Genomic DNA, 230,686 nt, shown 5'->3' on the forward strand with positions numbered 1-230,686 from the left:
CAACGTAATCCATCCATGATCCACCGCCATGCCCTCCGTCTCATAGGCGACAGCCCCCAGATAGGAACGCGTGCTCACTTGGAGCTGGTGCAGCGTATTCTTGCCCTTCTCCGGCTTTGCCGGAACATAGGTATATGTATTTTCCCCCTGATCCATAAGCGCTTTAAGCTCCGGCCAGGCATGATTTTCCTGATCCATTAATTCATCAGCAGACAGATGTTTCATCATTCGACGTCTCCTCTCCATTTCATGACTTTTCCAAGCATATCATGGCTTAATCTACCATTCAAATCTGATATAATTAGCTTTCAGATTGTAATTAAAGGAGGAATAACCTTGTTTCGTTTCATCCTGCTCCCTGCTCTAATCCTCACGTTGTTCACATCTTCGGGCTGCCAGGATCGAGCTTTCTCTATTCCCCAACAACCAGATGTCCAAACCGAAACGAATGATCAGACCATCTATTATATTTCACCACAGGGAAACGATAAGAATCCCGGAACCGTCCATTCTCCATGGAAGACGATTCAGTATGCAGCGGATCATGCTTCTCCCGGTAGTACGATCTATCTGCGCCAAGGTGTCTACATTCAAAAAGTCAAAATCACCCGTAGCGGGCTTTCTTCAGGCAAACCTACGCTAATCTCCAGTTATCCAGGAGAGAAAGCAATTCTCGATGGCAAGAGGTTATCTGTACGCGGCGTCGAAGGCATGGTCGAACTGGACAATGTCAGCCATGTTACGATCTCAAATCTGGAGATTCGTGGCTTCTCCACCACTCAGACGGGACAAGTCCCTGTCGGCATTTACGTACATGGAGCAGGGGAAAACGTGCAGCTTCTCGGCAACCAAATTCATGCCATAGCTAGCCGGGCAACGCCAAAAGGCGATGAACTGCAAGGCAGAGATGCACACGGAATCGCCATCTATGGCACAGAGCATCCACAGGCCCTACGCGATATCATCATTAAAGATAATGAATTATATGACCTCGTGTTAGGTTCCAGCGAATCACTTGCGGTTAACGGCAATGTTGACACCTTCGCCATTATAAACAATACCATCCATGATACAGACAACATCGGCATTGATCTGATCGGATATGAGGGCATTTCAGAGGATGACACGTATGACCTTGCGAGAAACGGTATCGTTCGCGGCAACACCATCTACAACATCACATCCACTCAAAATCCGTCTTACGGTCTTCCACTTCCGAATAAAAGTAATTCAGCCGGAGGCATCTATGTAGACGGCGGCACCCATCACATGATAGACCGCAATAAAGTGTACCTGAATGATATCGGAATCGAGATAGCCTCGGAGCACGCCGGCCGTTCCACCAGCAACATCACCGTTCGTGATAACCTGATCTATCTCAATCGACTAACAGGCATCGCCATGGGGGGTTACGACGAAGAGCGGGGTGCAACGGAAAACAGCCAAATTTTATATAATACCATCGCAAACAATGATACGTTAAACGCGGGTAATGGACAGCTTCTGATCCAGTCTCATACAAGAAACAATACCTTCAAGCAAAACATCGTTACCGCTGGCAAATCCGGTGTGCTGATGTATAACGAGTACACAAGCAACACAAGCAATGTGTTTGATCACAACATCTATTACGTTAACGATGAAGCGGACGATGCCCTTTGGGTTTGGAAAAATAAAACGTATTCCGGTTGGACTGCGTACCAACAAGGATCAGGCAATGATGCACACTCACGCTATGTAAACCCGGCGTTTGTGAACAGCTCAAAGGGAGATTATCGCCTGCAAACAGGCTCTACAGCCAAAGCTTACGGCTATCTGGCCCCAAGATAGACATTTTCTTCCTTTTTTTAACCATCGTCTGTACTAATTAATAAACGGATCAAGCAAGCAAAGGTTCTCTGCCTGCTGATCCGTTTTTATGATGCGTGATTCTATTAACGCTGAATCAAATGAGCCGCATGGGTTACCCGATTTCGCCCGCCCGTCTTGGATGCATAGAGCGCATCATCTGCCTTTTGAAACACAGACAGCTCCGTATCTGCTCCCGAGATCGTTGCCGCGCCAATGCTCACCGTAACGTGATATTCCCCCCAATCCGCAGAAGCAACGTATGACCGGTATCGTTCTGCGATGCTGATGGCTTGTTCCTCTCCGCAATTAGCTAGAATGATCACAAACTCCTCACCGCCGTAACGTGCCACCACATCGACCTCACGGGAGATGGATAGCAACAACGTAGCCAAATTACCCAGTACCAGATCACCGATGGGATGCCCATAGGTGTCGTTAATGCTTTTGAAGTGGTCAATATCCATCACAAGCAGGGAAAATTCACGCTGTTCCTCATGATAGAGAGATAGATGATTAGCCATTTTTTCTTGGAAAAACCGACGGTTCTTGAGACCTGTCAGCAAGTCCGTAGACGCCATCAATTCCAATTGTTCATTGACTTTAATCAGCGCCTGCTCTTTGATTTTGTATTCTTCATGCAGACGCTCCAGCTCTTGGTTCGCTTCTTGTGTTGCTTGATATAACTCCTGCAGCTTGGTCTTGGTATTTAAAATGTCCTTTTCGTGCTCGATCCGTTTGCGCATAATCACCACGACGCAGTCCACGACATGCTGCCCGCCCCGCATCTGACGCACCCCGTTGAGCAGCACCGGGACGTCCTCCTGGTCACGGTTGCGAAATGAAAAATACATCTCGTCCACATGACCATACAGCTGGATATACGGATAGAAATACGTATGAAAAAACACTTTATTGGTGACCGACATCATGGATTCGATATGTTTGCCTATCAATTCATCCCGTTCACGCCCAATCATGTGCAGTAACGTTTGATTTACCGACAAAATCACGCCCGAATCCGATATCGAAAAATACCCGCAAGGTGCCGTATCTAATTGAATGTCCATCTTAAACAGCCTTTCTTCTGTATGTTAAGCACTCGCCAGATATTCTTTAATTAATCGAATCGTCTCGGCCGGTTCACTCAGATGAGGATAATGCCCCTTGGCATTCATCTGCTGTAAACTGCTGTTCTTCAGGTGGGAGTGTAGATAGTCTCCGACCTCTACGGGAGCGATACTATCATCTGAGCATTGCAGAATCAAGGTAGGCACAGACACCGAATCCAGTTCGATCCGACAATCGGACAGGAATGTCACTTCGGCAAATTGCCGGGCGATATGCGGATCACGGGAACAAAAGCTCTTCTCCAGCTCCTCCGTCAGATCCTTCCGTTCCGGGTTCTGCATCACAATAGGAGCCAGATAACTTGCCCAGCCGATAAAGTTCAATTGCATCATCTCCAACAGTTCATCAATATCCCGCCGTTCAAATCCACCGAAATAATGAGGCATATCGTTCAAATAGCGCGGAGAAGGCCCCAGCATGACGATATTTTTGAAAAGATGCGGTGCCTGAATGGAGGCAAGCATGCCAATCATGCTGCTGACGGAATGGCCGACAAAGATCACATCCCGAAGCTCCAGCGCTTCCATGATTTCCAGCACGTCCTGAGCATATCCATGGAGATCATTATATTTAAGCGCATCATAATAGTTAATTTGGGACTGTCCGGAACCTACATAATCAAAGAGAACAATACGGTACTGTTCAAAAAAAGCTGGCACGATGTGTCGCCACATCTCCTGATCACACCCAAAGCCATGCGCAAACATGATCGTCTGGCTGCCTGTTCCCATAACATTTACATTGTTACGTACAAGGACATCAACCGTCATCTCACTCACCTCTCTTAAAGCTTTTCACAAATTTTCTATTAGGATATTATATCGTAAAATGCTGGGAATTGAATAAGCACTATTAACCTATTTCCTTTATATAACAATCCTTGATGATAAATATTTTACAGTCAGAATGAATCATGGAGTTTAATCATCAGCCCATCCGATATAAAATAATACTATATCTTTGTCAGGAGGAACGAAACCATGCAGCAACTAAAGCAAGCTTTAACTCGTTTCATAGAACAACAAGATCAATATAACGAAGCTTACGGACTTTTCCAAAATCACGACATGCGACCTCGGGTGCTTCCGGTTCAGCCGGAAGTGGACAAGCGCATTTCCCTTTCGCCGGAACTCCAATACCTCTATAGTCATTACGAGATGGTCGATGCTCAAGCCGAAGGAACAATGAAAATGAAGAGCGCAGCTGTGGAAATCGGAGATGTAGCCCTGTTCTTTTTCGCGGCTCCAGAACATCTTCATCGCCAGCAGCTGGGGTTTCGCTGGATCGGTATGCAGGAACCTTATGAAGAGTCCGGCTCATGGCCGCCATATCATATTGTCATTGCCAATGTGAACGATGATCCGATCATCGTTGACGCAGCAGCTCCCGCTTCTCCTGTCTATGCTTCCTTTGAGGGTGGAGAACCACAACGAGTTGCGGATTCCCTGGCAGACTTTTTCGATGCTCTTGCCATCTTGATTGAAAGCGCACGTTCGCTGGGGGGAGAAGTGAAGGACGAAGAAACCTATGAGACCAAACCAGAGTACCTTTCAGAGGTACAGCCCAAATTAGAGGAACTGCTTGGAGAAAAACATACGGCGCAACTATTGGAGTATCTATCTATGTGATACATAGAAGTAAATCGGAGACGTCTCTTTGATAAGTCATCAGGAATGAAACAAACTCCCTAACAGCAACAGGTTTTATCTTTCACCTGCATACGGTATAGGGAGTTTGTGCAATGTACGAACAACGTCTTCACGCATAGTCTTGATATGGGCACCATGTGTATCACAGAGGAATGTTCCCTGATGTTTAGCAGCACCCGTCTACTAGACGATCATGCTTTGCTGTGAAGTGTGATTAAATAACCATCCGGGTCAGCAAATGTAAAGGTTCGTCCGAATGGTCCATCGGTTGGAGCAGATGTTATCTTCACGCCTGTTTTGACAAGCTTATCGTGGATTTCCTGTGCATCAGGGGCATACAGCCATAGAGCGACACCAAGCCCGGGCTGCGTCCCTGAAGCAAGGTCTACTCCTGGTGTAAGGTCACGAAGTGCAAATGCGATAGGCTTTGTTTCAAAAACGACTGCATGAGGCGGTCCAGCTTGTGAACGGACCAGGCCAAGAAAATTTTGATAAAATGCGGCTGAGCTTTCAAGATTGTTCACCTGAAGTGAAATAAAATCGGGTCCAATGACTGACATAACGATAAATCCTCCTCTAAATGGGGTTAATGTGTATGTCTTGAGTATAAAAGCCCTCTCTTGCCAACAGTATGTCAGTAGCATTTTTTCATTTTCTCAAATTTTTTTAATCCTTAGGAGGATGGGTACATGATCTACGTTGCTTTGCTGCGGGGCATTAATGTAGGCGGCAATAACAAAATCGGCATGAAGCAGCTCAAGGAAACCTTTGAACAAGCAGGGATGCACAAGGTGGTAACGTACATCAATTCTGGCAATATCATCTTTGCTGATTATGAGGACCGAAGCGACGCCCATGCCGAATTATCTGCACTTTTGGAACAGGCCATTGCTGCGGATTTCGGCTTGCAGATTAAAGTACTAGTCCGGGACATGGATGAGATGACATCGGTCATGCAGGCACTGCCTTCCCATTGGACCAATGATGATCAGGCCAAAAGTGATGTTCTCTTTTTGTGGGAGGAAATTAACGATATCGATATTCTGGACAAACTGCCTCTCAAACCGGGTATAGGCGAGCTTGTTTATGTGCCCGGAGCCCTCCTGTATTCGGTGGGTCGAGAGGAAGCAACGAGAAGCGGCATGAATAAATTGGCAGGCTCTAAAATTTATTCCTACATGACTGTCAGGAACGTGAATACCACACGTAAAATTTATGCCCTGATGCAAGCTGCAGAAAAAGAAAGCTGAAACTTGAGCCTGAATTCTGCTCCCGTGCAAAAAAAACACTGCTTGTAGCAGCCTCCGGGAAGCAGCGTAAAAATCCTCCATAAATAAAATAAAAAATAAAATCTCATGATCATGAGATTTTATTTTTTGTGAATATTCAGTTATCCTTGTTCCAAATTAGATAACGCTTTGTTTTTCTCCAGAAACCGGACATTGTGAGAGGAGACATTTGCCATATGCGGAGCAGATGGGTCCAGATATCGCTTGGCACTGTTCACTGCAAGTATCGCATCACTAAAAGCCCCTGCAATAAGCCGTACCTTGCTTTCAAAAGTAATGAAGTCACCTGCGCCAAATACGCCGGGGATGTTTGTACGCATTTGTACGTCAACCTGAGCACCGTACTCGGATTTTTCCAGCCCCCATTCAACGAGTCTGCCAAAATCACGGTCATAGCCATGACTTACAAGCACTTCATCCACTTCAATTTGTGCCGCCTCTCCGGTGACTGAGTGAATTAGTTCAACATGCTCTATACGGTCACCTAGCCCACATAAACGGGATAACTTATATGGCTTCATAACACGGACCCTGTCCTTCAGTTGGGCTACAAACTGTTCATGTGCTGTAAACTCATTTTGCCTGTGCGTTATAGTCACTTCGCTTGCAACTTTGGCAATCTCATGTGCCCAATCCACGGCTGAATTTCCTCCGCCCGAGATCAACACACGTTTATCGGAAAATTGGGATAATTCCGTCACTGTATAGTGCAGATTGGTAAGCTCATATCGGCTAGCTCCTTCGATATCAAGCCTCTGTACCTGGGTCATGCCTCTGCCGGCACATAGAAGGATCGTACGTGTGTAGTGCAGTTCTCCAGTTCGGGTGGCAAGGACAAACAGTCCATCCTCCCTTTTATACATTTGATCCACCTGTTGACCAAATACAATCGTTGGTTCAAACGTTCGTGCCTGAACCTCCAATGAACGGATCAGCTTCTCACAACGAATAGGCTCAAAGCCCCCGACATCCCAGACCAGCTTTTCGGGGTAAGTACGCATGAATCCACCCAGCTCTTGCTTGGCTTCAATGATTTTGGTTCGCATATCCCTCATACCGCTGTAAAATGCAGCATACATGCCGGCCGGTCCACCACCAACAATGGTTATATCGTATATATCCGGTTTTGCTGTCATCCTATTGACCCAACTTTTCGACAACATAGTCCATTAGCTTAACCGAACCGATGGGACCTACACCGGAGGTAAAAGCACTTGTTTCTAACGGAAAAACATGATTATTTTTAACAGCTTTCAGATTCGCCCATATTTTGCTTTGTTTCAAATTCTCCATCGATTCCTTGGTGTCATACCCTTTGAGCGTTCTATCTTCCAAGAAAATATAATCCGGATTCATCTCAGGCAAAAACTCCAGCGAGAAGGGATTAAACCAAACGTCGGCATCCTTAATCGCCTCAGGGCTTTTTAAACCCAACAGGTCATAGAAAAATAGGCTGCTGTTTCCGCCCTTCGGACCCATGTAACGGTAACGATTTTGTTCGACCCGAAGCACAAGCACCGTTTTATCTCCTATAGCCGTTGCAATTTTTTCCTTTGCCTGCTTCGCTTGTTCATCAAACTTGGCTAAAATCTGCTCGCTCTCTTTTGTTTTCTCAAATATAGCGGCCAGTTTGGGCATGGCGCGATCCATTTCACTATTGGCATCCAGCGCCACTGTAGGAGCTACTTTGGATAACTCATTATATATGCCTTGCTCCATGCCTTCTCCTGCGGTGAGAATGAGATCTGGCGACAGGTCCAGCAATTGCTCATAGTTCATTTGATATTGGTCAATTTCAATGGTCTTTACTCCATGTTCTTTAAAATAGGCTGGACGATATTCTGCCTCTACCTCCGGGGCATAAAGAACAACTTGGGGTATAACACCCATCTCAATTAAATATTCTGCGTATATTGAGTTCAATACAACCAGATTTTGCGGATGAACAGGGATCGTTACCTCTCCGAATTGATCATGTACAACCTTCACTTCATTTGTGGCAGCGGACTCTGTTTGCGTAGATGTTGCCACCTCTGTTTGAGCACCTGCCGATCCGGCTTCAACTTGATCATTTGCTGTTTGATAGCTACATGCCGCGAGCAATAAAACAACAATCAGTAACACTCCTAAACCCTTCAACCTTAACGCCATAACTCATTTCTCCCCTTAAATTTATTGATAATGATAATTATTATCAAATAATATCAAAATGATAAATTTAAGCTATAGCATATCGTGCGTGTCAGTCTGGATTATTGTGCTTTCCTACATCCGGGTTTGTTAGACAACTGACGATTTCATCAAGAATCTTCTTTTGCCCTGTTATGCCATGACCATCCACCCACAGTGTTGTATCTACCTCATAAACACAATTGTTTTTTACAGCTCTCAGGCTGTTCCATTGGGGACTTTCTCTTAATTTCTTCAGATTCTCATCCGCACTGAAATGCTGCATTTTACGTTTCTCCACAAACAAATAATCCGGATTGGCCTGCATGAGCAAGTCCAGCGAGCAAAGATTAAACCAGGCCTTCCCCTTCTCAAGTGCTTGTGGCAAAGCCAAACCGAGTTGTCCATATAACAGCCGGGATATACTGTGAGAATGACCACCCAAATAACGGTAACCAAATGCCTCGACTCTTAACAGCATAACTGTAGAGGAACGTCGAATGATGGATTTCAGCAACTGATGTGCGTGATGTATTTCATTTTCCATCTGTCTTTCCAATCGAGACGCCTGTTCTTCTCGTTGCAGCCATACAGCAAGTCGATGCAACACAAGCTCTACACCCATCGGAAGCCCTGTTAGAACAGGAGAAATACTGCGAAGTTTACTCTCAATTTCCTCTGTCCATGGATTGCCGATAATAAGTTCAGGTTCGGCTGTACGTATCGATTCCATATCCGCTCCATATTGGGGAATCTCCAGAAGCTTTACGTTGTGCGCATGAAACAGATCTCCTTGATGAGAATGCAGCATCGTAGGAATAGCCACTACAGCATATGGAACAATACCCAGATGGATCATGACCTCTGCACATATAGGAGAAAGCGCAATGATACGGCGTTGGGACAACGTCTGTTGATAGCGTTTCGGAGCAACTCCTGTGATTTGTTTGAAACGGCGGCTGAAATAATTCGCATCCTCGAAGCCTGTTTTTTGGGCAATCTCCTGGACAGTGGCTGTAGTTCGCACCAAAGCTTCCTGAGCTCGATAGATTCGGTAATGGGCCAAATAATCCAGCGGCGGCTTTCCATAGCGTTCATTGAACTTTCGAGAATAATGCCATGGACTGATCCCGGCGATCTCCGCAAGCCGCTTGCGTGTAATCATCTGCTCATAGTGTTCTTGCATAAAATCGATCGTTCGCAAAATACCTGCCTCTGGCTCAGCGCTCTGTTCAAGTTGTGCCTGATGATGGAGATATAACAACTCATACAACAAATGTTGCTTTTGCATCCAGCTGGAGCCGTTACCCATTGTATGCATCTCATTCACATACTGAATAAGATTGGACAGCGCCCTGCCTGTTAATTGCTTTTTTTGATATGTAAGATGATTTCCCGGCGCTGGACGCCATTCCCCCTTCTCCACTTGCTGTCCCTCATCAAGTGAGGCAAACACCTCAAATTGGATATGCCAACCGTTCAAGTCCAAACTTGCCTCTTCCAGCATCTCTACCGTTGAATTCTCTTCAATAGCCAGCAGGTCGCCATATGAAACGTAAACTTTCTGACCATTTATTTTACAGCTTGTTTTTCCGTCAACAATCAAAAGAAAGCTGTAGTTTGATATATAGTGTTGTTCACCAACGGATATCCAGCCACTGGTCAGTGACTTCATTGATTTCCACTGAGCAATCCATTTCATCGTGTCAGACATATAATCGATCTTCCCTCTCCGATTCAATCCTACTCTTTCAAAGTGAATAGAGGCTTCAAATACAAAAACACCACTTCATTTGGCAACGTGAACGTGTTAAGCATTCATTGCCACACAAAAGGGATGTCCTCTACATGATAGAGCAAAACCTGTAACAGAATCAACTTCCCTTCAAACCTCCCCCGCCTTCAAAGGGTTGTAAATGCTTCAACACGTGAAGTCTGCAGGATTCAAAAAAATTCGATTATCCCTATTTGTTTTAGTTCCATCACAAAAAAACTTTACAACCTGACCAACGTCAGATAAAATCAGTTCAACATGTCACGTGACCAAACAACATATTATGGAGGAATTTCATGAATACCCTGATTACAGGCATCTTGCCACAGAGGCTGTGGAGCAAATCGTTTATTTTTATCATGCTCGCCAATGCCCTTCTGTTTATGGCCTTTGAAATGATGCTTCCGACTTTGCCCTTATTCGTATCCAGCCTGGGTGGAGGTGCTTCCCAAATTGGTCTTGTGACCGGCATATTTATGTTTTCGGCCATATTGGTCAGACCCTTTACTTCTGTTCTGGCAGCCCGAATGGACAAAAAGTTTCTTCTGATCATCGGCATTTTGATCTGTGCGTTAACAACTGGTGCATACTACCTTTCGTCAGGTATCGGGATGATTCTTGTTTTACGCGTCATTCACGGATTCGGGTTCGGTCTGGCAACCACTTATTTTGCCACGATTGCAACAGAAAATATCCCCAGAGACCGCCGGGGAGAAGGGATGGGGTATTTCGGGGTAGGCGAAACGGTTGCTATTTCCATTGGTCCACTAATCGGAACCAGTCTGTTGCTGCAATATAACTACCAGAGCCTATTCATGGGCGGGATGTTCATTTTGTTGTTGGCACTTCTGATGGCCGTTTTTGTATCCAGAAAACCACAGGCGAATTCCAATAGCGAATCTGTGGCGAGTCACACGGCTTCCGTAAAACTTATTGAGAAAAAGGTGCTGTTTCCATCGTTGCTCATCTTGCTGGTTGGCATTGCGGCGGGTTCAATCATGTCTTTCGTCGCTTTATTTGCAGCCGAGAGAGGGTTCAGCAATATTGCCTGGTTTTTCTTCATTGTGGCAATTGCCAGCTTTGTGGTCAGACTGTTCTCAGGCACTATGTTTGACCGTCTGGGCCCTGGCTCCGTGCTTCTGCCCTCGGCGGTATTCGCCATTGCGGGGCTTCTGGCTCTGATTGTTGCCCAGAATCAAGTGCATTTCCTGATTGCCGCTGCGCTGTACGGTTTTGGTTTTGGTGCCATCTTCCCGGCGATCCAGACCTGGTGTGTCAATCTCGTGGAAGAACATGAGCATGAAAATGCGATGGCTTCCTTCTTTAATTTTTTTGATTTAGGTATCGGTGGTGGCTCATTGCTTCTGGGTCTAATTGCTTCTGCTTTTTCGTATACAATGGTCTATGCTGTATCTATCGCTGTTTTAGTAGTATATATCCTGTTATATTTGGTATACTCCCAGAAACAGAAGGAACGTAGAGCATTCACTGGAGGTATACATTGAGCAAAAAACGAATTAAAGAGATTGCCATTCAACATTTTAATCGTCTCGGTTACGAGGGAGCCAAGATGGCACAGATTGCCGAGGAAGCTGGCATTCGCAAGCAGTCACTAGCTTATCATTATCCATCCAAAAAAGCGTTGCTACTGGAAGTATACGAGGAGGTTGTGCAGCAGGAGCAACAGTTTGTACGGCATTTCTTTGGCAGTCCGATTGCCAGAGATACGCTTGAGCAGCAATTGCATGCCTTTTTGATTGAACACAAAAACCGCTTTCTGACACATCCCAATGTCGCCTTTATGTTTGTTCTCTCTTTTATTACACCGCTGGAAGTCCATGATTTTGTACTGGCCCAATATCGAATGTACCTCGGCACCTTGAAAGAAGAACTCACCGCTTTGTTCGCTAATCAGAAAGGAATCCGTCCGAGCCCGGAAGAAGCAACACTGGCTTTTGTGACCTTGATGGATGGTCTGGATGTGCAACTGGTATACGAGACAAGACAGTCATACGAGCAGGCTTTGGCAATTACCTGGAATGTATTCTGGGCAGGTATCCAATGCTAGAAAGTAAATCCCCTCATCATCATTGCATGAATTCATAAGAAAAGGCCTTTCGTAGCCATGTTTTTGACGTGAATGGCGAAAGGCCCTGTTTAAAACAGTTCAAAAATACATCAACGGATTAGCTTCTGCTATCTATATATAAAGTAAAGTGTATAACTAAAGTCTCCTGTCATTTTTTCCCAGTCGAAATCAGTCAATCTGAATGCGTTTGTGTGCCTGTTCATCGCCCGGACGTTTTGGAATGTCCAGCTTCAGTACCCCATTTTCCAGCCGTGCCTTAATATTGTTCTCATCAATATGATCCACGTAGAAACGGCGGACGAATTCCCCGGCACGACGCTCTTGCCGAATGATTCGATGATCGTCATCCTTTTGCTCAACCAGTTCGTTACGTTTGGCGCGGATAACGAGTTCATTGCCTTGCACCTGAATATCGATGTCTTCTTTGGCAAAGCCAGGCAATTCGGCTTCGACCAGATATTTGCCATCTTCCTCCCGAATGTCGGTGCGGAATGGCTGCATCCCCGTTCCAAACGACGAGAGGAATGAGGTGTCAACCATGTCATGGAAGGATTTCAGCATCTGTCCGAACGGGTCATCATTTCTTCTGCGAAATGGAATCAGATCAAACATGAACATCATCTCCTTAAATGTGGTTGGGTGTGGTTGTTGCTTACATCTATTATTGTATTCATAACGTTAAAAAGGTTCAAAGCCGATAAAAAGCGATATAAGGCAATGATCTGCGATTTTGGCTAAATAGAATAAAATAGATCGTTTTATCATTTATTTTGACTAAATTTGACCTTCTGACTTTATCTGACCAATTATTGATGCTCCTCCGCATCTCACTGCGTATTGATCTTCTGTGCAGGCGCTGCTACTCCTTGGCTTTTACTTGCTCCCTTAAACTGTAATATGGCTAAACAAAAAGCTATACCTACAGCGACAACACCCGCCCAATTCAATGATAGAACCGATGAACGGCTAATCACAAGTCCGCCCAACCCGGAACCCAGTGCAAAGCCAAATTGGATAAATGACGTATTCAAACTTAGCGCAATGTCCGGACTACGGGGCGCGAGCGTCACCAGATATAATTGCTGGGCTGGAGAGATACTCCATGTGGCCAACATAAATATCATCAGCACCAGAATCAGCAAAATCAAATGTGTGCCCGTCACAGCAAATAACAGAAGCGTCACCCCTTGCAGCACTAACCCGAGAAAAACGGTGAACTTCGACCCCCTGGCATCCGCCAATTGTCCACCCAATTTGGAACCCATAAAACTACAGATTCCTGCCAAAAACAAGATCAGGCTAATTTCGGTCATGGATAAAGACGAGGTCGTTTGCAAAAACGGCGTAATATACGTAAACAAGGTTGCATAGCCGCCCACATATAACAGTGACATCATCAATGCGATTATAATCGATTTATTTTTCAGCAACGAGAGCTGCATAATCAAGGTTACCTTCTCTTGCTCGCGGATGGAAGGAACCTTGCGATAAATAATCAGAAATGGAACAACACTGAGGAGACCAATGACCATAAATAACATTCTCCAGCCAAACATTTCACTGAAAAATGTACCGATCGGCACGCCAAGCACGAGCGAGCTGCTTAGTCCCATCAGAATAATTCCGATCGCATTACCTCGCTTTTCATTCTCCACAAGCCTTGTCGCTGCCGCCATCGAAACGACCGTTGTCATGCCGCCGCTTGCTCCCTGAATGATGCGTATCCAGATCATCGCCTCATATGAGAGGTCCAACATCATGATGCCATTGCTGGCAATAAACACCCCAAAGGTGAATAGCAGCAGTTTCCTGCGATCAACATTGATGGTTGAAGCGATCAGAATAGGGGCAATAATAGCCGCTGCAAGGGCAAAAACCGTGACTAACATGCCCGCTTCCGCCGTAGATACACCAAGATCGGCCGCCATCATCTCAATGATTCCGGTGATAATGTATTCAATGGTGCCGATCAGAAATACAGCCAGTGCCATAATATAAATCGTGCCTTTATTTTTCAACCGTTCTCACTCCATCTTCTATATGTTCGTTTTTCATTTAAGCGTTCTATATAAGTCACTTCACTTATATCGTTACCTGCATGTGATAGGAATCTGAATCTCGATGTACTGAGCATCCTGTTCAGGGGATAAGGGCAAATAGTATTCTCTTCCCGGCTCATTTTCTTTGATCTGGTAGTTGTTTTTCTCGATCCACCGTGCTAGATGCACACAGGCTGCACCATCAAATGTAGAATGTGAATGAAACGCCATAGAGGCAACCATCGGTTCAGGTGGCAGGTTTCTCAGCTGAAACGGCTCAGCAACTGTCGGAGGCTCACCCGTTAAGTAATAACCGACTTCGAACTCGAATTCATCCTCTTTTCCATCCACATCTCGCCACAACACGACTTGCGGGCCCTGAATCCATTGACGGATATCTCTGGTCAGCAAAGAATCCAGATGACGTAGCAGCTCCGGAATGCGCTCTTCTCCCCCGTTTGCCTTAAAGAACATGAAGGTCTGAGTAGCCTCGGCTTTAATTCGGATCTCCTGGCCTGTCTCCCATTCTCCTTCGTTCCCCATAAGCTGGATACGTTCCTCAATACGAACAAGTCTGGCTTGTTCCGTGTCAATCATTTGCTGAATCTCACTTCGTTTCAGTCTCAACATGCCCTGAATCTGATCATGTGATATGTCTTCCTCTAGCAGCTGCCCGATCTGCGGCAGTGTGAAGCCCAATTCCTTATAGATCAGAATCCGGTTAAGTTCGAGCAACTGATCTGCGGAATAATATCGGTAGCCCGTGTCCTCGTCTACTTTACGCGGCTTGAGGATACCGATCTGGTCGTAATAGCGCAGCGTTTTTAAAGAAAGCTTGCTGAGTTTGGCAAACGTACTAATTTTGAACAATATATCATCTCCAATCCATTAGCTTAACGTGAGTATACAGTCTCCCGTGCAGGGGAAAGTCAAGGGTAGCATGGTAGATAAGTTGAGTTATGTAATCGAGATTTTAAAGACAACAGAAAAAGGACAGGAGCAATGTTCCCCTGTCCTTGCTTCTCATTTTAAGTTAATTGCCGTCATTTTTCTCAACTTAATTTTTGTAGTTCTTCATTTACTCCCAGAAGAAACGGCCTGCAAGCACTTTTTCGTTCAACAGTTTGTACGTCTCTTCAGGCAATTCTTGCTTCATCTTCGCATTCACCGCTTCTTTGCCCTGATTATATTGGGAGGACATGCCGATCTCGGCAGTTGTGTTATTCGCATCCAGACGCATGATCGGTGCTTTGGCATTTTTCGTCCATGGCGTCCATGCAGCAAGTGCAGACGTTCCGCCCGTACCTGGCTTGCCCGTATACAGGAACTGTTTCAGGTAAGCTGCCATCGCAGCAGACAGTTGCTCACGTCCCGGCTTGTTGGCATCACTGAAATAACCTTCAGGGAAGTAAGCCGCAATCCCCGCTGCTTTTCCTGTATAGAAGTCCATATCGGCACCATGCGGAGCCCCTAACAGGGTACGCAAACGTTCAGAAATAACGCCAGGCTGGGTTCCCCATGCAAAACGATACGCATATACTGGCGGCTGACCTGCCGCACTCGTTAACTTTTCGGCAACTCGCTCCGCATTAAAGCCTGCATAAGCCTCGCTGCCATATTTGATAGCAGCGGCATATTGTGCTGCTTTCGTCTGATCAGTAAATAATGTTCCATCATTAATGGATGGTGCAAAATTAGGATCACCGAATGCAAAAGCGGAGAATTCCGTTTCCAGGCTACCTAGTAATACAGGCACTTTCGTATATTTTCCACTGTTGATGGCATCAAAACCTTCTTTTGGAATGACCGTACCATCACGGAACAAATGCGGGAATGGTTGCATACGGATGGCCGTTCCGCCAAATACAGTCACCAGTTTATCCGCAGGCAATGCACGAAGATAAGTTTCCAGTTGTGCAGGAGTTTGCTTGTTGATCCAAGCTTTGGCTTCGTCGGCATTAGCAGCTTTACCTTCCTGCACAAGCAACTTCACAATAGCATCCTCGGATTTCTGTTGTCCATCTTCAGGTGAAGCCGTCGTCAAACCGCCGCTGAACGCAATCGCTTTTTGATACAATCCTTTGCCAAGCGGGGAAATGAGCGTTGCGAGAACGTCACGCGCTCCGGCAGATTGACCCGCAAGTGTCACGTTTCCTGTATCGCCGCCAAAACCTGTAATGTTATCCTGAACCCATTCTAATGCACGGAAAGCATCAAGCAAACCATAGTTACCCGAATCATCCAGAGCATTACCTGTTTTCAGCGCGGCATTCTGGAAGAAACCAAGTGCTCCCAAGCGGTAGTTCACCGAGATAATGATGCTGTTTGTATTCCGTGCAAGTTCTTCTCCCTGAAAATCCTTGCCTGATCCGGTCATATTACCACCGCCGTGTAGGAATACCATGACCGGCAGTTTGGTGCTGGTTGTATTCGGACGCCAGATGTTCAGATATAAGGAGTCCTCACTCCCCGCTGTCGTTTTACCGGAAATTTGCAGGCTGTTTGCCGCGAACTCTTTGGCTTCTCTTGTGCCTGTCCAAGCCTTCGGCTCTTGTGGTGCTTTCCAGCGTAGTTCGCCTACCGGAGGTGCTGCGTATGGAACACCAAGCCAGCCAAGCGTGCCGTATTGATCATAGGCTTTACCATCAATGGCACCGTATTTTGTTTGCTGCAACGTTTGAGGTTTAAACGCTCCCGCCTGCTTATGTTTGGACCAGAGTTGTTCCAACGTGCCTGAACCATTTTTGAGCTGAGCCTGCAAAGCCTGTGCCGTCGCTTCAGCCATCAAACGGTTGGTCAGTTGTGCCGTCCCCTTTCCTTGAAGGGATCTGATACCGTGGCTTGCCGCAAACGCGGAAGCCTCTCCTGATGTATAATCCGTGCCTGCTTCATAACCAAGAGCCTTGAGTAACAACGCTGCATATTCCTCTGCTGTCAGTGGAGCATTAGGGGCAAAGCGATCCGTATCCGTGACCATACCAGCCAAATAAGGATGTTGCTTCAAGTATCCAACGACGGGCTGCAATACCTTGCCTGCCTGAGCGGCATCCGTATACGTTTCGGTTCCTTGATAGGCCAGTGCTTCTTTTTCCAGACCAGATAAACGCAAGTAAAGCACTGCGGCTTGAATACGTGTAGCATGTTTACTCAGGTAATCCGCGTTCACGCCTTGCCCATTCCCGCGAATAAGCTCTGCTTTTACCAGTTTATCCATAGCCGGGGACAGGGATGGAGCTGTATTCCCTGCTGCATATGCGGGTAGACCCGATACACACATGCTTAGAATCGCTGCTACTGCAATAGAACGTTTCAATTTTTTCATTGGTTATTCTCCTCGTTGTCTAGTCGTGTATGATGGAAAAATAGGTTCGAAATATTGCACCTCTCGGTACAGTATTCCAAGGTTTGCATCATTCTATTTCTTGATCGGGATGAATGGAAGAGCGGCCCTCCTTTCTGCTGGCATGAACTGCTGCAACCCTTCGGTTATGACATTCAGGCGGATTTTTATATAAAAAAACCTGAATCAAAGGCACACAGACTTTGGATCACATCGTCTGTTGCCCTCAATTCAGGTTTTGCCTGCAATACGTAACAACCCTGAGAATAATGAGGTGTGGTATGGAATTAGCTCACTATAGTAAAAACGCAATCAATCGCCTGATCTTTCCGAACGATGCGAATGAACTGGAACAGGTCTTGCCCTGAGATCGGTTACAATCCTGTTATTACCGTGATATTAGCACAGAATGAAAGCGCTAGCAATATCTTTTTAGAAAACACCTCATCACGGCTTACGGTACGCATCTTACACTATAAAAAAACCATAAATGCATCAGCAAGGATGCATTTATGGTTTTACGTTTATAGTATTGCGTTGAGATCAGGCTGTGTTATAGCTAATCTCTCAGTTTTTGCTATGGCAGCTTTAACAGCTACTGAAGGTTTTTCACTTGCTCAATCAAGCTGTCCAGACCTTTATCCGCCAGATACGGCCCATAGTTCCAGTAGTTTCTGGACACGTTGATAATTCGATTATGTTTGATCGCGGGAATGCTCTGATACACCGGCTCCTCAAACAGTTCCATCATCTGATCCATCTCTTCATCTTCCATCTGAGTGAAGAAGTAGTCGGCAGGCTTGTCTGCCAGTTTTTCCAAGGACAGCACAGTGCCGCCATCCGAATAGATTTTATACTGCTCAGGCATGGAGAATCCAAAATCCTCATAGATCAGCTTGCCCAACGTACCGCCTTCACCGCCCAGCAATACCTCTTTATTGTAGATCACAAACGACATCGCTGTTGTACCCGGTTTAATATTGATGTTCAATTCACTGCGAATGCTCTTCAGTTTCGCTTCAAACTTTGCAATCCATTGCTCGGCTTCGTCCTTACGATCCATAATATCGCCCATCGTTCTCAGCGTATTAATGACATCCGGATCGCCGCCCCAGGCCACCGTAATGGTTGGTGCGATTTTCGCATACGTGTCTACAATTTCCTTGCTTGTGTAGTCCGGTACAATGATCACATCCGGTTCCAGACCTGAGATCATTTCAACGTTACCGTTGCCTGATCCGATATCCGGTACACCAGCCATTTCTTCTGGATACAGTTCAAGTGTCTCCGTATTGACTCCAGCCGGTTTCACACCCAAAGGCAATAGATATCCACCATATGTAATGACCACAGGTTTGGAAGGCTTCGCTGGAATCTCAACCTGTCTTCCTGTAGCATCCGTATACGTTCGACTAGACTCCTGTACCGGTTCCGCACTCGTTGCAGGCTGTGGCTGTTCAGTTCCCGCCCCGCATGCTGCGAGCAGCAGCGATAAACTAAATAATAAACTAACCGCCAATGTAGGCTTAAAACGAAGGTTCAACTCATCCACGCTCCATGTGTCGTATTGATAATGATTATCGTTATTACCAATATAACGATGGATGTCCTTGTCAGCAATGAACGATTCAGACCTCTTGTTCGTACGATTTGAACTTTTGATTCGATGACTGTGCATTTTATACTGTGCCGGTGTCTCACCTGTTGTGCGCTTGAAAATACGGCTAAAGTAGTACAAATCCTTGTACCCAACGCTTTCAGCCACCTCCCGGATCTGTGCTTCTGTCTCGGTAAGCAAATGTTTCGCTTGTTTGATCCGAGTCTGAACGACATAATCCATCGGACTGCATCCGTACTTGCGTTTAAATACCCTGGCCAGATAATGCGTGCTGTAATGAAAATGCGCAGCCATGTTTTCCATGGAGATGGAATGAGCGTAGTGCTCCTGAATGTAGGCTTCAATCTGCTCCGCAAGCTCCAGCGGTTCGACCTGATGCTGAGCCGCCATCTTCCACTGGCGAAATTGCTCGTACACCAATTGATAGAACAATCCCGTCACCTGTAACCGATCCAGTTCATCACTAGAGTTCCAAGACTCCGCCATTTTTTCCACAATCGTAAGAATCGTTAACGGATATGATGCTGCAAAATAATAGGGTCCTCCGCCCTGAAACGAATTCACATTCCGTATACTTCCATCTTCCGATAAATCAAGACGACACGCAGCCGGTTGCGGCTTGTATAGCAGTAAATAATAATCTAACGGTTGCTCCATACAACGAATCCGCAGTGACGTACCTTTTTCACCGTGTAGAATGAGTGTCTGATCCGATGTGAATCTGTTTAGCCCGAATTGAATGTCCGCCTCGCCTTTATTTATAATCAAAAAAGCATGAGCCGGCAAAATAGTTGTCGATAACTCTTGCTCTGAATGCAATGCGCTATGGCGGATATCGATCAGTTTTATTTGATTGTTATTCCACCACCGAATGGCTTCTGACCATTCTTTCATGTTGAACCACCTCAAAACCATCATTGGACTTTTGTTCATGATTGTCCGATTTCATCCTTACCATACAGGAGTGTTTCGTGTTTTGTCCAGTTCGTCTATTATGTAACCTTTGACTTATAATCGTAATTTTTACAATTAATTAACCTAAAACTAACGCTCGTTTATCAATTGCCCTATACACTGGGTTCTGGATACAACTATACATATTTATTAGGAGGATGTTCATGTTAAATCGCTTCAGTACCCGTGCAGCCAAAATGATGCTCGCGGTGACCACCATTGTTACGGCTACGCTGGGAGGCAGTAGTGCAGCTTGGGCTGAGGAAGACGGTACTTCAACAACTTCTGGTTCCCCTATCAAAAATGTAATCATTCTCATTCCTGACGGTATGGCTAATGATGCTACCGCACTGGCTCGCTGGTACAAGGGCTCTTCTCTGACCATTGATTCCATGGCAAGCGGCATGGTTCGTACACACTCTGCGGATGCGCCGATTGCGGATTCGGCTCCTGCAGGAACAGCCTTTGCAACAGGACATAAATCTCATACCGGTTTTGTCGGCGTATTGCCGGACAAGACCACCATGCCTGGACAAAAACCGATTGCAAAAGGCGACGAAAGAAAACCTGTCGCTTCGGTATTGGAAGCTTCCAAACTTGCGGGTAAAGCAACGGGTATTGTAGCTACTTCCGAAATTATGCATGCAACACCGGCAGACTTCTCTGCCCATTACCCTGACCGTAAAAACTACGATGCACTCAGCAAACAACAAGTCTTCAATGGCATCGATGTGGTACTGGGCGGCGGCAGTAAGTATCTGGAACCAGCTGGACGCAAAGACGGTAACAATCTCGTTGCCTCCATTAAAGCACTCGGCTACGATTATGTAACTACACCTGCGGCGATGAAAGCATCAACTTCCAACAAATTGTGGGGCATGTTCTCTCCGGCAGGCATGTCATACAACATGGATCGTGATCCAGCCAAGCAACCAAGTCTTGCTCAGATGACCTCCAAAGCGATTGAAGTTCTCTCCAAAGACGAGGATGGTTTCTTCCTGATGGTCGAAGGCAGCAAGGTAGACTGGGCTGCTCATGCCAATGATCCGATTGGTATTATCAGTGATGTGCTCGCTTTTGATGATGCGGTAAAAGTAGCGATGGACTTCGCCAAAGCCGATGGGCAAACTGCTGTTGTAGCCGTATCTGACCATCAAAACGGTGGACTTACGATTGGTAATGCATCTACAACAGGCACGTATGACAAAGAGCCGTTGTCTACTTTTATCGGACCTTTGAAAAAGGCTAAATTGACAGGTGAAGGTGTAGAAGCGAAACTGGATGCGAAACGCACCAACATCAAAGCAGTCATGAAACAATACTACGGCATTCCCGATCTGACTTCCGAAGAGGTTGCTGCAATTAAAGCTGCCGAGCCAGGTAGCCTGAACTATGTCGTAGGCCCAATGATCAGCAAACGTGCGGGTATCGGCTGGACAACTGGCGGGCACACGGGCGGAGACGTTGTACTATATACGTATGCTCCAAATAATGATCGTCCATTCGGTGTCATTGATAATACAGATGTAGCCAAATACATGGCACGTGTCCTCAATCTCGATCTGGACAGTGTAAGCAAGCAACTGTTCGTCCCTGCCAAACAGGCGTTTACAGCCAAAGGTGCCACAACCAAACTGGATCTGACGGATGTTAAAAATCCGAAGATTATCGTAACAAAAGACAACACCAAGCTTGAACTGCAAATCTACAAAAATGTTGCGCTTGTAAACGGCAAAAAGACAGCCCTTGAAGGTGTAATCGTGTATAACGGCGTAGATGCTTTTGTACCGCAAGGTGCTGTGGATCTGATTCAATAAAAGAGGCCTACCTCATAAACAAACCCCCGAACACTGCGAGACGAACTCGCTATGTTTGGGGGTTTTTCTGATGATTGGATGATAGATAGAATGACTGAATGTGCGACTCTTCCTGCTTACGTATTCATAGTCAGTCAATCGATTTATTTTGAAAACGTCAGAATGCCATATTGGGAAGTATTCTTCCAGCTGTCATTGGTGAGATCATTCCATTTTGCCGTACTTTTGTTATTGTTTCCTTGGTTATCATTAATTTGAAGTTCAAATCCCATGACTTGGCCTTCCTTCGGCACGAGGGACTGTAATCGGATCTTAGCCTCCACCTGATATCCTTTGGACGTTTTCTTCACAGCACTTTGGAGCCGTCCTGGCGAAGCACTGCCCGCAAACGTTGCTACGTTATCTGCACTAATCCGGAACTGGGCATCATCATATTGATAAAACGGCGTACGTTGATGATTTTCATCCAGAAAAATCTCAACGGAATCCTGATCCCAAGGATCGGTGGCGTTGGTAATAATTTGCGGATCAGTGACCTCAATGAACAGATATAGATCCTGACCAGACCACATCGCACGGGCCTCAGCAGATGCTCCTCCGCTCTGATTCAGTGGTGTAATACGGAATGGCGTAACCTTGTTCCATTTCGCATCCTTCTCACCATCTATCGTTACTGTTCCTTGCAGGGCTTTCGCAGACTTAGGCATCCCTGCAAACTGAACAACACCATATTTGCTGGTGTCTTGATCCTGGGATAATGTGCGGTCATTCCAGTACAGAACCTGCTGCCCTCCTGAACTATTGTTTCCACCATCCGTCACCCGTACATCAAGCCCAACTTCACGTGCAAGTGCCCCTTGTGCATTAGTCAATGGTATGGTTAATTCAACCTGATAACCGTCCGCCGCTTCACGAACGCGATACGTATTTGGCTTAGCTCCTGTCACTTTGCCTTCACGGCTTATGGTGATATGTCGATCATCTGCCTCATACACCGGAGTTTTGCCATTGTTCAGATCAACGAACAGCTCCACTTTGTCTTTGGCATGTTTGGTCGTATCCTTTACGTCAACCAGAACATACAAATTATTTTTATCCCATAACGTACGGAACGCCGCCGAACCTGAATTGCCTTTTAAAGGCGTGGAAACAGCCTTGTTCCAGAGTGGATCTTGTTTTGCCGCCTTCGTATTTGGTGTACCGGACAACGTAACCGCCCGGTTCGTCAGAATAGGCAGGCTAGATTCATCTGCCAACCCCCAATAGGCCGGTTTGGATTGCAGAGCACTATCGAACAAAAAGGCTTGATTGTTATACGATTTCTCATCCTGTAATCCCCATAAGGTCACCGATGAGATGACATCGCTATGTTTTTCATACAGGTCAAACAGCTCTTTATAACGATATGCCTGCTTCACAGCAACGTCCTGAGGCAAAGTCTCACCATAAGGAATACCGCTATCGACATCCAGCTCGGTAATCTGAATATCCAAACCTAGACCAGCAAACAGATTGATTGTTTTCTCAATCTCATCAATTGGCGGAGATTCAAGATTATAGTGGGATTGCAGACCCACACCGTCAATCAGCCCTTTTTCTTTCAACTTTTTCACCAGTTGATACATATGCTCTCTTTTTTCAGGAATTTCGGTGAAATACTCGTTGTAGTATAATTTCGCATCCGGGTCGGCGGCACGTGCAAACTCAAACGTTTTCTCGACATAATCCGGGCCGATCAGCTCGTAGAACGGGCTTTTGCGCAATCCGTTTGCATCCCCGTTGCTGTCCGCAATCGCTTCATTCACAACGTCCCAGGCGTAGATTTTACCTTTATATCGTTTCATGACGGTATCCACGTAGTTCTGGACCCGACTGAGTAGCAGATCCCTGCTCGCAGGGTTGCCCTGGTCATCCTTGAACATCCACTCTGCGGCATCAATATGCCAGAGCAAGGCATGTCCACGCAAACCCATTTGATTTTTCTGTGCAAAGTCCACATATTCATCCGAGGCTTGGAAGTCATACACGCCTGGGGAAGGGGACACAAACTTCGGTTTCATCTCATACGTCGCGGTCAAACTGTTAAAGTGTTTGGTTAACAATTGACCGTAAGCTCCTTCAAGCTGCCAGCGATATACCGCGGCCCCAATCGGGAATTCAGTCTGGTACAGATCTTGCAAGGAAGGAATATCGGACTCAATAGCCAGTGGTGCGGCTTCCTCAATCGTTACATCATCCACATAAAAGGATAAGGTATCTACCGTATCATCGGAGATATATGGCGTTTCAATAAAGAAATTCATCTCCTCAGGGTTATCGCTGTATTGGTACGTAGCCGTAACCTTATGCCATTGTTGCCAGTCGTCTTTGGGAATCGTGACCTTGTCCAGCATGTTCCAGCTCTCTGCCCCATTTTTCTTGTAGGCCGTTAGCTGAATCGTCTGATCTGAAGCAGGTTTCTCCGTAAGCCTGACATAAAACGAGATGTTATACGTAGAATTAGGCTTCAACAGACCTTTCATTTTCAGCATCGGCCCATGAAAGGAGCGCTGACGATTCGAGACAAGCATACTCCGAGTACCTTGATGCGCGGCCTGCTCTGAAACCGTCAAACTTTCGCTACCAACACGCTGAAGCCAGCCTTGAAGCGTTCCATCCTCAAAATCGGTATGAAGCACCTTGAGATTCTGCTCGGAAACTGCCGTAGCCCCAGAACTTGCTCCCTGTTCAATCTGTTGTTCTTGTGCAAAAGCAGCCTGCTGAAAAGGAACCGTTATCATCACCAGCATCGTTGCCAGCAGGGTTGAACTCACTTTTTTAAACGCCTTGGTCTTCATTACATTCCTCCTCTCCATTTAACTTGTATTATACACTTTGAAATAACGCTTACATATATATATTTGTAAATTTTTTCAATAAATTCAGATGAACTGCCTTTCTTCTTGTATAATAAACAAGAACCGACACTACACAACTCCGAAGGAGAGATCCGACATGTTAATCAAACTTAACTGGATTACCCTGCGCGTGCGTAATCTTGAAGCATCCATTCACTTCTATCACAATTTACTAGGACTTACCGTTCAGCGCAGATTCGAAAGCCGCGGGCGGCAGATTGCCATGCTTGGTCTGGGTGAGACAAGTGAGACCTCACTAGAGTTAATTGAAGGTAGTGAGCAGGTACTGAAGCCCGAGGCTGGCATCTCCATCGGTTACGAAGTCTCATCACTGGAAGCAGCTATGGAGCGTCTAACGGAAATGCAAATCCCCATCCTGCGTAAACCTGTGCAGCCGAACCCACGTCTGCGTTTTATGTACATTGCTGACCCGGATGGGTTCGAGGTACAGCTCGCCGAGCATCTGAAATAAGCCATACATGTGAGTTCACTCACATGACTGGAGCAACACAGCTTGCTTATAGCTTCATGCGGCGCATCAGTGGCACGCCTACGCTGTTCAACAAGCGGTCTAGTAATGCCCAGCACCACCGTCTGCGGAATGAGAGATGCCGGTCGTATACGGCGGAATATTCAAAATCCGCTATCGCGCCGCGATTACGTTTAAACTGCGCTGCACCAGCACTCTCATGCAACAACTTCCCTTTCGCACGAGCTTGTCCAATGAGGCATGCCGACAGCATACGGTACAGACCGACAGACTGGGGAATATCTGTGTCATAACCGAACAGCGGAGTGGTCATCACCCCATTACGGCAGAAGTAACCCATTACCGCATCCAGGCGCCCTTCCTTGCGCAAACCATGCAAGGTTAACGCGCCGGTTGCCATGGCTCCAGCAATAAAACGCTCGTTGAACTGCGGGTTGTCATAGGAGTACTTTTCCAAATAAAGCATCCGGTATAGCTCCACAATTCGCGGGATATCCGCTTCGGTAAGATCAGCCTCAGAAACCAGTTCATAGCCATGCTTGTCCATCATTGCCTGATCCCTTTTCAGCAACCAACGAGACTTGGCGTTGCCGAAATTTGGATCATCGGCCTGATACAGATATATCTGCCTGCTCGGTATAGAGCGGCATCCCGCTTCCCGTAGCCCTGTTATCAGGTTCGAGTGCAGTGCGGAACTTAAAGAGCGAAAGATCACCGTATGCCCCGGATAGCGTTCCTTTACCCTTTCAAGTAGCTGCGTGGCCTGCTCAGCAGTCATGGCAGGATACAGATTGGTAGATAACAGCCAGTTGTTGATATGTACAACCTTGTTGATCCGGGATTTTTTCATGCCCCAGCCTATTAAACGGAGTAGCATGGAGAGTCCTTTTTCCAGCATCGGCTTCTGTAACATGGTTAGTTCCTGCTTCGCGTACCGCACATAGTGAGTGTATGGGGAACAGACATAAGCATTATCATATTCCTCTTCATTCACGGTCACCGGCAACACAAGATCATCTATCCGGGCAAGGAGCAACGTGGTGTTTACGTTAGTCATGTATTCTGTAGTTCCCTGCATCATCATCGGCTCTAAATACGCCCGTGCGTACCTCGCATCCTCCGTATCGGGCCAATCCATGGTATGAAGCGAATGTCGATCGTATAATCGAACGCGAGTCTCCTCATTAGCTTTACTCATGAACGTTCTCCGATTTGGTCACAAATGTGGAAATCCGTTCTCCCGGTTGCAGATCCGGCCGATCATAGTAATAAACCATGCCGAACTGATAGGTCATCTGCTTCGCCACGATATAAAATCGTTGCTCTTCGAATTCATTTTCCAGGCAGAAGACTGTACCATTCCTTTCAAAACCATACATCACCGAATTTAACTGAACGATCTCTTCTTCAGCAGCCAGTCGAAACCTTTCCACGTTAAATATCGTCGCCGGACACAGAATGAACTCTACCTCACTAAAGGTAATCTCCACATTGTGATAATACGAAAAGTCAAAACTGCCCGCCAGCACCAACTGCTGGCCCCGATGCTGTATAGGCTCCGTAATGTAAAAATGCTCGATGTTGCTTTCCTTCAGTTCCTGTTGCAACTGCTCCAGCTTTTTGTTCTGCTCATGGAAAGAGTCATGCACCATTTCGAATCAACCCTTTCTGGTCAAAAATGCGGCAAGATGCCGATATGTAGGCCCATCTACTCTTGTGTTTACTTCTTCCAGATCCATCTCCAGCCAATAATCCGCCTCCATCAATTCAGCCATATCCAGCTTTGTAATCTCGGCACATTTTGCATGCTCAGCTGCTACAATCATCGGCTCGGGACGATCATCCCAATTAAAACCATTCACCACTGCATGTATCAGTACTTCTGAATCCAGCAACCGAATTTTCTCACAGGCTGCATCGGAAGACTCCTCGTAAATAATGTCATCCACAATCTGTTGCTCTTCGGCCGTCAAAATCAAACGTATGGCTCCATGTGTATCTAGCAACATCTCCGCCAGGTTTGGATTGCGACCTCTTGCCAAGTTCCAAGCTGTAGCCAGAATGCCGTTAGGCGAATCGAGTCTAGCCCCATGTTCAAGCAATAGACTGATTGCTTCAGGCTGGTTGAACCTTACGGCTTTTTTCAAAGCAGTGTCTCCGAGTTTGTCTTCCACTTCCAGTTCGGGTTTGGCTTGAAGCAGACAACGAATGCCCTCAAGAGGCGCACGATTAGTCAAGAAGAGCATAAGGGGTGTTCGTCCGCGTTCATCCCGTTCATTGACATCCAATGAGGATGAAGCTATAACTCCACATAAGTGCTCTACGTCTTTGATTTTACTAATATCTGTCCAATTCAAGATGATCTCTCCTTTACTATTTTCTATGTCTACACCTACTCTATCTAAAAATATAGGTCGCTACAAGAGACCTTTGAACTCCAAAAAAGCCCGTAAAGCGCGTAATTACGCATGGACGGGCTTATTGGAATAAACCTAATAGGTCGGTTAAGAATCTCTTGCAAGACGGAAGTCAGACTTAAGCTGATATCGTATTAATTGGAACAACCTTTGCCGCATGGGATGAATCTATCTCGGATTTGTTATCTGGTCTCGAAGCATGATGATCGGACACGAGATCACCGAGATTCACAATAAGCTTCTCCAGTTCGGTAAAGCTTGCCACCATATGTTGTGTCAGATTCCGTTGCTCTTCCATACTCGCCAGAATCTCTTCCGTTGCAGCGCTGGATTGTTGCGTTACACTGGAAATTTCGGATACTTCATTAACCACCCGAGTCGAGGATTCCTTCATCGTTGCTGAACTTGTTTCAATTTCTGTGGCCTGAGTCAGCACATTCTGTGAATTGGTATTAATGGATTGGAATACCCGCTCCGTTGTCAGAACACTTTCTGCTCCAACTTGCAACAACTGACGAACCCCTTCAAATCGGCTTGTCAATGCTTGTGTCTGTGTTCTCAGACTGGTGAGGATTGAGGTAATCTCACTCGCTGATTGGCCTGAGCTCTCAGCCAGCTTGCGGACTTCCTCCGAAACGACAGCAAATCCGCGTCCATGCTCACCTGCCCGTGCTGCTTCAATAGCTGCATTCAGCGCGAGCAGATTGGTTTGAGTGGCGATATCCGAGATACTGTTCAGCATCAATGTCATCGATTCACTCTGATCATTGAATTTCTTCATATCATCAGCTGTCGTGTTTATTGTCTCGTACAATTCATGCATCTGTTCGTTCAGGTGACCCATCTGCGCACTACCCGTCTGTGTGCTTGAAGCCATACTTGCGGACAGCTCTTTCATCTGCTCAGAATATGACGCTACGTCCTTAATATGGCGGTCGGACTGCGATAACGATTCGGAGATCTCGGCAATACTGGTCGCCTGAAACTCGACACCTCTTGCAACTTCGCTGAATCCGACCGTAACTTCGTTGGTGATGGCGCCGGTCTCATCCACTTTTTGTTTCAATTGCTCTGTATAGCGGGACAACCCTGCAACAGCTTCTTTCACCCGTTCCAACATGATTTCCACACGGGTACGTGACTCTTCCACTTGCGCCCCCCGTGCTTCACTATCCATGAACAATCGTTTGTTTACCCTTGACACGGTGATCATAATAATTCCGGTTACGATATACATACTGAAATTAATCAAGTCAGCAAAGAGTTGCTCGATACTCGCAGATGACACAAGGACCAATTGAACCGTGAAAAAGGCAAGCATCACCGAAAAGGCAGTGTTATAGTGCTTGCTATTCGGATACAGCAGGAGCGGTGAGACAATTAGTATGCCTTGCACGGCATTCATCGCGTCACGGCTGACATAAATTCCACTCGCGATAATCGCTACGGTAACGAACCACGGGATGACATGAATACCCTTTTTCAAAACATTGCATACGGTAACTGCTAAGGTGACCACAATGGAGAGTAGCGTGGATAGCCATAGATCGGGAACGATAATGGTGATCCCTGCACTTATGGCCGTTATGGCCCACATCATGTAACTTACTAGTTTGTTTCTCTGCCAAGTAATCTCATCGATACGATTCATGCTTACCCCGTCCTTTATGTAAGTTAAAAAATTTAACATATGTAGGCCACTGTAAGTTTACTCTCAGTCCATAGTCCTGCTTATACGTAGTTCTGAAACACCCGCGCCTTAGCATAGTACATATTAACTTCATAAACGTGCAGTCAGCGCCACTTTATGTATATCGGTAATTTATGTCTAAAATTAATATGTCTTAATAAATATAATGTTAACAAAATAAAATCCCCTGATTGTGAGCCTAAAATAAAAAGCCTGCTCATGCGTAGGACGCATAAAACAGACTCTTTACCTTATCTTTTATAGAGATCTCATATGACTTCCGGCTGTTATTTACCAAATACCAGTGTTGTATTCGATGATCCGGCATATTTCGTAACAAACTCACGTGCATAGGCTGCGCTTTCAACCTGATAGCTGTAATTATTGCTTGGTCTCCAGTTGGTTTTTGGTGAAACCGGGCTGTTCAGAGCAGGTGTGCTACCTGTATCCGTAAATTCGCCTTTCCCTTTGTCGTCCAGAATGCCGCCTTTTTCAGCTCCTGCGCCAAAGTAGTTGTTTTCGGAATAAATACGGGCTTTTTCTCCGATCGTGATCGCTTGATTAAAGTTATTGGCGTAATTGTTTTTGATATGGAAGAAACCATAACGCATAAGTCCTGGGCCACGTACATACAAGTTTTCGAAATAGTTATTGGACATGGTCACATGAGGCACACCGTTATAGCTGCTGTTACCGTCATTCGGGTGTCCTAGAATAATGCCATATTTGTGATTTGCAAATTTGGAGTTACTGATCGTGATATAATCTGCGCGGTCACCGATATATAAGAGCTTATCCAGATCACTGCCACTCGAACTATAGTTATGACCCGAGAAAGTAACATGGTCGATCCAATAGTTGGAGCCGGAAGTGATGTACATCTGAATATCATCGTTGGCATTGATGTTCGCAGAGTGATTAAAGGTCAGATTCTGAAAGATCACATTGCTTGACCCCGAAGTGGATCTGAAGTGAATGTTCGTTAATGTATGTCTGTCAAAAGAACCTACCAATGTTTTGTTGGAACCAAATTCAACTTTTTGCAAACTGGATGAAGAAATATTCTGTTCCACAACGACAATCTTGGCTGTAGAGCCTGCCATGTGTGTTCTCAGATCATTCAGATTGCTGACATACACGACCTGACCGTTCCTGCCTCCAGTTGTCGCCGCCTTGGATACACCGTTCTCATTCTTCGCATTACCTGCAAAACCAGTCAAACCATTGGTGCCCGTGTTGGGAAAGTTAGCCGCACCATATGTAGCAGGGGCTGTTGAAACCGTTAACAACAATAAAGTGACTGCGAGTAAAAGCAATGAAAACTTCTTCAAAATATCACCATCCTTTGTAATTTGTACCTTGAAACAACTCGATTATAGCTTGTAACCTGCATTGTGACAATAGCATCATTGCAAAAAGACAATTATTTTATCTTTTTCGCAACAGCAGGTCAGATATGGTGAAAAACAGAAAGATGAGCACATGTCACATATACAACATGAACTCATCCCGTCTCTTCTAATGCATCTATTTAATTTTGATTTTGATTTCAAATTGATCCTTTGCAGCATCCTCTTCCTTTTCGTAGACCTTACCGGGTTTTCCACGCATCTTCAGTATGATCGATTCGGGTTTGTCAAGAAAATTGCTACTGAACGAATAAATCATGCCATCCCCTGTTCCTCTGCCTCCATTTCTGGATAAAGTTGTCTGTTCTCCTTTTTTGGAGGTCGTTACAATCTCCAACGGCTGAATGATATCACTAATAAACGACTCCTTCTCATAATCTAGCTGTTGTTTGGGATCATAATCAAGTCTTACCTGTGTAACCAATGGCGATATCTCCACGTCCGCTATCAACACTTCGTACTCCCCAAACTTGAACATTTGATTCACAGGAATAATTTCCGTTTTAGGGATTGAAAATTTCGGATCCAATGCAACGATAACATTCATTTTTTTGGAAAATTCGTATTTTCGTTCCTGCGAATTGTCCTCTTGTTCTTTTTCTTTTTCCTTACCTTTCCCATCTTCAAGGCGATCGGAAACGGCGGAGGAAAGTTGGAATTCAAAATTTAATTTTTCTGGAAGAGGCTTGCTACGATTTCGGTCAAAAGTGGTTCTGCCCCGAAGAACATGATTCTGGTCTGAGAAACGGATACCGTTAATGCTACCGTTATCAATCACATGTCCTGTCGATGCATCCATTAATTTCGTGTTCTCTATGGAATATACACCACTCGGTGTATCCGTCTGAGCAGAGTATAAGAGAATCACTCGATTCTCATCCGCCATCAACGCATCCAGCGTAAACGTGTATTTCCCCATCGTCACCGTCTGATCTAAAGGCTGAACATAATTATGGTTGAGGGCCGAGGTAAGGGTAGCACTCTCCTGATCTCTCTGCAGCAATTCACGAAAAGGCTCCAATTTTCCCCAATGAACTTCAGACTCGGAAGAGGTCAACCGCTGTTGACCGAAGTCTCCAAGTGAGGCGAACAGAATAACCGCCACGGCAAGTGATACAGCGGATAACACCGTGATCCATTTTCCACGTCTGCTTTTACTTGATCTACTTGCTCTGGCTTCCGCCAAGCCATGTTGTATGGCAGCAGTCGTATCTGCCGAATCCCATTCTTTGCGTTTCTTGTTAATCTCATATGCATCTGCCAGCAATGCTTTTTCCTCCGGGCTAGTGGTCATGCCAATCCCTCCTGCTCTTCATCAGCTTTCGTAATTGTTCAAGACCCTTATGCTGCCATGTCTTGATCGTGCCTTCCGGTTTGCCAAGAATCGAAGCAATATCTGTAAGTGTCATATCGTTGTAGTACTTGAGCAACAATACATGCCGATACTTCGGTTTTATTTTCAGCAAAAGGGATTGCATGGCTATACGATTATCTCGGGCACTAATCATCCACGAAGCCGGAATATTATTCTCCATGCTTTCATCCGGCTGAGGTATAGTTCGCTTGCGGCGGCGCTGTTCATCAATACAGACATAAATTAAAATTCGAATGATCCATGATTTAAATGCCTTCTCGTTTTTTAGCGTACGACGTTTAATCCAGGCCCTGCAGGTCATCTCTTGTATCGCTTCCAGTGAATCCTGCCGATTCCGTAAATAGCTATAGGCAATGGATAATAACGTATCCTGATGCTCCGTGACGGAATTAATAAACGCTGATTCATCGTGCACATGTATCCAGTCCATCTGCTTCATCCCTGTCTCGCTATCCACCCCGTTCCCCCCTTTTCTCTCTCTGTGGTATAAGACGGATGAACCGACCAAACCGTTTTCATTATTTTTTATACGAAAAAAAAAGCTCCCTATCCATAGATAGGAGCTGCTATTCCTGCACTCGTAATCGAATTACATCTACTTACAGATTACCCGTAACTTCAATCCCGTCAGCTGAAGCCAGCACGTTCCGAATCCAGGTTGTCAACGAATCTAGGAACACCCGCAGTTCCGGTTCAGCAGCTTCAACCTGTTCCAGCTCAGTCAACATCCCCACCCATACCTCTTTCACCATCGGATTATCCCAACAGGGATCAAACGACTGCAACTCTTCTCCGCTTCGCGGGTCCGTTAAAGGGAACGCACGATTGATTGCTGGACGAATATGCTTGAAATCCTCATCATAGATAAACAGCATATCCTCATGTCTTATCTCATGCATCTCTTCGTTCAGATATAGGGGAGATAAGGTAAACCCGATGTTCCTCTCAGGGCCTTCATACTGATAAAGGAGCACCGGAATTTTACTTTTTGATCTTCTTGCCACAACGTTCACTCCTTTGCCCGTTCAACATCTTTATAATCACAATTCAAACCATTCAAATACTCCTGGATACTGATTCGTCACACCCTCCATCTGCTCCTTCCAGGCTCGTCCTTCCTCCCCCCAGATATGGAACAGGCAGTAGAAGTATTTTTCACCCTCCGCTACTTCATGCAAATTGTTCGCTTCCTCCAGCCATATTTCCAAAGCTTTGGGCCAAGATTCATCATCACGCAAAAGAACAAAACCATCGGTGTGTTGTTCTACGCTGTACATCCTGTTATGTGTCAGTGAAGCCGCCAGTCGCGACATGATCTCGCTCAACCTGCCGTGCTCCTGCTCCTTCGTTCTGATCCCATACTCCCAACCCATAACTTGATTCCTCCCTCTAACATCGTTTACCGTGCTTCACTTCGCTGCACTGCGTATCCGGATTGCTGTAGTTCACCCATTGCAACGAACACATCACGCTTTGGATTCAAATCTCGGATCAGATCAGCACTAATCGGTGCATCGTTATATATTTCAGTCACCGCAGTCAGAGACATCCCCTGTATATCGTAGTAATCTTTTGCCCAATCGATGTATGATTCCGGTGTTTCCTCGATATAACCGAGCAGAAATGCTACCCCACCCTCAGCATCCGATTCGTTTTCCTGAGCCATAGCAAGTCCAATCCAACTGCCTGCTTTCCACTCGGGACTGTGCCCTTCCTGCCAGATACAGAAGGTCACATCCTCTCGAGCCAGCGTTTCCTCGTGTTGATCTAACAGATGTATAAACTCCTCCGGTACCTCATCGTACATTCCCGGATAGATTTCACCATCCTCACGGTTATGCGGACTAAGCGGGGATTCATGATCAAACCCTTTGAGTAACGTGCCCGTATTCGTAAACAGTGCATGCAGATGGTCCCCTGCCCCGTTATCTACACTTCCCCATGCAATATCTGGCTGGGGTGTGTTACGGTGATAACGATGTACGCGAAGCCATTCCTCCTCTGACAGAATGATATCAAGTGCCGCAAGTGATCTTATCCGCTGGTGCAAAATAGAAGCATTCATGACCGGTGTCCCGCTCCAATGATGCATATCCATCTCTCCTAAAAATGACTTATATAAGTATGTAGTGTAATAAAATAAATACATGCAAGACCATGCTATAGTCGGATCAAATCCTGTAACCTGTTCTTCCCTTGGTCGCTAGGTTGGATCGTAACCGATATCCGATTTTCCTTTTTAAACACCGTGCAAGCATAATTTCCAGACTTCAGTTGTAAGAAAACCCCTTGGGATAATTCATCCGGCTCCAGTTCACCGCCACTGACATCATCTGCTGCCCCTAAGTAAACTGTGCCCGAAGGAACCTGAAAATAATATACCTGTCTCGGCTCTGCTTCACTCCCGGTTTCCAAAACAGTTTCTTGCACATTCCAGTGCACTTCATACGTTCCGTCCTCACCCAGATTCAGAAAGAGACAATGACCTGCGTTGACCTCCTCCAGTTCATCATCCGGGATCGACCACCAGTCAGGTGTATCCTGAAGACGATGCTCTAATGACGCCAGATCATAACAACATAATGTGGCTGTATCCGTATCCATCTGAAATGTTCCTTGCATGTTCATCCACTCCTTCATTTTTTTATTATAACAAGCGCGCCCCATACATAAAATCGAACTCCCGAACCATCTCTGTAACGTTGCTCTTCATTTCTGGCTAACAACTGACGATATATCCATAACGGAATTTTTTTGAACTTGATGGAGGAATCTATGCCAATTAATAATAGGAAAGAACCTTTTCGTTATACTCTGAAAGAACCTATGCACTTCGAAATCTATATCCTGAGCATTAATGGCATGGACGGTCCTTCCAAGCCTATTCAGGCCGAATTACGTGATATCAGTCGTTCGGGCTGTCAGCTTGCTTTTCCTCTGTCCCTCCCTGTAGAAGATAACGATATTCGCATTGGCATCAACTTGAAGCTGTTTGAAGACTTATTATATATTGAGGGTACACTTCGCTGGGGGATGGAACATAACATGGTATGGCGTTACGGTGTGCAACTTGAAGTTGAAAAAGAGTACCAGGATCGTCTGTCCCGTGAAATGCGCATGCTCGCAGGACAAGGTAAAATAATCGTCAAATAACCATCTAACTATGTTTCCTTTAAAATAAAGCTGATTCAGATTACACAGGCCTCTCTACAATATACATAGAGAAATCTTCATAATTAAAACGAAAAAAGCAGTTGCTCCTCTGGATATATTCCAGGAAGCAACTGCTTTTGTTATATTGAATTATGCTTTTGCCGTGAACAACAGTTCTTGTTCCTTAACGGTTGTACGACCAGCAGACTCAATCGAAGTATATTGATGCATATTCGTGATGATTACCGGTGTAATCGTGGTATAACCCGCTTTTTCGATCTCTTCACGGTCGAACTCCATCAAAACATCACCCACAGATACCTTAGCCCCTGCCTGAACTTTAGGAGAGAAGAACTGGCCTTTCAGCTTCACCGTATCAATCCCGATGTGGATCAGCATTTCAGCACCCGTATCACTTACGAGACCAATGGCATGTCCACTCTTCGATAAGGAGAATACGGTTCCGTTGATTGGAGAAACAACACGGCCTTCCGCCGGCTGGATTGCAAAACCTTTACCCATAATTTCTTCCGCGAACGCAGGGTCAGGTACTTCACTAAGCGGTCTGACTTCACCCGTAATCGGGCTGAATACTTGCTCATCTTGTGCTTTTGTTTCTTCTGTTACCACAGGAGCTGATTCTTTCGCAGGTACTGTAGCTGCTGAAGTTGAAGCTGCTTGTGGCGCATCCTCTTCTTGGAATCCAAGGATATAAGTCAGGATCGCTGCAGCTACGATGGCAATCACGCCGCCAGCCAGTGCAAACAGCAATGTGCTGATTGCCGGGCTAATGAATGCCGCAATGCTTGGTAGACCTGCAAGTCCTGTAATTACATACGATCTTACATTAAAGATACCCATAAACGCACCAGCAACTGCTCCCCCAATAAGGGCTGCAATAAATGGTTTTTTGAACTTCATGTTAATCCCGTACATGGCCGGTTCTGTAATACCCATTACTGCTGTAAGGCCCGTGGAATAGGCCAAAGATTTTGTTTTACTGTTTTTCGATCTTAAACCTACACCAAATGCCGCGCCACCTTGTGCAAGGTTAGCTGCAAACATCAGCGGAATGATAAAGTCGTAACCCAATGTTGTCATAGAACCAACTACGATTGGTAGCAAAGCATAGTGCATACCCGTAATGATTAACAGTGACATTGTACCGCCGATCAGAATACTTGCAAAGATGGACATGTTCTCGAACAACCATGAGATACCACCGGACAAGCCATTACCAAGTACTGTACCCAACGGTCCAACCGTCATCAATGTTACAGGAACCATGATTAAAAGTGTAACTGTCGGAACAACAAGGAGCTTCAGCGAAGCGTGCGTAATCCGATCGATCGCTTTCTCCACATATGAAGCAATCCAGACTGCAAGAATGATTGGAATTACAGTTGATGAATAACTTGCCGCAATAACCTTAATTCCGATGAATGTGGTGTCCCCGGCAGCCAGAAGTGCTGTAATCGTCGGGTGCATAATACCGGCTGCAAGCGCTGCAGCGATAAACATGTTACTGCCCAGTTTACGTGCTGCACTAATCGCCAAGATGATTGGCAGGAAGTAGAAAGCACCATCACCAATTGCAGATAAAATTGTGTATGTCGAGCTTTTATCAGACAACCATCCCACAGCTACGAGGATAGCTACAATCCCTTTAATCATACCCGCACCCGTAATTGCTGGCAGGATTGGTGTGAATACGCCTGAGATGAAGTCAAACAGGGCACTTATCACATTTTTCTTTTGCTTTTCTCCGCTAGCCGCACCTGACGATGCATCTGCGTTCGGGGATTTGGACATGTTGCCTACTAATGCGTTGTACACCACAGGTACATCGTTACCGATGATCACCTGGAATTGGCCGCCGTTTTCCATAACGCCCATAACGCCCGGTGTATTTTTCAGCGTCGCTTTGTCCGCTTTTTTGTTGTCATTCAAGTTAAATCTGAGTCTTGTCATACAGTGGGTCACTTGATCAATGTTCTCTTCGCCACCAACAAGCTTCAGAATATCTTTGGACAATTGTTGTTTATCCATTGTATTTTGCTCCTTTTATGTGTATTGAAGGTTTAAAAAAAACCTAAACACTGGACCATGACAAAGCAGAATAGCTTATCATGATTCAACGTTTAGGTTTTGCCTCTTTTGTAGTAACAATCCCAAATTATTCGATTGTTTGTTCATTTCGGACAATACGTTCGATATGAATCGTTAGATACAACACTTCTTCCTTCGACAAGACCCGATTATAGATTTTACGTGTATAATCGTTAATCTTGACTGCACAAGCATGTGCTTCCGGATATTGTTTGCTCACCAGATCATGAAGCGGATTATCCTCTTCCTTGTCTTCGATCGCTGTACCTTGCAATACGCGTTGAGCAAAGAACTTTAAATGGGTCAGGAATCGGTAATAACTAAGTGAATCTTCGTCGAGCTCGATCACGAAACTGCGCCGAACGATATTCAGAATATCCTTCACGATATTCGTAATGCTGATCGTTTCTCTCATCTCACCATTCATCTGGGCGTTAACCAGATGCATCGCGATAAACGCACATTCGTCCTCGGGAAGAAGAACACCTAACGTTTCTTCAATAATCTGCAATGCCTTGAGACCGATCGCATATTCCTTCCGGTACATACGCTTGATCTCCCAAAATAATGCATTGCGGATCTGCAATCCTTGACGATGTCGGTCAATAGCAAAATGAATATGATCCGTCAGTGAAATGTAGATGCTTTCATGAAGCTTCTCACCCAGTACCGTCTCAGCGTAACGAATAATCTCATCCGAGCACTCCACATATTCAACCGGGATATCAGACAGAAGCGTCTTCAGTTTCTGAGAAACTTCTTTACTTTCGAGCGAAAATATTTTTTCGACGAGACTCTCATCGATGAGTTCACCAGTATGCTTTTTGAAGGCAATTCCACGCCCCATAACGACCAGTTCGTTACCTCCCGGGTCAATTACAGTGACTACATTGTTGTTGAGTACCTTCTCAATTTTCATTTCTTCACATCACCTTGCACCGTCAAAGTAGTAAAAGGCAAAACCAAAACAGGTCATGAAGTATGCCTGCCTCTGGTTTTGCCTGATTGAACAGTAACAATCCAGTATTCTTTAGCCTTGGGCCTATCTTACCATATTACAGCGCATGTGACAACGTTTTTCTGAAAGCGGTTAATGTGCGTTAATGCGACATAAAAGGCACTCATACAACAATGACTTTGGAATTATGATTTTGCATTATTATCGACAAGACTTGCGCCATTTGTACTAATAACTTCTTTGTACCAGTGGAACGATTTCTTCTTATAACGCTCCAGTGTACCAGAACCATCATTATTACGGTCTACATAAATGAAACCATAACGTTTCTTCATCTCTGCTGTAGATGCGCTTACCAAGTCAATGCAGCCCCATGACGTGTATCCCATGACTTCGACACCATCTTCAATTGCTTCTCCAACTTGCACCAGATGATCGTTCAAGTATTGAATGCGATAGTCATCATGAACCGTTTTATTGCCGTTCTCATCTGTAATCAATTCATCTACGGCGCCCAAACCATTTTCGACAATAAACAACGGTTTTTGATAACGGTCCCAGTATTTATTGAGGGTTACGCGCAAACCCTGAGGGTCAATCTGCCAGCCCCACTCACTTGCTTTCAAGTACGGGTTTTGCACGCCTGCAAACAGGTTTCCTTTGCCCTCTTTACGTTTCTCAGGATCTCCGGTCTCACAGATACTCACATAATAGCTGAATGAGATGAAATCTACGGTGTGCTTGAGAATTTCCGCATCCCCTTCTTCAAACTTAATGTTGATGTTATTCGCTTTGAAATAACGATTAATGTATTTTGGATAATAACCCCGTGCATGGATATCAGCGAAAATATCATTACGTTGCTCTGCGTGCATCGCTGCAACAACGTCGTCCGGATTCGGTGTGAGCGGATATGTCGGCATGCTAAGCACCATGCACCCGATTTTCGCTTCCGGCATAATCTCATGACCCAGTTTGACAGCAAGCGCACTCGCTACCAATTCATGATGAATCGCCTGGTACAGATCTTGCTTGGACAATTCGGATTTCGGTGTATAGATACCACCACTCATGAATGGCTCTTCCAGAATGGAGTTGATCTCATTGAACGTCAGCCAGTATTTCACTTTGCCTTTGAAACGGTTAAACAGCACAGTAACATAGCGTTCGTAAAACTCGATCATTTTACGATTAACCCATCCATCATAGGTTTTGGACAAATGTAGCGGCGTCTCATAGTGAGAGATCGTTACGAGCGGTTCAATGCCGTACTTGTGACATTCATCAAACAGGTCATCATAGAATTGAAGGCCTTTCTCGTTCGGCTCCAGTTCGTCCCCTTTGGGAAAAATACGAGACCACGCAATCGATGTACGGAACACCTTAAAGCCCATCTCGGCAAACAACTTAACATCCTCTTTATAGCGGTTGTAAAAATCAATACCGATCAATTTCAAGTTATCTTCGGTAGGGCCTTCGGTTCTTGGTGTTGTAATGCCATGTGGCATAACGTCTTGTACAGACAAACCTTTGCCATCGGCATTATACGCTCCCTCAAGCTGGTTGGCCGCTACCGCGCCGCCCCACAGAAAATCCTTCGGAAATGGTGTAGTCATTTTGCTTCATCCTCTCAACATTGAATATTTAGAGTTTATTTTATATCCATTCCAAGCTTTATTTTGTGCCCACTTGCTCTAGACGCTGCATGATCTGCTCAAGCTGTGCCCCTGTTACGGTTTGCTTCATATCAAACTTTCCTTTGCTCACACCCGTCATTACACCAGCACGAGCACTATTCTGAATCGCCGCATGTGCCCAATGCTTACTGTCCACATCGCCAAACACCAGCTCCACTGAATCTGTAGCAGGCTTCCAATCCTTATTCGTCAGGATCTGATCTACAATAACTGCCATCTGTGCACGTGTTACTTCGCTCTCAGGAGCAAACATTTGATTGCCAATGCCTTTCATCAGTCCCGCCTTGGTCACCTTCACAATAGCTTGAGCAGCCCAGTCGGGAGCGCTGTCCACATAAGGATATGTTGTTTCAGTTGCTGCTGGAAGTTGCAGAGCATCAGCTAAAACGACTGCGATCTGCGCGCGTGTTACAGGTTCAGAGGGTTGTACACCATGCTCTGATGAACCTCCGGTCTGCTCTCCAGCTGTACCTTTATGAAGTTTGAACAGACTCGCGATAACCTCTTTATTGTTGAAAGCAGGTACCCATGACCAATGTTTCAAACCTCCATAGAATCTGTGACTATCCATGTATGCATCATCGTATAACGTTAAATGCGCCTGTTTAGCTCCCATTTCCGTCAATGCCTGATAAGCAAGTGAGCTAGTCCGACTATCTGTTGTTGGATCATTTTGAGCGTGCATAATCCACATTGGCACATCCACAATACCCTTCAGTTCTTGCTTGAATGCGTCGACGGAACCCGTATAATCGGCAACGGTATCTTTGGCTGCAACGATCATTGCTCCAGCGAACAGGTCAGGATACTGCATCAGGAAGCGGAATGCACCTCCACCTCCACTGGATACACCAGAAAGATAGATCCGGTCAGGGTCTACTTCACCTTCGGCAACAAGCTTTTGGATCAACTCAACCTGAGCTTCAAAATATGCCTTCATTATGGGTAGCTGCTCTGCATTGTTGTAAATTTTGAAGCTGTAATTCTCAGGATATTGCACCGCCAGTACAGAAGTATCATACCCTGATTCTGTCCAGACTACTGCACCGCGATTCGCAGTTAGATGATTACGTCCGTCCGTTCCAACTTCACCACCGCCGTGAAGCCATACCATGAGCGGCTTCGCTTCCTTGGAAGGACTGCGTTTCAGGTTATAAGCTAGCGTCACACCGTTGCTAGCTGTGAATTGTGCTTTTTCAAACTCGTCCACCGTACGGGTTTTCACCTGAGTAACACTTTTTTTATCAAAAGAAAGCTCTGGATACGTTTTGCTGGTTACGGAAAACTCGGATTTCAGACCTCCGGGATATTTGAAAGGTTTTACGGTCATATGGATCGTATGATCCTTCATAGACAACGTGATGCCATCATCTTCATAGTTGTCTTGCACAATTTCTCCTGCGGCATTTAACGGATAACCGTCATAATTTCCTGTAATCTCGAAGTCTGATGCCTTCAGATTTTTGTATTTTTCCACATCTGTAACCGTAATGTCGAAGGATTCGACCATCTCTCCCGGATCGCCGACATACGTATTTGCCTGAATTTGCGTCACTTGTGCGCTTGCTGCACCTGTTGTCCCAGGCCAGATTACACTTAAACTCAAGGTCAGAGCTAACATATAAGAAACGTGTTTAATGCCTTTATTCCATTTGTTCAAAAGAACCCCTCCAGCTCATATGATGTTATGATTCCAAAGTAAAGAGCGGACAAACGCCAACCAAAAGGGTTGTATGAAGCGAAAGCTCATATCACACTTTTAAGTCAGGTTTTGCCCGCTCCTGTGCGGTAACAATCCTAAGAATGTCATCACTGAATTTTCAGAACGAAAAATTACAGTTGCTCACCGTTGCTGGCAATGACGTTTTTGTACCAATCAAATGAATCTTTTTTGGAGCGTGCAAGTGTTCCGTTGCCTTCATCATCCAGATCGACGTAGATAAAGCCATAACGTTTGGACATCTCGGAAGTCGACATACTCACGAGGTCAATCGGGCCCCATGCAGTAAAACCAATCAGCTCAACGCCATCTTTGATAGCCTCTTTCATCTGTTCGATGTGCTTTTTGAGGTAGTCGACACGGTATGAGTCATGGATAGATCCATCCTCTTCCACTTTGTCATACGCGCCCAGACCGTTCTCTACGATAAAGAGTGGTTTTTGATAACGATCCCAGAAGTTGTTCAACGTTACGCGCAGACCGATCGGGTCGATCTCCCAGCCCCAGTCGGACGCTTCCAGATAAGGGTTTTTCACGCCGCCTGTCAGGTTACCCGCTGTCTCAGCCGCATCCGCAGAAGCCGATTTGGTCACGGACATGTAATAACTGAAGGAAATGAAATCAACCGTGTTGTTCAGCAGAATCTCATCATCGCCCGCTTCTTTTTGAATAACAATGTTATTCTCTTCGAAATAACGCGCCATGTAGTTCGGGTATTTACCACGAGCGTGCATGTCTGTGAAGAAGAGGTTGAGCTGATTTTCATGCTGAGCCAGTTGTACGTCTACTGGATTACAAGTCGCTGGATAGGTTTCCATACGTGCAAGCATACAGCCCACTTGGGAGCCAGGGATAATCTCATGTGCAAGCTTCGTCACCATCGCACTTGCTACAAATTGATGATGCAAGGCCTGATATGTGGTTTGCAGCTTATTGTCCACTTTATCAATTAGAATGCCGCCACCAGTGTACGGACTGAACACCATCACGTTAATCTCGTTAAATGTCAGCCAGTATTTCACCTTGTTTTTATAACGGTTGAATACCGTTTCTGCGTAACGAACATAATGTCCGATCACTTCACGGCTTGCCCAGCCATTGTATTTTTGCGTCAAGCCAAGCGGAGTCTCGTAGTGGGACAGTGTTACGAGCGGTTCAATGCCGTATTTATGCAATTCGTCAAACACTTCATCATAGAATTTCAAACCTGCTTCATTTGGCTCTTGGTCATAACCGTTCGGGAAAATACGTGCCCAGTGAATGGACAAGCGGAATACTTTGAAGCCCATTTCAGCGAACAGTGCGATATCTTCTCTAAAACGGTGGTAGAAATCAATACCAAAACGTTTCGGGAAACGTTCTTCAATTTTGCCAGCGAGAATCTCTTCGATTCGGGAAGAGGAAATTTCCATGGCATGTCCACCCGTGCGCTTTTCTTTTGGCACATGAGCGATCATATCCGCTGTGGAGAGACCTTTTCCGTCCTTATCGAATGCGCCTTCCAGTTGGTTCGCAGCTGTGGCTCCGCCCCACAGGAAGTTTTCAGGGAATCCTTTTTTTGCCGTGGTCATCATAACAACCTCTTTTCGAAATAGTTTTTGGTTTTCCATAGGCAAGAACAACTCCAAAACAGAGCAGAAAACAAGAAAAACCTAAACTCAGGGTAAAATAGCACCAAAAAGGGGCCTTCATTTCACCATCAGTTTAGGTTTTGCCTGTCTTCACAGTTACAATCCATCAAAAGATGTTATAACATATTCTGTTGTTTTGCTCTTGTGATGTAAGCGTAACACATTTATTTTGTAAAATCAAATTCACCAGAAACGTACGGTCTAGTTCCTCTTTAAAATCACCTAACAACGTATTTATAATGAATAATATCTTATTTCTAACATCATTTCCAAAACTATTTCTAACGTGGCATTCGCAAAATAGCTGCCCGTAGGGCATTGGCTCCTTCCTCCGTTCCCAGATAACTTGCAGGACTTTGGTCCCCCAGAGCTGGAACCTTTTTATCTATCCACTTCAACGCGGAATCTCTCATTTCACACAAAAGCACCCGGCTTATATCTTCTGGAATACCTTTTAATCGCGCCTCTTCTTTCCATTCATCGGGCAATTGAGCATACCAGTCATCAAAAAGTTCAACGAAGGTATCCCAGTGCTCCTGTGTAAATGCAGACAAATACATATCTTGCATACTCATGTAACATTTCTCCTTCTCATAAAGATATGTAACCCCCTGGTCCTATCTCAGAGAATTCATCCTTAAGCCGCTTGTAGTCGCTGTTATAACTAGTAGACTTAATTTTAAATGATTTTCAGGGAGAGAACAATCAAGGAGGAACACATCATGACCGAAGAAGAAAATACATCTGGCTGGGACGCCATCGACCAGGCTATGCAGCAATTGTACGGAGAACAGGAACCTAAACATTATGGCACAGCCATTCCATATATGCTTGGCGGACCTGACCCACTGGACGGGATAAGTGCCTATGCGGTAGATACGCCGATGCCTCATTGGCATTTTGTAACCTACGGTTTCTCGGAGCTTTACGGCAAAGAAAGCGATGATGCATCCAGAAGTGGGTATGGTTTTGAACTTACATTTCGCCTTACACGCTGTGAGAAGGAATCCGAGCCGCCGGCCTGGGCACTCAATCTATTACAAAATATGGGGCGATACGTCTTTAACAGCGGTAACTTGTTTCAGCCCGGAGATTATCTGGATGCCAACGGCCCGATCTGCCTGAACTCCGATACACTCTTGACTGCACTTGCATTCATAGAAGATCCGGATTTACCTGAACTCAGCACACCGAATGGTTCTGTTCGATTTATTCAAATAGTCGGTATGACCTGCCGTGAACTGGAGATGATTCAGAGCTGGAACACCCGCGGTTTCCTGGCTGCCTGTGAGAGCTATATGCCTAAATATGTAACGGATCTGATGAGGAATTCATATGCAGATATCCCTTCGGTTATTCAAGCGACGGACCGAGGCATTGAGGAAGACGGATCAAGCACCGCCTTTTTGTTCATCCAACAATTGAGCTGGGAGTCTCCGCGCAAAAAACTGCTACAGAAAAACATCCCTGCCAAGCTTCAGCTGGGTGCCCAACAGGCAACCCTTCTGGGCAGCATCCTGCGTAGCCGAATCGCCAAAAAAGCAACGTTGTCCCTGATCGGGCCAGAGTTCAATATTGTCTTTGAAGCTGGTGATCATCCCTCTCTGGTGGAAACGGAGCGAGAGGTCAGGCTGACTGTGAATCAGCAAGCACTGAACGAAATTGTAGGGCAACTTCGCCCACAAGCCAGTTCCTTTCAGGTCCTTTCACTGGACAAGCTCCTCATTGAGATTGTGCCCACACAGATTAAAGATCAGGAAGGCCATGTGATCAAAACGATCGGATAATCAACGTGATACGACACAGCAAGGAGGAATGACATGTCTGCCCAAACGCCGGCCACACGGCCGGTTGAATATGGTACAGGAGTTCATACGGGAACCCCCGCTACCTTTCACTATATAGCTCAAAACGGAATAGACCGACTTTGTAAAATCAACCATTTCCTGATTCAAGCATTCCGCCATAGTATTTCGGATATCAAAGAGAATCTGACAGGTACCTATCTGTTCCTGTTAACAGACGTTAACGGCGTGCTGCTATCTATGGACTATAGTTCTAATTTGGAATCGCACGTAAAGCAATCCCCCATTCAACCGGGACTGAGCTTTGCAGCCCAGAGCTGTGGTATCAATGCCATCTCCAGAACGATGGAGGACAACCAGCCTGTATTTTTGCTGCCAGAGCAGCATGAAAGTCCATTTTTTCAAAGCTGGCACTGTTATGCTATTCCTCTGTATATAGGGTCACAGCATTTCGGCTATCTGGATGTCTCTACCATAAACGCTGATATGCAGCGTGAACTCATGGCCATAGCCAAGCTGATCCCGGCTTATATGCAGAATAGTTACCGGAGCCAAGTCACGGCAAATCCGCACAAACAGCCCCAAGTCGAATTCACAGACCGGCAGTTAACCATTCTAGAAATGATATCCCGCGGATGGACGGTGAAGGCGATTGCACTGCAACTCAAAATCAAGGAATGTACGGTCAATTATCATAAAAAAGTCATTTTCAACAAATTAGGCGTACAATCCAGCACAGAAGCTGTTTCAATGGCTAGCCAATTGTCTTATTTATAAAAGAAGGAGACCCCTATAGTTTCCTATAGGTGGCAATAGAGAACACCTGTGCTACAATTTTAGTACGCACAACAGAAAGAGAGAATCACACACACATCTCAGGAGGGTATTATGTCTATTATGAAAAAAACTTCTTTATTCGCTATGCTCATCATGATGATGATCGTAGTCGCTGCCTGCGGAGACAAAGCAGATAACAATGCAAAATCAAACGAATCCGCTACTACTAAAACAACAACAGGCGCAGATGCTGGCACAGCGAAAACGGATGATGCTGACAAATCAGAGGCATCCAGCGATGACAGCAAAGAAACCGACAACTCATCCAAAGTAGAGCTGGGAACAACACAAAAAGGCTCCTACACCAATGACTATTTCGGCGTATCGCTGAAGTTCCCCGAGGCATGGGAGTACCAGGATGCCGAGGGCATGAACCAACTGACAAGTGCTTCCTCTGAAGCGATTGCCGGTGATGACGAAAAGAAGAAAAAACAAATGGAATTGTCCCAAACCAAAACACTGAACCTGCTCATGGCATCCCAATACCCGCTTGATGGCGGTCAGGTAGGCCCTTCTGCAATGGCCATTGCCGAGAAAGTCAGCTTGCTGCAAGGCATTCGCACAGGGGAAGATTACCTGAAAGCAACCAAGAAGTTCATGGAAGACAGCAACTTCCCTTATGAATACAAGGACTTTACCAAAGAAACCATCGGTGGCAAAGAGATGGATCTGATGCAGATCACGATGGATGCAGGGGACGGAAGCACAATCACTCAAGAATATTACAGCACCATTATTGAGGGTTATGCATTCAACTTCATCTTCACTTATCTCGATGAAAAAACAAAATCCGAGATCGACAACATTAAAAAGTCGGTTCAATTCAAATAAAACTAGAACCCCGGCAACGATCTGAAACAGATCACGCCGGGGTTCTTTATTGTTTTACATAAGCCGACTCAAAAACCGTTTAACCAGACAGGGCAACCCAATGTCCATCCTTCACTTCGACCCAGCGCGAATGCTCCAGATTATATCGGTCTCCCGTACCACTGGTTTCCTTCTCTTGATCTACCAAAGCGATACGCGGCTTATTCTTCTCCACCGCCGGATCAGGAACGGGAATTGCCGATAGTAATGCTTTCGTATACGGGTGCTGCGGATTCGCATACAGTTCTTCACTCTCGGCCAGCTCCACAATTTTGCCGTTATACATGACAGCGACCCGATCACTGATATGTTTGACCATCGACAGATCATGCGCAATGAACAAATACGTCAGACCCAAGCGTTGTTGCAGCTCTTCAAGCAACTGCACAATTTGCGCCTGAATAGAGACATCGAGTGCCGACAACGGCTCATCACAAACGATAAACTCCGGCTCTACCGCCAGCGCTCTTGCAATACCTATTCGCTGACGTTGCCCACCCGAGAACTCATGTGGATATCGCTGTGCATGTGATGAATCAAGTCCCACCATCTCCAGCAGTTCTTCCACTCGCTTCTGTCGCTCAGCCGCATTACCTGCCAGCTGATGGATATCAAGCGCCTCGCCAATAATGTCCATAATTCTCATTTTGGGATTCAGTGAAGCATATGGATCTTGGAAAATGATCTGCATATGTCGTCGCATCGTTTTCATCTCACCAGGCGAGAGTCGTTGTAACGGAATGCCCTTGAACAGCACATCTCCTCCCGTTGGCTCGTGCAGACGCAGAATCGCTCGTCCCGTGGTAGATTTCCCGCTACCTGACTCACCCACAACGCCGAGTGTCTCCCCCTGACGGATATGAAAACTGATATCATTCACCGCTTTTAACGTATTGCCCTTGCCGAGGTTAAAATACTGTTTGAGAGATTTGACTTCCAGTAATGGCTGATCGTCCTCCAGGTCTTTGGGTACCTGAGAGAGCAATTTCGGTTTCTTCTTCTCATCCAGTCGAGGTAACGCGTTCAACAGACGGACGGTATACGGATGTTTTGGACTCTCGAAAATTTCCTCTGTAGTACCCGTCTCCACGATCTCTCCTTCTTTCATTACAACCACCCGGTCACACATGCCGGCAACCACACCCAGATCATGTGTAATAAGAATAATCGACGTACCCATCTGCTCCTGCATATCCTTCATCAAGTTCAATATCTGTGCCTGAATCGTTACATCCAAAGCCGTAGTCGGCTCATCGGCGATTAATAGTTCAGGACGGCAAGCAAGGGCGATACCAATCATCACCCGCTGACGCATGCCACCGGAAAATTCATGTGGATACTGATTATAACGGATAGCGCTTTGTTTGATACCTACTCGTTCCATCATGGCGATGGCTTGTTTTTTCGCTTCCCTTTTCGATAACTTCTGATGTTTGATCAAACTTTCCGAGATTTGTTGGCCAATCTTGATCGTTGGATTAAGCGAGCTCATGGGATCTTGGAAGATCATGCCGATGTCACGGCCACGAATATGCTCCATCTCTTTTTGTGATTTCCCGGCAAGATCGACACCTTTAAATCGGATTTCACCCGATTTCATCTGTGAAGGGGGAGAGGCAAGCAGCCTCATAATAGAGCGAGCAGTTACGCTTTTACCACTGCCTGATTCCCCGACGATGCCCAGCGTTTCCCCTTTCTGCAGTTCAAAGCTGACCTGCTTGACCGCCTGAAACTCACTATCACCCGTGTAAAAAGAGACGGACAAATCATTTACTCTCAGCAAAGGTTCCACGACGTGCACCATTCCTTTCATACCTGTTCTATCTTTTCATATGTAATCAATTCCATACCTTGACAATTAAACACACCCTACATAATATATACTATATTGATCGGAATAATGCAATTTAAACTTCAGTGAAAGGAGGATTACCGTTTGACAGCTGAAGTGGAAAGTCATCACACCTCCCGTCCGGTGAATCATTTAAGTTTTATTTATGGAAAAATGCTGCTTCATCCCATCTATCGATATGTATTGGTCGTTCTCGGATTACCGATTAACCTGATCGTTTATATGGTCTGGCGTTCCAAACGCAAAGAAGATGACTGGTCAGCTGTAAAACATCAGGCCGAACAGGAAATGCACACGTCTTCCTACCGGGATACCCTACGATTGGAATTGGAAGAACAACTGAGGCGCAAGCATCGTTTTTTCAAGCAAGAGGTCAGCGAGGCCGCATTCAGACAACAGGCTGAGAGCTGGCTTGAGGAAACGTTTCAGAAAGAACTGCTCGAACGAACGTCCCGAAAGCTAGAAGAAAAGGGAAGGCATCGTCTCGCAATTCAAGATACATTCGGTCTATTGATAGCGAAGCCTTGGTTTCTAGCCTTATCCATCATCCCTGGCTGTCTAATGTATCTGACTCTATTGGTGTATGGCAATGCTTATCTAAAGTACATATTTGAAAGAGTGCTCATGACCATCTTTGTCATTCTGGGTGTAGCAACGCTAGTATTTACGATTCTGTACTTGTCTCCGTTCAACCCGGCGGCCAACATTCTCGGCGTAACGGCAACACAAGAACAGATTGCAGCCTTTAATCATGTGTACGGCCTGGATCAGCCTTATCTGACACAACTATGGAACAATATCAAGGGTGTTGCCTTGTTTGATCTTGGAAAGTCATTTGCGGGAAACGAGAACGTGACGGCAACGATTGCTCGAAAGTTTCCGATTACGCTGACACTCGCCCTCATTTCACTTGTGTTCGCCGTTGTCATCGCTTTGCCTATTGGCATTATCTCGGCGCTCAAGCCTAACTCATGGTTTGATTACACATTTATGTTCATCGCTCTCATTGGACTGTCTATTCCGAACTTCTGGCAAGGGCTGATCTTCATTCTGAATTTCTCGATTAAAATGCAGTGGCTTCCCGCTACCTTTAATCCACAGAACTGGCTATCCATGATTATGCCGGTCATTGTGCTAGGCACGGGACTTACGGCTGCGGTTGCACGAATGACCCGTTCATCCACACTGGAGGTCATTCATGAGGATTATGTCATGACCGCCCGGGCCAAGGGTCTAAGTGAGCGGCAAGTGATGCTGAAGCACGCGGTGCGTAACGCGCTGATTCCTATCATTACTGTCGTGGGTCTTCAATTCGGAGCTATGCTTGGCGGTGCCGCTGTAACAGAGAAGGTATTTAATATCAGCGGACTGGGAAGCTACATCGTGGATAAGCAATTCATACCCGATATTCCGAGTATTATGGGCGGAGTAATCTACACAGCGATCACGATTTCCATTGTGAATGTTGTCGTTGACCTGTTCTACGCGTTTATCGATCCAAGGGTTCGTTCCAAAATGAAACAATATTAAAGCAGGTGTATTATGACAAAATCAAGCTCCCTTACGCAGGAAATGCGTTTCCGGCTCAAGTCTTCGCATGAATACAGTCAAGCCAGCTTCGCATGGATTACTTCGGTTCTGCTGACCCTGTTATTGCTACTGAACAGTTATGACTGGAGCGGGCAGGCGTTCAAGCCTTTTATAGCTGGAGTTACCGGCATTTATCTGTTCTTTACGCTCATTCAGAGTCTGCTCCTGATTCAAATCAGACAGGACTTAATACAGCGTGGAGTTATACGTGTTCTTACACGTAGACTCGCATGGGTCCAGTTGCTGGCTGCTTTGACAGGTAATATTTTCATCGTAACGGCCGCCTTCCATCTAATCCGAAAACGAAAAAGTATTGAATATACATTTGCTGTATACGCACTGTTAACCCAATTATTTGTGATTGGTGTATCGGCTCTGAATGTGTTCAAGCCTTATGTTGCGGATACCTTTCTGCCTTCGATGGCGGCGCTGTTATGTATTCTCGTCATGAATTTGATCGTATTGATCATTGTATCAAGGTATGATGCGACCTCTCCTCTGCCTCGCTGGATGATGGTTGTAGGTGCAGTGATGATCGTTAGCGTGATTACGGGCAACGTTTTCGCGTTGCTGCTGGGGATCTCAATCTTTCGCCGGCTCCGTAGACAAGGGAGGCATGGAACGAATTTCTGGAATGACCTGTGGGAACGTCTTGCTCCCAATATGACCGCCATGTCCGGGCTCTTTTTCATCATCTTCCTGTTCTCGATCTCCATCTGCAGTTTCTTTACCTTCGACTACAGCATGGCGGTGGAAAATAACTATTCGGTCCTGCTTCAGTCACCTTCTCTGGCCTACCCGCTAGGAACGGATGATTTCGGTCGGTGTCTATTTTCCCGAATCGTGTTTGGTGCACGGATTTCCTTGATCGTCGGTTTGATGTCAACCCTGATTCCGGTTGTGATTGGCGGTGTGCTGGGTGCCTTTTCGGGTTTCTACGGAAGACATACGGATAATCTGATCATGCGGTTGCTGGATATCCTGTACGCCATTCCGGGCATCTTGCTCGCCATCGCGATTATCGCGGCTTTCGGTGCTAACACGGTAAATCTGATCGTGGCTCTGAGTCTCGGTTCGATTCCCACTTATGCCCGAACGATGCGAGCCAGCGTGCTCTATGTGTCGACCTTTGAGTTTGTTGAAGCGGCGCGTGCCTTGGGATATACCAATCGTACGATTATTTTCAAACACATCATTCCCAATTCGCTTGCACCGATGATTATCAAATCCACGCTGACGATTGGTGGAGCTGTCATCGCAACCAGCAGTTTGAGTTATCTTGGGCTGGGTGTAGAACCACATATTCCGGAATGGGGCAACATTCTGAAACTGGGTAGCACCTATCTGGAGACTCATTCGTATCTAGCGATTTATCCAGGACTAGCGATTATTTTGCTTGTTCTTTCGTTTAACTTTCTCGGTGACGGACTGCGGGATGCCCTTGATCCCAAGCTTGAGAAGGCGTGACGATGGATTTATTAAGTTGAACTAAAAGAGGTTTACACAGAGCACTCCGATGACAGAATAACCTTCCAATCGCTGTTATCCCCAGATTTTTTGATTCCCTTTTTTAAAGGGAAAAATCCGGTGATAAAGGCGAGCACTCCGTTTTTCCAGGTTTTTTCTGTCCTCTCCGTTTTTGTGTAAATGAAATAGTTCAAAAAAAAAATCATACATCACATCTATTAACAAAATGGAGGTATTCCCATGAAAAAACGTACACTTCTCGCCTTGCTGCTGATTCTCGTGCTGGTGATCTCCGGCTGCAGTGTGAAAACCAAAACCGAATCGCAGGAGCAGAACCAACCTTCCGATACAACGGAGAACGCACCAAAAGCGGTGGACATCGAATTGCTCGCCATGAGCTCTTCCGAAAATGATGTCAACATTATCCGTGACCAGCTGACCAAGAATGGCTTTAATGTAAAACTGAATCTGCAGCCGGACTACGGCAGTTTTAAGTCCCAGCAGGACGCAGGCAACTATGATATCGCATTGTCCAGCTGGACAACGGTAACGGGCAATCCGGACTATGCCGTTCGCTCTCTTTTCAAAACAGGCGGGGATTACAGCATTCTGGCGGATCAAGAGATCGATAAACTAATCGATCAGGCCGCTACGCAGACACCTGATGAGTACAAAGAAACCTATAAAAAGTTGGAAGACCGTTTAGTTACCGACCAAGCATACATCGCTCCACTTTACATCTCCCTGAAAAGTCAGGCTGTGAACAAAGACATTCTGAATGTCGATACCGTTCGTCTGTCCAAATCCCGTGCCATGGCATGGGAACCGATCGAGTTCAAGGACAACTCCAAAAACAGTAAAGATCCGTTGATTTTGACACAAACTGCATCTGTGCTGACTTCCCTTGATCCGATTAAAGGAAACGACGGCTCCATCAACCAAATCAACACGAATATGTACGTGCGTCTGGTGAACCTGACGGATGACGATCAACTGACAGCGGATGGCTCGCTTTCACGTAATTTCACGATTGCAGACGGTAATTCCGAGTACTATTTTGTCCTTCGTGACGATATCAACTTTGCTAAAATCGAAAACAAAAAGGCTGTCGATACCGGAGAGCGTGTAGGCGCAGATGATGTTATCTTCTCCCTCGACCGTGCCAAAAATAAAGATTCCGTTCCGGATCACCGCACGTACAGTCTGCACGAACATATCAAACAAGCCGAACTCGTTACCGACCTGAGCGCACTGGAGTCAGTGAAACAATCCGGGGGTAGCGGAACCGTGCTGGAAGCTCTGAATCAAGGACTCGACAGCGATATCAAGGAACTGGTTAGCGACAAAAAACAAGCGAATAACGGTGCAGGCAAATACCAAGTGGTTAAAGTGACCACGACTGAACCGTTCCCGCAAGTGCTGAATTATTTGGCGCACCAATCGGCTGGTATCGTATCCAAGAAACAAGTCGAAAGCATCAATACGTATGATGTCGCGTCCTTCGATGTGAACAAAGATATTCCTTATGGCGATCAGAACACGGTGACCGAGGGTGCCAACTATAACAACACACTTTATACAAGCGGACCTTATATCCTTTCTTATAAAAATGACTACGAAGGCGTGTTCCTGAAAAACCCTGGATACCGCAAAGGTTCCGACTTCGCAGGCAAGATTGATCAGGTAAACGTACGCTTCATCGCCGATGCTGACAGTGCTCTCTCTGCGCTTCGCAGCAGTGAAATCCACCTGTATTACGGTGTGCCTGAGACGAAATACGACATTATCCAGAATGACAGCAAATTGCAGCTGCAAAGCATTCCAAGCAATGCCGTATCGTATCTGCTGTTCAACACAGCCAATCGCGAAGTGGCCAAGAGCAGTGATCTGAGAAAAGCAGTGCTGTATTCCATCAATCAGGATGAGATTCTGCAATTCTACAAAAACAACAAACTGAAGGCTTACTCTACCGTCAGCCCGCTTGTGCAAACCGGGAATGAACTCAAGGCTGATCCAGCCAAAGTGAAAGAATTCCTGAGCAAGTATAACGCGTCAAAATAAACCTCTGAACGAAAAGGCTGTCACCAGGATCATGCAGATCCATCGGTGACAGCCTTTTTTCTGTTATTTCATTCCGGCACTTGGCAATCTGCCAAAATGTCTGGATAATGCCGCATACTATCCGCTTCTGTAATTTTGCGAATCACTCTACACGGTACCCCCGCTGCAAGCGAATGCGGTGGAATGTCACGCGTAACCACGCTTCCCGCTCCAATGACACATCCGTCTCCAATCGTGACGCCTCCGCATACGGTCACATTCGCGGACAACCAAACATCATTACCGATGGTAACCGGTTTGGCATAACAGAGTGATTTTAGCTCACCATGTTGATTCAGCATCTGTCTCCGTTCACTCGCAATCAAAGGGTGAACAGGCGTAACGATAGTAACATTGGGACCAAAGCTGGTGTAGTCTCCAATCGTCACTTGTGCATCATCCTGTATGGTCAGATTGTAATTTGCAAAAAAGTGATGGCCGATCCGGGTATGCACCCCATAGTGAAAGAAAATCGGACCCTGCATAAATCCGCCTTCCCCCATCTCCCCCAGTAACTGTTGTAGAATCTGCTGTCTTTCCTCTGTTTGTTCTTCAAAGGTTTGGCTATAACGCTGACTGAGATGATGAGCTTTCCTCTTGATTTCCTTCAGTTCCGGATCAGCCGGACTGAATAACATGCCCTTCATGATTCTCTCTTCTTCACGCATCGCGATTCCCCCTCATTTATAGACTATTCCTGCAAATCCATGATCGCCTGAATCGTTCGCAATACACCATTTTCATCATTGGATTTCGTAATGAACCGTGCGGCACGTTTGGTATTCTCGCATGCATTGCTCACGGCAAAGCTGTACTTGGCAACAGCCATAAGTTCTACATCATTTTCTCCATCACCGAAGGACATCGTTTCGCGCGAAGTTACGCCCAGCATCTCCTGCAATGTTTTGACCGTTTCACCTTTGTGCGTATGCAGCGCCGTGATATCCAGCCACCTGGGTTCAGAATCAACAATATAGATTTGCCCTTCCATCGTCTTTTCCACATGTTTTCGCAGTGCTGTACAACGTCCCTGGGTATCGAACACCGTAATTTTAATAAAAGAAGTGCTGATGCCTGCAAACGAGTCCGTTTTGATGACCTGTTCATACGAGCTTTTCACAACGTCATACATCTCATCCGAAATGGAAGAATGCACATAAGCGGCATCGCTTGCACAAACGATAATGGTCATTTGGGGATCAAATGACTGAATTTCCTGAATGGCTTGCAATGCTAGTGCAGGCTCCATGCTAAACTCCCGAACCACCTGCCCATCCTTCTTGATTCTGGCTGCACTGTCCCCAAGAATCCAAACACCTCTGCCATGTTCGCCGAATAATTTCTCTACCCTTTCGCACTGTTTTCCGGTACACGCTACAAAAGTAATGCCTTTACGTTTCATCCCCTCATGAACCTCGTTGAATAACTCCATATCAAATGATCCTTGACTGTTTAGAAAAGTTCCGTCCAGATCGGTTACAACCAGTTTAATCATGATGTGTTCCTCCAGTTGATTGATAAGTGATGTTGGCAAACGTCTTAATGCGTCTTAAAGAACCTCTGAAGCTCGTGAAAATTCCCAAAATCAACTTTTTAAGAGATGTTTATAAACAATATTTATAAAGTGTGCGGAAAGTTCTCTTTGCCGTAATAGAATCCTATCCCGTGTAACTGGTTCCATGTCAACAAGAAATTTCCGAAGAAATTTGTGGACTCATGTCAGCAAAAAAATCCACAGAACTTGTTCTGCGGATCATAAGACTTCAGATAGTATGGAGGATTTCAAAGCTTGAAGAACCGCACCTCTCAACCCTGCATCAAAGTCATCCTGAAACGAGTTCTGGTATACAATCTCAGGCAGTGTCGGCGTCATATGCTCCTTTACATATTGTTTCCACGCCGCATCGAGCACCTCTGTCTCCACTCGCTCCTGATAGATTACAATCTGATGAGGGGCAATAACAGCATTAACCGTTTGTATAACCCGGCACACATGACCCGTATAGTCCTCGTTGCTCATTTCCTGTTTCCAGTCAGGTGAGTATGGAAGATACTTGATCTCACCGAACATCCCGTTTTTGCCACGGATGATTTGTCCATTCAGCACCATGCCCATACCAGGTGGGTAACGATTTGGAAAATAAATGCCCGCTACATCCTGCCCCTTTGTATGCATATGTTGTGTGTAGTAGCCGCTAACCGCTGCATTGACATCATTCTCGACTATTACAGGTAACTGGAATTCACGTTCAATTTCCCGAATCAGATGGGAATGAATAAGCTCATCATGGCTACTTACCGTGATATCCCCGTCGACAGCCTGACCCGGGATACCTATTCCGATCATATGGATGGAAGGATGTGCCGCAATGAAACGTTCTATAAGTTGCAATACATGCTGTTTATCGAATACAGGTAGCATGTTCTCTTCCTTCAGCACAATCTCATTCTCGAGATTGATTACCGTAGCCGAGATTAACCCCTGACCTTTCATTTCTTTCATGGACAACACCAGCGCAAATCTATAATTGTAATTATATCGGTATGCTTGGGCAGGGCGACCACCGTTCGAGGGAACGATTTGATCTTGAATCAGCTCTCCGCCATCACATAACTCCTGAATTAGAGCGTTAATGGTAACTACACTAAGATTCGTTAATGAGGCAAGCTGCGGTTTCGTCGCGGTTTCCTGTTGTTGCATGACTTCACGCACATTATTCATATTGATGTGTTTCATCATTGTAGCGTTTGCCTTTTTCATAACCCTCTCGTTTCTACTCCGGTTCAACAGACCAAAGCAATCGTATTGATGTTATTACATTCCATATCATAACATTATACATCGCTTTGCACATAATGCTCATTCAAACAGGTCATCTATGGATCGCACAGGCTGCACGTCCATCGACTGTTTGCACAAAACCATGTTTGCGTAAACACCTGCCCAGATGATAATAGCCATGATTACATAAGCCATCTCTCTCAACTCCTTATTTTTGTTTTACTTGTATATGAGTAATTTTTAGACACTTAATGAATAAACTTTATAAAGTGTATTATATAAGTATGCAGACTTGATAAATTATTGTCAACAAAGAACCGCAAGCTTATCGTTGCCATAGGTAATTTATGGCCATTTCCTAACTGGTCCAACATAGACGGATGTATACAGCAACATTTATTTTGCGTATCTCCTTTGTGTTTCTGGCAGCAATGTTACGATCTGGATACCCAGCCCCCAAGCAAAATAGAGCAGATGAATGGGAGTTACGCTTTGGATAAAGTACACTTGTGCAAAGATCCAAACGAGCAGAGCATATCCTGTATACAAGGAAAAAGTCCAAGCCCAGTGACGATCGGAGTAGAGGTTCAGCTTTTCCGCTAACGACCAATGAGACCGTTTCAACAAAGCTATGCAAACCACTATAGGAACAACTCCAAGAACCAGCAACAATATCATTCCAGGAATGAAAAAATGGGAAAAAGGCGAGTTTTCCAGCAATGAAACAGGCATATTCAGCAGGCTCCCCGATGGATCAATCATCAGCATCAATCCTCCGACAATTGCTCCAACCCCCAGCAAGCCATGCATTGTTGCAAGCAGGTATGATTTGTTTGCTGGCTTTGTCATCCTAAATCACTCCCTCGTATCTTATTTGCACATTCATTCACGTATTCTATCGTTCAATCCATATAAGTAGCACTCGCTATACTCATTTTCTCACAAACAAAGAGATAAACCTGTGCTCCTTTTCACTAGCAGGACCATACCAATCCTTATGGAAAAACTTGATAAAAGAACGTATGTTCGGTATAATATTTTTATACACTGAATGAGCGAGGCATAATACGATGGACGACAAATTTATTAAGGAATTACGTAAAATCAGCCGCGACGACAGACGCCGATCCGAGTTCATGATTCAGGGCATGAAGGAAACATTACAGGAACGTAAAGAAGAAGGTTTATTGAAGCGATGGATGCGGCGGCGAAAGACGAAGAAAAACATCTCTGAACGATTTAGCTCGGATTCGTCTTCGAGTCATAAATAGATAATAGATTTCGTAGCAAAAAAAAGGAGGCTACACATGCCTCCCTTGATTCTCTACATATATTTTATAATGTTAAAGTAGCGTACACTTACGTTTTGGTCTATAGAATTTTAAGGCAGGATAGCAAATGAGCGCACCGGAAATCCTGATGCCTTCTCTGCTTTCGGAACGATGTTGAATATGACAGCTCCTTTAGCAGGAACCTGATCCAGATTCGTTAACAATTCGACCTGATATGTATCCTGTGCAAGCACATAATACTCCGCTAACAAGGCACCGTTCTTCTGATAATCGACCGCGGCATCTGTATCAAACGTTTCGTGACCAATCGCTTGAATATTACGTTCTTCGAACAGAAATGTTAACGCGGCAACCGACCAACCCGGTGCGTGGCTGTTCCCATCGGCATCCTTGTTATCAAAGTCTTCATGGTTCGGCCAACGTTTACTCCAATCGGTTCGCAAAGCGACGAAGCTACCTGCTTCAATCTTGCCATGCTCTCTCTCGAATTGGAGGATATGTTCTACTTCCAAAGTAAAATCAGGATTACTCTCTACAGCCGCAGACTGATCGATTACGAAGAGCGGTAACACAAGTTCTTTAAGTCCCAATTCGTCCAAGTAACGTGTATCACGCACAAAATGAATCGGTGCATCCAGATGGGTGCCGTACTGGCCGGGGAACTTGAAGCTTTGAGCGAAGAAACCTTGATCGTGGTTAAACAGGGTGTCAAACTCCGCAGCATCAAAAGCAGAGAAATGTGGCGATGCCGGACCGAAGGTATGGGTCAGATCTACCCACTTCTTTTCTTTCAACAACTGAATGGCTTGAATAAGTTCGTTCGTCATCCGTTTCACCTCATATGCAGAATAGGATAAATTTCCCCTATTATATATCAACGTTGCACATTGGTGAAGAAGCTGAGTTAATTTGTTAGTAGGTACATGCCTTGCCTATCCTAGGAAGCGAATTCTTTACATATTACCAAGGAACCCAACACTGGAATAATCTTTTGATAGTTTTTAATAGACATTGTTTTACCTCCAAAAATTAACATAGAGTTTAGCACTTATCCCGATAAAGAGATAGCGGCGGTGTCAATAAATGCCACATACATATTGCACGTTAGCATCCATTTTTCAGGTTGTTTCTCTGAAGAACTCGGAATAGCCGGTTCATTTCTGCTGTAAAAGTGACCTTCCATACTCTTCCCTCCAATACAAAAAGGCCGCTCACATGAGTGACCTTCTTATTTACGTTATTATAACGATTTAAAATAACTTGCTATAACTTCGTATTTACTTCACATTTTAAAGATGTGTTTACCCACTATTATCGCAAACAACATCCACTTCACTGTTAGAAGGAGTTCTTGCATTTTTTGAGCATACGGAGCCAAGAACTTGTTAACACATATCAAACCCCTTTTTTATTTCGTAAATTTTATTTATTTTGGAAATTTGTTTCTCATTTCTCTTTATAGAGTAGGAATGATCTCTTTAAAAAGAATGGGGGATTATATTGAAAACGGATAATGACTTGAATCGTCGTTTTATCACGTATATGGCCAATCTTATATACTACAACTCTATTAATTATGACAAAAAGAGACGAATGAAAGACAGCCGATTCCAGCTAACTTTAGATACCGATGAGAAGATAGATTCTGCCTTACTTGCAGTTTTTGACTCAGAATCTGTGCCACCAAATTTAAAAGATCACATTGCGGATCACTCGCTTTATCAAGCTTATGAATCCCTCTCAGCACAACAACAACAGATTTTATCTTTTGCTTACGTACTAGGACTAAATGACAAGGAAATAGCCAGAATATTGGGAGTATCCCAGCAAAATGTCTCGAAACACTGCTTAAAAACTCTAAATAAATTGAGCAACTTAATAACGGAAGGGATGAGTTATGATGGAGGGTGACATTGCTGCTATTATTGCTAATTTAGGTTTCCCGATTACAATTACTTTGTTTCTACTTATTCGATTTGAAAAAAATATCTGATCTAAGCGATGCTATTAATGGCTTAAAGAATGAAATACAAAAAAATGTAAAGAGGTGATTTTATGTTGGCCGAACTTTTAGTACAAGCACAGCAACACCATGATCAGGAGGCGACATTACATATTCTAGAATCTTTCACACCAAAGATTAAAGCCTCCTTACGACAAGTACCTAGGGATCATCGAGAGGATCTAAAACAGGAACTCTATGTCAAAATGATTGAGGTCATACAAATTTTTAATATTAGATAAAATTTGGAGAGTGGTTGTAAAAAAAGAAACTCATTTCTCTTTATATAGATGTGAAGGCCAATACGGCATTGCAGAAAACTTGGGAATGGTGTTCTGGCTATGATTCCTCCCTATTGTTCTTCTACCAAACTAATTCAAGGAGTGATTATTATGGCTAATCAATCTTTAGGTAGTGGCGGAGCTGACCTTATCAAATCGCATGAGGGTTTTTCCTTGAAATTCTATGGAGATCCATATGGGTATCCAACAGTTGGATGGGGACATTTGATAACAAAGACTAAAACATATACTAAAAATACAACGGGTAATCCAAATGATTCTCTTCTAACCCAAGCACAAGCAAATGCTCTATCAACTTCTTTGGGGCTGAATTACACTTCTCCAATTTCTCAGTCTCAGGCAAATACATTTTTCACCAATGATACCGCAAGTGCTGTAGCAGCAGTAAATAATTTGACACTTCCTAAAGGCATGTATTTTTCACAATCCCAATTTGATGCACTCGTTTCGCTTGTTTTTAATGGAGGCGCTGGGGTGTTAAACACCAATGATGTAAAAAAACTCCTTGAATATAACCAAGTATATCCATCATTTTATGGCCCGCTTTCAAACGATGAGATTGATCAATGTTCAAAATTAGTCAGCAAAGCATTTTCATATGATCGAAATTTACAAAGACGAAGAAATGAGGAAGCAACTTTATTTTGTAAAGGTCAGTGGTATACTCACAAATATCCTGTATATACACTATAGTTTAACCGTTTTACGATATAAACAAGAATGTCAGCCTTTAAAGCTGACATTCTTTATTTCTCCGAAATTTTTTTAAGCTCAAAAATAGTTGCCTCTGATAACAAGATAAGCCTCTCATTATTAACAACAAAAAAACTTAAACTTACAGGTATACTCATTTTTGTAGAGGGGTTACTTACATCTATAGCTTTTACTACATCATTTTCATTTAAGTCTGGAATATCTATTTTATATGATCTATAAAAGGAATCTTTATTATTGCATGTCGCTGTAATCTCATATACTGGGTTTCTTAGTTCAGTTTGATACTGACTGTAGTTTTTAATTCCTTTTGATGAAAATAAGTCTTTTTTGACAAGGATTTCATCCCCAATAAATTTTTGACCTGTTGGATATTCAGAGGCATCATTAAATGAATTTGCAAATCCTAAAAGCTTCTCAACTTTCCAAGTTCCATAGAAATAAATTTCAGTTTCACTATCCAAACTTGTACGCTCTACAGAACAGTAATCACTATTTTGCTGCGTTGTTACTTGTTTACTGGGAGACTCGCCCGAACCTTGCGTATCGGTTGCAGGCTTAACTGGTCCACCACATCCTGAAAGCAAGATGAAACTCAACACCATCAATACACCGAGTACTTTTTTCAATCCTAAAATCTCCTTTCGTCTACCTAGCAGAAATTATATCAGAGCAAATGAACCTAAAAATGACATAATATTAACATTATTTACGATTAAAGTTAATTTTATGTTTTATGACCGCAATCATCAAAATGCTCAAACAGTACGGATCGTTCATGATGCAGTAGCAATGAAACTTCGCCATTCACACTGTTTCTCAAATTTAGTTTCTTTATCTCGGCATAAGTAAACCTATTTCCCCTTCATCATTTCGTCCTCTTCCATAATCAATTGTTACAAAATCCAATGTCCTATTGAATTTCAAACTATTAGCTGGTTCCTCTTCACTGAAAAATATGTGCTCCCCATGTTGCATTGATTCTTTGTACAAATAATATGGTTTGAAAAATACATATAACCAAACAAAAAAGACAAAAAGCCGCTCTCCTGTTTGGAGAACGGCGATTGAACTATAGGCTGAAGAACGTTAAAGAACGTTAATTCCTCTGATATTTAAACCAACGTCCATCTTCGGCTCACCCGAACATCTCACCCATTCCAGACTAATCCGCAGTAATGACCAGCTTGCCCCGCGTATGATGAGATTCACTTTTTTCATGTGCATCACGTAAACCCTGCTCAGTAAGCGGATACGTTTCATCAATGATCGATTTCAGTTTTCCGGTAGCCGCAAGTTCGGCCAACTGTTCCAGTTGATCTCCTTTCGGCTCCATCATGAACACGTTACCCGTCACGCCAGCGTCCTTCGCCAGTTGCTCATCCGGCATTTCCACAAGAGATACTAGGCGTCCTCCAGCCTTTAACACCTTGAAGCTGTCTCGCTGGATGTCACCGCCCATCGTATCCAGTACGACATCGTAGCCTGAGAGTATCTGCGAGAAATTCTGTTCTTTATAGTTAATGAAATGATCCACACCCAACGAGCGAAGCAGTTCTTCGTTTGCCCCACTCGCCGTGGAAGCTACTTTAGCGCCCAACGATTTGGCAATTTGAATGGCATATGTGCCTACTCCACCCGCACCGGCATGAATGAGCACCTTTTGTCCTTTCCCCAAACGGCCATGATCAACTAATGCCTGCCAAGCTGTCATCGCGGCAAGTGGAATCGCTGCTGCTTCCTCAAAGCTGAGTTGTTCAGGAATGCGGGCTACGATATCTGCATCTACAGCCACATATTCCGCATAGGTTCCGAATTGACGTGGGCGGGCGAATACGCGATCCCCTTCTCTGAAACGAGTCACGTTTGAACCCGTTTCAACCACGGTACCTGCCACGTCACCGCCCAGAATCATCGGCAGCTGATCCGCTGCTTCTTTCAAGTGACCTTGTCTTATTTTGAAGTCAACCGGATTAACAGACGTTGCATGTGTACGGATCAATACCTGATTCACACCACATGCCGGCTTATCTACTTCCTTTTCCTTTAATTGTTCGGGTCCGCCAAATGCTTCAATGACAATTGCTTTCATTAAAGATCCCAGCCTTTCCATTAGATTATCATTATGCGCTCTCCCTTCATTACCCCTTCCCATTGGTCACTTGACCTATTCATTCAAAAATTCATAACAATCCGGGATTCATAATCCAGTTCAACAATCGTGATATAATGTCGATTATCAATTATGCTAAACCTTAATCCATTATTTAATCCAAAAATTGAAAAAGCGAGGTAACCATATGGAGGTTGAAGTGAATACATTACATGCATTTTCGGACAAGGCTCTTGGCGGAAATCCCGCAGGGGTTGTTTTACAAGCAGCGCATTTGTCTGAATCCCAGATGCAGGAGGTTGCCAGACAAGTGGGATTTTCAGAGACTGCGTTTGTTATGCCATCGGATCAGGCTGATTTCAAAGTGCGTTTCTTCACTCCAAGTGACGAAGTCGATCTCTGCGGGCATGCCACGATTGCTTTATTTTATCTAATGAAGACACAGCATCTAGTTGATGTTGGTACATATACACTGGAGACACTAGCCGGAATTCTTAGAGTCGTTATTGAAGTCAATGGAGAAGTCTATCTGTCTCAGACGTTGCCGGAGTTTGGGGAGATTGTCGATCGACAGCAGATTGCCCATTCATTACGTATTTCTACGGAAGAATTGCATTCTGAACTGCCTGTACAGATTGTGTCTACCGGACTACCCGATATCATGATAGCCGTTAAAAATATTGATGTTCTGACCAAAATCGATCCTGACTTCCAGCGTATCACGGAAATAAGCAGGGCTCATCATGCCATAGGTTATCACGTGTTTACACTCGAATCAGATGTTGTGGACGTTCTGGCAGAATGCCGTAATTTTGCACCGCTGTATGATATACCGGAAGAGAGCGCGACGGGCACATCCAATGGTGCCATGCTCTGTTATTTATATATTTACAACCAGCTTACAGCTCCTCATCATCATACGTACACAATTAGACAGGGGTACACTATGAACTGCCCCTCCGAGATCCGAGCCAGATTAACTTTGGACAGCTTTAATAAAATTACTCGGATTCAGGTTGGCGGTAGCGCAATTCATATCAAAAACATTATCATTCACCTCCCTTAAAGGGAGGTGTTATCCGTATAAGGATAGTGAACTATATGTTTTATGCAATATCATATCCTTCATTTATTGAATCTGTTGTAAAAATCGTAGAACCGCTTCTTCCAATTGCCTCAAGCCTGGCTGCTCTATCGGAAAATGGCCTGCTCCCTCCAAAACGACACACTCCTTCTCCACAGCCAGACGATCAAAAAAAGATTGACTGAACTGTAGCGGAGTCATTGGGTCTATCTCAGGATGAACCAGCAAAACCGGGCACTGACTGAATTGATCCGGGCTCACTTCTGGCGTTTTATTCAGGAAAGTTCTTAACAATTCCAGCGGCACAGACGTAGCCGCCGCCTGTGGATCATTCATAATGAGACGGGTCAGGTCCTTGTTGTTCGTAATCAGATCCATTCGAGAAACCCGTTTAACCGAGATTCGTACAGCATCTAATACGCCAGGGAAAAGATCCATCATGCATTTACCCACACGACTGACGAACCGATTCGGAGCAATCTGATCGCGCATATCTCGATCACTCGTATCTACAAATGTTGTTGCGATTAATCCCTTCACATGTTTGTTCCTCACACTGGCATGATAGGCCAACATCCCTCCAATGCTACTACCTAATACAACGAAAGGTTTGCCGTCTTTCTCATACTCTCTCTCCATCAGGGCATCTAACAGCGTGATCCATAACTCATAGTTCATTCGCGTGCCATGCAGTGCGTAGCTTAGACCGTACGGCGGCAGATCAGGTGATATCACTTCGTATCCATGTTGCTGCAACATTCGTGCATAGGGAGCGAGTAACCTGCCATTCCCCCCGGCGCCATGAATAAACAGTATTTTGATAGGTGATTCTGGCACGGGTAAACGGTCAATATGAAGATGGATTCCATGGCTTTCCCACCACTCCTCCTCAGGGAAGGTGTTTTCATCCAACCTGACTTCCTCGGGAAAAAATGACTGATACTGCTTCCAATATAAATGGGTTGTTCTATAAGAAGGCAAGCTTTCTCGCATATGTACGCTCCTTTTTCTATATCAAAAAAGCCGTACGATGTACGACTTTTAGACTCATCTATGATCATACTTATTTTGATGCCACATTTCATTTAATCCGGGAACTGCACGTTACCCGATACGATGTATGCACCGCCTGATCCATCATTCGGCAGAGCCGGAATGGTGTCATACACCACTTTACCACGAATATCAGTGATCCGAATACTTAATTCTTCCTTACCCAATCCCGTGCCAAGGAAATGGTTATAATCTTGCTTTTCCAGATTAAGCCATGAGCCGTTCTTCTGCTTCACTTCAAACTTCAGTACCGGATATTTATGATGACGGACTTGAATCGCTGCCCACCACTGACTGCTGCCTTCCTTGATCCGATAAGATACATTCCCTTCAATCGGCGCTTTAACTACCTTCCAGCTGATATTGATCTTCCCTGCTTGAGGATCTCCAATCTGGTTGAACGCATTCGGTGAGAGATCGAGTGCTCCACTGGCTCCTTCCGGATATAAATCCGTTACATAAACCACGGTTTTTCCTTTGGGCCCTTGTACTTCAAGATAGGCCCCTGCTAAAGCAGCTTTGACACCATTATAATTCAGTTGATAGGGATTGAGTGCGGTAATCTTCATATCTGCTGGAATCGGATCTAGCAATACAGCACCGCCTGAATACCCCGAGCCCGTGTACGTAGCATACCCTTGATATGTATCATTCCAAGCAGCAGATGCAGGTAAAGCAAACAAGACAAGGCCGAGCAGTATGCCTGTGGCAGACCACCTGAAACGCTGAAATCTACTTTTCTTGCTCATTGTGTTATTCCTCCCTATCATTTTGGCTTTGATTCTTAAATATAGATCTTCATTGTCATAGACAAGGAATAACATTATTTTACATAAATTTTAAAATATTTAAATGCCCTTTCAGAAAATCACATCTAAAGTCCTGCTTTATCAAGCATAAAAAAGCGCCGCACTTGAGAGAACATTCATTCTCCCGCAACGTGCGACGCACTTTTCTTACCCTTATCCCGTTTCCTTTCGTTTCTCCCGATTCCGGAATCGTTCAAACCTCGCGTACAGGCGAGGGGATTCTTTGGTCAGAATTGGCCCAAGTACCGCTAGAATCAGCACGTATAATACAGCGAAGGACTGAATGGAAGCCATCAGACCTCCGGCCTTGCCGATGTTAGCCATGATGATCGAGAACTCGCCCCGAGATACCAGTGTAAAGCCGACATTTAACGAAGCCTTATTGGATACTCCAGCCATTTTGCCTGCAATCATACCTGCACCGAAATTACTTAGAATGGTCAGAACAACGGCAATGAGTGTCATCCCTACAGCTCCACCGAGGGAGGATGGCTCAATGGTCAGGCCAAAGCTGAAGAAAAACAGGGCACCAAAAAAGTCTTTGAACGGCATAATCTGCTGCTCAATTCGGCTGACATGTCTGGATTCACCAAGCACAAGACCAATCATTAACGCGCCAATCGCCTCAGCTACATGTAAAGTTTCTGAAAATCCTGCTACGAGGAAGAGCAATGTCATAATCGTAAGCAGGAATAACTCCGAGGACTTAATGTTCAACGCTTTGTCGATATATTTAATACTCTTCCTGCCTATAATCAGGAACAGTACAATAAACAGCAACGCCGATAGAGATACCAGCAACACACTTCCCAATGAAGTTGCTCCGCTGAGCACAAGCCCGGTCAGAATGGAAATATGAATGGCAATAAACAAGTCATCAAACATAATCATGCCCATAATAATTTCTGTCTCCGGATTCGCGGTACGTTTCAAATCCACGAGTACTTTGGCTACAATAGCCGTCGATGAACTGGTCATGATCCCGCATACGACCATCGTTTCCTGAAGTGGCAGATTCATGAACCAGCCGAGCAACAGGCCTGAGACAAAATTGAGCCCGACATAAAATATGCCACCGGTAAGGATGGCTTTCCCCGATTTTAATAACCGTGAGACCGAGAATTCCAATCCCAGATAAAACAATAAAAATAAAATGCCCAGCCTGCCCATAAATTCAATAAAAGACGAGCTTTCGATAAATCGTAAATCCACAATGCCAAACTGTGGTGCATGCGGTCCAACGGCCATACCGACCAGAATGTAAAATGGAATAACCGAAAATCGTAGTCGTGCAGATATTAATCCCGTAAGTGTAATCAGCGCAATGGCAACCCCCACTTCAAATATGAGCATATCCATACGCTACATCCGCCCATCGGTCAACCATTGTTTGAGCTGCTTAAGCTGGTCACGTTCACCGGCAACAACAATTGTCGCCCCACTCGTGAACACATACTCTGGCCCAGGGTTGAATTGTTTCTGTTTCTCTTTGTCAACCGTCGCCAGGATCGCCACACCGGTAACCTGACGGATGTTCATCTCTCCAATCGTCTTACCGATGCAAGCCGCATGGGGTTCGATGCGCAACCACTCAATCAGCAACCCTTCCAGCATAACTTCCCGTTCGTTCTGGAACTGAGGTTTATACGTCATGCCACCGACTATAGCTGCTACGGCTCTTGCCTCATCATCGTCAAGGGTCACAAGAGAGACCATATCTCCGAGATCTTCCGCTTGATCTCCAGATTCCATATGGAACAAATCACGCCGCTCATCATTATGAACCACGATGACAAGATGCTCCCCGCTGCGAGTATGCAACCAATATTTACGTCCAATGCCTGGGAGATCCGTTTCTTTAAAGTGCATGATTCGTACCTCCCTGAGTCAAGCCTTCCAGCGGATTTTGTTTCGCCTCATCAGCCTGCACCAGCTCTGAGCTTTGTTCAAAAGCCCATTGAATGTCCGCTATACGAATCCTCATGGAACCCGAAGGCGTAGAGATGGCTCGCAGTTCTCCTTTTTCCCCAAGCAGCAGTTGACGTCCCACAGGAGAAAGGAATGAAATCAGCCCTTCGTCCGGGTCTGCTTCCTCTGGCATAACAATCGTTAACTTATCCGACGTATGAAAATCAGCATATTCAAGTTCAATCTGACTACCAATCAGCACAACGGAACTTAACAGCTCATCCGGTCCAGCAAGTAATTGCTCTACTCGGTCTGTATAGGCTGTCAATTGTTTGTCGAGCTGTACACGCTCAGGATTGCGCACGTCAAAATAAGCGTCAAGAAAAGTTCTTTTCTCTTCGCCCAAAATCAACAGCTGACTCACCAGCATTTCTCTGCAATTGTCAAGTGGAGTCCTACGGTTCATAGTAGATCTCACCTCCTATGCACGCCTTGTTCTCCACGTTGATTCGCTTGTTGTTACCCATCATCATCTTGTTGTCCTCCTTCTTATAATAAAAGGGCCCGAATTACGAGCCCCTCTTACCATCTTACCAAAATGAAATTATTAATCCAATCTATTCCGCTAACTTGGGTTTTAATTCTATACTTTGGGTATATTATCCAACATTTCACGATTTTCTTTACATATGATGATAGATCTATAGAACATTTTAATAACCTCATAAAAAACATTTTATGGATTTTTGTCTCGTATTTTCATTTCCTTTCCTGTATATTTAACTACAAACTTTTATGCAAATTGTACAAATAGGTATCTACAGACTTTAACACGATAAAGGAGTGCATTGAAAAAGTGTCCACGATTACTAAAGAAAGTTCAACGTCATCCCAAGTTACTACTGCCGCAGCATATGTTCATTCCGTCTATGAATCCGTTATCGCGAGAAACCCGAACGAGAATGAATTCCATCAGGCTGTCAAAGAAATCCTGGATTCACTGATCCCTGTTATCGAAGCACATCCCAAATACAGAAACCACAGTCTGCTAGAGCAACTTGTTGAGCCGGAACGGGTCATTACTTTCCGTGTGCCTTGGGTCGATGATCAAGGCAAAGTTCAAGTCAATCGCGGTTTCCGTGTACAATTCAACAGTGCGATTGGCCCATACAAAGGTGGACTGCGTTTCCACCCATCCGTCTACTCGGGCATTATCAAGTTTCTGGGCTTTGAACAAATTTTCAAGAATGCACTGACTGGCCTGCCAATCGGTGGCGGTAAAGGCGGTTCTGACTTTGATCCAAAAGGAAAATCGGATCAGGAAGTGATGCGTTTCACGCAAAGTTTCATGACAGAACTGTACAAATACATCGGTCCGGACGCAGATGTACCTGCGGGTGATATTGGTGTAGGCGCGCGGGAGATCGGTTACATGTTTGGTCAGTACAAACGGATTCGCGGCGGGCATGAAGCAGGTGTACTAACAGGCAAAGGCTTGTTATACGGCGGAAGTCTTGCACGCAAAGAAGCAACGGGTTATGGCTGCGTATACTTCGTTAATGAAATGCTTGCTTCCAAAGGGCTTAGCTTCAAGGACAGCACCGTTGTTGTTTCCGGTTCCGGCAATGTATCCATCTATGCCATCGAGAAAGCGCAGGAGCTTGGTGCTCGCGTTGTGGCATGTAGCGACTCCGGCGGTTACATACATGATCCACAAGGCATTAACCTGGATACGGTAAAACGCCTGAAAGAAGTTGAGCGTCTGCGGATCAGCGAATACGTCAAAGAACACCCACATGCGACGTATACCGAAGGTTTTGAGGGGATCTGGTCTATCCCGTGTGATATCGCTCTTCCGTGTGCAACACAGAATGAGATCGACGAGCAAGCTGCGACCCTTCTGGTTCAAGGTGGCGTTAAGGCAATTGGTGAAGGCGCAAATATGCCGTCCACGCTGGCTGCTATTGATGTATTCCTTGGTGCTAACGTGCTGTTTGGCCCTGCAAAAGCTGCGAACGCCGGCGGTGTAGCCGTGTCCGCTCTTGAAATGTCACAGAACAGCATGCGGTTGTCCTGGACATTTGAAGAAGTTGATGCCAAACTGCATGACATTATGAAAAACATTTATAAGAGCTGTGTAGAAGCGGCTGAAGAATACGGCTGCGAAGGCAACTTGCTTGCTGGAGCAAACATTGCCGGTTTCCTCAAAGTAGCGGATTCCATGATCGCTCAAGGCGTCGTATAATTCCTTTTTTGCCGCATTCTTCAATGATTCATACCAAAAGAAGCCTTATCTTCTCATGCCATGACCGTCTAGCGGCCTTGGAGAGAAGAGGCTTCTTTTTTTATCGTGCAATATACTCAACTATTGGAGGTCCCGATCCCTTGATAATCTCTAGACATGAACACATCTACTTCATCTTCATCATCCACCGTAAAGCCAAACCGTTCGTATAAACGCCTAGCCGGACTTCCTTGCAACACGTTTAACGTCACACGTCTGCCCTTGACTGATTCCTGTTCAAACAACATGTTAAGCACCTTTGTGCCCAGTTTCCTGCTCTGATAATCCGGATCAATGTAGAAGTGCTCCAGCAATAACTCTCCATTTCCCGGTTTTAATGACACACATCCAATTAATCTACCTTCCAGTTCCAACACTTGTGTATGTTCCGGCTGGAACGTATTTCGGAAACGCTCTCTCACCCGAATCTCATCATAGCGCCCCAAGCGTGTCAAATCATCATACAGCACCAAGGCTCGTAAATTGGCTAGTTGCTCCCGATCTTCCTGGGTAGCCTGACGTATCTTGAATTCATCCATCTTCTGCTACCTCCATTCGTGGTCTCCCCCTACTTGCTCTTGCTTTATAAAGTTCATTTCATATTTTAACATAAAGCACTTCTTTGCATGTCTTTTGAACCGGTCGTAATAGATGGCATCTATTTCATTGAAGTGCTTTCCTCATAATGGTAAAGTGAAAAAATGATATGGTTTTATCGGTATCGATGTGATCAATTTGTTCTTACTAGGATAAGGAAGTGTGTATTTTGTTTAACCAACCTCTATACCAAAATGAACATCCTCATCTGCAAGCAAACTGCGAGCAGTGTTACGGATTATGTTGTGTGGCCTTGCCTTATGGCAAATCCTCCGACTTTGCTTTTGACAAGTCCAGCGGTACACCTTGCCCCAATCTGCGGGAGGACTACCGATGTGGTATTCACACCCAGCTTCGACAGAAGGGCTTCAAAGGTTGCACCGTGTATGACTGTTTTGGTGCAGGTCAGAAGCTGTCACAAGTGACGTATGCGGACAGAAGCTGGCATACCCATCCCGAAACGGCCCGTGAAATGTATGATTGCCTGCCTGTACTGCGTCAAATTCATGAGCTGATCAGTTATATGAGAGAGGTTATGATGCGGCCCGATACGTCTTCGCTACATGCCTCACTGGAGAAAGCCTATCCTGACGTAGCGCGTCTGAGTGATCTGGAACCAGCTGCAATGCTGCAACTGGATATCACAAGCCATCGCGCAAACGTGAATACCCTGCTCATTCAGGCTAGTGAGATCGTACGTAGCAGTTCTCCAGCAACAACGAAAGCAAAAGGAAAGCCCAAAAGCAATAAACGCAATGGCATGGATTTTCTGGGGGCTAATCTGCAAGGAGCAGACCTCCGAGGTGCAAGCTTCCGGGGCGCGCTTATGATTGCAGCGAACCTGCGCAACGCCGATGTACGAAACGCCGATTGGATTGGTGCAGATTTGCGGGATACAGACCTTGGGGGAGCCGATCTACGCGGCGGAATTTTCCTGACACAGTCTCAGCTGAACGCTGCTATGGGAAGTGCGGATACCTTGTTGCCTGACCATTTGAGTAAACCCTCCCATTGGCGCTAAAAAAAGGGCACAATGAACAATAGCTAGCCCTTCCACCGAAGGACTAGCTATTGTTCTAAGACTATTTACCGAACTAACTAAGATTACAGCAGATCACGACGGAGATCCGCAGCGGATTTTGGAGAAAGGTGACCCAGCGGGATATCAAATACCGTCTTCGCGCCTTTGTGTCCTTCCTTGCTCAAACGCTGTGCCGCACGTGCATATGCCACAAGTACACTTGCGGTGAACTCGGGATTGCTGTCGAGCTTCAGACCAAATTCGATAATTTGTTTTTGTCCGTTACCTGTAATTCCACTGCGAATAACGAAGCCACCATGTGGCATACCTGCATGCTCGGCTTTCAGTTCTTCTTCACTAATGAAGGTAACTGTCGTATCGTAATCCGAGAAATAGTTCGGCATATTCACAATCGTTTCACGAATCTCATCCTGGTTCGCACCTTCTTCCGCCACCACGTAACACTGACGCAGATGCTTCTCACGTGTGGACAATTCTGGTGTTTCACCTGAACGAATGCTGTTAATCACTTCTTCTACAGGAACCGTATATTGCACACCCGCTTTTACGCCAGGTACACGACGAATGGCATCGGAGTGACCCTGACTAACCCCTTTGCCCCAAAATGTATACTCTTTCCCTTCCGGGAGAATAGATTGTGCCAGCAGACGATTCATCGAGAACAAGCCTGGGTCCCAGCCTGTTGAGATCACGCTTACATGTCCGCCTTGCTCAGCCGCCGCATTCACAGCTTCAAAGAACTCCGGAATCTTTGCGTGGGTGTCAAAGCTATCTACCGTGTTAAACAGCTTGGCGATCACAGGTGTCTGTTCCGGCAAATCCGTCGCAGAACCCCCGCACAAGATCATGACATCGATTTTGCCTATGTACTGCTCAGCCGCAGAGATATGCTCAAAGCGAACTTCTGTACCCTCAGCCACCATTTGCTCCGGATTACGACGCGTAAATACAGCAACCAGCTCTAGATCATCATTCTGGCTTATTGCTTTTTCGACACCTTTACCCAAGTTACCGTAACCTACGATACCAACTTTAATCATGTTAATCCTCTCCCTGTCTGAATCTTTTGTCTATAAGTCTATCTAAGGATATAACATAACATGTAACTTGTCAGGTTTCCAGATGTAAATCAAAAATACCTTGCAGAGGGACAGCTTTAACGCTGTACCACCACAAGGTATGGCTAAATAAACAATTTCATGAATAAAGATTCTATTTTGATTTTACGACTCAGACCAGGTTAACGTGAGTTCAACGACACCTTCCTGACTTGCCAGTGCTCCACCGATCATAGACCATTCCTGCTTCGTATCCGGGTCAGTCCCTTGAATAACAATATTTTTTTCATCAATCAGCTGTCCGGAGTCTGTCAGTTTCTTCTCTGTAAAATAATCCTTGTACAGCTTCGATACCGTCTTCATATCCTGTTCCGTAGTAAAAATCATCATTGCCGACTTCTTCCCTTCATTCTCTCCGGATGTCGCTGTCGTAATTTTTGCATCGTCCGGTAACGGGAAATCTTTAGGCAAGTATTCCGGCATGCCTTCCACCGCACTACTTTCACTTTTACTTGCGGATGATTCCGAAGTTGCCGGCGTGGATGCAGCTTCTGTATCTGTACCTGTCGCTGCTTCGCTTGTGTTTTCCGTGACAGCTGGCTCAGCGGTTCCAGATGTTGCCTCACTATTTACCTTCTCAGATTCACCTTTGGGTTCGTCAGCAGTACTGCTGCACGCACTTAATGCCACCATCATAGCCAGCGCTGCGCAGGCCAGTAAAACTTTTTTCTTCTTCGCCATCAAAATCACTCCTTCTGGTTGTTTGATGTTGTGATTCTTCGAAAACATACTCGTACATCAGAAGTACGCTTCTGTATGCAACTTGCACATCCCTCCTTCGTTTAGTCGAACTCCCGTGTCTGCTGAATAACAGGCACAGCGGCTACGGTATGTCAATCCAGATGACTGACAACGATAACACCGTCAGGGATAACAGACAGCTTATTGCAAGTATGGATAGGAATCGGGTGATGACTTTGAACTTTTTCATACATCCTTCCTCCTTCTGTATCCATAAATCATCAACTTATAATATATGTATGCTTCAATCGTACCCAAGAAATGGCGGGATTGAAACAATCCGGAGTCCAGTCCTTTCCCCAACCAAAGTCCAGTTCCTTTCCCCTACCTCTTAGACGCAACATGATGTAAAAAAAACCGCCTGCATCCCCTTTTTCGGGATACAACCGGTTGTCAGGTTCTGCTTACTTACTTGCTAAGTGTGTGTTCTCACAGCTTCAGCATAACGCCTACCGGGCAATGATCACTGCCCATAACATGACAGTCGATATAAGCTTCGGCTATACTTGGTGCAAGCTGATCGGATACAATAAAATAATCAATGCGCCATCCTACGTTCCGCTCTCTGACCTTTGGCATATACGACCACCAGCTGTACACATCGGTTTGATCTGGATGCAAATGACGGAAACTGTCCACATATCCTGATGCAAGCAGGTCGGTCATCTTGGCGCGCTCCTCATCCGTAAATCCGGAGTTACCCATATTCGGTTTCGGATTCTTCAAGTCAATCTCTTGGTGAGCCACGTTCAGATCCCCACAGATGATTACGGGTTTCGTCTGCTCCAGTTGCAGGACATAGGACCGGAAGCGCTCTTCCCACTCCAAACGGTAAGGCAGCCGGGTCAAATCACGTTTGGCATTAGGTGTGTAGACATTAATCAGATAAAAGGCATCGTACTCCAGCGTAATCATTCGGCCTTCCGGCTCGCTGTCCTCTTCCATACCATAGAACACAGACAATGGCTTGATGCGGCTGAATACAGCCGTACCGGAGTATCCTTTTTTGATCGCATAGTTCCAGTACTGATAGACGTCTTCGCCCAAATCCATCTCGATCTGTCCAGCCTGTAATTTGGTTTCCTGAAGACAGAAAATATCGGCCTCGCTTTGTTGATAATAATCCATAAATCCTTTATTCACACAGGCTCGAAGTCCATTCACATTCCAGGACACCAGCTTCATATTCTCATCTCCTCACATCTCTCCAATATAACATGAGCCTAATTCACGGAACAAGACATCACATGTTGGGCATGACGAATGGGATGGGGAGTTGAATCTGTAAATGAATATGGGGATGAACACGGAAATGGAAGACAGAAGCTAGTTGTCACTCTGCAGCTTCGAGAAAACAGCGAGATCAACGTATCTGCCCTTCTCAAACTCATGCTGCCGCAACAGACCTTCCTGCTGGAATCCCAGCTTATGCAGTAGACGAATGGATGCCTCATTCCCCGGGTCCACCTTCGCTTCAATTTTGTTCAGCTGCATCTGGTTGAATCCAAATTCCAGGACAGCACGAGCAACCTCAGTCATTACACCTTTGCCCCAGCACGATGAGAGCAGATCATAACCGATCTCTGCGCGATGATGTTGCTCTTCATACCCCAGATATCCGCACGTTCCAATAACTCGATGAGACTGCTTATCTTCAATCATCCAGCGTAGACCCGTTTGTTCCTTGAAAATCTTCTTATACCAGCTCATCTCATCCAGTGCATCCTGTTCGGATTCAAAGGGATCAAGAGGCATATATTCGACGACGGTTTCATCTGAGTACAGTTCCAGCAGATCCCTACTGTCATTCTCTGTTGCTACACGTAGCACAAATCTCTCGGTATCCAATTGCGGAAACGTGTCAAATGTAAATAATGTATTCATACGTATTCTCCTTTCATGCGGAATCTCTACCATTTATGTATGTTATAGTCCCTGTATTATTTTACTACGTCAACTAGACGTAACCAAGTCATATAATAGAATGATCACCATGAGTTAAGAGGAGTGAAAAAGACCATCCCCTAACTAATCGGGAATGGCCGCGAGTGATTTATAACTTGAGTTGTTATCGTATCGTTTTCACAAGTGATGCTATGTCTTGTTCGCCATAACCAGCATCTATCGCTTTCCGAAACATGTTTTGCAAGAATAACGGAAACTCGTTATTCATGTTCTTCTCACGCGCCTGTTCCATGAGCAGCCCCACGGTTACCATGGACATTTGAAGAGAACTTTGTGGATTTTCGTATTTGGAATGTTGAATGACCTCACCTTCGTATTGAAGAATGGAGCCAACCATAGGCGAGACTCCGGCAATCATAGAACCAAAATCATCAATACGCAAACCATCGGACTCCAGAATCCGCGATGCGTGGAAGAATCCAAGATATGACCCAAACAGGTAAGACAGGAATGCCAGGTCGATTGAAGCAGCCGCACTAACCTGTTCTCCGTAATAAGGAACATGACCTGCTAATGCACCGAGAACCGGCTTTACTATATCAAAAGCCTCCGTCGATCCGGAAGTAAAAATGGTCGCATGAGCTCCTCCGATCTGGGGAGGGGCAGCCGCTATTGCTCCATCTATATATGAAGCACCATGGGTGTTCGCCCAGATTTCCTGCTTTTGAGCCTGTTCAGGGCTTCCTGTAGTAAGTTGAATGAGCACTCGCCCCGACAAGGCCGCATGCACGCCTTCTACATCAAGTACTTCATATGAAGTCTTGTAATCAGACACACAGATAATGGATATTTGACTAGCGCGAATCGCTTCAGCTACCGTAGATGTGAGTACTGCTCCTTTTTCAACGATGGAATCTGCCTTTGTAGCTGTGCGATTCCATACGGTCACCTGATATCCCTTTTCCAGTAATGTTTGAGCAATAGCTCCCCCCATCGCTCCTAAACCAATAACCGTTACTTCATTCATTATTATTCCTCCCAAAGATTCTATATCACGAATCGAAGGCAACTCGTCTTGACTTCGAAATTAAGCATAATAGATAATAGTGACAAGTAATGGCATGATTATAAATTTATTTTAGGGAGCAAATACATGCACAAAGCACAAAGGCTTGTTCAGTTAATCATGTTAGTGAATGAACGCAGAACGTTTACCGTACAAGAACTGGCTGATGAATGCGGAGTATCACGTCGAACCATGATTCGAGATTTGGCGGAATTAAGCGAACTGGGCATCCCCCTTTATTCCGAAGTTGGTCCTCATGGCGGTTATCGTGTTTTACGTGAAAAGGTGCTCCCGCCAATCAGTTTTTCCGAGCATGAAGCTATGGCTTTGTTTTTTGCCGCTCAATCGTTACAGAACTATAAATCTCTACCTTTTAACAATGAAGTACAAAGTGCGTTACGCAAGTTTTTCCATTATTTATCCAGTGACCTCAAACATAAAATTGAACGCATGCAACAAAGACTCACTTTCTGGGTACCACCGCATGAACTCGATGTTCCCTACTTGAAGGAACTATTGGAGGCGGCATTGGAACAGAAAATCGTACAAATCCAGTATCAAGCGAACGAAACACGGAATCGACTAATTCAACCTCTTGGTTTGTATACAATGAATGGTTTATGGTATTGTCAGGCCTACTGTTTTCGCGCAGCAGATTATCGTGTATTTCGTGTTGATCGAATTAGCGGACTGCAATGTGAAGTGGATCAAAGCCAAAAAGTCGACCTGAACGAAGCGAATATTCAAGATTGGATCATACGCGAGGATCTGGAAGCACCATTGGAGCTTAAAGTCTCCCTGTCGCCAGAAGGCGTGCGAAGATGTCAATCGGATGTGTGGTTATCACAATTTGTGAAAATCAACGAGGACGGCTCAGGAACAATTCATGCTCATATGGGTACAAGCTACACCCCTTGGGTGGTCAGTTTCTTTCTTGGCTTGGGGATAGATGCCCATGTGACGCATCCCCCTCAGGTCCGTGATCAAATTCGCTCCAAGTTAAAAGAGATGGCTACACAATATGGTGAATGAAAAACAGCCTGCTATAAGCAAGCTGTTCCTCGTTCATCATGCTGCTACCGAAGAGATCATACTCTAGTTCACCTTTACCAGACTCCATTGTTGATTGGCTCCACCGTTATCCTCCCATTGAATCGTAGAAGCCCCTGCACTCATCGATCCTTGGTTGATATCAACGGTCAGGCCGCTGTTACGATTCGCCAAAACGACATATCCGCCTACATCAATCGGCAGCCACTGCTGGTTATAACCTCCGTTCGCCTGCCACTGAATCAGCGATGCTCCGCCCTGTGTGGAACCGGAATTGACATCAAGCAACAATCCGCTGCCAACGTTCCGAATGTTGTAATATCCGTTGCCTGCCGGCTCCAGCTTCCATTGCTGATTGGCTGCTCCGTTATCACTCCACTGAATAATCGTCGCTCCGCCAGCGGATGAAGCACCATTCACATCCAGTACAAGGCCGCTGTTACGGTTAACAAGCTTGTAAATAGCCCCTGCTTCATATCCTGTGCTACCACTGTAGGCTGCGCCAGAGATCACATAAGTGGTTACCGAATTCGCTTTAGCCGTCGTTGTAAACTTTTTGTTTTGAACTGGTATGTTCGTAAACTGTTGTAATTTCTCCGTTGCCGAAGTGCGGTACACTTGTACGGACGAGCCTACGCTTGAGAAGCGACTCAAATCATAGGTTACCGAAGTATCGGTGGATTCCGAGTTTGTCGTAACCAGTACCACTTTGCCGGATGCCGCATCATACGCAGCAAGCGTATTCGCATCACTCATGCCGATGATTTTATAACCCGGACGGATAAATTTGCTGTAATTCCCCATAACATAGTATTTCTGATTAACCGTATAACTGGTCGTTTTTGTGTTGTTCAGCACGTTTTTGAAAAATCCCCAGCCTTCCGCACTATCTACGGCCTGCCAGTACACCCAAGCCGTAGCACCCATGTTACGCATATCCTTCAGAATGATACGTGACATGGTAAGACCACTTGCATCCCCATCTCCGTATTCGGATGTCCATAGATGTTTGCCTGCAGATGCTGCCGTATTACGCATAGCCGTTCGGTTGTTGCCATTATACGTATGTGTGTTAATCTGGCTGATCGCTGACTGGACGGCATTGCTGTAGCTTTTATAGGAGGTGTTGGTATCATCCAGATTGTTTTCTTCCGGTGCACTCAGCTTGGTGGTAAGTCCTTTGGCAATCAAAGAAGCCTGAACCTGACTTAGAATCGTATTCTGCTCAGCAAGGCCGAAGTGCATGCCCTCCTGATCATTCCCTTGCTTCCACCAGTTCGAGATCGGTTCATTCAGTGGGGTTACCGTATCGAATGTAATGCCCCAATGATCCCGGAAATGCTTCACAACCTCCGTCAAATAATCAGCAAAATCATCATAATAATCCGGCTTGAGGTTATTACCGCCATTCGGCGCACCCGAGACACCGCCACTGATCGTCATCCAGTAAGGTGCCGAGTTAGCAAAAGCTTCAATGATGTTGACTCCCTGTGCCTTGGCAGCTTGCAGCATGTAACGCTGATTTGCGTCGGCAGTCCAATCGTACACACCTGGAGAAGGTTGAAAACCAGGAACCGCTTTGCGGTATTCAAGGACATTGGATGAAGGGGCATCCCCGCCTCCGATGTTATATCTCAGAATGTTCATGCCAATTCCTGTCGCAGGATTAAACATTTTCTCCACATATTCATCCCGATTTGAATATTCACCAACGACCTTGCCCCACCAAGCCAGCGATGTTCCCCAACCTTCCACCGTCTGATATTGTTTCGATGGATCAGCCACAGCCGTATAAGCTCCAGCAGCCGATACTTCGGACCCTGAACCCAAGCTTCCAACCAGCAGTGTTCCACTTAATAGCACCGCACTCATTCGTTTCAACCACTTCATTTACTTCACTCCTTAGACATTTTAGATAAGCTATTTGGATCAAAACGTTCGGGTACAATCAAATGCGATTTAAATCGAATTTGTCTGCTGAGTTTTGACACTTGCCAAGAGCTATGGAGTGATCTCGCGGAAAGTAGCGTCGGATTTATCCAGAGCCGTAACCACGGGTTGCAATCGTAACAATTGATCGTAATGTCTCAGATACAGATTCGGATTGTTAAATAAGGTATACGAAGTCCAGCTTGCATTCGCCAGTCCGTTGACCCGTTTGAACGTCGCATCATTGCGGAACGCAACACTGCCGTCATTTTTAACCAGTACGACATTGCCATTATTATTGCGCAGGAAATAACCAGGATAATTCATCGCTTCAAACGAGATGCCCGTCGCATTCGCCAGACCAGGAACGATGCGAAACTGAGCATCCTCTGCTGGACTCACGCTGGCATCAATCCGAGCTTGATAGTTATAATGGCGAATGAAACTGCCCGGTACGTTAAACGATTCCAGCTTGCGAATATCACCCGGCTGACCGGACTCTTTCAGCACGGTCATATGGCGAACCATTCCGGACAGGCCCGTGATCTCTTGTTTGGCACTCCAGCTCTGAAAGTTGTCCGCCGAATCGCTGTAATAATATTTGTGATCTGCATACCCATCAAAATAGATTCGCCAGGAACCGTTATCCAGTTGGATCAATGCCGGCCCTTCTACCCAGGAACCCCAGCCGGCCCAATTCCCTGTGCCTTTAAATGTATATGGCCCTTTCAGCGAGTTGGATGTGGCATATTCAATGTATTTAGTCGTTTCGTTCTTCGTGAACGCGTGATAGGTCGAGCCTGTCTTTACTACAAAAGTGTCAATATAGTTGGGAGCAAGTCCTGATAGCACCGCAGGTGCAGACCACGTTGTGGATGCCAGATTGCTTCCGGATGCGGTGATGACATGCGGCTTGAAGTTCTCATAGTTTCCAGGTGAGAGAGAGACAATGATGTTCACACTGCCATTCGTGTCTTTGAACCATTCCGGTGCCCAGGTATGAGCAATCGGGGTTGAAGCAGACAACGTAATATTGCGGACAAACGTCCAATTCATCTTGTCCGGGCTGGACGCGATGCCAATCGTATTGCCTGACCAGTTGGTGGTGTAGACCACATAGTACAAACCATCTGTGTGTTTCATGATGCTGGGATCGCGAATCAAGTCCGCCGCGGGTGGGGTATACGCTGGACCTTTCAGCAAACCGTAGTGTTTCGCGTTATATGACTCATAGATATACATGTTGGACTCGCTTGTGTTCGTAAAGGCCGTCATCGTATACACGCTGGTTGTTGCTTTCACCGTATTCGGGAATGTGATCGTGAATATCATTAACAATCCTAAGGTGAGTAGGAGTACAACTCTATGTCTGCGCCATCGCTGTGTCCTGCCTTTCCTTTTGCTTAACATGAACCCAACTCCTTTTCCTACATAAGATCATATCGGACTGCCTTCTGACTGAACGAAGCGTGTGCTTAAACGTACTTCCTTTTGCCAAGAAGCCCTTACGGTATCTGCTCCCGTCCCATTTACATGAAACATCACCCCCTTTACGGATATATTCGCCTTATGTATACGCTTACAAAAATGTATATTTCTCTCCCTCTTTGACCATAGAGATTAAGCCTTGCTACTTTTCTTTCTTTAAAAATATGCATAAATCCCCTCATTCTCATATAGAACCAGTTTGAATCAAGAGTCGCTATCTATACCAAACTCTCCTATGATTCAGGTATATATAAGAATGAGAGGCAATTTCCTACAGTCTAAGGCTGTTGCTAACACCTATGGCTATCGTTATCTAATATTATTTATACTTGCTCTATTGCATACATCTTAGATGCATGGCTGGCTCTGAATAGATTTCTAATTTTAAATTCTATTCTTACTTCTATTCCCACTTCTATATTTTCCTTTTATTTCTACATGTTATTTTTAGTTGCTATTTACTATTTCCCCGCCATGACCCACGGATATCGTGACATCTCATCCAGCAACAATCGTACCCGTTCGGGTGTTCTGCCTTCTTCATCAAAAATGAGTAGTTCATTCTCTTCCTTCAGCCAGGCAACCGGAATTTTATAATCCTCCTGTGGTCCAATCTGCCAGTATCGACCCAGATGATGACCATTCACATGGATCGTTCCCTTGCTCATGCCCGTCATGCGAAGCATCAGGTTGACCTTGTGATGTTCGGCTGTGACAGGTTTGGCAAAACGCCAACGATACCATACCGGCTGACCGTATGAAGCGCCCGGTGAAGTCACTGCTGGCGTATCCCCGGAGAGACCATATGACTCCCAAGACGTTGGAAGCAGCGCATCCGTACCAGCCATTCGCCAATCCTGAAGTTCCCCCTCATGCCGATAAGTAATCAGCTCAAGTCGATTGAGTGGTGACCGACTATATGGCATCTCAAGCGTATTTACAACTCCAGGCTTCACGTAGCCGGATAGATCCAGCGTCTGGAAAGCAAACCAGTCCTGATAAGCAGGCATCGGAATTTCAATGCCGTTAATACGCAAACCTTTGCTCGGAGCACCCACAAGTATAGCCCGATCCATACCATCCAGCGTAAAACTTCGACGAAGCACGGTTCCTCCCGGAATGGAGTTCACTTCATCCAAATGAATAATTCCAGTTTCTTTTTCTGTATTTGTCTCTGACTCCATCTGCCAATCGCGGCGAATATCCTGCACTTGCCCACCAAGGTATACCTCTCCCGCTATACCTTTGCGTTCCCCAAGATAAGGAGAAAAGTTCAGTCGGCCCATATGCTGTACAAACATTTGCAACGTATTCTGCCCCTGAGTTACCTGAATGGGGACAGCCGCCGCTCCAACCTGGCGCACTAGCGCTTGCTCTACACCGTTTACGATAATTCTCGCGGTATCCTGTATTTTGGGTAGCACGAGATTCATCATTCCATCCACCTTACTATCAAAATCGCATTCATACAACAGATAGCCAAAGTCCTGACCGTACTCGGAAAAATCGATAGGATGCCCGCTCGCAGAGCGTTGCTTTGCCGTTAATGTAACACGGGAGAACTCAGGAGATTTGCACAACACCGGAGCCAGTGGCGCTGCAGGAATCATCCAAGCAGGTTGATCTTCAACTGCAATGGATGCCGATTCAGGCTGTACCTCCATTTTTTGAGTAAAAAACTCACGCCCTGTCCGTGTCTGTTCGCCATCTTGCCAGTCACCCAGCAACATCATTGTACGCTCGGGATCAGAGATCATGCCTTTCACTTGCCCGGACGCCGTGACATCCACATCGTCAAAACCGATAGCATAACGCAAGCTTTGGTGATCGGGAGCTTCCAATCGCCATGTGCGATTCATCGTGTCACGATCCAGAATGATGAATCGCATGGCGGTGCCATTAGCTTCGAAACGCACCATACCTGGCTCTTGAAAATGAAACAGGTCAAAACGATATGCATTTCTCCCCGCATCCTGTTCAATCAGCACTTGCACCGTGCTTTCTTTCAAGATCAATCCTCCTGCCGTCGCGTCCTGTTTTTCATCCAGTTCCAACTCAACCACCGAGCGTTGTCCACGGTCTGCTGTAATGAACAACGTCAGTTCTCCATTAATCATCTCATTACCGGTTATTAGCGCTCCTGCGGTAAGGTACACCTGTTCAGCAATTTGCACGCGATCCAGCAAAGGAACAATCTGTCCCGGATGAATCGATATCGGCAATGTACGGCCTTCCTCAAGCGTAATGTTCACCGTCTCACGCTCATCCTTGTGACTCTCCACGAACCAGATTTTTTCTTGCCCCGTCTGTCTCCCGCGTACGGATATGCCACCGGGATGGCGAACCTGAATCTGTTGAGTAGCAATTTCCTCAGATTCCATCAGCAGTGATCCAAAAGCACGCACAAAATAAGATAGGTTTTTCGTCACTGCATATTTCGGTGTCACGCGTCCATACTCACTTAGCGGAGCATCGTAATCATACGATGTGATCATGAAAATATCACTGTCACCCAGCGTTCTTCCACCATATCCGCCGAAATTGGTTCCCCCATAGAACATGTAATAACTGATCCCCGTATATCCGGCTCGCAAAATTTCCATGATTCTTCGGTCTAGTAGAGATGCCGTCTTCTGGATTGCTGAAGGCCCTCCCCAATGTTCAAACCAGCCGGTCCAGAATTCAGTAACGATCTTCGGTGTATCAGGCTGTTTCGAACGCAAGCTCGCATAATGTCCATCTGCGCCAGACCAGAAGTTCGCCCCCTCGATGGTACCTTCTGCTCCACCGACGCAAGTAATCAGCGGGACGTCTATCCCTCGTTCCAGTATCCCGTCCCTAAGTGTGGTCATATGTGCGCTTGCCGCCTCATCATCCATCAGATAACCGTACTCATTTTCAACCTGGACGAGGATAACCGTACCTCCGGCAGACAATTGACGCTTACGAATAACAGGGATGATCTGATCAAAGTAGAGCTGCACATAATGAAGGTACGTTTCATTATTTTCACGGAATTTTACATTCTCTTTCGTTCCCAACCAGTACGGAAATCCACCGAAATCCCATTCCGCACAGATAAACGGACCCGGTCGTGCAATAACCCACATACCTAGCTCTGCACACAGATCAAGAAATGCACCGCAGTCGTTATCGCCTTCGAAGGACCATTGTCCCTCTTCCGGTTCGTGCACGTTCCATGCAAAATAGGTATCAATGCAGTTCATGCCTGCAAGCTTGGCCTTCATCAAGACATCACGCCATTCTTCCTTCGGCATACGGAAATAATGAATGGTGGCGCTGTTCAGGAAGAACCGTTCACCGTTAAGATAAAAGCTGCGCGCATCATACGTCAGCTCCGTTTGAATATCATTATTGTTGCCAAGCTTGTTATTCTGTTGTTCCTGAAACAAAAGGGATGTTGGTTCTGTCAACGCGATCCCCTCCTTCTCTTTTTATAGATAAAGAACGCTCTCAATTGAAGTACATATTTACACGGAACACTCCGATGCCAGAATAACTTGCAGATCGCTGTTATCCCCAGATTTTTTTGATTCCCTTATTCAAGGGAAAAATCCGGTGATAAATGCGAACGCTCCGCTTCCTCCAGTTATTTCTGCCCTCTCCGTTAATGTGTAAATCATTCATTCAAACCAGATCGTTCAAGTTCACACGTCGCACTCCGGTGCCAGAATAACTTGCAGATTGCTGTTATTCTGTGCCATTACTCTGCAGAGGGCAGAACACCTTCAAGCACGACAGTAGTGATGGAGTTATCTGCGGTTGGCACTTCAATGCCGTTGGCGTATACCGGGATATCCTCCAGCTTCTGCATATTGAGCTCCGGTGATGTCTGGTACACCTGGGCCGAGCCTGTTTTGGTAATATCCCAGCCGGTCAGGTCAAATGCTTTGTTTTCCGCAGACAGCTCATTCCGAACCACCAGCACAAGCCGCTGTGCCTTGGCATCATAAGCCGCAAGTGTTCTGCCTTCATCCGTCGGAATAATGACCGCACCTGGACGAATGTACTTCGTAAACTGAGCCATGCCGTAATATTGCTTGGTCATCTCGTATTGTTCATCTCCGTTAAAATTCGCGTGAATAAATCCCCAGTTGTTATTCGCTCCTTCGTCTTCAACAGCCTGCCAGTATACCCAGGCGGACGGTTGCATGATTTTGAGATCAAACATGATTCGGTCTGCCAGCTCCTGTACCGAGGTCATGTCCTCATGATTATGCGGCTCGCTGCCGCCGGTGCCATATTCGGACATCCACAGCTTTTTGCCGAGTTTATCAGCCAGAGCACGCAGTTCTCCCATTTTGCTACCGTTATATGAATGGGTATTGATCTGCTTCACCGCATCAATCGTATCCTGGTCATACAGGCTGAAATTAAATACGGTCTCATCGATGCTGTTGTCGTCCGCAGCACTGATTACCGTGCCATCCAGTCCTTTGCTTTGGAGCGAGGCAGCCGTTTTCTTAATAATCTCGGCCTGTTTCTCCGTACTAAAATGACTGCCCTCCTGCTGATTCCCCTTTTTCCACCAGTTAGCAGAAGGTTCATTCAGCGGATCAAGGGTGCGAAATGTAATGCCCCACGTATCCCGATAATGCTTCACCACTTCAGTCAAATAGTCGGCGAACGCATCATACTGATCTTCACGCAGGTTATTACCGCCATCCTCGGCACCAGTGACCGAGCCACTAATCGTCATCCAATACGGAGGTGAGTTGGAGAAGGCCTCTGTGATGTTGACTCCGCGTTGGATCGCACCCTGCATTACGGAACGCTGACCCGCATCCGCTTCCCAATCCCACTTGCCCGGCTCAGGCTGAAAACCTGGGACGTCACCGCCCGGACGAAGCGCATTCATCTCCGGGTTCTCTTCCCCGCCGATATTGTAACGAACGATGTTAAGCCCCAAACCTTTGGCAGGGTCAAATATCAGATCCATAACCTCATCCACCTTCGTCTGATCCTTCCAGCCGCCGAGATCATTCGCCCACCAAGCAAGCGACGTACCCCAGCCTTCAAAATGATCGTACGACTGCTCCAGCTTGAGATGCACCGGGTCTTCCTGAAATACAAGTGTCTTGGGAGATGAATTCATATAATGATTGATAGCCATTCCTCCTACCGCCACCAAGGCAAGCAAGGCTGTACCTGCGAACACCAAACCTCTTCTGCCCCTGAAACGCTGTGCATTATGTGCCATCATGATTTCCTTCTTTCATGATCCATTGATCTTCTAAGTTGAGGTTGGCCATTGTGTGAAATTGTTCGAGTTATTCGGGTCTTTTTTTGAAACCCATTTCATGAAATCGGTTTCATTAAGTCGAAAACTAAAACCCGTTCCACAGGATGAAAAGGGTCTCATTTACGCCCTCATTATATTTCACGCTTCAAAGAAATGTCAACGCTTTCTTTTTTTGAAAAGCCGGCCCACTAACGGGCGGCAGGTCCTGTACTTTGGCGGATGATCAGCCTAGGTTCCAATACATTCTGTTTCTTCGGTTTGCCTTGGTTTATCAGGTCATGCAACACATCTACGGCCTGTTTGCCCAATTGATACGTATTCTGGGATATCGTTGTCAGTTCAGGGATCACGGCGCTCGCTAGCGGTGTATCATCAAAACCGATGATCGAAATGTCTTTCGGGATCGACAAACCATGCTCAATCGTTGATTTAATCGCACCAATGGCATTATTGTCGTTCACACAGATCACTGCCGTTGGCGGATTGTCCTGCTCCAGAAGTTTGGACATTTCCCGCTTGCCGTCGTCAATGGAGAAACCGCCTAACAGCTGGCGTTCTTTCGGTATTTCAAGCCCATGTTCACGTAGTTTCTTCTGTACGGCTTTCACCTTGACCATCGTTGTAGATAACTCCTTCATTCCCCCGACAAAAGCAATCTCCCGATGCCCCAGCTCAAGTAGATGCTCTGCAGCCATAGCTGCCCCAGCTCCCTCGTCTGTGTATACCCGGTGAAGTCCACTCTTGGCAATGTTACCGTTGACCAGCACAATGGGCATATGTCTGCTCATATCCATCAATTCCTGTGCCATGTTATCCGGACAGACCTGCAAGTTGATGCGTCCGCCGAGAAAGATAATGCCATCCACCCGTTTCTCCCGCAAAATGGAGAGATATTCAGACTCCCGGTTAGAGTCCCCCGCCGTGTTACATAAGAAGAACGTATACCCGAGTCCACGTGCTTCATTCTCTGCCCCCCAGAACACTTCAGGGAAAAAAGGGTTGGTGATATCGGGCAAGATGATGGCAATGGTGCCCGTCTCTTTCTTGATCAGGCTGCGTGCCTGTGCGTTCGGTTGAAACTGATGTTTCTCGATAATCGACATGATCTTCTCTCGCGTGCTGGCACGAACCGGAGCCGTATCATTCAACACCCGGGAGACGGTCGATACAGATACATTCGCTTCTTTCGCAATATCATATATGGTGATCGATGTCATAGGGGGGAAACCTTCCTTTTTTCTCTATTTACCTGCTTATCATAACAGATAAGATATCACGAATGAAATGCATTTCATTCTACAAGATGCCTAGCATGTGAAAATAAACAGCCTGCTATCGGCATTCACCACTTGTGTGCCGTTGCTCAGTTGAACCAAGGGCATATCCCAATGGGTATGCCCGCTGAACACAAGCGTCTCCGGCCCGGCCTCCAGGGCCTGCCGGATGAGCGGTTCACCCCTAAGCCCAAGCTCGGCGATGCCCGGGCTTTGGTGCAAAAGCAAGCAATCCGGCTGCTGCTTCAGCAGCTTGCGCACGGATTGCAAGTACGGCTCTGCCGGCTGCCGGTTAGGCTTGTCCGGCCGGCCGATGATGCCGCCAAGGCCCGCGATGCGCAGCTGGCGCGCCTTGGCGGCATGGGGCGCAAGGCCACCCGGTGGGCGGCCAGCGCTGATGATCGCAGCTGGGCCATCCATGCAATGGATGCCCTCGCTGTGATGCAACCGATGAGCGTCTGCGTCATCGGTTATATCGTGGTTGCCGTGAACGCCGGCAACCCAGCCGAAGGCTTGCTTGAAGGCAAGCCAAACGGGAACCGGATTGCCGCTCGCTCCCCTTTTCCCGCGCAGGGCATACATATCTCCACATAACAGCACACCCGTCTTCTGCGGATCGAGCTCAGGCCACTCCACCTCCATCAGTAGGCGAATATAGGCAGGCAACATCTCACCCAAAAGCTTGTCCATAGACTCCGTGTCAGAGGCGGCACCGGACTCCTTCTCTATTACAGGTACAATTCCCTGCAAATCTGAAGCGACAATCAGTGCATCGATGCCGTCTGGCAAGCCATCTAATGTCCCATGATAGATCGGAAGCTGAGCCTGAATGACCTCACCGCCAGGAATCGCATTCCAATATGCATAATGTTCAATAGGATCTTCATTCAGTTGCCGTATTTCCAAAGTGCATCTCCCCTTTCCCTATATATTATTTTACATTCTAATCGGCAATTATGGTCCATATATTAAATTGTAAGCGAATTCATTGGGAAACAAAGGAGTGTGACGACGCCATGATCATTCAAGTGAGTCCGCAAGCAGAAGCACGACTTATGGAGCAACTGGGCGACCGGCCCGGCTTTTTCAAATTGTTTTATGATACCGATGGTTGCGGATGTGATGGAATTACGGTACTTCTGATCTTAAATGAACGAGACAGTGATGACGTGCCTATTGAGGCAGGTTCGCTTCCGTTTGTGATTAATAAAGAGCAACAGATTCACTTTGAATCCTGTTTACGTCTGCAATCCGAAAATAACTTCCCTTCCTTCCGGCTGAGCAGTGATTCGATGATTTACGGAAGCAACGTAAAGGTACATGATCTGCGGGATGTAGCTAATGTAACGTCTGAATCTACGGAATGGTCTTTAGGATAAATAATGAATTTCGCCAATTGCAAAAAGCCGATCCATAAAGGTTGGATTGGCTTTTAACTACCCAAAGTTTAGTAGAAAAATATACCTAGGTCTGATAGACTATTGTATGGTTCATTGCTAAGTTGGAGGAAAATATATGATTCATAATATCAGTGAAATGTTTGGCATGTTATTATTTGCAGGTCTCATTATATTGGAATTTGCACTTGGGTTACTATCCATCGTTGCCATGTTCGTTAATATCTACAGGCGGTTAATTGGTAGAAGAAATAGCAAAATGCAACCTTGTAGAACCTGTAAAAATTCAATTTCCAGTTCTGCTATAGTTTGTCCACATTGTGGAGAACATTACGGAAGAGCCAGTGGATTGTTTAATTCTATCATTGGTTGTTTTATCTTTGGTTTTTTTTCTATGGGGTTAGGATTTTATCTATTGTCTGAGTTTCTTGAGACATTTGAAACCTTTAGTTTTAAATAGTTTATGTTACATATTAGAGGTTGGGGAGAGAAATTAGTGGAACAGAAAATCGCAATTATACTTGGGACAACATTACAATCTGTTTTCATTCTAACAATGTTTTATGTGGCTATTCATTGCTTTGGTAGGATGTTCAGAAATATTTACCTTGCTATTAAAGGTACACAATCTAGTTTGGAACCTTGTCATTCATGTGGTCATAGAATATCTAAAGAAGCCGTTTTTTTGTCTTAATTGTGGACAACCCTTCGGACAGAATAATTCATTCCCTACATCTATAATAGGTAATTTTGTTTCAGGAATTATAGCACTGGTTTCAGGAATTGGAATGTTATTGTATTTGTTAGACTTATTAAAAAAATAAATATCTTAAATGAAGGAGTCGACTGGACTACAGTTGACGAATCAACCGAAGTAAATGGAATAAGGTATACTGTGATGGGTTCGGATGCATAGGAATGATGTTTAGCGACAGTGACGCGAACGAAAAATAATTAAAAAAGGAAGCTATTATGAGAAAAATATTTGCCCTACTCTGTTCCATTGCAATGCTTGGATTAATTTTTAATCCCACTTATATTGATGCTGCTACTGAAACTCCTAAGGCACTGTTAGAAAAGAAATTCCCGCGAGAGCAAGTAACGGTCAGTAAGTCACTAGACCTAAACGGAGATAACAAGAAAGAACATTTACTGATCACTGACTCAGGAAATTTTTATCTCATCAACTCTAAAGGTGTTATCGTACTTATAGATACAAATTACTATAGCGAAGAAGATCCTACTTTCCATATACTTAATATCTCATCCAAAGAGAAACATGTTGCGATCACATTAGACTATCCACCTTCAAATACTCAACTGTTTGTTTTTAAGTACCAGGATGGAACCCTTAAAAAGAAACTATCTATTATTGGTGATGTGAATATTAAAATATCTAAATCAGGTGAGATCATACAAGCATGGAAGAATTATTCCCCTGAGGGGGGATGGGATACTGCTGTGGCCTTTTATAAATGGAATAGTAAGAAAGATAAATATGTAGGTTCAGGTGAACTACCTCTATAAACAAAAAACTCTATCATTAACCACATGATAGAGTTTTTTGTTTACTATTATCTTTATTTTGCTAAACACTTGGATATCATTTAAATTCAATCCTTACGAACTCGTTTTAAAACGTGCCGATTCCTCAGCGAGCTGTTTGGTCAAAGCATCGATGGTCTGCACCAGCTCGGCCAAATGCTCGGTCATTCCAGACTGCTCCTCCATGGTGGCGGTAACTTCTTCAATGGATGCGGACACTTCCTCGCCAGAAGCAGACAAGTTCTGTGCCGCGCCAAGGACTTCGTCCTTATCCCGTTCAATGGACTCGATCTCGGAGGCGATCGCCTGCACCTGATTCATCATATTTTGCATATTTCGCGTCGCAAAATTAAAGGTTTCCTTGGTTTGCATCACACTGCTCTTGTGTTGCTCGGCAATGGCCTCAATGGCCTGTACACTCTGGTTATTCTGCTCTACATGTTCAATCGTCTGCATAACGATGCGATGAATATCTTCGGATTGTGCCGTTGTCTGTTCTGCAAGCTTGCGTATTTCGGAAGCCACCACGGCAAATCCACGGCCCTGCTCTCCTGCCCGTGCCGCTTCAATGGACGCATTCAGCGCAAGCAGTTTGGTTTGATTTGCAATCTCGGCAATGGTGCTTGTGATCTGTTGAATGCCGGATGAGCTCGTTGCAAGTTGAACCGTAATCTTTGAGATGTTATTTACCTCTGCTTCATTCCGATCATTAACGGCGATGAGAGCATCGATCACTTCATGATTATCCCGGAATGCATCGGTAATTTCATCCGCCTGAGCCATGACAGACTGGGACATCTCGTTGACATTTACAATTTTGCTACCCACGTTCATAAATTGATCAACGATCGCCTCTGTATCGTTAGCCTGCGACTCCATTGCACGGGATATTTCAAGTGCAGTGGCCGTGGTATCGGTAATCGATGCGGCTGTCTGCTGTGCAGACTTATCCAGTTCCGCAATACTTTTATTCAAAACACCAATGGAAGCGTTCATGCTGGCGATTAGCTGTCTGTTCCCTTCAGCCATCGTATTGAAGCTATCCGCCAGTTCGCTGAACTCCCCGCTGTATTTTTCCTTCGCCTGTACCGTCAAATCTCCCCCCGCAAGCTGTTTAAACAGTGCGGTAATGGATGTAACCGGTCTTGTCATCACCCGTGAGAGTAGAATACCCACAATGACAGAGAAGGCTATCGAACTGAACAGAACGATGTACATCTTATTTGCCATGCTTGTTAATGGCTGATTGACGTCGACGTAGGAATCCTCAACGATAATCGTCCAGTCCGATTGCGGAATTTTGGAATAAAACACTACTTTCTCGTCTGTGCTTACCTCGCCCTGTTGTAATTCATTACTTGGAGGCAAATCTACAAGAGACTTGTATTCCCCGGTTTCCAGCGGTTTCCCTGCCAGATTTGCATCTGCCGAGTGGTACATCACTTTACCCACCCGATCCAGAACGATTACTTTACCTTCATCGTTAATCTTGACGTTCTGTAATTGGTTCACAAAAAACGAAGTGGATATCGTGGCAATAAGCACTCCGTTTACTTGCTGATTCTCATCATACATCGGAGAGGCAAAAACGGTGCCCAATGTACCCAACGTTTTGGAAATAATACCTTCACTGATGACCTGACGCCCTTGTATCGCTTCTTTAAAATAGCCCCGATCCGCGCGATCTCCGCCTACGGTCTTCGGGTCGTTCGCTGCGACTACCGTGCCATTCTTATCAATCAGCATAAGCACAACGGCGCCCTCAATGCCTTCCAAGCTTTGGGCTAAGATATCATTAGATTCATTGATTAGAGTTTGATTTTCCTCAAAAAAGGTATTTGCTTCCTGTCCTTCATTTGCACTCCGTATGGAAAGCAATTGTTCAAAGGCCTTATGTTTGGTCATGAGAAATGCCGCTTGCTTAGACAACTGCAGAGAGGTAAACAATCCTGCCCCAATTCGATCCGAATTGGCATGAATTTCATCCTTACTTTTATCCTGTGTAATACCTTCAGCTATCTTATAACACAGCACAGCCGTTACGGTCAGTACGATACACACGAGAAGACTGATCATTAATGGTAATTTGACCCGAAAAGACATATTTCTCAGTCGCTGTCCTGCTTTTGCAAAAAACATGAATACCTCCACCATCCATCCTGATTTTGTATGAACCCATATAATATTTGATAATTTAATATCGGTAGGGAGCCAATAATCTGACAGTGTATGGAGCATTTGCACAAAAAAAATTTTAATGATCTAAATTTATTACAAATTGGAATGAAGGGTAGCGAACTCAATGAACAGCGCTCTCTCTTATTGAAAAAGAAAATAAGCTCCTGCCAGCGATTGGCAAGAGCTTATTTGGGGGTTGCTATGACTTCGCAATACGCTGATCAATACGTGGAAACAGGCTAAATGCGTTTTCGTAAAACACCTTCTCATGATGCTGCTCCGGCACAAGCCTGCGGACAAATTCAGCATACAAATCGATGGGAGCCAGCGGCCAGTCGGTGCCAAACAGCATTTTCTCATAGTGATCCGAATAAACCAAAGCCCGGCGGAAGTGATCCATGAACAGTGGTTCGTTCATAAAGCGTTCGAAGTGAGGACGATCCCCCACCACAAGCCCCGATAAATCCGCGTACACGTTAGGATTCTTCGCCACCACCTCGGCCGCATCCATCACCCAGGGATCACCCAGATGGCAGATCATGAAGTTTACACCTCGTTGTTGCAAGGCAAGCTCGTCCACCGTTAGCGGATGGGAATATTTGAGCAGCCCGTTCATGGAGTAGGTGTCTCCCGTATGGATAACCACAGGCAGATTGTATTTTGCAGCCAGCTCATAGACCGGGGTATAGATTTTGTCATACACATAGTGGTGATAATATCCCGCATACAGCTTGATTCCAGCAACTTCGGGCGATTGTAATCTGGCTTCAATCCGGTCCAGCTCGTCTTGAGATTGTCGACCCACCAGTCTGTTTGGATTAATCCCAACACACTCCATTAGAAACGATGGAATCTGTTCTTCCAGATCCAGCCCCATCGGGTTAGGGGAACTGGAATCCGGAAAAGCTCCCTTCGTCTGCTCACTCACCCCCATACCGATGCCAAGAATGACTTCATTTCGGTCAAACTCCGCCTTGAGACCCGCCGCGCTGTAGTCTACTTTGGACAGGTCAATTGCGGTACGGTGAAAGCTGTCGATATCCGATAGATGGATGTGAATATCAATGATGGGCATCGGAGGCCTCCTCTTCGCTTGTTGATGTTACAAAGTTCAGTTTTAACAAATCATATATATCCATCGTATGAAGCGGGATCGGCCCCAGAACAAGATAAGTCGGCTCCGTCCAGACGGTTTCGCCATCTTGTATCGTAAGCTCGTGTGTTACGTTATGTCCTGTCACCAGATTGTTAGCAAACGCCCAGGCATTCTGGTTCGGATAACGATTCACCGCATGCAGCATGTTTTGACGTGAAAGCGAGCCTGTCCGAAAAATATCTTTTAAAGGCAAGCCAATGTCTACTTTACCGAGCGGAAAACGGTCTTGGCCCGGTTGCTCGACCCAACCTTCCGTATACACGTCCGAAGGTTTAAAGAACCTACCTTCTGTAAGAGCATAATTTGCTCGTGTCAGACCAGACTTGTTGGTCACAGCCAGCAAGGTACAGAGTACAGGAACGCCAGGCAACATCAGATAATGCTGATGAACAGTGATTCCCCGGTTCGCCTCATGTTTCTCAATGCGGGTAGTCACCTTCAAACCTTTCCACACATTCCCGAATTGATCCTTTTGCTCCGACCAGGATACACTCGTTTGCTCCAATTGACGGCTAAATCCGTTCATACCCGGAATATCGACAGCCATCCCGCCATACCACGGATTCCACCACGAACGGGCGGCAGGTTCAGGATATGAACTATCCAGCCATTCCTCGCCCTGAACTTGCAGAGAGTGCACAATCCCCCCGAATGCAGGATCAGCCGTAATCGATAACACGCCATTGTTTACGGTATATAACGTCCCTGCTCCTTCTGATCCCTCTTCAATTTTCTGCTGGACTTCGGACCTTGACTGTGGAAACCAGAGGGCTGTTCGCTCCTGAATGCGGTCTTCTCCACGATATACAGCCCGGACTTTCCAACCACCGCTGTGCTCTCGTTGGTCTGGGCGGTCTGGGAACTCAGAACGCTGTAGGTCACGGAGATTCGTTACTGTTCCGATGTCCTTGAGCGAAAACTCCAGCTTTGCTGAGTCCAGATGTTCTGCCGCATCAAACGCTAGCGTACCAGCCTTAACCTCCGATTCACCCCCCTGTTGTACGTAAAGCTCCAGCGTACCCGCAAGAGGAACAAGCTTACGCTCAACTAATGCAGTCTGAAGCACCTCCGGAGCAAATGGATTGCCATCATTCAACGTCACTTCCAGATGACTGTCCAGCATCGGAATAACCCCATTAGGTTGTTTACGGGCGAATGCGCGGAAATCCGTCCACTTGGCAAACGTGTTGAGTGCAAATACCGTTTCCTTCGTAGCTACGGAAGCTCCCGCTTCCAAACGTCCCAGCTCATGCTGTAATGCCAGCGTATATTCGGGCTTAATCAGCTTCAGTGAAGGGTCCCAATAGATGCCGCACGCACCATACTCTTCCTTGCAAAACAACCAGTTCTCCGTAATCTGCCCACTATCCCAGTGGTTTGGATCACCGGCATAATCATCCCCCATATCTACAAAACGACCCTGATAAGGCAGAATGAGCCGATTGCCGAAGAAACCGAAGTGATCCATCAGGAACAGCTCTTCTTCCCATGCCGTATCACGTGTATTCACAACCTCGTGAGAGAACGTAGCTATTCCGTTAGCGGACAGTTTGGCAACTGTCTTCAGCAGCAATCCCGGGAAATTTTCCAATTCATAGACCGCTTCCATAACCTGATGATTACCATCAGCCACAATCTGTACTTCTTTGGCTTCTTTCAGGGACAATTCCTCCGAATACGGTTTTCCCAGCTTCGGATAATTCCACCAGAAGGAGTGACGCGATCCGGGGTATTCGATCCACATGACGTTATCATGTTTGTTCATATGGAGGGAGTACGCGCCGTTCACCGCAATCCACTGGCCGTTCGCCTCACCGCCATACCTGCCTTCAATGCCCTTCATCAGTACAGACAGTTTTCTTGTAAAAATAATCTCCGATCCCCCCGCCGGAACAGCGGTAATCTCCACATTCTGTGCATATATGCCATATGAATGCAGGGTAAACGGAACGGACACGGATCTTTTGCCTTTTGCAGATACTCTGAAGCGCAAGGTACGCTCTGTCCAATCTAGAAATGCGTCTCCTGGCAGTTCCATAATAAATTCTGTTTCCGCGTCCACATTGTTTTCCACGTTCAGAATCAGCTCTGCCTGAATAGCCGGATACAATTCCTTCACGGGGAGAACTGGCGTAATCTTTGCCGGGAATTTAGGATGAACGCCAAGACGGAACTGAGCTTTCCTCCCGCCAATTAGCCAAGCACTACAGATGACGGGATGTGTTTTGTTCTTGTTCTGTTCTTCGCTCACCGGATCGAGGTAAAACTCTCCCTCTACCGTGATGGCTTCGCCTGGCTGCAACGTTTGCACGACGTCCATGGCAAAACGGATATTTTTGTCGTCCTGCCCTTTGATCTCGAACTCAAGATCGACATTGGATTTATTTTGGATATGATAACGCACGGGATAACTCGAACCAAACACCAGATCATGATGTTCTACTTCGGTATGGATGCTGTAGTCCGGCGTGTCCAGAGCGGCCAAGCCGCGGCCTGTTTTTTCAAAAGTTGCCCGCAGGGAGAGTTCCCCTTTTTGCCACGTATAATCCAAGAAATCGAAGCCACGCTCCTGCCGTCCATCCGGCTCGATTACCAGTTCACGGGTGCTGTCAGCGTACCAATCCAATGTTTCAAAGTAGGGTGCCAGCGCCTCGGTCTGCAATACGGTCGGGATAAAATTCATCAGATGTACGCTATCGTCTTTTTTCTCCCAAAAGAAACCGCATTTCTTGTACATCGGTACCGCCTTCGTATTGCCCGGCCATGTGAACAGATCCAGGCGCGGCCATCCGGCCTCGACCGTTTTCTCCACTGCCTTTAGGATCAGATTGCGACCAATCTTGTAACCGTGGTAGTCCGGGCGTACGTTAAGTAGTGGTACATACAGTGCATTCTCGTCAAAACGGTAATTGGCAAAGCTGCAAAAGCCAACGACCTCTTCCTCATGAACCGCCAGAAACACATGTAAATGAGATGAGTTCTCCATCTCCTGGCGAATGCTATCCTCTGTCCTCTGCCTTGTGCCGCCTCCCCAGCTCTCATTACTTCGATTCCACATGTCTGCCAAGCTGGCGGCATAAGAAACGTTGTATTCAACAATACGAATCTGGTCGATGATCGTTTGTGATTGTACGTTCATGTTCCATTCTCCTTCTCTATATGTATAGGATGGTCTTCGTGAACACTAACTGGCCTTCGTCTGATCGCTATTGAACTAATCGAGGCTGTATCTAGCAAATCTAGCGATAGTCTTATCATACTATATTTGGAAACATTTTCAGAGCGTCTTCGGCTCATAGATTCATATTGGCTCTAGAACGATTATACGTAAATAAGAAACCTTAGACCGTTATCGTTCGTATGTACCTAGGGGCTGTCTTGGGCTTATGTATAGGCTAACATATACGGTGGTGATAAGGATAAATTGCCTTGACTGTGAGTTTTGACAAGCGCTGTTCGCCCTTGGTACTCTGAAGAGAGCAATGTCTACTTATATCAAAAATAGATAGATTCGTGGAGGGAAAGCATGACGGAGTGGATTACGCAATTCATACTGTTTTTTAAGGATTTGTCATACGCAGGACTGGTTATTGCCTTGTCCTTTGAATTTGTCCCTGCCGAACTTGTTCTGCCCATGGCGGGATATTGGGTATATCTCGGGGATATGAAGCTGTGGTTAGCTATTCTGGCAGGAACCGTTGGCGGCACATTTGGCCCATTGACGTTATATGCACTCGGACGTTATGGCGGCAGACCGATGGTGGAGAAGTACGGCAAGTATTTCCTCATTCGTCCTCATCATGTGGAGGCATCCGATACGTTTTTCGAAAAATACGGCAGCGGGGTCGCTTTCTATGGACGCTTCGTACCCGGCATTCGAACCGTGATCTCCATCCCTTGCGGTATGGCGAAGATGAACGTATTCAAATTCAGTATTTTTACCTTCCTGGCCATGCTTCCGATCACATCAATTTACGTCTACCTCGGTTACAAACTAGGCGCTCAATGGGAAGAAGTCGGCGAAGTCGTGAAACCGTATGTCATTCCGGCAGGCATGATCTTCCTGATTGGTTTTGGACTGTACATGTTGCTGAAACGTTGGAAAAAAAGACCGGCTTAGACAAGTGAATGGTTGTTGAAGTAACGGAAGGGATAAAAATAAAGCCCCGCTGATTTTTAGAATCAGTGGGGCTTTATGAGTTTTAGATATTTTTGATCATAGAAGACTTACTTCCTTAGGATAGAACTATTAAAATGTAAATGTCTCAATGGCTCCCGCTTGAAAAGGAGGCTGAGCCGCTTCACGAACCCGAACGGAATCCCCCGTTTGGAACGAAACGGTCTGGTCAACGAGCAATGGGGTCCATTCCCCATCATTCTTCGAGTATTCCAGCGTCGGCAAAGATGTGGATATTGAATTGTTCAAACTCATCACATGAACTTTGGATGTGAATTTAAACTCTTTTGCTGGAGCAGCATCCAGATATCGACCACCTTTCTCACGAACAAGAACGGTGAGATCCCCTGGAAATTGTTGTGGGTTCTCTACATTGTAAGTAGTCCACGTCAGGCCAGCATCGACTGAATATTCCATTGCAGAGGACATATAATTTGCCTCAAACATATTGTCGGCATCATTGTGACCAACATACATTTTCACATTATCTCCAAAAGTAACCGTAATGGACTTACCTGCCGGAACTTGATTGTCCGGATCAGCTTTCACACGCACTCGCACGAATACTTCTCCTGGAAAAACCGGTGGATTGGCTTCATCATACGTAATCCAATTTTGTCCGTTATCAAGTGAAAATTCCATACTTGCATTGGCTCCGACCAATATATTTCGTTTATCATCTTCAGTGACCGTTGGTTGCTCAGGAGCAGAAGGCAGTGTATCTTTGATCGCAATAGAGATCGGCGCTGTATGAGTTCCATCTTGCAGCACAGCTTGAATCAGCAAATGTGTTGCTCCATCAGGAATAGACGTCCCTTGGGGCAGCGTAAAGCTGTTTCCGTCTGACTTATCCAATGTCTTGATTGTAGCCAGGCTTCCTCCCGTATTCCCCCACATCAGCTGATAGGAAACGACTGCAGTATCATCTGTGCCTGGTGTCCAATTAATTTCCCCTCCAATCGTTCCTGCAGCTTTATCCGTATCAACAAAAGAAAGAGATAAGGGCATAGAGGACGATTTGGTGTAGGCCAACTCGTAAGCATGACGAATTTGTTCAATGCTTATAAATTTGTTTTCCGGTAAGAGACTGCGCTCACTTAGGATCATTTTAGCAATTTCGGTTCGAGCTGCCTGATTCATGCTGCTGTATCGCGCTGCATCAATATGGAGTATATCCGCATACCTTATCAGATAAGATTCCGTGATGGCGTTCGTTCCGGCATAATTGAAGTTATGGATCACACTAGCTTCGGTATTGGACGGTGCAGGGTACTGCTGGTTAGTCGTCTCAATAATCTGTTTAACATCACTGAATGAGCTGTACTGGCCAGCTTTTTCTGCCAAAGCCTTCTGATAATGCTGTCCGTTAAATTCAATTAAACCCAGTTCCCTTTTCAATTCAGAAGGGTAGGCTCCAAGGATATGCAGGACATCTTCACCCTTGGTTGGATCGATTCGATTGCCCGTTTCGATGGATAATTGCTTCGTAATCAACGAGACAACATTTGGCCCCGAGTAACTGCCATGTCCCCCGAACGAACGGGAACCACTTCCATCTGAATCTTTAATAGTCAACGCATTTTTAACATAAGTCCAATCGAAAGAATAAGACGTCCCGTCTCCCAATGTTACCGGGTCAAAATTTACATTAAGAATAGGCATTTCCGGAATGGTTAGATCCCAATGGATCGATTTGATCTCAATAAATCCATATCCATAGTTCCGCAGGCGGCCATCCTTAAAGATCGCAGCCGGGTTAGTCGTGGTTGTTGCTGGAGGTGTGAGTACACCCGTAAACTGAATCCTAATCTGGCTCAGGTTCGATTTATCGTATGGAAGGACATCGCTGTCATTGGCACGATAATTCATAATCGAATGAATAAACATCGGCTGTGTTTCCTGACCCGTCTCTCCATTTTTGAAAATGGTATAGATATGATAGGTTTTGGATGGCTCAAGTCCTTCTACTTTGTACGTCACAGGTTGATTCGCTGTCACCGAAAACATGCCATGGGTTGAAGGCAAGTTATCAGGAAGTGATCCATTCTTCACTTGTTCCGCTGTAGGACGTACACGATCATCGGCACGAACAGCCATGTAATAAACTGTACCTGATTTATTTGTGGTCATCAGACCAACAGCTGCATTTTCTGTACGGTCCTGATAACTCTTGTACGTATACGGATACCATGATGTCGGATCTGGATTCGCAGGAGTTGATGGTGTACCCGGATTGGAAGGCGCCCCTCCTCCTGAATTCCCCGTACTGCCTCCACTAGTGGAAGAATTGCTTCCTCCAGAGCTTGGTTGTACAAATGTCGGATTGCTTACACCATTAATCGAAGCAATTTGGGTTTTCACCTTATCGTAGTTTGCAATGACTCTTTCCGGCGATACTCCCTCTGGCAGAACTAAACGTTGAATGGAAGCATTCGCTGGAATGGATACTTGGATTGCACGATCTGTAATCGTTACAGATCCAATAACCCCGGTACCCTGTAGGGTAATTGTTCCAGCACCTTGAATGGTCAACGAATCGATACGGCCCGTTCCAGAGATGCTTGTTGCCTCACGACCCGCGTTTACCTCCAGGTTACGGATGTGCGCATACAATGAAGCGTTTTGAACCCCTGCTCCTACGGTCACCGTTTCGTATGTGATGGATTCATCTCCCCACAACCCCGCAAGCTTGGAGTCAATATGAACCTCTGTAACGACCGTTTTATTCACGGATTCAACTCGAACATCTTCCTTACTAATATTCATTCCTTGAAGAGAGGATTGGTCGAATACAACCGTGTTGTCATCTCCACCCTTTACGTAAGTTGTACCTTTAACTTTAACTTTCTCCGCGTAAAAATCATTCTCAAGTTCTTTTGAAATTTCCAGATCACCGCTGATGTCGAGGTTCCTGATCGTTATGTAGTCTGCTGCAGCTCTTACGTTACCCGCTATAACCGCTTGTCCACCATCGAGTACGACGTTCCCTGAGAACTCACTTTTCCCCGTTTCTGCTGCCCGACCTGGCGTAACCAGTTTGAGCTCTAATACTTTGATGATCTGCCCATCTACCGTTGTAACTCTGATTCCTGCGTTAGCAAGTACTTCTGCATTTTTCGCCTCGAATAGCGGTTTTAATGCTTCGGCTACCCCGTATTGCTTATTTCCAATCGTAACTGTACCGTTTTCTACTTTCTGGATGGTTTGCAGTTTGCTGTTTGCCGCCGTGGAATCCATTCGGACTAGAATAGCGGCTAATTCTTGTCGGAGCACAGGCTGCTGAGGATGAAAGCTGCCGTTATTGCCTGTCATCAGACCGGACGAGACAACAGATGTTACCGATTTTTTAGCCCACGTTGATATTTGCTCATGATCTTTAATCTTCGATAGCTCTTCAACCTGAGCTTGCGTTGGATCTGCTTGGGTTGCTCTAGCCAATATGGAAGCTAATTCTTCCCGTGTAACGACAGCTTGAGGACGAAACATGCCGCTCGGATCTCCGTTCATCCATCCGGCTTTTTGCACGGCTTCAATCGCACTTGCACTCCATGAATCGGCAGTCACATCTGAAAACTTAGAAGTTGCTTGATCATTCAGTTCAAGACCCATAAGCTTGGCAAGTGAAACGGCTGCCTCTTGACGAGTAACCTGCTGTAGGGGATGAAAGTACCCTTTAGGGTCTCCACTCATGAATTTTTTTTCTTGAGCTTCAAGTATAACCGCCTTAGCCCAAGGCGAAGCCTGTTCAACATCTTTGAATGGAAGAGAGGATGCTGCCGAAGCGCTCGAATGCACGGCTGTGCTTAGCGTAAGCGCTATCGTTGCTATAGCTGTTACGCCCAGTTTTTTTGAAATATCCATAATGCCTCCTATTATCACTTAAGTCTTTTCTCCTGATTTTTGTATATTATTGAATCAAAAGACCCATCCATCATAATATGTAATTCGACATATAACAATATAAAATTTCCAAAATGTTCTTTTAAATAAGACAAATTATGCTATTTTACGACAACAAAAAAACTCCCCCCACTCCATATTTAAGTGGAAAGAGTTTTGTTGTTGGCTCGACTGTGAAGAACTAAATTAGTTCCTGCTTTCTTTTTAAATACACGTACAACACTACGCCAGATGCTGCGCAAATGACCGCACACAATCCAATAAATCCATATCCCGCCTGAAGTCCGCGCAGCAAGCCAAGCTGAGTAGTGGCACCGTACATGTTTTTCACGCCTTCAATGACCCAACCTATTACATAGTTGCCGATGACACTGCCCACCCCCATGAGCGTAACCGTGAACGTAATCGCCGTATCACTGCCGTTCGGATATCTGCGGGCGATAAAGGCCATCACCGTTGGATAGATCATCGCAATGCCTGCGCCCGATATCGCGAAGAAGATCGCCAGACTCTCTCCTCCTGCAAGCGCGACAAATGTACACACCGCCGAGAAAGCCGAGAACAAGATCAAAGAGAGTACAAATCCGATGCGATCCGTCAACGGCCCAAGCAGCAAACGTCCAAGCGAGAACGTAAGGAAGAATGCAGACAATAGACCGGAGGCTTTGACTGTATCCCACGTGTAGGCTTTCTCCAGAAAGTTAACAAGCCAACCTCCAACCGCCAGTTCCGATACTACGCCAAAAGAAAGAATAAGCACCATCAGCCACAGGGCCGGATCACGTGTTAATGTCTTGAGTGAGGTTCGATCCTCATGGGCAAGATCATCTCCCGGAAATGTACTACGCAGTGCCGCAATGATTGGCAACAGACAGAGAGACAACATCACCAGATACATGCCGCGCCAGTCCAGCAGGTGACCAAATACCGTCAGCGACATCACGCCTGTCGCCAGCAACGGCGCCACCGTTGAACTCAGCCCGTAGAAGAAATGGGACAGGTTCATCATCGTGCCTGTATTTTTCACGAAAATCCGCGCCCCGAGAATCGCCAGCGCAATCTCCAGCATCCCGTTGCCGATGTACATAAAGAAGTACGATGACGCAAAGAGCGGATACGTATGCGATACATAAATGAAGACGCCCGACAGAATCATCGAGGCAAACGAAATGATGCTGACCGCCTTGATGCCCCATTTGCGAACCAGTATAGCCGTAAACGAGCAGGCGATCAGGTATCCAAGAGCGTTCAAGGACAACAACGTGCCGAGCTGTTTCTCATCCAGATTGAAGTCAAACTGAATGCGCGGAATGGCTGGGCCTTTAATATTTTCCGAGATGCCAAATACGATAAATCCAAGAAAGATCGTTGCCAGTTGCATGGCGTACAGCTTGTTAAACTTTCGTTTGTTGCCTTGTGTACCTGCTTGCTGATTCAAAATAAGTTCCTCCATTGTGTCCATATAAGTTGAAACAAGGGTCATTAACCTGACCACTCCGATGACAGAATAACCTTCCAATCGCTGTTATCCCCAGATTTTTTGGATTCCCTTCTCCAAAAGGGAAAATCCGGTGATAAAGGCGCAGACTATGCTTCCGATGTAGCTTTCTTGCAGAAAGCTTTTAGCTCCGCTTCTCCAGGTTTTTTCTGTCCTCTCCGTTACATGTTTAATGAAATTGTTCATTTTATATAAAAGAGTTATACAATTCATTCATCCATTCATCCGAAGAGAGCTCCTTCTTCTGATCAACGTTCTGATCCTTTACCACTGCTTCTCAACTACCTGAATACGGTAGGTCAGGCTTTCCAGCGTTACGGCTACCAGGCCGGTAACATACTCACGCCGGGTGTCGCGGCGAATCATCAGCTCTGGCATATGCTCCTGTGGAATGTGGTGATCTCGGCAGCCTTGGATCAGGCCATCCCGCATCGCGGGGTCCATCGTGTCGCCCGTCACCACAATGGCTGCCGGGTTGATGATTGCGATGATGGAGACCAGCGTCTGTACGACGAGTTCCTGAAGTCCTTCTTTCGTTTTCAACATGCGTAGCTGCTCATCCCGTGATACGCCGAAAGGTAAAAAGGACACCTCACCCCCAAATTGCGTATTCCCGGTAAGCGGCCGACCATCGATAATAAAACCTGCACCCGGAAAATGGTTTTCAGGGAACGTCACCACCGCAAAATTCTTCTCTTCCTCAAATTGCTGTTCGTTGTACAGTCCGTACACCGTCAGATTCATATCGTTACCAATGACCACTTCGATGTCTTCATATTGCTCTTTGAGTCTTAACCCCAGCGGCTGATACATCAGCTCCGGCACATCACAGATACCGATCACACCATTGTGCGCCACCCCTGGTATCCCGATTCCGATAGCCTGCACATTATGGTGTTGGGCGATCAGTTCAACAATCAGTTCCTCGACTACCGTGACAGTAATTTCATCCAAAAAAAGAGTCTGTTCGTCTGCCATCTCTCCGTTCAGGTTGGCATATGTATGCGTGATCGAATGAATGCCGCCTTCCGTACGGATAATCAGACACAGCACACTCGCGTAGTCCGCATTAAATTGATATCGACTCGCCGGCCTTCCCCCGCTCGACTCATCCGGGCCGAGATCGATGATCTCCCCTGTCTGGAGCAGTTCATTCAGAATTGTTCCGCATGTCGCCACGCTTAGTTTGGTCAGGTTTGCAATGGAAGCCTTCGTGCCTATACCCATAGACCGCAGTGTGTTTTTCACAATTTCAACGTTAATGCGTTTGACCTGTTGGGTGTTGTGGGATGTAGGTAACATCGTTGGTTGTGTGCCTCCTTTCGTTTGTATGTATATGGGTTATCGCGTATTCGAGAAAGTATTGGAGGGTAGTTTTTAAAAGTATTTTAATAATTGAAGTTTAGGGGGATTGGTTTGGAAAGTCAATGCTTATTTGGAACAAGATTGAGCTAACAAAGAAAGAAGAAATAGCTTGTACATTTCATTATATTTCACATAATTGTTACTAAATGATAAAATTTAGCTTAAGTGTCAAGGAGGTGGATTTATATGAGTTGGTTCTATTGGCCGGAATTTATCGTTTTAACTATATGTCTTATCGTAGTCTTATTCGGAATCTACTATGTATTTCGTAAGGTGTCGGGGCTCTCAAAAAGAATTTCTAACTTGGAAAACAAAATGAATACAATAAAGAAACATGATTAGTTAATACTCCGGTTTGCGATGGAATTCTCCATGCCTACGTCCATTGAGATGCTTATATGGGGGAATGAATTGGGAGCGCTTATAAAGATTAAAAGGACAGTCAAGATCATTCCTAGAATGATCCTGAACTGTCCTTTTCGTTCATTCATACGGTTATGTAGACTGGCTCATGTGATGGGCCAAGATGCTCTTCTCCAGCCTGACTTCAAATAACTTGCGGTTCAAATCCTGTTCCATCGCGTGAAGGTGATACGCAGCCTGTTTTACCGTGTCCATATGCAACACCCCTGCCCGCTTCGCGATAATGTCCATGGCATCCAGGATGAGTTTGTTACACGTGACCAGTTGATCGACGTAATCGTCTTCCTGCTTTACGAGTTGTGCGTACTGCGAAGCCAGATCATTGCTGTGGGTACTTGTCATGTCACCACTCCTTTTAAGGAGAGGGTAACATAACTTCGGAAAAGATGTGGTACGTAATGAAGTACCAGCTAGGCAATTGTATGAATTCCACATGAAAAATATAGAATCAAATCTATCTATAATACTTTCCGCTCTAATATCAGAATCAAATTTAGTACGAACTTTATTTTTATTCACATCAGTCATTTAAGATATGATTATTTTAAGGATATATTTGATAAGAATGCTTTAAATTGAGCTGATTCCATTTGCTTAAACGCATTCATTTCATCTTCTGTACATATTATCATATCTATATTACCTCCATTATCAATATGAGTTTTGATATAGTAAATATTCATAATTTCCGGATTAAAAAAAAGAGATTTAAGATAATTTTTTCTTCCGTCATTAGGGTTAGTTTCAAAGAACGAAATCTCAAATGCTTTCCCATCTATACTATCGAAACTTATTTTTGAGAAATTAGTATCAGGAATACTCCGTGATTGTTGCCCGTCCTTTGACTCCTTAATAGGTGAAAGAATATTAAAATAAAAATTGTTCTCAGCGGAAAAATAAATTGTATCATTTTCCTTTTCATATCTATTACAAAGTACATCCATGTAAATATGAGAGTTATCCAGAAGTATCTTGCCCTTTGTAACTCCACACATGATACCTGATTGAATAGAAAGGCCTAGTGCAACTGCACTTTCTTCATATTTATCAATTATACTATATTTAGGAAACATCTCTTTGATCAGATTTTTAATCAAAAAAAGTTTTGTACCTTGACCTGTTAAATATATTGATTTATCTCTGAGGTGAAAATTATCTTGGCTAAGGATTACTTTTAATTTCAAGAGCATTTCTTTTATCTGCTGAATAGGATATTCTGTAATTTCAATAAATTTATCCTTTGTGATTTCTAAGTCATAATAAATAACATTTCCGTTCGTGCCATTTAAACACTCAAAAATTAAAGAGACGGTTTCTTGAGAATTAAGCATAATTTTAATTCTCTCTGACTCTTTCTCTATTTGAGTGCACAAAGAATCTGACATCATTATCGAACTTAATCCATACTTATTTTCAATTTCGTTTTGAATATATTTTCTAATAGCAAAATCAAAATCAATGCTTCCGAGGCTTTTATTCCCCAGAGTATACAATATCTCACAAAGTCCGTCCCCAACTTCTGATATTGATATATCTAAGGTCCCTCCGCCCAAGTCTATATTAATTTGAATACTTTTAGCTTGTTCAAAACTTGAAATCAACAGAGCCGTTGAGGAAGCTTCTTGAATTGAACGTGAGATAGTGAAACCAGCTCTTTCAGCTCCTTTCTCAATAATTTCTTTTTCAGTTACTCCAAAATCAGTAGGAATTGATAATAGGATCTTTGAGACTGGCCTTCCTAAATATTCGTAAGCATTCCTATATAAAGATCTGAAGAACAGAGCAATAAGTGATGTTATACTAATTTTTTTATTCCCAATAGAATAATATTTATTTAAGAGGACTAGTCTTTTTATATTTTTCACAATAAAAGACGAATTAGTGTAATGAGAGGAAACTGAAGAGCCAGCACTATATGTACCATTCTCAAAAATTTCAATTATTGTTGGAATTGCTGTGTTCCCTTTAATGTCAGGAATAAAGTAAGTATTAGAGAAGATGTCTTTAATAGTTACTAATGTATAACTTGTTCCAAAGTCAATACACAAAAGAGGATCATCAGTAAGAATAAGATTTTTAGAATTTATTGCATTAGGACGATTTTCATAACAAAAAGTCTCTTCAATTTTTTGGAGGGAAAAGTTTTCAAAACTTTTTAATCCTTCTGCTCCAGCAGAAGGATTATCGTTCATTAATACTTTAGAATTTATAGTGGAATGCTTTTTCAGACTATTATCAATTATAAATGCTACAGTTCCAATAGTAATTCTTTTATTGTTAATTTCTTCATCTTGCAATGTTTCAATTCCACCAATTAAAGAATAATAATCCTTCAATCCATTCTCAAGGTGTTTTGATGAAGCACTAAAAATCTTTTCGCAAAGAAGACGATATATTAATCTTATTCTTTCAATAGACTGATCTTCACAAGCTTTTAACTTTCCTACATGATCATTTATTACTCTAGCATCAATATCATCCATAGACGGACCAATTTGAACTTCTGTATTTTTTAAAACACTTATTACTTCTTCAATAGACGCTTCTGATTCCAGAATTAAATCATTTATACATTCTTTCAGCCCTCTCGGTGAGAGTTCCTCAGGTTCCACTTTTTTCACTTGATTCAACAAATTAACAAGGCTTTTTGATGAATCATCATCACGAAAAGGACAATTCGAAACAATAATAAAATTAGAAAATTTCTGTGGGAACTTCTTAGAAAGTTTAACAAATCTGATGAGACTATTCATAATAGCAGGGTCTTTAATTTTTAAAGGTCCATTTATTAATTGTTTTGTTTTTATTTGAATTGCATGACAAGTGTCATCTTGATTTACAGCTAGTATTTTTCATGATGTTCACAAAATATTTCTTTATAAGGCAACTTTCCATTATACATTTGAGTTGCAACTAGTGCTGTATATGCTACCTGATATCGAAATCTTTTTAATGTCTCGTCGCCATAATCATTCTCTGACAAAATTGTGTACGGAAAAATTTCACTCAAAGATCTCCCCCCTCTTAATTACTTCTTAAATTAGCGATTAAAATTGATATATATATAATATTTCTGTATAGACGATCATTTTCCTCCAACATCCTTTTTACAGCTAGATGAGAACATGCTTACTTCCATAGCCAAAGTTTAAGTAGATTTTGCGACGCGCTGGCCCAAGCTTAATTTTACAATATCACCACTGATTGCACCTCAATTCGTCATCATCACAGGTAATCCATTCGATCAGGCTTGAAAAGAATTGTCTCCACAACCTTTAATGATCTCATCTTGTATGGCTACTGTGCTTCAATATCGGGCTTCGCCCGTGCCGGCATACTCTCTGATCCGTTAATCAAGTGTTGGATTCAAATCTGTTTACTGAACAACGTAACAAATATTACTCACTTTATCTCCTTAAACTATTTAGTACGACCATCTACATACCAAGAAAACGTCCAGTCTGATGTCTCTGCATATTTGTGCACCTGATCCTCAACCACTCCTACCTTCACATCTATAGAATACATCGGACTGAGTTTACTGATTTGGTCTAAGTCATTTGTACACTTTTTATGCCTGCTCCTCTGAATTAATTAACAAAATTCATATTAGTTTCCACAACCTTTAACCTGACTGCATTGCATTAAAGGCTTGTAAGGTAACAGCGCTTATAAAATTCATTTGCCACAGATCACTTCTTCTAATTTGACACCCCCTCCAAAAAGGTCTATTCTAATAACGAATCACTCATTCACTATTAAGGAGTCGTTCCCGATGGTGCAGGCCAAGAAAGATGAAGTCAGGAAAGAGATTGAATATGCGGCGCTCAAAGTCTTTTTTGAGAAGGGATATGCGGATGCCAAGATGAACGATATTGCGAATGAAATCAATATATCGGTCGGCAATATCTATACCTATTTCAAGAACAAGAAGGAGCTATTCTACGCCGTTGTTCCGCCGGATTTGGTGGATTATCTGAAAAAGGTACTGGTGGAGACGATTCATTTTGATAACCAGAACGCGTTTGAGGAAACGAACAGTGAGCAGCGTTCCGTCCTCATGCAGGAACAGATAGATGTGTTGCGGAAGTATCGGAATCAGATTGTCATTATTTTTGAAAAGAATAAAGGTACGATCTACACCAACGCCAAGAACGAGCTGGTTGAGCTGATGATCGACACGAAGAAGGCCTATCTCAAAAATCAATATAAACATTATGAGATCGGCACCGAGGAGAACCTGATTCTGCTGAACATTCTGGCACATAACGTCATCGACATGAATCTGGATTTATTGAAACGAGACATGAGCGAGGACAGCCGCAAGCAAATCTTTGAAGCGTTGTATGTATACCGACTATACGGCATGAAGAGCTTGAACGAATAAGGAATAATGCTTGATCGCTACAAAGCAAAAGTCCACTTTTACCATAGATCACTACGCGTTGCACAGCGTGCAGATCAGTTGTACTTTCCCTGATTTGCACGCAAAAAATAAGCATAGGCAAGTCGATCTATTTTTTTAACCCAAAAATGAATTATAAATTCACTTTTAGACCACAAGAATACTTTGCACAGAGAAAGCAAATAGCACAGAACCGTATCACTCAACTGATTCAACATCTAACATCATGTGACACCACCCACACCCAAGGAGGAACACACCATGAACATCGCTTACGCTTTGAAAAATGTCAACCTGATCCACGGCGACGAAAGCCGCAATTTGCAACCAAACATGACGATTCTCGTCAACGAACAAGGGCGTATCGAGAACATCGCCCCAGATCAGGAACTGAACATCCCCGGTCACTATACAATAATCGACCTTACCGGAAAATATGTGATGCCTGGGCTGATTAATGCACATGTGCATCTGTTTGCCAATGGTAAACCACTCACTCTCTCCGTCAATGAAGGATTGCTGGATTTTGCCTATCATCGGATTTTGAACACTCGATTCGGTCGATATATTTTGAAGAAACGTATGAAACGCAACGCTCTTACCGCACTCCATGCGGGTGTAACGACAATGCGTAGTGTCGGTGAATTCTTTTATACCGATGTGCAGCTGCGGGATGAGATTAACCGCGGAGAGTGGGTCGGTCCGAATCTGCTTGTTTCGGGATTTTTCCTGAGTGTGACGGGTGGACATGGGGCTCCTTACTTGGCGCTGGAGGGTGACTCACCTTGGGAGATGCGCAAGAATACCCGGATTAATGTGAAGAACGGTGTGGACTGGATCAAAATCTGTGTGACAGGCGGAGTAACGGATGCCAAGATGGTTGGCGAAGCTGGGCGTCTGCAGATGACGGTGGACGAGGTCGCGGCGGTCTGCGATGAAGCGCACAAGATTGGGATGAAGGTTGCCGCTCATGTGGAGAGCACGGAAGGTGTGCGCGTTGCGCTTCAAGGGGGAGTAGATACGATTGAACATGGGGCTGAGATGGATGACGAGATTATTCAGTTGTATAAAAATAACCCCAAGGCCCTTCACGGTTACACCGCAGTGATCCCTACCCTGCAAGCCGCTTATCCATCCGCTTCGCTCGATCCAAGTGTGACCAAGTTAAGTGCGACGGTCAAAGAAAATGCCAGACTCGTCTACGACTCCATGCTCAAAGGGGTGCAACAGGCCATCGACAACGGCATCACGATTGGAATCGGAAACGATGCAGCCATGTCCTACGTTACCCACTATGATATGTGGAGAGAGTTGGATCACTATATGAGACAGACCTATCTGACCAATAAAGAGGTCATCGACATGGTCACTCGCAACAATGCTAAAATTCTCGGGATCGACGATGTAACAGGTACGTTGGATATCGGCAAACAGGCCGACTTGATTGTTCTGGAACAAAATCCGCTAGAACAGATCGAAGCCTTATCCAACACGTCGATGGTTATGGTCAAAGGTCATCTGATCCAGAACCCATCCGTTACACACATCAAAGAGGTAGATGAGGTTCTGAATGCTGTGTGGTGAGGTAGAGTTATGGCAAAGTCAGAGTAAAATGTTGAATTATACGTTTTAACCCTCCTCCTAAAAGTTATTAATACTATTTATAGATATATTAATAACTAAAACAAATGCTTATCATTGTCTGTGTACAGTGATGAGCTTAGTCTCCACGATCAATCTTCAGTTAATTTTATGCGGAACAATATTAAAAATTCAATTTTATTAATTTGAATTATATGTAAATAAAGTACTTTAGAACCATATAAAATATTTATATAATTGTATATAATTACCTTTGTAACCAATACATATTTTAGGAGGTAATCATTTTGTTGTTGAAAAAGAGTTTAAAGGTTTTAAGCTTAGTTACAGTGCTATCTTTGTCTTTAGCTATTCCTGTTCTTGCATCCGATTCAGAAACGACTGTTAACAATCGGGCACCAATTGAAGAGTATAAAGATGGAAAACTTTTCATTGATGGAGTACAATTACTTACTGAGAAAGATCTGAAAGATAATTTCAGAAAAAATTTAAAGCCAGTTACTATTCCTAACTCAGGTGACATTGGAACAATGGGAAGAAATTCTTGGACCAAAGTAGCTGAAGCTAACTTCTACACTAGCTACGACAGAGATCGCTACAACAATGTTGCAGCCGGCGCTGTTAAAAGAACGCTCTCAACAAAGTCCGAATTCACAATTTCAGTAAGTGGTGAGACAAGCTTTGGTTTTAAAGATGTCGTTGGATTTAAATTAGCAGGAGCAATTGGGCAAAAATTTGAAAAATCATTGGTCGAAACATATACAATTCCAGCCGGCTGGGTGTATGAACAAAAAAGTGCTATTAAAGTAACACAAGAGGATTATCGTTACACAGACGTCGGAATTATCTGGGATACACAATATAATGCATCAACATTCGACTATAGAGGTTTTGAAACCTGGCTCTGGTCCAATCCAATAAATTAAAACATATAATTAGGGCGGTTCAGCCGCCCTTCCTTAGATCGGAGGAATAATGCGAAAAATTTTAATTAGTTGTTCCATTTTAATTTTATTATCAGGCTGTGTCCAAGATCCTTCTCCTACAACTCTGGAGACATCTACGAAAAAGTCTGAGGAATTACCTAACGAGTATAATGAAAAAATAGCACTACTTGAAAATACTGTTCCTAAAGAAGAAAGTTATTTTTTTCAAACTAAAGAGTTCAAAATATACTTGCCTTATGCTGTAGATTTTATTGACATTTCTAAGATAGAACTATTTTCTGACGGAAACCTTGTAGCTGAAATCCCTAATCAAGAGAGTATTCAACTTCAAGATAAACATATTCTTATTTTACAAGCGAATAAACGTATTAATCATTTTGATACGGTAACATTGACCGATGCACACAATAACCATATCGAAATCCCTGTAGGGGACTACTATTACGAAGGAAAAACTTCGGATGACACCATTCCAAATACTAAGGAAGCCTTCATTCGCAGTAAGCATTATAAACAAGCTAAGGGTTCTTTAGTCTACACCATTGAGTTCACAAAAGTTGAAGGAGCAGACATTCAATTTTCAGTACCTGCATCCATTCAAAAAATCGCTTCATTGGAAGAACAAAAAACAATATCAGAAACAGCAGACACCATAACCTACGAATTCCGCATCGACATTCCGAAAGAATATTTTATAGATCAGGACATTACAAATCTAAACCTAGAATTAAAAGCAGAACAAATCAATCATTCTCTGAGAAAAACGATATTCAAAGCATTTATTCCGGTCAATATCGACGAATATAATACAAAGGCACCTTAATTAAACAGGTGCCTTTGTGCCTTATATATTTGTTCGCCCTAAAAAACCTCAGACTTATTTTGTAGTTCCAGATCGTTTTGAGTACTCGGGAGCATAGACGCACTTACTTACGCATCAGTCATTCAATCCTTTTCCCTCCATAATAGGTTGCATACATTTTTCGATGCGAGATGTCTTGGTCTTAGATTGTTTTGGCTGTGAAAAGTGATACAGATACGCCCGCTGGCGGCCAGGGGTTAGCGCTTCAAATGCTGCCTGGAATGCAGGGTTCGCATCGAATTGCTGCTGAAGTTCCTCGGGAACCGCGAATTGCTCTACTTCCTTTTTTTCTATTTTTAGACCCGCTTGTTCCACTTCGATCGCTTCACGGATGTAAGCTTTCAGAATCTCTTCCTGTTTGATAATCTGCTCCAGATTGGTGAAACGAATCTGGCGACCTCCCTGCACATTATTCGTTTGCTGAATCAGAATACCATGGGGGTCTTTGAGCAGAGAGCCTTTGAGAAACATGATCGCACAATACTCCTTGAAGCCATGAATCAGTACGACGTTTTTCCCATTTACCGTGTAGCACGGATGCATCCATTTGTAATCTTCGGTCAGATCACAGTCTAGGATGATCTCTCTCAGCTTTAACGATTCTTCCTTCCACGTTTTGATTTTGCTTAGATATGCATCTACTTTGGGATTGGTATTGTGCGTAGTCACAGGAATCTTCCTCTCAACCAATTTAGTGGTGCTTTATTCAATCCAATCTAATTTAACTCATTTTGTACCGACTATCTTTTATCCTATTTTACCTTTATTTATCGGTTTGTTTGTGCGGTTTTTCAAGAGATTACACAGCACTACTTCAGAAGCGCTTATCCAACCTGTATTGGCTTCTTGCCTTCAATATAAACCTAGCGGGTTAACCTGGATGCTTCTTCCCAAGAATACGTTATAACTATAGAAAGCTTTTATTGTTTCATACGAAAAGAAGAACCTATAAACGGTCTATAGGCTCTGTGTTACGTACAATTGTTTATTCAATTTTCAACTCTTCTTGTCTCGGAAAATTTCTACGTGTTGTGTGGTATATCTCTCATTTGTAGATGTGTAAGTGCCGTCCCTTACGCTAATCACTTACCAGATTCATTTTCAACCGATCCAGCTGTAAAAAATGATGTTTGTAGTGCATCTCGATCAAATGGAACCACTCTTGTGCGTTTAACGCTCCAAGACGGGGGTGAAGCACTTTAGAGCCTGTGGCCGCTTCTTCTAGAGCAAGAACAGTAGCTGTACTTCGCATCCGATCTACAACCTGCTGAAGTCCTTGAGCCAGTTGTTCCTTACTTTCGGGTTGCAATGGTGTATATTGCGGCGAAGCGGGTACTTTAACCCGAACAGGAGGGAATTGCTCTGCCTCGAATACCTGACTGCCCAGCTCTGTTTTTACCTCATCTGAATGTACGGTGTGCTCATTATTAGTCAAACAATGGTCAATGTTACGCAGCTGCATGAACAGCGCAGATTGAATCAAATGCATGTACATCTGCCCGATGGACCATTCCTCTTCATTCTCTTTTTCCAGTAACTCATCCATACTCAAAAGATTTAATTCTGCTACATACCTCTCTACTGCAGTCTCGAAAGAATTTAATATTTCATTTGTGCTTGTCATCCTGCATACAGCTCCTCTTCATCTTGATTAATTCCCAGTATAAAAAAGCACTACTGACAAGAGTATGTCAGTAGTGCTTCAAGATATTTGTCGCCACCTCCCGCATACGGGCACGCAGAGACTCCGGCTCCAGCACTTCGATATCTCCACCCAAACCAAGCAGGTGAGGCAGAATTTCCTCAGGATAGCGGACACGAAAGTGGAAATGAATACCTTCCACGTGATCGATATAAAAATGAAGGGTCTCCATCATTTTGTCAGCAACTTCTGATTTTGCACGGACAATTACATGCTCACTTCGATCATCCGGTGGCTGGTACCGATTCAGATCAAAATCTGGCGGCAGACTAAATTTCTCTTCCAGAACAGAAAGCTCCGACATCCGTGATAAACGAAAATGACGAATGTCTTGCCGCAAATCACACCTGCCGATCAACACCCAGTTTTCCCGCACCAAGGTGAGTCCGTAGGGAGACACGACACGCTGATTCGAGCGTTTTCCGTCTGATCCCGGCATTTTTTTCGAATACATCAAGCTGATTTTGCGTTGCTCCAGAATCGCGTTACGTATATCGTTAAGATAGCTTCTCACCATGCCAGTTGTATCAGTTCCCATCGGATGAAGCACGCGCATCGTTTCTTGTACACGCGAGGACTGCTTACGAATGGCTTCCGGTAAAATGGCTTCAATCTTGCGCTGTGCAGATTTTGCTTGAATACCATAGGCGGTATCCCATCTCTGTTCGATAAACTTCGCTCCCATGAGCAGCGACACGGCTTCCTCCGCGGTAAAACTAACCGGGGGAAGAAAGTAGCCTTCCATCAGGGAATATCCATGACCTGGGGCACCTGCAATGGGTACGCCAGCCTCGCTTAATGCTTGGATATCCCGATAGATTGTACGCACACTGGTCTCAAACTGAGCAGCCAAATCCTCCGCCCTTATCAACTTGGTTCGTTGTAGTTCCAGCGTGATGGCAAGTTGTCGCTCCGTTTTATTCATGTTTCATTCAGTCCCCTACTGTTTCGTCTTCCCTGTTTATTTATTCTATCATAATCATACTGGAGGTCTGCAAATGAAGAAAAAACGCTGGATTACGAGCGGAATTTTCATGCTTTTCATAAGCATACTACTCCTGAGCGAATTCATGATGTTGTCTTCCCAGAAGGTGGGCTTGATCAATGCAACCTATCGATTCATTTCGGGCGCACCTCATATTCGCACGCAGGGGCAAACCTTGTCTTATCAAGGAAGAATGCGTACGGAGGACATTCTGGACAGCATAGAGCCATATGCAACAAGTGATGACGGAACAACTTTATACAAAGCGTTCGGCACACCCATCCCGCCTCCATGGATTTATGTTAAACATGAGAATGATATCATTTTTCGTTACAAGTACCCTCGTCTCCCCTGGAAAATGTAAATCACAAAAGAGCCTTTCAGACCACATCTGAAAGACTCTCATCTATTACATAAACAGCACTACCTCACCCAAATCGACCGCTGATATAATCCTGTGTGCGCGCATCGACGGGTTCGGAGAACATGCTCTTCGTAGGCGAATACTCGACAACTTCACCGTTCAGGAAAAACACCGTCTGCTGGGAAACACGTGCGGCTTGCTGCATGTTATGGGTAACCATCACGATGGTGTAACGTTGCTTCAGCTCATGTGTCAGTTCCTCAATCTTGAAGGTGGAGACCGGATCAAGAGAGGCCGTCGCTTCATCCATCAACAGAATATCCGGTTCGACCGCTAAAGCACGAGCGATGCATAGACGCTGTTGCTGTCCACCTGACAAACTAAGCGCTGAGCGCTTCAGGTTGTCCTTGACTTCGTCCCAGAGAGCGGCGGAACGCAGACTGTGTTCAACGATCTCATCGAGCTTTTTTTTGCCATGAATCCCGTGCTGTCTCGGTCCAAAAGCAATGTTGTCATAGATGGATTTCGGAAAAGGATTGGGTGACTGGAAGACCATACCGATCTTCTTGCGCAGTGTCTCTACATGTACATCACCACTGTAGATATCGGTTCCACCAACAGCTACGGTTCCCTCAATTCGTGTGCCGGGTATCCGGTCATTCATACGGTTCAGCGTGCGCAACAAGGTAGATTTGCCACAGCCGGATGGACCGATAAATGCCGTAATGGCGCGTTCCGGAATTTCAATTGACACATCTTTCAGTGCCTGAAAGGTACCGTAAAATAAGTTCAGTTTGTTCGTTTCAATAATCGATTGCACCATGTGCCCTCCTGGCGATGAATTGGAATATACTATTTTTATAGCAGACATAACAGGTTTGCCCGCATAGACTTTGGCTTTACGTTACACTTGATTTTTACGAGAATTAAACCACAGCGGCACACGGAATAAAATATTGATAAGCAGCACGACAAAGATCAGCACCGCCGTAGATTTCTGGGCAATCTGCTCTGCATCCGGCACAATGGCCTCGGACTGGATATACCACAGATGCACGGCCAGCGTTCCGCCTGGCGATAACAGATTGAAATCCCACATCTCGCCGGACGTGGATACACCCGCAGTGAGGATAATAACGGCACTTTCGCCAAAAGCACGGCCTGCGGTCAAGCAGATGCCTGTCATGATTCCGTTCAACGCAACCGGAAGAACCACCTGCCGAATCGTCTGCAGATGCGTCGCACCCAGTGCAACCGAACCGTTACGAAGCTCGGTTGGTACCGCACGAACCGATTCCTCTGTCACCCGGGTCAACACGGGCAAGTTCAGGAAGGCAAGACTGACCGCAGCGCCAAGAATCGTCAGACCGATCTCGAAATACTCTACAAACAATGCAATCCCAAACAAACCAAAAATAATCGATGGCACGGACGACAGCCCTTCCACGCATATGCGCACAACCTCAATCCGTTTGTTGTTTGGTGCAAATTCAGCAAGGTATATACCTGCTGCAAGCCCGATCGGAATCGAGATGAGAAGAGACAGAATCAGTACGTAAAAAGAGTTAAATAGTGCCGGGCCAATGCCTCCGCCTTCTTCAATCTCACTCGGTACACCGTACAGGAAATCCCAGCTGAGCATCGGCAACCCTTTTTGCAACAACAGGAACAACAATCCCACAATAAATAAAATAACGATGATACCTACGCCCCACACTGTCCCCGTAAACAGCCGATCCATCCATGCCGAGGACGCTCGCCGTTTGCCAAAGGAATACGTAGTAGCCGGATTAACCTCTCTTTTCACACTCACAGGTGACGTCCCCCTCTCTTCTGTAGCATTCTCACGGCAACGATCATCAGGATGGAGATCGCCAGCAAAATAAAGCCCATCATGTATAAACCATGATTCCAGATCGAATCGAACTCCACGCTGGAGATTTGCATCACAATGTTACTGGTCAGCACGGCGGTTGGCGTGAACAAACTGGTCGGCAGCTGTGCCGTATTCCCAATAACCATCACCACTGCCATCGTCTCACCAATGGCACGTGTCATGCCCAGGATAACAGCATACATAATGCCCCCTCTTGCCGCAGGAAGCACAACCCGGGTAATCGTTTGAAACCGATTCGTACCGAGTGCATACGCCGCATCCCGGTATTTGTTCGGTACGGCGGAGATCGCATCATCACTAATTCGGCTAATCGTGGGCAGTACCATAATCGTGAGCACAATAGATGCTGCCAGCAGACCGTCTGCCAAATCACGTCCGCTCAAGTCTCTAAGCCATGGGATCAATACCGTCAAACCAAGATAACCGTATACGACGGACGGGATACCCACCAGCAGATCGAGCACTGGACGCAACAGGCGACGAATCCATTTTGGTGTCATTTCCGCCAGAAATACAGCGATGATTACCGATATTGGAATCGCCATGAGCATCGTAAGTCCAGTGAGAGCAAACGTACCCAGAATAAAGGTTAGCGCACCATAGTGCTCATTTTCCGGGTCCCAGTTCGTGGAGAAAAAGAACTCCTTCAGCGAGACGTCCGCAAAAGTGAGGACACCTGTGCGAAGCATAAGCACCAGAATACAGAACAGAACGAGGCAGACAAAGGCCGCACTGCCAATGCAAAGGATGCGAAACATACGGTTAGACCACCGGAGGCGTGCTTTACGGTCAAAGCGTCTTTCCTTCTCGGGCGCTTTCCCAAGGCTTGGGCCAAGCTCATTCGGAGCCGGGCTGTTCGCCGGTGGATTCAATTCCATCATAGAGGACTCTTCCTTTCACATAGAGAAGCCAGCTTGGCGACCACGCGCGGAAGCTGGCTATCCCTTTCGTATGAAATGCAGGTGCAAGATGTTGAAGTCTGATTCAGATCAGACCGAACGTTTTACTTAACGGCTGCGAGCGGAATGAATTTCAGCTTTTTCAGGGAACCGTTCTGGAATTTGTTGCTTTGGATGTATTCGATGAATGCTTTCGTTGCACCCGTTGGTTGACCTTTCGTCATGTAGTATCCGATACCCCATACTTTGTATGTTTTGTTCAGCACGTTTTTCTCTGTTGGAGCTACGCCATTAATGGATACGGCTTTCATTTTGCTTGTTACGTAAGGCAGGTCGATATAACCAATCGCGTTAGGTGTCGTTTCGATGGTCGTTTTCATGTCACCGCTCGAACCTACTTCTTTGTAGTTGTCACCTTTGCTCATGAAGTCTTTACCATCTAGTGCTTTTTGTTGGAAGTTAACACGTGTACCTGATCCGAACTTACGGTTAACCACAACGATTTTACCGTCTGAACCGCCAACTTCTTTCCAGTTCGTTACTTTGCCGGAGAAGATGTCTTGCAATTGTTTCGTAGTCAGATTCGTTACACCCACGTTTGTATTTACTACCGCGGTAAACACAGTTACAGCTACCGGATGAGCAACCTGTCCGTCGAATTTTTTGAAGCCAGGAACATCCTTGGATGCATCCCAGTCTACCGCACCGATATCTGCAATGCCTTTACGAACGGATTGTGGGCCAGTCACGGAACCCGCAGCGGATGCCGAGATTTTAACTTTTGGATTGTCTTTCTTGAATTCACTCGCAGCTTGAAGCGTCAATGGAAGGAGTGCAGAAGATCCATTGATGACAATTTTGCCTTTCTCCGTGCTTTTGGCAGCCGATGCTGTCATTGCACCACCAAGTCCACCAACCAGGGATACAGCCATCAGCATGGCTGTGAAAGGTTTAATCCATTTTTTCATTGTAAAAAGCTCCTCTCGAATTTTGCGTTTTATTATTCATTTCATTTTTTTAATTACGCTTTTTCATTTCAAATACGCATCGAAGCGTATGTTTTTACTTCGTTACAGCTTTCCAGCTGCCATCTGCTTGCACCAGCACTCGTCCGTTCTCAACGACAGCAATCTGTGAACCCTTCACAACGATAGAAGATACATCAGAGGACACGGTGTACAACTTGGATTGTTGTCCGGTTACCGTATCGATGGACAGGATCACGCTGTTCTTATCATCCTGCGCAGCAAGTACGTATAAGGTACCGCCTGAAAGAACTGCTTGTTCTACATCATGCTCGTTATACACGGTGATTGGTTTCTGGGATGCATCTACGGACATCAGTGAAGCATTACCATCTTCAGACGGTACGCTTACGTAGTAAGCTTTCTGACCATCTGCAGAATAAATAAATACTTTATCATCCGTGGAGGTGGTTAGCTTCACCGCCGATGGTTTTTCAAAACCGTTGTTATATGAAAATAATTGCTGTTGATTCGCCGAGAAATCAATGTCCACATTGTCTGCATCTACATTCGTCGAATCTGCGGTTACTTTACCCAGAGTAGTTACGGTATAGACGAATCGTTTGCCGCTCAGCGACACATTCAAGTTTTCTTTGTAATCGACTTTATCTTCCACCAGTTTCTTGATAGTACCGTCCGCCAGATTCAAGTTGGCGATCACCGATCCTTTATCTCCTTGCAGGAAATAAATCGAACTCTCGTCTGCAGACCAGACCAGCTCCGGCTTGATGCTTGTATCATTCGTAATGAGCTTGGAAGCCTTCGTTTTCAAATCGATAACGTATACGGCTCCTTCTGCATTCGTATAGGCTGCTTGATTGCCGCTTGGAGACACAACGAGGTCTGAACCACCTTCAGTCGTTAACAACAGCTCATATTTTCCAGTAGCTGTATTGATGAGATAATCACTTCTGCCCTCATCGTCATTTTTGGAGACAATCAGCTCATTGGCTCCGGCAAAACGCGGGTTCTCTGTACCTTCAATCAGAGCAATCGTGCTGACTTCAAGCTGACCGTTCTTCAATCCAACGGTACCGCCTACGCCTGCCACGAGCGGACGAAGTGCAACGTAGCTTACTCCTCCAATGATCTTAACCGGCTGGTTCAGATTCACCCTAGCCCCGTCCACGACAAGCTGCTTGGACTTGTTCTGCAAGCTGACCGTGTGACCATTCAATTGAATCACCGTCGCTCCGTTTGCTATTTCAGCTTGTGCACCGATCGCTTGAATTACATCACGAACGGCTACAAGCGTTTCTCCATTTTTCACAATCGAACGTACAATGACACTGTTACCGTTTATGGTAAACGTGGAGTTTTTCACCTGAGCTGCATTCGTACTAGCTACAGATTTTGTTGCAGGAGCAGCCGATACTGCGTGAGCCACAGAGGTTGTTAAAACTGTGGCTACCATGGACACTACTAACGTCTTCTTCATTGACATTGGCTCTTGTCACCCTTCTTTTCTCCATATGATCTTGCCTGATGTTGCTGTGCCCTGCTTGGTATGCTTGCATGTATCGTCAATATGAGAGCTTGTCCGCCTCATCCCCCCAAACTATCCACGTTCATAGTAAAAATGACCTATCACGTTTGTAATTATAGGAGGGATTTGTAAACGGGAAATCTTGGAATTGTTAATGCATTGTCAATGTTTTCATATAAACACATTCATATTGTAAAATTTTCATTACAATTCGGCTCGCCCCTTGATTGCAACAACAAAGAACCCATACAAATTGCATGGGTCAAAGGTTATCGTATTTTTTTAAAGAGAAGCAAACACCCGATCAAAGCCTTCCTTCGACTTGGCAAATCTTGACTCCACATCCAGTTCGGATGCAGGAGCGAGTACTTCCTGAGCCACAACATCGTCGTAACCGATGGCCTGCAGATTTTTCAGAAAACCTGTTAGATTAATGATACCTTCTCCCGGGTAAAGCCGTTCCCCGTCCTTCAATTCCTCAATCGGCAGGTCATAGGCATCATTAATATGCACATGAACCACCTGCTCCCGCTTTAGCTTCAGCAGCTCATTCATCTCCATCCCGTTCGTGTGCCAGTGATACGAATCGACGAGCAGACCGACATTGGGTGCATGTATCGTATCGATCCAGTCCAACGTATCCTCTACACGCCAAAGAAACGGATTCTTCCATTGCGTACGCAAGTGATGACATCCCACAAACTCCAGTCCGAGCCGGATACCGTAAGCATCCAGAATATCAGCACAAAGTCTTAGTCGTTTGGTCGCTGCAGCCATAAATGTCGCTGCAGGCTGATCGGTAGAGGGCAGAATGTAGGTACAGCATTTGTCTACGTTCAGTGCGGCAGATGCTTCGGCCATTGCTACCAGGTTCGGTAGCCCCTCCCGGAATTTCTCGTCTGTAGCGCGCCATTCCACCGGCAAATCGGAAGACCCAATCCTGACTTCATGGCTCTCCAGCAAATATTTTGCCCCTTCCTCGCCGTACTTTTTTACATATGAAAGCGGATTCAAATCTACAGCTCTAAATCCGTACTGAGCCGCATACATAATATATTGTTTATCGGATTCCAGCTTGCCAAGTCCTGCCTTGGTCAATCCCTTAATCATCCCTTCGCCTCCTGACTGTTTCTATACGTGCTCATTCCATTGTAAACGAAATGCCTACTCGTCAACAGAACCAATGCAGACCCATTCAGGTACAAGTCGAAAAATGCAAACGTATAAATTGATTTACCCGCATGGAGGCAAATATAAAGTTTGGCCACAGCAAAGTTTTTTATGGATTAAATAGACCCATTCACGAATTCAATGAATGAGTCTATTTGTCTTTAATTTTTATGAGAGTGTCTCTATTGTTACATTTTTTGCAAAATGCCTTTAACCAAGCCGATAAACGTTGTCTTCACTTTCGCGGCTACCTCAATAACTTCATCATGGCTGAGCGGTTGATCCAGAATACCACATGCCATGTTTGTCAGACAGGAAATGCCGAGTACCTTCATGCCGCCATGAATGGCAACAATCGCTTCTGGTACAGTAGACATCCCTACAGCGTCCGCACCCATCGTGCGGATCATGCGAATCTCAGCAGGTGTTTCATAAGCCGGGCCACTCCACCACGCGTACACCCCTTGTTGCAGGCTTACATTTTGCTCTTCGGCAACCTTGAGAGCGACACTGCGCAATTCACGGTTGTATACTTGAGACACATCCGGGAAGCGCACGCCCAGATCAGCATTGTTTGGTCCAATCAACGGATTGTTGCCAACCAGATTAATATGATCCGTAATCAGCATGAGCTGGCCTGGTTCAAAACCGGTGTTGACCGCACCACAAGCGTTGGTGACGATCAGTTGTTCAACGCCCAGTGCCTTCATAATGCGAACCGGGAATGTTACTTCATCTAGGGTAAAGCCTTCATAATAGTGAAGACGGCCTTTCATGGCTACAACGGTCTTCCCCATTAGTTCTCCAATCACCAATTCATTAGCGTGTCCGATGGCTTCGGATTGAGCAAAATATGGAATCTCTGTATAAGGAATCACTGTTGCATTCTCAATCTCGTCTGCGAGTGCTCCCAATCCTGAACCCAGAATCATACCTACCACTGGCTTGGTATTGATCCGGTTTAATATGTAATCGCGTGCTTCCTGAATGTGTGCTGATTGATGCATAATAACGTCCTCCTGATAATCTGAATTAATATTACGTATACCCTATTTATAAGCGTTACTTATCAAGTGTAATGAACAACAGCTCGGATGTAAATGGGTGTCCTCGTTCACTCTACAATACACAATTCCGACAAGCTCTGCTAGACCTTGACTCCAGACTGCAACGCGCCGAAGTAAGGCTTCAATATCTTATTAAAATTGTCTTCTTGCTCTTCAATCTGCTCAACATACGTCCATACTAAACGTTCTTCTGTGTGGATGTTGATTACCTCAAACTCCATCTGACGAGAGGCCCATAAGGTGACCTGCCCCATAGCTCTCTCCGATTCATGAACATATCCAATGAAAGGATCGGAAGTGCACTCCTTCTCATTTTCAGGATTCTCTTTTCTCTCTTCCGTTGAGATCTGGAGCACCTGCAACTGTTCCTGTTTACGTTGCATCCAACATCGGAACGAGTCAAGCGAAAGCATACGTGATATCAATCCATCACTTCCCCCTCTAAAATTGTATACCAAACAGCCGATCCTCTGCCAGAATCGGCTCCACGGTCCATATGCTAATTAAGTGTATGACTCCCCCTGCGTTTGTACCAGTCCATCCCCATCATCAACATAAGCATCCAAAACGCAAATATTAGCGGCTTACCAATGGTCCCCTCTCCAAAAATAAAATAGGCCATCACGAAATTCCCGATAAACGTTAACGCATTATTACGGATGCTTTCCATCTTATTCAACTCCATCTTGAATTAGATTTATGACCCTTGAGGATATAACGTTTCAGCTAGATCTTCATTCTATTGGATATGAACAGAGACAAGAAATTGCTCAAGATCTAGAAACTTAGCGCCTGGAGCATGTCTAATATCTCGTTGCTGCTTCCCCAGGTGTTCCTATCCATTTGTATCCAATACTTGACGCTGACTCACAAGACCACGCCGTATTACTGAAAATTATAACATATCAGCAATTGAACGGATGTCTTTTCTTTCTTATTTTGCTTATAACTGCGTATACCAAAAAAAGCCGGCCTCACTCGGCCGACTTCTTTAGATTCTATCCTAATTTGCTTCCTAACGATGATAACTCATCGTTTCTGCTTCTTACTATTCCTTCACACTACCTAGTTGCAATCCGTGTACAAAGTACTTCTGCAAGAACGGATACACGACAAGGATTGGCAATGCTGCAACAATGGTGATCGCTGCCCGGATCGATATCGGCGTAACCATGTTACGCGCTTGCCCCATATCTGCCCCGCTAGATACCGCAGCACTGCTGTTCGTGTTCATAGAAGAAGACAACAGTTTCATCAACTCATACTGCAACGTACTCAGGTTTTGCTTGGATGAAGCATACAGGAACGTATCAAACCATGAGTTCCATTGTCCTACCGCAATGAACAACGCGACCGTTGCGAGTACAGGCTGACACAGTGGTAAAATGATCGACATAAATGTTCTGAAATCGCCGGCACCATCAATCTTGGCTGACTCAATCAGTCCTTCAGGCAACGTCTGGATATACGTCCGAATAACGATCATATTAAACGCACTGATCAGACCCGGAATGATGTATACCAAGAAGTTGTTAAGCAGGTGCAAATCTTTGATCAGGAAGTACGTTGGAATGAGACCTGCACTGAAATACATCGTCATTACAACGATAATCGTGATCGGTTTGCGCAGAATATAGTCTTTGCGGCTCAGCGTATATGCCAGCATCGAGGTGAGGAACAAGCTGAGAACAGTACCTAGTACAGTTCTGGCAACCGAGACCCCGAAAGCCGCGAATATGGTTCCACCCGCAAATACAGCTTTGTAGTTTTGGGTAGTCCACTCCCTCGGCAACAGATAGATTCCGCCCCGAATTGTATCGTTACCCGCATTAAAAGAAATAGCCAGAGTGTTCAAAAATGGATATAAGGTTACTACTGCAATAAAGATCATCAGCAAGCCGTTAAATGTGTGGAAGACAATCGGCTCAACTCGAGATTTGTTTATTCCCATCGATGTGTCCTCCTCATATTAATCGGTCTTCGCCGAATCGTTTGGATATTGAGTTAGCCGCAAATATCAGGGTGATACTGACGACCGTTTTGAATATACCAGCTGCGGTAGCAAGTGAATAGTTACCGATCTGTAGCCCGTATTTCAAGACAAAGATATCAATGGTCTGAGACCAGTCAACAACGACACCATTGCCAAGCAAGTACTGGACTTCGAATCCGGCTTCCAGAATCCATCCCATGTTCATAATCAACAAGATAATGACGATGGACTTGATGCCAGGCAACGTAACATACAACATTTTTTTATACCGGTTAGCTCCATCAATCTCAGCCGCTTCATAGAGTGAAGGGTCAATGGAAGTGATCGCCGCCAGATAGATGATTGCATTCCAGCCGACTTCTTTCCATACGTGTGATGCACCGACAATCCCCCAGAAATACTCTGGAACGCTGAGCCACATGATGGGTTCTTTAATGAATCCTAACTTCATCAACACCACGTTCACAATCCCGCCATCAACGGATAACGAACTGGCTACAATGCCCGTAACGATGATCCATGACAGGAAGTGAGGCAGATATGAGATCGTTTGAATCGTGCGCTTGTATAGCTTGTGTTTGATTTCATTCAGCAAAATCGCAAAAACAATGGCTGTCACAAAGCCAAGAATCATGTTAATTAAACTCATCGCGATCGTATTGCGAAGCACGTTCAGAAACGCGTCGTCCGTAAGCAGAAACTTGAAATGCTTAAGTCCGACCCACTCCTGCTGCGAGAATTTCTTCGCTGGACTGTAATTCTGGAACGCCATAACCCAGCCCCAGATCGGATAATACGAGAAAACCAAAATATAAGCGACGATGGGCAGAGACATAAACATCAGTTGTTTTTGACTGCGCAGGCGCTTCATCAGAGGCGTCTTGGTCACAACGGTTGGAGCAGATTTTTCCTGTATGGCTCCCGGCGTATTCGCCATCTTTCACTCCTCCTATCAACGTACAGCGGATTTTAGGAATGAATTGCTCGGGAAGGCAGGGCATGATTTACATTCATGCGCCTCACACCTCCCGAGTCAATCCAACAACCGCTTTTATTTATTTCACGGTCCAGTTCTGGATCCGCCATTGTAATTGCTCATTGATTCGGTCTTCATATGCTTTCACGTTGATTTTCTTGTAAGCATCCACATACTCGCTCCAGATCGAATCAAATTGATCTGCATTGGACATGATCGCTCTAGGCAAATACTTCAGCGACGTATCGGTCATTTGTTTATTGGCTACCGAAGCATCTGAACCTTCTTTCAAGTCCACTTGCCATGCTGGATAATACACTGGGTTTTCAGGTGCAGGAGAGAAGAAATCACTCCATGTTTTGAAACCGTATGCATCCAGCAATTCTTTGTCCTCTTTCTTCAAGCCATCATAGAATTCTTCAGGCTGATTGGTTGCACCAATCGCGTTGCCATCCGAGAAAGTACCTTCCATTTTCGGTGCTGCACCGTAGAAGCCTTCTGCTTTGTTAGCCAGTTTCCATGCCGGGTCTTCCTGTTGAAGACGTTGTTCAGGCGTACGATAGAATCTTCCTTTATCGTTGACCATGTAGTCTACGCCCTCTTCACCCCAGGAAAGCAACTTTTGATACTTTTCATCCATCAGCTTATCGAGGAATTCCAGGATTGCAACAGGGTCTTTAGCATCTTTACTGATACCAAAACCGTTGTTCAAGTTGATGACCGGACGATCCAGGTAGTGATCCTTGATGCTAGTGTCATATACAAGCGGGAAACCAACATACGTTTCACCAATTTTGTTCTGAGCTACGAGCGGATCTTCACCTTGCTGGAAGTTCCAGTGCTGGTCAAACATACCGACAACGCGTCCGGAAGAGATTTTAGCGAGATACTGGTCATAGTTCTGAACGAAAGCTTCTTTATCAAGCAGTCCTTCATTATATAGACTATTCAGCTCTTTATAATATTTTTTCGAAATATCTTTATCCGCGAATACGGTTGCAACACCTTTGTCATCAACAACAACCCCGCCATCATTCGGATGACCTGTCAAGTGTTCTGGCGGATTGAGCAGTGGGAAGGTTCTCCAGTCGGAAGCCAAAGTTGTAAAACCAATCGTTGGCTGTCCATCCGCTGTTGTCGGATGTTTCGCAGTATAATCACGAATCAGTTTCATATACTCATCCAGTGTTTTCGGTGTTGGATATCCGGCTTCTTTCAGGACCTGCTTTTGAATCCAGAACGCAGGACCGGAATAGTAGTTACTGATGAACTCACCCGTGTATACACCATAGTTTGGCAACCAGTAAATATGTCCATCACTGGAATCTTTCATCCGTTCCCAATCTTTTGCGTAATGCTTTTTGAGATTTGGAGCATGTTGCTCGATCAGATCCTCCAGTGGAATAACCGCGCCGGCCGCAACCAGTTTGGTATCTGCCGTAATCAGATCCGGGTATTCTCCACCCGCAACCATAACACCTAGCTTCTGTTGCAGGTCACCGACCAGAAACTCCATGTTTAGTTTGACACCCAGCTCATCTTCAATCTTTTTGTAGATGCGGTTATCCGCTGCCGGTGCCTGATTTGGTGTACCAATAAATGCCGAGATGTTTAATACTTCCTTACCATCGGGTGTCGTCGTTTTGGCCTCTTCTCCACTGCATCCTGCCAGTGCCAGAGTTAATGCCAGAACAAGAGAAACGGAACCCCAAAGTTTCTTTTTCTTCAATCCCCCCATGTATTGCGCCTCCTTGGAAGTGGTTTGCCTTACTGTCTTCATTATGAGGAAATGTATGCGGTTTCAAAATAAACAGATTTAAGCATCTCCCCCCCTTAATTGCAGGAGGTCTTGAACCGGATCATACCTCCTTATATATGCTCTACCTAGCATGCTTAAGGCGATACTCAGCCGGCTTCAGCCCTGTTCTTCGCTCAAATTGTTTTAGAAAATGCTGGTAGCTCTTATAACCAACCTGCTCTGCAATCGCACAAGAAGCATCGTCCGAATCTCTGAGCAATCTTATCGCTTCCTCTATCCTTAGATCATGTACCATATCGAGAACACCCTTGCCATATTTGCGCATAAAAGATTGACCCAGATGCACAGGATGCATGAAAAAACGTTCAGCCAGCTCCTTAATGGTAAAGGTCTCTCTAAAATGCTCCTGCAAGTACTCAGCTACCATCGCCTGTGTTCCGCCAAGCTGTTTTTGACGTAGAGACGATGCCACAGCTTGACACTTCAGGCAAAAGCTTTCCAGCATACTCGCTGAATTTTCGATGTTCCAGTGATACCGGTCATCGGAATGAAAGGCTGTATCCAGCAACAGATCCTTCGTTTCTCCTCCAAGCTCCTTGCATAGAGAAAAACCACGGAATAAAATTTGGGTCATGAATATGTGCACAAATTCAGGCGCAGTCTTGTTCATTACAAATTGATGGAATGCTTCTCTAACCGACAGACTTAATTGTTCTGGCGAACCGTTCTCCAGATGCTCCATAATGAGATCCACTTCACGGAGAGATTCGGGATTAAATCTTAGACGTTGTTCCTGAAGATCTTCGGCGAATAGCAAATTCCCTTGGTGCAGAAACAAAAAACGCTCCGTTTCGACAGCCATACTTCTGGAAAGAGATAAGGCTTCCGGTTGCTGCACAGGTAGACCTACGGCACACTGTACTCCGTCCGGAACAACTCCATTCAAGACAGACAACAACCTTTCCGCAAAATCCCGATGGCTTCTTCCTTCCCATGTTTCTGGTTCTGAAGAACCTTCCCCCCATACAATGCCGCAGGTATCCAGTTCATTTTCCACCACATAACAGCACGGTTCACGGCTCACGGTCTCATGAATCATCGAGCGAATCTGTCCAGAATCAGCACGCTGAAATCTTATTTTCACATACGTCCATTTCTGAGCTTGTTCATACAAATCGGCGATATCATGAGCCATCTGTTCTGCATCCTCAACTTCCTGTCCAGTGGCCAGTGCAGCCAAAACATGACGGGTTTCCTGCACTTTCGCCTGTTCTCGAACACTCTCGCGCTGCTGCTTCTCCTTCAACTCCTGCGCCAGTCTCTCCAGCATATCGTCCGCTTCCATCGTATCCACAGGTTTGGTTAAATAATTGCTGACGCCAAGACGAATGGCCTGCCTCGCGTAATTAAAATCGCTGTAACCACTTGTAATGACAAACATGGTGGAATCATGCCCCAGACGACGTGCCTCTTCAATCAATTCCAGCCCGTTCATCGCTGGCATATGAATATCCGTGACAACCAGATCAGGTTTACTCGTACGGATCGCTTCGACTGCCTCTTCTCCATTGGTGCACACACCGTTAATTTCGAATCCGAATTTTCGCCAATCAATTAACAACTGCAGACCTTCAATCGCAAACGGTTCATCATCGACCAGTAATACTTTATACATCTCCCTGTCCCCCTTTGTTCATCAGTCACAGTCTGTCTGTCGGAATATGAAATCCCGCTTCTGTACCGCTGCCCTTCTCACTGCGTATTGTGAACGTTGCATCCCCTTCATAAAATAATTCCAGGCGGCGATAGACATTACGAATACCCACATGTGAACCGTCCTTCGCCTGATCCGAGCGTACATCCTGTATTAATTGCCTCAGTTTATCCTGCTCCATCCCGATCCCGTTATCGATAACACGAATAACCAGACCGGATTCACCCAGCTTTGCGGTAATATGAATTAATCGTCCAGTCTTGCGTGCTTGCAAACCATGTTTGCACGCATTTTCCACCAGCGGCTGAATACTCATGCGTGGAATACGTTTGCCTGCAGCATTTGGATCAATATCCAGAGTATAATCAAACAACTCTCCGAACCTGAATTTCTCAATTTGAAGATAAAGTGTTGTGAACTGCAGCTCCTCTTCGAGCGGGATCAGGTTGTCTGATCTGCTGAGCAACTGTCTCATGAGTAAAGATAAGCTTTTAATAATTTCAGATACTTCGGTATAGCCGTTTTTAGTACTCACGACGAGCAGTGCGTTCAGTGTATTAAACAGAAAATGTGGATTCATCTGGCTCTGGAGCATAGATAACTCCGTTCGGACTTGATCCAGTTCGAGATCCTTGTGCCTGATCTCCAGTTTGTATACGTCGTTAATCAGGGAATGGATTTTGCTGATCATCATATTAAACGTGCGGATTAACCCGCCAATCTCGTCCCGACCTTCCTGGATCTCGATCAGGTCAAAACGTTCATTCCGCACTTTCTCCATATGCCGTGACAATTTACGGATACGGTAGTGGTACGAGCGCAGAATAAAGTAAATGAGCACCGAAGGTACAATGACACTGATGACCGCGAGCCACAAAATAGAATTACGAGCTTCGTCCAACAACTGATCCACATGCCGCGTATCCGCAACCCCGATCAGCTTCCAGCCATCCAGATAAGCCAGATTACCAAGTGACTTCTCCATGATATATTCGGACTTCGTATCGGAAGACCATCCCTCTGCCGGGAAACGTGCACTGGAAACGACCGGACGGCTATTTCCGTCCACAAGCCTAAGCTGCAGGCTGTTTGTCTCCCGATTAAGGATGCTGTAGATGCGATTCACTTCGAGATCAATTTTGGAATACTTCGCATAGTTAGCATATGAAGTAAATGTCTTCATTTTCCCAATGACACTGATTCGTTTCCCTCGGCTAAATCCAGACTGTTCTTCGTAATCAATAACTAAAATATCACCGTTTGCGTGATTTAACTGCTCCATGCCCGGCAACGATGTCTTTTTGTCCTTCATGACGATGTAATGACTGCCCGTCTGAATCGTATCGTTATCCGTAAAAATTCGGACTTCCAAAATATTGGCCGACATATACCGTGTCAATTTATCACGCAAGAAAACATGATACTCGTTGTAATAATCCACAGGTGACGCGTAGGTACGATCCAGGGCCTCATACAAGGAATCATCCGCGGCAATCATACGGCTTAGCGCCACGCTCTCGTCAATCATACCGACCAACTCTCCTGCGGCCCTGTCAATCGATTTGCGCAGATTTTCCTGTTCCCTTACTTTGATATCTGCAGATGTTCGTTGATAAAAAAACAGATTAATCGCAATAATTGGAAGAAGAATACTGACCACATAGATCAGCAGAAACTTATATCGAAGGGGGATATCGTTTACCGTATGAAAAGTCCTCTTTTTCTTATGCACATAATCACCCTTGGTTGTTGTTTTTATATAGAGATGGAAGCTCTCCTGTAAGCGCTTTAAATTTCTCCGTAAAATACTCCGCATCATGATAACCCAATTCAAATGCAATATCTGAGATTTTCATATTGGTTCGGCGGAGCATCCTGCGTGCCTCTTCAATACGAAGACGATGAACATACTCACTGAAGCTGACTCCCATCTCACGCTTGAACTGCTGGCCTAGATAAGCCGCATTGACATGAATGTGATTGGCGAGCTGCTGCAGCTTGATTTTGGTACGATAATGCTCCTTCAGATACTGTACGGCTTCTGCCACCAGCCCACTGGAACCCGGATCAGCCTGAGCCATTGAGGCAAACGTTTCCGTAATCCGAATAAACAATTTCTTCAAGTCCCCCATGAACCAACTCTCTGTATGATGCCAAGTCCGGACTTGGAGAAGAGTCTGATCTGCTCCGATCATGCTATATCTGCGTAGCAGTTCTCCATGGATGTATCTGACTGCGCTTTGAGCCCAGATCATCGCGGCCCGTGATTCTTGCATGTCCTGTAACATATCATCAACAGTGCGAGTAACGCCTGTTACATCTCCTGCCTCAATTAAAGCGATAAATTGCCGCGCGCGCGATGCCATTTTCTCCAGATCCGCCTCATCCAGCATGCCGTCCTCATCCGTATTTGTGTCCAACATCTCCATGGCATGATATTGCTCTTGCACAAGCTTGGTCTCTGTTTCCTGCCGCTGTGTATCCAGCGGTACGATCAGGTTCCGTAATAACTCGTGAATTTCTTCTGGCACCAAAGGTTTGAGCACATATTCATTCACCCGATATCGTATCGCCTGCTGTGCATAACCAAACTCGGAATACCCTGTTACGATCACGATCTGGGAATCATATTTTAAGTCTTCACGCATGGTTCGGATCAATCCCAGTCCATCAAGCACAGGCATCTGGATATCGGTTACCACCAAATCCGGATTTACATGATTGATCAGTTCCAGTGCTTCCTCTCCATCGGTCGCAGTTCCACACAACTCATATCCGCAGCCTTGCCAATCGATCATCGTTTTCCAGCCTTCCAGCATAAACGGCTCATCATCTGCTACAATGACCTTGTACATTGGATTCACCTGCCATTTCCCCTTTTTTTCTCCAGTATGGCATCGTACCGTGCATGTGACAATGCTATTATTCGAATAAATCTGCTCTATATATAAGATACTTCAAAAAAGCCTTACAGGCTCGCCCTTTTTATGGGGTCCGCATGTAAGGCTTTGATTCCAAAACACGCAGTAGAGCGCTGCATGCTTAGCTTAAACGTATAGCTAAATCGTGCCTGAACTTTTGCTTTAAGTCTTCTTCTTACTTTTCCCCGAGAATGCGCCAAAATGAACCCTTCGGTTGCTGCTTGGTATCGAACACAAATGGCCAGTTTTTACGCCCGCGTACCGGGAAATGATCCAACCATGTATAATGATCAGCCACACCCCAGAACGTTACAGAAGTGATATTGGATTGATAATCCCGAAACAGCTTGAAAATCTCCTCATACCGTTTCTCCTGAAGCTCCATCATCTCAGACGTTGGCTCTGTCAGATCAGTGCGCGTATCATCATGTTGAAACACGGATACATCCAATTCAGTGACGTGAAGCTGCACATCCAGTGAAGCATAACGTTCAATGGCCTGACGAATCTCTTCAATGGACGGACCATGAATATTCCAATGACCCTGCATACCAATGCCATGAACCGGAACCCCTTGCTCCAGCAGCGATCGAACCAGATTGTAAATTTTCTCCCGTTTGACCGGATTAGTCTCGTTGTAATCATTGTAGAACAGCAGTGCGTCAGGATCAGCTTCATGTGCCATATTGAATGCTTGCGCCAGGTAATCTTCTCCAAGCAATTGCAGCCATTTGGTATCTCGCATAATCAGATCGGTCTTATCTTCAATCGCCTCGTTCACCACGTCCCATGCGTAGATCTGTCCTTTGTAACGACCAACGACGGTATCGATATGCTGCTTCAACCGGGACAACATCAGTTCTCTCGAAGCCGGGCCGCCGGAAGCATCCTCAAACACCCACGCTGGTGTCTGGTTGTGCCATACCAGGGTATGACCACGAACACCTATTGCACGGCCAACGGCAAAATCAACGATCTCATCTGCTGCCTCAAACGTATATTCATGCTCTCGCGGATGAACCTCTTCAAACTTCATCTGATTCTCCGCAGTGACACTGTTATAGTGCTTCGCAATAAATTCTCCTTCGGATTGTAACATTCTCGTATGTACTGCTGCACCTATTTTGAATGCATCGGCATAAGCAGTATGTAGGGACGGAATTTCGGTAGACATCCTGGTTCCTCCTCGCAGATTTGTTTCTTCATCATAACGGAAAATGAATACGCTTTCCCTGAACAAAATAAACCTTCTCCCCCCTGAAATTCTACCAATTTCAGCACAAAAGAAAGAAGCGCAGGCAATATACGTTATAACTTGTCTATCTGTAGCAAAGTCACTTGCTTCACTGTACATGCCTGGCTGACTTGTTCTTCGGAGAGAACATTAAGCTTGATCAGGCTTTTCAGCTTATGGCTATCCACCTTGGACAGCAACCTCCAGATCTCCGGATCAGGCAACGATGCATACAGCTTCTGATCGTCATATTCCTTGCGGTGCTGGAGAACCGTTTTCACCTTATATCCGCCTACTTCGGTCTCATATACGCCTTGCTCTTCACAGTACGCCACAATCTCATCTCTCAATACTGATAACTGTTGTTCGATCTCTTTCTGCTGCTGTTTCAGTTCGAAGTAAGTCTGTACCTTCTGTTCCATAATTCATCACGCTCCTCTACTACCATAGGTATGCAGAAGATGAGAATTTAGGACAGGCTTGTAGACTACCTTGAAAGGATATTCCGAATACCAAATCGTAATTTTAGGACTTTAAGGAAAGATTCTATAGAGGGAGTATTTCAATTACAACAAGTCGGCTTGTAAGTAAGGGTTATGAGTAGCTATATCTAATACTCGCCGCATGACTTCTGCATTTCTCGGAACATCTCCTTCACGCGAGAGCAACACCCAGCGTAACCAGGCCAATGCTTCAAACCCTTCTTCCTCATCCAGCAAATTGCCGGCAACCGCTCGTAATTCGGCTTGATAAATCATTCCATACTTTTCCCCGTTATAGATCGTGATTAGAAAAACAGACCATGCCGCATCATATCTCGTGTCTCCGTACTGTCCGTTGGTCCAGTCTATGACGGTGTATTTTCCATTGATCTCTACAATATTCCCTAGGTTATAGTCACCATGAATGAAGTGATCCTGTCTGATCTTTACACGCTTCATCAAGTCATGAACAATGTAATGGATATCTTCGTGCTTAGTAATCTGAGGAAAAAAATAGTCGACAAAATTGTAATGAGGAATGTAATCTTGTTTGTCCTCTTCCGTTTGCGACTCTTTAACACCGATTGGATGCTGGTGGATATCATTTAAATTCTGAGCGATCCTTCTTAATATTTCTTGATCTAGCCGGGTCACCGGCACACCATCGTAACTTGTGAGTAGCACTTGATTCTGGTGCTGATCTATCCCCCAGCCATATGGCCTGGATACCTGAATCCCGCTTTGTGTGAGACTATGCAACAACTGATATTGTTTTCTAATATCCGGACGAGACTCCTTATTCCAGATCTTCAGTACATACGGCTGATCATGAAGTTCAACACGCATAACATCCGCTTCCATTCCAGGCTTAAGCGGGGCCATCCGATGCTCCTGTCCTATTCCCTGCCGAATCGCTTCATCCAGTTGAACCCAGCGGATACTGCTAAGTTGTATCACTTATACTCACCTCACGGCTCTTCAACATGGTCAGGTTCGATCAATCCTTTGCCTATAACATTAGCAGATACGGGCTCTCGGCCAAGTTCTCTTGCCCATACGGATAACTGCCCTATATGATGAATTTCATGTGCAATTACATGACGCATAACTTCGCCCCAGGCATCGATATGCACGTGTCCGTCGGTTCGGCGGTCGATGTAAGTTCTCTTTTCCATGCTCGGCTCCCACGCTAGAACAAATGCTTCTACGTCCTGATGCAGCTTGCGGTCCAGATCACGCACAGCTTCGAGCGTCTGATAGTTTGCAAAATCCTCCGCATTATCCGGTTTTCCTTGTAGCAGTTGAAGCCAGCTCCACTCGACATCTATAATATGAAAAAAAGTCTTTAGGATGCTTCCCACGCCACCTGTACGTGGTCGAAGCAATTCTTCTGGCGGCAGGTCTACACACCACGCATACCACTGTTCACGCACGATCCAGTTATAACGAAAAAAGGTTTCCATACCGTAGCCCCCTATGTTGCTGTACTCAGGTCATTATAGCTTCGTGATCAATTCAAGAAATCATTATTCACTCCACTGATTGCTTAGTTAATCTTTTTTTGATATAGACAATCACATGTATTCCAGCATAAATAAACAGGACATTCACGAAATATACCAGTAAATTAATATGCATATCCGATATAAACCATGTCGATCCACTCGAATTCGAGGTATGGTAATCCGTCAAAAAACGAAGCGGGAATCCATACTCGGTTCGTAAAATTTTGTTATCGTTATTCAGCGTTCCTGGAAGAAAAAATACAGCCAATACAGCAAGCCAAGCCGAAAGATTGAATATTTTTATGTGTATCTTCATTACGTATCCTCCTGTTCCTCCTTCGCCAGATTTCCTCCGTAATAGGTTCCTTCCAGCTCTTGATCCAGATAATTCTCCAACGCCTGATGATGCAGCGCATACCTCGAAATTTTGCTAAAACGGCCAATCTTCGTAACATAAATCTGTTTGCCGTTGTACTGTATCATGACTTGAGTGTTATGCTTCAATCTCAGAGCGATGCCCATATGAATGCTACCCTCAATGTGTTCTACAGCTGTCTTCGCTGACGCTGGAGCTTCATTCAACCAATCAATAACTCTGCTTGTTTCCTCTTCATTTAAAACAGCCTCATCAAAACGGATCAGTACTCCGCTGCCACCCTTGGCATATATCGCTTTGCTCGTATCTGCACGGACAACCTCCGCGCTAGATAAAGGGGCTTCGACATCCACAAACCAGTTGTTCATATATATGAAGTACAGGGCTAACGCAGCTACTACAGTGCCCGTAACCAACCAAAATCGTTTGATATTTCGTGTGTTATTCATTCTTCATCACCTCGTAATGTGTGCCATATCCACCACATGAGCAAACATGCTCAGCACCGAATTATGATGTTCAATAATTTGCTCTGCCCGGAGCACACTAGAGTTCCATGTACTGTGGGCATCTCGTATGAGTTGCACTGTATATCCCAAACTAAACGCTCTACGGCAAGTGGTATCCACACATAGCTCTGTCTGCATACCTGTAAGAATCAGCTTGGTTACACCGAATTCCTGCAATATCGCTTGTAGATTTGTTTCATGAAACGAATCCGGGGTTTCTTTTTCAACTATCAGATCACCTTCAAGCGGTGCAATAGACGGATGAATCTCCCATCCTGCTGTTCCGCGCTCCAGCGGACTCCCTGTTCCTTCACTGTGCTGTATATAAATGACACGATGTCCCACATCACGGGCCGCCCCAATAAGCTTCTGAATGTTTCTTAGTAACTGCTCGCCCTGATATACCGGATCTGACTCATCGAACATGGCTCTTTGCACATCAATAATAACCAATGCTGTATGATCTGCCATTATGCATTCCTCCTGTTCTACTAATAAAAACAAACTGAATTGAACTTTAGTTACAGTCTATTTTATCTTTTGTGCAGTGACAGTCTCCCTTCATCGATCAGTTGTATGAGTGTGGAACCATTTCCGCAACTGATTTATATGCGCCTGATGATAACGATTGTGATCAGCCATGTGCCAAAGTCCCCAGCGAACAGAAGCTTGCTTTTCATTCCTATGCCCGAAAGTAACTACGAGATCCATATCCGCATCCGTAAGAATTGTGCATGTTTCCTGTAGCATGTTCATGATCAACTGATGTTGAGAAATAAGTGTGTCTCTGGATATCCCCGCTATGAAAGGAAGTTTGTTGTTTTCATCAATCATGAGACCATAATGCTCCAACATATCGTGAGGTAGCGTTTGTCCTTTGATACGATACACCCAGTTCAGGTCAACGAACGTGATATGTCTCAGTAACTGAGCTGTGCTGTTGTATAGGTTACCAGGCCCTCTGTAATCGACCTCCTCTTGTGACATGGAATCCGTGATGAATTTCAGGCGATCACTGTTCTCTTTAACCGCGGCGAAAAGCATCCCCGTCACAGAAGACATATTTTCCTCCCCTTTTAAATCATGAATCATGCCCTTACCTCTTCATTAAGTTATCGTTACTGTCTCTCTTTCAATAAAGACTTAATTTCCTTTAAAAACTAAACAAGAGAAGACGATCTCACCAGATCGCCCCTGTCGTTAATTATTTTCTTTCTCGATACGCTTGAAGATATTTAGTGTAGTCACAAGGAACTCCTGAGAGCATTTTCCGTGAATATCGGTTAAAATGGCCACCTTCATTCCGCTACCTCCTCAGGAATATACATCGTCTGAACCTCCTGCATGCCCTGTACAAAACCCAGATTCAGATATACGGACTCTGCATCATTGCCTTCCATCACATACAGTCGCAAAAATGGATAGTGCCCCTTGAGCATCGTTAATGCTCTTTGTAACATCTGGGTAGCAAGTCCTCTGCCTCTATACGAGGGGATCACGCCAATACTGTATACCGCAGCCTGATTGTCCTGTAAACACAAGCGACAGTTAGCGATCAGCTCACCCGTTTCCTGATCATATACCAGCGTAGATGCCTTAGTCAGAATTTCGTTCGTATAGTTAGGATCTTCGTCAGGTATAAAATCCTCAAGGGAGCTCTTTTTTCTGCGCGTTGCTTCCAGACTTCCTCCGAAACTTTCCAGATCACAACGGGCAATCTCCTCTTCGTTTACATATTTGAAGCCGCCTGATCCTTTTTCAATAATCACTGGACTTTTCACGGTCATCCTGCTATCCCAATCGATATCAAAATGATCCGTAGGCCGCTGCATCCAGCGGCATCTGAACTCGGCCGGCCAGAACCCTGCTCTCGCAAACCAGTCCACTTGTCCAGGAAGAATCTCAAATGTCAGAATACGTTTACTGCGATCCGACCACTGCATTAATTTATGTTTCAGCAGCTTGACGATCTCAAAGCCTTGCTTGAACGGCGGGATGAGAAACAAATGATACATCTTGTTAGGCTCCATTCGTACACCGCCTATTTTGCTCTCTCCCCGATAAATCCAGTACGCACTGCATCCTGAGGAACTGAACTCTTCTTCCCTGAAAAATCCGACGTATCCCATATCATAATAAATGGTGCAAAATAACCCCCACTCCGTAACATCCGCAAGGCGAATCGAGTATTCATCCGACAGTTCATATTGAAGCGTATCCGCAGACCATTCTGTTAAATGCATATGTCCTTCCTCCTAAGCCGGGTATCCAATTTCTGCAATGTCTTCTTCCAACTCGTCTAACTCGATCTCCGGGTTTAATGCCTGCAACAGTTGTTCGTTTAACGGTTTCATGTCAAAAACATGCTGTATCGGCTCTAGATCCAGTTCAACCTCATAATACTCCTGAGCCCAAGCATGATAATACGCTGCACCGCCCACAAGAACTTGCAGCAGAGCATAAGCTTCGTCTGCGAGCTGTTGACTCGAAGTCCACTCGTTCTGTTCCTCTTCATTCCAGATGCAGAAGGTAGTCTGATCCATCATAAAAGCAGGCTCGTCCAGAAACGTCGTTTTGAATACTGCCGGCACACCCTCCAATACATCGCCAAGTTGATCTTGATGTAGGGAAGCATAAGCTTTGGCGTAACCTTTGATGATTAAACGGTTGCTTAAATCAAACAACGCGAAATAGTGATCTCCTTCCCCGTCTCGCATCGAAGCCATCTGTTCATTCGCATCCCACTGTGCATTGTACGAATAGTACCTGTACTCCCATTCTGGCATTAGAATTGCATCCAGCATCGCTACTGCCTTGAAGATTCGCTGACATTCAGAAATGCGGGGCAACTTACTGATATATTCAGAAGTATTGCTCATTTTCTTACCTCCCGAGTAATCGAACTACTTATCAATGAAATAATGACATATACAAATGCCTGAATCACAAACATTAGCGTAACAAACTCCACCAGAAGACCGCTTGCTGAACTTAAATCATTCATCAAATCGATAACAATCTGCCCGGGTCTGGACACGATATCCCATGAATTCCAACGATTAAATCTCCCGATATATACGCCAACACCACTTAAAAGTAAAATACATCCGACAATGATCCAGCAAACGAACCTGTGTACGAATAATTGCAACACATATTCAATTTGCCTTATGGAACACGTGGAGAGCACTAGCCCTACAATGGCTACACCAAACGTAAGGGTCAAACTGTACCAGAAATCCATCCCGAACCAAAAAGCACGCTCAGGCTGAACAACAAAATACCGGAATGCATGCAACATTTCTGTAAACAAATAGGCCGCGTTAGGCAAAAAGAAAAGCCAGATCAAACCGAGCAAACCTGTCAACACCATGCCCAGCCATCCGGGTCTCACGGTTTTACGTCGAAAGATAAGAGCAATCATCGTTGAAATGAGAAACGGAACCCATGCCAGAAACATGTCCCAGTCCAAAAAGGCATACATATTCGAGCCTGACTTTGCACGCAGATACGCCGCAATGCCTAGACAGCATAACGTCATAAGCAGTAATGTGAACGCTAATGCAATAAATCTTTTGTTCAAAATCCGATCATGTTTATCTATCATCTTGTTGGATTAGTCCTTCTTCTATCAAATTATAGATATTTCTTAAAGGCTTTGCTGGACTCGCCATCGTATCCTAGCTTTTGATAAAATTGATGGGCCCCTTGCCTGGAAGCCCCACTAGCGAGGAGGATCTTGGATGCGCTCATCTGCATACATACCTCTTCCACATGTTCCATTAATTCTGTGCCGTATCCCTTGCCCTGCGCCTCGCTAGACATAATGACCCTTTCAACCAAACCAAACGGTCGATTTCCTGCAAGAGCATCCAAGCAGATATGTAAATGTGCCGTACCGACTACCTGCTCCCGAGCTTCGTAAACAAAAAGGAAGCTGTGTTCATGACGTCTAATCTCTTCAATTCGTTCAGCCAGTACCTTAATATCCGTGTGGTTAGGCAGTAATTCCCTGTACAATTTTTCAATCGTTGCTGCATCTCTGCCTTCGGCTTCTCTGATCATTTTTTTGTCACCTCTACTCTCTAACTTGATAACCTAAAATAACATCACCGTTATCCTCAAATTCACCTGTTTCCTGAAACCCGCAACGCTTGTACAGTGCATTAGCCGCAACGTTATGCGGAACGTGAGATACCCTGATTTGCCGACAATCACTTCGCTCTTGCAACATGTGAATAACTTCCTGGATGGCACACTTCCCAGATCCCTGTCCCTGATGTTTCCCATCAATCATAAAACGAAGAATCCAGTAATGCCCATCCGTATAAATCTCGTTGTCAAATAAAATAAACCCGACCATCTCATTCCCTGCATAGATCCCGTAAGGTCTTGAAGTTACTTCCTTGGTCGCATGGAGTAAAGAATCCGCATTGCTCGCTACCAGTGTGAGCTGATCTTCCCTCGGTTGCAGACGGATGCACTCACTTTTATTTTCCTGCGTAATCGGTTGCAAAGTGACTTGTTTCTCCATGTTATCACGCATGTCTCATTCTCCCTCGTCTATTACTACTTCAATTTTCTTCATCAATATAATTTCTAATGGCTGTGTGTCTAACAGTAAAGCTCCTGCATCCACATATCCCATTCCACGATAGAAATGTTGAGCACTCTCATCAGACTGCGTGGAAGTCATAACCGTATCAAAGCCCTTCTTTCTCATTTCATTTTCCCAATACTGCACGACACGTTGCCCTGATCCACGACCACGAAACGGCTCATCGATCCAAATCATGTTCATAAAAGGCATGTTGTCCCAAAAGTATCCATATCTCATCCAGCCAATCCTTGCCTCGTCTTCCCAGAAGATATATATTTCCTTCTCTTTTATTTTCGTCTCAACAAGTGTGGGATGGATATGCCGATCTTTTTCAACGATATATGCACGGTCTGCCTGCGAAGCATATGTAATGTTCATAGGATTAGCTCCTTCAAAAGCAAAATATAACCTATCATAACCCAGAATGTGGATTATGCGTATAATTTCTTCCTCCATATGAGCTATATTGTTGAACTAAAATAGTTCCACACGGCTCAGCCTGTTCACGCAAAAAAGCCACGGCATCCGTGGCTTAATCTTTAACCTCTATTCTGTTTATCGCATCTTAAAGTGATGCCTGTTACGCTAGCGATCCACTTACCAATTGTCCATGATACCACACAGCCAGCCTTCCAGATCGCCTTGCCACCGCTTCGGCTACACAACTCGCCTGTACCAGAACAAAGCTTGCTACATCGCCTGCCTTCGGCCATACCTTTTCCCCTGCCGCATTCAGCGGAGTCACTCCGCCCGTAATCGTAGCAAGCGACTGGGACAACGATAACTCGTCGCTATATCCATACAGTTCGGCGAAGCGGCCAGCCTTTTCAAGCATATCCCCATTGCCAAAAGGAGACCAGTGATCCGTCAGGCTGTCTGTCGCCAGTTTCACGTTTACACCCTCACGTTGCAACATCGGAAGCGGCATCATCGCTCTGCCTATCGGCACCGTTGAAGCCACACTCATTTCCAGCGATGCCATGCGGCTCGCCATCTCTTCGGCTTCCTGTTTCTCCGCTCCTGCAAACCAGAACGCGTGACTGACCGTCACCTGACCCCGAAGCCCTGCTTGTTCAGTCAGCCTCACAAGTTCCAGCAACGTGTGCTTGCCAGCTTCACCACCATCATGCAGATGCATATCGATCCCTGCTTGATGTTTAACCGCCAGTTCGACCATGGCATGTAGCGATTTTTCGATGTTCTCATCTACGGTATACGGATCAAGTCCGCCTACATGTGTTGCGCCCTCTGACATGGCTTGTCCCATGAGTTCGACCGAGCTGGATCGTAACAGCCCATGCTGAGGGAACGCGACAATCTCTGAAGATATTTTACCTGCATAACTCTCCAGGGCCAGCTTGGTTGCTTCCAAACGCTTCAGCCCGCTTACCGGTTCAATGTTACAATGGGCACGAACGTGTGTAGATCCGTAACCCTGTATTCGTGCAAGGATGCTTTCCGCCTGCCGTTTCGCATCGGGTAGCAACTTGGGCAACAGCACCTTTTCCTCCTCAATGCGATCAAAGATGCTGGAGCTGCGTCTAACCGCTTTCCATGGCCCGTCATAATAGGTTTTATCCAGATGAATATGAGCTTCTTCAAACGAAGGCAACAATAACAAACCTTTTCCATCCACTCGCGGCAATTCTTCTGTCAATTGCGCCTTTGCATCCACAATGGCAGCAATAACTCCGTTCTCAATCCGCAGATGAGCAAGACCCGTTTGTGTGCCCGTCACCTCTGCTCCTTCACGAATATATCCTTGTTCCAATCTTACATTGGTCAGCCAGTATGCCTGTTGTTGCTCCATCCTCTTCCCTCATCTCTCTTTCATTAAAAATTAAACCGTGCATGTCCGCCATCCGTCACGCCTTCAATATGTTCAATATCCAGTAATCTGCGCTTCATCTCCAGACCACCACGAAAACCCGTCAGCTTGCGATTGGCACCAATAATCCGATGACATGGCAACAGCACCGGAATAGGGTTGGCCCCGTTCGCCGCACCTACAGCCCGCACAGCCGAAGGTCTGCCAATGGCAGTAGCGATGTCTCCATATGTGCGAATCTCACCATAAGGGACTTGTCCAAGCGCTTTCCATACTTCCTGCTGAAATTCGGTACCAATCAGGTCTAGCGGGATTTCAGCTGTAAAGGCTATCTCTTCTCCCGCAAAATAGGACTCCAGCCAGTCCATCATGCCCGTCTGTCTTAACGCGTGTTCATTCTCTTCAAGTTTAATAGCCGGGGCAATTTTGCCAATCCAGCCGTGCCAGTCCTCTAACGTTTCATTAGGCATCACTACCCGGCACAGCCCTTTTTCGGTTGCCATTAAGCTCCACGGTTGGCCATCCAGTTGCATGGTGGTATACATCAACTTTTGCCTCATCCCATATCCTCCTTATCTTCTCTCAGCTCCAAGTCAGGAGGTTATCTGTTTTAGTGTCTGTGCCTGTTTTTTCGCCTTGCGTTTCATGCCTCGTATCCGTTGTTTGTCCTCCGGTTTCACGCGGTACGATTCCGTAATCTTCTGGAGTGCTTTGTTGTACGTAAAATCGTCAAGTGTGTTGTGCTTCAAATATGGCATCGTCACCTGAGGCTGTTTTATATACGCAATCGAGATCGCCCAAGCCACCGCCATTTTCACATAATAGGCTTCATGTTTAATCTGATCAAGCAAGGGTAACACCTGATGAATATAAGGTTCCTCCAGATAAAAGTTCAACAGCATCACCACGCCAAACCGGATTTCATATTCCTGATCCGACTTCATATAAGGCTGAATGAAGCTCCACATCGCATCCATATGCACTTTCGTATATTTCAGTCCGGCACAGAAGCTGTCACATACCGACCAGTTATCGATTTTGGGCACAAAAGCCGCAATGCGTGTCAGCAGCTCGTCCAGATCTGCTTGCACATGACCAATCACCATCGCTTGCAGCATGACTTCTTCGAAATAGTCGTCCCGCGCCGTATCCAGGTACGTACGCCAGTCTGTAGCGGCAATCTGCTTGGCTATTTTGCGGATTATAGGTAAGCGCACACCCATCACGTTTGATATATTCGGTATAAGGGAAGCCGCAAATTTCTGGTATTCCGGCTCAGCCAGGCTGAGCAGTTGTGTTCGAATGTCGGTTTCCAAGGGCACAGGACCTCCTCGTTGATTGCTATAGAACAAGTATATCCTGAGCGCTTTCTTTTGTAAGCCCATCTCGAATGTTTGAGCAAGATTTCAATATATCTTCTACTTCACTACACTTATCACTGTTTAGCAACGAAGGCATTCCGTTTAAAAATATGAAGCGCACCATTCAGGAAAGGAGTGTCATTATGAACGGTTCTCAAACCCATAAAGAGCTCTCCGTTGAGGAGATTACCCAGCAACTGACACAGCATGTACAGTCCCAGAATCTGCCGGAATTCTATAAACTGGTGAAGGAACTGCGTCCCTATGATCTATCACTCATCTATAAAAAATTCCCTGAAGACGATAAGAGTCGTTTTCTTCTTCTATTTAAACCGGATACACTTGCCGATCTGGCCGAGAACCTGAAGCTGCACGAGCAGGCTGAACTGTTTGAACGACTCGGGCCAGAGCGCACATTGGAAGTCATGCAGCAGATGGACAAAAGTGATCTCATTCGCTTCATGCACGATCTGCCCGCGAAACGCAGGGAAGAGTTGTTATCCAGTATGAATCTGGATCACTCTGCCATCATTCGTTCTGTACTCAGCTATCCACCAGAGACTGCCGGACGGATCATGACCGACCGCTATCGCACATTATCCACCCACGACACAGCGAAGGAAGCACTGAAGCAATCACAGGGTACGCTACACCTCTCCCCTTCCAGTTACCTCTATGTCATTGATGATGAAGGCAAGCTGGCTGGTGTCGTTAGTTACCGCTCGCTTGCTCTGGCCGATGACAAAACCAAAGTGGAACAACTGATGACCAGACGTGTTATTCATGCCACGGTGGATATGGATCAGGAAGAGGCTGCCCAGTTGCTCCAACGTTACGAATTCATCGCCGTTCCGGTCGTGGATGAAAATAATCGGCTGTGCGGGATCATCCAGATGGATGACGTCATTGACATCATCATGGATGAGGCCAGCGAAGACCTCGCCAAAATGGGCGGCGGCGGTAAAGATATTGATTTTGATACCAAACCACTCGTTGCGGTTAGACGCAGGTTGCCTTGGCTTATTTTGCTGTTATTGATCGGCTTGATCTCGGGAAGCATTGTGGATTTTTTTGAAGATACGCTAAATCAGGTTGTGGCTCTTGCGTTCTTCATGCCTATGATTGCGGGTATGACGGGAAATACAGGAACACAGTCCCTTGCTGTCGTCGTACGCGGACTGATTGGACGCAAGCTGGACAAGTCAACGGTACTCGCCCTGATTGGACGAGAGATTAAAGTCGGTACGATGATCGGTCTTGTCTGCGGTCTGCTCATTACGGTCATTGCTTATTTCTGGCAAGGAGACTGGTTGCTCGGGATGATTATCGGTGTATCCCTGTTTCTCACGCTAATCATCGGTACACTGACAGGCACATGCATCCCGCTTCTACTTAGCCGTTTCAAGGTTGATCCGGCTGTAGCATCCGGCCCGTTAATTACAACGCTGAACGATATTCTATCTCTGTTTATTTACTTTGGAATTGCTACACGTTTTATCGGGGCATTGATGTAAGGCATATTGTGCAGAGTTCATTTAAACTACATCGCTTCTAATTCAGAAATTCATATTGAAACTGGCGCCTCTTGACGATTTAGATCATTATGGTATCGTAAAGAGTATCATTTATCGAAACCATGTTTCATACAATGGAACAAAGAGGTGATTATGTGCCCATCAATTTTCATGATAAACGCAACAGAATGACGTACACGACCAGAACTGCCGATGTATCTTGGTTATCTTTGATCGAAGAGCATGTTGGTATAGCCGGTAAGGCAATTGTTGACATTGGCTGCGGCGGAGGGATTTATACTAAAGCTTTAGCAAGCTCAGGGGCAGCCCACGTTACTGGAGTAGACTTTTCAAATGAGATGTTACAAGGGGCTGCTCGCCATTGTGAGAATTTGAGCAATGTCACGTTGCAGCAAGGGAATGCCTACAACTCGGGACTTCCAAACCATACATTTGATATCGTCTTAGAAAGAGCGCTCATACATCATTTGCATGATTTGCACGGCTGTTTTCAAGAAGCTAAGCGTATCCTGAAACCTAATGGTGTATTCATCATTCAAGACAGAACACCGGAAGATTGTTTAATGCCAGGGGATGAAAATCATATTAGGGGTTACTTCTTCAAAAAGTATCCAAAATGGATTGACATGGAACGCTCCCGTCGGCACGAGGCCGCTGAAGTCCAAAGATCGCTAGTTTCTAATGGATTCGTAATCCTTTACACAGTACAGCTTTGGGAAACCAGATCTATTCACCAGGACCTGGATGCCTTAAATAGAGATTTGGCGCAACGGACTGGACGGTCCATTCTTCATGAATTAACAGACCATGAGCTTGGCGAGTTGATTATGTTTATTAACAGCAAACTAAAAAACAGTACAGCTCCGATTATTGAAAAAGATTCATGGACATTATGGATTGCCGTTTCAAAATAAAGACAAAAAGGGCTTGGCATTTGCCAAGCCTTTTCGCTAACTTCATATTAAAATTCGTTTAGTACACGGTACATTCAGTACATTTTACACCCATCATATTAAGCAGCACGTTTATTTTTGTTATAGATATCAAACGCTACCGCGAGTAGCAGCACCAATCCTTTGATTCCTTGCTGCCAGTCAATACCCAGGCCGATCAGGGACATCCCGTTGTTCAGGACACCCATAACCAGACCACCGATGATCGCACCAAATACGGTCCCGATTCCGCCCGAAGCTGACGCTCCACCGATGAAGCAGGCTGCAATGGCATCCAGCTCAAAGTTCGTACCCGCTCTTGGCGTAGCCGCATTCAGACGTGCGGCGAAGATCAGACCGGATACAGCTGCAAGTGTACCCATGTTCACGAACACCCAGAACGTGACTTTTTTCGTTTTGACCCCGGACAGCCCTGCCGCCTTCTCATTGCCCCCGAGAGCATACACATGTCGTCCCATCACGGTACGATTCATGACAAAGGAGTACACCACGATTAGCACAAACAGGAGTACCAGAATGTTCGGGATACCCGCATAACTTGCGAGCACGAAGGTGAACAGGTTCGTTACCGCTGCCACTACAATCAGTTTAAGCAGGAACAGTCCTTGCGATACTACTTCGAATCCATACTTGCGCTGGGAAGCGCGTTCCCGCAGTTCACTCACAATGTACCAGATGGTGAGTGCAATCCCCACAATGATGGACACCAGACCCAGACCCGAGAATTGCACATCCGGCAGGAAGCCGGAGCTGATTTTTTGAAATCCGGCAGGGAAAGGGGATATCGACTGCCCTTCCAGAACAATCATCGTCAGACCCCGGAAGAGCAACATGCCGGCGAGCGTAACAATGAAGGCGGGTATCCGCACATACGCAATCCAGAAGCCCTGCCATGCACCAATCAGTGCACCGACCAGCAGTGAAGCAATGACTGCGAGCCAAGCTGGCAACTGCCAATCCACCATCATGATGGCGGCTACAGCACCGACAAAGGCCGCAATCGAACCGACGGACAAGTCGATATGCCCTGTAATAATGACCAGCACCATACCGATGGCAAGGACCAGAATGTAGCTATTTTGCAAAATCAGGTTCGTGATATTAATTGGCTTGAGCAACAGCCCACTCGTTAATACCTCAAAGAGAAGCATAATGACAACGAGGGCAATGATCATGCCATATTGACGTATATTATTTTTGAACAGTTTAGTTACCGTTTCCATGCTTACCGCCTCCAGACTTGGTCATATATCTCATCAGTGTTTCCTGCGATGCCTGCTCCCGGCTGACTTCACCCGTGATTCGTCCGGCATTCATCACATAGATCCGGTCACACAACCCCAGAACTTCCGGCAGCTCCGATGAAATCACCAGCACACCCTTGCCTTCGGCAGCAAGCCGGTGGATAATCGTATAAATTTCGAACTTGGCACCCACGTCGATTCCGCGTGTCGGCTCATCCAGAATGAGAATATCCGGCCCGGCAAAAATCCATTTGCTCAGCACCACCTTCTGCTGGTTGCCCCCGCTCAGATTCCCGGTTTTCTGCAGGATATTAGGTGCCTTGATGTTCATGCTTTTCTTCATCTCTTCCGCAACCAGCACTTCCTCCTGCTCGTTCACAACGGCATTGCGGGTCAGTTTACCAAGTCCGGTGAGTGAAATGTTGCGTTTGATATCATCCATCAAAATAAGGCCATATTCCTTGCGATCCTCCGTCACATAAGCAAAACCATTCTGAATCGCCTCGGTCACACTGTTATTCTGAATCGGCTTGCCATCCTTGATCAGCTGACCCGAGATATTGCGACCATACGATTTGCCGAAAATACTCATCGCAAGCTCTGTACGTCCTGCGCCCATCAGTCCCGCGATGCCTACGATCTCGCCACGTCTGATGTTCATGTTGATCTGATCCAGCACCTTGCGCTCGGCCTGATGCTCGTGGTACACCGTCCAGTCTTTTACTTCCAGCACCACGTCACCAATCGTGGCATGACGTTCAGGGTAGCGGCTCGTCAGGTCCCGTCCAACCATGCCGCTGATGATGCGATCCTCGGTGACGTTATCCTTTTTCATATCGAGCGTTTCAATCGTCTTGCCATCCCTCAGGATCGTCACCGCATCCGAGACCTTGGACACCTCGTTCAGCTTGTGAGAGATGAGGATACACGCGATGCCCTGCTTTTTGAATTCCAGCATCAGTTGCAGCAGATTTTCACTGTCATCTTCATTCAACGCTGCGGTAGGCTCATCCAGAATAAGCAGACGCACTTTTTTGGAGAGCGCTTTCGCAATTTCAACCAGTTGCTGCTTACCTACCCCGATGCTGGACACAAGGGTGTTCGGGTTTTCGTTCAAACCAACCTTGCCCAGTAGCTCACGTGTTCCGACATAGGTTTCCTTCCAATTCACGATGCCTTTGCTGGCACGTTCGTTGCCCAGAAATATATTTTCTGCAATCGAGAGATACGGGATCAGCGCCAGCTCCTGATGGATAATGACAATGCCCAGATCCTCACTCTGCTTGATATCTTTGAACTCACACGTCTTACCGCGGAACAAAATGTCCCCTTCATAACTTCCATGCGGGTATACTCCGCTAAGCACCTTCATCAGCGTAGACTTGCCTGCGCCATTCTCGCCGCAGATGGAATGAATTTCGCCTTCCCGGATTTTCAGGTTGACGTTCTCCAGCGCTTTGACTCCCGGAAACGTTTTGGTAATGTTCTTCATTTCAAGAATAATGTCCGTCATGGCATGTGCTCCTTTCCTTGGATGATGCGTTATGGCAAACTAAGTTCTCTCATCGTATTTATTGAGCACCCTATCTCTTTCATCGCACTTTAGGGCAGCCCTATTTCTTCTTTCGTGTAATACTTGCTACCCACAATATCTTTCTCCACGTTGGTTCGATCCACCGAGATCGGGTCGAGCAGATAAGCCGGAACAACCATTAATCCGTTGTTATATGATTTTGTATCATTAACCTCTGCTTGTTTTCCTTGCAAAATGCTGTTGGCCATCTCCACTGTTTTCTCGGCGAGTTTACGCGTATCCTTGAAGACCGTCTGTGTCTGTTCTCCAGCCACAATGGACTTGATGGAAGCCAGTTCCGCATCCTGCCCCGTAATAACCGGAAGTGGTTTGTTCGGCTTGCCGTAGCCAATGCCTTTCAGAGATGAGATAATTCCGATACTGATTCCGTCATACGGAGATAACACCGCATCCAGATTATCGCCTGAATAGTAAGCACTAAGCAGGTTATCCATCCTTGATTGGGCTAAAGCCCCGTCCCAGCGCAGTGTAGCAATTTGCGCCATCGTCATCTGTTTACTTCGTACGACCAGCTTGCCAGAGTCAATATACGGCTTGAGCACCGACATTGCACCGTCGAAGAAAAAGTATGCATTGTTGTCATCCGGCGATCCACCAAACAACTCGATGTTAAACGGCCCCTTACCATCCTTAAGCCCCAGCTTCTGTTCAATGTAGGAGGCTTGCAGCACCCCGACTTTAAAGTTGTCAAACGTCGCATAATAAGTCAGATATGGCGTGTTACGAATAAGCCGGTCATACGAGATGACCTGAATGCCTTCGTCATGTGCCTTCTTGATGACATCGGTCAGCGTATTTCCGTCTACAGATGCAATGACCATGACATCAACACCTTTGGTAATCATGTTTTCAATCTGGGAGATTTGATTCTCAACCACGTCTTCAGCATACTGAAGATCTGTTTTGTAACCTTGCTCCTGAAACAGACGAACCATATTCTCTCCGTCTCCCACCCAGCGTTCCGACGATTTGGTAGGCATGGATATGCCGACATATCCTTTCTCCTTGCTTCCCACATCGCTTTCAGCCAGATTACAGGCCGAGAGCATGACGGACATTACCAGAAGCCAGATGAGTATTGCTCCTTTTTTCATATGAAGTTCCCCTTTCCTCACGTCATCGCGTTCAGTTGGAATCCCAAGATAACGCTTACATCCCATGGAGTATCGTCTAACTTATTGTGCCTCTCTGCATCTCATGGTAGCATTTCGCAGCCAGCGAGGTCTTTGCAGGTTTTGAACCTTTTTTATAAAAATTTAACTTTTGATGGAAGCGCACAACGAAAAAACCACCGCAGGCGGTAAACCTTTAACGGTGGGTTGGTTTGTAACCTCTGATATCCATACTTCCGATGAAGCTTCGGAAATCTATACAGAACCTGCGGTGGAACTTTCCGTTCCGCCATTTTTGCGATATTGGGCAGGTGAGATGCCCATCGTTTTTTTGAACGCTGTGCTGAAATAGTGCTGTGTATCATACCCTACGCGTTCAGCGATGGTATGGATCGGGAGCGACGTGGAGTCCAGCAGCTGCGCGGCTTTACGAATACGGGCATGAGTGACAAGAGTAACGAACGAGTCGTTCAACTCTTTTTTCAACACACGACTGAGGTATACGGCCGACACCTGCAAACGGGATGCCAGCGATTCCAGCGTCAACTCCCGTTCTGCGTACTCCTCCTGAATTAACTGCCGTGCCCTGCGAACGAGCGGAGAGAGCTTCACTTCCTCATATACCTGTTCACGGCAATGCCGATACGTACCCGGCACCTCTTCCAGCGTCCCCCTATGAAGTTCAAAATGCGCATGAACCGCGATGTTCAGGCAAGCACTAATCTGCTGTTCCAGCAGGAGTGCAATCTCTTCAGGGGTCTCCTGCCACAGGCAGATCCCGATAACACTGCTGGCATCACGAAAGAGCACATGCGGAAGATCTCCAAGCAGTTCTGATATGATATTTTCCATGGCAAACAGGAACAGTTGGCGATCGTTCTCCCTCAGTATAGTCTGACGCGCCTCGGCAGCAGGCCAGCGTACCACACCTACTTGCACAGGTGATGCAGACGGCAGATGTAGAAAAGCAAGCTGCTCCATCAGACTCTCGCCAGCTAGCTGTCCTTTCATCCACTCCAGACAAAATCGCTGGCGAAGCAGCGGGATATTTCGTTCAATTTGCTCTGCCGCCTGCCTGACATATGCTGTCCGCTGATGCTCCTCATCCAGCCGCTGGCGTAACCGCTCCAGTGCAGCTCTCAACTGGTCCGCTTGTACAGGCTTCAGGATGTAATCCTCGACTCCGAGACGAACCGCTTCCTGGGCATAAGCAAATTCATCATGCCCGGATATGATCAGATAACGAACTCCCGGACACTGTTCCTGTAAAGCCCGAATGAGTCCAATGCCATTCAGAAAAGGCATATTCATATCGACCAGCACGACATCTACATTCAACTCAACTGCCCGTTCCAGTGCTTCCTCACCGTCCTCGGCTTCACCGACAACCTCCATGCCAAATGTAGCCCAATCCATAGCTTCGCGGATTCCTTCTCGAATAATCGGTTCATCGTCGGCAATCAGCACACGATACAGGTTATCCATTGCATTGGCATTGACCGGTGTCACTGTATAATCCACAGCCTTCTTCACTCCTTCTCTTGTCGATCTTGGTTATCTCGGGGCTCAACCCGGGGAGGTATGGTTACAGGCATTTCCCGCATCAGTGGATGAATAATCGTAACGCGGGTTCCCTCACCCTGCCTGCTGTCCAGCCAAATCCCATAGTCACTGCCAAATGATAATCTTAATCGTGCCTGTACATTCAGCATCCCGTAACTTTTACCCGTCCACTCCGGTGAAGTCGATTCCAGACTCTCCATCGTCATATCCAATAGCTGCAACATCTCCGCCAGTCGTTCTCCGCTCATTCCGGCTCCGTCGTCCTTAATGGTCAGATATAGCTTCCCCTGCTCCACCTTCGCTTCTATGACAATATGGCCTGGGCCACGTCTGCCCTTGATGCCGTGGTATATCGCATTTTCCACCAAAGGCTGGAGTAACAACTTGAGCACATACAAATTCTTCAATTCTTCCGGGACGTGGATGGTGTACCCAAGACGATCCCGATATCTGGTCTGCTGGATCTGCAGATAACTGCTGATATGCTCCAGCTCAGAGTGTAACGGAATATAATCCTGTCCCTTGCTGAGTCCGATTCGGAACAAACGGGACAGTGCTCCAACCATATCGGACACACCGTCGGCGCCTTCTTTTCGTGCCATCCAGTGAATCGTATCCAGCGTATTATATAAAAAATGAGGCTTGATATGCTCCTGCAAGCTACGCATCTCCGCATCCCGTTTCTGACGTTCCCTCAGCTCATTCAGCGTAATCAACTGACGAATCTGGCTCAGCATTCGGTTGAAACTATTCCCCAGCATGCCGATCTCATCGGCACGATCACTCCACCGGCCTGCATTGAGATTGCCTGTTTCGGCTCTGCGCATATAAGACATCAACCGGAAGATTGGCTGCGCAATGGAACGGGAAAACCACAAGGATGTACTCAAACCAAACAAACATACCACAAAGACAAAACTGACCACGTAAAACTGAATCTGTCGCACCTCGGAGATCGACTCTTTGGTCGGGAATACCCCCACCGTTCTCCAGCCCGTAAAGGTAGAGGACTGATACATGAATAATAACGCTTCACCATCCACTGCTTTCGTAAACGTTCCACTCTCTCCAGAAGCAAACCAGCTCGCCGGAATATGTTCAATGAGCGGATGTTCGGGTCTGTATACACTTTGTCCTTCGGCATCGGTGACCATGACATACCCGGATTTGCCAAGTGTTACATTACGAGCCGCCTGCGAAACGGATCTCAGCTTGAGGTCAATCAGTACAGCTCCCTTCACGAGTCCAGTCGTTTCATCCGTTACAGATCGGGCGACCGATACGATCTCATCGTCCTTATACCGGACATGTGTGGTCATGTTGCGCTCTCGCGGCTGGCCGATTACTGTGAAAATTCCTGGTTGCACTGCAGCCTTCCGATACCAATCCTCCTCGGTCAGACGCTGCTCCGTTCGAGGATACATCTCATTGCTTATATAATCACCGTTACCGTTCACAAGCACGATGCCCGCAATTTCCGGGTACAATGTGGTGAATCCTTGCAAAGTCTGTTTGATGCCATACAAACGGTTCTGTTCAGATTCCGTATACGCTTGGCTGGCTTGTCTTTCGACGCGTTCACGTTCGCGTGTGTTCCCGTCTCCGCCGATCTTCTCGTCCATGAATGCATTGACGTCTGGTTCAAACGCAATCAGATAGGTCATATTTTGCAAGTTCTCCATCTTGGTGTTCAACGCTTCATTGACCTTGCCGATCAGTTGCATCGTATGACCCTCTACCTGCCGATCCACGACTCGTTCTACCGTCCAGTTCACGAGCAGACCCAAACCAACGGACGGTACGATGGCAAAAAGCAGAAATAGCAGCATCAATTGGTATCGTAACGGCATGTTACGCAGACGCAGGCGGCGGAATCCGTTCACAAGCTCAGAGCGCCAAGTTTTCTGTCTATTTGGCATAATAATCATCCACATTCGAACTTGTCACGACCGAGATCCCCGTATCTACCGTTACAGGCAGCGGCGCATTTTCCCCTGAAGGCGAAGGTGCAGGTACAGTCAAGTGATGGTGCAGATGGAACAGATATTGGAGCGACCAATATCCCATGTTCCAGGTCCCTTGTGCAATCGTAGCGGAGATCGTACCATTTTGGATCAGATCGAGTGTTGCTTTATTTGTGTCAAAAGAAATGATGTGCAGCTTCTGACCATTGCCTGGATTGGCATTTTGTACGGCTTCCCCTGCTCCGGCGCCTCCCGTTGCCTCGGTGACGAATATACCCGCCAGCTTCGGATGTGCCTTCATCATCCGGATCGTTTCATCCCGGGATTTCAACACATCTCCATGTCCATCTGCGATTTCAACAACCTGCATAGAAGGGTATCGTTGCCGAATTGTTTCGCGGAATCCGTTGGTACGTTCCTCATGGTTCTGTTGTCCCGGCGACGTTATTACAGCGACTTCTCCTTCACGACCGAGCAGCTCGGCCATTTTGTCCGCCGCCGTTACGCCTGCCTTGTAATTGTCCGTTCCCAAAAAAGAATACGCCTGACTCCCTGGTGCATCTGCATCGAACAGGACCACAGGAATATCCGCTTCCACAGCTTTATTGATCGCTGGAATTAATGATTTTGGATCGATTGCGGATATAGCAATGCCTGCAGGTTTACGCGCAATGGCCTGCTCAATTACCGTGATCTGCTCTTTGGCATCATACCGCGTAGCCCCGCGATATTCGACGGTCACGCCCAGCGCATCCGCGGCATCCTCAAAACCTTTCAGCGGACTCTTCCAATATTCCAGCCCGGACTGAAACGTAATCATCATGTACGTCTCACCCAGATCACCGCGAAGTCCACGGTTCTCCCACGAGCTGTTCACCTGACTGGTATATTCAAATCTCAATACATACAATGCAAACGCCGCAATCAACACAATATAGATCAGCAGCATTTTTTTCATCTCATTCACTTCCTCAAGTGGTCTATGTCTGTCTGTACACCCTCACTCCGTTATCGATTGTAAACGCAATCATTCAAAAAGGGAACCTCTCCGTTAAAATGTAGAAATTAGTTCAACTTATTGGTATAACCCTTTTCCAAGAGACCTTACCTAAACATGACTTTCAGCTCTGCTGCAATAATGTACTATAGCTATGGTCTACTCCGCCTTATGATTACGACAATAATCCTCTATCTTATTGGAACTACTTTTTTACACATTAACGGAGAGGACAGAAAAAACCTGAAAAAGCGGAGCGGTCGCCTAAAAGCTTTCTGCAAGAAAGCTACATCGGAAGCATATGCTTATCACCGGATTTTTCCCTTTGTATAAGGAAATCAAAAAAATCTGGGGATAACAGCGATTGGAAGGTTATTCTGTCATCGGAGTGACTGTGTAAAATCTTTAGTTCAAATAAGATAGCATTGAAGAAGGAGCTTAAAATGAATATACTATCTTTTTTAATCTACTGTATCGTTGTAACCTTTACACCTGGCCCCAGCAACATTGTCATTTTCTCTTCCACACAAAAAGTAGGCGCACGCCGTACCATGCCCTATGTCTGGGGAGCTACCCTAGCTTTCGGTTTGTTGCTGACTGCGTCTGCTTTTCTGAATCAGTTACTCGCGGACATTTTACCAGGCATCTTGCAATTCATGCAGATTACCGGCAGCATCTACATGCTTTATCTCGCCTATCAGGTCTATCGAATGGGTTCTACAGAAGGGGCTCCCCAGGCCATATTGGGCTTTTGGAACGGAGTCATGATGCAATTTGTAAATCCTAAAGTCGTGCTGTTTACCTTTACAGTTATCCCGGCTTATGTACTTCCTTACGTCGCTTCAGAATCATGGTCTGCATTTTTCTATGTTATGCTGATTACGTGTATTGGTTTTCTGGCTTACTCCAGCTGGGTAGTGTTCGGCACGATCTTTCGATCCTTGCTGAATCGTTACCAGCGAACATGCAGTATGCTGATGGCTCTTTTTTTGATATACTCAGCCATTATCGTGTCAGGTCTGATCTAAAAATCTATTTAATCTGCGGAGGTGTGCGGTATGGAACAGTTTAGCTACAAAAGATCAGAAGACGTGCTGGCCCTATCCGCCAGCTTCACCGATTTCACCTATAAAAAGCATTGCCATGAGGAATATGCGGTAGGCGTAACGCTGCGCGGCATTCAGCAATATCATCTGGACGGTCACTATCAGGCCTCACATCCGAACGGCGTCATGTTGTTTAATCGCGAGCAATTACATGATGGGAGTTCCTATGATAAAGAGGGTATTGATTATGTGATGCTTTATTTGAAGCCCGAATTAGTTGAAGAGATTATGGGTAAAAAAGAACTTCGCTTCTCCACTCCCATCGTCTATGATCCGAAGCTTGCCCGAAGCATTCTCATGCTGAACGATGCCGTGCAGCACAGGCAGGACGAAGCCGAGTGCAGTACACGGCTGTTTGATCTGGTGCATATGCTCGCTCGGGAGGAACAGCCTGCAAGACTCTGGAAACCTCAGGACAGTCTTGTTCGCAAAGCAAAAGAAATGATGTTTTGCAACACCGCAGACGTGCTTAAACTGGATGATTTGTCGGCGTCATTTGGCCTGTCGAAGTTTCAATTTATCCGTGAATTCAAAGCCCATGCGGGCATCTCACCGTATCAATTTTTCCTGAACTGCAAGGTCGAGCATGCCCGCCAATCTCTGGAGAAACACAAAGACATCTATACCGCCGTGGCTGACTGCGGCTTCGTTGATCTGACCCATCTGAACAGACATTTCAAACGGGTGTTTGGCGTTACCGCACACGATTACGTGCTCCAGCTCCAGCGTTAGCATAGAGTTATAGCACTCGGAACAGATGCTCATCACCAACCGAAATCAAAACACTGCTAAAAAATCAACATCCCCTTAAGGAGCGTGCCCCCGTCCATAAGGGGATCAATTTTTATGGGACATTACACCTTCCTTTTTTTTCTTTCCCACAGCGATCCACCTACCAGCACTAACAACAGAATGATCCCCCCACCATAAAGAATGATCATCCACAGATTATGATAGCCGCTGCCGCCCCTGAAATCATCAGAGTTTACAGGAGTGCCCTTGCCCAGCATATTGATCGCCTCTCCTGCCTGTTCGATCTTAAGATTACCGCTACATAGGCTGCTGTAAAGCCTCCCGTCTTTGCCATCCTGATGGGCAAAGATTAGATAAGACTGATCTTTAGTCAATGTTGTTCCACAGGAGCCCCCACCCAAGTTACTGATTAGAATCGTCATCTGTTTTGCATCTACACCCTTCCATGCCGTATCCACATCCAGTGTGTACGCTTCGAACTCCCCACTGATAAGTAATGAGCCTCTTCCAACATTCACCACTTTCCCCGTGAAAACTGCGGTATGCATTTCCAGCTTCTCCTTGACACTGGATTCCGCACAACTGCACGCGTATGCTCGTTCCCCCGGCCAAACGATCACACATGTTGCACATAACATTAGAACCAAAACGGCCGTGACAATTCGCTTCATTCTTACGCCTCCCCCTTCATTTACCTTTGAGTTGCCCTTACTTATGAACGCCTCCATTTTCGTTTTTGTTTGTTTTATTGTAAAATGTTAACACTATGTTAAAAAGCAAGTGTATATACTTCTGATCACATCAGTTGAATGAAAAGGTTGTGCTGTAGTCGAGCTTTCGGATGAACATTACCTTTCTTTCAACAGATACAGCTATAAACAGAGACATCATAGACAACGGAGGAACTCTACATTTGAAGCACAATTTGACGAAAAAAATCTCCATTCCGCTGCTGGTTGCAGCTTTATGCCTGTTCGCTTTTATCACGATCGCGCTCTCCATCAGCGACAATCAGATTCATCGCTTTGATGCTGTACTCATCGACTTGATCCAAGGCATGGAATCACCTGGCATGACCCGATTTATGCAATTTTTCACCTGGATCGGTAGTGAGCTTCAGGTCGTTGTCATTACGGTCATTGTCATGCTGATCCTTTATGTTTTCCTGCGCCACAAACGCGAACTGCTCTTTCTTGCCATCGTGCTTGCAGGCTCTACGCTGTTGAATGCCGTGATCAAGCTGGTGTTTCAACGAGCTCGCCCAACCATTAACCGCATTATCGAAGTAAGCGGGTACAGCTTCCCCAGCGGACATTCCATGGCAGCGTTCAGCCTTTATGGCGGACTTGCTTTTCTGATCTGGAAGCATATTCCGACCTTTACCGGGCGTGTATGTATGATTGCAGCAAGTGCTACCTTTATCCTGATGATCGGCATTAGCCGGATCTATCTGGGCGTGCATTACCCTAGCGACGTTGTTGGCGGCTACTTCCTAAGCGGATGCTGGTTATTCACCTGTATCTGGTTCTACCGACGTTATTTGCAGCGGCTGTCTGAATTACAAGCCAGAAGCTTCGCCTAGTCGCATGTTATATGCATCATCGTAAAAACCCCAACGACCGAAAGATCGTTGGGGTTTTGTTATCTTTTTTTTATTACAGCTGTTGAATTACAGCTTCTCTCCATTGGAAGCAATCACATCTTTGTACCAGTAGAAGCTTTTCTTCGGTGTACGGCTCAAGTCACCGTTGCCATCATTATCTTTGTTGACATGAATGAAACCATAACGTTTCTTCATCTCTCCAGTCGATGCACTTACAAGGTCAATACAGCCCCACATTGTATAGGCAATAAGGTCGACGCCGTCCGCAACCGCTTCTTTCATCTGCTCAATGTGACCTTTCAGATAATCAATCCGGTAGTCATCCTGGATGGAACCGTCTTCTTCCACGACATCGACGGCACCGAGACCATTTTCCACGACCATCAACGGAACTTGATAACGATCATACAGATGGTTCAGCGTATAGCGTAGTCCTTTCGGATCGATCTGCCAGCCCCAGTCGGAGGCTTCGAGATATGGATTCTTGATACCACCCAGCAGATTTCCTTCCGCTCGATCCAGAGAAGCATCCGCACTTTCCACGAGAGACATGTAATAACTGAAGGAGTAGAAATCTACACAGCCTTCACGTAGCGTCTGCTCGTCTTCCGGTTGCATTTGAATTTCAATGCCTTCTTCTGCGAAGAAACGTTTTGCGAACCCTGGATATGCCCCCCGAACCTGTACGTCGCCACAGATCATGTTGGACAGCTGATCCTTCTTCTGCGCAAGCAAAATATCGTCAGGATTACACGTATTCGGATACGTTGTCATGAAAGCAACCATACAGCCGATTTTGAAATCCGGGTTGATCTCGTGTCCCAGCTTCACCGCTTTGGCACTGGCCACGAATTGATGGTGAAGCGCCTGGAACCGGGTCTGTGGCTGGTCTACTCCGTCCGTCAACGTTTCTTTGCCTTCAAACAACAATCCACCTGCCATATAGGCACCGAGTGGCATCGTCAAACAGTTGATTTCATTAAAGGTCAGCCAGTATTTTACCTGATCTTTATAACGGTTGAACAAGGTTGTACAATAACGGATGTAAAACTCGATCACTTCACGGGAAGCCCAGCCGTTATATTTTTGTGTCAGGCCAAACGGTGTCTCGTAGTGGGAGATCGTCACCAAAGGCTCAATGTTGTGTTTTTTCAACTCGGCAAAAACGTTATCGTAGAACTTCAAACCCTCTTCGTTTGGCTCCAGATCGTCACCGTTCGGGTAAATGCGTGACCAGTTGATCGACATGCGGAACATTTTGAAACCCATCTCGGCCATCATCGCAATGTCTTCTTTATAGTGTCCATAAAAATCAACCGCTTCATGGCTCGGATAATAGGTACCCTCTTCAAGAACAGGCGTAATTCGGCGAGGCGTGGTATGCGTTCCGCCTGTCATCATATCCGATGTGCTCGGCCCTTTGCCATCCTTATTCCATCCGCCTTCAAACTGATTGGCAGCCGTTGCGCCGCCCCAAAAGAATCCGTCTTTCATTTTCATCATGCATTTCCTCCTCTAATATAGACGGCTACTAGAGCACGTCTGTGATTTTCCATCTACTGCAATACGCTGAGAACGATAACGTTATAGTCCAAGTGTAGCACCCATACCCTGACAAGGGTTGTCATGATATACTTGGGTCATGGAACATAACCGATTATTCCGAATGTTGCTGCTGTTGCTGGAAAAAAAGAAAACGACCGCCCCGGAGCTTGCGCGCCTGTTCGAAATCTCGGTTCGCACCGTATACCGGGACATTGACCGTCTGAGTGCCGCAGGCATTCCCGTCTATACAACAACGGGCAAACACGGCGGCATTCATCTGATGGATCACTATGTCATGGACAAGTCGCTGCTGAGCGAGGATGAACAGAATGAAATTTTGCTGGGCTTGTACAGCGTCAGCGCCATTCCTCATCTGAACAGTGCCCGGATGCTGGGCAGGTTAACGACCCTTTTTGATCATAAACTGGACTGGATTGAATTTGAGTATTCTCCGTGGGGGAGTATTCCCGAGCAAGAGATGCAACTGTTTAATCAGGTGAAACAGGCGATTTTCGCAAGTCAGTTGCTATCGTTTCACTATATCGACTCCAATGGAGAAGCGAGTGAGGAGACGGCGTTGCCGGTGAAGCTTATTTTTAAAAACAATACATGGTACTTCAAGGGTCTAAAGCAACCCCAGCCTATGACATCCAATTCGCCCGACACCTTCGTCACGTACAAAATCAAACGGATCACGAAACTTCGCTTTGTGCCCGGCGCATATGAGAATACTCGTCCATCGACAGGGGAGGGAGATAAAGCTAAGGAAGAACCTTATGAAGGGGAAAAGCAAGACATCAAAATACATTCTAAGCAACCGTCTGAGAAACAGGCTCCGATCGAACTTCTGTTTGAACAAACGATCGCTTATCGTGTTTACGATCTGCTGGATCCCGCCATTATTCAGCAAGAAGCGGATGGGAAATTAAGGGTTTCCATTCCAATTGATGAGGGTGAACAGCTTTATTCATTCTTACTGTCCTTTGGCTCAAAAATAAAGGTGATCGCACCTTTGACGGTGCGCAAAGAGTTACTTCGCAGACATCAAGAGGCCGTCGCACTTTTACTGGAAGATGATGGGCACAAAACCGAGGATGATGGTACAATATAGTATGCGTCTATACCATTTCATTTTAAATTAGGATCGAGAGGAATTTAGCAATGTTGGGAGGACATACATGAATCAGCAGATCAGACACAATAACGTAGAACGTTTTAAAGGATTTGGCACACTGTATGATCAAAACAGACCCGCTGCTCCCCGCGAAGTCGTCGATATTTTGACTCATTATCTGGGCAAAAGGCCACGCTTCGTGGCTGATGTCGGTTGTGGTACAGGTTTATCCACCTGGATCTGGCTGGATCATGCCGAGCGAGTAATCGGCGTGGAACCTAGCGAGGATATGCGCTCCGTTGGCATTGCGAAGTGGGAAGCTGCAGGCAAACCGGATCGGCTTCGCTTTGCGGCGGGAATGTCCCATGACCTTGGCCTGCCTGATGATAGTGTAGATATTTTGACCTGCTCCCAGTCGTTTCACTGGATGGAGCCGGAATCCACCTTACGCGAGTTCGCACGGGTACTGCGTTCAGGCGGTATTTTTGCCGCCTACGACTGTGACTGGCCGCCTGTATTGGACTGGCAGCTTGAAGCAGCATACCAGCAACTGGTGAGCACTGCGGATGAACTTGCTTCACGTCTATCGAGCGCAGAGCAACAAGCACATAAATGGAGCAAAGAAGGCCATTTGCAGCAGATCCAGCAATCCGGGCTATTCCGTTACAGCCGGGAAATTGTGTTCCATCATCAGGAGCCATTCACAGCTGAGCGTTATGCCAACCTGGCTCTTAGCCAAGGCGGGCTTCAGACAGCTTTGAAGCTGGGCGCCACAGAATTGAATGACATGGCAGACGATTTCAGACGCCAGGCAGAGCTTGTTTTTCACGAAAAATCAAAAGAAGTGCTGTTCTCCTATCGCATGCGAATCGGTATCGTTTAAATTAAAAGCATACGAGGATATAAGAAGAATATAAAAAGAAAAAATATAAGGATTATGAATCTTGAAGGGTTGTGACCACTTTGATTAACAAAGAGGTGCTGGAACAAGATCGACTTTTCATCAAAAGCTGGCTTGACACCTATTTCGATTCTCCTCACCGGGATATTCTAATGTCTCATCCGGCCAAAATGGAAGAAGCGGACTATGGCGTTCCTTCGGATATGCATGATAGTGAGGTTGATGAAGAAGGATGGGTTTGCTGGAGAATGCTGGACTCGAAGGTTACGATAGATCAGATCAACGAATTAGTTGCTAGTTATATTAAGCCTGGCTCGGACACGTATGGCCCATCTTTCTCTGTGCCTCCGCTCTATGTAGCCTATCTGAGTAGCCGATATGTTCTGAATGTGTATCTTCGCTATGAAGGATTCATGATCGAATTACCGAATCTACCTTCTGACTACCCTCTGCGGGAATTACGTAACCTCTGGTCATCATCGGAATTACTGATTAAGGCGGGATATATTCCATTTGCCTCCTATGACGATCATGCGGGGCCGGTCTGCTGGGATACGAGTAAACCAAATGATGACCATGATTATGCTGTCGTATGGTTCGATCACGATATATTAACAGAAGAGGGACAGACCAGCCGGGAGCAACTTGAACACTATGCACAGCCTCTTTTTCACTCTTTCCGGGAAATGCTGATGCGCTCTCCTTCAAGCACCCGTTCTTAATTTAATTGTAGGGATATAAATAAAGAGGGCCTTCCCCGTTCATCGTCCGTTTTGACTTGGGGAGGGCGCTCGAATATATAACTTATACAACTCTATTCCTTTTTATAGACCGGATGACAACTGTAGAGCTCTATTGCATAGCTTCTTAGCGCGAAGTCAAGGCTGAGAAGATTAAAATGAGAAGCTTAGGACGAAAAAAGTTGATTCAGCTGCTGCTCCTGTACTTGAAGGGCAAGAGCCACCTTGGAAGGGTCCTGCGGCGAATAGAATACATTAATGATATGTCCCTGCTGAACCTGTGACATCGCGGAAGGCAGGATTTCTTTTTGCGTAATCACCTCAAAGGTTTCACCATTTGGCTTCGTAATACTCAGTTTAAGCTGTAGCTTGATGTTGCCATTCTGTCCACTTCCCATAGGGGTAACGTCCAGAATTTTAGCCAATCCCTTCTCTCCTGTACGTGCGATATCTACCATTTCCGGTGCTATACCTTGTTGCATCATCTTTTCATTCAACAGCTGTTGCATATGCTCCTGCGACACCGTTCCATGCTGATCCAGCCCGACTTTGCGCTCATCTTTCTCGGAAACGACAAGCGGAATGATTGCTCCCGGCTGAAACTGAGACAGTGAAGTCAAAGGAACAATAGTTCTTAATTCTGTATCATATGTTTCCCGGCCTTGACGAGACACCTTCAGCATCATTTTCACTTCCGGCTGTTCATTAATATAGGTACCCGTCTGCTGAATGCTTTGGATCACACCAACTGCTGGCAATCCTGATTTGATCTTGCGCTGCCCCAAACTCGTACCGAATATAGACGAAATGACCAGTAAACCAATTCCTCCAAAAAGCATCGGTTTAAACCACCACGCCTGCATGACCATAAACGGATCATCCCACAGCCACTGAGCTATGAACGGGGAAAATCCTGTCCCAAATACCATCAGTAAGCCAATTACTCTAAAAAAACGACTCATCTCTATCACCCTATCTATCTAATTTATGCTGTATGGATCTTTTTACGATGTGATATCTTTTGTTATATCTTTGCTGAGTATGTTCCCTTTTCGTTGTTATCTGTAATTAAAAAACTGAAATTTATAATTATTTCCAGAAAAATAATACCGTTATTTTAATTTTCTAAACATTGGTTATTCGCCTGTTAATACCGTCAATTCAAAGTTGAACTCTTGCTACACTCCGAATTCCGTCACACCTTGCCACCTAAACCGAAAGAAGTCCCATATAGATCAGTTCAGAAGGATTCGCCGGATGCTGTCCCAAACCGACACGGTCACCCACACGCGGAATCTGCAGCTTGGACACCAGTGTTTCCATCGTGCGCTGATACGTGCGACCACCCGTTTCAGTCACTTCAAGTACAAGCACCACAATGGGATCAAAGTTAATTAATTTCCCCGTATCCGATACACTGATCACGGTTCCAGTTGCTGCCAGAGGCAGTGATCCGCTTGTAGCCAGTTGTGCCTGCTTAGCCGAGTCCAAACTTTGGTTGATGGCATCCCGATGTTCCTTGGGTACAAATCCTTTCATCATCATGCCCGTAAGTCCCTTGTTCATTACGCGATCTGCTTTGGCAACAGCATCTTCCTGTTTGTTTTTACGTGTAAACCATCCCATCATATCGAACACCTCATTTGTTTTTTATTGGGTATGATTAATTATAAACACAACATGGCCCGTATGAATACGGATCTGAACACATACAAAAGAACCAAGAAAATGACCTGCTAAAGACGACATTCCATCAGTTTATTTGTAGCTATGCTTGCCTTTCCCCAATAAAAACGTTGTTCTAACCGACTCAATGAGTAGTAAACCATTTATTTTTGTGAACTCGTCGACTGATTGCCTCTGATTACAGTTACTCAGAGTGGTGAAATCCCTACATTTAGACGAATGCACATTCTGTATCTTAGCTTTATTAAAGATGCTTATCTAGCAAACCATGCACATTCATGATGCACCTACAGCATACATCCCTCGATCAAGACACACTTATAGCAAACATTCGGAAATAAAGACATACTTACAGCATTCATCTCCCGTTCAAGACATACGCACAGCATCCCCGCCCCGTTCAAATCATGCTTACAACATATCATCTCCGACAATATTGACGCTACTGATAAGTTAAAGCGTTTCCCTCACACGTATTTATTCTAACGGTCACAGATAAGCTTATTTTGGCAAAATAAGGCCTTTCTGAAATTGTAACGATCACCAGAGAGCTTATTTCACTGAAAAACAAAGAAAAAAGTCCATTTTCACGCTAATTTCCCAAAATAAGCTCCACTGTGATCGTTAGAACATCAAAATGCTGAAATTCGCCGAAATAGAGTTGCTGGTGATCGTTAGAAAATAAATCTCGCTGGGGTACCCTGTCCAGATCATCTTATTCTAGGTTACACAATCTTGCTTGTCTTACTCTTACTCTTACTCTTACTCTTACTCTAGCTCTAGTTCTAGTTCTAGCTCTAGCTAGAGCTAGAGCTTTATCTTGTTTTATCCTGTCCTGTCTCATTGCCTCACCTTGCCCTGCTACAGTCTATTTCCTTTTAGATTACTACATCTAGCCAGCGGTCCGATACTTACGATACACAATACGTTCCAGAGCTACTCTATCTGTTCTATCTTATCCTTCTACCCCCTGTCTTCCTTAACCGGTCACCTCATGCATGCACTGCTTCCCCTCCATCCAAACTTCAATCCATCTACCTTACCTTACCTTACCTTACCTTACCTGCCGCCAACCAGCCTTACCCTCTAACTGTTACTTCGTTCTCCGCAACAAATACACCAGCTTGCGATAATAACCTGCCGCCTCTTTGTACCGCCGCTGATCCTCACTCACCACTGCCAACCCTTCATATAGAGATTCCAAACGCAGCGACTGCTGTACAGACTCAAAATACGGCAAACAAGCCTGAGCTTGAGTTAAAAATGTGTCCTGCTCCCCGTGCGCCAGCGCCAGCTGACTTTGGTAAAAAACCGCATTCATTCGCTGATCCTCTGTGACGGCACAACTTAACAATTGATCCACACTTTGCGCCAACATGCCCCAGCTTTTCCGAGCAGAGGCAACCTCACAGCGATACACCAAAAGCAACGGCTTCATCGCCTGCTGTGTCTCCTTCGTTTCTGCCTCAAGCAGCTTTTCGAAACGCTCAATCTCGGTCTGTGCCTGATCCAACTCCCCAGACATCGTCAACATGACAATTCGATTGTTCGCAATGGCTGTCACCAAATCTCCCTGATTTCCGGCGTAGACCAGATTCGCTTCAGCCATTGATAATGCGGACAAAGCTTCCTGTAGCAGCCCCATCGTAAAGCAATATCCGCTGTATGCCACATACAGACCAGACAAACGATGGAACAACCGCTGGTCATACACATGTTTCATCGTCTGCTCAAATGTACGCTTCGCATCCTCATACTGCCGGGTATGGATATATGCCTCCATCTGAATATTCTGGATCGACAGCCACAGCTCGCTTCCTGGCTCCGTCAGGGCGCTCAGTCTTGTCACATGAGTAAGCACATCCACAAACGCCTGCTTGGATCGGTAATATTGGATTTTGTAAAATAGCAAAGCTTTCGTAAGCGGCCCCGGTAGCTGCACGTCATCCGGGCGGCCATACTTCTCCAAATAAAAATTCAGATACGATGTATGTATATATTCATGCGCAGCGGCGTCATTTAACTGCTGATAGTACACTGCCTTCATTAGAGCAGTCGTCAGTTCCACCGTAAGTGAATCATCCCGATCCTCCAGTGCATGTACCGTTTCCTCCGGGATCGCCGAGGCTGGCACCGACATCTGTACAAAGATCGCTTCTGCCCGCGCAAGTGTCTGTTCATCCTGCCCTGCTGTCCGCAAAAGATAGGAGGAGCTTACACCCAAGCGCTCAGCAATACTCTCGGCCAAGTCCTCCGGCAGTGGATAACGCTCTGCCAGGATGTTTGCGAAATGCGCTTGTGTAACCAGACCTTCTACGAGGTCTTTACGTGAGATTTGTTTTCGTTTGCTCAAAAACTCGATCCGTTCTTTCAGCATAACAGGTCTATCCTTTCATTATGAAGGTCTACTCTTTCTCTATAGCGAAATTACATCTCATCGGTGCGATTCCCTTTTGCTATCAAGCCTAACTGTTGATTATAGCGAATCTGGCCTCACTCATCCACCACATCATTCTCATGCTTATTAAACTAATCATCCCAAAATAAAAGCCGAATGGCCACCCCATACTATCCTTCTCGTAAATTTGACAAAACGGTTTCCGTTTCGAACGTAATTGTTTTACAATAGGGAGGATGCACACGTACAATGTATGCAAAAAACACGATGAATCATCCAATGTTAAACATGAATTGAACACGAAAGGGTGCCACAATAATGATTATTAAACCAAGAACACGTGGTTTTATTTGTACAACTTCCCATCCTGTCGGCTGTGCGGCACAAGTGCAGGAGCAGATTGATTACGTAAAATCCCAGCCAGAGATTCAGGGGCCCCGGAACGTGCTCGTTATCGGCGCGTCTACGGGTTACGGACTGGCTTCGCGCATCGTTTCCGCTTTTGGAGCAGGCGCCAATACAATTGGTATCTACCGCCCATCCAGCTCTACGGATAAAAGGACTGCATCTGCTGGATGGTATAACTCCGCGGCATTTGAGAAGGCTGCGGATGCAGCAGGCCTGAAATCCTACAGCATCACCGGTGATGCTTTTGCTAATGAAACCCGTGATAAAGCTGTTGAGCTGATCCGTAGCGAATTGGGTCAAGTGGATCTGGTCGTATACAGCGTTGCTTCGGCACGCCGTACCGATCCAAATACAGGTGAAGTGTTCAACTCCGTGCTGAAGCCGATTGGACAAGCGTACACCAACAAAACCGTCAATTTCCATACAGGCGAAATCACTTCAGTGACTCTCGAAACAGCGACAGAAGAAGAGATTCGTCAGACGGTTAACGTCATGGGCGGCGAAGACTGGGAACTGTGGATGGATGCATTGCAACAAGGCGGCGTACTCGCAGACAATGCAACAACGATTGCCTTCTCTTACATCGGCCCTGAGCTGACACACGCCATTTATCGTGAAGGCTCCATTGGTCAAGCGAAAGATCATCTGGAAGCAACGGCGCGCAAAATGCATGAGCGTCTGAGCGCAACAGGCGGACGTGCTTACGTTACCGTAGCCAAAGCACTGGTCACCCAATCCAGCTCAGCCATTCCAGTTGTGCCACTGTATATTTCCGCTTTGTACAAAGTGATGAAGGAAAAAGGACTGCATGAAGGATGCATCGAACAACTGCAACGGCTGTTTGCGGATCGTCTGTACGCTGGCGGTGAAGTGCCAACAGATGAGCAAGGACGCATTCGCATCGATGATTGGGAGATGAGAGCAGACGTACAGGAGGAAGTGGCGAAGATCTGGAACGAGTTGACGACCGAGAACATCTATGACCTGTCCGATCTTGAAGGTTACCGTCGTGAGTTCTTCCAACTGTTTGGTTTCGAAACCGATGGCGTCGATTATGAGGCCGATGTGGATCCAAACGTAGAGGTACCTCATCTCGTTCAATCATAAGTTTAATCTTGTTTTGCATTCAGGGAGGAGCTTCATTGCTTCTCCTTTTTTATTTTCCTATGTCTCCTTCCATTCATTCACCATCTTTTCTTGGCCTAATCCGCACGAAGACAAAATAAAAAGAAGCACCACCATCCTGGATGATCTGCTTCTTGTGTTTGACCTTTTGTAATTTTTCCTGCTTGGTTGGTGTCAGTCGAACATGTTGCGATAATGCCCCATAATCTCCATTCACTCTGCGGCTTTGCTCCGGAGTCCATTGTCCTGACCGTGATGCTTTGCGCAGTGCTTTTTGTGTCTGTGTACGTGCCATAATGATGAACACACTCCTTCAGTTGGTATACGTTCAATATATCACGTGTAACGATGCAAGTGAAGGTGCAACCTCCCATAGTTGAACGGAAAAGAAGTATCTTTATATACTAAAAGTGAGGCCTGTACATCTAAAGTAATCTTAAACCTGTTTAACAAAAAAATCATAACGTCTCTTTAACCATTTAAGCGAGCTATTCATTGTGTTTATATTTACATATTAATGAGTGATCCAGTAGGACGTCCAATGTTATCAAAAATAATCCCAACCTTTAATTCTCCTGGCACACTATATAATTGTCAGGAATTACAGATGCAAATATGGAGGAAAAAATGGATTTAATTAGTAAAAACAGAGAAGAAGCCGCGGAAGCGATTCGGGGTTATGTCAAACCGATTTTCGGTTTTGCGTTAAACCGGGTCAAGCATCGGGCCGAGGCGGAGGATCTGGCTCAGGAGATTATGCTGCAGTTGTTGAAATCCTTCTCCGGGGTGCGGGACATTAGGAGCCTTGATGCTTACGTCTGGACGGTTGCTCGATACACTTGGGTGAATTGGTTGAAAAAGCGTGCGCACGCGCCCCAAGTCATCGAAATCAACGGTATGTCCGAACTGTCTGCCGCCCCTTCCCGGGAGCCGCTTGACCGGCTGCTGGCAACCGAAGCTTCACGCGAGCTGCGCCGAGAAATCGCGTTTCTGTCCGACATTCATCGCCGGATCGTGGTCATGCATTACTACGACGAGCTTAAAATCGGTGATATCGCGATTGCACTGAACATTCCTGTCGGCACGGTGAAGTGGCATTTGAGCGAGGCTAAAAAGAAGTTACGGAAAGGGATGAAACGTATGCGTACAACAGGAAATTTAAGTGTCAATCCGGTCAGCATGGGGGAAATGGGCCATTCGGGTTTGGCCGGCAGTTTGGGCGAAACCAACGATTTTCTTGGACGCGCCTTGGCGCAAAATATCGTTTACGCGGCTTATCACAAGGCGCGGACCGTACATCAAATCGCGGAGGAACTGGGTATGCCGCCGTCTTTGTTGGAAGACGAAGTGCGGCACCTGGCTGATTACAATTTTCTCATCCAAACCTCTCCCGGCACATATCAAAGCAATACCATCATCTGGGACCTCTTCGAATTGGCCGTAGCCGGTCATCGATTTTGGCAAGATTGCGCTGCCGAAGTGGCCGATGTCCATTTTGACGCGTTAATGGAAGTTCGCCGTCAAGTCGAGGATAGCGGAGTGTACGTTCCGGACAGCGACTATAACTTCCTGCTCTGGACCTTGCTGCCCAAGAACATCGAGGAGCAATCTTTGCGGAGCATGCCAGCGGGCGAAAACTTCGACGCGGTCGCACCAATACGAAAGGATGGAGGTCAATATATTGCCTATGCGGCGTTAAATCGGAGCCACTATTCCGATCCGGGTTTTGATATGAGTAGTTACGTCACCTTCGGTCCGTCGATCCGCTACGTCGAAGATTCTTCTTTATACTTGTGGCAATTCAATACTCACTGGAGTGATCGTCAGATCGATTGGCGTTTCCTGGAATATCGGAATGTTGAGATTTGTCATGCATTCCAACAAGGGGAACTGCCTGACAACGAAGAGAACGCTGAGCAATATTCGTTCCTGCTCGAGAAAGGGTACATCCGCAAGACGAAGGAGGGCTACAAGTTTAATGCGGTTTGGATTGACTCTCCGCAAACGTTGGATCGGTTGAACAAGGCAATGCCGGATTTATCCGCTCTGTATGCGCCTGCTGTCAGCAAGCTCTATGACAAAATGCTCAACCTGTTCCTGCAAAATCAGCCGAAGCATTTGGAACCGCAGCTTGCTTACATGGTGAGAGGCAACACCGGGGGAGGAAGGCTGGTCGCTTATATTTTGAAGCATTTGATCGATAACGGGAAGTTGAAACCGCCGTTGCCGCACCAGCAGAAGACGATTTCAACCTGGATGGGACCGGTAAAGTAAGTCGGTTCGGAAATGTATACGGAGAATCGCCGTTCCAGAGCGGGGGCCATTTTAACACAAAGCTCTGTCTTTCCATTCTGTCTGTCCAACAAAGTGATTAGGACATCGTTATTTCACCTCGGCCCCTCCTGAACGTATGAAAATGATTAAAAACACCTCCAAGGTTGTCTCCATGTCTTACTACATGGTTGCATTCTCTTGAAGGTGTTTTAATTTGTCTCAAATCTATGGTGCCAGTCCCTAACCTTTTTTAGAGTGTCTAACTTATAGGGTACATTTTACTCTTTCTTGTATGAGTTGATACTCCTTTTATTAGATGTCGTATATAGATTCATCATAGTTCATGTTTGCTATCCCCACGTCACCATTTAATAGTGCAACGTTTCCATCTCCAGCACCCATACTCTACACTGCCTTTATCCTTACCCTTAAGTCCCTTCGGCTCGTCTGAATCAAGATCGCTTGCGCCGAGACTGCCACGTCTCAATGGGTTCGTGGTCATGCTCTTCGATCAGTTCCATCGCTTCATCCAGCCTGCGCGACTTAAACAGGGCAATCAGCTCGGTCAAATCCTCACGATCCAGCAGTTTTACTTCATTCACCGCAGCCAGCGTGCGACAAGCCTCGGTGTACCGGGCAGAAGTCAGTACAATGGATCGATCCGCCTCGTAATAACGCATCGAGGTATAAATCTCTTGTACCGCGCCAAGACCGACAGGATGATTGGCACCGTAGCGTTTGGCCTGTACCACCGTACGTCTGCCCAGCCTGTCCACAAACACGAGGTCTGCACCGAAATCCCGGCTGCTCGTCGTTTTGTGAACCTCCTCATAACCGAGTCGCTCGAACAGATTGTAGAGATATAATTCAAACTCTGATCCATCCTCCATTTTATCGATATCCTTTATCGTGATTTTCTGGGGATTCGCCTCACTTCGTATTCGTTGCCCACGATAAATGATCCGCCGAGTCATCCAGGTTAACAGCAACAACAGGACAATGCCTGCGATAACCCATAAGATGATGTTTTCACTCCGATTCATGTCGTTTCTCCTCGTCATTATTACTTCGTATCTCTCTAGTCACAGCCCTAAATATATCAAACTTTAAAGGTCATCTAAAGAAGATGAATTCCCTGTAACTGTTTCACCTCTTTTAACATTGCATTATCACATCCAGAGTGTAAAAAGGTTACAGTGTGTTCGGTTGAATTACACTAGAAATCAATGGTAGAATTCTACAATCGGTGTTATTTTGACCGAACACGAAAGGTGGTTTATCACTTGCATACTACTTATACGAATCGTAAACGCAAATCCACAACTTGGGCTGTTCTTTTGCTCAGTGGCATGCTGCTCTTGAACATGAATACAAATACAGGATACGCGGCGGCGTCTACGGAATCCTTGCCTAAACCGGCATGGACCTCCTCCTCCCTTATGTTAAATGAGGCTAATACGGAGAAAGACGTCATGATCAAGAACATTTACGCTGTACCTTCCAAAAACTTGGTATATGTACACACTTCTCAGCCCGTAACCAAAACAAGCAGCAAAACAACGCTGGACTGGCAACTCGATTCACTTCAAGCACTGGACGCCAAAACAGGTCAGCTCAAGTGGAGCACCATTTTCCATGAGAAAAGTGGCCCTTACACGACCTACTCCAACTCCGTATATGCAAGCAACGGTACGGCTTACGTGTATATGGAGTATTCGGATAAAAGCAAGAAATTATATTCGTTTAATACGTCCGGCAAGACCAACTGGGTAAAAACCGTGAATTCGTCAGCAAACATCTCACTCATGGATAATGGTAATCTACTGGTCGCTACAAGCCAGGGGGTACAAGCCAATGGCTCTGTACGTTCAACCCTTTCTCTTTATGACCAAAAAGGGAAGCTGTTGACCGAAAAAACAGTTGCAGGCACTGTGCTCAAAGCAGCTCAGAGCAGAATTGTCGTCGACGCAAGCAAACAGGTCAAGTCGGGTAACTTCTGGCAACCGGCCGCCAATCCCAAAATTGAAATCTATGACACCTCGTTAAACCGTCTGTCCTTCTATCAATTCCCGGCCGATGCCAATACACAAGGAGATGGCGGCGGTGAAGCTCTGGCGATTCTGGATGATGGTTCCGTCCTGATGCGTGCCAACTTCGAAACCACCGGCAATCGCTTGATGGGATTTGGTTCAGACGGCAAGCTTGCATGGGGACGTGCAATCGCCGGGGATGCGTATATTCAAACAGCGGGTAATGGGTACGCCGTGCTCACTGGCTCAAAACTCGAGCTATACACGATGAAAGGCAAAGTGACGGAGCGTATGTTCAAGGATGCTCAGCCTGTGCTCATGCATGTGGACCGGACACAAGACGGGCAATACCAGCTTGATTTTGCTAAAACAGGATATATTCTGGACCCGCAGACATTGGAAGACGTGCATGTGTACACCGTTAGTGTTGCTGTTCCTTCATTAGAAAGGATCTCCACTTATATGAATGATGTGATCTATTCGATGAAGGGTGAGGCACTTTCTAAGTATGCACTCAAGTCGTCGTCGGCTAAATAATGAATGTTGCTCTTACCTGACTTAGCTTTAGTCAAGAAAAAGCCGGAACAGCTCCTCGCGGTGCTCTCCGGCTTCTTTTATTTCCAGTTCTCGTTAATGAATTCGTCCCTTCCAGACATCGCCCGGTCTTCCTTGTAATGCTTCTCGTTTTTCTTGTGATAGTCCTGATGGTAATCCTCTGCCGGGTAAAAAGTTACGGCATCCCGAATCTCGGTCACGATGGGCTGACTGAACCGGCCACTGGCCGCGAGTTCCTCTTTGGATTGCTCGGCAAGTTGCCGCTGGCGTTCATTGTGTACAAAGATAGCGGTACGATACTGCGGTCCTCGATCCTGGAACTGTCCTCCATCATCCGTAGGATCAATTTGAGGCCAGTATAATTCTAATAAGCGCTCGTAAGGGAATACATCTGGATCAAATGTAATCTCCACGACTTCCACGTGCCCTGTTTCCCCAGTCTTCACCTGCTCATAGGTCGGATTTTCGACATGACCACCTGTATAACCTGATACGATACCGTGGATGCCTGGTTGTTCCTCAAACGGGGTAACCATACACCAGAAACATCCGCCGGCAAACGTTGCTTTTTCCATTCCATCCAACTCCTCTGGTTCAAAACAATATCATGAAAGCATTAACTCAGACACGCATTCATATTCCTACATTGTAAAACAACAAGAGGTTGATGGAAAGCCACCGCAATGGCTCTTCATCAACCTCTTCATTCAGCTTCCGCTTGGAAGCATCATAGTCATATGGTTCATACAGCCTTCAGCTGTACCATAACTTCTTAGCCAGGAACATCGCTCGCTCTAATTACCCGCGGCTGCGTCCCATTGAACGGAAGATCAGGCTGACAATCGCTACAAGCACAATCGCACCAATCAATGCCGGTACAATGTGGAATCCGCCCATCTCAGGACCCATGTCTCCAAGAATGACTCCGCCTAACCATCCACCGATGAAACCAGCAACGATATTACCAATAATACCGCCCGGGATGTCACGACCAACAATCAGACCTGCGAGCCAACCAATGATACCACCGATAATTAATGACCATAACCAACCCATATCATTCACCTCTAATTTAAGTTTTTGTTGTTGCGTCTGACTACTATTAACCGCTCCAGAGGCATTTAAACAACTGGCATAAAAATTGTTGCATATTACCATTGTCCAGAATGCTTCCTTCTCTGCTAAACAGGCGTTCCGCGAGGGCATGACAACAGGCCGTGTCAGTTTCCGGCATCTCATCAGCACGTGGCTGCGATATGTACCTCCCGAAAGTCATTGTATGTTATCAGAGACAAGGTTAGTATACCCAGTGAAGGTGAATTTATATTTATGGGCTCAGAACCATTAATGCTCCAAACATTACAGTTCATCAGAGTGTATCCGATCAGCGGATTAGAGCAAAGAATCAGAATGCACCAACCGGATCAAAAAAATCCAGCCCGACCCTTGCCCGGTTGTGCAAGCCAGTTATGTTTGTGACTTTTGTCCAGTTCTCCCCGCATGGACTGAATAACCGAAACAATATCGGTTCGTCCGTTTTGATGCCACTCCAGCGCAACACTTACATACAATTCGCCGAGTTGGGCAAGCGAGAACGTGTCTGTCAAACGGGCTGCTTCGACCGTTCCTTCTTCACCTGCAAACACGCTAAACCCACGTTGCCGCAAATATTGCAAACGTAAAGCTTCATCAGGTAGCGGAATCTCATAGGCCCGGTCGAATCGTCCGGCACGGTTCATGAGACCTGGATCGATTTTTTCCGGATAGTTGGTCGTGCCGATCAAGAAGATTCCTTCTTTCGACGTCGCACCATCCAATGTATTCAGGAAAAAGGAACGAACTTCATCCGGCATCGAGTCGATATCTTCAATGATCAGCACCATCGGTGCCAGTCGTTTGGCTGCATCAAACACTTCACGCACAGACTCGCTGTTGGTGTACTCCGTAATTTGCCAATAAGCTGCCGGTCCAGGAATACTGCCTGCTATCGATTTCACCAGCGTTGTTTTTCCGTTCCCTGGATGCCCATACAGCAGAATACCGCGTTTGTAGGGGATATCATAGTCCCGGTAAAAGGAACGATCCGCTTCAAAGAACTGATCCAGCGAGCGGAAAATATCCTGTTTGATCTGTGCGGATAGAACCACATCTTCTCGGCTCACCGAACGAGTTATGGACTCTACATGCCGGTCACTGCCATTGCGGGCATCCGTGTAAACCGTTACTTTTTTCATATTTTGCTGACGTTCGCGTTCTCTGACACTTCCCAGAAAATGCTTCATCTGTTCATCCCCTACAGCGAACACAAAGTCTTCACTATAGATCCCGTTTTCTCGAAAAAATGGCACCCGCACCAAAGCTACGCCCCACTTGGGATAAGCAAATACGTTGTTGCGGATGGAATAATGCACACCGTATGTCGGCACATCTCCATCATCATCATAATGCAGGGTTTGAAGCTCGAGATCCTCGAATATCCGAGCGACAAGCTCAACCTCGTCACTTCCATTCTGCAAGTCTTCCCGTAGCAGTTCCCAATATTCATTGTTCGGATCAGAACTTGAATACAACTTGTATTCAATGCCGTAACGCTTCAGAAGCGCATCACCAATCCCTCGAATCAGTCTCGAATAGACCGCGTACCCTTCAACCCGGATACGTGTATCATGCTGTTCGTCATAGGAATAGATGGCCTTTGCTTCGTTCATTGGATTCATCTGTTTTTCGTTATCGTTCATCATTTCGCTCCCTTTACCGCGGCAAGCGGTTTACATTTGGCTACCACTTGTGCCAGTCCGGCGCCGGTAACACTATCTATAATTTCATCGACGTTTTTATACGCCTGAGGTGATTCATCAATAATGGATTCCAAGGATCGCTGGTTCACAACGATCTCTTCCGCGGTTCCTACACCAAGAGCCGTGGCAAAATCTTCAACCGTAACCAAACGTTTCGTTGCCGTACGTGACCTTACACGGCCCGCACCATGACATATCGAATAATAGTTGTCAGCTCCTTCCGGCTGACCGACCATGATATACGAGGCCGTACCCATCGAGCCAGGAATCAGTGCAGGATGGCCTGTAGCCATGTAAGGTTTTGGATTATCCTGGTGGCCTGCAGGCAATGCCCGTGTTGCCCCTTTCCTGTGTACAAACACCGAACCGCGCTCTGCATGGGATTCCTCCCAAGCATAGTTATGCATCAGGTCGTACAGCGTACGAAATTCGCATTTTGACCCGAAAACATCCCGGAACGCTTCCCGGATTGCATAAGCGATGAGATGGCGATTTACTACGGCATAATTCAAAGCGGAATACATCATGTTGACGTAATGGCGACCTTCCGCATGCTCCAGCGGGGCAAATACCAATCTGGGATCGGAAGTTCCAAGGCCCAGCCGTTGCATGACTTTGGCAATCGCTGCCGAACTTGTCTGGCTGACATATCCGCCCCAAGCGCGGGAACCAGAGTGAATCATAACAGCAATCTGTCCATCATAAAGCCCCCAAGCCTCGGCCACTTCGCGATTTTCCTCAGCAATCTCAATTGCCTGAATCTCGGCAAAATGATTCCCGCCCCCCAGCGTACCCAGTTGACGATGCGAACGGTGCCAGGTCATATCTGGAACAAGATTCAGCACATTCTCGTCATACGTAAACTTACTGCTCTCCACATGTGTCAGAGAAGTCGATTTTTTCGGTGTATAGCTATCCGGAATATATTTTTTCGGCAGTCCGTGTAATCCTTTTTTTACAATATGCTCTAATCTTATATCGGAAAAATGGCCTCGCTGGCTGGCTTCCATCGGTAACACTTTTTCGATCGCTTTAACCAATTTGCGGCGTAGCTTTACCTCTTTCAGATCATCCTTATGCAGATTGGTCAGATGAACTCGCATGCCGCAGCCGATATCACTACCCACGATGGAAGGTGATACATATCCGCCCTGTGCCTCCCATACTGCCGTGGTTCCAATACAAGTTCCTACACCGACATGTACGTCTGGAGTATAACCCATATAAGAAATATCCGGAATCTGCAAATTATTGTTAGCCATCTCAAATACTTTGTAGTCCAGAGAAGAGAATAATTGCTGTGCAGCATATACGGTAAGTTCTCCCGCTGGTAATTTCACTTGATGGCGATAACCCTCAGTCATGTTGCTAAAATGTCCAACGTTGTTCATTTCGTTATTCATAAATAATTGTAATTCCTTCCTGTTCCGTTCAGCAAATGTAGTTTGCTGCGTGTTGTTTGGTGAAAAATACATAAAAAAGCCATGGACTGATCGTCCATGGCTTCTACTACATGACAATAACGGATAACAGCACAAATGAGTTTGCGCCTGTCATCCATCGCTGGATACCGCGAAGAACACACATTGCCTATAGCGCTAACGCTGTACTCTATAAACAATATGCCCGTTCTTTATGTCGACCGTATGAGGCCAAAAAGACGATGAGCCGGATATACAATTGTGTCGATGCTTCTGTGTCCTAGATTCAATTCATAACCTAACGTCATGTCTCTCGGCCTCCCTTCATCATTGATATGTATATATTAATAGCACATCTTTTCAAATGTCAATCCTTTTCTTGGAAATTAATGCATTCTTGTGTTCTAACGAATGATGAAAAAGAGGAGGTTGTCCGGGGACATCCTCCTCTTTTTCATCATTTTAGGTTATTCACCGCTGTTCCTGCCATAAACATCAGGCAAACAATATTCTCATGATCATGACCTTAGAGTTTAGCCTGTTCTTGCAATTCTTCCACAGGATTCTCATCTTCCTTCTCAGGCACTTTGGATGAAAGGAACCATCCACATACCGCAATCGTGATCAGTACAACGTAAAAACCGATTTTCCATATTTTATTTTCCGGGAAATGCTCATCCAGTACGCCCAAGGAAGGGTGCGCCAGAGTAATTACGGACAGCTTAACCCCTACCCAACCTACAATTACAAAAGCAGCAACTTCAAGACCCGGACGCGAATGAAGCAATTTCACGAAAAACGATGCTGCAAAACGCATGATAACGAGCCCGATAAAACCGCCGAGGAAGATGACAATGAACTGTCCGCCATCCAAGCCGCCAATTGGCGGCAAGCCGCTTGGTGGCAATGCAACTGCCAAAGCAACAGCTGCTAAGATTGAATCTACTGCAAAAGCAATATCTGCCACTTCAACCTTAAATACAGTCATCCAGAATCCGGATTGTTTCTTCGGTTTTTTTGGCGCATCGTCGGCTGCTTCGTCTGTTTTATTTCGACCACTCCATATCTTTTTGACGATATGATTTATCGAAATGTACAGAAGGTACAATGCCCCGATCGCTTGAACCTGCCACACATCCACAAGGAATGAGATGAGGAATAACGACCCGAGACGGAAAACAAAAGCCCCCATCAAACCATAAAACAATGCTTTTTTACGCTTTTCCTCAGGTAAATGTTTTACCATAATTGCGAGTACCAGAGCATTATCTGCTGCCAGTAATCCTTCAAGAACAACAAGGACTAAAAGTACCCACCCGTATTCTAATAACAGTGCTGCATCCAACATTGACTCCTCCTTAATATGCTTATGATGTACAAAAAAAAGGATCTTTACCATCGCTGGTAAAGATCCTTTTATAACCACAAAAAGAGACCTTTACCGAGCGTGAAAACTTGGTAAAGGTCTCGCTAACAACAAATTGCTGCCAATAAAGCCGGGGATGTGATCCCGAATTGACGACTTTACTGTAAAAGCTACTCCCCTTTAACAGGAATATGTAGTTTTAGTTGAAACCGGTGAATAACCTGTATACATCATATTTCATAACATAAAATGAAGTCAAGCTTTATTTTCAGCGTTAAGGGCCAATTTTCGAAAAACAAAAAAATCATAAATCATATTGCCCAGCGGTATAAACGAAATGAAGAATAGCGCAATGGGACGGCGCAAACGCCACTTCTGAGTTGTGTATAAAGATACCATAAACAAAAGGTGCATTAGAAAAAGAAAACCATACAGGTTCCCGAACCAAGTCACCGCTTGGGGCATAACTCCTGCATCCCGAAGGGGAAACGCAACAAACAACAGCAATACATATGAAATCCCCTGTAACCATAACATTAGCCGGAAACGACCCAGCATTGAACGTAACATCATCTTCCTCCTGCTTCTATACAATACGCGCTAATTGAACCCTGTACAGTATATCACAAAAGCAGTGTCGATTCGCATCCGGACAAACTGTATTATATTCCATATCATTGGATGATCCAATATACGTCTCACAGGAGCCAAATATCCACCTTTCACATACAATGCATGAAATGTGTCTATGAACAATGTCGGACAAGGAGGAGTGGATTCATGAAGATCGTTCTGGTTGCACCAGAGAAGTTACCACTGCCTGGCAATGGTTCCGTGGAAATCTGTATATTAGGGATCGCACATGAACTTGCCCGCCGTCATCAGGTCACCATTGTAAGCCGTCAAATTAAAGGTTTGCCGGCAATTCAACAGATCGGACAGATAACGATTCAGCGAATCTCTGCATCCAGCGTCGTAGATTATACCCGGTCAGTTATTCGTTTGCTTCGTACACTCGATGTTGATGTAATTCAAGTGGATAACAGACCTTACAGCATGGCTGCCATTAAACAAGCTTTTCCGCAAACACCTGTTATCCTCTATCTCCACTCACTTACCTTCGCTCAACCCGGACCAGGGAAACTGTCTATGCTGAAAAAGGCGGATTGTATTGCCGTGAACAGCCAATCATTGAAGCGTAGACTCAGCCACCGTTTCCCTGCCTTGGCAAAACGGTTGAATGTCGTTCCACTAGGTACAGATCTTGACCGTTTCCGACCCGCTGCCAGCAATGAAGAGCGGCTTCACTTACGTGAGAAGTATGGAATCACTGATCGTTTCACAGTCCTGTATGCAGGCAGAGTCATCCCTGGCAAAGGGGTTGATATTCTTATTCGTGCTATTGCTTTAGCACAAAAGAAAGTACCTATCCAGCTGGTCATTGCAGGCAAGGGCCCTCCAAAGTATGTGCGCTCATTACGTAAACTGACGCAAAAACATAACGTACATGCCGCCTTTTTAGGGCAGATGAATCATGAACAGATTGATCAGCTCTATCGAAGTGTCGACTGTCTGGCCTGTCCTTCACAGAACCACGAGGCCTTTGGCTTGGTGAATGTAGAAGCTATGGCCTCCGGTATTCCTGTCATCGCTTCGGATAATGGAGGTATCCGGGAGATTATCCATTCGGGAATGAACGGATACTTGATATCAGAGTATAAGCAACCTAAGCAGTTTGCTTCATCCTTGCATCAATTGGCCACCCGACCTGATCTTGTGCAATCCATGGGAAAAAGCGGCCGCGAAACCGCAAGTTCTCATTTCAGTTGGTCAAGAACCGCTCTCTACTTGGAGGCAGCTTACACAAGGCTCATCCGTTCATGAGCCTTTTTTCTTGTTCAGGCTTTCTCACGGAACTGCCATTCCGTAATAATAGAGTCCATCTGAGATACAGGTACATGCATGATTTCAATCAGTTCAATAATGACCATATCCTTCATCATAAATCTTACTTTTGCACAAGTTTGTTGGTAAAAGGCATCGTAGAATCCCTCACCAGTCCAGCATCCATGAGGTACCATAGCAGCATGGTTTACGATATACCCCACCTCCCCTATTGGGGGGATAACCACTTTAATGGCTTGATGATCCAAGCGATTATCCGGGTCCTTTACAAGATACAGTGTATCCCCCACATGCAGAGCTTGTGCTCCATGATAGTTTTCCATGCCCATCAAAGCGGCAAAAATTTTGTTACTCATACGAATGCTCCTTTTTACAAATATTCCTTGGCCTATGGCTATAAAGCCTCTTCATCTTTATAGTGCTCCAACCATTCCAAAAGTTGTTTGCGAATCTCTCTCCGATACTCGCGAGGTTCAAGTACCTCAGCTTCAGCACCGAACTGATATAACCATTGCAAAAATTCACGACTGCTGTTCAGTGTTACTTCAAATAACAAACCACCATCCATAAGATCTGTCATTCGTGGACGAACAAACATCTCTTCTTCTTTTATGTAAGGGGCCACCTTTTCGGAGAATCTCACCTTAAAATGAATATGCTCGTCCCCTCGGTCAACAGACCAAGTATTCTTCATATACTGAGTGATATTGAAGTCGCCCATATCAAATGCAACATTGGTTCGCGTTACATCCAGAAAGCGGCTAATGCGAAACAGTCGAACTTTCTGCTGTAGATGGCAGTACCCAATCAGATAAAATCTTTGGTCACGCGGTACGAGATAATAGGGGTCTATTTGCCTGAGCGTAATCTCGTTATCGGTGAGCGTATGATATTGAGTTTGAATCGTCCGTCCATCTAAAATCGCTTCAATAATGGGAATTAACAAGTTTGGATCCTTTCCCTCTTCACGGTAAGCAGGTATTCCCATCCGAATAATGCCTGCAATATTTTCCACAATTTCACTGTTCCTTGTTTTTAGTTTGGTATGTGCCGATATAACCTTATCAAATGCTGAATCAAATTCAGCAGGTAATTTTGTAGTATCGACTAAGGCCGGAAGCATGCAGAAAAGCATAGCTTCCTGTTCGGTAAAATCTAAAGGATACATGGCAAAATCACCGATAAATCGATAACCCTTTCCATATCCTTCGTTCATTATGGGAGCAACCCTGTCCAAAATCCTGAGATCGCGATAGATTGTGCGCACCGTAGTACCACATTTCAGCGCCAATTCCTTTGCAGAGATTCCGGGATTAGCTTGTATAGCCTGAAGTATACGCAGCAGACGAATTAATTTCTCTGTCATGTAGTTTCTCCCCTTCGATATTTTATCGGCAAGGAAAACTAGTTCCTTTAGTTCATATCTAAATCTTTAGTCCCAAATATTTTTTCGCAATTTCACCTTTTATTCATAGTCCAATTGCACTTTTCCCCTCTCTAAATATACATTCTCTTACTTGCTTGCGTAAATTAATAACCCAAAATCTGATTTTCCTAAGCCTGAAAGCCTATACAAATATCTAAAAAAAATACAAAAAAAGCCCTATCTCCCGAAGAGAAAGGGCTTTAAAGTTCTATTACATTCTTATATGTTTATTCATGCACCATGACCAATCTATTCAAAACATGCAACATATGATCACATAATACCGGAATATCGTGCATCTGCTCCTCGTTCACCTTCCGATCAAAATAGACACTGGCAGAAACGTTGAAGGATACCGGAGCTTCTCCAAAAAGATAGTGGATATGCTGCACTATTCGCTGATCGGGCCAATTTTCCTGCATAACCGACTGGACGTCGTGACAACCTGGCTCCAGTTCTTTGGTTACCCACGCAAAGCGGAGCTCGAGTTCACAGCCGGGATGATTGCCTGGGGTCTCCAGAATCTCTGCGGCTATAGCCTGTAGCGAACTTTTCAGTACCACTTCAGCAGTCACAGCAGTATGATCTCTCAGGCAGAACTGCAAGGAGAATTCTCGGGACATGCTTGCCATTTCTAATTGATCCCTGCGATGGGTAATGTGAATGCTCTCATCCAGATTGTCCAGGTCATAGAGGTAATTCTCGAAGGCTACTTTTAAATTATCGTATACGGTGGGGTCAAACATAGGGCAAACCTGCTTTCTTTTCGATTTCATCTGTCTTCACGTTGTACCACAAATGTGACCCTTAAATCCATATGAAAAAGCCCAGCCCACAGAAGTGGACTGAGCTTGGAACTGATTTAACGCGGAATTCTGAAAATTCCAGCGTTCGCCTATTCTTCTGCAGATTGAGCCTCTTCTGCTTCAGGAGCTGCTTCATCGGCTGAGGCAGTTGGTTCCTCCTCAACGGCTTGCGGCGGCATAACCGAAGCCACGATAGAATCTGGTGATGTCACGAGCGTTAAACCTTTATCCAGTTTAATATCGCCTGCTGTCAAGCGGTCGCCAATTTCTAGACCACTGACGTCAACTTCGATCGAAGTTGGCAGATCTGCTGGCAAACCTTCAACCTCCAGTTGCGTTTCTTGCGTCTGGAAGACACCGCCTGCTTTGGAACCAGCAGCAGTACCTTGGAAATCGATCGATACGCTAACGCTAATCGGTTTATTTTTTGAAATTTGCAAAAAGTCAACATGTAGCAGACGTCCGTTACGCTCCTGCTGATCCTTGATCAGTACAGGAACGGTTTTTCCGCCCTCCACATTAAGGTTAAACATCTCGGAGCGGCCTGTACGAGCCACTTTCAGCATTTCTTTTTCATCCACATGTATGGCGGCGCCTTCTTGTCCTGGTCCGTATACTACGGCAGGAACTCGTCCACCTTGTCTTAACAGGCGCAGTGCTGCACCTTTCTTTTCCGTTCTTGGCGTTGCTGTAAGTTGAGCCATTTTTCCGTTGGATTTCATGGTTGAACATCCTCCTTCAAGGGATCCCTACTTTGGTTTGTTGGCAAGCTCTACGGCTTCTCTCATAGACCGAAACGGTCTTTTTTCTGAGGCCATATGTTGGGCCATATCTATATTTACCCCAATGATCCAGCATCTAAAACATAAAGCTGGAGATTTTTATCCTTTTTTTGTAATTATATGTGTTTTGGAGTATAAGAAAACAGCCGGAATTCCTTCCGACTGTAAGATTGGTAGTGCTTGGAGTGATGAAACGAATTTCCTGTCCAAAACATTACAGAGTAGCACAGATCATGCACTGTTCAGATCATCCTTTTCAGGATTTGCTCGCACAATCTGCATATCGTCTGACCCACTTTGCACCATAATCTGCACGTCACCGTCCTCAGGCATGATATCTACATAGCGATCTCCGCAAGTGTCCTTGGCCTCCCACTCATTCAGCCTGATGACAAAACCCAGATGATGCAAACCGGGAGCTACGCGGAACCGTGCTTCTGCAACGTTGCCTGCCCGCTCCAAGCGAATGGCTCCATCCTCCATACCCGTTCCCCATACCCAAACATCCCAGCCATCATAACAGCCATCAACTCGCTCGTAACAGATGGTTACGGTTCGTGACAGGTATCTGTGAACCGTAACCGCATATGCCGCACGAATGGAGCCTACTTCTGCGATGATCATGGACTTCCCCGAAGTCAGCGCCCTCACGATTCCCGCGTGGCTTACAGCAGCTACATCCGAATGAACTGAACTCCAGCGAATATGAGCATCTGTAAGGGGTTGCCCATATTGATCCAGCACCAACGCACGAAAACGACTAACTCGAGTTGTATATAGCACTGGTTCACCTATGATCTCGATTCGCTCAGCGTAGCGGATATCAACCTGAACGGTACAAGACGTTGTGATCGAACCGACACTTGCCGTGATTGACACTACACCACGACTCAACATACGAATAGTGCCATCTTTTTCTATATGGACCATGTCTGGATCAGAAGAGTTCCATACCACAGGTACATTTTCCAATACATTGCCGATATGATCCCTCACCGTTGCTCGTAGCTGAGAAGTTTCCTGCGGAGCAAATACCCTGCGCGGAAGAACGATTTCCAGTGCAGCCGGTTCTGACTGGGTGGTAAGCTCCTTGTCGTACAGAACCATAAGCGACCAACGTTCCACCTGAACCTCGCCGGTAACCGTCTCGATCACGTCGGTTCCAGCGGTATGATGATTTACAACAACCTTCCATTCCCCCTCATCTAGGTGTATGGTCTGAGGTTCCTCTGAGCCGTTATAAATGATCATAATCCGATGCCATGAATCTTCGTTTGCTCCATGTTCAAGAACATACGCAACAACGTTTCCCTCCATCCGAATGAAGCGAAGATGTCTGCGAACCTGTTCGGCCTCCATCATACGGAACGCCGGATGGGTGCGCCGCAAGTGAATCAGCCCACGGTAATAGTCAAAAACAGGTCTGAATCGGGCTTTATTGGCCCAAGTGATCGTATTTACCGCATCACCGCTTCGATAACTGTTATGATCTCCAGCCTTGGATCTTAACATCTCATCACCGGCATGTAGAAATGGTATTCCCTGTGAAGTAAGCAGGATGCCCGATGCAAGAAGGGAACGGCGAACCATTTCATTATGCAATACATCTGCTTCATCGACATATCGATACGGATCTGAAGCCTTAACCGCCGACTCGGCACTGCCCCCCTCCACAGGCTGTCCGTCTTTCCATACAGGAAAGCCCAAATCATGTCGAAGATGGAGCGAGGTAGCCATTTTATCCCAGAGGTTCAGGTTATCATGAGCGGTCACATAATTAACGGTTTCGGCGGGGGATGAGGCGAAGTCATCCAGTGCTCCTGCGACACCTTTGCCAATTTCATATTCCAAGCCGCCGGCACCTGTCACGAATCCTCTACCGCTATCGTCACTGTCCCCTTTAATCGCACCGCGAAAATGATCATTGAATACAGCAAATCCTTTGCCTCTTTGTGTTCCCTTCAGGGTTTGACGGCCCAGCGGAGAGTCGCCTCCCATCCACGGCTCTCCATAGATCAGAAAGGTAGGGTCTATCTCTTCTTTTAACTGACGAGTAAGCTCACTCATCGTATCCAGATCAATCAGTGCCATCAGATCAAACCGGAATCCGTCAATATGATATTCTTCTGCCCAATAGCGTAAGGAATCCAGAATATATTTTCGTACCATAGGACGTTCTGTTGCCAGTTCATTACCTACACCTGAACCGTTGCTCAGTGTACCGTCTTCATAATAACGATAGAAGTAACCTGGCACGATTCGCTCAAAAGGGCCTTTTTCCACACTGTACGTATGGTTGTACACGACATCAAGCACAACACGGATTCCTTGCTGATGCAAGGACTGAATCATCGCTTTGAACTCCCGAATACGAACAGCAGGATCTCGTGGATTCGTCGAATAGGAACCCTCAGGCACATTATAGTGTTGCGGATCATAGCCCCAGTTATAGGGTACTTTGGCTGTTGGATCGGTGTTCGCTACTGCGAGTTCATTTACCGTCTGGTAATCGGCCACAGGCAGCAGATGTACATGGGTAATCCCCAGTTCAACCAGATGATCGACGCCAATTCGATTGCCTGCCTCATCGGTAAGCCCGGTAGCCGTAAAAGCCATATACTTTCCTTTGTACGGAAGTTCGGCCTGAGGATCGGAAGAGAAGTCTCGTACGTGCAGTTCATAGATTATCGCATCAACCGGGCTTACAAAGGCGGGCTTTACATCTTGATCCCATCCTTCTGGATCAGTCCTATTCAGATCAATGATCGCCGTCCGCTGCCCATTGGCTGTAACTGCTCTGGCATAAGGGTCCGCTACTATTTCTACCTCTTGATCATGATGAACGATGCGATACATATAAAAGTGTCCTGCCCAGTCGCCCGAAAGAGTCCGTTGCCAGATCCCATCCGGGTCACGTGTCATCTCAAATGCCTGACCATCCTCATGATGGGTAACCTCGCCAAGATCGTTATACTCCCCCTCATTTTCAAAAACGAATATATGGACCAACTGTGCTGTAGGCGCCCATACTTTGAACGTACTCGCAGCACTGGTATAAGTTAAGCCAAGATCGTTGCCTTCATAACAAAAAGAAGTCCATTCGGGCATCGTTCCCACCGCCTTTATTTCCTAAATTTCGTATTGTCCCGATGTTACGAAGTGGGACGCATTTTGTCAACCCGGGGTTGTCTGTACTCAACATATCGGTTAGTTCCAAACAATTGATGAGCAATCGCTTTCATCTATCATATGTAAACAAGCGCAGCGGTTGACAATGTATGTACCTATAGAATCAAAAAAACACCCTCTTTGATATCAAAGAGAGTGTTCGACTGTATGACTTTTAAATTGAAATACATCGTTACGGCTTACTGCCCTGTTGTTGCTTATAGCAGACCTATTCCCCCCCTTGTGCAAGCCTGATTTTTTTCAAGAAGACTGCGAAAACAATACAGTCATGGATAACATGCTGACCTGTACTTGATTGCTGCTATCGGCTTGGTTGTTGCTACTCTCTTGATTGTCTGAGCTATTCTGGGCGCTCTTCTTGCTATGCAAAGTGCTCTGAGTGTTCTGAGTGTTCTGAGTGTTCTGATCGTGGATGTTATTGTTGCCCTCCACTTTTTCTGTAACCTCGATGGTGCGAAGCGTATTTACACCAGCCTGTCCATCTTCAACAACCACTCCCCATTTGCCTGATGGAATAGAGACCATATGTGACTCTTTGGTAGCATTATAGATTACGATAATTCGTTTCCATGCATCATTCACGGCTACGCCCTGTAGCTCGAATGCTAAAAGTCCTTTATCTTTTTGTAAAAGTCGAACATGCTTCTCAATCGCTTCGCGTGTACGCAGGCGAAAAGCAGGATGCTCCCGCCGCAGACGAATCAACCCCCGGTAATAGTCGAATACCGCCTTAAATCGTTGCTTCTGATCCCAATGTATGGCGTTGACCACATCTCCACTCTCATGGCTGTTAGCATCCCCGTATTTACTTCGTAACATCTCATCGCCCGCCGCAATCAGCGGAACACCTTGTGAGGTCAGTACAATACCGTTTGCAAGAAGGCAGCGCCTAACGGTTTCATTTCCGAGCACATGCGCTGCATCGATCTGAAGATATGGATCAGCCTGTCGCACAGCCTCTTCAACATTGTCGAATCCCCGGATACTCCCATCCTCATCATACGTCAGAAAGCCCAGCTTATCTTGTAACCCTTGCGTGCGCGCCACCTTATCCCACAGATTAAGATTGTCATGTACGGTTACATAATTAATGGTCTCAGCGGGTCCTTCCGTAAAATCATGAATAGAACCTTGCACGCCTGTCCATAACTCCCCTTCTTTCCCGTCTTCACCTGTTGCAAAGCCTTTTCCGTCCCCATCACTGTCTCCTTTAATGACACCACGAAAATTATCGTTAAACACGGCAAATCCTGCTCCCCGCTGTGTTCCTTTCAAGGTCATCTCATTACCCAATGGAGATTCCATAGCTCCCCAAGGTTCGCCGTAAAACAAGATGGAAGGGGATACCTGATTATGAAGCTCCGATGCGAGCTGTTTCATCGTGGTAACATCGATCAGCCCCATCAGATCAAAACGAAAACCGTCCACATGATATTCCTCTGCCCAGAACCGCACCGAATCGATGATAAATTTGCGAACCATAGCTCGTTCTGTTGCTACTTCATTGCCTGTGCCTGAACCGTTACTGTACGTTCCATCGGCATGCTGACGATAATAATACCCGGGAACCAGCTTCTCAAATGAACTCTCGGCTGTATCAAACGTGTGGTTGTACACGACATCCATAATGACACCTATCCCTTTACGATGAAGTGCAAGCACCATGGACTTGAATTCACGAATTCGCGTCTCAGGTTCATCTGCGCGGGATGCATATGAGCCTTCCGGAACATTGTAATGCAGCGGATCATAACCCCAATTATAGTTAGAAGCTTCCTTAGGATCATCATCTACATTCGCCTCGTCTACCGTAGCAAAATCAAATACAGGCAACAGGTGTACATGCGTAATGCCCAGCTCAATCAAATGATCGACTCCAAGCGTATTGCCTGCTACATCTCGAAGCCCGGTCTCGGTGAACGCCAGATACTTTCCTTTGTTCGCAATCCCGGAAGAAGCATGAACGGAGAAATCCCGAACATGTAGCTCATACAGGACAGCATCCGTGGGATGACTCAATACGGGACGTTCATCCTGTTGCCAGCCCTCAGGGTGAGTCTCTTGCATGTCCACAATAACGCCCATCTCTCCGTTCATGGTTACGGCCCGCGCGTAAGGATCAACCGCGATTGTTGAAGCTCCATCGGCAAAAGTTGGCTTGAACATATAGCGATAACCTCGTAAATCTCCTTCCACTTCTATAACCCACACACCCTGTTCACCGGAATGCATTGAAATAGCGCTTTGCTTCAATGCGTTCGGGAAGTCATCGGGACTTCCACCTGTGAGGGGTGGATACAGAACTAGTTCCATTTGAATCGCGGTTGGAGACCAAACTTTGAAGGAACAGAAGTTCGGTTGAATGGTAACCCCCAGGTCCGCCCCTTCATATGTACTGGTGATCGAAGCTATGTCTGTTTTCCGGGTGATTTGCTGTTGCTGTTGCTGAGTATCATCAATCATATTTGTTCCCCTCTCGGTGAGCGTAGTAAGTTAGTCATCTAATACGGAATGTAGAGCGCAGTATGCAGGATGTGTAACGAAAATTGAAAAGTGCTCTTTACCCTTTATACCCGTTCATCGGATCAAGCATAATCTGCCTATACAAAAAAAGAAGTAGCCGTGACGCAGACTCACATCACGGCTACTTCTTATATAAAGCTTCTGCTTTTATCTCAAACCCGTCGTTTCTCTCTAATGAGGTACCTGAGCTTGAAAATCATCACGGCTGGATTGATCCGCATGATACCACACCACATCTCCATCTCTCATCGGCCAACTTATCGCCTGTTCATCCACTGGACTGAGGTTAAAACCTTCCAATTGCCATTGATTCATTAATGGCGCGTGCATATATTGCAGATGAGGCGCAAGTGTATTGCCATTTTGTAACGTTTCCAGATTAAAGTTCACCACGATGTAACCATCTTGCAAAAATACAGCAGCCTTGTCATCCAGCAAAGTTTCTCTGGCTAGACGCTCCAGATTCGTGCCTTTGGGAACGGCGTATACATCCGCTGGCAGACTATATTCTCCGTACCAGCGCTGTATGGCGGCATTCGCCCGATCTACATCCACCCCGGAAGGAAGGTCCGTTTTGGGGCCCATAAGTGTACGAATCTGTGACGGGAGAATCATCCAATCGTACCTGCCTATCCAGGTTTGACGATGCGACGTCTGGGTTACAAACCGAACCATTGCCTGATCCAGCGTATACAACTGCCGATCTTCTGGTGTCCATTCATGGATGTACTGATAGCGTGCTGTATCGCTGAGTTCCATTCCAGACACGTTTCGTAGCCTTGCGTTCAGCACTACATAACGCTTCTCAACATCCTGTGCAGATCCAATACGGATAAGTTGTTGCTGCCCTCGATGGTAGTACAAATCTACTTCCTGCCTCTTGGTTCCGTCTTTGGGGATATAAAAGAAGGTTGGTGTGATTCGGATACCATCCTGTTTGCCAAACATATTCCCCTTGGTCTTCACATCAAACTTAAAGTGATAACCTGTCTTCACAGCAACATTGCGGTATCCCTGCACAGGGTGGCTACCTGGGCGGATTGGCAAAACAAACGGAATCAAATTGCCCCTCGGATCTCCATCAATTTCATTTGTTCCTGTCCAGTAGTTAACACCCGTACGCTCGGGACTTCCTGGTCGTTGACGAAACACCTTCTCCCAATGATAGTCCGCGATATCTGTGATTCGAAAATCATACAATCGCCCTATGACCTCCACAGCTACCGTATCCGTTGCGACATGATGTGCCAGATCCGTATTCGCATCAGGTTGTTCTGTGAACTGCATGGGTGCATTCTCTGCGGTGTTGCGGAACTCAATCTGATAGTCGCCTTCATCGATCCAGACAGGAAGCACAAAGGTAGTATCCAGCTGATTGACGGGAATATCGACCCAGGTTTTGGCTGGAATAAAGCTACTTTTGCCATCCGTGTAAACATCGAACGGGAAACGCACCTGTTTACTGCGAAAATACTTCCCGTAATCGCGATTTCCGTAACCTGGATAACGTGCTCCATCTAGATGTTGTCCTGACGTGGGGATACGAACCAGAAATGGACGCTCCAGAATTAACGCTGCCCGCATAGGATCTGGCTTTGTTTTCTGGTTATGCGGCTGGTCATCCGAAACCCAAGCATAGTTAACCACGGGTGTATGTACCGTGACCGGATTGATTCCGGGAATTGAAAACCGCTGATTTTGTCCACCGTTTACGTTTTCAGGCAGTAGTCCGTAGAATATCTCACCCGTGCTCGGCTGATCTGCTTTGTTCATCAGTGTGTTCTGAATGGTTAATCTGTTCTGATATAACACATCATCCCCGATCATATGAGGCTGCGGAATCATTCCAGGTCTGGGGGCTTCCTTCTGGGCCGGGCTATTATTCATAATAGTCGCACCATTAAAAACCACTTTGTCATTGTTAACCGTATTCTCTTGAACCACCGCTTCTGCTTCTGCTTGAAAAAGTGAAGTTTCATTCGGCGTAGGCGGTTCAGTGGAACCACCCGGGACAGTTTGGGTACCCAGATCAATCTCGCGGCATGGCGAAGGTTTGACATGGCTCTGCACAGCATTGTCCGTCATGGATTGCAAAGTTGGAGGTGTGTATGAATTTGGTGTCAGCGTAACCATACCTCCGTAACCACCAAGCGCATAGTTAGACACCTTGGCTTCATTTAATTTGTAAACCTCTAAGTTATCAATCTGCCAGTAACTATATCCCCTTGTTACTCGCATCGATTGATCACCTGGCACATCACGTTCTTTGGGCTCTGGTTGTGTGCCTGGATCCCCCTCACCGCGAGAGGGTCGTCCTGGTATTGTCCACGTTTTATGATACGTCTTCTTGACTTTAACATCATAGGTCACTGTGCCCGTCATGTTCACCCATCGGTGCTGAAACAAATACCCCTTGGCGAGAACATTTGCATACAGATCTTCCGACGTTGGGATCCCACGTGTAACATCAAACTTCTCGGCACCCCGGATGTCTGCTCTGAGCACCCCTTGAACCGAAGGGTCCATCACTTTAGCTTCAAGGACTGCGCCTCGACTTGGTGGACTGATGCTAACCGGACAGGCATTCGCAGGATCGTTTCCTGGATCTTCACCGCCCGTGTCTCCTCCACCTCCGCCATTAGAGCATTCCTTGACCTCAAGCTCTTGTTCAGCCTGTTCGTCTATACGCTGGGTGGTATCCAGGAAATGAGCTTTGATGATCGTAGTACCCACAATGCCCTTTGTTGTAATTTTGCCATCGGCACCGATTGTCGCCACAGAAGCATTCGAGCTGCTCCACGTCAATTTGGGATGCACCGTCAATTTATGAATACTTCGATCCGATTTGGTAAGGACCGCTTCCGCCTGTAATGGCGTTGTCGTGGATTTGCAGGCATTGGGCAGGTTCACAACCAGTCCCGGTTCAGACGTCACGGTAACGGTAGCTGTATCCGAAATAAGATATGTACCATTGTTCCAGATTGCACGTACCGTAACCGTTCCAGGGCTCTCTGCTTTTAACATACCTGTCTTAAGTTCAATGCTCGCAACCGCTTCGTCCGAAGAAAACCATTTAATCTCCGTCTCCCTGCCAGATACTTCGACGCCCTCACTCCACGTTGTGGATCCATAGCCTTTGGTCTTTACTTTGGCTACCATCTGTTTGGTCTGGCCAATGGTTAGGGTAGTATCCGGTGTAACGTCAATTTCTTTTTCTTCATAAATCTTACCTTCCCAAAAGATACTGACGGGCGTGTGGTACACCATTCTAAACTTCGGCTTCCCCCCTGGTCTAGTTCCAAACTGTTCTCTTTCAAAAAAAGTATATCCCTTACCAGTGTATGTTCGAATATCTGCATTACTCTCACTCGTAACCCGTGGAATTCCTATTCCTTCATAGCTGTTAACTTGCTGATATCTAACACCATTAGGATCATCTTTTAACTTAATATCTGTGACCATTGAGGATTCAATATTATTCCCTCTATAGGGTTTCCAATTTTCTGGAGGCCATCGTCTCATATTCAAGTTGTCTGGTATTTCTGTTCTCACAGGGTAAGCATCCTCATCTGTTCCTCCGTTAGCTACATCTATGTGAGTGCCTTGATATTCCGCCCTAAACTTGCCTGAATCAAGTTGATACCAGTAAACACCCGGTTTCCCCTCTGTTTCTTCTGCATCTACAATTACTGCCGAACCCTTCATGAATTTAGGCCCATATTGTTCTGCTGCAGCATTAACCCCAAAGACATAATTTGAGAAATAATATAGCAAAGTTATAAAACACGTGATAAAACAAGTTCTAATTAAACGTTGGACGTTAATTGTAGAAGAATTTTTTTTATTTAATTTAACCACCACCAAAATGTTCTATTGATAGATCTGAACTTCTTTACCTGTGTCATCTTTTATTGTATATCCGCCTTGTACAGTGTCTAATGTATGTGACGTCCAAAATCTAAATGGGATATCTTTCTTCAAAACCTTACTTGAATCATCAGGTAATGTAACAAATCCCTTCAGTTTCAAATACTCCTCATTAAATAATCGCTGGACTGGTATAGCTCTGTTATTATTTGCTCTAGCGAAAGTTAAAAGATTCGACTTCTCCAATTTAGACGTAAATGTAATATCAGCATACGTAGAGAAGCGACCTACCTGAGCTCTAGTTAAGTTTTCTTGGTCTACAAACAACTCAGCGTATAAGCCCCTAGCTTGTTTTCCTCGAGTATCTACGACAATAAACCTATGATATTTCATGACACCAACTTTATTTTTAAGTGTATACTCCGTGTTGACGATATCTTTGAAACTTCCTTTGATATACTTATAATTACTAATCGTCGTTAAATTCGTACCTGTCGTGCCTACTTCCCGCATCTCGTTCAGGTCGCTGTACTTGGAAGCATCCGTACCCTCCACATCCATGTAGCGAAGCAGAATAGCGGAAACCTCCGCGCGAGTTGTCGTATCTGCCGGTTTTAACGTGCCGTCTTGAAATCCACCGACAATTCCTGTTCCGCGCACTAGGGCGAGGTACGGAATCTGCTCATCACGGATCGTTCCGCGGTTTACTTCAGGCGTAGGCAGTAAGGTGTTTTTCGTATCATTAAAAGCATTCTGAAAACTGCTGTCCGACTTGATCAGTCCGTTTGCAATCCACTTCATCATTTCATATCGCGTCAGCTCCGTATTGGGCTTAAAACCGCTGGCATAATCACCAGCGTCAATAAAGCCTTGTCCCACCAACTGGCGGACAGCCGTTTCAGACCAATGCCCTTGAAGATCAGGGAAGGACACCTCTTCCTCCTCTTGCCCCTGTGCTTTCTCGATTCTGGTCGCGCGAGCTAGTATTGCAGCGTATTCCCCGCGAGTGATCTTACCGTTCGGGCGGAATGTGCCATCCTGATAGCCGGAAATCAAATTTTTCCCATATGCTTTTGCAATCGTTGCCTGAGCCCAGTGTCCTTTGATATCGCTGAACCGACTCACTGCGCTGTCACTCGTTCCTGCAGCACTGACCACTCTCGTCCACTGCCCGGACCCCATTCCAAAAGAAAGACATGTCCCTACCATCATGGTTGCTGTCAAGAACGTCATCATATAAGCAAATCTTCTTTTCTTCTTCCCTTGAGCCACTCGCTTCATCTTCAATCTGTTCACGCTCCTATGTACCTTAGTATGGGGATGCTTCATTTACTCAAACGACTGACATGCTTATTAAACACACACCAAAATATAAAACCTAAATTTGGAATTATAATCAATATTCTACCATGTATAACCGGTATTTTGGTATCATTTTCATACCTCCCCATGATTCTAAGGTGACTATCTCCCCCCTCCTTGAGACCTACTCTGTATTCTAAAAAAGACAAAAAAGGCCACGAATCCGCAGATTCATAGCCTTATGCTTTAAGGTGTGGTCTCACTTATTAAATTATGGAATTTTTACTCTATTATAGAATAAACTTATTCCTTGCATGAAATCAACCTTTTTTTTATGTCAGTCTCATTTATTTCCCGTTCAGCTCTTTATACGAAGCTTCCAGTTCTGTAATCAGCTGGTCACCGCCTGCTTTTCTCCAGTTGGCAATTTCCTGTTCCCAGCCAGCATCATCAATTTTACCCATAATGTACTTGGTCTGCGCATCCCAAATCATCTGATCCAGCTCCTGACCGCGCTCTGTATAGATCACGGAGGAAAGCGTAAGTGCAGGATTAGCAATTGCATACTGTTCGTTTTCACGAGCCATCTTCGCGCCTTTCATACCAATAGGAACATCAACCAGTTCAGGCACATTGTATCCTTCGACGCTCAACAGATTATCACGATACGGTTTGACCTCACGCTGGTAAGCATCAAAGTCTTTCAGTTCCGTTTTACCGTCAGCGGTCTTGCTGTAGTGCACATCAAGTAAACCACGCAGTTGCAACGTGCTGAGTTCCTCGTCCATCAGCTGATCCAGGAAGGTGAGCACCTTCTTGAGCTGCGCTTCATCCGTCACAGATGCTTTTGGGATGACAAGCATACCGTAGTTTCCAGGCTCACCCGCAATGCGAATGCCATCTGGCCCTTGAAACGGCGCTACATCAATGATACCATCCGGTGCGTTAGGTGTGAGCCGTTGCTGGGATGATTTCCCGTTCTGGGCGACCCCGTTCAGTTTCATGGCAACGAGACCTGAATCCATTTTTTTGTCCGCATCGGAAGGGTCCAGTGCAGGGAAATCACTATTGATCAGCCCTTCATTAAACAATCGCTTGAACAGCTTCATCGTATCCACATATTCGGGAGTCAGGAACTCTGGTGTTAATTTACCAGCGTCGTCTACACCCCATTTGTTGACTCCACCAATACTTACAGCAATCCGGGTCAGCGGTGAAGATACACCCTCGTTATACTTTTTAAACAACAACGCACCATACGTATCTTCCTTGCCATTGCCATCTGGATCATCCTTGCGGACAGAACGCATAACCTCATACCAATCATCCAGATTTTTCGGGATATCCAGTTTCAGCTTATCAAACCAGTCTTTCCGATATACGATCGCCGTTCGTCCGATATCCCGGAAATTCGGGATGCCGTAGATTTTACCTTCGATCTTGATGTTATTAAAATGAGCCTCCGACTGGGCAGACAAGTTTTTGTAATCTTTCAGGTAAGGCCCGAGTTCCCAGAACAATCCGGTCTTGGCCGCATTAAAAGTTGTAGGTACATAATTGACACGCATAATCGTTGGCATCTCCCCCGATGCCACCATGACATTTACTTTGTCGTCAAACGCCGATTGCGGAATCCACTGCACGTTTACATCGGTATTCGTGTATTCCTCAATCTTCTTCTCGATTGCATTTTCCTTAGCGGGTACATCACCCACCTGCATCAATGAAATGGAAATGGGCATTTTGCCTTCTCCGGCGGCTGGAGTTTTTTCTCCCCCACATCCAGCCAGCAAACCGGCAGACATCGCGCCAACAATAACGAAGCTTCCTACGCGAAACATTGGACTCTTTGAACGTTTTGGACTTTTTGGACTCATGAACCATCTCTCCTTTTGGATAAACCTATCGTTCAGCGGACTTGCCCTCATTCCTCAATCATAGATGCCTTCATCCCCGTAATGTATGCGCTATCATAATGCTTTGGAGAAAAGAACCGGCATTATGCCAGTTCCATCTCTACCCCTGCCAAAATAAACGGAGCAACCGATTTCGGATCATTGATACGAATCGATTCAGTCACATAGTACTCATAGGACCCGTCACGATAAGGAGTTCCTCCAAGGCCCGCTCCCCCATTGCATTGTGTCAGGGAAAGCACACCCTCCCGGTCTGTTTGCAACAGATGTTGCAAGAGACCTTGATATCCTTTTTCCGCAATCGCTTTGAACTTGCCGCTCAAGTACCCTTTGCGCACACCCTTAGCAAGGGCATACACAAACATCGAGGTGCCCGAAGCCTCCAGATAATTCCGCTCACGTCCTGGCTGATCGAGCAGATGCGGCCACAACCCTGTCTCCTGATCCTGTACATGGAGAAGCGCATTTGCGAGTCGCTCGAAAATACCGATAATCTGGCCACGTTGTTCATGATCCACTGGCAGATAATCCAGCGTATCTACAACCGCCATCACGTACCAGCCCACTGCCCGGCTCCAGACATGTGGTGAGCATCCCGTATCTCCGGAGCTCCAGCGTTGCTCTCTGCTCTCGTCCCAAGCGTGGTAGAGCAAGCCACTGCGTGGATCACGAGTTTGTGCTTCCACCAACAGCAATTGCAAAGCAGCCTTGTCAAACCACTTCTCTTCACCAGTCACGGCTCCATATTGAGTCAGATAAGGTGTCGCCATATACAATCCATCCAGCCACATTTGGAACGGATAGATTTTCTTGTGCCAGAAACCGCCCCCACTTGTGCGCGGTTGTCCTTTCAGCTGCGTCATCAGCAACTCCGAAGCTTTGCGATACTTTTCCTGGCCCGTTTTCTCCAGCAGGAAAAATAACGATTTACCCTGATTGATCTGATCCAGATTATATTCCTCAATCGTATAGGAACGGATCGTTCCGTCTTCCTGAATGAAATGATCCATGAGTTCCTGAATATAGTCAAAATATCTCTGTTCACCTGTACGAGCGTACAATTCTTCCAATGCTTTGAGCAGACACCCATTCTCATAATGCCAGATTGAATACAGCTCATGGTTACGATAACTCTCCATAAACTGGTCAGCCATGCGCATCGGTGTATGTTGTAACGTTTCCTTCATGATCAAACCTCCGGTTTCGCTCCTTATTGAGCCTGTTTTTTGTAATCCTCGGCATATTCCTCGCGGATTTTGGTACCGCCTGCATTAGCCCAATTCTCAATTTCCTTTTCCCAGCCGCTTTGATCGATCTTGCCCATAATGTATTTGGTTTGCGCATCGGCAATCATCTGATCCAGGTCCGCTCCGCGGTCACCATATGTTGGAGAATACAACGTCAATGCAGGGTTAGGTACTGCATGTTCTGCCAGTTCCTTTACCAAAGCTGTTCCTTTTTCTCCAAGCTCGGTGTCCTTCAGTTTAGGTACATTGTAACCATCAACATAAGGGAAATTATCCCGATATGGTTTCACTTCACGCTGGAAGGCATCAAAGTCACTCATTTCCACTTCGTTGTCTCCGACTTTGGTGTAATGTTTGCCTTCCAAACCACGCATAAGCAGCGTTGCCATCTCCGGATCCATCAATTTATCCAGGAAGGAGAGCAAGCTTTTCAGTTCCTCTTCCGATTTTACCGTTGCTTTCGGGAAAGCCAGAATGCCCGAGTTACCTGTCTGCCCAGCTACACGGTCTCCATTTGGCCCTAACAGACCGGCAATATCTACAACACCGTCCGGATTGTTTTTCGACAGACGTTCTTGTTGGCTTTTACCATTCTGCGCCACACCTACACGCATACCGACTACGCCGGAATCATACTTTTTCTCCGCTTCCGTTGAATCAAATACAGCAAAATCCTGGTTTAACAATTTCTCTTCATACAAACGTTTCAGCAAATCCATCACTTGCATATATTCCGGTGTCATGAATTCCGGTGTAAAGCTACCGTCGCTCTCAACCTTCCATTTGTTCGGTGCGCCAAAGCTTACACCAAGACGAGTGGTAAAAGAATACTGATCTTCGTTATACTTTTTGAACAACATTAATCCAAACGTATTCGCCTGTCCATCGCCGTCCGGGTCGGAAGTAGACAATGTCTTGATCGTTTCATACCATTCATCCGGTGTTGTTGGTACTTTCAGATTCAACTTGTCGAACCAATCTTTGCGGTAGATAACAGTCGCTCGTGCAATATCGGAGAATACCGGTACGCCATAAATTTTCCCTTCAACCTTGATGTTGTCAAAGAAACGTCCGTTTTGGGCAGAAAGGTTTTTGTAATCATTGAGTAAAGGTCCGACTTCCCAAAACACGTCATTCCGCATCGCGTTGGTCACCGTTGGGTTATATTGCACCTTTACGATTTTCGGCATGTCGCTGGAGGCGATCATGACATTAATTTTGTCATTGTACGCAGATGCCGGAATCCACTGGATGTCCAGTTTGGTGTTGGTGTACTCTTCAATTTTTTTCTGTACCTCGTTGCCCTTGCTCGGCACGTCACCCACCTGTGCAATAGCGATAGATACATTCTGCACGCCGCCTTCGGCAGCCTGACCTTCATCTGATCCGCATCCTGCCAGTAAACCGGTCACCAAAGCCAGTGTACTCAGAACAGCTACGGCTTTCTTTTTTGTTGCCTTCATTCATGAAAACCTCCCTTTTTGATATACAGTCACAGCCTTAAAGCTTTAAAATCTAACAACCTTATAACTTTCCGGTTCTCCAATTTCAGCCATGGACTGATCTTTACAATTCAGTAATACGCTTCACACCAAACGCGCACTAATCAGCCTTTTACCGAACCGAGCATCACTCCCTTGGCAAAATGCTTTTGCAGGAATGGGTAGACCAGCATGATCGGAATGGTCGAGAATACAATAACAGCCATGCGAATCGTAAGCGGCTGGATTTCGGTTTCCTCAATGCTCGTATCTCCGATTCGACTCTGTGCCAAAATGACAATCTCACGTAGCCAAACTTGCACAGGCCACTTCTCACTATCGTTGATATAGATGACAGCACTGAAGAAGCTGTTCCAGTGTGCCACGGCGTAAAAGAGTGAAAAGGTAGCCATGGCCGGCATCGAGAGTGGCAGCACAATGCGGAACAAAACGCCGACATCGTTACAGCCATCGATTTTGGCCGCATCCTCCAGCTCATCCGGGATGGCCTGGAAGAAATTTTTGAGTACGATCAGGTTGAACGCACTGATAGCCGTTGGCAACATCAAAGACCAGAGTGTATCGGTAAGATGCAGGGATTTAACGACGAAATACGTTGGAATCATACCGCCACTGAACAGCATTGTGAACAGTACACCTAGCAGGATCGGCTGGCGTCCGCGCAAATACTTTCTGGATAGCGGGTAAGCCATAAGCGATGTAAACAGTAAGTTAATCAGCGTGCCCACAACGGTAATATAGATCGATACACCGAGACTTCGAATCAATGTATCTGTAGAAAAAATGTAACGGTAAGCTGCCAGGGAGAACTCTTTTGGAAAAAGAATAAATCCGCCTTTAGCCACTTCATGCGGGCTGGTAAACGACACAGCCAAAATATAAATGAACGGGATCACGGTCACGATTCCAATCAATAACAGCAAGCCATGATTCATAAAATCAAAGATCCGGTTGCCCCATGTTTTGTCCTGTTGCATCTAATGTTCACTCCTGTCTGATGAAGAGCGTCTGCCAATATTGCATTAATAGACGCCTTCCTCCCCGAATTTTTTGGCTAACGTATTGGCACCAAGCACTAGCGCCAGTCCAACAACCGACTTAAACAATCCGACAGCAGCACTATAACTGTACTGTGCCTGGGTAAGCCCCTTCGTGTATACGTAGGTGTCAAATACCTCTCCCACGTCACGGTTAGTAGGTGTCAGCATCAGGAAGATTTGTTCAAAGCCTGTATCCAGGAAGTGACCCAGACGCAAAATGAGCAAAATGATGATCGTACTCCGAATCGCTGGCAACGTAATGTGCCAGGTCTGACGCCAGCGGTTAGCACCGTCAATCCGAGCTGCCTCATAAAGCTGCGTATCTACGCCAGAGAGTGCCGCCAGGAAGATAATTGTGCCCCAGCCTACTTCTTTCCAAATGGATTGTCCCACGATCATTGTACGGAACCATCCTGGTTCAAGCAGAAAGGCGATTTTTTGTCCTGTCAGGTTGTAGAGCAGCTCATTGATCGCACCGCCCTCAGTCGTGAACAGCATGTAAAACACACCAACCACAACAACCCAGGAAACAAAGTGCGGAACGTAAACCAATGTCTGCACGAAGCGTTTAAACCGCTCCCGCCGAACCTCATTCATCATGAGCGCAAGCACAATAGGTAATGGAAAAAAGAAAACCAGATTATAGATCGCAAGTAAAAACGTGTTTCTAAATAAGGTCCAGAACTGCGGTTCTCCGAAAAAACGCTGGAAATGTTTGAATCCTACCCAATCACTTCCCAGGATACCTTTGTACGGCGTGTAATCCTGAAAAGCCATCGTAATCCCATACATCGGTATGTATTTAAAGATAACAAAGTAAAGCACTCCCGGAATCAGCATAATGTACAGCCACCGGTTTTTGATGACGTCCCTCCAGAGCAGGTTTTTGTCACTGCGGGTAGCGGGCCTTGTTCGAGCAGCCGTTTCGGCTTTCATAGTGTCTTCCTCCCCACGTTGGAAACGATTACAAAAGATCACTTCCTGAATTCATGTCTCCATTGTGGCGGATAATCGAATCACTGGCTATCATCTCGTTTTAGCCTCTTGTTTTCCCTTGTGTATCAAGGGTTTAACCCACTTAAGAATTGCTGGCGATACTTGAAATGAACTACTTTCAACCTGCATGTTCCTGGTTTAACTATGTTTTATAAGCTACAAATAGGCATAGAAAGAACGTTAAATTGAACGCCAAAAACCTGCCTGCCATGACGGGCAGAGCAGGCCTTGTTCTCTAGCGTTGCTGCTCCCGGTACTTGCCGGGAGTCGTTCCTGTTATTTTGCGAAATGTACGGATAAAAGCTGTCGGGTTCGTGTAATTTAATTTTTCGGCGATTTCCGATATTTTCAGATCTGTCGTCTGTAGCCACGTTTTGGCTTTTTCCATGCGGTACTCTGCTAGATATTCGGTAAAATTAACACCCGCTTCCTTCTTGAAGACCCGGCTTAGATAAACAGGATGAAAGTTCAGCTCCTCGGCACAAGCCTCCAGCGATAAATCCCGATCATACCGTTCCTCGATCAGTCGAATCATCCGGCGGGCGATATTCATATATTGTGACTCCTCTTGTTCCTTCCAGTAACGAATCACAGGCAGAAATAATCGCTTGCGGAACCAACCCGTCATCTCGTCCAGTGTAGATAATTTCAGCAAGTATGCCATAGAAGCTTTCTCACCAAGCACTTCTGCCACATCTCCGCCCTGCTCTTGCACAAGTTGATATACTCGTGACAATAACTGCACCATAATGACTGGATACTCGCTGAAATGCAGCTTTTTATCCGCCAGCAATCCTAAATATTGTGTAAAATAGATATCTGTTTTTTCTTCGTCTCCCTGTTTGATCGCTGAAGCCAACTGATCTTCAATCATTCGTAACTGCGTATACAGTGCGGCTTCCATCTGACCTCTTGGTTGAATGTCCTCATAATGTAGAATAATACGGCTACCCAAGCTGACTCTGCCTTGCAACGCTTCTTTGCTCTCTTGATAGGCTCTAGGCGTATCTCCAATGCTGGAATAAGCCCGGCTAATACCTATGCTTACCGGCAGATTCAGATAGGTTACAACCCGTTCACGGATCCAATCGGCCTGTGTGTGCATCCATTCCTTCAGTTGCATCTCATCACTCAGTTCAGAAGCAAGCACGGTAACCTGCGCATCATCTAGCATGACCGGTGTGAACCGAATCTCGGAGGGAATCAACTCACCTACCATATTATTGACTGCAAACAGCAATAGATCCCGATCCTGCTCTTCATATCTCGTGCCTTCAAGCGTATCAATCTGAAGCATCAGCACGCCCAGATGTGACCATCCGGTCGGGAAATCATACAATTCGCCCTGATACCTGAAATCCTCTTCCGATATTTTACCTGTCAGCAGCTTGGTCATAAAAAACTCCTGAAGATGCACATGTTGTCCCTTCATCTGCTCGCGCATCGTTCTCTCCGAACTGAACAGCGTAGACAAGCGTTCCTCAATATAAATAAATTCATCCTGACGACGTCCTGCAGGAGGAAGCGGGGAATCCAGTCCTTTTGTAAATTGCAGCAGTCTGGAGATTGGTGAGTACATGCGCCGGCTACCATAGATAGCCACAAGTCCGGTCACCAATAACATGATTAACGTCGCCACACCGGTCACCACTGCGATTTTTTGCGATTGGGCTGTAATCTGTCCGAGCGAAACAACCGATACGTATAACCAGCCGTTTAGCGGAGACTGCCTGTAGCTGACGGCTACGGGTTTGCCCTCCACTTCTGCACTGTAAAAACCTTCTGCTTCCCCCGTTGTCTGAACCTTCTCCTGAATGTCTTGGTTGAGCAACTCGTATTTATTTCCATAATTCGTGTCATTCAAAAAGTATTTCTGGTCTTTATCAAGAACATACAAATCACCCGAATTCGGATTCCGGCTCAAAAAGCTGCTAAGCTCCGCATCCGCAATGTCAATGACAAGAAATCCTTTTGGTTTCACGTTTGTGGGCACCATCGGAATTTTAAAAACCATGCTGACTACATTATCAGAAGAGATCAAGGTAGGGGCCTGTTCCGTTAAAGCCTCACCCATGCCAGCAGATACAGGCACGCTCTCTTTGGATGAACTTTTATTCTGAGTGACCCAGAACAAACTGTTGGTGTATGTAAGATAAGTTCCGATTCGGTCTCGAATGCTGAAATCATTGATTTTGCCGAATGAACGCATGGATACGACCCAGTCCTGCTCCAGATTCACAAGGTACGCCTGATCAATACTCGTGACCGCCTGCAGATTGTTGAAGCCGGATGTCAAATCACGAATTTCTTGAAATTCGCTACTATTCAGCGGTTGCTTCATTGCACGAAGCACCAAAGGTGAATTGACGTACTGGATTGAGGACAGTTGTAAACTTCGTAATACTTGTTCCACTCGCATCTGAGTCTGATGTAGTATCTGAAGATTGCTCTCGCGCACTTTCTGTTCGATATCACGGGAAGCAATCGTATACGAGACGGAACCAATCACAATGACTGGCAATGCCCCAAGAATCATCGTAAAGCAGAGCAGACGCAGTAGATATTTAGGCAAGAAGAGCATCTCCCTTTTATAAAATCGCTTACATTGGTTTAAATTACTATTGTTATTTTAAAACCCATTCATAATCAAGTCCACATCTTTATTCACAATTGTTGACTTGAAGTGATTTCCAGTTTATATTACTTGTATATTCCTCAGGTCGAAGGAGAGATTTTGATGTCGGTGAGCGTTCTTAACTAATCAAGTTTCATATTCAGGAGTTTGGCTTTTCATGACACTTTTGCCGTAAAGGCATACGTGTATTTCATGATGCGTCAGAACCCTGTACTTAGTTAAGAACAGCGGAAATCAAACATCGCCTCCGGGATTGCCTATGTCCGGGTCTATTTCCGCGCTGTGTTCAGCGCGGATTTTTTTGGTTAGACCTTATGTGGACTTTGCTTTCCCATACGTTCAGGGCGGAGAATGACGTTTGTTCATTCTCCGCCCTTTTTGTGTTTTCCATGAGGAATATTTTTGACTATATAAATTGAACTAAAGATTATTCACACATGCACTCCGATGACAAAACATTACACATGAAGGAGAGATTTAAACATGAACAACAATACCAACAATAATGACGCTAACATGACAGCAAACATCAGGAGTTCAAACGAGCAAACCCTAACCACTCTGGGCTTCCACCATATCCAAAAAAATATAGCAGACTGCGCCCTTTCCTATCTGGGCAAACGTTATGCCCGGGAGCTCAAACCGATGACCGATGTCCGTCTGATTCAGATGCGTCTGGACGAAGCAGCGGAGGCCACGGCTCTTGTCCGTTTTGGGGCGAGCGTGCCAATCCCTTCGCTGGAGGGGATGGAAACGATTATTAACCTGCTTGGCACGGGATATCTGTTCAGTGAACGCGACTTCAGTCATCTCGCGCAATTTCTACACAGCTGCACACAACTGATGAAGTATATGGAGAGCAAATCCGGCATCGCTCCCATCGTAAGTCGTTATGCATCATCTATGATGCTCATGGAACCCTTACGAAGTGAAATCGAACGCTGTATTCACAACGGTCGAATTCAGGATCAAGCGAGCAAGGAACTCGTACGGATTCGAAAGAAAATGACCGTGCATGAGGAACGCATGAAGCGCAAGCTGGATTCACTGGTTAGCAAACACCGTTCGATCATGCAGGAGCAGGTCGTGAGCCAGCGTAATGGAAAAACCGTACTGCCCATCAAAAAAGAGTTCCGCAAACAGGTTAAAGGCATTGTGCTCGACGAATCGGGGAGCGGCCAAACCGTATATATCGAACCAGCCGAGCTGTCAGGATTGCAGATGGAACTCTCTTCACTACAAGCCGAGGAATCGAGAGAAGAGATGAAAATCCTCGGAGACTTGACTTCTCTGGCCGAATCGTACAGCCGGGAAATTGCACTGAATACAGAAACCGTTGGCGTGCTGGACTTCCTGTTCGCCAAAGCAAAATATGCGGCGGCTATAGATGGACGATCCGTCCGCGTTAATAGCAACGGTAAAGTTAAACTGCAACGAGCGAGACACCCCTTGATGGGTCCGTCCATGGTCCCGCTTGATTTTTCCATCGGGTACAATTACTCGTCTCTCATCATTACAGGTCCGAATACGGGCGGCAAAACCGTTGCACTCAAAACGTTGGGGTTACTCACGCTCATGGTGCAATCCGGGCTGCTTGTTCCTGTGGATGAGCGAGGTGAAATGGCTGTATATGAACAGATCGTAGTGGATATCGGCGATGGACAAAGTCTTGAACAGGCACTAAGCACGTTCTCGGCACATATTCGGAATATGATTACCATTCTGGAGCAGGCGAATCCTTCCACGCTTGTACTGATTGACGAGATGGCGTCAGGCACAGATCCTGGAGAGGGCGTAGGACTTTCCATTGCCATGCTGGAGGAATTGCATCACCGCGGAGCTACCGTAGTAGCTACAACGCATTTTGGGGAAATCAAGCATTTTGCCTCAGCCACGCCTGGATTTGAAAATGCACGCATGGAGTTTGACACCGTATCTCTCCAACCTCTGTATCGACTTCGGATCGGAGAAGCCGGTGAAAGCTATGCATATTCTATCGCGCTGAAGCTGGGCATGCCTGTGCATATCATCGATCGTTCCAAATCTGTTGTGGGTGAAGCTCACACGAAGAACAAGATGCAAGATGTTGCAAAAGAACCGCAATCACAACCAGATAGTGAACGTCACACTACCTTGCCTGTCTCAATGGAACACACCGATTCTATAGAGCAAAATGCACACACGACCGTCCCAACTGAGACTATATCTCCAAACGATCCGGCTCACTTCTCTGATCCAGCACCAGCACCAATACGTGCTTTTCGTAAAGGAGACCGCGTCTATGTAGCCTATCTGGATCAGGCAGGCATAGTAAGTGAAGAAGAGGATAACCGTGGACAGATCGGGGTCATGATTCGGGGCCGCAAACTAAAAATTCATAAGAAACGTATGTGTCTGCACATCTCTGCTGATGAGTTGTATCCAGCCGATTATGATCTCGATATTGTGCTCGAAAGCAAAGAAAATCGTAAAAAACGCAAACTCATGGGGCGCAAACATGTCGAGGGATTACGAATTGAGCTACCGCCGGAAGAATGAATACACGCTCCTGCATTTAAAAAAATCAAACTGTGCATACGTTACCCTCATAGGAGTACTTGCGGTACAGATGGAGTAAGTCACGATTTTAAAAGGTGGGAGCAAAACTCTTGTATTTGTTATACTGAAATCAACAAAAGGTCCCTGCCCGGAATACAAAACAATGAAAAAGGAGGGAGATAGGCCATGTCTGATCAACAGGATAGCACTCCTGGCCAAACGCTCAATGCGCTGATATGTCCACTTTGCGGGGAAAGCAATGCTTGTGCCTATGCTGAAGGTAAACCACATTCGGAATGTTGGTGCGGATATGTTTCCTTCCCCGAAGGAGTGTTTGAACGTATTCCAGCCGAGCAACGCCACAAATCATGCATTTGTCAGCGTTGTTTGGAGAATTATGTTCGTGATCATCATTAGAGATAGAACAAAAAAAAGAAACCATCCCGTTCGAATGACAGTGCAACAATCATCTGAACGGAGATGGTTTCTTTATATTTTCATGCGCAAGTTCTGTACCGTATTGCGCTGACACAATTACATCTGTTTGTACTGCTTCACTGCCTCCACCACTACCGGATGATTCTCATCCATACCGGTATAGTGTGATAACGCGGCTTCAACGCCTTTTTGACGGATCATGCTTTGCAACTCCACCGCTTCGGGATCATCAGACACGTCGAACTTACAGGCTGCCGCCATCCCCATAGCGAGATGTGTCACCGGCATGTCATCTGCGTGCGCCAGAAGCGCCGGGCGAACGAGACGATCATTCGGGGAAAGCTTGCGCAGCGGCGAGCGCCCCACACGGGTTACCTCGTCGGTCAGATAAGGATTAACGAACCGTCCCAAAATTTTCTCAATATACTGCTCATGTTCTTCCGGGTTAAAACCAAAGCGTTTCACCAGCACCTGACCCGTTTCCTGCAATGCTCCGTACACAACGGATTTCACCTTTTCATCGGCAATCGCCTTCTGAATGGTATCATATCCGTGCACATAGCCGATATATGCCGCAACGCAATGTCCCGTATTCACAGTAAACAACTTTCGCTCAATGTACGGTTCCAGATCATGCACATAAACAACACCGTCCATTGGTTTAAATGCAGGTGCCATTTGCGAGCGATCCACGACCCACTCGTAAAAAGGCTCCACCTGAACATGCAACATGTCTTCATGATTCTGGATGGGTACAATCCGGTCTACGGCCGAATTGGGAAAGTAGACATATTCATCAGCAAACGCGCGAGCCTGCTCATCCAGCAAGGCATACACATGCTCTTTCAGCTGTGCGCTTCCACCGATGGCATTTTCACAAGCGATAATATGCAGCGGCTTTTGCACAGAACCTGCACGCCTTCTCTGCTCCAGGCCTTCTGAGATTCCTGGTGCAATATGCTTCAGAACCCCTACCCCCACCGCGGTTGTGATCAGATCAGCTTCCGCCACGGCCTTAGCAACCGTCTGCAACTCCCGTCCATCAATGGCAGTTACTCCGGTTACGGTCTCCTGATCTTTGCTTTCATTGGCAAGCTCTACGGTGTACTCTCCACGCTCCCGAAGAGCATTCACCAATTCCTGGTTTACATCCGAGAACGTCACTTCGTATCCGGCACGGGACAGAATCAAACCAATAAATCCGCGTCCGATGTTACCTGCGCCAAAGTGGAGAGCCTTCATAGCTCCATTTCACTTTCTAGAATGGTGATTACTTCCTCGGCAGTTTTCGCATAACGCAGTGCTTCCATATTCTCTTCTTCGGCACAGATCACTGCAATGCTCGTCAGAATCTCCATATGTTCGCCACCTTGTGCCGCGATGCCAATGACCATATAAGCTTTTTCTTCTCCAAAATCAACCCCCTGCGGGAACTGAATTACCGAGATTCCGGTCGAAAGAATGAACGTTTTAGACTCTTTTGTACCATGCGGAATAGCCAGTCCATTGCCGACATAAGTGGATACAATCTCTTCACGCTCAATCATTTTTTCGATGTAATCCGCAGTGATGTGGCCCGCATCCTTCAAAATCTGCCCTGCCATACGAATCGCCTCGTATTTATCCTGAGCCGTTGCATTCATGATGACTTTGTCTTTTGTTAACATACTCATGTTATATACCTCCAATTTCATTTTTACTGCGATAGAACCCGACCAGTTCACGGGAAAGGTAATGGATGATTTCATCCCTGTTTCCTTTGCCCAGCAGTGTAATCATCTCTTCTTGCAGAAGCAGTGCACTAATCTCGCTGAGCACCTCCAAACTTTCTTTGGACAACTCCTTTGGCCCCAGCATCAGTAATACATGACTGACACCTTCCGGGTCCTCCACGGTTCGAAGCAGAGGTTCCTCTAGTTGAAAAAGACTGATGGACGGCTTGTAGATACTCTCACTCCGTGTATGGAAAAGGGCCAGCTGCGTCCCGGGAATCTTCTGGCTTCCCATCGACTCGCGAACCTCAAGCAGCTTGGCGACCTCGCCCGGGTCTTTCAATATGCCTGAGCGATGTGCGACCTTACACATTCCAAGCACACTTTGAGCAAAATCAAGATGGGCATTATCCATCGCATGTACCTGAAACTTCCCGATAATGCGTACAATCTCAAGCAATGTTGCTTCCATGCCGTCCGCATCGGAGACCCTGTGAGTCGTTGTCTCATTGCCCATGTCACGGGATTTGCGATGCTGCCGCTGTAACGTTGTGGTTTTGATAAAATGCCGCAGGCTCTCGCTTTCTTCGGCTGTCAGCAGCGGACTGACCTTGTAATACTGATCCTCCTCCATCGGCAAATCGACCGTAGACAAGACCAGATCATACTCATCGGTTGGCATACGTGCGGCTTCGTACCAAGAGACACTGTCTATAATCTGGATCTCCGGAAACTCCTTGGACAACCGACTGGATAACATGCGCGAGGAGCCGATGCCACTGTTGCATACAACGATGGCCCGAATCTCCTGCTTTAACGCCCGCAACCGTTCAATGGATGCACCAAAGTGCATGACAAGAAAACCGATCTCCTCATCCGGAACTTCTGCCCCGGGCCATGCCTGTAACACAGACCTTTTAACTTGTTCGAAAAGGGTGTCATAATCCTTGCGAATCTGCTGTAGCAGTGGATTACGTATCATCTGATGCCCCTCAAGTCGCTCCATAACCGGCACCATATGTGCAATTAATCCTTCGCGCAGCAAGCGGTCTTCATGAAAGTCATAACCTGTTCTTTCCTGCATCTGGTCCGTAAGCGAATGCACTCTGTCCATCAGAATCAGATCATCGATCGGGAGCAGGCGTGAAGAATGAATCTGTTGCTCTGTCTCCTTAAGCAATTGGTGAAAATAAGCTTGCTCTTCATCCGAGAAGCCGACTCCAAGCTGTGAGGATAGAACACTGCAAAGGCGCGAAGCCATGAAAACCGGCACTCTCTCTTCATGTTGCTCCGCCACGGTTCCAGCGCCTGCAATCGTTCTTATCCCTGAGGAAGAACGTTCTATATTAAAACCTTTACGTATCCGAACCACAGCTGCTGATAACTGAATGAGCAGTTTCATGTACTGCCGTTCAGGTATCTTTTCAAGCCATTCGATATCCGGTTGCCATAATGCATTTTCAATGGTAAGTACGTCGCTATGACCGATCATACTGAGCAACTTTTGATTAACGATGGAGCCCCCTTGCTCAGGCTGTCTGCCAAAGAGATCCGACTCATCCAGTACTTCCAAAGCAAGCGCTGCAATGGCTCTGCGATGAATCGCTTCACTTCCGGTAATTTTCACACCGTAGCCTCGCCTTCGAACAAGCTTCAGACCCGCCTGCCGAATGCGTGACTCCAGATCATCCAGATCGGTGGTGACCGTCGAAACAGTCACTTTCAGATCCGAAGCGAGAGCAAGCAGCTTGACCGGCTCGGCTTCATCCAGCAGGATGCAAAGCATGAAGAGCTTACGCTCTTCAGGCGTAAACTCTACATACTCATTACCCTCCAGTTTCTGGCGTAATGCACTGAGGTCATCCGAACCGGAATCAATGCGTATTCCGGTTCCCGACTTTTTTTCGAGGCGCATACCGAGTGGTTCAAGCCACTGTTCAATCATCAGCAGCTCGCGATGCACGGTACGTGTACTCACTTTTACTTCAACGGCAATTTCACCCGCCGTGACTTCATGGGGATGCTCTAGCAGAAACTCCACGATTTCACGTTGTCTTTTGGTAATACTCATATCTCAGCCTCCGGCTCTGGGAAAACGGCTGCTCTTGTTTGAAGCTGGTTCGCAGTCTGCTCCCTTTTACTTCAAACGTTCAACAAGCGCGTCGTATTCCGGGCTTTTCAGGAAGTTGTCAATGGATATATGCTCTGCATTAGGTGCTACCGAACGTGCACGATCCGTTAATGTTTTTTGCGTAATAACAACGTCTGCGTCTTGCGGAATTTCACTAATCGCCGTATTGGTTACAGCAACGTCGATTCCTTCGGTTTTCATTTTCTTGCGCAGAATCGAAGCACCCATTGCACTCGAACCCATACCTGCATCACAGGAGAAAACAATCTTTTTCACATCTGCTTTTGCCTTGGATGCAACGGAAGTTGCGATATCTGCCGCTCTGTTCGCTTCATGGTTATCCGCTGTGATGGCTACATTTGCTGTATTGCCTTGGCTCTTCATATCTTTCATTCGGCTGGAGGCTGCTTCCAGATCCTCTTCCTTCTGTTTACCCGTTTTGAGTAGCAGAGAGGCGATCAGGAAGGAAACCACAGCTGCCACGATAACTCCTGCAAGCATCGGGATATATCCACCTTTTGGTGTCAGCAGGAAATAGGCAATGATACTGCCCGGTGACGGTGCCGAAACCAGTCCTGCGCCAGTTAGCATGAACGTTAACGTACCTGCTACACCACCAGCAATGGCTGCCAGGATCAGGATCGGTCTCATCAGGATGTACGGGAAGTAAATCTCGTGAATCCCGCCGAAGAAATGAATGACCACCGCACCGGGTGCAGAAGATCTCGCCATTCCACGACCGAAGAAACAGTAAGCAAGCAAAATACCTAGTCCCGGTCCCGGGTTAGACTCAAGCATGTAAAGAACGGATTTACCTAATTCTCTTGCCTGATCTGTTGCAATTGGCGTTAAGATTCCGTGGTTAATGGCATTGTTCAGGAACAATACTTTACCCGGTTCAATAATCAGATTGACGAGCGGCAATAAGCCCAGATTCATCAAACCCTGTACGCCTGCAGACAAAACTTTGCTAATGGCCTCTACTGCCGGCCCGATACCGAGCAAAGCAAAGATAGCCAAAACACCACCGATGATTCCTGCCGAGAAATTGTTGACCAGCATTTCAAAACCGGCTCTGATCTTGCCCTCAATGGATTTATCAAACTTCTTGATCACCCATGCACCGAAAGGCCCCGCAATCATGGCCCCGAGGAACATTGGAATATCCGTTCCGACAATGACACCGATGGTCATAATCGCCCCGACGACACCACCACGTGTGCCATGCACCATCGTCCCCCCGGTATAACCGATCAGCAGCGGCAGCAAATAAGTAATCATCGGACCTACAAGCTGCTCTATTGTCGCATTGGGAAACCATCCTGTTTTAATAAACATCGCTGTAATTAATCCCCAAGCAATAAATGCTCCCATATTAGGCATGACCATACCGCTCAGGAATCGTCCGAAGCGTTGCACACCAACACGTAACCCACCTTTGGAATTGGATGTTTGATCCAAATTACTCATTGGTTTATCCTCCTTGAATCAAGTCATTATTTCGTATGAAAGGGGTATCATTGATCCCCTGCTGTAATCCTAAGCGAGAAACCCTTCCTGTTCAATCAAATGAAAGCGTACTTTCGTCATGAACAATGATGACAACATTGGATTATGTAATCGCTTTTAATTAGGAATATATGCTCAATCCGTTGATACTCAAGGTTTTTTCTGCCTATGACTTTATTCATATACAACATGAAAAGCAATAAAATAGCTTGGTCCGTTTGCAATTTTTTTATTCGCGATTTTAAGTTACTCTTACTTGAATTCCTCCAATATGCCAAAAAAAACAGCAAAAAACCTGCATAAGCTCTATAGCTCACGCAGGTTTCAAGAACAAGATTTTTATATTCAAATGAGATTATATATATGTCAATAAGTACAAATCAACTCGACAATTCGGTCTAATTCTATTCCTCAGTATGTTTAAGATAAGCATCCGCATTCAGCAATGTGGATAATGCAGCCGTTACATCTCCATCGACCCGAATTTCGATCATCCAGCCTTCTTCGTAAGGAGAGCTATTCACCAGTTCCGGCGAGTCCTGCAAAGCTTCATTCACTGCAACAATGGTGCCGCTGACGGGTGAGAACAGATCAGACACCGTTTTGACGGATTCAATCGTACCGATGCTGTCTTCTGCCTTTACACCGGCTTCAAGATCAGGCAATTCCACAAACACAATGTCACCCAGCTGATGCTGCGCGAACTCGGTAATGCCAATACGTACGGTATCCTCCCCTACGGTTTGCACCCATTCGTGCTCTTTACTGTACAGGAAATCATTTCTCAATTCGCTCATCGATATCCGCCTCGCTTTTCATTAATGAGTGCATGCGTTCTTTGACCTTCACCTTTTTCCCAGACAATAGCGTATGATATTTCAGATTCAAATGTCAAGTTAGCTCACAATTTATTTAAATTTTTACCCCTCACCTTGTGTAACCTCACACTACTCTTTCTGCATATAATGGTGAATATTAGAATAGTAAGCGCACTCTTTTAAAATAAACGAACATTTATGATTATTTATAATTAAATATTCGTATTTTACACAATTTTAATGATATCGTTCTTGACATCCAGAGTGTATTCACGTTTTAATGGGAAGAGCAACTGAAGTTAATTGGACTACGTATGAACCGCGGATGAATGTAAAGGGAGAGATTGCCCGTACACCCGGTTTGGGGATGTGCATGAGGCGGCGCCGAAGGAGTAAACCACCGACAAGCGGGGGTGAATCTCTCAGGCAAAAGGACTTTTACAGGACGCAACTCTGGAGAGCATCTAATCGTCCTATATGGATGTTATGATCACCCAAGGGGAAACCTGTCTAAATAAACGGCGGGGTAACTCTCAGGTACAAGGGACAGAGCCTAAGAATACAGCGTGCTACTTGGCATGCCGGTTCTTTGGCCTGTCCTTTTCCTTTTTCCCAAAAAATGAATTGCAGGTTCCAGGATCGTACTAAACATAACAAATGAAAAAATGTAGAACGGTCGGCTGTTAACTCACGATTACTAAAATTACTTAAGCATTAATGATCTGGCTCACAGAACGTGTTTTCATACTTGGCCTACTAACGGCCCATAACGAGGTGATTGGATGTCTGATTTGTTAAGAACACCACTCTTCCCCCTATATGCGCAATATGAAGGTGTACGTTGCATTGATTTTGGCGGCTGGGAGTTGCCCGTGCAGTTTAGCGGTATTCAAAAAGAGCATGAAGCCGTACGCGAGCGCGCCGGGCTGTTTGATGTATCCCATATGGGCGAATTCACCGTAACGGGTGAACAGGCGGAAGCCTTTTTACAACACATGACAACCAACGATGTAACCGCAATTGTACAAGGTCAGGCACAATACACGCTGATGTGTTATCCCGATGGTGGTGTAGTAGATGATCTGCTGATCTACAAACTGGCGGAGCAACACTACATGCTGGTCGTCAATGCCTCTAATATCGACAAGGATTGGGCGTGGCTTCAGGAGCATATCGTACCTGGCGTAAACATGACCAATGATTCCGAGCAAACGGCGTTACTGGCGCTACAAGGCCCTTTAGCGGTCGATATTCTCTCGAAGGTTACAGGTTCAGAGGTGGATGCAAGGTCCATTGAACCGTTCCGCTTCGTACAGCATGCCGAGGTATGTGGAGTAAAGCTGCTACTGTCGCGCACTGGATATACAGGTGAAGATGGTTTTGAACTGTATGTTGCAGCAGATCAGGCGGCTCTGGTATGGAACGGACTGATGGAAGCAGGTGCTGATGTGGGCCTCGTTCCAGCGGGACTTGGTGCGCGTGATACACTGCGATTCGAAGCAAAGTTGCCTTTGTACGGTCAGGAGCTGTCACCAACCATCTCTCCACTGGAGGCAGGACTTGGCATGTTCGTGAAGTTAAATGCCGGACCTTTTATTGGACATCAAGCTTTGTTGCAACAAAAAAATGACGGCCCTGCCCGCAAGCTGATCGGCATCGAAGTGCTGGAGCGTGGTATACCGCGGCCACATTACCCGATCTATGCGGGTGGTGTTCAGATTGGTGAAGTGACAACCGGAACACAGTCCCCAACTTTGAAGCGTAATCTTGGCCTTGCCCTAATTGACAGCAATTATGCTGCAATAGGCACTCCGCTGGAGATTGAGATTCGTGGCAAAAAGCTGAAAGCCGAGGTCGTCAAGACCCCTTTTCATAAACGGACACGTACGCCAAAGACACCTACTCAAGGAGCTGAGCAAGCATGAGCAAGCACCGCTACATTCCCATGACCGAACAAGATCAGAGCGCGATGCTCGCCACAATCGGTGTGGATTCGATTGAAGATCTGTTTAAAGATATCCCGCAGGAGATTCGTTATCAGGGCGAGTTGCCTGTCTCCTCCAAACTGGATGAATATGCCTTAACCCGCCATATGTCGAAACAGGCTGGCTCCAATGCCAACTTCGAGACACATGCCAGTTTCCTTGGCGCAGGCATCTATGACCACCATATCCCTTCGGTTATCAACCATGTCATTTCCCGTTCTGAGTTTTATACTGCCTATACCCCATATCAGCCGGAGATCAGCCAAGGGGAATTACAAGCCATCTTCGAATTCCAGTCGTATATTTGCGAGTTGACAGGTATGGCGGTAGCCAATGCGAGTATGTATGACGGTGCAACGGCCTTTGCGGAAGCAGGCAATCTTGCCGCCGCAGCCACTCGCCGGAAGCAGCTTATCGTATCTCGTACCGTTCACCCGGAAGCCCGTCAAGTATTGCAAGCGTACGCGCATGGCCTCAGTCTGGAGATTGTAGAGATTGGTTACAAAGATGGGGTTACGGATTGGGATGCGTTGCAAGCGGCTATCTCAGACGATACAGCAGCGCTTATGATTCAAAGCCCGAACTTCTTTGGTGCCGTGGAAAATGTAAAACAGGCTGCCGACCTCGTGCACACGCACAAAGGACTGCTTGTGGTAAGTGCTAACCCGCTGTCGCTCGGTTTGCTGGAAGCCCCAGGCAAGCTGGGGGCCGACATCGTTGTAGGCGATGCGCAGCCCCTCGGAATCGCTGCTTCGCTCGGCGGACCCACATGCGGATACTTCGCCGTGTCCCAGGCTCACATGCGCCGGATTCCTGGCCGAATCGTCGGCCAGACGACCGATCGCAACGGCAAACGCGGTTTCGTGCTTACGTTGCAAGCACGTGAACAGCACATTCGCCGTGAAAAGGCGACGTCCAACATCTGTTCCAATCAGGCATTGTTAGCACTAAGCGCTTCCGTCTATATGTCTACGCTGGGAAGACAGGGCATGATTGATGTTGCTGATCTGAATTTGCAGAAGAGTCACTATGCACGAAATATGTTAACAGCTATTCCCGGAGTCAGCCTTACTTTTACTGCCCCTACGTTTAACGAGTTCGTCATCCAGCTCCCTGAAGGAACCGATGTGGATGCTCTTCAGCTGAAACTGCTGGATGCAGGCTTCATCGGCGGTTATGAACTCGGACGTGAATATTCGGAACTGGCAGGACATCTGCTCATTGCGGTCACCGAACGACGCAGCAAAGAAGAGATCGATGAATTCGCACGTGTATTGGAGGGATTGCTGTGACTCAGGAAACGACTACAAAAGCAAACATTGCGGGTACTTCACCGGAAACTTCTAACCTACATCAGTCAGTCAATCAGCCGACTGGAATGGACTCACAAGCCCAAGAGACCTCAACCTTTACGCAACAAGTCGTACCATCCGTTGCTCCCGAACAAACTCTGATTTTCGAATTGAGCAGTCCTGGACGTGTGGCCTATTCCCTGCCGGAATGTGATGTTCCCCGTCAGGATGCTGACACCTTGATTCCCCGGGAAATGCTACGCTCGGAAGCGGCCGCGTTGCCGGAAGTATTCGAGGTTGATGTTATTCGTCACTATACGGCATTGTCGCGCCGCAACTTCGGGGTAGATAATGGCTTTTACCCGCTTGGTTCCTGTACAATGAAATACAATCCAAAGATTAATGAAGATGTAGCACGTTACAACGGCTTTGCCAAGATCCATCCGTATCAGCATGAATCCAGTCTTCAAGGTGCTCTCGAACTGCTCCATACTTTACAAAATGATCTTGCTGGTCTGACAGGTATGGATGCCGTAACTCTGCAACCCGCTGCCGGAGCACACGGGGAATGGACCGGGCTTATGATGATTCGAGCTTATCACGAGAGCCGTGGTGAAATGCGTACCAAGGTAATCGTACCCGATTCATCTCATGGCACGAACCCGGCCAGCGCAACCGTAGCCGGATTCGAAACGGTGACAATCCCGTCGCGGACGGACGGTTTGGTAGATCTGGATGCTCTCCGCGCTGCAGTCGGTTCAGATACCGCAGCCCTTATGCTGACGAATCCGAATACGCTCGGTTTGTTTGAGAAGGATATTCAAGAGATTGCGTCCATCGTGCACGAAGCAGGCGGATTGTTGTATTATGACGGAGCCAACTCCAATGCCATCATGGGCATTACACGTCCGGGAGATATGGGCTTTGATGTGGTGCATCTGAACTTGCATAAAACAATGAGCACGCCTCACGGCGGTGGCGGACCCGGTGCCGGACCTGTCGGTGTGAAGAGCCGCCTCATTCCGTTCCTGCCTAAACCGATGGTTGTTCAAAATGATCAAGGCATGTACGCCCTGGATTACGAAGGAGATCAATCGATCGGAAGAGTCAAAGCCTATTACGGCAACTTCGGTATCTTGGTGCGTGCTTATGCTTATATTCGTACCTATGGACCAGAAGGGCTTCGCCGTGTGTCCGAATGTGCTGTCCTGAACGCCAATTACATGATGGCTCGCCTGGCACCTCATTACGAGATTCCATATCCCGGCGTATGCAAACATGAATTTGTCATGTCAGGCCGTGGCTTGAAGCAATATGGTGTGCGCACACTGGATGTAGCCAAACGCCTGCTGGACTTTGGCTATCACCCGCCAACCATCTACTTCCCGCTTAATGTCGAAGAGTGCATTATGATTGAGCCAACGGAAACCGAGAGCAAAGAGACGCTTGACGGATTTATTGATACAATGATCCGTATTGCGAAGGAAGCAGCAGAAACGCCGGAATTGGTGCTCAATGCTCCGTACGGCACACCGGTAACTCGTCTCGATGAAACGACCGCAGCACGTAAACCTGTATTAAACTGTGCTTGTAGCTAAATAAGTTAAACTTTTTACACGGTCTACCCCGTTGAAAGAATAATCCCCTTGTGTATATGAGGCATTCTCTCATTCTCACAAGGGGATTTTCTTGTCTCTCTATAACATTTGTAACACCAGTCTCGTTCCACACTTCAACAAAAAAAGCCGGTCCCCACTAAATCGTGGACACCGGCAATATCGCTGCATGAACGCAGCCCTTTATTCGGAAAAAGAAAACCTCAAATCCGGAGGAAACTCCGGCAAAATTACGCTTGAATACTTTGAACCAGTTCAACCACTTGTTCAGCGGTTTGCATTTCCAAAGCTTTGGCAGCCAGTTCTTGCATGTCCGCACGGGACAGCTTGGTGATCTGGCTACGCGCTGGCAGAATGGAGGTTGCGCTCATGCTGAACTCATCCAGTCCAAGACCAAGCAACAACGGAATTGCTGTTTCGTCTCCTGCCATCTCACCGCACATGCCAGCCCATTTACCTTCACGATGCGCTGCATCGATAACCATTTTGACCAAACGCAAAATAGCTGGGTTGTATGGTTGATACAGATAAGATACACGCTCATTCATCCGGTCAGCAGCCATCGTGTACTGAATCAGATCGTTAGTACCGATACTGAAGAAGTCCACTTCTTTGGCGAATTGATCTGCCATTACAGCTGTTGATGGAATTTCGACCATGATTCCGAGTTGAATGCTGTCAGAAACAGCGATACCTTCAGCAACCAGCTTTTCTTTCTCTTCGAGCAGGACAGCTTTGGCTTCACGGAATTCACCCAGTGTTGCGATCATAGGGAACATGACACGCAAGTTTCCGTGTACACTTGCACGCAGCAACGCACGCAATTGAGTACGGAAGATATCCAGACGGTCCAGACACAGACGAACTGCGCGGAAGCCGAGGAATGGATTCATTTCTTTTGGCAGATCCAGATAAGGAAGCTCTTTGTCTCCGCCGATGTCGAGTGTACGAACTACGACAGGTTTGCCTTCCATTTTTTCGAGTACCGCTTTATAAGCATTGTACTGAATGTCTTCGGAAGGAAGCTTGTCTCTGCCCATGTACAGGAACTCGGTACGGTACAGACCTACAGCCTCGCCGCCATTCTCCAGAACACCTGTAACATCGTTAGGCGTACCGATGTTTGCAGCCAGTTCCACATGAACGTTGTCCACCGTTACGGTTGGTTCGTCACGCAGTTTTCTCCACTCCGCACGCTGTGCATCATACTGTTCCTGTTTGGCACGGTATTCAGCAACGACGTCATCTGTAGGGTTAACCAGAACTTGACCGTCCAGACCGTCAACAATGATCAAGTCTCCTTGTTTCGCTTGAGCCAAGATGTCTTTTGTTCCAACCACAGCCGGAATCTCAAGCGAACGAGCCATGATAGCGGAGTGAGAAGTACGTCCACCGATGTTGGTTGCAAAACCTTTTACGTATTGACGGTTCAATTGAGCTGTATCGGAAGGTGTTAGATCCTCCGCAAGCACAATCACTTCTTCACTGATTTCAGCCGGGCTCATGAAGTCGATGCCAAGCAAGTGATTTAGCACACGCTTCGTAACGTCACGCATATCCGCAGCACGCTCTTGCAGGTATGCACTCTTCATGTTTTCGAACATCGAGATGAACTGGGAAGCTGTTTCATTCAGTGCAAATTCTGCATTGATCATGTCATCAGCAATCTTCGCTTTCACCGGATCAATCAGCTCCGGGTCATCCAGGATGAGCAAATGCGATGCAAAAATCTCCGCTTTTTTCTCGCCCAGCTCTTGTAAAGTACGCTCTTTGATCGCCTCAAGCTCAGCGCGGGATTTACCCAGCGCCGAGTCAAGTTTAGCGATCTCTGCGTCAACGTCGTTAATCTGGCGTTTTTCTACAGAGTAGTCAGGATGCTCCAAGATAAACGCCTTGGCGATAGCAATACCCGCCGAAGCCGCGATCCCGGAAACATTAAGCATTAATTTCGCCCAACCCTTCGTTAACCATAACGTCTGTCAGAGCTTGAAGAGCTTCAGCTTCGCCTTCACCTTCAACGATGATGCTGATGGTGTCACCTTGCTCCAGACCGAGGGAAAGAACGCCCAGAATGGATTTCAATGTTACTTTTTTGCCGTTAGCTTCTGCGAAGGATTCAGCACCTTTGAATTTGTTTGCTGTATTAACCAGGGCAGTTGCCGGACGTGCGTGGATACCATCTTCGTCTGTAATTCTGAATGTTTGTTGCATTACAATCATCTCGCTTTCGGTAGTTTAGTTTTAGGCATTGCGTATATTTACACTTGCTTGCCATCGTTGGAACAGTTCTTATTTTATCTCAATGATCGGCTGATCGCCAACTTTGAGCACGCCACTCTTCTTCAAAGTGACCGTAGAGCCTTCTGGCAGGTTGGTGAATATCACCGGAGAAATGATCGAAGGGGCGTTCGCTTTGACATACTCCAGATCCACTTCCATAATCGGTTGCCCTGCGGATACCAGGTCACCTTCCTGTACCAGTACGTTGAAACCTTGGCCTTTCAATTTCACCGTATTGACACCTATGTGTACAAGCACTTCCTTACCGCCGTCGGACATGATACCTACGGCATGTTTGCTTGGAAATACATTAAATACTTTACCATACACAGGGGATGTAATCGTTCCGTCATGTGGCAAAATGGCGAACCCGTCACCTGTCATTTTTTCAGCAAAGACCGGATCTGGTACGTTGGTAATATCCATCAGCTCACCATTGACTGGCATTACGATATCCTCTGCCACAATGCGTTCACCTTGTTCTCCCTGTGCTTTCTCCTCTTCAGGAGTTGGTTTAACTTCAGCAACCGGAGTCGGTGCAGGTGTACGCCCTGCAATAATATCTTGCATTTGGGACTTGATCGTATCGGAACGTGTTCCGAAGATGGCTTGAACATTATTACCCACTTCAAGCACACCAGATGCACCCAATTGTTTCAAACGATCTTTTTGTACATTGGATTTCTCATTCACTTCAATCCGCAAACGAGTAATACATGCATCCAGATGTTTAATATTTTCCTTACCGCCAAAGGCTTCAAGGATATTGTGAGGCAGATCGTCCGTGGAGCCTGAAGAACCGCCAGATGCAGTTTCCGCAGATGCCTCTTCACGTCCAGGTGTTTTGAGATTGAACTTGCGAATGATGAATCGGAAACCGAAGTAATAGATCACAGCAAGGATCAAACCAACGATAATAACATCCCACCATGGCGTGCGGTTTGGAATGATACCAAAGATCAGGAAGTCAATGAAGCCGCCTGAGAAGGTCATCCCGATTTTGACATCGAGCAATTGCATCGTCATGAAGGACAAACCTGCAAAGATACAGTGTACTGCAAACAAAATCGGTGCTACGAACAGGAACGAGAACTCGAGTGGTTCTGTGATCCCTGTCAGGAATGATGTCAGTGCAGCTGAACCCATGATACCCGCAACATATTTTTTATGCTCAGGTCTTGCTTCATGGTACATCGCAAGTGCGGCTGCTGGCAAACCGAACATCATGAACGGGAATTTACCAACCTGGAACGTTCCCGCTGTCAGCGCAACGCCATCACGCAGCTGGCTGAAGAAAATCTTTTGGTCCCCGCGAATGACATCGCCGGCTTTGTTCACATACTCACCGAACTCAAACCAGAATGGGGAGTAGAAAATGTGATGCAGACCAAACGGAATCAGTGACCGTTCTACAACACCGAAGATAAAGGCCGACAAAGTCGGGCTGGTATCTACCATGAAGTGAGAAATGGCATTTAATCCGTTTTGAATTGGTGGCCAGATGACCACAAGCAGTAGCCCTAACAACAGGGAAACTACCGAGGTGACAATAGGAACAAATCGTTTACCTGCGAAGAATCCAAGGTAAGACGGCAGTTCGATTTTGAAGAACCGATTGTAACACAGTGCTGCGGCGATACCAATGATGATACCTCCAAACACCCCTGTGCTTAGTGTAGGAATACCCAGGATACTTGCGTAACCAGGTACTTTGCCGATCATAGCAGGCGTAACGCCTACTGCAGAACCCAAAGTCACATTCATGACCAGGTAACCGATGATGGCTGCAAGTCCTGCTACACCTTCACCGCCAGCGAGTCCAACAGCTACCCCGACAGCAAACAGCAATGCCAGATTATCAAATACGATCTGACCTGCGTTCATCATTATAGTTGCAATCGAGTTTACCCAAGGGGTATCGAGCGCAGTCACATATTGCAGGAAATCCGGATTCACCAGCATGTTACCGATTCCGAGCAGCAAACCTGCGGCTGGCAAGATCGCTACAGGCAACATGAGAGCTTTACCTACTCTTTGCAATACACCAAAAAGCTTTTTAAACATCGCGTCGTATTCTTCCTTTCGTCTAAGTCTGTATGTCGTGATGCAAGCAAGGGAACACAAAAAAGGCATGAACTAATAAAAGTGAACTGTGCCTGCCTTGGGGTATAGCATACCCTTAAAAAGGTAGAACAATCACACTCTAATTAACTCATGCCTGATCGAGTCAGTAACACGTCGCTTATGTTTATTCAGTTGCTTGATTACGGTCACCATTGTAGCACCACTTCAGACGCATTGCAAGCCTTTACAGAAAAAAACGTAATTTCGCTAAAATTTCTGACATGATTTCACTTATTCTCTTCTTCTTTCCGTTGATTCAGTCGCTGTAGATGTATCGTTAGATAACCAACTTCTGCCGGATATACAGGCAGTTTTAATCGCTTCTCCATCACCTTAGTAAGCTTCCATGCAAGCGAGTACATTTCGGGATACTCTAATTTGAGCAAGGAATCCAGCTTGTGCAGCTCCTCCACCTTATCTCCACGGCGTACACGTTCCAGGGCAAACCGAAGGTGAGTCAACAGACGGGAATAATCCAAAGACTGCGTTTCGAAGGAATAGTCAAGCTGGTCCGCAACCAGGTTCACCAGATCCGTAATTAATTGAGAATGCTCTCGTACCTGGGATATGTTCTGGTTCGTCATCGCACTATAGATATGCAGAGCCACAAAACCAATCTCATCTTGGCCAAGATCTACGCCCATCTTTTCCTTAATTAAACGAACGGCATATTCTCCCATCCGATACTCATCTGGATAGATCTCTCTTGTCTCATATAAAAAGGGATTTTGAATGATAATTCCCTGCTCCTTGCGTTTAAGGGCAAAAGAAATATGATCCGTTAAAGCAATATGAATATGTTCATTAAGCGGAACGTCCGTACGCTCTGCGATATACGTGATGACTTCGTTAATAATCTCAATCAAAGCCTCATCCACCTGCGGAAGAAGTTGCTTGTACTGCTCCTGCTCCTGCTGGTTTTTCAAAATAAACATCTTTTCCACAGCCGTCAGTGGAATGTCATCACTCGGCTTCCGGTTAAAGCCGATGCCTTTGCCAATGACCACAACTTCGCCGTGCTCAGGATGCTGTGCAATAATTACATTATTATTTAGCGCTTTATCTACATGCAGGCTGCTCATTTTTGCACCTCTTTTTTTCACACCATCTTGGATGTGCCTGACACATCTTCAACCAAATCAAAAAACATCCGGAGCGGGCAAACCGCGCCGGACGTCTCGCTTAAAAAGTAACAAAAATTCGCCATAAGGTCAATAGACCCGCCGTGTAATTACGCTACCAGTTCTTACTCTTTTTTATCGCTACGCTCTACAATGCTCTCGATAATAGATGGGCTTGACTTTACCTGTTCACTCGATTGCACAGCCACTGGTGTAGCTGTTTTCGATTTGGTCAACCCTTTGATCAGTTGCTCCACGTCGATGCCTGACACACTTTTCAACATCTCAGGTGCGGTAGCCATCAGTTCCGTGACGTAGTTGCTGACACGTGCAGCCCCCTCGCCTTTACCTGTATCTACTACCGTCAGCTTGTCAATCGAGGAGATTGGCTCAGCGATTTTACCAGCCAGCTCAGGCAGCATTTTGACAATGATATCGAGTACTGCAGCTTCCCCGAACTTCTGGAACGCCTCAGCCAATTTTTCTTTGGCTTCCGCTTCGGCAAGACCGCGCAAACGGATAACTTCTGCATCGGCTGTACCTTTTGCACGCTCTGCATCCGCAATGGCCTGACCTTCAAGCCGTTTTTGCTCGGCTGTTGCCTTTGCTTGAGTTTCAATGGAGTATTGAACCGCATCGGCTTCACGCATACGTTTTGCTTTATCGGCTTCCGCAGCCTGCTCAACGGCATAACGATCCGCTTCCGCTTTTTTCTTCACTTCTGCGTCATATTGTTTCTCACGAACCGTAATCTCTTTTTCCTGCAGGTCGATCTCACGCTCTTTACGTACGAGTTCAACTTTCATCTGCTCTTCAACAACCGTTTGTCTTGCACGCGCTTCATGGATATGATACGCCTGATCGGCTTCCGCTTTGGCTGTATCCTGATCACGTTTAAAGGCGGCTACTTTCAATTCTTTCTCTTTGGCTGCCTCAGCGATATTGGTATCACGAAGCAACTCTGCTTTTTGTCCTTGCTCTTCGGCATTTGCCTTCTGAATCCGGGCATCCCGCATCGCTTCCGCTTCGGCAATTTCAGCATCACGTTTCACGGCTGCGATTCTTGGTTTACCGAGTGCATCCAAGTATCCTTGTTTATCACGGACATCCTTAATGGTAAAGGAAACGATCTGCAGACCCATCTTTTTCAGATCCCGTGCGGCCACGCCTTGGACCTCTTGAGCAAAACGATCTCTGTTCCGATATACCTCTTCCACCGTCATCGTACCGAGAATGGCCCGTAGATGCCCCTCCAGCACTTCCTGGGCTTCTCCCCTCAGCGCGTCAACCGGTTTGCCGATAAATTGCTCAGCAGCCGTTGCAACGTCTTCTACAGCGCTTCCGACCTTGATGATCGCCACCCCGTCAGCAATAACAGGAACTCCCTGCTCTGTGTAAACCTCAGGCGTGGATACATCGAGCTTGTGTGACAGTAACGAAATAAATTCAGACTGCTGGAACACAGGCAGGATGAACGCACCGCCGCCGCGCACGATTTTGATTTTACGTCCTGACTCATCTTCCGAAATATTTTTGCTACCCAAGAATGAACCGGTTACAATCATCGCTTCGTCGGGACCGACCGTTTTGTATCTCGCCCAGAAAGCTAAACCCAGAATCAAAATTACACCAACAACCACAACAGGAATTAACAATACATCCCAATCCAGATTACCCATTCACATCTCTCCCCTTGTCTCGTAAGTATTAAAAATCATTCTGCTACCGTCAGTTCCCCGCATTATTAGGAAATTTCACTGACCTAGACATCCTTAAGTACATCTTCTTCCCACTCGGATACGCGCAATACTCCGTCCACCACATCAATGACAACCACTCGTGCCCCCGCCGCAATGGGTAGCTGTTCGAAGCTGGACGCTGTCTGAATGGTGTTACCAGATGCAAAACGAATCATGACTTCACCAAATCCGTTTGCCGGTATCGGAATCGTGATTTCACCAATTTTGCCCGCTAACTCCTTCATGGAGAAAGCAATTGAAACGTCACTGTTACGCATCGGCTTGATATATGCGAAAAATACCAGCATGGCTGCAGCAATACCGATCAGCAGGGATAAGATCAGATTCGACATCACACTAAGAGAGCTGTACCGCGTCAGTAGTATGCCTGCTCCACCAAAAGCAGTGATGGATCCCGCCAGTACAACAGGTTTAAAAAAATCAACACCAGGCATTTCGAAAGCACCATCCAGCAAACCGTCAATCAAGTCACCTAGCACCAGACTCACGATGGCAAAAACGGCACCTCCGATGAGACACCCCCAATAGATTGCTTCCATCCCCTCTTCCTCCTCTCCGCTGCAATTTCTCCCAACTGTGCATTCCACATGTAAATAAATACGTACATCCAGGCAAAATGTTTCAAAATCTTTCCTGAGTTGTATTGAGAAGCCGCTAATGGGTATTAGCATTATATTATTGAGGAATGCTCCATTTATCTCTTCCATGCCAATTCACGGTGTGGAATCACAGAAGTGATTCACAGTAATCCAGACACTAAAAAACGCAAGCCTCCAGCAGGAGACTTGCGTTTGTATCTGTAGTCAAATAAATATTAAGCTTACACATCAAGCTTCTTAATTCACTTACAGCGAAGCTTTGTAGATGGATACCACATCTTCACGTTGCAGCTTTTTAAAGTTACCGAACGGGCCAAACAGCATCGCTTTATCCGCCATAACCTCAATCTGACTGTCATCAATATCATAGTCGGCCAGACGGTTTGGTGCACCAATGGATGTCCAGAACTTGCTGAGTGCATCAATACCTTCCTCGGCAATCTGTCTGTCGGATTTACCTTCAGGGTTCACGTCAAACACGTTGATCGCAAGACGTTTGAAACGATCTACCTTCACATCCAGGTTATGTCTCATCCAGTGCGGGAACAGAATTGCAAGTCCACCACCATGCGGGATGTCGTAGACCGCAGATACCGCATGTTCAATATTGTGCGTTGCCCAGTCTCCTGCAAGTCCCATGTTCAGCACGCCATTAAGTGCCATTGTTCCGCAATACAGAATCGTCTCACGAAGTTCGTAGTTCTCCAGGTCATCCACCAAACGAGGAGCTGCTTCCATAACTGTACGCAAAATCGTCTCGCAGAAGCCGAGCTGAACAGGTGTGTTCGGATCCAGATGGAAATAATGCTCCAACACGTGAGACATCATGTCCACCATACCGTATACCGTTTGATCCTTCGGTACCGTGTATGTATTTACGGGATCAAGAATGGAGAATGCAGGGAAAGAATGCGCACTGCCCCAGCCCAGCTTCTCTTGTGTTTCTTGGTTAGTGATTACGGAACCGGAGTTCATCTCTGAACCAGTTGCCGCCATGGTAAGCACTGTGCCGAGTGGAAGTGCGTCTTGTGCAACCGCTTTACGCTGCGCGAAGTCCCACATGTCTCCATCGTACTTCGCCCCGACGGCAATCGCTTTGGCGCAATCAAGCACACTACCGCCACCAACAGCCAGAATGAGCTCAATACCATGTGTTTTACACAAGTCCACGCCTTTATGTACAGTGGACAGACGCGGATTCGGCTCCACACCTGCGAGCTCCGTTACTTCTGCTCCGATTTCCTTGAGCAAACCAAGCACTTGATCATACAGTCCGCTACGTTTGATGCTTCCACCGCCATATACAAGCAGAACCCGTTTGCCGTATTTCGGCACTTCGGTTTTCAGCGCTTCGAGCTGACCTTTACCGAAGATTAGACGAGTCGGGTTATAAAATTGAAAAGATCTCATGATCTATAATCGCCTCCAATGGAGTTTAGTTTTTAGTGCAACCTCAATTATAGTACCCCTTTTCTAGAAAAACAAATCGATAGCCGCTCACTTTAGTTCAAGCCGTTGATCTTCAGATGTGCCTGAAGAAGCTCATTCACGGATGGCAAGTCTTCTGTTTTTGCCCAAGTTGTAGCGTCCCACAACCCTGCCTGATTGAAAGCCCGCGGACAATGAATGAAACATTCCTCGACTTCAACAATGACGGCGGCTCCAATCGTTTTACCACTCCAGTTCATGCTTGCGATGAATTCTTCATCCTTTGTGATCCGAGCTGTTCCATTGATACGCAGCACTTCATTCAAACCCGGAATCACAAACAACATTCCTACACCTGGATCTGACAGGATGTTTAACAAGGAATCGATTCGGCGGTTTCCTGGGCGTTCCGCGTACACCAGTCTATAAGAATCCAATACACGAACAAAGCCGGGTTCATCTCCGCGCGGTGATACATCACATTTTCCATCCTGATCCGAAGTGGACAAGAAAAACAAGGGTGACTTTGCGATAAACGACTGCACATGCGAATCGACAAACGAGATGACTTTATTTCGCACACGTTCGCTGGATTCTCCAACCATGCTTTTAAGCTCCTTGGCATCTGAGATAAATGGAAGATTAAGCGGCTGCTTTTCCAAATAAATCGTCCCCTTTTCCTTATGTAGTGTGGGCCATTCTACTTCGCTCTTCTTTCATTTCCTTATTTCATTATACACCTTATTCCATGACAAAAAGCACCCGTTCACAATTGAACGGATGCCTGTTGATTTCATTACTCGGTATATCCCATACTGCTTACGAAGCGGCGGAATGCCTGACGTCCAGCTTCATCATGTTTGTACACACCTGCATGCTCCAGAATTTCGGAAAATTTCAAACCTACCTGCTGTTGTACAAGGGTAACCGCTTCTTCCTTCGTCAAGCTGGAGCCATGCCCCTGCTTCAACGCTTCTGCCCACGGTAAATGTTTGTTCAGTTCATGATCTGCTGCCTGGGCCGCTTCAGCAAGCTCTGTATTCCCCGCCAATATGTCGGCAATACCGTCCAGCTCTTGCTTCAGACGTCCCGGCAAAATAGCCAGTCCCATGACTTCGATTAAGCCGATGTTCTCTTTTTTCAAATGGTGCATTTCACGGTGTGGGTGGAAAATGCCTTCCGGGTGCTCGTCATTTGTACGGTTGTTACGTAAAACGAGATCCATCTCAAAGCCGCCATCCGCACTACGGCGAACGATTGGAGTTACCGTATTGTGAGGTACCTTTTCCCCATCGATCTCACTAAACGCTTCGATCTCTACTGCGGAGTCACTGTAGACCTTCCACGCTTCGTAGACCGCGTTACCTGCTTCTAGCAATTCCGCAGGATCATGTGAATGCAAACGCATCACGGACATCGGCCATTTTACAAGGCTAAGCGTCAGCCCTGGTGCATCCGCATGGCGGAAGACCGCCTCTGGCTGTGCGTTTTGAATGGCAAAAGTATGACGTCCGCCCTGGAAGTGATCATGGGTCAGAATGGAACCGCCCACGATTGGAAGATCGGCGTTAGACCCGATAAAATAATGCGGATATTCCTGAACAAAGGCAAGCAATCTGCGCAAAGTATCCTTCGTCAGTTTCATCGGCACATGATCATGATGGAAAATAATGCAGTGCTCATTGTAATACACGTACGGCGAGTATTGGAACAACCACGGCTCATTGTTAAGCTGTAGCGGAATGACACGCAGATTCTGGCGGGCCGGGTGATTCACCCGACCAGCATAACCTACATTTTCACGACACAGCTGACATTTCGGATATACCGGAGGTGGAAGCAATTTCGCCATAGCGATTTCCTTTGGACTCTTCTCCGGCTTCGAAAGGTTGATCGTGATCTCCATCTCTCCATAAGCAGTATCCTGCGTCCAATAGACGTTCTTCGATACGCGATCCATTCGGATATAGTTCGAGTTAATGGACAAATCATAAAATTGCGATGTTGCCGCCTCGATTCCCTCAGCTTGCTCCTTTTCACGGAACGCACGCACGACTTCCGATGGGCGCGCCATCAGGTGACCCATAATTTTCGCGTCCAGCAGGTCACGGAAGGTATCGCTATTTTCAGGAATGAGTCCGATAGTATATCCATAGTCAATCAGAGTGTCCAGCATGGTCTGTGGACTATCAGGAACTGTAGAATCCGGTTCACCAGCGTAAGGCTCCGAGAATCCGAACTGTTCCATCAGCAGGTTGCGGCTATAATCGTAATCCGCTTCCTCAATCAATTTTTTCTGTAAGGCAAATGCGACCAGACGCTCAATGGCATGCAGTGCTTCCTGCTGCTCGGGTGTACGCTCTGTGGCCTCTGCTCCAGGTTGAGTCTGTGACATAAGATGTTCGCCTCCTAGTTTTTTCCGTAGCCTTCCGGGCGTGATTGGTGCCAGTTCCATGCGCTTTGAATGACATCTTCGAGATTGGTCCATTTCGGGTTCCAGCCCAGA

General features: G+C 45.8%; 195 protein-coding genes and 2 riboswitches (2 of these 197 running past the window's edge). Of the genes, 49 read left to right on the forward strand and 146 right to left on the reverse strand.

What is annotated here, in order from left to right; all coding sequences use genetic code 11:
- Positions 1-225: the 5' end (the start) of a DUF2625 family protein gene (locus FS818_RS13370; protein ID WP_145332388.1), read on the reverse strand. It extends 432 nt beyond the left edge of the window; 225 of the gene's 657 nt are visible here — the first part of the coding sequence; it begins with the start codon at positions 223-225; its stop codon lies off the left edge, out of view.
- A gap of 111 nt (positions 226-336) precedes the next feature.
- Between FS818_RS13370 and FS818_RS13375 the strand changes: the two genes are divergently transcribed.
- Positions 337-1,830: a right-handed parallel beta-helix repeat-containing protein gene (locus FS818_RS13375; RefSeq protein WP_260989845.1), complete on the forward strand. Its 1,494-nt coding sequence runs from the start codon at positions 337-339 to the stop codon at positions 1,828-1,830.
- Between the two features lie 104 nt (positions 1,831-1,934).
- On the opposite strand, the gene FS818_RS13380 is transcribed toward FS818_RS13375, so the two are convergent.
- Both FS818_RS13380 and FS818_RS13385 read right to left on the reverse strand, forming a co-directional pair.
- Entirely contained in the window at positions 1,935-2,918 is a 984-nt protein-coding gene (locus FS818_RS13380; RefSeq protein WP_145332390.1) for a sensor domain-containing diguanylate cyclase, read from the reverse strand.
- Between the two features lie 24 nt (positions 2,919-2,942).
- A complete protein-coding gene (locus tag FS818_RS13385) occupies positions 2,943-3,749 on the reverse strand; it encodes an alpha/beta fold hydrolase (RefSeq protein WP_145332392.1) in 807 nt (268 codons plus the stop codon).
- A 210-nt stretch (positions 3,750-3,959) separates the two neighbouring features.
- On the opposite strand from FS818_RS13385, the gene FS818_RS13390 reads away from it, so the two are divergent.
- Entirely contained in the window at positions 3,960-4,607 is a 648-nt protein-coding gene (locus tag FS818_RS13390; protein ID WP_145332394.1) for a hypothetical protein, read from the forward strand.
- Positions 4,608-4,819: 212 nt separating this feature from the next.
- On the opposite strand, the gene FS818_RS13395 is transcribed toward FS818_RS13390, so the two are convergent.
- A complete protein-coding gene (locus tag FS818_RS13395) occupies positions 4,820-5,188 on the reverse strand; it encodes a VOC family protein (RefSeq protein ID WP_145332396.1) in 369 nt (122 codons plus the stop codon).
- Positions 5,189-5,317: 129 nt separating this feature from the next.
- Here FS818_RS13395 and FS818_RS13400 point away from each other — a divergent pair, with 129 nt between their 5' ends.
- Complete coding sequence (locus tag FS818_RS13400) at positions 5,318-5,878, forward strand: DUF1697 domain-containing protein (protein WP_145332398.1); 561 nt, start codon at positions 5,318-5,320, stop codon at positions 5,876-5,878.
- Positions 5,879-6,018: 140 nt separating this feature from the next.
- Here the strand turns inward: FS818_RS13400 and FS818_RS13405 are convergent, their stop codons facing one another.
- From FS818_RS13405 to FS818_RS13415, 3 genes are all read right to left on the reverse strand, one after another.
- Positions 6,019-7,053 carry an NAD(P)/FAD-dependent oxidoreductase gene (locus tag FS818_RS13405; protein ID WP_145332400.1) on the reverse strand — a complete coding sequence of 345 codons (1,035 nt, stop codon included), beginning with the start codon at positions 7,051-7,053 and terminating at the stop codon, positions 6,019-6,021.
- A 1-nt stretch (position 7,054) separates the two neighbouring features.
- Positions 7,055-8,068, reverse strand: coding sequence for an ABC transporter substrate-binding protein (locus FS818_RS13410; protein ID WP_145332402.1), 1,014 nt, complete (start codon positions 8,066-8,068; stop codon positions 7,055-7,057).
- A 91-nt stretch (positions 8,069-8,159) separates the two neighbouring features.
- Positions 8,160-9,800, reverse strand: coding sequence for an AraC family transcriptional regulator (locus FS818_RS13415; RefSeq protein WP_145332404.1), 1,641 nt, complete (start codon positions 9,798-9,800; stop codon positions 8,160-8,162).
- 356 nt (positions 9,801-10,156) lie between these two features.
- On the opposite strand from FS818_RS13415, the gene FS818_RS13420 reads away from it, so the two are divergent.
- Entirely contained in the window at positions 10,157-11,365 is a 1,209-nt protein-coding gene (locus FS818_RS13420) for an MFS transporter (RefSeq protein WP_145332406.1), read from the forward strand.
- On the forward strand, positions 11,362-11,928 hold the full coding sequence (locus FS818_RS13425) for a TetR/AcrR family transcriptional regulator (protein ID WP_145332408.1): 567 nt from the start codon (positions 11,362-11,364) through the stop codon (positions 11,926-11,928). Before FS818_RS13420 ends, FS818_RS13425 begins: the two co-directional genes overlap by 4 nt.
- 189 nt (positions 11,929-12,117) lie before the next feature.
- Here FS818_RS13425 and FS818_RS13430 read toward each other — a convergent pair whose 3' ends face one another.
- The 5 genes from FS818_RS13430 to FS818_RS13450 form a co-directional block, all read right to left on the reverse strand.
- Entirely contained in the window at positions 12,118-12,561 is a 444-nt protein-coding gene (locus tag FS818_RS13430; RefSeq protein WP_145332410.1) for an Hsp20/alpha crystallin family protein, read from the reverse strand.
- A gap of 215 nt (positions 12,562-12,776) precedes the next feature.
- Complete coding sequence (locus FS818_RS13435; protein WP_145332412.1) at positions 12,777-13,967, reverse strand: MFS transporter; 1,191 nt, start codon at positions 13,965-13,967, stop codon at positions 12,777-12,779.
- Positions 13,968-14,039: 72 nt separating this feature from the next.
- The gene (locus FS818_RS13440; RefSeq protein ID WP_145332414.1) at positions 14,040-14,858 is read right to left on the reverse strand and encodes a MerR family transcriptional regulator; all 819 of its coding nucleotides are present in this window, start codon (positions 14,856-14,858) and stop codon (positions 14,040-14,042) included.
- A gap of 208 nt (positions 14,859-15,066) precedes the next feature.
- Positions 15,067-17,310: a carboxylesterase/lipase family protein gene (locus FS818_RS13445; protein ID WP_145332416.1), complete on the reverse strand. Its 2,244-nt coding sequence runs from the start codon at positions 17,308-17,310 to the stop codon at positions 15,067-15,069.
- A gap of 613 nt (positions 17,311-17,923) precedes the next feature.
- Positions 17,924-19,840 carry an AraC family transcriptional regulator gene (locus FS818_RS13450; RefSeq protein WP_145332418.1) on the reverse strand — a complete coding sequence of 639 codons (1,917 nt, stop codon included), beginning with the start codon at positions 19,838-19,840 and terminating at the stop codon, positions 17,924-17,926.
- Positions 19,841-20,064: 224 nt separating this feature from the next.
- Between FS818_RS13450 and FS818_RS13455 the strand changes: the two genes are divergently transcribed.
- Positions 20,065-21,717 carry an alkaline phosphatase gene (locus FS818_RS13455; protein ID WP_145332421.1) on the forward strand — a complete coding sequence of 551 codons (1,653 nt, stop codon included), beginning with the start codon at positions 20,065-20,067 and terminating at the stop codon, positions 21,715-21,717.
- 143 nt (positions 21,718-21,860) lie between these two features.
- On the opposite strand, the gene FS818_RS13460 is transcribed toward FS818_RS13455, so the two are convergent.
- Positions 21,861-24,554, reverse strand: coding sequence for an endo-1,4-beta-xylanase (locus FS818_RS13460; RefSeq protein ID WP_186375476.1), 2,694 nt, complete (start codon positions 24,552-24,554; stop codon positions 21,861-21,863).
- A gap of 157 nt (positions 24,555-24,711) precedes the next feature.
- On the opposite strand from FS818_RS13460, the gene FS818_RS13465 reads away from it, so the two are divergent.
- Positions 24,712-25,086: a VOC family protein gene (locus FS818_RS13465; protein ID WP_145332425.1), complete on the forward strand. Its 375-nt coding sequence runs from the start codon at positions 24,712-24,714 to the stop codon at positions 25,084-25,086.
- Between the two features lie 46 nt (positions 25,087-25,132).
- Here the strand turns inward: FS818_RS13465 and FS818_RS13470 are convergent, their stop codons facing one another.
- The 11 genes from FS818_RS13470 to FS818_RS13520 all read right to left on the reverse strand — a co-directional run bounded on the left by FS818_RS13470 (position 25,133) and on the right by FS818_RS13520 (position 34,617).
- On the reverse strand, positions 25,133-26,302 hold the full coding sequence (locus tag FS818_RS13470) for a GNAT family N-acetyltransferase (protein WP_145332427.1): 1,170 nt from the start codon (positions 26,300-26,302) through the stop codon (positions 25,133-25,135).
- Positions 26,295-26,756, reverse strand: a complete 462-nt coding sequence (locus tag FS818_RS13475; protein ID WP_145332428.1) for a hypothetical protein — start codon at positions 26,754-26,756, stop codon at positions 26,295-26,297. Before FS818_RS13475 ends, FS818_RS13470 begins: the two co-directional genes overlap by 8 nt.
- A gap of 6 nt (positions 26,757-26,762) precedes the next feature.
- Complete coding sequence (locus FS818_RS13480) at positions 26,763-27,461, reverse strand: DUF4274 domain-containing protein (RefSeq protein WP_260989846.1); 699 nt, start codon at positions 27,459-27,461, stop codon at positions 26,763-26,765.
- 178 nt (positions 27,462-27,639) lie between these two features.
- The gene (locus FS818_RS13485; RefSeq protein ID WP_186375477.1) at positions 27,640-29,172 is read right to left on the reverse strand and encodes a methyl-accepting chemotaxis protein; all 1,533 of its coding nucleotides are present in this window, start codon (positions 29,170-29,172) and stop codon (positions 27,640-27,642) included.
- Between the two features lie 326 nt (positions 29,173-29,498).
- Complete coding sequence (locus FS818_RS13490; protein ID WP_145332434.1) at positions 29,499-30,542, reverse strand: pectate lyase family protein; 1,044 nt, start codon at positions 30,540-30,542, stop codon at positions 29,499-29,501.
- A gap of 196 nt (positions 30,543-30,738) precedes the next feature.
- Positions 30,739-31,914, reverse strand: coding sequence for a DUF4179 domain-containing protein (locus FS818_RS13495; RefSeq protein ID WP_145332436.1), 1,176 nt, complete (start codon positions 31,912-31,914; stop codon positions 30,739-30,741).
- A complete protein-coding gene (locus tag FS818_RS13500; RefSeq protein ID WP_311280797.1) occupies positions 31,904-32,452 on the reverse strand; it encodes a sigma-70 family RNA polymerase sigma factor in 549 nt (182 codons plus the stop codon). The genes FS818_RS13495 and FS818_RS13500 overlap by 11 nt, the downstream gene beginning before the upstream one ends.
- A 142-nt stretch (positions 32,453-32,594) precedes the next feature.
- The gene (locus FS818_RS13505) at positions 32,595-32,999 is read right to left on the reverse strand and encodes a hypothetical protein (RefSeq protein WP_145332438.1); all 405 of its coding nucleotides are present in this window, start codon (positions 32,997-32,999) and stop codon (positions 32,595-32,597) included.
- A 36-nt stretch (positions 33,000-33,035) separates the two neighbouring features.
- A complete protein-coding gene (locus FS818_RS13510; RefSeq protein ID WP_145332440.1) occupies positions 33,036-33,368 on the reverse strand; it encodes a hypothetical protein in 333 nt (110 codons plus the stop codon).
- A 26-nt stretch (positions 33,369-33,394) separates the two neighbouring features.
- A complete protein-coding gene (locus FS818_RS13515) occupies positions 33,395-34,087 on the reverse strand; it encodes a hypothetical protein (protein WP_145332442.1) in 693 nt (230 codons plus the stop codon).
- Positions 34,088-34,155: 68 nt separating this feature from the next.
- Positions 34,156-34,617, reverse strand: a complete 462-nt coding sequence (locus FS818_RS13520; RefSeq protein ID WP_260989847.1) for a DUF6386 family protein — start codon at positions 34,615-34,617, stop codon at positions 34,156-34,158.
- 153 nt (positions 34,618-34,770) lie between these two features.
- On the opposite strand from FS818_RS13520, the gene FS818_RS13525 reads away from it, so the two are divergent.
- The gene (locus tag FS818_RS13525; RefSeq protein ID WP_145332446.1) at positions 34,771-35,148 is read left to right on the forward strand and encodes a PilZ domain-containing protein; all 378 of its coding nucleotides are present in this window, start codon (positions 34,771-34,773) and stop codon (positions 35,146-35,148) included.
- A 150-nt stretch (positions 35,149-35,298) separates the two neighbouring features.
- Here the strand turns inward: FS818_RS13525 and FS818_RS13530 are convergent, their stop codons facing one another.
- The 6 genes from FS818_RS13530 to FS818_RS13555 all read right to left on the reverse strand — a co-directional run bounded on the left by FS818_RS13530 (position 35,299) and on the right by FS818_RS13555 (position 43,838).
- Positions 35,299-37,197 (reverse strand): beta-glucoside-specific PTS transporter subunit IIABC, encoded by a 1,899-nt coding sequence (locus tag FS818_RS13530; RefSeq protein ID WP_145332449.1) that lies wholly within the window; start codon positions 37,195-37,197, stop codon positions 35,299-35,301.
- A gap of 127 nt (positions 37,198-37,324) precedes the next feature.
- Positions 37,325-38,176 carry a BglG family transcription antiterminator LicT gene (gene licT, locus FS818_RS13535; RefSeq protein WP_145332450.1) on the reverse strand — a complete coding sequence of 284 codons (852 nt, stop codon included), beginning with the start codon at positions 38,174-38,176 and terminating at the stop codon, positions 37,325-37,327.
- 224 nt (positions 38,177-38,400) lie between these two features.
- Positions 38,401-39,831 (reverse strand): glycoside hydrolase family 1 protein, encoded by a 1,431-nt coding sequence (locus FS818_RS13540; RefSeq protein ID WP_145332451.1) that lies wholly within the window; start codon positions 39,829-39,831, stop codon positions 38,401-38,403.
- Positions 39,832-39,889: 58 nt separating this feature from the next.
- Positions 39,890-41,572, reverse strand: coding sequence for an S-layer homology domain-containing protein (locus tag FS818_RS13545; RefSeq protein ID WP_145332454.1), 1,683 nt, complete (start codon positions 41,570-41,572; stop codon positions 39,890-39,892).
- 173 nt (positions 41,573-41,745) lie between these two features.
- On the reverse strand, positions 41,746-43,203 hold the full coding sequence (locus FS818_RS13550; protein ID WP_145332456.1) for a glycoside hydrolase family 1 protein: 1,458 nt from the start codon (positions 43,201-43,203) through the stop codon (positions 41,746-41,748).
- A gap of 341 nt (positions 43,204-43,544) precedes the next feature.
- Positions 43,545-43,838 (reverse strand): antitoxin Xre/MbcA/ParS toxin-binding domain-containing protein, encoded by a 294-nt coding sequence (locus FS818_RS13555; protein WP_145332458.1) that lies wholly within the window; start codon positions 43,836-43,838, stop codon positions 43,545-43,547.
- 147 nt (positions 43,839-43,985) lie between these two features.
- Here FS818_RS13555 and FS818_RS13560 point away from each other — a divergent pair, with 147 nt between their 5' ends.
- The 3 genes from FS818_RS13560 to FS818_RS13570 all read left to right on the forward strand — a co-directional run bounded on the left by FS818_RS13560 (position 43,986) and on the right by FS818_RS13570 (position 46,736).
- Positions 43,986-45,050, forward strand: a complete 1,065-nt coding sequence (locus FS818_RS13560) for a suppressor of fused domain protein (protein WP_145332460.1) — start codon at positions 43,986-43,988, stop codon at positions 45,048-45,050.
- 33 nt (positions 45,051-45,083) lie between these two features.
- Entirely contained in the window at positions 45,084-45,845 is a 762-nt protein-coding gene (locus FS818_RS13565; protein ID WP_145332462.1) for a LuxR C-terminal-related transcriptional regulator, read from the forward strand.
- A 111-nt stretch (positions 45,846-45,956) separates the two neighbouring features.
- Positions 45,957-46,736, forward strand: coding sequence for a hypothetical protein (locus FS818_RS13570; protein ID WP_145332464.1), 780 nt, complete (start codon positions 45,957-45,959; stop codon positions 46,734-46,736).
- 79 nt (positions 46,737-46,815) lie between these two features.
- On the opposite strand, the gene FS818_RS13575 is transcribed toward FS818_RS13570, so the two are convergent.
- Positions 46,816-48,567: an ABC transporter ATP-binding protein gene (locus FS818_RS13575; protein ID WP_145332896.1), complete on the reverse strand. Its 1,752-nt coding sequence runs from the start codon at positions 48,565-48,567 to the stop codon at positions 46,816-46,818.
- A 213-nt stretch (positions 48,568-48,780) separates the two neighbouring features.
- On the opposite strand from FS818_RS13575, the gene FS818_RS13580 reads away from it, so the two are divergent.
- The 3 genes from FS818_RS13580 (at position 48,781) to FS818_RS13590 (ending at position 53,745) form a co-directional block, all read left to right on the forward strand.
- A complete protein-coding gene (locus FS818_RS13580) occupies positions 48,781-50,157 on the forward strand; it encodes an ABC transporter permease (RefSeq protein ID WP_145332897.1) in 1,377 nt (458 codons plus the stop codon).
- A gap of 12 nt (positions 50,158-50,169) precedes the next feature.
- Positions 50,170-51,684, forward strand: a complete 1,515-nt coding sequence (locus FS818_RS13585) for an ABC transporter permease (protein ID WP_145332466.1) — start codon at positions 50,170-50,172, stop codon at positions 51,682-51,684.
- 240 nt (positions 51,685-51,924) lie between these two features.
- Positions 51,925-53,745, forward strand: coding sequence for an ABC transporter substrate-binding protein (locus FS818_RS13590; RefSeq protein WP_145332468.1), 1,821 nt, complete (start codon positions 51,925-51,927; stop codon positions 53,743-53,745).
- 68 nt (positions 53,746-53,813) lie between these two features.
- On the opposite strand, the gene FS818_RS13595 is transcribed toward FS818_RS13590, so the two are convergent.
- From FS818_RS13595 to FS818_RS13610, 4 genes are all read right to left on the reverse strand, one after another.
- On the reverse strand, positions 53,814-54,452 hold the full coding sequence (locus FS818_RS13595) for a sugar O-acetyltransferase (protein WP_145332470.1): 639 nt from the start codon (positions 54,450-54,452) through the stop codon (positions 53,814-53,816).
- 23 nt (positions 54,453-54,475) lie between these two features.
- On the reverse strand, positions 54,476-55,279 hold the full coding sequence (locus tag FS818_RS13600) for an HAD-IIB family hydrolase (protein WP_145332472.1): 804 nt from the start codon (positions 55,277-55,279) through the stop codon (positions 54,476-54,478).
- A gap of 258 nt (positions 55,280-55,537) precedes the next feature.
- Positions 55,538-56,521: an ROK family protein gene (locus tag FS818_RS13605; RefSeq protein WP_260984638.1), complete on the reverse strand. Its 984-nt coding sequence runs from the start codon at positions 56,519-56,521 to the stop codon at positions 55,538-55,540.
- Between the two features lie 441 nt (positions 56,522-56,962).
- Positions 56,963-57,415, reverse strand: a complete 453-nt coding sequence (locus FS818_RS13610; RefSeq protein ID WP_145332476.1) for a hypothetical protein — start codon at positions 57,413-57,415, stop codon at positions 56,963-56,965.
- A gap of 221 nt (positions 57,416-57,636) precedes the next feature.
- Here FS818_RS13610 and FS818_RS13615 point away from each other — a divergent pair, with 221 nt between their 5' ends.
- On the forward strand, positions 57,637-57,837 hold the full coding sequence (locus FS818_RS13615; protein WP_145332478.1) for a hypothetical protein: 201 nt from the start codon (positions 57,637-57,639) through the stop codon (positions 57,835-57,837).
- Between the two features lie 110 nt (positions 57,838-57,947).
- On the opposite strand, the gene FS818_RS13620 is transcribed toward FS818_RS13615, so the two are convergent.
- Positions 57,948-58,685 (reverse strand): cyclase family protein, encoded by a 738-nt coding sequence (locus FS818_RS13620; RefSeq protein WP_145332480.1) that lies wholly within the window; start codon positions 58,683-58,685, stop codon positions 57,948-57,950.
- Between the two features lie 673 nt (positions 58,686-59,358).
- Here FS818_RS13620 and FS818_RS13625 point away from each other — a divergent pair.
- From FS818_RS13625 to FS818_RS13640, 4 genes are all read left to right on the forward strand, one after another.
- Complete coding sequence (locus tag FS818_RS13625; protein WP_145332482.1) at positions 59,359-59,769, forward strand: sigma-70 family RNA polymerase sigma factor; 411 nt, start codon at positions 59,359-59,361, stop codon at positions 59,767-59,769.
- The gene (locus FS818_RS29290; RefSeq protein WP_260989848.1) at positions 59,759-59,851 is read left to right on the forward strand and encodes a YvrJ family protein; all 93 of its coding nucleotides are present in this window, start codon (positions 59,759-59,761) and stop codon (positions 59,849-59,851) included. The genes FS818_RS13625 and FS818_RS29290 overlap by 11 nt, the downstream gene beginning before the upstream one ends.
- 62 nt (positions 59,852-59,913) lie before the next feature.
- On the forward strand, positions 59,914-60,102 hold the full coding sequence (locus tag FS818_RS29575; RefSeq protein WP_145332484.1) for a helix-turn-helix domain-containing protein: 189 nt from the start codon (positions 59,914-59,916) through the stop codon (positions 60,100-60,102).
- A 150-nt stretch (positions 60,103-60,252) separates the two neighbouring features.
- Positions 60,253-60,855: a lysozyme gene (locus FS818_RS13640; protein WP_145332486.1), complete on the forward strand. Its 603-nt coding sequence runs from the start codon at positions 60,253-60,255 to the stop codon at positions 60,853-60,855.
- A 53-nt stretch (positions 60,856-60,908) separates the two neighbouring features.
- Here the strand turns inward: FS818_RS13640 and FS818_RS13645 are convergent, their stop codons facing one another.
- Positions 60,909-61,505: a hypothetical protein gene (locus FS818_RS13645; RefSeq protein WP_145332489.1), complete on the reverse strand. Its 597-nt coding sequence runs from the start codon at positions 61,503-61,505 to the stop codon at positions 60,909-60,911.
- A gap of 536 nt (positions 61,506-62,041) precedes the next feature.
- Positions 62,042-62,968, reverse strand: coding sequence for an NADP-dependent oxidoreductase (locus tag FS818_RS13650; protein ID WP_186375492.1), 927 nt, complete (start codon positions 62,966-62,968; stop codon positions 62,042-62,044).
- A 220-nt stretch (positions 62,969-63,188) separates the two neighbouring features.
- On the opposite strand from FS818_RS13650, the gene FS818_RS13655 reads away from it, so the two are divergent.
- Positions 63,189-64,055 carry a PhzF family phenazine biosynthesis protein gene (locus FS818_RS13655; RefSeq protein ID WP_397351744.1) on the forward strand — a complete coding sequence of 289 codons (867 nt, stop codon included), beginning with the start codon at positions 63,189-63,191 and terminating at the stop codon, positions 64,053-64,055.
- A gap of 63 nt (positions 64,056-64,118) precedes the next feature.
- Here FS818_RS13655 and FS818_RS13660 read toward each other — a convergent pair whose 3' ends face one another.
- The 5 genes from FS818_RS13660 to FS818_RS13680 form a co-directional block, all read right to left on the reverse strand.
- Entirely contained in the window at positions 64,119-65,066 is a 948-nt protein-coding gene (locus FS818_RS13660) for an alpha/beta hydrolase (protein ID WP_145332493.1), read from the reverse strand.
- A 92-nt stretch (positions 65,067-65,158) separates the two neighbouring features.
- A complete protein-coding gene (locus tag FS818_RS13665) occupies positions 65,159-65,875 on the reverse strand; it encodes an expansin EXLX1 family cellulose-binding protein (protein WP_145332495.1) in 717 nt (238 codons plus the stop codon).
- Positions 65,876-66,088: 213 nt separating this feature from the next.
- Positions 66,089-67,294 carry a cation:proton antiporter gene (locus FS818_RS13670; RefSeq protein WP_145332497.1) on the reverse strand — a complete coding sequence of 402 codons (1,206 nt, stop codon included), beginning with the start codon at positions 67,292-67,294 and terminating at the stop codon, positions 66,089-66,091.
- Between the two features lie 3 nt (positions 67,295-67,297).
- Complete coding sequence (locus FS818_RS13675) at positions 67,298-67,804, reverse strand: cation:proton antiporter regulatory subunit (protein ID WP_186331711.1); 507 nt, start codon at positions 67,802-67,804, stop codon at positions 67,298-67,300.
- A complete protein-coding gene (locus FS818_RS13680) occupies positions 67,794-68,309 on the reverse strand; it encodes a GreA/GreB family elongation factor (protein WP_145332501.1) in 516 nt (171 codons plus the stop codon). Before FS818_RS13680 ends, FS818_RS13675 begins: the two co-directional genes overlap by 11 nt.
- Before the next feature lie 390 nt (positions 68,310-68,699).
- Here FS818_RS13680 and gdhA point away from each other — a divergent pair, with 390 nt between their 5' ends.
- Positions 68,700-70,088 (forward strand): NADP-specific glutamate dehydrogenase, encoded by a 1,389-nt coding sequence (gdhA, locus tag FS818_RS13685; RefSeq protein WP_397351745.1) that lies wholly within the window; start codon positions 68,700-68,702, stop codon positions 70,086-70,088.
- Between the two features lie 116 nt (positions 70,089-70,204).
- On the opposite strand, the gene FS818_RS13690 is transcribed toward gdhA, so the two are convergent.
- Positions 70,205-70,666: a GNAT family N-acetyltransferase gene (locus tag FS818_RS13690; protein WP_145332503.1), complete on the reverse strand. Its 462-nt coding sequence runs from the start codon at positions 70,664-70,666 to the stop codon at positions 70,205-70,207.
- 227 nt (positions 70,667-70,893) lie between these two features.
- Between FS818_RS13690 and FS818_RS13695 the strand changes: the two genes are divergently transcribed.
- Positions 70,894-71,745: a pentapeptide repeat-containing protein gene (locus tag FS818_RS13695; protein WP_145332505.1), complete on the forward strand. Its 852-nt coding sequence runs from the start codon at positions 70,894-70,896 to the stop codon at positions 71,743-71,745.
- 83 nt (positions 71,746-71,828) lie between these two features.
- Here the strand turns inward: FS818_RS13695 and FS818_RS13700 are convergent, their stop codons facing one another.
- From FS818_RS13700 to FS818_RS13720, 5 genes are all read right to left on the reverse strand, one after another.
- On the reverse strand, positions 71,829-72,806 hold the full coding sequence (locus tag FS818_RS13700) for a diaminopimelate dehydrogenase (RefSeq protein WP_397351746.1): 978 nt from the start codon (positions 72,804-72,806) through the stop codon (positions 71,829-71,831).
- 183 nt (positions 72,807-72,989) lie between these two features.
- Positions 72,990-73,565 carry a hypothetical protein gene (locus FS818_RS13705; RefSeq protein ID WP_145332509.1) on the reverse strand — a complete coding sequence of 192 codons (576 nt, stop codon included), beginning with the start codon at positions 73,563-73,565 and terminating at the stop codon, positions 72,990-72,992.
- 489 nt (positions 73,566-74,054) lie between these two features.
- A complete protein-coding gene (locus FS818_RS13710) occupies positions 74,055-74,810 on the reverse strand; it encodes an exodeoxyribonuclease III (protein ID WP_145332511.1) in 756 nt (251 codons plus the stop codon).
- 141 nt (positions 74,811-74,951) lie between these two features.
- Entirely contained in the window at positions 74,952-75,509 is a 558-nt protein-coding gene (locus tag FS818_RS13715) for a GNAT family N-acetyltransferase (RefSeq protein ID WP_145332514.1), read from the reverse strand.
- Between the two features lie 184 nt (positions 75,510-75,693).
- Positions 75,694-76,557, reverse strand: coding sequence for an NAD(P)-dependent oxidoreductase (locus FS818_RS13720; RefSeq protein ID WP_145332516.1), 864 nt, complete (start codon positions 76,555-76,557; stop codon positions 75,694-75,696).
- 126 nt (positions 76,558-76,683) lie between these two features.
- Here FS818_RS13720 and FS818_RS13725 point away from each other — a divergent pair, with 126 nt between their 5' ends.
- Positions 76,684-77,628, forward strand: a complete 945-nt coding sequence (locus FS818_RS13725; RefSeq protein ID WP_145332517.1) for a helix-turn-helix transcriptional regulator — start codon at positions 76,684-76,686, stop codon at positions 77,626-77,628.
- Positions 77,629-77,691: 63 nt separating this feature from the next.
- Here FS818_RS13725 and FS818_RS13730 read toward each other — a convergent pair whose 3' ends face one another.
- From FS818_RS13730 to FS818_RS13755, 6 genes are all read right to left on the reverse strand, one after another.
- The gene (locus FS818_RS13730) at positions 77,692-79,536 is read right to left on the reverse strand and encodes a glycoside hydrolase (protein WP_145332519.1); all 1,845 of its coding nucleotides are present in this window, start codon (positions 79,534-79,536) and stop codon (positions 77,692-77,694) included.
- A 111-nt stretch (positions 79,537-79,647) separates the two neighbouring features.
- Complete coding sequence (locus tag FS818_RS13735) at positions 79,648-80,985, reverse strand: glycoside hydrolase family 43 protein (protein ID WP_145332521.1); 1,338 nt, start codon at positions 80,983-80,985, stop codon at positions 79,648-79,650.
- 539 nt (positions 80,986-81,524) lie between these two features.
- Entirely contained in the window at positions 81,525-84,497 is a 2,973-nt protein-coding gene (locus FS818_RS13740) for a beta-galactosidase (RefSeq protein ID WP_145332523.1), read from the reverse strand.
- Between the two features lie 290 nt (positions 84,498-84,787).
- On the reverse strand, positions 84,788-86,284 hold the full coding sequence (locus tag FS818_RS13745; protein WP_145332525.1) for a glycoside hydrolase family 30 protein: 1,497 nt from the start codon (positions 86,282-86,284) through the stop codon (positions 84,788-84,790).
- 230 nt (positions 86,285-86,514) lie between these two features.
- Positions 86,515-87,543 carry a LacI family DNA-binding transcriptional regulator gene (locus tag FS818_RS13750; RefSeq protein WP_145332527.1) on the reverse strand — a complete coding sequence of 343 codons (1,029 nt, stop codon included), beginning with the start codon at positions 87,541-87,543 and terminating at the stop codon, positions 86,515-86,517.
- 90 nt (positions 87,544-87,633) lie between these two features.
- Positions 87,634-88,506: a metallophosphoesterase family protein gene (locus FS818_RS13755; protein ID WP_145332529.1), complete on the reverse strand. Its 873-nt coding sequence runs from the start codon at positions 88,504-88,506 to the stop codon at positions 87,634-87,636.
- A gap of 110 nt (positions 88,507-88,616) precedes the next feature.
- On the opposite strand from FS818_RS13755, the gene FS818_RS13760 reads away from it, so the two are divergent.
- The 3 genes from FS818_RS13760 to FS818_RS13770 all read left to right on the forward strand — a co-directional run bounded on the left by FS818_RS13760 (position 88,617) and on the right by FS818_RS13770 (position 90,524).
- Positions 88,617-88,979: an iron-sulfur cluster biosynthesis family protein gene (locus FS818_RS13760; RefSeq protein ID WP_145332531.1), complete on the forward strand. Its 363-nt coding sequence runs from the start codon at positions 88,617-88,619 to the stop codon at positions 88,977-88,979.
- Positions 88,980-89,115: 136 nt separating this feature from the next.
- Positions 89,116-89,457: a zinc ribbon domain-containing protein gene (locus FS818_RS13765; protein WP_145332532.1), complete on the forward strand. Its 342-nt coding sequence runs from the start codon at positions 89,116-89,118 to the stop codon at positions 89,455-89,457.
- A 512-nt stretch (positions 89,458-89,969) separates the two neighbouring features.
- Positions 89,970-90,524: a hypothetical protein gene (locus tag FS818_RS13770; protein WP_145332534.1), complete on the forward strand. Its 555-nt coding sequence runs from the start codon at positions 89,970-89,972 to the stop codon at positions 90,522-90,524.
- 93 nt (positions 90,525-90,617) lie between these two features.
- Here FS818_RS13770 and FS818_RS13775 read toward each other — a convergent pair whose 3' ends face one another.
- The 3 genes from FS818_RS13775 to FS818_RS13785 all read right to left on the reverse strand — a co-directional run bounded on the left by FS818_RS13775 (position 90,618) and on the right by FS818_RS13785 (position 97,015).
- Positions 90,618-92,681 carry a methyl-accepting chemotaxis protein gene (locus FS818_RS13775; RefSeq protein ID WP_186375478.1) on the reverse strand — a complete coding sequence of 688 codons (2,064 nt, stop codon included), beginning with the start codon at positions 92,679-92,681 and terminating at the stop codon, positions 90,618-90,620.
- Positions 92,682-92,919: 238 nt separating this feature from the next.
- Complete coding sequence (locus FS818_RS13780; RefSeq protein WP_145332538.1) at positions 92,920-93,795, reverse strand: amidohydrolase family protein; 876 nt, start codon at positions 93,793-93,795, stop codon at positions 92,920-92,922.
- Entirely contained in the window at positions 93,782-97,015 is a 3,234-nt protein-coding gene (locus FS818_RS13785; protein WP_145332540.1) for a GNAT family N-acetyltransferase, read from the reverse strand. The genes FS818_RS13780 and FS818_RS13785 overlap by 14 nt, the downstream gene beginning before the upstream one ends.
- Positions 97,016-97,402: 387 nt before the next feature.
- Between FS818_RS13785 and FS818_RS13790 the strand changes: the two genes are divergently transcribed.
- On the forward strand, positions 97,403-97,996 hold the full coding sequence (locus tag FS818_RS13790) for a DedA family protein (RefSeq protein WP_145332542.1): 594 nt from the start codon (positions 97,403-97,405) through the stop codon (positions 97,994-97,996).
- 129 nt (positions 97,997-98,125) lie between these two features.
- Here the strand turns inward: FS818_RS13790 and FS818_RS13795 are convergent, their stop codons facing one another.
- The 5 genes from FS818_RS13795 to FS818_RS13820 form a co-directional block, all read right to left on the reverse strand.
- Positions 98,126-101,914 carry a DUF4073 domain-containing protein gene (locus tag FS818_RS13795; RefSeq protein WP_145332543.1) on the reverse strand — a complete coding sequence of 1,263 codons (3,789 nt, stop codon included), beginning with the start codon at positions 101,912-101,914 and terminating at the stop codon, positions 98,126-98,128.
- 220 nt (positions 101,915-102,134) lie between these two features.
- Positions 102,135-103,334, reverse strand: a complete 1,200-nt coding sequence (locus FS818_RS13800; protein ID WP_145332900.1) for an MFS transporter — start codon at positions 103,332-103,334, stop codon at positions 102,135-102,137.
- A gap of 381 nt (positions 103,335-103,715) precedes the next feature.
- On the reverse strand, positions 103,716-104,753 hold the full coding sequence (locus FS818_RS13805; protein WP_145332545.1) for an ROK family protein: 1,038 nt from the start codon (positions 104,751-104,753) through the stop codon (positions 103,716-103,718).
- Positions 104,754-105,311: 558 nt separating this feature from the next.
- Positions 105,312-105,581 (reverse strand): hypothetical protein, encoded by a 270-nt coding sequence (locus tag FS818_RS13815; protein ID WP_145332549.1) that lies wholly within the window; start codon positions 105,579-105,581, stop codon positions 105,312-105,314.
- 197 nt (positions 105,582-105,778) lie between these two features.
- Positions 105,779-107,860: an Hsp70 family protein gene (locus tag FS818_RS13820; RefSeq protein WP_145332551.1), complete on the reverse strand. Its 2,082-nt coding sequence runs from the start codon at positions 107,858-107,860 to the stop codon at positions 105,779-105,781.
- Positions 107,861-109,014: 1,154 nt separating this feature from the next.
- On the opposite strand from FS818_RS13820, the gene FS818_RS13830 reads away from it, so the two are divergent.
- From FS818_RS13830 to FS818_RS13845, 4 genes are all read left to right on the forward strand, one after another.
- On the forward strand, positions 109,015-109,626 hold the full coding sequence (locus tag FS818_RS13830) for a TetR/AcrR family transcriptional regulator (RefSeq protein ID WP_145332555.1): 612 nt from the start codon (positions 109,015-109,017) through the stop codon (positions 109,624-109,626).
- Positions 109,627-109,905: 279 nt separating this feature from the next.
- On the forward strand, positions 109,906-111,228 hold the full coding sequence (locus FS818_RS13835) for an amidohydrolase family protein (protein WP_145332557.1): 1,323 nt from the start codon (positions 109,906-109,908) through the stop codon (positions 111,226-111,228).
- Between the two features lie 305 nt (positions 111,229-111,533).
- Complete coding sequence (locus FS818_RS13840) at positions 111,534-112,172, forward strand: hypothetical protein (protein WP_145332559.1); 639 nt, start codon at positions 111,534-111,536, stop codon at positions 112,170-112,172.
- A 49-nt stretch (positions 112,173-112,221) separates the two neighbouring features.
- Positions 112,222-113,016, forward strand: coding sequence for a hypothetical protein (locus FS818_RS13845; protein WP_145332560.1), 795 nt, complete (start codon positions 112,222-112,224; stop codon positions 113,014-113,016).
- 114 nt (positions 113,017-113,130) lie between these two features.
- Here FS818_RS13845 and FS818_RS13850 read toward each other — a convergent pair whose 3' ends face one another.
- From FS818_RS13850 to FS818_RS13860, 3 genes are all read right to left on the reverse strand, one after another.
- A complete protein-coding gene (locus FS818_RS13850; RefSeq protein WP_145332561.1) occupies positions 113,131-113,724 on the reverse strand; it encodes a YdeI/OmpD-associated family protein in 594 nt (197 codons plus the stop codon).
- 409 nt (positions 113,725-114,133) lie between these two features.
- Positions 114,134-114,679: a DinB family protein gene (locus FS818_RS13855; RefSeq protein ID WP_145332563.1), complete on the reverse strand. Its 546-nt coding sequence runs from the start codon at positions 114,677-114,679 to the stop codon at positions 114,134-114,136.
- Between the two features lie 67 nt (positions 114,680-114,746).
- Positions 114,747-115,682: a helix-turn-helix transcriptional regulator gene (locus tag FS818_RS13860; RefSeq protein ID WP_145332566.1), complete on the reverse strand. Its 936-nt coding sequence runs from the start codon at positions 115,680-115,682 to the stop codon at positions 114,747-114,749.
- A 73-nt stretch (positions 115,683-115,755) separates the two neighbouring features.
- On the opposite strand from FS818_RS13860, the gene FS818_RS13865 reads away from it, so the two are divergent.
- Positions 115,756-116,106: a hypothetical protein gene (locus FS818_RS13865; RefSeq protein ID WP_145332569.1), complete on the forward strand. Its 351-nt coding sequence runs from the start codon at positions 115,756-115,758 to the stop codon at positions 116,104-116,106.
- Positions 116,107-116,170: 64 nt separating this feature from the next.
- Here FS818_RS13865 and pstB read toward each other — a convergent pair whose 3' ends face one another.
- From pstB to FS818_RS14020, 32 genes are all read right to left on the reverse strand, one after another.
- On the reverse strand, positions 116,171-116,929 hold the full coding sequence (gene pstB, locus FS818_RS13870) for a phosphate ABC transporter ATP-binding protein PstB (protein ID WP_397351748.1): 759 nt from the start codon (positions 116,927-116,929) through the stop codon (positions 116,171-116,173).
- A gap of 81 nt (positions 116,930-117,010) precedes the next feature.
- Positions 117,011-117,919, reverse strand: a complete 909-nt coding sequence (pstA, locus tag FS818_RS13875; RefSeq protein ID WP_145332573.1) for a phosphate ABC transporter permease PstA — start codon at positions 117,917-117,919, stop codon at positions 117,011-117,013.
- Positions 117,916-118,884, reverse strand: a complete 969-nt coding sequence (gene pstC / locus FS818_RS13880; protein WP_145332575.1) for a phosphate ABC transporter permease subunit PstC — start codon at positions 118,882-118,884, stop codon at positions 117,916-117,918. The genes pstA and pstC overlap by 4 nt, the downstream gene beginning before the upstream one ends.
- Before the next feature lie 122 nt (positions 118,885-119,006).
- Complete coding sequence (locus FS818_RS13885; protein ID WP_123062783.1) at positions 119,007-119,870, reverse strand: phosphate ABC transporter substrate-binding protein; 864 nt, start codon at positions 119,868-119,870, stop codon at positions 119,007-119,009.
- A 94-nt stretch (positions 119,871-119,964) separates the two neighbouring features.
- Positions 119,965-121,365 (reverse strand): stalk domain-containing protein, encoded by a 1,401-nt coding sequence (locus tag FS818_RS13890; protein WP_260989849.1) that lies wholly within the window; start codon positions 121,363-121,365, stop codon positions 119,965-119,967.
- A 330-nt stretch (positions 121,366-121,695) separates the two neighbouring features.
- The gene (locus FS818_RS13895; RefSeq protein ID WP_145332577.1) at positions 121,696-122,523 is read right to left on the reverse strand and encodes a sugar phosphate isomerase/epimerase family protein; all 828 of its coding nucleotides are present in this window, start codon (positions 122,521-122,523) and stop codon (positions 121,696-121,698) included.
- Between the two features lie 248 nt (positions 122,524-122,771).
- Positions 122,772-123,590 carry a purine-nucleoside phosphorylase gene (locus FS818_RS13900; RefSeq protein WP_145332579.1) on the reverse strand — a complete coding sequence of 273 codons (819 nt, stop codon included), beginning with the start codon at positions 123,588-123,590 and terminating at the stop codon, positions 122,772-122,774.
- A gap of 140 nt (positions 123,591-123,730) precedes the next feature.
- Positions 123,731-124,033: a hypothetical protein gene (locus tag FS818_RS13905; protein WP_145332581.1), complete on the reverse strand. Its 303-nt coding sequence runs from the start codon at positions 124,031-124,033 to the stop codon at positions 123,731-123,733.
- A gap of 116 nt (positions 124,034-124,149) precedes the next feature.
- Complete coding sequence (locus FS818_RS28795; RefSeq protein ID WP_186375480.1) at positions 124,150-124,320, reverse strand: hypothetical protein; 171 nt, start codon at positions 124,318-124,320, stop codon at positions 124,150-124,152.
- Between the two features lie 378 nt (positions 124,321-124,698).
- A complete protein-coding gene (locus tag FS818_RS13910; RefSeq protein WP_145332583.1) occupies positions 124,699-125,601 on the reverse strand; it encodes a carbohydrate ABC transporter permease in 903 nt (300 codons plus the stop codon).
- A 13-nt stretch (positions 125,602-125,614) separates the two neighbouring features.
- On the reverse strand, positions 125,615-126,514 hold the full coding sequence (locus tag FS818_RS13915) for an ABC transporter permease (protein ID WP_090915693.1): 900 nt from the start codon (positions 126,512-126,514) through the stop codon (positions 125,615-125,617).
- A gap of 184 nt (positions 126,515-126,698) precedes the next feature.
- A complete protein-coding gene (locus FS818_RS13920) occupies positions 126,699-128,357 on the reverse strand; it encodes an ABC transporter substrate-binding protein (RefSeq protein ID WP_145332584.1) in 1,659 nt (552 codons plus the stop codon).
- 142 nt (positions 128,358-128,499) lie between these two features.
- Positions 128,500-130,053 (reverse strand): response regulator transcription factor, encoded by a 1,554-nt coding sequence (locus FS818_RS13925; protein ID WP_145332585.1) that lies wholly within the window; start codon positions 130,051-130,053, stop codon positions 128,500-128,502.
- A 25-nt stretch (positions 130,054-130,078) separates the two neighbouring features.
- Positions 130,079-131,824 (reverse strand): sensor histidine kinase, encoded by a 1,746-nt coding sequence (locus tag FS818_RS13930; protein ID WP_260989850.1) that lies wholly within the window; start codon positions 131,822-131,824, stop codon positions 130,079-130,081.
- A 4-nt stretch (positions 131,825-131,828) separates the two neighbouring features.
- Entirely contained in the window at positions 131,829-132,947 is a 1,119-nt protein-coding gene (locus FS818_RS13935) for a response regulator transcription factor (RefSeq protein WP_145332902.1), read from the reverse strand.
- A gap of 241 nt (positions 132,948-133,188) precedes the next feature.
- On the reverse strand, positions 133,189-134,187 hold the full coding sequence (locus tag FS818_RS13940; RefSeq protein WP_145332587.1) for an endo-1,4-beta-xylanase: 999 nt from the start codon (positions 134,185-134,187) through the stop codon (positions 133,189-133,191).
- Positions 134,188-134,321: 134 nt separating this feature from the next.
- Complete coding sequence (locus FS818_RS13945) at positions 134,322-134,669, reverse strand: hypothetical protein (RefSeq protein WP_145332588.1); 348 nt, start codon at positions 134,667-134,669, stop codon at positions 134,322-134,324.
- A gap of 144 nt (positions 134,670-134,813) precedes the next feature.
- Complete coding sequence (locus FS818_RS13950) at positions 134,814-135,686, reverse strand: aminoglycoside phosphotransferase family protein (protein ID WP_145332589.1); 873 nt, start codon at positions 135,684-135,686, stop codon at positions 134,814-134,816.
- An 11-nt stretch (positions 135,687-135,697) separates the two neighbouring features.
- Positions 135,698-136,192, reverse strand: coding sequence for a DinB family protein (locus FS818_RS13955; RefSeq protein ID WP_145332590.1), 495 nt, complete (start codon positions 136,190-136,192; stop codon positions 135,698-135,700).
- Positions 136,193-136,259: 67 nt separating this feature from the next.
- Complete coding sequence (locus FS818_RS13960; protein ID WP_145332591.1) at positions 136,260-136,550, reverse strand: hypothetical protein; 291 nt, start codon at positions 136,548-136,550, stop codon at positions 136,260-136,262.
- Positions 136,550-137,059, reverse strand: coding sequence for a hypothetical protein (locus tag FS818_RS13965; RefSeq protein WP_145332592.1), 510 nt, complete (start codon positions 137,057-137,059; stop codon positions 136,550-136,552). Before FS818_RS13965 ends, FS818_RS13960 begins: the two co-directional genes overlap by 1 nt.
- Before the next feature lie 6 nt (positions 137,060-137,065).
- Positions 137,066-137,590 (reverse strand): cysteine hydrolase family protein, encoded by a 525-nt coding sequence (locus FS818_RS13970; protein WP_145332593.1) that lies wholly within the window; start codon positions 137,588-137,590, stop codon positions 137,066-137,068.
- 90 nt (positions 137,591-137,680) lie between these two features.
- Complete coding sequence (locus FS818_RS13975) at positions 137,681-138,211, reverse strand: DinB family protein (RefSeq protein ID WP_145332594.1); 531 nt, start codon at positions 138,209-138,211, stop codon at positions 137,681-137,683.
- A 206-nt stretch (positions 138,212-138,417) separates the two neighbouring features.
- A complete protein-coding gene (locus FS818_RS13980; protein WP_145332595.1) occupies positions 138,418-139,362 on the reverse strand; it encodes a GNAT family N-acetyltransferase in 945 nt (314 codons plus the stop codon).
- 12 nt (positions 139,363-139,374) lie between these two features.
- Complete coding sequence (locus FS818_RS13985; RefSeq protein ID WP_145332596.1) at positions 139,375-139,998, reverse strand: hypothetical protein; 624 nt, start codon at positions 139,996-139,998, stop codon at positions 139,375-139,377.
- Positions 139,995-140,726 carry a DUF1361 domain-containing protein gene (locus FS818_RS13990; RefSeq protein WP_145332597.1) on the reverse strand — a complete coding sequence of 244 codons (732 nt, stop codon included), beginning with the start codon at positions 140,724-140,726 and terminating at the stop codon, positions 139,995-139,997. The genes FS818_RS13985 and FS818_RS13990 overlap by 4 nt, the downstream gene beginning before the upstream one ends.
- A gap of 29 nt (positions 140,727-140,755) precedes the next feature.
- The gene (locus FS818_RS13995) at positions 140,756-141,184 is read right to left on the reverse strand and encodes a GNAT family N-acetyltransferase (protein WP_145332598.1); all 429 of its coding nucleotides are present in this window, start codon (positions 141,182-141,184) and stop codon (positions 140,756-140,758) included.
- A 13-nt stretch (positions 141,185-141,197) separates the two neighbouring features.
- Positions 141,198-141,665 carry a GNAT family N-acetyltransferase gene (locus tag FS818_RS14000; RefSeq protein WP_145332599.1) on the reverse strand — a complete coding sequence of 156 codons (468 nt, stop codon included), beginning with the start codon at positions 141,663-141,665 and terminating at the stop codon, positions 141,198-141,200.
- Between the two features lie 3 nt (positions 141,666-141,668).
- Positions 141,669-142,097 carry a GNAT family N-acetyltransferase gene (locus FS818_RS14005; protein WP_145332903.1) on the reverse strand — a complete coding sequence of 143 codons (429 nt, stop codon included), beginning with the start codon at positions 142,095-142,097 and terminating at the stop codon, positions 141,669-141,671.
- 202 nt (positions 142,098-142,299) lie between these two features.
- On the reverse strand, positions 142,300-143,529 hold the full coding sequence (locus FS818_RS14010; RefSeq protein ID WP_145332600.1) for an amidohydrolase: 1,230 nt from the start codon (positions 143,527-143,529) through the stop codon (positions 142,300-142,302).
- A gap of 23 nt (positions 143,530-143,552) precedes the next feature.
- The gene (locus FS818_RS14015; protein ID WP_145332601.1) at positions 143,553-144,107 is read right to left on the reverse strand and encodes a methylated-DNA--[protein]-cysteine S-methyltransferase; all 555 of its coding nucleotides are present in this window, start codon (positions 144,105-144,107) and stop codon (positions 143,553-143,555) included.
- A gap of 33 nt (positions 144,108-144,140) precedes the next feature.
- Entirely contained in the window at positions 144,141-144,863 is a 723-nt protein-coding gene (locus FS818_RS14020) for a DNA alkylation repair protein (RefSeq protein ID WP_145332602.1), read from the reverse strand.
- A gap of 188 nt (positions 144,864-145,051) precedes the next feature.
- Between FS818_RS14020 and mgtE the strand changes: the two genes are divergently transcribed.
- Positions 145,052-146,422 carry a magnesium transporter gene (gene mgtE, locus FS818_RS14025; protein ID WP_145332904.1) on the forward strand — a complete coding sequence of 457 codons (1,371 nt, stop codon included), beginning with the start codon at positions 145,052-145,054 and terminating at the stop codon, positions 146,420-146,422.
- A gap of 155 nt (positions 146,423-146,577) precedes the next feature.
- Complete coding sequence (locus tag FS818_RS14030) at positions 146,578-147,357, forward strand: class I SAM-dependent methyltransferase (protein ID WP_145332905.1); 780 nt, start codon at positions 146,578-146,580, stop codon at positions 147,355-147,357.
- 98 nt (positions 147,358-147,455) lie between these two features.
- On the opposite strand, the gene mmsB is transcribed toward FS818_RS14030, so the two are convergent.
- The 6 genes from mmsB to FS818_RS14060 form a co-directional block, all read right to left on the reverse strand.
- Positions 147,456-148,619 carry a multiple monosaccharide ABC transporter permease gene (mmsB, locus tag FS818_RS14035; protein WP_145332603.1) on the reverse strand — a complete coding sequence of 388 codons (1,164 nt, stop codon included), beginning with the start codon at positions 148,617-148,619 and terminating at the stop codon, positions 147,456-147,458.
- Entirely contained in the window at positions 148,603-150,153 is a 1,551-nt protein-coding gene (gene mmsA / locus FS818_RS14040; RefSeq protein ID WP_145332604.1) for a multiple monosaccharide ABC transporter ATP-binding protein, read from the reverse strand. Before mmsA ends, mmsB begins: the two co-directional genes overlap by 17 nt.
- Positions 150,154-150,242: 89 nt before the next feature.
- Positions 150,243-151,328 carry a multiple monosaccharide ABC transporter substrate-binding protein gene (gene chvE, locus FS818_RS14045; RefSeq protein WP_145332605.1) on the reverse strand — a complete coding sequence of 362 codons (1,086 nt, stop codon included), beginning with the start codon at positions 151,326-151,328 and terminating at the stop codon, positions 150,243-150,245.
- Positions 151,329-151,601: 273 nt separating this feature from the next.
- Positions 151,602-152,831 carry a response regulator gene (locus FS818_RS14050; RefSeq protein ID WP_145332906.1) on the reverse strand — a complete coding sequence of 410 codons (1,230 nt, stop codon included), beginning with the start codon at positions 152,829-152,831 and terminating at the stop codon, positions 151,602-151,604.
- 44 nt (positions 152,832-152,875) lie between these two features.
- Entirely contained in the window at positions 152,876-154,837 is a 1,962-nt protein-coding gene (locus tag FS818_RS14055; RefSeq protein WP_145332606.1) for a cache domain-containing sensor histidine kinase, read from the reverse strand.
- A complete protein-coding gene (locus FS818_RS14060; protein WP_145332607.1) occupies positions 154,818-155,831 on the reverse strand; it encodes a substrate-binding domain-containing protein in 1,014 nt (337 codons plus the stop codon). The genes FS818_RS14055 and FS818_RS14060 overlap by 20 nt, the downstream gene beginning before the upstream one ends.
- Before the next feature lie 482 nt (positions 155,832-156,313).
- On the opposite strand from FS818_RS14060, the gene FS818_RS14065 reads away from it, so the two are divergent.
- Positions 156,314-156,898 carry a LysE family translocator gene (locus tag FS818_RS14065; RefSeq protein ID WP_145332608.1) on the forward strand — a complete coding sequence of 195 codons (585 nt, stop codon included), beginning with the start codon at positions 156,314-156,316 and terminating at the stop codon, positions 156,896-156,898.
- 30 nt (positions 156,899-156,928) lie between these two features.
- Positions 156,929-157,708 carry an AraC family transcriptional regulator gene (locus tag FS818_RS14070; protein ID WP_145332609.1) on the forward strand — a complete coding sequence of 260 codons (780 nt, stop codon included), beginning with the start codon at positions 156,929-156,931 and terminating at the stop codon, positions 157,706-157,708.
- A gap of 122 nt (positions 157,709-157,830) precedes the next feature.
- On the opposite strand, the gene FS818_RS14075 is transcribed toward FS818_RS14070, so the two are convergent.
- Positions 157,831-158,400 (reverse strand): hypothetical protein, encoded by a 570-nt coding sequence (locus FS818_RS14075; protein ID WP_145332610.1) that lies wholly within the window; start codon positions 158,398-158,400, stop codon positions 157,831-157,833.
- A gap of 242 nt (positions 158,401-158,642) precedes the next feature.
- On the opposite strand from FS818_RS14075, the gene FS818_RS14080 reads away from it, so the two are divergent.
- A complete protein-coding gene (locus FS818_RS14080; RefSeq protein WP_145332611.1) occupies positions 158,643-159,311 on the forward strand; it encodes a phosphatase PAP2 family protein in 669 nt (222 codons plus the stop codon).
- An 87-nt stretch (positions 159,312-159,398) separates the two neighbouring features.
- On the opposite strand, the gene FS818_RS14085 is transcribed toward FS818_RS14080, so the two are convergent.
- Positions 159,399-160,832 (reverse strand): glycoside hydrolase family 1 protein, encoded by a 1,434-nt coding sequence (locus FS818_RS14085; protein WP_145332907.1) that lies wholly within the window; start codon positions 160,830-160,832, stop codon positions 159,399-159,401.
- A 166-nt stretch (positions 160,833-160,998) separates the two neighbouring features.
- On the opposite strand from FS818_RS14085, the gene FS818_RS14090 reads away from it, so the two are divergent.
- From FS818_RS14090 to FS818_RS14100, 3 genes are all read left to right on the forward strand, one after another.
- Positions 160,999-161,988 (forward strand): helix-turn-helix transcriptional regulator, encoded by a 990-nt coding sequence (locus tag FS818_RS14090; protein WP_145332908.1) that lies wholly within the window; start codon positions 160,999-161,001, stop codon positions 161,986-161,988.
- 67 nt (positions 161,989-162,055) lie between these two features.
- The gene (locus FS818_RS14095) at positions 162,056-162,874 is read left to right on the forward strand and encodes a class I SAM-dependent methyltransferase (protein ID WP_145332612.1); all 819 of its coding nucleotides are present in this window, start codon (positions 162,056-162,058) and stop codon (positions 162,872-162,874) included.
- Between the two features lie 80 nt (positions 162,875-162,954).
- Positions 162,955-163,614 carry a hypothetical protein gene (locus tag FS818_RS14100; RefSeq protein WP_145332613.1) on the forward strand — a complete coding sequence of 220 codons (660 nt, stop codon included), beginning with the start codon at positions 162,955-162,957 and terminating at the stop codon, positions 163,612-163,614.
- A 185-nt stretch (positions 163,615-163,799) separates the two neighbouring features.
- On the opposite strand, the gene FS818_RS14105 is transcribed toward FS818_RS14100, so the two are convergent.
- The 3 genes from FS818_RS14105 to FS818_RS14115 form a co-directional block, all read right to left on the reverse strand.
- Positions 163,800-164,594 carry a hypothetical protein gene (locus tag FS818_RS14105; protein ID WP_145332614.1) on the reverse strand — a complete coding sequence of 265 codons (795 nt, stop codon included), beginning with the start codon at positions 164,592-164,594 and terminating at the stop codon, positions 163,800-163,802.
- Between the two features lie 247 nt (positions 164,595-164,841).
- Entirely contained in the window at positions 164,842-165,261 is a 420-nt protein-coding gene (locus tag FS818_RS14110) for a hypothetical protein (RefSeq protein ID WP_186331703.1), read from the reverse strand.
- A 1,150-nt stretch (positions 165,262-166,411) separates the two neighbouring features.
- The gene (locus FS818_RS14115) at positions 166,412-167,695 is read right to left on the reverse strand and encodes an XRE family transcriptional regulator (protein WP_145332615.1); all 1,284 of its coding nucleotides are present in this window, start codon (positions 167,693-167,695) and stop codon (positions 166,412-166,414) included.
- A 339-nt stretch (positions 167,696-168,034) separates the two neighbouring features.
- Between FS818_RS14115 and fabV the strand changes: the two genes are divergently transcribed.
- On the forward strand, positions 168,035-169,231 hold the full coding sequence (gene fabV, locus FS818_RS14120; RefSeq protein WP_145332616.1) for an enoyl-ACP reductase FabV: 1,197 nt from the start codon (positions 168,035-168,037) through the stop codon (positions 169,229-169,231).
- Positions 169,232-169,304: 73 nt separating this feature from the next.
- Here the strand turns inward: fabV and FS818_RS14125 are convergent, their stop codons facing one another.
- Complete coding sequence (locus tag FS818_RS14125; RefSeq protein ID WP_145332617.1) at positions 169,305-169,544, reverse strand: hypothetical protein; 240 nt, start codon at positions 169,542-169,544, stop codon at positions 169,305-169,307.
- 332 nt (positions 169,545-169,876) lie between these two features.
- Here FS818_RS14125 and FS818_RS14130 point away from each other — a divergent pair, with 332 nt between their 5' ends.
- Complete coding sequence (locus FS818_RS14130) at positions 169,877-171,523, forward strand: RNA polymerase sigma factor (RefSeq protein ID WP_186331702.1); 1,647 nt, start codon at positions 169,877-169,879, stop codon at positions 171,521-171,523.
- A 452-nt stretch (positions 171,524-171,975) separates the two neighbouring features.
- Here FS818_RS14130 and FS818_RS14135 read toward each other — a convergent pair whose 3' ends face one another.
- Positions 171,976-172,566 (reverse strand): restriction endonuclease, encoded by a 591-nt coding sequence (locus tag FS818_RS14135; RefSeq protein WP_145332619.1) that lies wholly within the window; start codon positions 172,564-172,566, stop codon positions 171,976-171,978.
- A 240-nt stretch (positions 172,567-172,806) separates the two neighbouring features.
- Between FS818_RS14135 and FS818_RS14140 the strand changes: the two genes are divergently transcribed.
- Positions 172,807-174,090 carry a PQQ-binding-like beta-propeller repeat protein gene (locus FS818_RS14140; RefSeq protein WP_186331701.1) on the forward strand — a complete coding sequence of 428 codons (1,284 nt, stop codon included), beginning with the start codon at positions 172,807-172,809 and terminating at the stop codon, positions 174,088-174,090.
- 77 nt (positions 174,091-174,167) lie between these two features.
- Here FS818_RS14140 and msrA read toward each other — a convergent pair whose 3' ends face one another.
- From msrA to FS818_RS14170, 6 genes are all read right to left on the reverse strand, one after another.
- Positions 174,168-174,683 (reverse strand): peptide-methionine (S)-S-oxide reductase MsrA, encoded by a 516-nt coding sequence (gene msrA / locus FS818_RS14145; RefSeq protein WP_145332621.1) that lies wholly within the window; start codon positions 174,681-174,683, stop codon positions 174,168-174,170.
- A 223-nt stretch (positions 174,684-174,906) separates the two neighbouring features.
- Complete coding sequence (locus tag FS818_RS14150; protein ID WP_090915436.1) at positions 174,907-175,164, reverse strand: GlsB/YeaQ/YmgE family stress response membrane protein; 258 nt, start codon at positions 175,162-175,164, stop codon at positions 174,907-174,909.
- 368 nt (positions 175,165-175,532) lie between these two features.
- Positions 175,533-176,846 (reverse strand): AAA family ATPase, encoded by a 1,314-nt coding sequence (locus tag FS818_RS14155; RefSeq protein ID WP_397351750.1) that lies wholly within the window; start codon positions 176,844-176,846, stop codon positions 175,533-175,535.
- Positions 176,846-178,297: an RtcB family protein gene (locus FS818_RS14160; RefSeq protein ID WP_145332911.1), complete on the reverse strand. Its 1,452-nt coding sequence runs from the start codon at positions 178,295-178,297 to the stop codon at positions 176,846-176,848. Before FS818_RS14160 ends, FS818_RS14155 begins: the two co-directional genes overlap by 1 nt.
- Positions 178,298-178,853: 556 nt before the next feature.
- Positions 178,854-179,672: a TerC family protein gene (locus tag FS818_RS14165; protein WP_145332912.1), complete on the reverse strand. Its 819-nt coding sequence runs from the start codon at positions 179,670-179,672 to the stop codon at positions 178,854-178,856.
- Positions 179,673-179,948: 276 nt separating this feature from the next.
- Positions 179,949-180,263 carry a DUF3817 domain-containing protein gene (locus tag FS818_RS14170; RefSeq protein WP_145332622.1) on the reverse strand — a complete coding sequence of 105 codons (315 nt, stop codon included), beginning with the start codon at positions 180,261-180,263 and terminating at the stop codon, positions 179,949-179,951.
- A 210-nt stretch (positions 180,264-180,473) separates the two neighbouring features.
- On the opposite strand from FS818_RS14170, the gene FS818_RS14175 reads away from it, so the two are divergent.
- Positions 180,474-181,577: a glycosyltransferase family 4 protein gene (locus FS818_RS14175; protein ID WP_145332623.1), complete on the forward strand. Its 1,104-nt coding sequence runs from the start codon at positions 180,474-180,476 to the stop codon at positions 181,575-181,577.
- Positions 181,578-181,591: 14 nt separating this feature from the next.
- Here FS818_RS14175 and FS818_RS14180 read toward each other — a convergent pair whose 3' ends face one another.
- The 14 genes from FS818_RS14180 to FS818_RS14245 form a co-directional block, all read right to left on the reverse strand.
- Positions 181,592-181,954 (reverse strand): HIRAN domain-containing protein, encoded by a 363-nt coding sequence (locus FS818_RS14180; RefSeq protein WP_145332624.1) that lies wholly within the window; start codon positions 181,952-181,954, stop codon positions 181,592-181,594.
- Positions 181,955-181,992: 38 nt separating this feature from the next.
- Entirely contained in the window at positions 181,993-182,964 is a 972-nt protein-coding gene (locus tag FS818_RS14185) for a helix-turn-helix transcriptional regulator (RefSeq protein ID WP_145332625.1), read from the reverse strand.
- Between the two features lie 287 nt (positions 182,965-183,251).
- Positions 183,252-183,800, reverse strand: coding sequence for a hypothetical protein (locus FS818_RS14190; RefSeq protein ID WP_260989851.1), 549 nt, complete (start codon positions 183,798-183,800; stop codon positions 183,252-183,254).
- A gap of 119 nt (positions 183,801-183,919) precedes the next feature.
- Complete coding sequence (locus FS818_RS14195; protein ID WP_145332627.1) at positions 183,920-184,552, reverse strand: 50S ribosomal protein L25; 633 nt, start codon at positions 184,550-184,552, stop codon at positions 183,920-183,922.
- 291 nt (positions 184,553-184,843) lie between these two features.
- Complete coding sequence (gene pulA, locus FS818_RS14200) at positions 184,844-187,720, reverse strand: type I pullulanase (protein WP_145332628.1); 2,877 nt, start codon at positions 187,718-187,720, stop codon at positions 184,844-184,846.
- 321 nt (positions 187,721-188,041) lie between these two features.
- A complete protein-coding gene (gene pulA / locus FS818_RS14205) occupies positions 188,042-190,264 on the reverse strand; it encodes a type I pullulanase (RefSeq protein WP_145332629.1) in 2,223 nt (740 codons plus the stop codon).
- 231 nt (positions 190,265-190,495) lie between these two features.
- Positions 190,496-193,786, reverse strand: coding sequence for a DUF5704 domain-containing protein (locus FS818_RS14210; RefSeq protein ID WP_260989852.1), 3,291 nt, complete (start codon positions 193,784-193,786; stop codon positions 190,496-190,498).
- A 408-nt stretch (positions 193,787-194,194) separates the two neighbouring features.
- Entirely contained in the window at positions 194,195-195,472 is a 1,278-nt protein-coding gene (locus tag FS818_RS14215; RefSeq protein ID WP_145332913.1) for an S-layer homology domain-containing protein, read from the reverse strand.
- A gap of 368 nt (positions 195,473-195,840) precedes the next feature.
- Positions 195,841-197,370, reverse strand: a complete 1,530-nt coding sequence (locus FS818_RS14220) for an extracellular solute-binding protein (RefSeq protein ID WP_260984629.1) — start codon at positions 197,368-197,370, stop codon at positions 195,841-195,843.
- A 122-nt stretch (positions 197,371-197,492) separates the two neighbouring features.
- Positions 197,493-198,596, reverse strand: coding sequence for a glycoside hydrolase family 88/105 protein (locus FS818_RS14225; protein WP_145332631.1), 1,104 nt, complete (start codon positions 198,594-198,596; stop codon positions 197,493-197,495).
- A gap of 23 nt (positions 198,597-198,619) precedes the next feature.
- Entirely contained in the window at positions 198,620-200,119 is a 1,500-nt protein-coding gene (locus FS818_RS14230) for an extracellular solute-binding protein (protein ID WP_145332632.1), read from the reverse strand.
- A 143-nt stretch (positions 200,120-200,262) separates the two neighbouring features.
- Entirely contained in the window at positions 200,263-201,135 is an 873-nt protein-coding gene (locus tag FS818_RS14235; RefSeq protein ID WP_145332633.1) for a carbohydrate ABC transporter permease, read from the reverse strand.
- Positions 201,136-201,180: 45 nt separating this feature from the next.
- Complete coding sequence (locus FS818_RS14240; RefSeq protein ID WP_090915459.1) at positions 201,181-202,134, reverse strand: ABC transporter permease; 954 nt, start codon at positions 202,132-202,134, stop codon at positions 201,181-201,183.
- A 295-nt stretch (positions 202,135-202,429) separates the two neighbouring features.
- Complete coding sequence (locus FS818_RS14245; RefSeq protein ID WP_186331700.1) at positions 202,430-204,766, reverse strand: helix-turn-helix domain-containing protein; 2,337 nt, start codon at positions 204,764-204,766, stop codon at positions 202,430-202,432.
- Positions 204,767-205,312: 546 nt separating this feature from the next.
- On the opposite strand from FS818_RS14245, the gene FS818_RS14250 reads away from it, so the two are divergent.
- Together FS818_RS14250 and FS818_RS14255 are read left to right on the forward strand one after the other, a co-directional pair.
- Positions 205,313-207,367, forward strand: a complete 2,055-nt coding sequence (locus FS818_RS14250) for an endonuclease MutS2 (RefSeq protein WP_260989853.1) — start codon at positions 205,313-205,315, stop codon at positions 207,365-207,367.
- 186 nt (positions 207,368-207,553) lie between these two features.
- Positions 207,554-207,784: a cysteine-rich CWC family protein gene (locus tag FS818_RS14255; RefSeq protein ID WP_145332635.1), complete on the forward strand. Its 231-nt coding sequence runs from the start codon at positions 207,554-207,556 to the stop codon at positions 207,782-207,784.
- Positions 207,785-207,901: 117 nt separating this feature from the next.
- Here FS818_RS14255 and FS818_RS14260 read toward each other — a convergent pair whose 3' ends face one another.
- The 5 genes from FS818_RS14260 to gcvH form a co-directional block, all read right to left on the reverse strand.
- Positions 207,902-209,047 (reverse strand): mannitol-1-phosphate 5-dehydrogenase, encoded by a 1,146-nt coding sequence (locus FS818_RS14260; RefSeq protein WP_145332636.1) that lies wholly within the window; start codon positions 209,045-209,047, stop codon positions 207,902-207,904.
- Positions 209,044-209,478, reverse strand: coding sequence for a PTS mannitol transporter subunit IIA (locus FS818_RS14265; protein WP_145332637.1), 435 nt, complete (start codon positions 209,476-209,478; stop codon positions 209,044-209,046). The genes FS818_RS14260 and FS818_RS14265 overlap by 4 nt, the downstream gene beginning before the upstream one ends.
- Position 209,479: 1 nt before the next feature.
- On the reverse strand, positions 209,480-211,588 hold the full coding sequence (locus FS818_RS14270) for a BglG family transcription antiterminator (protein ID WP_145332638.1): 2,109 nt from the start codon (positions 211,586-211,588) through the stop codon (positions 209,480-209,482).
- A 66-nt stretch (positions 211,589-211,654) separates the two neighbouring features.
- On the reverse strand, positions 211,655-213,118 hold the full coding sequence (locus FS818_RS14275; protein WP_145332639.1) for a PTS mannitol transporter subunit IIBC: 1,464 nt from the start codon (positions 213,116-213,118) through the stop codon (positions 211,655-211,657).
- 443 nt (positions 213,119-213,561) lie between these two features.
- A complete protein-coding gene (gcvH, locus tag FS818_RS14280; RefSeq protein ID WP_145332640.1) occupies positions 213,562-213,954 on the reverse strand; it encodes a glycine cleavage system protein GcvH in 393 nt (130 codons plus the stop codon).
- Between the two features lie 346 nt (positions 213,955-214,300).
- Positions 214,301-214,423, forward strand: a riboswitch (glycine riboswitch).
- Between the two features lie 3 nt (positions 214,424-214,426).
- A riboswitch (glycine riboswitch) is annotated at positions 214,427-214,527 on the forward strand.
- Between the two features lie 230 nt (positions 214,528-214,757).
- Here gcvH and gcvT point away from each other — a divergent pair.
- The 3 genes from gcvT to gcvPB all read left to right on the forward strand — a co-directional run bounded on the left by gcvT (position 214,758) and on the right by gcvPB (position 218,850).
- Positions 214,758-215,900 (forward strand): glycine cleavage system aminomethyltransferase GcvT, encoded by a 1,143-nt coding sequence (gcvT, locus tag FS818_RS14285; RefSeq protein WP_145332641.1) that lies wholly within the window; start codon positions 214,758-214,760, stop codon positions 215,898-215,900.
- Positions 215,897-217,252, forward strand: coding sequence for an aminomethyl-transferring glycine dehydrogenase subunit GcvPA (gene gcvPA / locus FS818_RS14290; RefSeq protein WP_145332642.1), 1,356 nt, complete (start codon positions 215,897-215,899; stop codon positions 217,250-217,252). Before gcvT ends, gcvPA begins: the two co-directional genes overlap by 4 nt.
- Positions 217,253-217,338: 86 nt before the next feature.
- Positions 217,339-218,850, forward strand: a complete 1,512-nt coding sequence (gene gcvPB / locus FS818_RS14295) for an aminomethyl-transferring glycine dehydrogenase subunit GcvPB (RefSeq protein WP_145332916.1) — start codon at positions 217,339-217,341, stop codon at positions 218,848-218,850.
- Positions 218,851-219,098: 248 nt separating this feature from the next.
- Here gcvPB and ptsP read toward each other — a convergent pair whose 3' ends face one another.
- The 10 genes from ptsP to galE all read right to left on the reverse strand — a co-directional run.
- Positions 219,099-220,811 (reverse strand): phosphoenolpyruvate--protein phosphotransferase, encoded by a 1,713-nt coding sequence (gene ptsP, locus FS818_RS14300; RefSeq protein WP_090915483.1) that lies wholly within the window; start codon positions 220,809-220,811, stop codon positions 219,099-219,101.
- A complete protein-coding gene (locus tag FS818_RS14305) occupies positions 220,804-221,079 on the reverse strand; it encodes an HPr family phosphocarrier protein (RefSeq protein WP_036617010.1) in 276 nt (91 codons plus the stop codon). Before FS818_RS14305 ends, ptsP begins: the two co-directional genes overlap by 8 nt.
- Positions 221,080-221,157: 78 nt before the next feature.
- On the reverse strand, positions 221,158-223,212 hold the full coding sequence (ptsG, locus tag FS818_RS14310) for a glucose-specific PTS transporter subunit IIBC (RefSeq protein WP_145332643.1): 2,055 nt from the start codon (positions 223,210-223,212) through the stop codon (positions 221,158-221,160).
- 287 nt (positions 223,213-223,499) lie between these two features.
- Complete coding sequence (glcT, locus tag FS818_RS14315; protein WP_090915486.1) at positions 223,500-224,354, reverse strand: glucose PTS transporter transcription antiterminator GlcT; 855 nt, start codon at positions 224,352-224,354, stop codon at positions 223,500-223,502.
- A gap of 164 nt (positions 224,355-224,518) precedes the next feature.
- Positions 224,519-226,072, reverse strand: a complete 1,554-nt coding sequence (locus FS818_RS14320) for a flotillin family protein (protein WP_145332644.1) — start codon at positions 226,070-226,072, stop codon at positions 224,519-224,521.
- A gap of 83 nt (positions 226,073-226,155) precedes the next feature.
- Positions 226,156-226,692 (reverse strand): NfeD family membrane protein, encoded by a 537-nt coding sequence (locus FS818_RS14325; protein ID WP_145332645.1) that lies wholly within the window; start codon positions 226,690-226,692, stop codon positions 226,156-226,158.
- Positions 226,693-226,998: 306 nt separating this feature from the next.
- A complete protein-coding gene (locus FS818_RS14330; protein ID WP_145332646.1) occupies positions 226,999-228,162 on the reverse strand; it encodes an iron-containing alcohol dehydrogenase in 1,164 nt (387 codons plus the stop codon).
- A 92-nt stretch (positions 228,163-228,254) separates the two neighbouring features.
- Positions 228,255-228,848: an MSMEG_1061 family FMN-dependent PPOX-type flavoprotein gene (locus FS818_RS14335; protein WP_260989876.1), complete on the reverse strand. Its 594-nt coding sequence runs from the start codon at positions 228,846-228,848 to the stop codon at positions 228,255-228,257.
- A 128-nt stretch (positions 228,849-228,976) separates the two neighbouring features.
- Positions 228,977-230,575 (reverse strand): UDP-glucose--hexose-1-phosphate uridylyltransferase, encoded by a 1,599-nt coding sequence (locus FS818_RS14340; protein WP_145332647.1) that lies wholly within the window; start codon positions 230,573-230,575, stop codon positions 228,977-228,979.
- A gap of 14 nt (positions 230,576-230,589) precedes the next feature.
- Positions 230,590-230,686 carry the 3' portion of a UDP-glucose 4-epimerase GalE gene (galE, locus tag FS818_RS14345; RefSeq protein ID WP_090915498.1) on the reverse strand. Its footprint extends 893 nt past the window's final position, so the window shows 97 of its 990 coding nt (coding positions 894-990); the start codon falls outside the window, past its right edge; the stop codon is at positions 230,590-230,592.

The sequence above is a fragment of the Paenibacillus xylanexedens genome (assembly GCF_007680605.1).
GTDB classification, from domain to species: Bacteria; Bacillota; Bacilli; order Paenibacillales; family Paenibacillaceae; genus Paenibacillus; species Paenibacillus xylanexedens_B.

What these genes read in the sequence shown, in the direction of transcription:
- FS818_RS13380 (WP_145332390.1), bottom strand. Translation starts at nt 2,918, where the DNA reads ATGGACATTCAATTAGATACGGCACCTTGCGGGTATTTTTCGATATCG.
- FS818_RS13385 (WP_145332392.1), bottom strand. Translation starts at nt 3,749, where the DNA reads ATGACGGTTGATGTCCTTGTACGTAACAATGTAAATGTTATGGGAACA.
- FS818_RS13390 (WP_145332394.1), top strand. Translation starts at nt 3,960, where the DNA reads ATGCAGCAACTAAAGCAAGCTTTAACTCGTTTCATAGAACAACAAGAT.
- FS818_RS13395 (WP_145332396.1), bottom strand. Translation starts at nt 5,188, where the DNA reads ATGTCAGTCATTGGACCCGATTTTATTTCACTTCAGGTGAACAATCTT.
- FS818_RS13400 (WP_145332398.1), top strand. Translation starts at nt 5,318, where the DNA reads ATGATCTACGTTGCTTTGCTGCGGGGCATTAATGTAGGCGGCAATAAC.
- FS818_RS13405 (WP_145332400.1), bottom strand. Translation starts at nt 7,053, where the DNA reads ATGACAGCAAAACCGGATATATACGATATAACCATTGTTGGTGGTGGA.
- FS818_RS13410 (WP_145332402.1), bottom strand. Translation starts at nt 8,068, where the DNA reads ATGGCGTTAAGGTTGAAGGGTTTAGGAGTGTTACTGATTGTTGTTTTA.
- FS818_RS13415 (WP_145332404.1), bottom strand. Translation starts at nt 9,800, where the DNA reads ATGTCTGACACGATGAAATGGATTGCTCAGTGGAAATCAATGAAGTCA.
- FS818_RS13420 (WP_145332406.1), top strand. Translation starts at nt 10,157, where the DNA reads ATGAATACCCTGATTACAGGCATCTTGCCACAGAGGCTGTGGAGCAAA.
- FS818_RS13430 (WP_145332410.1), bottom strand. Translation starts at nt 12,561, where the DNA reads ATGTTTGATCTGATTCCATTTCGCAGAAGAAATGATGACCCGTTCGGA.
- FS818_RS13445 (WP_145332416.1), bottom strand. Translation starts at nt 17,310, where the DNA reads ATGAAAAAATTGAAACGTTCTATTGCAGTAGCAGCGATTCTAAGCATG.
- FS818_RS13450 (WP_145332418.1), bottom strand. Translation starts at nt 19,840, where the DNA reads ATGAAAGAATGGTCAGAAGCCATTCGGTGGTGGAATAACAATCAAATA.
- FS818_RS13455 (WP_145332421.1), top strand. Translation starts at nt 20,065, where the DNA reads ATGTTAAATCGCTTCAGTACCCGTGCAGCCAAAATGATGCTCGCGGTG.
- FS818_RS13460 (WP_186375476.1), bottom strand. Translation starts at nt 24,554, where the DNA reads ATGAAGACCAAGGCGTTTAAAAAAGTGAGTTCAACCCTGCTGGCAACG.
- FS818_RS13465 (WP_145332425.1), top strand. Translation starts at nt 24,712, where the DNA reads ATGTTAATCAAACTTAACTGGATTACCCTGCGCGTGCGTAATCTTGAA.
- FS818_RS13470 (WP_145332427.1), bottom strand. Translation starts at nt 26,302, where the DNA reads ATGAGTAAAGCTAATGAGGAGACTCGCGTTCGATTATACGATCGACAT.
- FS818_RS13475 (WP_145332428.1), bottom strand. Translation starts at nt 26,756, where the DNA reads ATGGTGCATGACTCTTTCCATGAGCAGAACAAAAAGCTGGAGCAGTTG.
- FS818_RS13485 (WP_186375477.1), bottom strand. Translation starts at nt 29,172, where the DNA reads ATGAATCGTATCGATGAGATTACTTGGCAGAGAAACAAACTAGTAAGT.
- FS818_RS13495 (WP_145332436.1), bottom strand. Translation starts at nt 31,914, where the DNA reads ATGACCACTAGCCCGGAGGAAAAAGCATTGCTGGCAGATGCATATGAG.
- FS818_RS13510 (WP_145332440.1), bottom strand. Translation starts at nt 33,368, where the DNA reads ATGGGTTGGGAGTATGGGATCAGAACGAAGGAGCAGGAGCACGGCAGG.
- FS818_RS13515 (WP_145332442.1), bottom strand. Translation starts at nt 34,087, where the DNA reads ATGCATCATTGGAGCGGGACACCGGTCATGAATGCTTCTATTTTGCAC.
- FS818_RS13520 (WP_260989847.1), bottom strand. Translation starts at nt 34,617, where the DNA reads ATGCAAGGAACATTTCAGATGGATACGGATACAGCCACATTATGTTGT.
- FS818_RS13525 (WP_145332446.1), top strand. Translation starts at nt 34,771, where the DNA reads ATGCCAATTAATAATAGGAAAGAACCTTTTCGTTATACTCTGAAAGAA.
- FS818_RS13530 (WP_145332449.1), bottom strand. Translation starts at nt 37,197, where the DNA reads ATGGATAAACAACAATTGTCCAAAGATATTCTGAAGCTTGTTGGTGGC.
- licT (WP_145332450.1), bottom strand. Translation starts at nt 38,176, where the DNA reads ATGAAAATTGAGAAGGTACTCAACAACAATGTAGTCACTGTAATTGAC.
- FS818_RS13540 (WP_145332451.1), bottom strand. Translation starts at nt 39,831, where the DNA reads ATGACTACACCATTTCCGAAGGATTTTCTGTGGGGCGGCGCGGTAGCG.
- FS818_RS13550 (WP_145332456.1), bottom strand. Translation starts at nt 43,203, where the DNA reads ATGACCACGGCAAAAAAAGGATTCCCTGAAAACTTCCTGTGGGGCGGA.
- FS818_RS13555 (WP_145332458.1), bottom strand. Translation starts at nt 43,838, where the DNA reads ATGAGTATGCAAGATATGTATTTGTCTGCATTTACACAGGAGCACTGG.
- FS818_RS13560 (WP_145332460.1), top strand. Translation starts at nt 43,986, where the DNA reads ATGACCGAAGAAGAAAATACATCTGGCTGGGACGCCATCGACCAGGCT.
- FS818_RS13565 (WP_145332462.1), top strand. Translation starts at nt 45,084, where the DNA reads ATGTCTGCCCAAACGCCGGCCACACGGCCGGTTGAATATGGTACAGGA.
- FS818_RS13570 (WP_145332464.1), top strand. Translation starts at nt 45,957, where the DNA reads ATGTCTATTATGAAAAAAACTTCTTTATTCGCTATGCTCATCATGATG.
- FS818_RS13580 (WP_145332897.1), top strand. Translation starts at nt 48,781, where the DNA reads ATGCTGCTTCATCCCATCTATCGATATGTATTGGTCGTTCTCGGATTA.
- FS818_RS13585 (WP_145332466.1), top strand. Translation starts at nt 50,170, where the DNA reads ATGACAAAATCAAGCTCCCTTACGCAGGAAATGCGTTTCCGGCTCAAG.
- FS818_RS13590 (WP_145332468.1), top strand. Translation starts at nt 51,925, where the DNA reads ATGAAAAAACGTACACTTCTCGCCTTGCTGCTGATTCTCGTGCTGGTG.
- FS818_RS13595 (WP_145332470.1), bottom strand. Translation starts at nt 54,452, where the DNA reads ATGCGTGAAGAAGAGAGAATCATGAAGGGCATGTTATTCAGTCCGGCT.
- FS818_RS13600 (WP_145332472.1), bottom strand. Translation starts at nt 55,279, where the DNA reads ATGATTAAACTGGTTGTAACCGATCTGGACGGAACTTTTCTAAACAGT.
- FS818_RS13605 (WP_260984638.1), bottom strand. Translation starts at nt 56,521, where the DNA reads ATGAAACACATCAATATGAATAATGTGCGTGAAGTCATGCAACAACAG.
- FS818_RS13610 (WP_145332476.1), bottom strand. Translation starts at nt 57,415, where the DNA reads ATGACAAAGCCAGCAAACAAATCATACCTGCTTGCAACAATGCATGGC.
- FS818_RS13615 (WP_145332478.1), top strand. Translation starts at nt 57,637, where the DNA reads ATGGACGACAAATTTATTAAGGAATTACGTAAAATCAGCCGCGACGAC.
- FS818_RS13620 (WP_145332480.1), bottom strand. Translation starts at nt 58,685, where the DNA reads ATGACGAACGAACTTATTCAAGCCATTCAGTTGTTGAAAGAAAAGAAG.
- FS818_RS29290 (WP_260989848.1), top strand. Translation starts at nt 59,759, where the DNA reads ATGGAGGGTGACATTGCTGCTATTATTGCTAATTTAGGTTTCCCGATT.
- FS818_RS29575 (WP_145332484.1), top strand. Translation starts at nt 59,914, where the DNA reads ATGTTGGCCGAACTTTTAGTACAAGCACAGCAACACCATGATCAGGAG.
- FS818_RS13640 (WP_145332486.1), top strand. Translation starts at nt 60,253, where the DNA reads ATGGCTAATCAATCTTTAGGTAGTGGCGGAGCTGACCTTATCAAATCG.
- FS818_RS13650 (WP_186375492.1), bottom strand. Translation starts at nt 62,968, where the DNA reads ATGAAAGCAATTGTCATTGAAGCATTTGGCGGACCCGAACAATTAAAG.
- FS818_RS13660 (WP_145332493.1), bottom strand. Translation starts at nt 65,066, where the DNA reads ATGCGAGAAAGCTTGCCTTCTTATAGAACAACCCATTTATATTGGAAG.
- FS818_RS13665 (WP_145332495.1), bottom strand. Translation starts at nt 65,875, where the DNA reads ATGAGCAAGAAAAGTAGATTTCAGCGTTTCAGGTGGTCTGCCACAGGC.
- FS818_RS13670 (WP_145332497.1), bottom strand. Translation starts at nt 67,294, where the DNA reads ATGGATATGCTCATATTTGAAGTGGGGGTTGCCATTGCGCTGATTACA.
- FS818_RS13675 (WP_186331711.1), bottom strand. Translation starts at nt 67,804, where the DNA reads ATGCACTTTAAAGAAACGGATCTCCCAGGCATTGGACGTAAATATTGG.
- FS818_RS13680 (WP_145332501.1), bottom strand. Translation starts at nt 68,309, where the DNA reads ATGAACCGTAGGACTCCACTTGACAATTGCAGAGAAATGCTGGTGAGT.
- FS818_RS13690 (WP_145332503.1), bottom strand. Translation starts at nt 70,666, where the DNA reads ATGGATGAATTCAAGATACGTCAGGCTACCCAGGAAGATCGGGAGCAA.
- FS818_RS13700 (WP_397351746.1), bottom strand. Translation starts at nt 72,806, where the DNA reads ATGATTAAAGTTGGTATCGTAGGTTACGGTAACTTGGGTAAAGGTGTC.
- FS818_RS13705 (WP_145332509.1), bottom strand. Translation starts at nt 73,565, where the DNA reads ATGGCGAAGAAGAAAAAAGTTTTACTGGCCTGCGCAGCGCTGGCTATG.
- FS818_RS13710 (WP_145332511.1), bottom strand. Translation starts at nt 74,810, where the DNA reads ATGAAGCTGGTGTCCTGGAATGTGAATGGACTTCGAGCCTGTGTGAAT.
- FS818_RS13715 (WP_145332514.1), bottom strand. Translation starts at nt 75,509, where the DNA reads ATGAATACATTATTTACATTTGACACGTTTCCGCAATTGGATACCGAG.
- FS818_RS13720 (WP_145332516.1), bottom strand. Translation starts at nt 76,557, where the DNA reads ATGAATGAAGTAACGGTTATTGGTTTAGGAGCGATGGGGGGAGCTATT.
- FS818_RS13725 (WP_145332517.1), top strand. Translation starts at nt 76,684, where the DNA reads ATGCACAAAGCACAAAGGCTTGTTCAGTTAATCATGTTAGTGAATGAA.
- FS818_RS13730 (WP_145332519.1), bottom strand. Translation starts at nt 79,536, where the DNA reads ATGAAGTGGTTGAAACGAATGAGTGCGGTGCTATTAAGTGGAACACTG.
- FS818_RS13735 (WP_145332521.1), bottom strand. Translation starts at nt 80,985, where the DNA reads ATGTTAAGCAAAAGGAAAGGCAGGACACAGCGATGGCGCAGACATAGA.
- FS818_RS13745 (WP_145332525.1), bottom strand. Translation starts at nt 86,284, where the DNA reads ATGGCACATAATGCACAGCGTTTCAGGGGCAGAAGAGGTTTGGTGTTC.
- FS818_RS13750 (WP_145332527.1), bottom strand. Translation starts at nt 87,543, where the DNA reads ATGACATCGATCACCATATATGATATTGCGAAAGAAGCGAATGTATCT.
- FS818_RS13760 (WP_145332531.1), top strand. Translation starts at nt 88,617, where the DNA reads ATGATCATTCAAGTGAGTCCGCAAGCAGAAGCACGACTTATGGAGCAA.
- FS818_RS13765 (WP_145332532.1), top strand. Translation starts at nt 89,116, where the DNA reads ATGATTCATAATATCAGTGAAATGTTTGGCATGTTATTATTTGCAGGT.
- FS818_RS13770 (WP_145332534.1), top strand. Translation starts at nt 89,970, where the DNA reads ATGAGAAAAATATTTGCCCTACTCTGTTCCATTGCAATGCTTGGATTA.
- FS818_RS13775 (WP_186375478.1), bottom strand. Translation starts at nt 92,681, where the DNA reads ATGTTTTTTGCAAAAGCAGGACAGCGACTGAGAAATATGTCTTTTCGG.
- FS818_RS13780 (WP_145332538.1), bottom strand. Translation starts at nt 93,795, where the DNA reads ATGCCCATCATTGATATTCACATCCATCTATCGGATATCGACAGCTTT.
- FS818_RS13785 (WP_145332540.1), bottom strand. Translation starts at nt 97,015, where the DNA reads ATGAACGTACAATCACAAACGATCATCGACCAGATTCGTATTGTTGAA.
- FS818_RS13790 (WP_145332542.1), top strand. Translation starts at nt 97,403, where the DNA reads ATGACGGAGTGGATTACGCAATTCATACTGTTTTTTAAGGATTTGTCA.
- FS818_RS13795 (WP_145332543.1), bottom strand. Translation starts at nt 101,914, where the DNA reads ATGGATATTTCAAAAAAACTGGGCGTAACAGCTATAGCAACGATAGCG.
- FS818_RS13800 (WP_145332900.1), bottom strand. Translation starts at nt 103,334, where the DNA reads ATGCAACTGGCAACGATCTTTCTTGGATTTATCGTATTTGGCATCTCG.
- FS818_RS13805 (WP_145332545.1), bottom strand. Translation starts at nt 104,753, where the DNA reads ATGTTACCTACATCCCACAACACCCAACAGGTCAAACGCATTAACGTT.
- FS818_RS13815 (WP_145332549.1), bottom strand. Translation starts at nt 105,581, where the DNA reads ATGACAAGTACCCACAGCAATGATCTGGCTTCGCAGTACGCACAACTC.
- FS818_RS13830 (WP_145332555.1), top strand. Translation starts at nt 109,015, where the DNA reads ATGGTGCAGGCCAAGAAAGATGAAGTCAGGAAAGAGATTGAATATGCG.
- FS818_RS13835 (WP_145332557.1), top strand. Translation starts at nt 109,906, where the DNA reads ATGAACATCGCTTACGCTTTGAAAAATGTCAACCTGATCCACGGCGAC.
- FS818_RS13845 (WP_145332560.1), top strand. Translation starts at nt 112,222, where the DNA reads ATGCGAAAAATTTTAATTAGTTGTTCCATTTTAATTTTATTATCAGGC.
- FS818_RS13855 (WP_145332563.1), bottom strand. Translation starts at nt 114,679, where the DNA reads ATGACAAGCACAAATGAAATATTAAATTCTTTCGAGACTGCAGTAGAG.
- FS818_RS13860 (WP_145332566.1), bottom strand. Translation starts at nt 115,682, where the DNA reads ATGAATAAAACGGAGCGACAACTTGCCATCACGCTGGAACTACAACGA.
- FS818_RS13865 (WP_145332569.1), top strand. Translation starts at nt 115,756, where the DNA reads ATGAAGAAAAAACGCTGGATTACGAGCGGAATTTTCATGCTTTTCATA.
- pstB (WP_397351748.1), bottom strand. Translation starts at nt 116,929, where the DNA reads ATGGTGCAATCGATTATTGAAACGAACAAACTGAACTTATTTTACGGT.
- pstC (WP_145332575.1), bottom strand. Translation starts at nt 118,884, where the DNA reads ATGATGGAATTGAATCCACCGGCGAACAGCCCGGCTCCGAATGAGCTT.
- FS818_RS13885 (WP_123062783.1), bottom strand. Translation starts at nt 119,870, where the DNA reads ATGAAAAAATGGATTAAACCTTTCACAGCCATGCTGATGGCTGTATCC.
- FS818_RS13890 (WP_260989849.1), bottom strand. Translation starts at nt 121,365, where the DNA reads ATGAAGAAGACGTTAGTAGTGTCCATGGTAGCCACAGTTTTAACAACC.
- FS818_RS13895 (WP_145332577.1), bottom strand. Translation starts at nt 122,523, where the DNA reads ATGATTAAGGGATTGACCAAGGCAGGACTTGGCAAGCTGGAATCCGAT.
- FS818_RS13900 (WP_145332579.1), bottom strand. Translation starts at nt 123,590, where the DNA reads ATGCATCAATCAGCACACATTCAGGAAGCACGCGATTACATATTAAAC.
- FS818_RS13905 (WP_145332581.1), bottom strand. Translation starts at nt 124,033, where the DNA reads ATGCAACGTAAACAGGAACAGTTGCAGGTGCTCCAGATCTCAACGGAA.
- FS818_RS28795 (WP_186375480.1), bottom strand. Translation starts at nt 124,320, where the DNA reads ATGGAAAGCATCCGTAATAATGCGTTAACGTTTATCGGGAATTTCGTG.
- FS818_RS13910 (WP_145332583.1), bottom strand. Translation starts at nt 125,601, where the DNA reads ATGGGAATAAACAAATCTCGAGTTGAGCCGATTGTCTTCCACACATTT.
- FS818_RS13915 (WP_090915693.1), bottom strand. Translation starts at nt 126,514, where the DNA reads ATGAAGCGCCTGCGCAGTCAAAAACAACTGATGTTTATGTCTCTGCCC.
- FS818_RS13920 (WP_145332584.1), bottom strand. Translation starts at nt 128,357, where the DNA reads ATGGGGGGATTGAAGAAAAAGAAACTTTGGGGTTCCGTTTCTCTTGTT.
- FS818_RS13925 (WP_145332585.1), bottom strand. Translation starts at nt 130,053, where the DNA reads ATGTATAAAGTATTACTGGTCGATGATGAACCGTTTGCGATTGAAGGT.
- FS818_RS13935 (WP_145332902.1), bottom strand. Translation starts at nt 132,947, where the DNA reads ATGTACAAGGTCATTGTAGCAGATGATGAGCCGTTTATGCTGGAAGGC.
- FS818_RS13940 (WP_145332587.1), bottom strand. Translation starts at nt 134,187, where the DNA reads ATGTCTACCGAAATTCCGTCCCTACATACTGCTTATGCCGATGCATTC.
- FS818_RS13945 (WP_145332588.1), bottom strand. Translation starts at nt 134,669, where the DNA reads ATGGAACAGAAGGTACAGACTTACTTCGAACTGAAACAGCAGCAGAAA.
- FS818_RS13955 (WP_145332590.1), bottom strand. Translation starts at nt 136,192, where the DNA reads ATGGAAACCTTTTTTCGTTATAACTGGATCGTGCGTGAACAGTGGTAT.
- FS818_RS13960 (WP_145332591.1), bottom strand. Translation starts at nt 136,550, where the DNA reads ATGAAGATACACATAAAAATATTCAATCTTTCGGCTTGGCTTGCTGTA.
- FS818_RS13965 (WP_145332592.1), bottom strand. Translation starts at nt 137,059, where the DNA reads ATGAATAACACACGAAATATCAAACGATTTTGGTTGGTTACGGGCACT.
- FS818_RS13970 (WP_145332593.1), bottom strand. Translation starts at nt 137,590, where the DNA reads ATGGCAGATCATACAGCATTGGTTATTATTGATGTGCAAAGAGCCATG.
- FS818_RS13975 (WP_145332594.1), bottom strand. Translation starts at nt 138,211, where the DNA reads ATGATTCATGATTTAAAAGGGGAGGAAAATATGTCTTCTGTGACGGGG.
- FS818_RS13980 (WP_145332595.1), bottom strand. Translation starts at nt 139,362, where the DNA reads ATGCATTTAACAGAATGGTCTGCGGATACGCTTCAATATGAACTGTCG.
- FS818_RS13985 (WP_145332596.1), bottom strand. Translation starts at nt 139,998, where the DNA reads ATGAGCAATACTTCTGAATATATCAGTAAGTTGCCCCGCATTTCTGAA.
- FS818_RS13990 (WP_145332597.1), bottom strand. Translation starts at nt 140,726, where the DNA reads ATGATAGATAAACATGATCGGATTTTGAACAAAAGATTTATTGCATTA.
- FS818_RS13995 (WP_145332598.1), bottom strand. Translation starts at nt 141,184, where the DNA reads ATGATCAGAGAAGCCGAAGGCAGAGATGCAGCAACGATTGAAAAATTG.
- FS818_RS14000 (WP_145332599.1), bottom strand. Translation starts at nt 141,665, where the DNA reads ATGCGTGATAACATGGAGAAACAAGTCACTTTGCAACCGATTACGCAG.
- FS818_RS14005 (WP_145332903.1), bottom strand. Translation starts at nt 142,097, where the DNA reads ATGAACATTACATATGCTTCGCAGGCAGACCGTGCATATATCGTTGAA.
- FS818_RS14010 (WP_145332600.1), bottom strand. Translation starts at nt 143,529, where the DNA reads ATGGAGCAACAACAGGCATACTGGCTGACCAATGTAAGATTGGAACAA.
- FS818_RS14015 (WP_145332601.1), bottom strand. Translation starts at nt 144,107, where the DNA reads ATGAGGCAAAAGTTGATGTATACCACCATGCAACTGGATGGCCAACCG.
- mgtE (WP_145332904.1), top strand. Translation starts at nt 145,052, where the DNA reads ATGAACGGTTCTCAAACCCATAAAGAGCTCTCCGTTGAGGAGATTACC.
- mmsB (WP_145332603.1), bottom strand. Translation starts at nt 148,619, where the DNA reads ATGGAAACGGTAACTAAACTGTTCAAAAATAATATACGTCAATATGGC.
- mmsA (WP_145332604.1), bottom strand. Translation starts at nt 150,153, where the DNA reads ATGACGGACATTATTCTTGAAATGAAGAACATTACCAAAACGTTTCCG.
- chvE (WP_145332605.1), bottom strand. Translation starts at nt 151,328, where the DNA reads ATGAAAAAAGGAGCAATACTCATCTGGCTTCTGGTAATGTCCGTCATG.
- FS818_RS14050 (WP_145332906.1), bottom strand. Translation starts at nt 152,831, where the DNA reads ATGGATAACCTGTATCGTGTGCTGATTGCCGACGATGAACCGATTATT.
- FS818_RS14055 (WP_145332606.1), bottom strand. Translation starts at nt 154,837, where the DNA reads ATGATTATTATGCCAAATAGACAGAAAACTTGGCGCTCTGAGCTTGTG.
- FS818_RS14060 (WP_145332607.1), bottom strand. Translation starts at nt 155,831, where the DNA reads ATGAAAAAAATGCTGCTGATCTATATTGTGTTGATTGCGGCGTTTGCA.
- FS818_RS14065 (WP_145332608.1), top strand. Translation starts at nt 156,314, where the DNA reads ATGAATATACTATCTTTTTTAATCTACTGTATCGTTGTAACCTTTACA.
- FS818_RS14070 (WP_145332609.1), top strand. Translation starts at nt 156,929, where the DNA reads ATGGAACAGTTTAGCTACAAAAGATCAGAAGACGTGCTGGCCCTATCC.
- FS818_RS14075 (WP_145332610.1), bottom strand. Translation starts at nt 158,400, where the DNA reads ATGAAGCGAATTGTCACGGCCGTTTTGGTTCTAATGTTATGTGCAACA.
- FS818_RS14085 (WP_145332907.1), bottom strand. Translation starts at nt 160,832, where the DNA reads ATGAAAATGAAAGACGGATTCTTTTGGGGCGGCGCAACGGCTGCCAAT.
- FS818_RS14090 (WP_145332908.1), top strand. Translation starts at nt 160,999, where the DNA reads ATGTTGCTGCTGTTGCTGGAAAAAAAGAAAACGACCGCCCCGGAGCTT.
- FS818_RS14095 (WP_145332612.1), top strand. Translation starts at nt 162,056, where the DNA reads ATGAATCAGCAGATCAGACACAATAACGTAGAACGTTTTAAAGGATTT.
- FS818_RS14105 (WP_145332614.1), bottom strand. Translation starts at nt 164,594, where the DNA reads ATGAGTCGTTTTTTTAGAGTAATTGGCTTACTGATGGTATTTGGGACA.
- FS818_RS14110 (WP_186331703.1), bottom strand. Translation starts at nt 165,261, where the DNA reads ATGATGGGATGGTTTACACGTAAAAACAAACAGGAAGATGCTGTTGCC.
- FS818_RS14115 (WP_145332615.1), bottom strand. Translation starts at nt 167,695, where the DNA reads ATGCTGAAAGAACGGATCGAGTTTTTGAGCAAACGAAAACAAATCTCA.
- fabV (WP_145332616.1), top strand. Translation starts at nt 168,035, where the DNA reads ATGATTATTAAACCAAGAACACGTGGTTTTATTTGTACAACTTCCCAT.
- FS818_RS14125 (WP_145332617.1), bottom strand. Translation starts at nt 169,544, where the DNA reads ATGGCACGTACACAGACACAAAAAGCACTGCGCAAAGCATCACGGTCA.
- FS818_RS14130 (WP_186331702.1), top strand. Translation starts at nt 169,877, where the DNA reads ATGGATTTAATTAGTAAAAACAGAGAAGAAGCCGCGGAAGCGATTCGG.
- FS818_RS14135 (WP_145332619.1), bottom strand. Translation starts at nt 172,566, where the DNA reads ATGAATCGGAGTGAAAACATCATCTTATGGGTTATCGCAGGCATTGTC.
- msrA (WP_145332621.1), bottom strand. Translation starts at nt 174,683, where the DNA reads ATGGAAAAAGCAACGTTTGCCGGCGGATGTTTCTGGTGTATGGTTACC.
- FS818_RS14150 (WP_090915436.1), bottom strand. Translation starts at nt 175,164, where the DNA reads ATGGGTTGGTTATGGTCATTAATTATCGGTGGTATCATTGGTTGGCTC.
- FS818_RS14155 (WP_397351750.1), bottom strand. Translation starts at nt 176,846, where the DNA reads ATGAACGATAACGAAAAACAGATGAATCCAATGAACGAAGCAAAGGCC.
- FS818_RS14160 (WP_145332911.1), bottom strand. Translation starts at nt 178,297, where the DNA reads ATGAACAACGTTGGACATTTTAGCAACATGACTGAGGGTTATCGCCAT.
- FS818_RS14170 (WP_145332622.1), bottom strand. Translation starts at nt 180,263, where the DNA reads ATGTTACGTTCAATGCTGGGTCGTTTCCGGCTAATGTTATGGTTACAG.
- FS818_RS14175 (WP_145332623.1), top strand. Translation starts at nt 180,474, where the DNA reads ATGAAGATCGTTCTGGTTGCACCAGAGAAGTTACCACTGCCTGGCAAT.
- FS818_RS14180 (WP_145332624.1), bottom strand. Translation starts at nt 181,954, where the DNA reads ATGAGTAACAAAATTTTTGCCGCTTTGATGGGCATGGAAAACTATCAT.
- FS818_RS14185 (WP_145332625.1), bottom strand. Translation starts at nt 182,964, where the DNA reads ATGACAGAGAAATTAATTCGTCTGCTGCGTATACTTCAGGCTATACAA.
- FS818_RS14190 (WP_260989851.1), bottom strand. Translation starts at nt 183,800, where the DNA reads ATGAAATCGAAAAGAAAGCAGGTTTGCCCTATGTTTGACCCCACCGTA.
- FS818_RS14195 (WP_145332627.1), bottom strand. Translation starts at nt 184,552, where the DNA reads ATGAAATCCAACGGAAAAATGGCTCAACTTACAGCAACGCCAAGAACG.
- pulA (WP_145332628.1), bottom strand. Translation starts at nt 187,720, where the DNA reads ATGCCCGAATGGACTTCTTTTTGTTATGAAGGCAACGATCTTGGCTTA.
- pulA (WP_145332629.1), bottom strand. Translation starts at nt 190,264, where the DNA reads ATGATTGATGATACTCAGCAACAGCAACAGCAAATCACCCGGAAAACA.
- FS818_RS14210 (WP_260989852.1), bottom strand. Translation starts at nt 193,786, where the DNA reads ATGGTCACAGATATTAAGTTAAAAGATGATCCTAATGGTGTTAGATAT.
- FS818_RS14215 (WP_145332913.1), bottom strand. Translation starts at nt 195,472, where the DNA reads ATGAAGCGAGTGGCTCAAGGGAAGAAGAAAAGAAGATTTGCTTATATG.
- FS818_RS14220 (WP_260984629.1), bottom strand. Translation starts at nt 197,370, where the DNA reads ATGAGTCCAAAAAGTCCAAAACGTTCAAAGAGTCCAATGTTTCGCGTA.
- FS818_RS14225 (WP_145332631.1), bottom strand. Translation starts at nt 198,596, where the DNA reads ATGAAGGAAACGTTACAACATACACCGATGCGCATGGCTGACCAGTTT.
- FS818_RS14230 (WP_145332632.1), bottom strand. Translation starts at nt 200,119, where the DNA reads ATGAAGGCAACAAAAAAGAAAGCCGTAGCTGTTCTGAGTACACTGGCT.
- FS818_RS14235 (WP_145332633.1), bottom strand. Translation starts at nt 201,135, where the DNA reads ATGCAACAGGACAAAACATGGGGCAACCGGATCTTTGATTTTATGAAT.
- FS818_RS14240 (WP_090915459.1), bottom strand. Translation starts at nt 202,134, where the DNA reads ATGAAAGCCGAAACGGCTGCTCGAACAAGGCCCGCTACCCGCAGTGAC.
- FS818_RS14250 (WP_260989853.1), top strand. Translation starts at nt 205,313, where the DNA reads ATGAACAACAATACCAACAATAATGACGCTAACATGACAGCAAACATC.
- FS818_RS14255 (WP_145332635.1), top strand. Translation starts at nt 207,554, where the DNA reads ATGTCTGATCAACAGGATAGCACTCCTGGCCAAACGCTCAATGCGCTG.
- FS818_RS14260 (WP_145332636.1), bottom strand. Translation starts at nt 209,047, where the DNA reads ATGAAGGCTCTCCACTTTGGCGCAGGTAACATCGGACGCGGATTTATT.
- FS818_RS14265 (WP_145332637.1), bottom strand. Translation starts at nt 209,478, where the DNA reads ATGAGTATGTTAACAAAAGACAAAGTCATCATGAATGCAACGGCTCAG.
- FS818_RS14270 (WP_145332638.1), bottom strand. Translation starts at nt 211,588, where the DNA reads ATGAGTATTACCAAAAGACAACGTGAAATCGTGGAGTTTCTGCTAGAG.
- FS818_RS14275 (WP_145332639.1), bottom strand. Translation starts at nt 213,118, where the DNA reads ATGAGTAATTTGGATCAAACATCCAATTCCAAAGGTGGGTTACGTGTT.
- gcvH (WP_145332640.1), bottom strand. Translation starts at nt 213,954, where the DNA reads ATGAGCGAATTGAGAAATGATTTCCTGTACAGTAAAGAGCACGAATGG.
- gcvT (WP_145332641.1), top strand. Translation starts at nt 214,758, where the DNA reads ATGTCTGATTTGTTAAGAACACCACTCTTCCCCCTATATGCGCAATAT.
- gcvPA (WP_145332642.1), top strand. Translation starts at nt 215,897, where the DNA reads ATGAGCAAGCACCGCTACATTCCCATGACCGAACAAGATCAGAGCGCG.
- gcvPB (WP_145332916.1), top strand. Translation starts at nt 217,339, where the DNA reads ATGGACTCACAAGCCCAAGAGACCTCAACCTTTACGCAACAAGTCGTA.
- ptsP (WP_090915483.1), bottom strand. Translation starts at nt 220,811, where the DNA reads ATGCTTAATGTTTCCGGGATCGCGGCTTCGGCGGGTATTGCTATCGCC.
- FS818_RS14305 (WP_036617010.1), bottom strand. Translation starts at nt 221,079, where the DNA reads ATGCAACAAACATTCAGAATTACAGACGAAGATGGTATCCACGCACGT.
- ptsG (WP_145332643.1), bottom strand. Translation starts at nt 223,212, where the DNA reads ATGTTTAAAAAGCTTTTTGGTGTATTGCAAAGAGTAGGTAAAGCTCTC.
- glcT (WP_090915486.1), bottom strand. Translation starts at nt 224,354, where the DNA reads ATGAGCAGCCTGCATGTAGATAAAGCGCTAAATAATAATGTAATTATT.
- FS818_RS14320 (WP_145332644.1), bottom strand. Translation starts at nt 226,072, where the DNA reads ATGGGTAATCTGGATTGGGATGTATTGTTAATTCCTGTTGTGGTTGTT.
- FS818_RS14325 (WP_145332645.1), bottom strand. Translation starts at nt 226,692, where the DNA reads ATGGAAGCAATCTATTGGGGGTGTCTCATCGGAGGTGCCGTTTTTGCC.
- FS818_RS14330 (WP_145332646.1), bottom strand. Translation starts at nt 228,162, where the DNA reads ATGAGATCTTTTCAATTTTATAACCCGACTCGTCTAATCTTCGGTAAA.
- FS818_RS14340 (WP_145332647.1), bottom strand. Translation starts at nt 230,575, where the DNA reads ATGTCACAGACTCAACCTGGAGCAGAGGCCACAGAGCGTACACCCGAG.